General features: G+C 71.2%; 204 protein-coding genes (2 of these 204 only partly in view). 115 read left to right on the top strand and 89 right to left on the bottom strand.

Annotated elements, in window-relative coordinates:
- On the top strand, nucleotides 1-186 hold the 3' end of the coding sequence (locus tag ACZ6CV_RS07415; protein ID WP_469249986.1) for a LysR family transcriptional regulator. Its footprint begins 786 nt before the window's first position; the window shows 186 of its 972 coding nt (coding positions 787-972); its start codon lies off the left edge, out of view; it ends in the stop codon at nucleotides 184-186.
- Nucleotides 187-458: 272 nt separating this feature from the next.
- Here the strand turns inward: ACZ6CV_RS07415 and ACZ6CV_RS07410 are convergent, their stop codons facing one another.
- A complete protein-coding gene (locus ACZ6CV_RS07410) occupies nucleotides 459-1223 on the bottom strand; it encodes an alpha/beta hydrolase (RefSeq protein WP_362363848.1) in 765 nt (254 codons plus the stop codon).
- Nucleotides 1224-1325: 102 nt separating this feature from the next.
- Between ACZ6CV_RS07410 and ACZ6CV_RS07405 the strand changes: the two genes are divergently transcribed.
- Nucleotides 1326-2495, top strand: coding sequence for an adenosine deaminase (locus ACZ6CV_RS07405; protein WP_469249985.1), 1170 nt, complete (start codon nucleotides 1326-1328; stop codon nucleotides 2493-2495).
- A 161-nt stretch (nucleotides 2496-2656) separates the two neighbouring features.
- A complete protein-coding gene (locus tag ACZ6CV_RS07400) occupies nucleotides 2657-3037 on the top strand; it encodes an ATP-binding protein (protein WP_469249984.1) in 381 nt (126 codons plus the stop codon).
- A gap of 100 nt (nucleotides 3038-3137) precedes the next feature.
- On the opposite strand, the gene ACZ6CV_RS07395 is transcribed toward ACZ6CV_RS07400, so the two are convergent.
- The 5 genes from ACZ6CV_RS07395 to afsQ1 form a co-directional block, all read right to left on the bottom strand.
- Complete coding sequence (locus ACZ6CV_RS07395) at nucleotides 3138-3338, bottom strand: PspC domain-containing protein (RefSeq protein ID WP_469249983.1); 201 nt, start codon at nucleotides 3336-3338, stop codon at nucleotides 3138-3140.
- A 112-nt stretch (nucleotides 3339-3450) separates the two neighbouring features.
- Complete coding sequence (locus tag ACZ6CV_RS07390) at nucleotides 3451-3999, bottom strand: VanZ family protein (protein ID WP_469249982.1); 549 nt, start codon at nucleotides 3997-3999, stop codon at nucleotides 3451-3453.
- 66 nt (nucleotides 4000-4065) lie between these two features.
- Nucleotides 4066-4665, bottom strand: a complete 600-nt coding sequence (locus ACZ6CV_RS07385) for a hypothetical protein (RefSeq protein WP_469249981.1) — start codon at nucleotides 4663-4665, stop codon at nucleotides 4066-4068.
- Entirely contained in the window at nucleotides 4662-6218 is a 1557-nt protein-coding gene (locus ACZ6CV_RS07380) for an ATP-binding protein (RefSeq protein ID WP_469249980.1), read from the bottom strand. Before ACZ6CV_RS07380 ends, ACZ6CV_RS07385 begins: the two co-directional genes overlap by 4 nt.
- Nucleotides 6215-6892, bottom strand: a complete 678-nt coding sequence (gene afsQ1, locus ACZ6CV_RS07375) for a two-component system response regulator AfsQ1 (protein WP_033264947.1) — start codon at nucleotides 6890-6892, stop codon at nucleotides 6215-6217. Before afsQ1 ends, ACZ6CV_RS07380 begins: the two co-directional genes overlap by 4 nt.
- A 247-nt stretch (nucleotides 6893-7139) precedes the next feature.
- Between afsQ1 and ACZ6CV_RS07370 the strand changes: the two genes are divergently transcribed.
- Nucleotides 7140-7865, top strand: coding sequence for a SigE family RNA polymerase sigma factor (locus ACZ6CV_RS07370; protein WP_469249979.1), 726 nt, complete (start codon nucleotides 7140-7142; stop codon nucleotides 7863-7865).
- 272 nt (nucleotides 7866-8137) lie between these two features.
- Here ACZ6CV_RS07370 and ACZ6CV_RS07365 read toward each other — a convergent pair whose 3' ends face one another.
- Nucleotides 8138-8776: a uridine kinase family protein gene (locus ACZ6CV_RS07365; protein WP_362363866.1), complete on the bottom strand. Its 639-nt coding sequence runs from the start codon at nucleotides 8774-8776 to the stop codon at nucleotides 8138-8140.
- Between the two features lie 224 nt (nucleotides 8777-9000).
- On the opposite strand from ACZ6CV_RS07365, the gene ACZ6CV_RS07360 reads away from it, so the two are divergent.
- The gene (locus ACZ6CV_RS07360; protein WP_469249978.1) at nucleotides 9001-9414 is read left to right on the top strand and encodes a hypothetical protein; all 414 of its coding nucleotides are present in this window, start codon (nucleotides 9001-9003) and stop codon (nucleotides 9412-9414) included.
- Here the strand turns inward: ACZ6CV_RS07360 and ACZ6CV_RS07355 are convergent.
- Together ACZ6CV_RS07355 and ACZ6CV_RS07350 are read right to left on the bottom strand one after the other, a co-directional pair.
- Nucleotides 9411-10997, bottom strand: a complete 1587-nt coding sequence (locus tag ACZ6CV_RS07355) for an MDR family MFS transporter (protein WP_469249977.1) — start codon at nucleotides 10995-10997, stop codon at nucleotides 9411-9413. The genes ACZ6CV_RS07360 and ACZ6CV_RS07355 overlap by 4 nt on opposite strands.
- 28 nt (nucleotides 10998-11025) lie before the next feature.
- Nucleotides 11026-11622: an NADPH-dependent FMN reductase gene (locus tag ACZ6CV_RS07350; protein ID WP_469249976.1), complete on the bottom strand. Its 597-nt coding sequence runs from the start codon at nucleotides 11620-11622 to the stop codon at nucleotides 11026-11028.
- Between the two features lie 128 nt (nucleotides 11623-11750).
- Here ACZ6CV_RS07350 and ACZ6CV_RS07345 point away from each other — a divergent pair, with 128 nt between their 5' ends.
- Nucleotides 11751-12491, top strand: a complete 741-nt coding sequence (locus ACZ6CV_RS07345) for a TetR/AcrR family transcriptional regulator (RefSeq protein WP_469249975.1) — start codon at nucleotides 11751-11753, stop codon at nucleotides 12489-12491.
- 78 nt (nucleotides 12492-12569) lie between these two features.
- Here ACZ6CV_RS07345 and ACZ6CV_RS07340 read toward each other — a convergent pair whose 3' ends face one another.
- The 3 genes from ACZ6CV_RS07340 to deoC are packed head-to-tail and all read right to left on the bottom strand — an operon-like array spanning nucleotide 12570 to nucleotide 15832.
- Complete coding sequence (locus ACZ6CV_RS07340; RefSeq protein WP_469249974.1) at nucleotides 12570-13457, bottom strand: aldehyde dehydrogenase family protein; 888 nt, start codon at nucleotides 13455-13457, stop codon at nucleotides 12570-12572.
- On the bottom strand, nucleotides 13450-14889 hold the full coding sequence (locus ACZ6CV_RS07335) for an aldehyde dehydrogenase family protein (RefSeq protein ID WP_469249973.1): 1440 nt from the start codon (nucleotides 14887-14889) through the stop codon (nucleotides 13450-13452). Before ACZ6CV_RS07335 ends, ACZ6CV_RS07340 begins: the two co-directional genes overlap by 8 nt.
- Nucleotides 14890-14893: 4 nt before the next feature.
- Nucleotides 14894-15832 carry a deoxyribose-phosphate aldolase gene (gene deoC, locus ACZ6CV_RS07330; RefSeq protein ID WP_469250300.1) on the bottom strand — a complete coding sequence of 313 codons (939 nt, stop codon included), beginning with the start codon at nucleotides 15830-15832 and terminating at the stop codon, nucleotides 14894-14896.
- A gap of 468 nt (nucleotides 15833-16300) precedes the next feature.
- Between deoC and ACZ6CV_RS07325 the strand changes: the two genes are divergently transcribed.
- Nucleotides 16301-16939 carry a PH domain-containing protein gene (locus ACZ6CV_RS07325; protein WP_469249972.1) on the top strand — a complete coding sequence of 213 codons (639 nt, stop codon included), beginning with the start codon at nucleotides 16301-16303 and terminating at the stop codon, nucleotides 16937-16939.
- 71 nt (nucleotides 16940-17010) lie between these two features.
- Here the strand turns inward: ACZ6CV_RS07325 and ACZ6CV_RS07320 are convergent, their stop codons facing one another.
- The 4 genes from ACZ6CV_RS07320 to ACZ6CV_RS07305 all read right to left on the bottom strand — a co-directional run bounded on the left by ACZ6CV_RS07320 (nucleotide 17011) and on the right by ACZ6CV_RS07305 (nucleotide 22583).
- Nucleotides 17011-18171 (bottom strand): hypothetical protein, encoded by a 1161-nt coding sequence (locus ACZ6CV_RS07320; RefSeq protein WP_469249971.1) that lies wholly within the window; start codon nucleotides 18169-18171, stop codon nucleotides 17011-17013.
- Nucleotides 18172-18580: 409 nt separating this feature from the next.
- Nucleotides 18581-20269, bottom strand: a complete 1689-nt coding sequence (locus tag ACZ6CV_RS07315) for a phospho-sugar mutase (protein WP_469249970.1) — start codon at nucleotides 20267-20269, stop codon at nucleotides 18581-18583.
- A 903-nt stretch (nucleotides 20270-21172) separates the two neighbouring features.
- Nucleotides 21173-21997 (bottom strand): purine-nucleoside phosphorylase, encoded by an 825-nt coding sequence (locus ACZ6CV_RS07310; RefSeq protein ID WP_362363893.1) that lies wholly within the window; start codon nucleotides 21995-21997, stop codon nucleotides 21173-21175.
- A gap of 148 nt (nucleotides 21998-22145) precedes the next feature.
- Nucleotides 22146-22583 (bottom strand): gamma-glutamylcyclotransferase family protein, encoded by a 438-nt coding sequence (locus tag ACZ6CV_RS07305; RefSeq protein WP_355803494.1) that lies wholly within the window; start codon nucleotides 22581-22583, stop codon nucleotides 22146-22148.
- A gap of 120 nt (nucleotides 22584-22703) precedes the next feature.
- Here ACZ6CV_RS07305 and ACZ6CV_RS07300 point away from each other — a divergent pair, with 120 nt between their 5' ends.
- Nucleotides 22704-24152: an NAD(P)H-quinone dehydrogenase gene (locus ACZ6CV_RS07300; RefSeq protein WP_355803492.1), complete on the top strand. Its 1449-nt coding sequence runs from the start codon at nucleotides 22704-22706 to the stop codon at nucleotides 24150-24152.
- A gap of 212 nt (nucleotides 24153-24364) precedes the next feature.
- Complete coding sequence (locus ACZ6CV_RS07295; protein ID WP_469250299.1) at nucleotides 24365-25309, top strand: DeoR/GlpR family DNA-binding transcription regulator; 945 nt, start codon at nucleotides 24365-24367, stop codon at nucleotides 25307-25309.
- Between the two features lie 81 nt (nucleotides 25310-25390).
- Here ACZ6CV_RS07295 and ACZ6CV_RS07290 read toward each other — a convergent pair whose 3' ends face one another.
- Nucleotides 25391-25954: a TetR/AcrR family transcriptional regulator gene (locus tag ACZ6CV_RS07290; protein ID WP_355804195.1), complete on the bottom strand. Its 564-nt coding sequence runs from the start codon at nucleotides 25952-25954 to the stop codon at nucleotides 25391-25393.
- A gap of 329 nt (nucleotides 25955-26283) precedes the next feature.
- Nucleotides 26284-28056 carry an acetyl/propionyl/methylcrotonyl-CoA carboxylase subunit alpha gene (locus tag ACZ6CV_RS07285; RefSeq protein ID WP_469249969.1) on the bottom strand — a complete coding sequence of 591 codons (1773 nt, stop codon included), beginning with the start codon at nucleotides 28054-28056 and terminating at the stop codon, nucleotides 26284-26286.
- Nucleotides 28057-28411: 355 nt separating this feature from the next.
- On the opposite strand from ACZ6CV_RS07285, the gene ACZ6CV_RS07280 reads away from it, so the two are divergent.
- Nucleotides 28412-28867, top strand: a complete 456-nt coding sequence (locus ACZ6CV_RS07280; RefSeq protein ID WP_469249968.1) for a hypothetical protein — start codon at nucleotides 28412-28414, stop codon at nucleotides 28865-28867.
- Nucleotides 28868-28880: 13 nt separating this feature from the next.
- Here ACZ6CV_RS07280 and ACZ6CV_RS07275 read toward each other — a convergent pair whose 3' ends face one another.
- From ACZ6CV_RS07275 to ACZ6CV_RS07260, 4 genes are all read right to left on the bottom strand, one after another.
- Nucleotides 28881-29489 carry a Maf family protein gene (locus tag ACZ6CV_RS07275; protein ID WP_469249967.1) on the bottom strand — a complete coding sequence of 203 codons (609 nt, stop codon included), beginning with the start codon at nucleotides 29487-29489 and terminating at the stop codon, nucleotides 28881-28883.
- A gap of 37 nt (nucleotides 29490-29526) precedes the next feature.
- The gene (mmpB, locus tag ACZ6CV_RS07270; RefSeq protein WP_362363911.1) at nucleotides 29527-29655 is read right to left on the bottom strand and encodes a morphogenic membrane protein MmpB; all 129 of its coding nucleotides are present in this window, start codon (nucleotides 29653-29655) and stop codon (nucleotides 29527-29529) included.
- A gap of 71 nt (nucleotides 29656-29726) precedes the next feature.
- On the bottom strand, nucleotides 29727-29933 hold the full coding sequence (locus ACZ6CV_RS07265) for an acyl-CoA carboxylase epsilon subunit (protein WP_469249966.1): 207 nt from the start codon (nucleotides 29931-29933) through the stop codon (nucleotides 29727-29729).
- Between the two features lie 34 nt (nucleotides 29934-29967).
- Nucleotides 29968-31626 carry an acyl-CoA carboxylase subunit beta gene (locus tag ACZ6CV_RS07260; protein WP_469249965.1) on the bottom strand — a complete coding sequence of 553 codons (1659 nt, stop codon included), beginning with the start codon at nucleotides 31624-31626 and terminating at the stop codon, nucleotides 29968-29970.
- Nucleotides 31627-31753: 127 nt separating this feature from the next.
- Between ACZ6CV_RS07260 and ACZ6CV_RS07255 the strand changes: the two genes are divergently transcribed.
- The 5 genes from ACZ6CV_RS07255 (at nucleotide 31754) to hutH (ending at nucleotide 38105) form a co-directional block, all read left to right on the top strand.
- The gene (locus ACZ6CV_RS07255; protein WP_469249964.1) at nucleotides 31754-32623 is read left to right on the top strand and encodes a biotin--[acetyl-CoA-carboxylase] ligase; all 870 of its coding nucleotides are present in this window, start codon (nucleotides 31754-31756) and stop codon (nucleotides 32621-32623) included.
- Between the two features lie 530 nt (nucleotides 32624-33153).
- The gene (locus ACZ6CV_RS07250) at nucleotides 33154-34323 is read left to right on the top strand and encodes an adenylate/guanylate cyclase domain-containing protein (RefSeq protein WP_355803476.1); all 1170 of its coding nucleotides are present in this window, start codon (nucleotides 33154-33156) and stop codon (nucleotides 34321-34323) included.
- 90 nt (nucleotides 34324-34413) lie between these two features.
- Entirely contained in the window at nucleotides 34414-35211 is a 798-nt protein-coding gene (locus ACZ6CV_RS07245) for an enoyl-CoA hydratase/isomerase family protein (RefSeq protein WP_469249963.1), read from the top strand.
- Between the two features lie 89 nt (nucleotides 35212-35300).
- On the top strand, nucleotides 35301-36473 hold the full coding sequence (locus ACZ6CV_RS07240; RefSeq protein WP_469249962.1) for a GGDEF domain-containing protein: 1173 nt from the start codon (nucleotides 35301-35303) through the stop codon (nucleotides 36471-36473).
- Between the two features lie 93 nt (nucleotides 36474-36566).
- A complete protein-coding gene (gene hutH / locus ACZ6CV_RS07235) occupies nucleotides 36567-38105 on the top strand; it encodes a histidine ammonia-lyase (protein WP_469250298.1) in 1539 nt (512 codons plus the stop codon).
- A 104-nt stretch (nucleotides 38106-38209) separates the two neighbouring features.
- Here the strand turns inward: hutH and ACZ6CV_RS07230 are convergent, their stop codons facing one another.
- The 3 genes from ACZ6CV_RS07230 to ACZ6CV_RS07220 form a co-directional block, all read right to left on the bottom strand.
- Entirely contained in the window at nucleotides 38210-39028 is an 819-nt protein-coding gene (locus ACZ6CV_RS07230) for a PepSY domain-containing protein (RefSeq protein WP_469249961.1), read from the bottom strand.
- A gap of 1650 nt (nucleotides 39029-40678) precedes the next feature.
- The gene (locus ACZ6CV_RS07225; RefSeq protein WP_469249960.1) at nucleotides 40679-40873 is read right to left on the bottom strand and encodes a DUF397 domain-containing protein; all 195 of its coding nucleotides are present in this window, start codon (nucleotides 40871-40873) and stop codon (nucleotides 40679-40681) included.
- A 10-nt stretch (nucleotides 40874-40883) separates the two neighbouring features.
- Nucleotides 40884-41735, bottom strand: coding sequence for a helix-turn-helix domain-containing protein (locus ACZ6CV_RS07220; protein WP_469249959.1), 852 nt, complete (start codon nucleotides 41733-41735; stop codon nucleotides 40884-40886).
- A 233-nt stretch (nucleotides 41736-41968) separates the two neighbouring features.
- Here ACZ6CV_RS07220 and ACZ6CV_RS07215 point away from each other — a divergent pair, with 233 nt between their 5' ends.
- A complete protein-coding gene (locus ACZ6CV_RS07215) occupies nucleotides 41969-42445 on the top strand; it encodes an ATP-binding protein (RefSeq protein ID WP_469249958.1) in 477 nt (158 codons plus the stop codon).
- Between the two features lie 3 nt (nucleotides 42446-42448).
- On the opposite strand, the gene ACZ6CV_RS07210 is transcribed toward ACZ6CV_RS07215, so the two are convergent.
- Nucleotides 42449-42763, bottom strand: a complete 315-nt coding sequence (locus ACZ6CV_RS07210; RefSeq protein WP_469249957.1) for an LAETG motif-containing sortase-dependent surface protein — start codon at nucleotides 42761-42763, stop codon at nucleotides 42449-42451.
- Nucleotides 42764-42873: 110 nt separating this feature from the next.
- On the opposite strand from ACZ6CV_RS07210, the gene ACZ6CV_RS07205 reads away from it, so the two are divergent.
- From ACZ6CV_RS07205 to ACZ6CV_RS07190, 4 genes are all read left to right on the top strand, one after another.
- Entirely contained in the window at nucleotides 42874-43242 is a 369-nt protein-coding gene (locus ACZ6CV_RS07205; protein WP_362363940.1) for a hypothetical protein, read from the top strand.
- Between the two features lie 243 nt (nucleotides 43243-43485).
- The gene (locus tag ACZ6CV_RS07200; RefSeq protein WP_469249956.1) at nucleotides 43486-44751 is read left to right on the top strand and encodes a L,D-transpeptidase; all 1266 of its coding nucleotides are present in this window, start codon (nucleotides 43486-43488) and stop codon (nucleotides 44749-44751) included.
- A 191-nt stretch (nucleotides 44752-44942) separates the two neighbouring features.
- Nucleotides 44943-48311: a S8 family peptidase gene (locus ACZ6CV_RS07195; RefSeq protein WP_469249955.1), complete on the top strand. Its 3369-nt coding sequence runs from the start codon at nucleotides 44943-44945 to the stop codon at nucleotides 48309-48311.
- A 158-nt stretch (nucleotides 48312-48469) separates the two neighbouring features.
- Entirely contained in the window at nucleotides 48470-48922 is a 453-nt protein-coding gene (locus ACZ6CV_RS07190) for an ASCH domain-containing protein (protein ID WP_469249954.1), read from the top strand.
- A 46-nt stretch (nucleotides 48923-48968) separates the two neighbouring features.
- Here ACZ6CV_RS07190 and ACZ6CV_RS07185 read toward each other — a convergent pair whose 3' ends face one another.
- Nucleotides 48969-50021 (bottom strand): NAD(P)-dependent alcohol dehydrogenase, encoded by a 1053-nt coding sequence (locus ACZ6CV_RS07185; protein ID WP_469249953.1) that lies wholly within the window; start codon nucleotides 50019-50021, stop codon nucleotides 48969-48971.
- A gap of 139 nt (nucleotides 50022-50160) precedes the next feature.
- Between ACZ6CV_RS07185 and ACZ6CV_RS07180 the strand changes: the two genes are divergently transcribed.
- Together ACZ6CV_RS07180 and ACZ6CV_RS07175 are read left to right on the top strand one after the other, a co-directional pair.
- Nucleotides 50161-51060, top strand: a complete 900-nt coding sequence (locus tag ACZ6CV_RS07180; protein WP_469249952.1) for a helix-turn-helix domain-containing protein — start codon at nucleotides 50161-50163, stop codon at nucleotides 51058-51060.
- 108 nt (nucleotides 51061-51168) lie between these two features.
- Nucleotides 51169-51579, top strand: a complete 411-nt coding sequence (locus ACZ6CV_RS07175) for a helix-turn-helix domain-containing protein (protein ID WP_469249951.1) — start codon at nucleotides 51169-51171, stop codon at nucleotides 51577-51579.
- A gap of 25 nt (nucleotides 51580-51604) precedes the next feature.
- Here the strand turns inward: ACZ6CV_RS07175 and ACZ6CV_RS07170 are convergent, their stop codons facing one another.
- From ACZ6CV_RS07170 to ACZ6CV_RS07160, 3 genes are all read right to left on the bottom strand, one after another.
- Nucleotides 51605-52213, bottom strand: a complete 609-nt coding sequence (locus ACZ6CV_RS07170) for a ClpP family protease (protein ID WP_469249950.1) — start codon at nucleotides 52211-52213, stop codon at nucleotides 51605-51607.
- Between the two features lie 13 nt (nucleotides 52214-52226).
- Nucleotides 52227-52886 carry an ATP-dependent Clp protease proteolytic subunit gene (locus ACZ6CV_RS07165; protein WP_469249949.1) on the bottom strand — a complete coding sequence of 220 codons (660 nt, stop codon included), beginning with the start codon at nucleotides 52884-52886 and terminating at the stop codon, nucleotides 52227-52229.
- Between the two features lie 118 nt (nucleotides 52887-53004).
- Entirely contained in the window at nucleotides 53005-53739 is a 735-nt protein-coding gene (locus ACZ6CV_RS07160; RefSeq protein WP_469249948.1) for a GAF domain-containing protein, read from the bottom strand.
- 266 nt (nucleotides 53740-54005) lie between these two features.
- Between ACZ6CV_RS07160 and ACZ6CV_RS07155 the strand changes: the two genes are divergently transcribed.
- From ACZ6CV_RS07155 to ACZ6CV_RS07145, 3 genes are all read left to right on the top strand, one after another.
- Nucleotides 54006-54740 carry a GAF and ANTAR domain-containing protein gene (locus ACZ6CV_RS07155; protein ID WP_469249947.1) on the top strand — a complete coding sequence of 245 codons (735 nt, stop codon included), beginning with the start codon at nucleotides 54006-54008 and terminating at the stop codon, nucleotides 54738-54740.
- 5 nt (nucleotides 54741-54745) lie between these two features.
- Nucleotides 54746-55474: a GAF and ANTAR domain-containing protein gene (locus tag ACZ6CV_RS07150; protein ID WP_469249946.1), complete on the top strand. Its 729-nt coding sequence runs from the start codon at nucleotides 54746-54748 to the stop codon at nucleotides 55472-55474.
- A gap of 68 nt (nucleotides 55475-55542) precedes the next feature.
- Nucleotides 55543-56223 carry an ANTAR domain-containing protein gene (locus ACZ6CV_RS07145; protein ID WP_469249945.1) on the top strand — a complete coding sequence of 227 codons (681 nt, stop codon included), beginning with the start codon at nucleotides 55543-55545 and terminating at the stop codon, nucleotides 56221-56223.
- A gap of 493 nt (nucleotides 56224-56716) precedes the next feature.
- On the opposite strand, the gene ACZ6CV_RS07140 is transcribed toward ACZ6CV_RS07145, so the two are convergent.
- The 3 genes from ACZ6CV_RS07140 to ACZ6CV_RS07130 all read right to left on the bottom strand — a co-directional run bounded on the left by ACZ6CV_RS07140 (nucleotide 56717) and on the right by ACZ6CV_RS07130 (nucleotide 59333).
- Nucleotides 56717-57145 carry an STAS domain-containing protein gene (locus tag ACZ6CV_RS07140; protein ID WP_469249944.1) on the bottom strand — a complete coding sequence of 143 codons (429 nt, stop codon included), beginning with the start codon at nucleotides 57143-57145 and terminating at the stop codon, nucleotides 56717-56719.
- Nucleotides 57146-57347: 202 nt separating this feature from the next.
- A complete protein-coding gene (gene msrA / locus ACZ6CV_RS07135; protein WP_469249943.1) occupies nucleotides 57348-58058 on the bottom strand; it encodes a peptide-methionine (S)-S-oxide reductase MsrA in 711 nt (236 codons plus the stop codon).
- Between the two features lie 156 nt (nucleotides 58059-58214).
- Nucleotides 58215-59333: a hypothetical protein gene (locus tag ACZ6CV_RS07130; protein ID WP_469249942.1), complete on the bottom strand. Its 1119-nt coding sequence runs from the start codon at nucleotides 59331-59333 to the stop codon at nucleotides 58215-58217.
- Nucleotides 59334-59434: 101 nt separating this feature from the next.
- On the opposite strand from ACZ6CV_RS07130, the gene ACZ6CV_RS07125 reads away from it, so the two are divergent.
- On the top strand, nucleotides 59435-60589 hold the full coding sequence (locus tag ACZ6CV_RS07125; RefSeq protein WP_469249941.1) for a cystathionine gamma-synthase: 1155 nt from the start codon (nucleotides 59435-59437) through the stop codon (nucleotides 60587-60589).
- A gap of 41 nt (nucleotides 60590-60630) precedes the next feature.
- Here ACZ6CV_RS07125 and ACZ6CV_RS07120 read toward each other — a convergent pair whose 3' ends face one another.
- From ACZ6CV_RS07120 to ACZ6CV_RS07110, 3 genes are all read right to left on the bottom strand, one after another.
- Nucleotides 60631-60882 (bottom strand): hypothetical protein, encoded by a 252-nt coding sequence (locus ACZ6CV_RS07120; protein WP_469249940.1) that lies wholly within the window; start codon nucleotides 60880-60882, stop codon nucleotides 60631-60633.
- Complete coding sequence (locus ACZ6CV_RS07115) at nucleotides 60879-61361, bottom strand: sigma factor-like helix-turn-helix DNA-binding protein (protein WP_362364002.1); 483 nt, start codon at nucleotides 61359-61361, stop codon at nucleotides 60879-60881. The genes ACZ6CV_RS07120 and ACZ6CV_RS07115 overlap by 4 nt, the downstream gene beginning before the upstream one ends.
- A 64-nt stretch (nucleotides 61362-61425) precedes the next feature.
- A complete protein-coding gene (locus ACZ6CV_RS07110; RefSeq protein WP_469249939.1) occupies nucleotides 61426-61944 on the bottom strand; it encodes a MarR family winged helix-turn-helix transcriptional regulator in 519 nt (172 codons plus the stop codon).
- Nucleotides 61945-62101: 157 nt separating this feature from the next.
- Between ACZ6CV_RS07110 and ilvA the strand changes: the two genes are divergently transcribed.
- The 3 genes from ilvA (at nucleotide 62102) to ACZ6CV_RS07095 (ending at nucleotide 65374) form a co-directional block, all read left to right on the top strand.
- On the top strand, nucleotides 62102-63331 hold the full coding sequence (gene ilvA, locus ACZ6CV_RS07105; RefSeq protein ID WP_469249938.1) for a threonine ammonia-lyase: 1230 nt from the start codon (nucleotides 62102-62104) through the stop codon (nucleotides 63329-63331).
- Between the two features lie 166 nt (nucleotides 63332-63497).
- Complete coding sequence (locus tag ACZ6CV_RS07100; protein WP_469249937.1) at nucleotides 63498-64520, top strand: ATP-binding cassette domain-containing protein; 1023 nt, start codon at nucleotides 63498-63500, stop codon at nucleotides 64518-64520.
- Nucleotides 64517-65374 carry an ABC transporter permease gene (locus ACZ6CV_RS07095; RefSeq protein ID WP_469249936.1) on the top strand — a complete coding sequence of 286 codons (858 nt, stop codon included), beginning with the start codon at nucleotides 64517-64519 and terminating at the stop codon, nucleotides 65372-65374. The genes ACZ6CV_RS07100 and ACZ6CV_RS07095 overlap by 4 nt, the downstream gene beginning before the upstream one ends.
- Before the next feature lie 100 nt (nucleotides 65375-65474).
- Here the strand turns inward: ACZ6CV_RS07095 and greA are convergent, their stop codons facing one another.
- Nucleotides 65475-65972 (bottom strand): transcription elongation factor GreA, encoded by a 498-nt coding sequence (gene greA / locus ACZ6CV_RS07090; protein ID WP_358710197.1) that lies wholly within the window; start codon nucleotides 65970-65972, stop codon nucleotides 65475-65477.
- A gap of 166 nt (nucleotides 65973-66138) precedes the next feature.
- A complete protein-coding gene (locus tag ACZ6CV_RS07085) occupies nucleotides 66139-66570 on the bottom strand; it encodes a DUF4307 domain-containing protein (RefSeq protein ID WP_469249935.1) in 432 nt (143 codons plus the stop codon).
- A gap of 136 nt (nucleotides 66571-66706) precedes the next feature.
- Here ACZ6CV_RS07085 and mca point away from each other — a divergent pair, with 136 nt between their 5' ends.
- The 3 genes from mca (at nucleotide 66707) to ACZ6CV_RS07070 (ending at nucleotide 68177) form a co-directional block, all read left to right on the top strand.
- Nucleotides 66707-67567, top strand: a complete 861-nt coding sequence (mca, locus tag ACZ6CV_RS07080; RefSeq protein ID WP_355804189.1) for a mycothiol conjugate amidase Mca — start codon at nucleotides 66707-66709, stop codon at nucleotides 67565-67567.
- Between the two features lie 19 nt (nucleotides 67568-67586).
- Complete coding sequence (locus ACZ6CV_RS07075; protein ID WP_388666014.1) at nucleotides 67587-67781, top strand: hypothetical protein; 195 nt, start codon at nucleotides 67587-67589, stop codon at nucleotides 67779-67781.
- A gap of 147 nt (nucleotides 67782-67928) precedes the next feature.
- Nucleotides 67929-68177 carry an SCO4226 family nickel-binding protein gene (locus ACZ6CV_RS07070; protein ID WP_358710200.1) on the top strand — a complete coding sequence of 83 codons (249 nt, stop codon included), beginning with the start codon at nucleotides 67929-67931 and terminating at the stop codon, nucleotides 68175-68177.
- A 67-nt stretch (nucleotides 68178-68244) separates the two neighbouring features.
- Here ACZ6CV_RS07070 and ACZ6CV_RS07065 read toward each other — a convergent pair whose 3' ends face one another.
- Complete coding sequence (locus ACZ6CV_RS07065; protein ID WP_469249934.1) at nucleotides 68245-71496, bottom strand: tetratricopeptide repeat protein; 3252 nt, start codon at nucleotides 71494-71496, stop codon at nucleotides 68245-68247.
- A 113-nt stretch (nucleotides 71497-71609) separates the two neighbouring features.
- On the opposite strand from ACZ6CV_RS07065, the gene ACZ6CV_RS07060 reads away from it, so the two are divergent.
- The gene (locus ACZ6CV_RS07060) at nucleotides 71610-73631 is read left to right on the top strand and encodes a thioredoxin domain-containing protein (protein ID WP_469249933.1); all 2022 of its coding nucleotides are present in this window, start codon (nucleotides 71610-71612) and stop codon (nucleotides 73629-73631) included.
- Nucleotides 73632-73753: 122 nt separating this feature from the next.
- Nucleotides 73754-74209, top strand: coding sequence for a nuclear transport factor 2 family protein (locus tag ACZ6CV_RS07055; protein WP_469249932.1), 456 nt, complete (start codon nucleotides 73754-73756; stop codon nucleotides 74207-74209).
- Here ACZ6CV_RS07055 and ACZ6CV_RS07050 read toward each other — a convergent pair.
- From ACZ6CV_RS07050 to trhA, 3 genes are all read right to left on the bottom strand, one after another.
- A complete protein-coding gene (locus tag ACZ6CV_RS07050; protein ID WP_469249931.1) occupies nucleotides 74170-74934 on the bottom strand; it encodes a Mut7-C RNAse domain-containing protein in 765 nt (254 codons plus the stop codon). The two genes, ACZ6CV_RS07055 and ACZ6CV_RS07050, sit on opposite strands and share 40 nt — an antisense overlap.
- A 4-nt stretch (nucleotides 74935-74938) precedes the next feature.
- The gene (locus tag ACZ6CV_RS07045; protein WP_469249930.1) at nucleotides 74939-75598 is read right to left on the bottom strand and encodes a TetR/AcrR family transcriptional regulator; all 660 of its coding nucleotides are present in this window, start codon (nucleotides 75596-75598) and stop codon (nucleotides 74939-74941) included.
- An 84-nt stretch (nucleotides 75599-75682) separates the two neighbouring features.
- Nucleotides 75683-76399, bottom strand: a complete 717-nt coding sequence (trhA, locus tag ACZ6CV_RS07040) for a PAQR family membrane homeostasis protein TrhA (protein ID WP_469249929.1) — start codon at nucleotides 76397-76399, stop codon at nucleotides 75683-75685.
- 292 nt (nucleotides 76400-76691) lie between these two features.
- Between trhA and ACZ6CV_RS07035 the strand changes: the two genes are divergently transcribed.
- Together ACZ6CV_RS07035 and ACZ6CV_RS07030 are read left to right on the top strand one after the other, a co-directional pair.
- Nucleotides 76692-78533: a phosphoenolpyruvate carboxykinase (GTP) gene (locus tag ACZ6CV_RS07035; protein WP_469249928.1), complete on the top strand. Its 1842-nt coding sequence runs from the start codon at nucleotides 76692-76694 to the stop codon at nucleotides 78531-78533.
- A 201-nt stretch (nucleotides 78534-78734) separates the two neighbouring features.
- Nucleotides 78735-80456 (top strand): Ig-like domain repeat protein, encoded by a 1722-nt coding sequence (locus ACZ6CV_RS07030; RefSeq protein WP_469250297.1) that lies wholly within the window; start codon nucleotides 78735-78737, stop codon nucleotides 80454-80456.
- 112 nt (nucleotides 80457-80568) lie between these two features.
- Here the strand turns inward: ACZ6CV_RS07030 and ACZ6CV_RS07025 are convergent, their stop codons facing one another.
- Nucleotides 80569-80979 (bottom strand): SCO4983 family protein, encoded by a 411-nt coding sequence (locus tag ACZ6CV_RS07025; protein WP_469249927.1) that lies wholly within the window; start codon nucleotides 80977-80979, stop codon nucleotides 80569-80571.
- A 93-nt stretch (nucleotides 80980-81072) separates the two neighbouring features.
- Complete coding sequence (locus tag ACZ6CV_RS07020) at nucleotides 81073-82284, bottom strand: pyridoxal phosphate-dependent aminotransferase (RefSeq protein WP_469249926.1); 1212 nt, start codon at nucleotides 82282-82284, stop codon at nucleotides 81073-81075.
- A gap of 215 nt (nucleotides 82285-82499) precedes the next feature.
- Here ACZ6CV_RS07020 and ACZ6CV_RS07015 point away from each other — a divergent pair, with 215 nt between their 5' ends.
- Entirely contained in the window at nucleotides 82500-83351 is an 852-nt protein-coding gene (locus ACZ6CV_RS07015; RefSeq protein ID WP_469249925.1) for a trypsin-like serine peptidase, read from the top strand.
- A 130-nt stretch (nucleotides 83352-83481) separates the two neighbouring features.
- Here the strand turns inward: ACZ6CV_RS07015 and ACZ6CV_RS07010 are convergent, their stop codons facing one another.
- Complete coding sequence (locus ACZ6CV_RS07010) at nucleotides 83482-83907, bottom strand: Hsp20/alpha crystallin family protein (protein ID WP_362364047.1); 426 nt, start codon at nucleotides 83905-83907, stop codon at nucleotides 83482-83484.
- A 233-nt stretch (nucleotides 83908-84140) separates the two neighbouring features.
- Between ACZ6CV_RS07010 and ACZ6CV_RS07005 the strand changes: the two genes are divergently transcribed.
- The 5 genes from ACZ6CV_RS07005 (at nucleotide 84141) to ACZ6CV_RS06985 (ending at nucleotide 88902) form a co-directional block, all read left to right on the top strand.
- Nucleotides 84141-84419, top strand: coding sequence for a MerR family transcriptional regulator (locus ACZ6CV_RS07005; RefSeq protein WP_358710311.1), 279 nt, complete (start codon nucleotides 84141-84143; stop codon nucleotides 84417-84419).
- A gap of 316 nt (nucleotides 84420-84735) precedes the next feature.
- Nucleotides 84736-84939, top strand: a complete 204-nt coding sequence (locus ACZ6CV_RS07000) for a cold-shock protein (protein ID WP_030788646.1) — start codon at nucleotides 84736-84738, stop codon at nucleotides 84937-84939.
- A 236-nt stretch (nucleotides 84940-85175) separates the two neighbouring features.
- On the top strand, nucleotides 85176-86594 hold the full coding sequence (locus ACZ6CV_RS06995; RefSeq protein WP_469249924.1) for a DEAD/DEAH box helicase: 1419 nt from the start codon (nucleotides 85176-85178) through the stop codon (nucleotides 86592-86594).
- A 157-nt stretch (nucleotides 86595-86751) separates the two neighbouring features.
- Entirely contained in the window at nucleotides 86752-87879 is a 1128-nt protein-coding gene (locus ACZ6CV_RS06990) for a hypothetical protein (protein ID WP_469249923.1), read from the top strand.
- A gap of 153 nt (nucleotides 87880-88032) precedes the next feature.
- On the top strand, nucleotides 88033-88902 hold the full coding sequence (locus ACZ6CV_RS06985) for a S1 family peptidase (protein ID WP_469249922.1): 870 nt from the start codon (nucleotides 88033-88035) through the stop codon (nucleotides 88900-88902).
- Between the two features lie 36 nt (nucleotides 88903-88938).
- Here ACZ6CV_RS06985 and ACZ6CV_RS06980 read toward each other — a convergent pair whose 3' ends face one another.
- Nucleotides 88939-90552, bottom strand: a complete 1614-nt coding sequence (locus ACZ6CV_RS06980) for an N-acyl-D-amino-acid deacylase family protein (protein ID WP_469249921.1) — start codon at nucleotides 90550-90552, stop codon at nucleotides 88939-88941.
- Between the two features lie 472 nt (nucleotides 90553-91024).
- Complete coding sequence (locus ACZ6CV_RS06975; protein ID WP_469249920.1) at nucleotides 91025-92332, bottom strand: alanine racemase; 1308 nt, start codon at nucleotides 92330-92332, stop codon at nucleotides 91025-91027.
- A 176-nt stretch (nucleotides 92333-92508) separates the two neighbouring features.
- Between ACZ6CV_RS06975 and ACZ6CV_RS06970 the strand changes: the two genes are divergently transcribed.
- The 7 genes from ACZ6CV_RS06970 to ACZ6CV_RS06940 all read left to right on the top strand — a co-directional run bounded on the left by ACZ6CV_RS06970 (nucleotide 92509) and on the right by ACZ6CV_RS06940 (nucleotide 98966).
- On the top strand, nucleotides 92509-93555 hold the full coding sequence (locus tag ACZ6CV_RS06970; RefSeq protein WP_469250296.1) for a sugar kinase: 1047 nt from the start codon (nucleotides 92509-92511) through the stop codon (nucleotides 93553-93555).
- Nucleotides 93552-94328: an IclR family transcriptional regulator gene (locus ACZ6CV_RS06965; RefSeq protein ID WP_362364068.1), complete on the top strand. Its 777-nt coding sequence runs from the start codon at nucleotides 93552-93554 to the stop codon at nucleotides 94326-94328. Before ACZ6CV_RS06970 ends, ACZ6CV_RS06965 begins: the two co-directional genes overlap by 4 nt.
- A gap of 5 nt (nucleotides 94329-94333) precedes the next feature.
- Entirely contained in the window at nucleotides 94334-94744 is a 411-nt protein-coding gene (locus tag ACZ6CV_RS06960) for a RidA family protein (RefSeq protein WP_469249919.1), read from the top strand.
- A 156-nt stretch (nucleotides 94745-94900) separates the two neighbouring features.
- Nucleotides 94901-96388: a GntP family permease gene (locus ACZ6CV_RS06955; RefSeq protein WP_469249918.1), complete on the top strand. Its 1488-nt coding sequence runs from the start codon at nucleotides 94901-94903 to the stop codon at nucleotides 96386-96388.
- A gap of 147 nt (nucleotides 96389-96535) precedes the next feature.
- Complete coding sequence (locus ACZ6CV_RS06950; RefSeq protein WP_469249917.1) at nucleotides 96536-97642, top strand: macro domain-containing protein; 1107 nt, start codon at nucleotides 96536-96538, stop codon at nucleotides 97640-97642.
- Nucleotides 97639-98310 (top strand): hypothetical protein, encoded by a 672-nt coding sequence (locus ACZ6CV_RS06945; RefSeq protein WP_362364078.1) that lies wholly within the window; start codon nucleotides 97639-97641, stop codon nucleotides 98308-98310. Before ACZ6CV_RS06950 ends, ACZ6CV_RS06945 begins: the two co-directional genes overlap by 4 nt.
- Nucleotides 98311-98312: 2 nt before the next feature.
- Nucleotides 98313-98966, top strand: coding sequence for an RES family NAD+ phosphorylase (locus tag ACZ6CV_RS06940; RefSeq protein WP_362364081.1), 654 nt, complete (start codon nucleotides 98313-98315; stop codon nucleotides 98964-98966).
- On the opposite strand, the gene ACZ6CV_RS06935 is transcribed toward ACZ6CV_RS06940, so the two are convergent.
- Nucleotides 98945-100918, bottom strand: a complete 1974-nt coding sequence (locus ACZ6CV_RS06935) for a caspase family protein (RefSeq protein ID WP_469249916.1) — start codon at nucleotides 100916-100918, stop codon at nucleotides 98945-98947. The two genes, ACZ6CV_RS06940 and ACZ6CV_RS06935, sit on opposite strands and share 22 nt — an antisense overlap.
- A 130-nt stretch (nucleotides 100919-101048) precedes the next feature.
- Between ACZ6CV_RS06935 and ACZ6CV_RS06930 the strand changes: the two genes are divergently transcribed.
- Nucleotides 101049-102419, top strand: a complete 1371-nt coding sequence (locus tag ACZ6CV_RS06930; protein ID WP_469249915.1) for an Nramp family divalent metal transporter — start codon at nucleotides 101049-101051, stop codon at nucleotides 102417-102419.
- Between the two features lie 89 nt (nucleotides 102420-102508).
- On the opposite strand, the gene ACZ6CV_RS06925 is transcribed toward ACZ6CV_RS06930, so the two are convergent.
- Entirely contained in the window at nucleotides 102509-103507 is a 999-nt protein-coding gene (locus ACZ6CV_RS06925) for a chitinase (RefSeq protein WP_469249914.1), read from the bottom strand.
- A 236-nt stretch (nucleotides 103508-103743) separates the two neighbouring features.
- Between ACZ6CV_RS06925 and ACZ6CV_RS06920 the strand changes: the two genes are divergently transcribed.
- The 12 genes from ACZ6CV_RS06920 to ACZ6CV_RS06865 all read left to right on the top strand — a co-directional run bounded on the left by ACZ6CV_RS06920 (nucleotide 103744) and on the right by ACZ6CV_RS06865 (nucleotide 114274).
- Nucleotides 103744-104694, top strand: coding sequence for a hypothetical protein (locus tag ACZ6CV_RS06920; protein WP_469249913.1), 951 nt, complete (start codon nucleotides 103744-103746; stop codon nucleotides 104692-104694).
- A 105-nt stretch (nucleotides 104695-104799) separates the two neighbouring features.
- A complete protein-coding gene (gene cpaB, locus ACZ6CV_RS06915) occupies nucleotides 104800-105510 on the top strand; it encodes a Flp pilus assembly protein CpaB (RefSeq protein WP_469249912.1) in 711 nt (236 codons plus the stop codon).
- Between the two features lie 10 nt (nucleotides 105511-105520).
- On the top strand, nucleotides 105521-107143 hold the full coding sequence (locus ACZ6CV_RS06910; protein WP_469249911.1) for an AAA family ATPase: 1623 nt from the start codon (nucleotides 105521-105523) through the stop codon (nucleotides 107141-107143).
- 95 nt (nucleotides 107144-107238) lie between these two features.
- Nucleotides 107239-107565 carry a TadE/TadG family type IV pilus assembly protein gene (locus ACZ6CV_RS06905; protein WP_469249910.1) on the top strand — a complete coding sequence of 109 codons (327 nt, stop codon included), beginning with the start codon at nucleotides 107239-107241 and terminating at the stop codon, nucleotides 107563-107565.
- Nucleotides 107566-107609: 44 nt separating this feature from the next.
- Nucleotides 107610-108947, top strand: a complete 1338-nt coding sequence (locus tag ACZ6CV_RS06900; RefSeq protein WP_469249909.1) for a CpaF family protein — start codon at nucleotides 107610-107612, stop codon at nucleotides 108945-108947.
- A complete protein-coding gene (locus ACZ6CV_RS06895; protein WP_469249908.1) occupies nucleotides 108944-109888 on the top strand; it encodes a type II secretion system F family protein in 945 nt (314 codons plus the stop codon). Before ACZ6CV_RS06900 ends, ACZ6CV_RS06895 begins: the two co-directional genes overlap by 4 nt.
- 28 nt (nucleotides 109889-109916) lie before the next feature.
- Complete coding sequence (locus tag ACZ6CV_RS06890; RefSeq protein ID WP_469249907.1) at nucleotides 109917-110807, top strand: DUF5936 domain-containing protein; 891 nt, start codon at nucleotides 109917-109919, stop codon at nucleotides 110805-110807.
- Between the two features lie 326 nt (nucleotides 110808-111133).
- Nucleotides 111134-111322 (top strand): hypothetical protein, encoded by a 189-nt coding sequence (locus tag ACZ6CV_RS06885; RefSeq protein ID WP_469250295.1) that lies wholly within the window; start codon nucleotides 111134-111136, stop codon nucleotides 111320-111322.
- Nucleotides 111323-111333: 11 nt separating this feature from the next.
- Nucleotides 111334-111924, top strand: coding sequence for a pilus assembly protein TadG-related protein (locus tag ACZ6CV_RS06880; RefSeq protein WP_469249906.1), 591 nt, complete (start codon nucleotides 111334-111336; stop codon nucleotides 111922-111924).
- A 32-nt stretch (nucleotides 111925-111956) separates the two neighbouring features.
- A complete protein-coding gene (locus ACZ6CV_RS06875; protein WP_469249905.1) occupies nucleotides 111957-112553 on the top strand; it encodes a hypothetical protein in 597 nt (198 codons plus the stop codon).
- 3 nt (nucleotides 112554-112556) lie between these two features.
- On the top strand, nucleotides 112557-113210 hold the full coding sequence (locus tag ACZ6CV_RS06870) for an OmpA family protein (RefSeq protein WP_469249904.1): 654 nt from the start codon (nucleotides 112557-112559) through the stop codon (nucleotides 113208-113210).
- A gap of 95 nt (nucleotides 113211-113305) precedes the next feature.
- Nucleotides 113306-114274: a class I SAM-dependent methyltransferase gene (locus ACZ6CV_RS06865; protein WP_469249903.1), complete on the top strand. Its 969-nt coding sequence runs from the start codon at nucleotides 113306-113308 to the stop codon at nucleotides 114272-114274.
- A 133-nt stretch (nucleotides 114275-114407) separates the two neighbouring features.
- On the opposite strand, the gene ACZ6CV_RS06860 is transcribed toward ACZ6CV_RS06865, so the two are convergent.
- Nucleotides 114408-114779, bottom strand: a complete 372-nt coding sequence (locus tag ACZ6CV_RS06860; RefSeq protein WP_469250294.1) for a DUF192 domain-containing protein — start codon at nucleotides 114777-114779, stop codon at nucleotides 114408-114410.
- A 346-nt stretch (nucleotides 114780-115125) separates the two neighbouring features.
- Between ACZ6CV_RS06860 and ACZ6CV_RS06855 the strand changes: the two genes are divergently transcribed.
- Entirely contained in the window at nucleotides 115126-115671 is a 546-nt protein-coding gene (locus ACZ6CV_RS06855; protein ID WP_469249902.1) for a hypothetical protein, read from the top strand.
- 116 nt (nucleotides 115672-115787) lie between these two features.
- Here the strand turns inward: ACZ6CV_RS06855 and mgrA are convergent, their stop codons facing one another.
- A complete protein-coding gene (mgrA, locus tag ACZ6CV_RS06850) occupies nucleotides 115788-116825 on the bottom strand; it encodes an L-glyceraldehyde 3-phosphate reductase (RefSeq protein ID WP_469249901.1) in 1038 nt (345 codons plus the stop codon).
- Nucleotides 116826-116954: 129 nt separating this feature from the next.
- Between mgrA and ACZ6CV_RS06845 the strand changes: the two genes are divergently transcribed.
- The 4 genes from ACZ6CV_RS06845 to ACZ6CV_RS06830 all read left to right on the top strand — a co-directional run bounded on the left by ACZ6CV_RS06845 (nucleotide 116955) and on the right by ACZ6CV_RS06830 (nucleotide 122090).
- Nucleotides 116955-117716, top strand: a complete 762-nt coding sequence (locus ACZ6CV_RS06845) for an isoprenyl transferase (protein WP_355803326.1) — start codon at nucleotides 116955-116957, stop codon at nucleotides 117714-117716.
- A 332-nt stretch (nucleotides 117717-118048) separates the two neighbouring features.
- The gene (locus ACZ6CV_RS06840; protein WP_362364131.1) at nucleotides 118049-119371 is read left to right on the top strand and encodes a PhoH family protein; all 1323 of its coding nucleotides are present in this window, start codon (nucleotides 118049-118051) and stop codon (nucleotides 119369-119371) included.
- Nucleotides 119372-119771: 400 nt separating this feature from the next.
- Nucleotides 119772-120491 (top strand): aggregation-promoting factor C-terminal-like domain-containing protein, encoded by a 720-nt coding sequence (locus tag ACZ6CV_RS06835; protein ID WP_469249900.1) that lies wholly within the window; start codon nucleotides 119772-119774, stop codon nucleotides 120489-120491.
- Between the two features lie 135 nt (nucleotides 120492-120626).
- Nucleotides 120627-122090, top strand: coding sequence for an AI-2E family transporter (locus ACZ6CV_RS06830; protein ID WP_469249899.1), 1464 nt, complete (start codon nucleotides 120627-120629; stop codon nucleotides 122088-122090).
- Nucleotides 122091-122159: 69 nt separating this feature from the next.
- Here ACZ6CV_RS06830 and ACZ6CV_RS06825 read toward each other — a convergent pair whose 3' ends face one another.
- A complete protein-coding gene (locus tag ACZ6CV_RS06825) occupies nucleotides 122160-122690 on the bottom strand; it encodes an alkyl hydroperoxide reductase (RefSeq protein WP_355803319.1) in 531 nt (176 codons plus the stop codon).
- Nucleotides 122691-122705: 15 nt separating this feature from the next.
- Complete coding sequence (locus ACZ6CV_RS06820) at nucleotides 122706-123260, bottom strand: peroxiredoxin (RefSeq protein ID WP_355803317.1); 555 nt, start codon at nucleotides 123258-123260, stop codon at nucleotides 122706-122708.
- A 133-nt stretch (nucleotides 123261-123393) separates the two neighbouring features.
- On the opposite strand from ACZ6CV_RS06820, the gene ACZ6CV_RS06815 reads away from it, so the two are divergent.
- Nucleotides 123394-124347 (top strand): LysR substrate-binding domain-containing protein, encoded by a 954-nt coding sequence (locus tag ACZ6CV_RS06815; RefSeq protein WP_362364146.1) that lies wholly within the window; start codon nucleotides 123394-123396, stop codon nucleotides 124345-124347.
- 48 nt (nucleotides 124348-124395) lie between these two features.
- Here ACZ6CV_RS06815 and ACZ6CV_RS06810 read toward each other — a convergent pair whose 3' ends face one another.
- From ACZ6CV_RS06810 to ACZ6CV_RS06800, 3 genes are read right to left on the bottom strand one after another with little or no spacing between them, the layout of a single operon-like run.
- Complete coding sequence (locus ACZ6CV_RS06810) at nucleotides 124396-126813, bottom strand: FtsX-like permease family protein (protein ID WP_469249898.1); 2418 nt, start codon at nucleotides 126811-126813, stop codon at nucleotides 124396-124398.
- Complete coding sequence (locus tag ACZ6CV_RS06805) at nucleotides 126810-127496, bottom strand: ABC transporter ATP-binding protein (protein WP_469249897.1); 687 nt, start codon at nucleotides 127494-127496, stop codon at nucleotides 126810-126812. The genes ACZ6CV_RS06810 and ACZ6CV_RS06805 overlap by 4 nt, the downstream gene beginning before the upstream one ends.
- Nucleotides 127493-128020 (bottom strand): PadR family transcriptional regulator, encoded by a 528-nt coding sequence (locus ACZ6CV_RS06800; RefSeq protein ID WP_359331342.1) that lies wholly within the window; start codon nucleotides 128018-128020, stop codon nucleotides 127493-127495. Before ACZ6CV_RS06800 ends, ACZ6CV_RS06805 begins: the two co-directional genes overlap by 4 nt.
- 238 nt (nucleotides 128021-128258) lie before the next feature.
- On the opposite strand from ACZ6CV_RS06800, the gene ACZ6CV_RS06795 reads away from it, so the two are divergent.
- A complete protein-coding gene (locus ACZ6CV_RS06795) occupies nucleotides 128259-130511 on the top strand; it encodes a transglycosylase domain-containing protein (RefSeq protein ID WP_469249896.1) in 2253 nt (750 codons plus the stop codon).
- Between the two features lie 79 nt (nucleotides 130512-130590).
- On the opposite strand, the gene ACZ6CV_RS06790 is transcribed toward ACZ6CV_RS06795, so the two are convergent.
- The 4 genes from ACZ6CV_RS06790 to ACZ6CV_RS06775 all read right to left on the bottom strand — a co-directional run bounded on the left by ACZ6CV_RS06790 (nucleotide 130591) and on the right by ACZ6CV_RS06775 (nucleotide 135652).
- Complete coding sequence (locus ACZ6CV_RS06790) at nucleotides 130591-132792, bottom strand: SpoIIE family protein phosphatase (RefSeq protein WP_469249895.1); 2202 nt, start codon at nucleotides 132790-132792, stop codon at nucleotides 130591-130593.
- 62 nt (nucleotides 132793-132854) lie between these two features.
- Nucleotides 132855-133187: a hypothetical protein gene (locus ACZ6CV_RS06785; protein WP_469249894.1), complete on the bottom strand. Its 333-nt coding sequence runs from the start codon at nucleotides 133185-133187 to the stop codon at nucleotides 132855-132857.
- 116 nt (nucleotides 133188-133303) lie between these two features.
- Nucleotides 133304-133990 (bottom strand): cytidylyl-2-hydroxypropylphosphonate hydrolase, encoded by a 687-nt coding sequence (gene fomD / locus ACZ6CV_RS06780; RefSeq protein WP_469249893.1) that lies wholly within the window; start codon nucleotides 133988-133990, stop codon nucleotides 133304-133306.
- A 249-nt stretch (nucleotides 133991-134239) separates the two neighbouring features.
- Nucleotides 134240-135652, bottom strand: coding sequence for a class II fumarate hydratase (locus ACZ6CV_RS06775; RefSeq protein ID WP_469249892.1), 1413 nt, complete (start codon nucleotides 135650-135652; stop codon nucleotides 134240-134242).
- A 122-nt stretch (nucleotides 135653-135774) separates the two neighbouring features.
- Between ACZ6CV_RS06775 and ACZ6CV_RS06770 the strand changes: the two genes are divergently transcribed.
- Complete coding sequence (locus ACZ6CV_RS06770; protein ID WP_469249891.1) at nucleotides 135775-137334, top strand: ricin-type beta-trefoil lectin domain protein; 1560 nt, start codon at nucleotides 135775-135777, stop codon at nucleotides 137332-137334.
- 87 nt (nucleotides 137335-137421) lie between these two features.
- Here the strand turns inward: ACZ6CV_RS06770 and ACZ6CV_RS06765 are convergent, their stop codons facing one another.
- Nucleotides 137422-139089 (bottom strand): fumarate hydratase, encoded by a 1668-nt coding sequence (locus ACZ6CV_RS06765; protein WP_469249890.1) that lies wholly within the window; start codon nucleotides 139087-139089, stop codon nucleotides 137422-137424.
- A 201-nt stretch (nucleotides 139090-139290) separates the two neighbouring features.
- Here ACZ6CV_RS06765 and ACZ6CV_RS06760 point away from each other — a divergent pair, with 201 nt between their 5' ends.
- Complete coding sequence (locus ACZ6CV_RS06760) at nucleotides 139291-139971, top strand: DUF1707 SHOCT-like domain-containing protein (protein WP_469249889.1); 681 nt, start codon at nucleotides 139291-139293, stop codon at nucleotides 139969-139971.
- Nucleotides 139972-140158: 187 nt separating this feature from the next.
- Entirely contained in the window at nucleotides 140159-140572 is a 414-nt protein-coding gene (locus ACZ6CV_RS06755; protein WP_469249888.1) for a WhiB family transcriptional regulator, read from the top strand.
- Nucleotides 140573-140644: 72 nt separating this feature from the next.
- On the opposite strand, the gene glpX is transcribed toward ACZ6CV_RS06755, so the two are convergent.
- Nucleotides 140645-141676: a class II fructose-bisphosphatase gene (gene glpX, locus ACZ6CV_RS06750; protein ID WP_362364182.1), complete on the bottom strand. Its 1032-nt coding sequence runs from the start codon at nucleotides 141674-141676 to the stop codon at nucleotides 140645-140647.
- A 231-nt stretch (nucleotides 141677-141907) separates the two neighbouring features.
- Here glpX and ACZ6CV_RS06745 point away from each other — a divergent pair, with 231 nt between their 5' ends.
- Nucleotides 141908-142426: a DUF4245 domain-containing protein gene (locus tag ACZ6CV_RS06745; RefSeq protein WP_469249887.1), complete on the top strand. Its 519-nt coding sequence runs from the start codon at nucleotides 141908-141910 to the stop codon at nucleotides 142424-142426.
- 95 nt (nucleotides 142427-142521) lie between these two features.
- Here the strand turns inward: ACZ6CV_RS06745 and ACZ6CV_RS06740 are convergent, their stop codons facing one another.
- The 4 genes from ACZ6CV_RS06740 to ACZ6CV_RS06725 all read right to left on the bottom strand — a co-directional run bounded on the left by ACZ6CV_RS06740 (nucleotide 142522) and on the right by ACZ6CV_RS06725 (nucleotide 146877).
- Nucleotides 142522-143112, bottom strand: a complete 591-nt coding sequence (locus tag ACZ6CV_RS06740; RefSeq protein ID WP_355803286.1) for a malonic semialdehyde reductase — start codon at nucleotides 143110-143112, stop codon at nucleotides 142522-142524.
- 177 nt (nucleotides 143113-143289) lie between these two features.
- Nucleotides 143290-143538 (bottom strand): exodeoxyribonuclease VII small subunit, encoded by a 249-nt coding sequence (locus ACZ6CV_RS06735; protein ID WP_362364188.1) that lies wholly within the window; start codon nucleotides 143536-143538, stop codon nucleotides 143290-143292.
- 9 nt (nucleotides 143539-143547) lie between these two features.
- Entirely contained in the window at nucleotides 143548-144837 is a 1290-nt protein-coding gene (gene xseA / locus ACZ6CV_RS06730) for an exodeoxyribonuclease VII large subunit (RefSeq protein ID WP_469249886.1), read from the bottom strand.
- A 627-nt stretch (nucleotides 144838-145464) separates the two neighbouring features.
- A complete protein-coding gene (locus ACZ6CV_RS06725; RefSeq protein WP_469249885.1) occupies nucleotides 145465-146877 on the bottom strand; it encodes an APC family permease in 1413 nt (470 codons plus the stop codon).
- Between the two features lie 106 nt (nucleotides 146878-146983).
- Between ACZ6CV_RS06725 and ACZ6CV_RS06720 the strand changes: the two genes are divergently transcribed.
- Complete coding sequence (locus ACZ6CV_RS06720; protein ID WP_469249884.1) at nucleotides 146984-147967, top strand: 4-hydroxy-3-methylbut-2-enyl diphosphate reductase; 984 nt, start codon at nucleotides 146984-146986, stop codon at nucleotides 147965-147967.
- 27 nt (nucleotides 147968-147994) lie between these two features.
- Complete coding sequence (gene ppgK / locus ACZ6CV_RS06715; protein ID WP_469249883.1) at nucleotides 147995-148735, top strand: polyphosphate--glucose phosphotransferase; 741 nt, start codon at nucleotides 147995-147997, stop codon at nucleotides 148733-148735.
- A gap of 92 nt (nucleotides 148736-148827) precedes the next feature.
- On the opposite strand, the gene ACZ6CV_RS06710 is transcribed toward ppgK, so the two are convergent.
- Nucleotides 148828-149475: a DUF6542 domain-containing protein gene (locus ACZ6CV_RS06710; protein ID WP_469249882.1), complete on the bottom strand. Its 648-nt coding sequence runs from the start codon at nucleotides 149473-149475 to the stop codon at nucleotides 148828-148830.
- A 276-nt stretch (nucleotides 149476-149751) separates the two neighbouring features.
- Between ACZ6CV_RS06710 and ychF the strand changes: the two genes are divergently transcribed.
- The 4 genes from ychF (at nucleotide 149752) to ACZ6CV_RS06690 (ending at nucleotide 157242) form a co-directional block, all read left to right on the top strand.
- The gene (ychF, locus tag ACZ6CV_RS06705; RefSeq protein WP_362364200.1) at nucleotides 149752-150840 is read left to right on the top strand and encodes a redox-regulated ATPase YchF; all 1089 of its coding nucleotides are present in this window, start codon (nucleotides 149752-149754) and stop codon (nucleotides 150838-150840) included.
- Between the two features lie 278 nt (nucleotides 150841-151118).
- Nucleotides 151119-152864, top strand: coding sequence for a type I restriction-modification system subunit M (locus ACZ6CV_RS06700; RefSeq protein WP_358777714.1), 1746 nt, complete (start codon nucleotides 151119-151121; stop codon nucleotides 152862-152864).
- Between the two features lie 230 nt (nucleotides 152865-153094).
- The gene (locus tag ACZ6CV_RS06695) at nucleotides 153095-154096 is read left to right on the top strand and encodes a restriction endonuclease subunit S (RefSeq protein ID WP_469249881.1); all 1002 of its coding nucleotides are present in this window, start codon (nucleotides 153095-153097) and stop codon (nucleotides 154094-154096) included.
- Complete coding sequence (locus ACZ6CV_RS06690; RefSeq protein WP_469249880.1) at nucleotides 154096-157242, top strand: type I restriction endonuclease subunit R; 3147 nt, start codon at nucleotides 154096-154098, stop codon at nucleotides 157240-157242. The genes ACZ6CV_RS06695 and ACZ6CV_RS06690 overlap by 1 nt, the downstream gene beginning before the upstream one ends.
- A 13-nt stretch (nucleotides 157243-157255) precedes the next feature.
- On the opposite strand, the gene ACZ6CV_RS06685 is transcribed toward ACZ6CV_RS06690, so the two are convergent.
- Entirely contained in the window at nucleotides 157256-157663 is a 408-nt protein-coding gene (locus ACZ6CV_RS06685) for a DNA-binding protein (protein WP_469249879.1), read from the bottom strand.
- On the bottom strand, nucleotides 157660-157935 hold the full coding sequence (locus tag ACZ6CV_RS06680; protein ID WP_073802374.1) for a hypothetical protein: 276 nt from the start codon (nucleotides 157933-157935) through the stop codon (nucleotides 157660-157662). Before ACZ6CV_RS06680 ends, ACZ6CV_RS06685 begins: the two co-directional genes overlap by 4 nt.
- A 526-nt stretch (nucleotides 157936-158461) precedes the next feature.
- Between ACZ6CV_RS06680 and ACZ6CV_RS06675 the strand changes: the two genes are divergently transcribed.
- A complete protein-coding gene (locus ACZ6CV_RS06675; RefSeq protein WP_469249878.1) occupies nucleotides 158462-160558 on the top strand; it encodes an AIPR family protein in 2097 nt (698 codons plus the stop codon).
- A gap of 291 nt (nucleotides 160559-160849) precedes the next feature.
- Here the strand turns inward: ACZ6CV_RS06675 and ACZ6CV_RS06670 are convergent, their stop codons facing one another.
- Nucleotides 160850-161977 carry a threonine synthase gene (locus ACZ6CV_RS06670; protein WP_469249877.1) on the bottom strand — a complete coding sequence of 376 codons (1128 nt, stop codon included), beginning with the start codon at nucleotides 161975-161977 and terminating at the stop codon, nucleotides 160850-160852.
- Nucleotides 161978-162399: 422 nt separating this feature from the next.
- Here ACZ6CV_RS06670 and ACZ6CV_RS06665 point away from each other — a divergent pair, with 422 nt between their 5' ends.
- The gene (locus ACZ6CV_RS06665; protein ID WP_469249876.1) at nucleotides 162400-164019 is read left to right on the top strand and encodes a S8 family peptidase; all 1620 of its coding nucleotides are present in this window, start codon (nucleotides 162400-162402) and stop codon (nucleotides 164017-164019) included.
- A gap of 19 nt (nucleotides 164020-164038) precedes the next feature.
- Here the strand turns inward: ACZ6CV_RS06665 and ACZ6CV_RS06660 are convergent, their stop codons facing one another.
- A complete protein-coding gene (locus ACZ6CV_RS06660) occupies nucleotides 164039-165253 on the bottom strand; it encodes a serpin family protein (RefSeq protein ID WP_469249875.1) in 1215 nt (404 codons plus the stop codon).
- Nucleotides 165254-165461: 208 nt separating this feature from the next.
- On the opposite strand from ACZ6CV_RS06660, the gene ACZ6CV_RS06655 reads away from it, so the two are divergent.
- The 7 genes from ACZ6CV_RS06655 (at nucleotide 165462) to ACZ6CV_RS06625 (ending at nucleotide 173200) form a co-directional block, all read left to right on the top strand.
- On the top strand, nucleotides 165462-166604 hold the full coding sequence (locus ACZ6CV_RS06655) for a DUF4190 domain-containing protein (protein ID WP_469249874.1): 1143 nt from the start codon (nucleotides 165462-165464) through the stop codon (nucleotides 166602-166604).
- Nucleotides 166605-166712: 108 nt separating this feature from the next.
- Nucleotides 166713-167972, top strand: coding sequence for an alpha/beta hydrolase fold domain-containing protein (locus tag ACZ6CV_RS06650; RefSeq protein WP_469249873.1), 1260 nt, complete (start codon nucleotides 166713-166715; stop codon nucleotides 167970-167972).
- 112 nt (nucleotides 167973-168084) lie between these two features.
- Nucleotides 168085-168840, top strand: a complete 756-nt coding sequence (locus ACZ6CV_RS06645; protein WP_469249872.1) for a GntR family transcriptional regulator — start codon at nucleotides 168085-168087, stop codon at nucleotides 168838-168840.
- Between the two features lie 248 nt (nucleotides 168841-169088).
- On the top strand, nucleotides 169089-169274 hold the full coding sequence (locus tag ACZ6CV_RS06640; protein WP_358710254.1) for an SPOR domain-containing protein: 186 nt from the start codon (nucleotides 169089-169091) through the stop codon (nucleotides 169272-169274).
- Nucleotides 169275-169368: 94 nt separating this feature from the next.
- A complete protein-coding gene (locus ACZ6CV_RS06635; RefSeq protein ID WP_362364230.1) occupies nucleotides 169369-169788 on the top strand; it encodes a (deoxy)nucleoside triphosphate pyrophosphohydrolase in 420 nt (139 codons plus the stop codon).
- A 116-nt stretch (nucleotides 169789-169904) separates the two neighbouring features.
- The gene (locus ACZ6CV_RS06630; protein ID WP_362364233.1) at nucleotides 169905-170330 is read left to right on the top strand and encodes an ATP-binding protein; all 426 of its coding nucleotides are present in this window, start codon (nucleotides 169905-169907) and stop codon (nucleotides 170328-170330) included.
- A 173-nt stretch (nucleotides 170331-170503) separates the two neighbouring features.
- A complete protein-coding gene (locus tag ACZ6CV_RS06625) occupies nucleotides 170504-173200 on the top strand; it encodes a SpoIIE family protein phosphatase (RefSeq protein WP_469249871.1) in 2697 nt (898 codons plus the stop codon).
- 120 nt (nucleotides 173201-173320) lie between these two features.
- On the opposite strand, the gene ACZ6CV_RS06620 is transcribed toward ACZ6CV_RS06625, so the two are convergent.
- The 3 genes from ACZ6CV_RS06620 to ACZ6CV_RS06610 form a co-directional block, all read right to left on the bottom strand.
- Nucleotides 173321-174034, bottom strand: a complete 714-nt coding sequence (locus ACZ6CV_RS06620; protein WP_469249870.1) for a PspA/IM30 family protein — start codon at nucleotides 174032-174034, stop codon at nucleotides 173321-173323.
- Nucleotides 174035-174146: 112 nt separating this feature from the next.
- On the bottom strand, nucleotides 174147-176264 hold the full coding sequence (locus ACZ6CV_RS06615) for a TPM domain-containing protein (RefSeq protein WP_469249869.1): 2118 nt from the start codon (nucleotides 176262-176264) through the stop codon (nucleotides 174147-174149).
- 472 nt (nucleotides 176265-176736) lie between these two features.
- Entirely contained in the window at nucleotides 176737-177669 is a 933-nt protein-coding gene (locus ACZ6CV_RS06610; protein WP_469249868.1) for a hypothetical protein, read from the bottom strand.
- Nucleotides 177670-177884: 215 nt separating this feature from the next.
- Here ACZ6CV_RS06610 and ACZ6CV_RS06605 point away from each other — a divergent pair, with 215 nt between their 5' ends.
- On the top strand, nucleotides 177885-178268 hold the full coding sequence (locus tag ACZ6CV_RS06605; protein WP_469249867.1) for a nuclear transport factor 2 family protein: 384 nt from the start codon (nucleotides 177885-177887) through the stop codon (nucleotides 178266-178268).
- 77 nt (nucleotides 178269-178345) lie between these two features.
- Here the strand turns inward: ACZ6CV_RS06605 and ACZ6CV_RS06600 are convergent, their stop codons facing one another.
- The 5 genes from ACZ6CV_RS06600 to ACZ6CV_RS06580 form a co-directional block, all read right to left on the bottom strand.
- Nucleotides 178346-179575: an alpha/beta hydrolase family protein gene (locus ACZ6CV_RS06600; RefSeq protein ID WP_469249866.1), complete on the bottom strand. Its 1230-nt coding sequence runs from the start codon at nucleotides 179573-179575 to the stop codon at nucleotides 178346-178348.
- 129 nt (nucleotides 179576-179704) lie between these two features.
- Entirely contained in the window at nucleotides 179705-180475 is a 771-nt protein-coding gene (locus ACZ6CV_RS06595; RefSeq protein ID WP_469249865.1) for a succinate dehydrogenase/fumarate reductase iron-sulfur subunit, read from the bottom strand.
- The gene (locus tag ACZ6CV_RS06590) at nucleotides 180472-182421 is read right to left on the bottom strand and encodes a fumarate reductase/succinate dehydrogenase flavoprotein subunit (protein ID WP_469249864.1); all 1950 of its coding nucleotides are present in this window, start codon (nucleotides 182419-182421) and stop codon (nucleotides 180472-180474) included. Before ACZ6CV_RS06590 ends, ACZ6CV_RS06595 begins: the two co-directional genes overlap by 4 nt.
- A gap of 16 nt (nucleotides 182422-182437) precedes the next feature.
- Complete coding sequence (locus ACZ6CV_RS06585; RefSeq protein WP_469249863.1) at nucleotides 182438-183274, bottom strand: hypothetical protein; 837 nt, start codon at nucleotides 183272-183274, stop codon at nucleotides 182438-182440.
- A 101-nt stretch (nucleotides 183275-183375) separates the two neighbouring features.
- Nucleotides 183376-183690, bottom strand: a complete 315-nt coding sequence (locus ACZ6CV_RS06580; RefSeq protein ID WP_469249862.1) for a hypothetical protein — start codon at nucleotides 183688-183690, stop codon at nucleotides 183376-183378.
- A 421-nt stretch (nucleotides 183691-184111) separates the two neighbouring features.
- Here ACZ6CV_RS06580 and ACZ6CV_RS06575 point away from each other — a divergent pair, with 421 nt between their 5' ends.
- The 9 genes from ACZ6CV_RS06575 to ACZ6CV_RS06535 all read left to right on the top strand — a co-directional run bounded on the left by ACZ6CV_RS06575 (nucleotide 184112) and on the right by ACZ6CV_RS06535 (nucleotide 196386).
- Nucleotides 184112-186448, top strand: a complete 2337-nt coding sequence (locus ACZ6CV_RS06575; protein ID WP_469249861.1) for an ABC transporter family substrate-binding protein — start codon at nucleotides 184112-184114, stop codon at nucleotides 186446-186448.
- A 250-nt stretch (nucleotides 186449-186698) separates the two neighbouring features.
- Complete coding sequence (gene typA, locus ACZ6CV_RS06570; protein WP_469249860.1) at nucleotides 186699-188606, top strand: translational GTPase TypA; 1908 nt, start codon at nucleotides 186699-186701, stop codon at nucleotides 188604-188606.
- Nucleotides 188607-189084: 478 nt separating this feature from the next.
- Nucleotides 189085-190716 (top strand): peptide ABC transporter substrate-binding protein, encoded by a 1632-nt coding sequence (locus ACZ6CV_RS06565; RefSeq protein WP_469249859.1) that lies wholly within the window; start codon nucleotides 189085-189087, stop codon nucleotides 190714-190716.
- A 78-nt stretch (nucleotides 190717-190794) separates the two neighbouring features.
- On the top strand, nucleotides 190795-191721 hold the full coding sequence (locus tag ACZ6CV_RS06560) for an ABC transporter permease (RefSeq protein ID WP_355803223.1): 927 nt from the start codon (nucleotides 190795-190797) through the stop codon (nucleotides 191719-191721).
- The gene (locus ACZ6CV_RS06555; protein WP_469249858.1) at nucleotides 191714-192682 is read left to right on the top strand and encodes an ABC transporter permease; all 969 of its coding nucleotides are present in this window, start codon (nucleotides 191714-191716) and stop codon (nucleotides 192680-192682) included. Before ACZ6CV_RS06560 ends, ACZ6CV_RS06555 begins: the two co-directional genes overlap by 8 nt.
- An 11-nt stretch (nucleotides 192683-192693) precedes the next feature.
- Nucleotides 192694-193749, top strand: coding sequence for an ABC transporter ATP-binding protein (locus ACZ6CV_RS06550; RefSeq protein ID WP_362364278.1), 1056 nt, complete (start codon nucleotides 192694-192696; stop codon nucleotides 193747-193749).
- Nucleotides 193742-194914, top strand: coding sequence for an ABC transporter ATP-binding protein (locus ACZ6CV_RS06545; RefSeq protein WP_362364281.1), 1173 nt, complete (start codon nucleotides 193742-193744; stop codon nucleotides 194912-194914). The genes ACZ6CV_RS06550 and ACZ6CV_RS06545 overlap by 8 nt, the downstream gene beginning before the upstream one ends.
- A gap of 229 nt (nucleotides 194915-195143) precedes the next feature.
- Entirely contained in the window at nucleotides 195144-195701 is a 558-nt protein-coding gene (locus tag ACZ6CV_RS06540) for a SigE family RNA polymerase sigma factor (protein WP_469249857.1), read from the top strand.
- Nucleotides 195694-196386 (top strand): hypothetical protein, encoded by a 693-nt coding sequence (locus ACZ6CV_RS06535; protein WP_469249856.1) that lies wholly within the window; start codon nucleotides 195694-195696, stop codon nucleotides 196384-196386. The genes ACZ6CV_RS06540 and ACZ6CV_RS06535 overlap by 8 nt, the downstream gene beginning before the upstream one ends.
- A gap of 130 nt (nucleotides 196387-196516) precedes the next feature.
- Here the strand turns inward: ACZ6CV_RS06535 and ACZ6CV_RS06530 are convergent, their stop codons facing one another.
- From ACZ6CV_RS06530 to ACZ6CV_RS06510, 5 genes are all read right to left on the bottom strand, one after another.
- The gene (locus ACZ6CV_RS06530) at nucleotides 196517-197551 is read right to left on the bottom strand and encodes an ABC transporter ATP-binding protein (RefSeq protein WP_469249855.1); all 1035 of its coding nucleotides are present in this window, start codon (nucleotides 197549-197551) and stop codon (nucleotides 196517-196519) included.
- Between the two features lie 26 nt (nucleotides 197552-197577).
- Nucleotides 197578-198603, bottom strand: coding sequence for an ABC transporter ATP-binding protein (locus tag ACZ6CV_RS06525; protein ID WP_362364295.1), 1026 nt, complete (start codon nucleotides 198601-198603; stop codon nucleotides 197578-197580).
- A 12-nt stretch (nucleotides 198604-198615) separates the two neighbouring features.
- Nucleotides 198616-199596 carry an ABC transporter permease gene (locus ACZ6CV_RS06520; RefSeq protein ID WP_362364297.1) on the bottom strand — a complete coding sequence of 327 codons (981 nt, stop codon included), beginning with the start codon at nucleotides 199594-199596 and terminating at the stop codon, nucleotides 198616-198618.
- 90 nt (nucleotides 199597-199686) lie between these two features.
- The gene (locus tag ACZ6CV_RS06515; protein ID WP_469249854.1) at nucleotides 199687-201471 is read right to left on the bottom strand and encodes an ABC transporter substrate-binding protein; all 1785 of its coding nucleotides are present in this window, start codon (nucleotides 201469-201471) and stop codon (nucleotides 199687-199689) included.
- Nucleotides 201472-201552: 81 nt separating this feature from the next.
- Nucleotides 201553-202578 carry an ABC transporter permease gene (locus ACZ6CV_RS06510; protein WP_469249853.1) on the bottom strand — a complete coding sequence of 342 codons (1026 nt, stop codon included), beginning with the start codon at nucleotides 202576-202578 and terminating at the stop codon, nucleotides 201553-201555.
- Between the two features lie 443 nt (nucleotides 202579-203021).
- Between ACZ6CV_RS06510 and ACZ6CV_RS06505 the strand changes: the two genes are divergently transcribed.
- The 5 genes from ACZ6CV_RS06505 to ACZ6CV_RS06485 all read left to right on the top strand — a co-directional run bounded on the left by ACZ6CV_RS06505 (nucleotide 203022) and on the right by ACZ6CV_RS06485 (nucleotide 208844).
- Entirely contained in the window at nucleotides 203022-204656 is a 1635-nt protein-coding gene (locus tag ACZ6CV_RS06505) for a peptide ABC transporter substrate-binding protein (RefSeq protein ID WP_469249852.1), read from the top strand.
- Between the two features lie 70 nt (nucleotides 204657-204726).
- Nucleotides 204727-205650, top strand: coding sequence for an ABC transporter permease (locus ACZ6CV_RS06500; protein ID WP_469249851.1), 924 nt, complete (start codon nucleotides 204727-204729; stop codon nucleotides 205648-205650).
- Complete coding sequence (locus ACZ6CV_RS06495) at nucleotides 205643-206620, top strand: ABC transporter permease (RefSeq protein ID WP_469249850.1); 978 nt, start codon at nucleotides 205643-205645, stop codon at nucleotides 206618-206620. Before ACZ6CV_RS06500 ends, ACZ6CV_RS06495 begins: the two co-directional genes overlap by 8 nt.
- Nucleotides 206621-206626: 6 nt before the next feature.
- Nucleotides 206627-207673, top strand: coding sequence for an ABC transporter ATP-binding protein (locus ACZ6CV_RS06490; RefSeq protein WP_469249849.1), 1047 nt, complete (start codon nucleotides 206627-206629; stop codon nucleotides 207671-207673).
- Nucleotides 207674-207770: 97 nt separating this feature from the next.
- Nucleotides 207771-208844 (top strand): ABC transporter ATP-binding protein, encoded by a 1074-nt coding sequence (locus tag ACZ6CV_RS06485; RefSeq protein ID WP_469250293.1) that lies wholly within the window; start codon nucleotides 207771-207773, stop codon nucleotides 208842-208844.
- A 19-nt stretch (nucleotides 208845-208863) separates the two neighbouring features.
- Here the strand turns inward: ACZ6CV_RS06485 and ACZ6CV_RS06480 are convergent, their stop codons facing one another.
- Complete coding sequence (locus tag ACZ6CV_RS06480; protein ID WP_469249848.1) at nucleotides 208864-211032, bottom strand: S9 family peptidase; 2169 nt, start codon at nucleotides 211030-211032, stop codon at nucleotides 208864-208866.
- A 147-nt stretch (nucleotides 211033-211179) separates the two neighbouring features.
- Here ACZ6CV_RS06480 and ACZ6CV_RS06475 point away from each other — a divergent pair, with 147 nt between their 5' ends.
- The 8 genes from ACZ6CV_RS06475 (at nucleotide 211180) to ACZ6CV_RS06440 (ending at nucleotide 219102) form a co-directional block, all read left to right on the top strand.
- The gene (locus tag ACZ6CV_RS06475) at nucleotides 211180-211374 is read left to right on the top strand and encodes a hypothetical protein (RefSeq protein ID WP_055569071.1); all 195 of its coding nucleotides are present in this window, start codon (nucleotides 211180-211182) and stop codon (nucleotides 211372-211374) included.
- A gap of 24 nt (nucleotides 211375-211398) precedes the next feature.
- Nucleotides 211399-212322, top strand: a complete 924-nt coding sequence (gene mshB, locus ACZ6CV_RS06470; RefSeq protein WP_469249847.1) for an N-acetyl-1-D-myo-inositol-2-amino-2-deoxy-alpha-D-glucopyranoside deacetylase — start codon at nucleotides 211399-211401, stop codon at nucleotides 212320-212322.
- Between the two features lie 185 nt (nucleotides 212323-212507).
- Entirely contained in the window at nucleotides 212508-212876 is a 369-nt protein-coding gene (locus ACZ6CV_RS06465) for a DUF6113 family protein (protein WP_469250292.1), read from the top strand.
- A 164-nt stretch (nucleotides 212877-213040) separates the two neighbouring features.
- Nucleotides 213041-215272, top strand: a complete 2232-nt coding sequence (locus tag ACZ6CV_RS06460) for a hypothetical protein (protein ID WP_469249846.1) — start codon at nucleotides 213041-213043, stop codon at nucleotides 215270-215272.
- Between the two features lie 212 nt (nucleotides 215273-215484).
- Nucleotides 215485-216435, top strand: a complete 951-nt coding sequence (locus tag ACZ6CV_RS06455; RefSeq protein ID WP_469249845.1) for an ABC transporter ATP-binding protein — start codon at nucleotides 215485-215487, stop codon at nucleotides 216433-216435.
- A complete protein-coding gene (locus ACZ6CV_RS06450) occupies nucleotides 216432-217190 on the top strand; it encodes an ABC transporter permease (protein WP_469249844.1) in 759 nt (252 codons plus the stop codon). Before ACZ6CV_RS06455 ends, ACZ6CV_RS06450 begins: the two co-directional genes overlap by 4 nt.
- A 53-nt stretch (nucleotides 217191-217243) precedes the next feature.
- A complete protein-coding gene (locus tag ACZ6CV_RS06445) occupies nucleotides 217244-218401 on the top strand; it encodes a sensor histidine kinase (protein ID WP_469250291.1) in 1158 nt (385 codons plus the stop codon).
- Nucleotides 218398-219102, top strand: coding sequence for a response regulator transcription factor (locus tag ACZ6CV_RS06440; RefSeq protein WP_469249843.1), 705 nt, complete (start codon nucleotides 218398-218400; stop codon nucleotides 219100-219102). Before ACZ6CV_RS06445 ends, ACZ6CV_RS06440 begins: the two co-directional genes overlap by 4 nt.
- 57 nt (nucleotides 219103-219159) lie before the next feature.
- On the opposite strand, the gene ACZ6CV_RS06435 is transcribed toward ACZ6CV_RS06440, so the two are convergent.
- Both ACZ6CV_RS06435 and ACZ6CV_RS06430 read right to left on the bottom strand, forming a co-directional pair.
- A complete protein-coding gene (locus tag ACZ6CV_RS06435) occupies nucleotides 219160-219990 on the bottom strand; it encodes a transglutaminase family protein (protein ID WP_469249842.1) in 831 nt (276 codons plus the stop codon).
- Between the two features lie 163 nt (nucleotides 219991-220153).
- Entirely contained in the window at nucleotides 220154-221155 is a 1002-nt protein-coding gene (locus ACZ6CV_RS06430; RefSeq protein ID WP_469249841.1) for a GNAT family N-acetyltransferase, read from the bottom strand.
- Between the two features lie 143 nt (nucleotides 221156-221298).
- On the opposite strand from ACZ6CV_RS06430, the gene fdxA reads away from it, so the two are divergent.
- Nucleotides 221299-221619, top strand: coding sequence for a ferredoxin (gene fdxA, locus ACZ6CV_RS06425; protein WP_030573070.1), 321 nt, complete (start codon nucleotides 221299-221301; stop codon nucleotides 221617-221619).
- A 93-nt stretch (nucleotides 221620-221712) separates the two neighbouring features.
- Nucleotides 221713-222807, top strand: a complete 1095-nt coding sequence (locus ACZ6CV_RS06420; protein ID WP_469249840.1) for a bifunctional succinyldiaminopimelate transaminase/glutamate-prephenate aminotransferase — start codon at nucleotides 221713-221715, stop codon at nucleotides 222805-222807.
- Between the two features lie 101 nt (nucleotides 222808-222908).
- On the opposite strand, the gene ACZ6CV_RS06415 is transcribed toward ACZ6CV_RS06420, so the two are convergent.
- Both ACZ6CV_RS06415 and ACZ6CV_RS06410 read right to left on the bottom strand, forming a co-directional pair.
- Entirely contained in the window at nucleotides 222909-223367 is a 459-nt protein-coding gene (locus ACZ6CV_RS06415) for an ATP-binding protein (RefSeq protein ID WP_362364335.1), read from the bottom strand.
- 344 nt (nucleotides 223368-223711) lie between these two features.
- The gene (locus tag ACZ6CV_RS06410; RefSeq protein ID WP_469249839.1) at nucleotides 223712-224611 is read right to left on the bottom strand and encodes a heavy metal transporter; all 900 of its coding nucleotides are present in this window, start codon (nucleotides 224609-224611) and stop codon (nucleotides 223712-223714) included.
- Between the two features lie 60 nt (nucleotides 224612-224671).
- Here ACZ6CV_RS06410 and dapE point away from each other — a divergent pair, with 60 nt between their 5' ends.
- The gene (gene dapE / locus ACZ6CV_RS06405; protein WP_469249838.1) at nucleotides 224672-225751 is read left to right on the top strand and encodes a succinyl-diaminopimelate desuccinylase; all 1080 of its coding nucleotides are present in this window, start codon (nucleotides 224672-224674) and stop codon (nucleotides 225749-225751) included.
- A 109-nt stretch (nucleotides 225752-225860) separates the two neighbouring features.
- Nucleotides 225861-225874, top strand: the start of a protein-coding gene (locus tag ACZ6CV_RS06400; protein WP_362364344.1) for an LOG family protein. The gene runs 760 nt beyond the window's last position; only the first 14 of its 774 coding nucleotides appear in the window; its start codon is at nucleotides 225861-225863; the stop codon falls past the right edge of the window.

Here is a 225874-nt window from a genome sequence, read left to right as displayed (position 1 = left end):
CCGCCCCCGGCCGTGCCACGCCCGGGGGTCGTGGAACTGACGGTGACGGGCCAACGAGCGGTCCGAGAAATCGGCGTGGCCTGGCTGGACGGCCACACGGACACACCACCGGTGGCGGCGTTCAAGGCATTCCTGCTGAGCAGAAAGGGCAACTTGGTGGCGGGCGCGGGCCCACACGGCGAGTGAGGCGTACGGGGCCGGGATCCCGGGATATCGGCCCGTCCGGCGCGCGAGGGCGTACGCGGAGGGGGGATAAAGCCCGTCCGGCGTTTGAGGACGAACTCGGCGGAGCCGGTGATGGTTGGTGCCGGACGAACGCGGGCCCGCAGTCACATCTCAGCCCGTCCGGCGCGCGAGGGCGTACGCGGCGGGGGGATAAAGCCCGTCCGGCGCTTGAGGACGAACTCGGCGAAGCCGGTGATGACCCCGCCCCGTCGCCGCGTCGCCCCGTCGCCCCCTCACCGACGAAGCGACCGCCCAAAGCCGGAGGCCAACGGCATCCGAAGCCCCAACGGCGGCGGAGCCGCCAACGCGTCCTCCAGGGGCCGGGCAAACCCCGCCCCGAACAACGTGCCCATCACGAAGTCCGAAGCCAGCGCGAGGACTTCGGCCTGATGCTGGTGCAACCGATGCCCGTCGGAGTGCACTTCGAACCGGCACACGTCCCGGTTCGCCTTCTTCGCCCGCTCGGCAAGCCGGAACGACAACTCGGGGTCGGTCCGCTCGTCGTTCGTGCCGTGCACGATCAGCACACGCCGCCCCGCGAGCTGCTTCACCGGCTCCGGCGGCGCGGCCACGTCGTCCTCGGGCAGCCAAGGCGCCACCGCAAGAACCGAGTTGACGGCATCGTGGCCTCCCGCGCGCAGTGCCGCCCGGCCGCCCATGTCCACTCCGGCCAGACACACGGGAACGTCGCCGTACAACCGTACGACCTCGTCCACCGCCCAGGACGTGTCGTGCGCGAGCCGCGCCTGCGCGCCGTTCCAGCCCCGGCAGCGGTAGTGCACGACATGCGTGGCGAGGCCCGCCCCGCGCCCGTCGTGGGCGAGTCTGCGGCCCAGCGCCCGCACCCCCGCGCCGGCCAGCGGCGAGGGCCTGCGGGTGGAGGTCTCGGCGCCGCCGGGCAGCAGCAGCACCGCCCCGCCCACCGCCGACGGCGCCGTCCCGATCACGCGCCCGAGCCTGGCCGCGCCCGCCGGCCCCGCGGTCCCTTCCTCTGCCATGACAGAACAGTGTCAGAAGCGATGGTGTACGCGACCCGTCCGCAGGGTCACTGTTACGTATCGACCAGTGAGTTCTACGCGCGTAGGCGCTAGAGTGCCGAAATGACGAGCCAGACACACACGACCGGTCACACGGACCGTGAAACGCCCAGTGCCGAACAGATCCGCCGCGCCCCCAAGGTGCTCCTGCACGACCACCTCGACGGCGGCCTGCGTCCCGGCACGATCGTCGACCTCGCCCGCGACTGCGGGTACGAGGGCCTGCCCGAGACCGACCCCGACAAGCTCGGGATCTGGTTCCGCGAGGCGGCCGACTCCGGCTCCCTCGAGCGCTACCTGGAGACCTTCGCCCACACCTGCGCGGTGATGCAGACGAAGGACGCCCTGCGCCGCGTCGCCGCCGAGTGCGCCGAGGACCTCGCCGAGGACGGCGTCGTCTACGCCGAGATCCGGTACGCCCCCGAGCAGCACCTGGAGAGCGGCCTCACCCTCGAAGAGGTCGTCGAGGCGGTCAACGAGGGCTTCCGCGAGGGCGAGCGCCGCGCCAAGGAGAACGGCCACCGCATCCGGGTGGGCGCGCTGCTCACCGCCATGCGGCACGCGGCCCGCGCCCTGGAGATCGCCGAACTCGCCAACCGCTACCGCGATCTGGGGGTCGTCGGCTTCGACATCGCGGGCGCCGAGGCGGGCTTCCCGCCCACCCGCCACCTCGACGCCTTCGAGTTCCTCAAGCGCGAGAACAACCACTTCACGATCCACGCGGGCGAGGCCTTCGGCCTGCCGTCGATCTGGCAGGCCCTGCAGTGGTGCGGCGCCGACCGGCTCGGCCACGGCGTGCGCATCATCGACGACATCGAGATCGCCGACGACGGCACCGTCCGCCTCGGCCGCCTCGCGTCGTACGTACGGGACAAGCGCATCCCGCTGGAGCTCTGCCCGACCTCCAACCTGCAGACCGGCGCCGCCACCTCCTACGCCGAGCACCCCATCGGGCTGCTGCGCAAGCTGCACTTCCGGGCGACGGTGAACACCGACAACCGGCTGATGTCGGGCACCAGCATGAGCCGCGAATTCGAGCACCTGGTCGGCACGTTCGGCTACTCGCTCGACGACATGCAGTGGTTCACGGTCAATGCGATGAAATCAGCATTCATTCCTTTCGATGAGCGTCTCGCCATGATCAACGACGTGATCAAGCCGGGCTACGCCGAGCTGAAGTCCGAGTGGCTGTTCCGCCAGACCGTGTCCACCAGCGGTTCTGTCGCGAGCTGACGCACGGCGTCCGGCTGCGTGTGACGCGGCGGCGGCCGGGAGCATCCGCTCCCGGCCGCTTTGATTTTCCCGCCGCCCGTGATCGGGGCTCCCGACGGTCGTTGAACCGCGAGAACCCCCCGTCGTAAGCACAGTCGCACAGACACAAGGACGCATTGAAGATGAAGCAGTCTGCCGCCAAGACCCTCGGTGTCGCCGCGCTCGGCGCCGCCTTCGCCGCCGCCGGTGCCGGTGCCGCGAACGCAGCCCCCGCCGGTGTCCCCAACCCCGCGGCCGCCCTGGGCCCGGTCTCCTCGGTGGTGCCCGTCGGCGGCCTGACCGGTGCCACCGAGTCGCTGAGCGCCGGACAGAGCGCCCTCGACAGCGGCGTGAAGGCCGCGGCGCCGACCGTCGCCCAGGCCGCCCCCCAGCTCCTCGGCGACAAGACGTCCCGCGCGGCCGCCGCCAAGCCGAAGCCCAAGAAGCCCGCCTCCCCGGTCGCGGGTCTGCTCGGCGGCCTGCCCCTCGGCGGCACCGGCGTGAACGGCCTGCCGCTCGGCTGACCCGGCGCAGCGCGTACGCCGGTGGGGCGCCCCTCGTGTCGAGGGGCGCCCCATCGTGTTGCGCGGTCGGGCCCGCCGGGTCGTGCCCGCCGGGCCGCGGTCACCAGGCCTGGCGGACCTTGTCCTCGTCGGGCAGCAGGATCCACAGCGCGATGTAGAGCAGGAACTGCGGTCCCGGCAGCAGGCAGGAGACCACGAAGATCACCCGCATCGTCGCCGCGGAGGTGCCGAAGCGCCGGGCCAGGGCTGCGCACACTCCGCCGATCATCCGGCCGTGGTTGGGGCGGGCAAGGGCGGTCATGTCGGGCTCCTTCGCGAACGTGGATGCTGCTTGCGGTCGAGTACCGAGGCCTCGTTCTCCTTGTGCCCCGATACCTCGACGCTACGTTCACGAAGCGGGTCAAAGCATCGCTCTACGGTGCGATGCCGACCCTGGGAATCGTCGGGGTCGGCCCCTGAGGGGTGTCCTCCCGCAGGAGGGGCACGCGGTCCTCCCCGCCCTGCCCGCGCCGGAGCCGGGCCCGCGCCGCGGGCACCACCGCGAGGTGAGCGACGGCCACCCCGAGGGTGTTGAGCAGCAGCGAGTCGATGTCGACGACCTGACCGGGCACCCCGGTCTGCCACAGCTCGATGCCGAGCGAGAGCAGGGCGCCCGCGGCGACCGTACGGACCAGTGACCCCCACGGCGAGACCGCGACCCGGCCGCCGGCCAGCGGCAGCAGCACCCCCAGCGGGGCCAGGAGCAGCACGCTCTCACCGATCCGGCGGGCCGCCTGGAGGCCGCCCAGCGCCAGATCCGCCTTGATCCCGGCGAGTGGCTGCAGATTCGCGGCGCTCACCCAGGGCACGTCCAGGGGACGCAGCGTGATCCATCCGACGAGCAGGAGGTGTGCGGCGAGGAGGAATCCCCCCGCCGCACGGAAGCGGATGGCGGCAATGCGGCCGCCCGAGCCTTGACGCACGCCCCCCAAGACGTCAGGGGCGGCAGGATCGGTTCCGCGAGCCCCGCCCGAGCAGAAGGGAAGGCCCTACTCGACGCTCTTCATGGGCGGTGCCACCGTCCCGGGACGGGCGCGGACCTCGGGGGTGCACTCATAGCGCCGCAGTGGGCTGTTGCCCGGACCGCCCATGACCACCGCGCCGTCGTCCGCCGTGGCGTTGTCGGCGAGCGTGCACACGATCTGGGCGAGCGCGAACGCGGACAGACCCTCCGGCGGCGTACTCATCCGCAGCGCGTCGGCCGGGTCGCCCTTGCGCGGCCCGGAGACGGTGGTGCCGCCGCGCACGTCCGTGGCGAAGCCCGCCTCCTTCTCGGCGCCCGACGGGGGATCGTCCAGCTCGTCGAGGAGCGCCTGGGCGATGCGCACCCGGTCGGTGGTGGCCTTGTCGTCACGGATCTCCAGGTTCCGGTCGACCGTCACCAGCTGCGACGCGCAGACCAGGAACACCTCCACCGGCACCCCGCCGCCCGTCCGCGAGGCCATGCTGGCGCCGGACAGCACGCACGGCACCCGGGACGGCGCCGCGCCGTAGTCGGTCGGCACCTCCGTCGACCTGATGCCGCACCCGGCGAGCAGGGCGGCGAGCCCCGCGGCGGCGGCCACGGCACGCATCCGTCGCCCGTTCATGCCTCGTCCCCCTCGGCGCGGTCGTCCTCGGTGTCGTCCACGCCCTCGCCGTCGCGCGGCAGCCACAGCGTGAAGACCGCGCCGCCGTCCGGGGAGTTGGCGGCGGTGATCTCGCCGCCGTGGATGTGCGCGTTCTCCAGGGCGATGGAGAGGCCGAGGCCGCTGCCCTCGGACCGCGGGCGGGACGCGCTCGCCTTGTAGAAGCGGTCGAAGACGTGCGGCAGGACCTCCTCGGGGATGCCGGGGCCGTGGTCGCGTACGGCGATCACGAGCTTGGCGTCCTCCAGGCGGACCGAGACCCCCACGGGGGAACCGCCGTGCTTGAGGGCGTTGCCGATGAGGTTGGCCAGGATCACGTCGAGGCGGCGCGGGTCGAGCCGGACCGTGATGCCGCGCTCGGCGTCCAGGTCGACCGCGTCCAGCCAGGCGCGCGCGTCGATGCACGCGGTGATCTGGTCGGCGATGTCGACGTCGTCGAGGACCAGGCGCGCGGTGCCCGCGTCGAAGCGGGTGACCTCCATGAGGTTCTCCACCAGGTCGTTCAGGCGGCGGGTCTCGCTCACCACGAGCCGTACCGCGGGCTCGATCATCGGGTCCACCGAACCGGTCTCCGCGTCGAGCTCCTCCTCCAGGACCTCCGTCACGGCCGTGATCGCGGTCAGCGGGGTGCGCAGCTCGTGCGACATGTCGGCGACGAAGCGCCGGGACGCCTCCTCGCGGGCGCTCATGTCCGCGACCTTCTTCTCCAGATTCTCCGCGGTCCTGTTGAACGTCCGGGAAAGATCGGCGAGTTCATCGGTGCCGGACACCCGAAGCCGGGTGTCGAGCTTGCCCTCGCCGAGCCGCCGCGCGGCAACTCCCAGGCGGTGCACGGGTTTCAGCACCGTCGTCGCCGCGGCCTGCGCGAGCAGCGCGGAGCCGATCAGCGCGAGCCCCGTCGCGATGGCGAGGGACCAGCCCAGCGAACTGAGGTCCTTCGCCTCCGGCTCCAGGGACTTGAGCATGTAGCCGGTCGGGCCGCCGCCGATCACGGTGGCGCCGCCCACCAGGTACGGGGTGCCGTGATCGGCGATCCGCTGCCAGTACAGGTGGTACGGGCTCTTGTTGCCCGAGGTGAGCGGCTGCTTCTCGCTCACCGCCTTCTGCAGCGAGCCCGGCACCTTGGCGAGCGTGAAGGCGTCCAGGTCGCTGTAGCCGACGATCTGGCCGCCGTTCTTCTTCTCGGCGACCAGCAGCACGCTGTAGCGCTGGCTGCTGGTCGCCATCTGCTCGGCCGCGGACTGCAGATCCTCCTGCGAGGGGTCGGCGGGCAGTGCTCCCGCGCGGTTCTGCATCTGCTGCCGGAAGTCCTTGAGCGCCGCGTCCTGCGCGCGGGTCAGCACGGCCTCGCGGTTCAGCCAGTACGCGATGCCGGAGGCGGAGACGGCGGCGGTGAGCGCCACCAGGCCGAACACCACGACGAGCCGCAGTCGCAGACTGGTGAAGCGGAGTCCGGCCAGCATCGCTCTGCGCGCCGCGGGCAAGGCGCGGAGCTTGTCCTGCGGTTTGGTCACTGAGGCGTGTCCAGCCGGTATCCGACGCCGCGCACCGTACGGATCAGGGTCGGCGACGAAGGCACGTCCTCGACCTTGGCGCGCAGCCGCTGCACACACGCGTCGACGAGCCGCGAGTCACCGAGGTAGTCGTGCTCCCACACCAGGCGCAGCAACTGCTGCCGCGACAGGGCCTGGCCGGGCCTGCGGCTCAGCTCCAGGAGCAGCCGCAACTCGGTCGGGGTGAGCTGCAGGTCCTCGCCGTTCTTCGTCACGGTCATCGCGGCGCGGTCGATGACGAGCGAACCGAACGTCGCCGCGTCGTTGGCCTCGCGCTCACCGCGCCGCAGCACGGCCCGGATCCGGGCGTCGAGGACCCGCCCCTGCACGGGTTTGACCACGTAGTCGTCGGCGCCGGACTCCAGGCCCACGACCACGTCGATGTCGTCGTTGCGCGCGGTCAGCAGGATGATCGGCAGTTGGTCGGTGCGCCGGATGCGACGGCACACCTCGAACCCGTCGATGCCCGGCAGCATCACATCCAGCACGATCAGGTCCGGCCGCTGCTCACCGAGCAGTTTCAGGCCGTCCTCGCCGGTGGCAGCAGTGGCCACCCGGTGCCCCTGGCGCGTGAGCGAAAGCTCCAGGGCCGTCCGGATGGCGTCGTCGTCCTCGATCAGCAACAGGGAAGGCACGGACGTCATTCTGTCCCATGCCACGGCCCCAGTTCGACTGCCTGCCCCTCCCCGTGCCCCTAAAGGGCAGGTAGGTGCCCGCACTCACACGTGACCTTCACAGGTGGAAGGCGCCCCAACCCCTGTTGCAGGCCTGTGACAGTCGGCGGACACCGTCATGAAGTGGGCCGGGCAGAGTTCAGGTCACGAGCAAGAAGCACGGAAGCAAGACGGAACAGGACCGGACTCCACCGACGGGGGGCGCAAGATGAATACGCTGCACAGCACCAGCTCACGCGCAGTTGTCACGCGTCTCCACGACGTCGGCCGGGGCTCTGAGAAGTCCGGTGCCGTGAGCGGGCGGGGGTGCGCTCGCGGCGCCGGGCGTCAGCACACCGGGTTCATGACGGTGGTTGACAAGGCTCACGGGGGAGCGTCGTACGGGGAGGGCTCGGGGGAGCGGACGTCCCTGTCGGAGGCGGAGTTCACCGCCTACGTCCAGGAGCGCCGCGCCTCCCTGTACGCAACCGCCTACCACCTGACCGGTGACCGCTTCGAGGCCGAGGACCTGCTGCAGAGCGCCCTCTTCTCGACGTACCGGGCCTGGGACAGGATCAGCGACAAGGCCGCGGTCGGGGGCTACCTCCGCCGCACCATGACCAATCTGCACATCAGCGCGTGGCGCCGCCGCAAGCTGAACGAGTACCCGACCGAGGAGCTGCCGGAGACGGTGGGCGACATGGACGCGATGCGCGGCACCGAGCTGCGCGCCGTGCTGTGGCAGGCCCTGGCCCGGCTGCCCGAACTCCAGCGCACGATGCTGGTCCTCCGTTACTACGAGGGCCGCACCGACCCGGAGATCGCGGACATCCTCGACATCAGCGTGGGCACGGTGAAGTCCAGCATCTGGCGGTCGCTCCGCCGGCTGCGCGAGGACGAGGTCCTCAGCTTCGGCCGTGACCAGGAGGAATCCTTCGGCGAGTTGGTCGCCTGAGGATCGGGGGAACACGGGGGCGCCGCTCCGGGGGGATGCGGCGGGCACGGGGGAAAGCACGGGGGGCACCAAGTGGCGGGACCGGAAGGCCGGGGGGTCTTTCCGGTCCTTCTGCTTTTCCGCCGCGCGGTGCTTCACCGCCGCGTGCTCCCGGCTTCGGTCACGCGCGCTCGACGCCTCGGTCACGCGCGCTCGGCGCTTCGGCCACGCGCTCTCGGCGTTTTGGTCACGCGCCCCGGGCGGCTTCCGCTACGCGCGCCAGGCGGCTTCCGTTACGCGGCCTCGGCGCGGGCCTTCACGCAGCGGCCCGCCGCCGCGGCGGCCACCCGCCCCAGCGCCTCCTCCTTGCCGCAGGCGTGCGCGCCCAGCGCCGTCTGCCGGGCCACGATGGCGCGTTCGGCCCGCATGAGGCGCCAGCCGCGCCGCAGCAGGAACGGCACCGACTTGCGGCCCTCCCGCAGGTCCCGCAGCAGCCGCCGCCGGAACGTGGTCGACGGCCGGCCGCGCAGGCAGAGCGCGTCGGCGAGCACGCCGAGCTCCCGGCACCGCCGCACGATGTCCGCCGCGAAGATGCCCTCCGCGATGAAGAGCGGGGTGCGCTCGATGTCCAGGGTCTCCTGGCCGACGCGGGCGCTGGTGGCGATGTCGTACACGGGGACGTCCGTGCGTCCCGTACGGCAGAGCTCCTCGATCGCGGCGACCGCCACGTCCGCGTCCCAGGAGTCGGCGGAGTCCCAGTCGATGTCCGAACTGCCGGGAACCTGCGGGAGGGTGGGGTCGCCGGCCTCCTTGTAGAAGTCGTCCAGGCACAGGACGGGCAGCCCGGAGCGGGCGGCGAAGGAGGACTTGCCCGAGCCGGAGGGGCCCGCGAGCAGCACGACGCGGGTCGGTATCGGGGAGTGGGAGCTCAATTCCGGGCCTTTTCACCAGGGGTGGACCGCATCTCCCGACACGGCTCGTCAGCGTGGACGGGAGTCATTATCAACCGAGCCGCCCGGGGAGCCCAGCCCGGCGTCCCGACGTGATGACCCGTCAGCTCCGGGCCTGGCGAGTCGGCCTTTGGTCCCCGCCTCACCACTCAACTACGCTACGTGCTCGCTCGGTCACCCACTACGCACGGATATGGGCGGTACCCATGGCACGACACACAGCAACCCCGTCATCCCGGCCCGCGGCGCGCGCACTGCTGCGCGCCGGTCTCACCGTCACCGCCGCGGGCGCCGCCCTCGGCGTGGGCGGGGTGGGTGCGGCCGCGGCGGTGGAGCCGGCCCCCGCCGCGCCGCTGGAGGCCATCGACCCCGGGACGCCGGTGCAGGCCCTCACGACGGCCCTGCACCACTCCACGGCGGGCGGCGTCGGCGCGGTCAAGAAGCTCCAGCTCGACCCGCTGGCGAACACCACCGCCGACCCGCTCGACAACACGCTCGGCACCCAGGTCGCGGACTTCAAGCCGGTCAGTACGGCGTTCGCCACCGGCCCGCTCACCGAGGGCGGTTCCCTCACCGACCTGCCCGCGGTGGGCGGGGTGACCAAGATGCTGCCGGGCTAGGTCGGGTCCGCTACGTCGGGCGTGCTCGCCGTGCTCGCCGCGTCCGCGCGGGAGCGCAGCGGCACCTCGCGGATCAGCCAGGCGGCCGCGAACGTGGCGGCGCACAGGACGGCCGTGCCGGCCATGACGCCGTGCAGCCCGCCGGCGACCCCCGACCGGAAGGCGTCGCGGACCGGCTCGGGGAGGCCGCGCAGGAGCGCGGGGGTCAGCTGGTGGCCGCCCGTGAGGCGCTCGCCGTCCGGGCCGAGCCGGTCCGTGACGGTGGCGGTGACGCGGCCGGTGTAGACGGAGCCGAGCACCGCGACGCCGAGCGAGCCGCCGATGGTGCGCAGGAGCGTGTTGGTGCCGCTCGCCGCGCCCATGTCGCGGAGCTCCGCGCTGTTCATGGTGATCAGCAGCGACGGCTGCAGCAGGCAGCCGAGCCCCGCGCCGAGCACGAACGTCAGCGTCGACGCGACCGCCGTCGCGGTGTCCACGCCGACCGTCAGGAGGGCAAGCGCGCCCGCCGTGGCGACGACGCTGCCCACGATCGGGTACACCCGGTACCCGCCGCCGCCCGCGACCGCCCGGCCGATGGACAGCTGCGCGCCCATCATGCCGAGCATCAGCGGGAGCAGCAGCAGACCGCTCTCCGTGGACGACATGCCGCGGACGAACTGCATGTACTGCGGCAGATAGCTCGCCGCCCCCAGCATCGCCGCGCCCGCGAGGAAGGTGAGGACCTGGGCGAGGGTGAAGTTGCGGTCGCCGAACAGGCGGGGCGGGATGACCGGTTCGGGGGCGCGCCGCTCCACGCGGACGAAGGCGGCGAACGCGGCGGCCGCGAGGAGCGCGAGCCCGCCGGTCTGCGGGGAGAGCCAGGCGTACGTCGTGCCGGCCCAGGTGCCGAGCAGGGTCAGGGCCAGGATGCCGGCCGTGAGGAGGGCGGCGCCCGCGTAGTCGACGCGGGCCCTGCTGCGCTCGGTGCGCAGGCGGACGAGGAGGCCGACGAGCAGGAGCGCGACGGCGCCGACGGGGACGTTGACGTAGAAGACCCAGCGCCAGTCCAGCTGGTCGGTGAGGAAGCCGCCCAGGAGCGGGCCGCCGATCATCGCGACGGGCAGCAGCACGCCGATCATCGACTGCGAGCGTCCGGCCTGCGCGGGCGGCAGCAGCGTCCCGATGAGGGACATCGCCCCCACGAAGAGGCCGCCCGCGCCCAGCCCCTGCAGGGCGCGGAAGGCGATCAGCTGGGGCATGTCCTGGGCGAGCCCGCAGAGCACGGAACCGGCCAGGAAGACGGTGATGGAGGCCTGGTAGCCGCCCTTGCGGCCGTACAGGTCGCCCAGCTTGCCCCAGAGCGGGGTGGAGACGGCGGCGGTGAGCAGATAGGCCGTCACCACCCAGGAGAAGTGGTCGAGGCCGCCGAGGTCGCCGACGATCGTCGGGAGCGCGGTGCCGACGATCGTGCCGTCCAGCGTCGCGAGGACGATGCCGAGGAGCAGTCCGAGAAGGGCGAGCCGGGAGGGTGGTTCCGGGGCCTCCACCGGTGCCGGGGCCGGCTCCGGGAGGGTGGGTGCGGTGGTTTCCGAGCGCTGACTCATGGCGGCCTCGCGGGTGGGTGGCGTGGGGTCAGGCGGCGTACGGACGGGCTGCCCTGGCCTCGCGCAGCGCCAGCGCCCACCAGGCGAGCTGGTCGAGCATGGTCTTGACCGCGGCGTCGCTGGCCGGCTCCTTCATGTGGCCTTCCTCGTCGAAGAGGGTCCAGGCGTGGTGCAGGCTGACGGTGTTGCGGATCGTCGTCGCGTTCAGCTCGGCCATGACGACGCGGAGGTGTTCGACCGCGCGCAGGCCGCCGCTGATGGAGCCGTAGGACACGAAGCCGATCGGCTTGGCGTGCCACTGCTCGTTGTGCCAGTCGATGGCGTTCTTCAGGGACGCCGGGTAGCTGTGGTTGTACTCCGGCGTGATGAAGACGAAGGCGTCGGCCGCGGCCAGGGCGGGGGTGACCCGCGCGAGGGCGTCGGTGGCGTCCGCCGCGAGCGGCTGTCCGAACGCGGGCAGGACCGTGGGCAGCGGGGTCTCGGCGAGGTCGACGACGTCGACGCGCATGTCGTCGCGCTGGTCGAGGTGGCCCTTGAGCCACCGGGTGACGACGGGCGCGAAGCGGCCCTCGCGGGTGCTGCCGACGAGGACGGCGACGCGGAGCTGCTGCGGCTGACTGTTCATGGGTTCCCCCCTGGGATGGTCCGGCGCACGTGTGTACGGCGTATCGGATGCGTACAACGTACACGCCGACGTGTACGGCGTCTACTGGGGATACGATGTACACGTAACGTCGGTCGAGAGGAGCCCCCGTGGCAGCCCGGAAGAAGAACCAAGGCGCCGAACCGTCGGTGCTGTGGGAACGGATGGAGCGCCCGGCCACCGCCCCGCGCGCCTCGCTGACGCCCCACAAGATCGCGGAGGTCGCCGTGCGGGTCGCCGACGCCGAGGGCTTCGCCGCCGTCACCATGCGCCGCCTCGCCACCGAACTGGGCGTCGCCCCCATGGCCGCGTACCGCCACGTCTCGGGCAAGGACGACCTGTGGGCGCTCATGGTCGACCGGGTCACGGCCGAGATCGCCGTCCCGGAGGAGCTGACCGGCTGGCGCGAGGTGCTGCGCGCGTACGCCGTCGCCAGCCGCGAACTGATGCTGGCGCACCCCTGGCTCGCCCAGCTCCCCACGCCGCACTTCGCCCTGACGCCGAACCGGATGGCCGTGGCCGAGCGGCAGTTGGCGGCGCTGGAGCGGCACGACCTCGACGCCGACACGATCATGACGGCCTTCCGCACCGTCGGCGCCTACGTGCACGGCGTCGGCCAGTCCGAGGTGGCGCTGCGCCAGTACATGGCGGACCAGGGCTGGACCAGCGGCGACGACACGCGCCGCGGGCTCGCGCCGCAGATGATGTACCTGATGGGTACCGGCCGTTACCCGGCCTACCAGCGCTACGCCCTCCAGGCGAGCCGCAAGGACGACGCCGCCTGGCAGTTCGAGACGGGGCTCGACTGCGTCCTGGACGGCATCGCGGTCCGGCTCGGCCTCACGCCCTGAGAGCCCGTACGGGAACGTGACGAAGCCCCGGCCCTTCCTGGACGGAGGAGGGCCGGGGCTTCGCCGTGCGGAGGCCGCTCAGTAGGCGGAGCCCGACGCCCCCAGCGAACCCGTGGGGTGCCAGACCGTCTTCGTCTCCAGGAAGGCCGTGAGGCGGTGCGTGCCGGGGTCGGCCGCGAAGTCCACAGGCTGTGGACGCAGGACGCGCTTGAGGTTGTCCGCGGCCGCGACCTCCAGATCGCGGGCCAGCTCCGTACCCGCTCCCGTGAGGTCGATCGCGTTGACGTCCTGGTGGGCGGCGAGCGGGGCCGCGATCTCGGCGGTCTTGCCGGTCAGGACGTTGACCACGCCGCCCGGCACGTCGGAGGTCGCGAGGACCTCGCCCAGCGAGAGCGCGGGCAGCGGCGACGCCTGGGAGGCGATCACGACGGCCGTGTTGCCCGTCGCGATCACCGGGGCGAGCACCGAGACCAGGCCGAGGAGCGAGGACTCCTGGGGCGCGACGACGGCGACCACGCCCGTCGGCTCCGGCGTCGACAGGTTGAAGAACGGGCCCGCGACCGGGTTGGCGCCGCCCGCGATCTGGGCGATCTTGTCGGTCCAGCCCGCGTACCAGACCCAGCGGTCGATCGCCGCGTCGACCTGGACGGCGGCCTTGGCCTTGGAGATGCCCTCCGCGTCCGCCACCTCCCGTACGAACTGGTCCTTGCGGCCCTCCAGCATCTCCGCGACGCGGTAGAGCACCTGGCCCCGGTTGTACGCGGTCGCGCCCGACCAGCCGCCGAACGCCTTGCGCGCGGCCAAGACCGCGTCACGGGCGTCCTTGCGGGAGGCCAGCGGCGCGTTGGCCAGCCACGTGCCCTTCGAGTTCGTCACTTCGTACACCCGGCCGCTCTCGCTGCGGGGGAACTTGCCCCCCACGTACAGCTTGTAGGTCTTGAAGACGCCAAGTCGTGCGTCAGACATCGAGGTACGCCTCCAGACCGTGACGGCCGCCCTCGCGGCCGAAGCCCGACTCCTTGTAGCCGCCGAACGGCGAGGTCGGGTCGAACTTGTTGAACGTGTTGGCCCAGACGACGCCCGCGCGGAGCTTGTTCGCGACCGCGAGGATGCGCGAGCCCTTCTCCGTCCAGATGCCGGCGGAGAGCCCGTACTGGGTGTTGTTGGCCTTGGCGACCGCCTCGTCCGGCGTACGGAACGACAGGACCGAGAGGACCGGGCCGAAGATCTCGTCGCGGGCGACGGTGTGCGCCTGGGTGACATTGGTGAAGAGCGTCGGCGCGAACCAGTAGCCGGACGTGGGCAGTTCGCAGGAGGGCGACCAGCGCTCGGCGCCCTCCGCCTCACCGGTGTCGGCGAGGGCGGTGATCCGGGCCAGCTGCTCGGCGGAGTTGATGGCGCCGATGTCGGTGTTCTTGTCCAGCGGGTCGCCCAGACGCAGCGTGGAGAGCCGCCGCTTCAGGCTGTCGAGCAGCTCCTCCTGGATCGACTCCTGCACGAGCAGGCGCGAACCGGCGCAGCAGACCTGGCCCTGGTTGAAGAAGATGCCGGTGACGATGCCCTCGACCGCCTGCTCGATGGGAGCGTCGTCGAAGACGATGTTCGCGCCCTTGCCGCCCAGTTCGAGCGTGACCTTCTTGTCGGTGCCCGCGACCTGGCGGGCGATCTGCTTGCCGACGGCGGTGGAGCCGGTGAAGGCCACCTTGTTCACGTCGGGGTGCGCGGTGAGCGCCGCGCCCGCGTCGCCGTACCCGGGAAGGATGTTGACGACGCCCTTGGGCAGGCCCGCCTGGCGGCAGATGTCCGCGAAGAAGAGCGCGGAGAGCGGGGTGGTCTCCGCCGGCTTCAGGACGACCGTGTTGCCGGTCGCGAGCGCCGGGGCGATCTTCCACGCGAGCATCAGGAGCGGGAAGTTCCACGGGATGACCTGGCCGGCGACGCCCAGGGGGCGCGGGTTCGCGCCGTACCCCGCGTGGTCGAGCTTGTCGGCCCAGCCCGCGTAGTAGAAGAAGTGCGCGGCGACGAGGGGGAGGTCGGCGTCCCGCGTCTCCTTGATGGGCTTTCCGTTGTCGAGGGTCTCCAGGACGGCCAGTTCGCGGCTGCGCTCCTGGATGATCCGCGCGATGCGGAAGAGGTACTTGGCGCGCTCGGCGCCCGGCAGCGCGGACCACTTCTCGAAGGCCGCGCGCGCGGCGCGCACCGCGCGGTCGACGTCTTCGGAGGAGGCCTGCGCGACCTCCGAGAGGACCTCTTCGGTCGAGGGCGAGACGGTCTTGAAGACCTTGCCGTCGGCCGCCTCCACGAACTCGCCGTCGATGAACAGGCCGTACGACGGCGCGATGTCCACGACGGAGCGGGACTCCGGTGCGGGTGCGTACTCAAAAGGCGAGGAAGTCATGGGTTCAGTCCACCGTGACGTAGTCGGGGCCGGAGTAGCGCCCTGTGGCCAGCTTCTGGCGCTGCATCAGCAGATCGTTGAGGAGCGAGGAGGCGCCGAAACGGAACCAGTGGTTGTCGAGCCAGTCGGGGCCCGCCGTCTCGTTCACCAGGACGAGGAACTTCACCGCGTCCTTGGTGGAGCGGATGCCGCCGGCGGGCTTCACGCCGATCTGCACCCCGGTCTGCGCGCGGAAGTCGCGGACGGCCTCCAGCATGAGCAGCGTGTTGGCCGGGGTGGCGTTGACGCCGACCTTGCCGGTCGAGGTCTTGATGAAGTCGGCGCCCGCGATCATGCCGATCCAGCTGGCGCGCTTGATGTTGTCGTACGTGGAGAGCTCACCGGTCTCGAAGATGACCTTCAGGCGGGCGGTGCCGCAGGCCTCCTTCACGGCGCGGATCTGCTCGAACACCGTCATGTAGGCGCCGGAGAGGAAGGCCCCGCGGTCGATGACCATGTCGATCTCGTCGGCGCCCGCGGCGACCGCCTCGCGCACGTCGCCGAGCTTCACGTCGATGGCGGCGCGGCCCGCGGGGAAGGCGGTCGCGACGGACGCGACCAGCACGCCGCTGCCCGCGACGGCCTCCTTGGCGGTGGCGACCATGTCCGGATAGACACAGACGGCGGCGGTGCGCGGGGTGCCGCGGTCGGTCGGATCCGGGTTCACGGCCTTGGCGCCGAGCGCCCGGACCTTGCCCGGGGTGTCGGCGCCTTCCAGCGTCGTCAGGTCGATCATCGAGATGGCCAGGTCGATGGCGTACGCCTTCGCCGTGGTCTTGATCGAACGGGTACCGAGCGAGGCGGCACGCGCCTCCAGGCCGACCGTGTCGACGCCGGGCAGCCCGTGGAGGAAGCGGCGGAGCGTGCTCTCGGACGCGGTCACGTCAGCGAATGCAGTGGGCATGGTCACGAGGGGAGCATATCTACGCGCGTAGCTGCTGTACAGGGGCTGGCCCCTGGGCCTTGGGGGGTTTCGGGGTGGGGCGGCGTGTTGGGGTGCTGTCGTGCGGGGCTGGGTGCGCGGTTCCTCGCGCCCCTGGTGGGTTGCTGCCCCCGTCGTAGGGGGGCGGGGGCAGGGGGTCTGGGGGTGTTCCGGGGTGGGGCTGGGTGTTGGGGTGCTGTCGTGCGGGGTGGGGTGCGCAGTTCCCCGCGCCCCTGGTGGGTTGCTGCTCCCGTCGTAGGGGGCGGGGTGTCCGGGGAGGGGCGGCGCGTTGGGGTGCTGTCGTGCGGGGCTGGGTGCGCGGTTCCTCGCGCCCCTGGGGTGTTGCTGCCCCCGTCATAGGGGGCGGTTCCTTGCGGCTCTGGGGTGTTGCTGGAGGGGTTTCAGGGTGACCCGGGAGGGGGCTCGTGGGGCGTCAGGCAGAATCAGGGTATGAGTGACCCCCAGAACCCCGTCGCGGAGCCCGCGTACAAGGACCGCACCTTCCGGTCCCCCGCCGGCATCGCCGGTGGCGTCCTGCTGCTCGGCCTCGGCGCCTGGCTCGGCATCGACGCGGTCATCCGGGGCGAGGGCCGCACCCCGTGGCTCGCCCTCGCCGGGCTGCTCTTCGCGGTGCCGCTCGTCGTCGCGTACACCGTGCGGCCCGTCGTGTACGCCAACGACGACCGCCTCCGGATCCGCAACCCGTTCCGGACGATCACGCTGCCCTGGGGGTCCGTCGCGACGCTCCGCTCCGGGTACTCCAACGAGGTGCTCACCAACGCCGGCGCCAAGTTCCAGCTCTGGGCCATCCCCGTCTCCCTGCGCGGCCGCAAGAAGGCGTCGCGCCGGCAGGCGCAGGCCGCCGCGTCCGGCGATCCGACGAGTGGCGGCCGCCCCTTCCTCGACCCCACCACGACGTCCACGCGCGCCGCGGGCGACCAGGCCATGGACGAGCTGCGCGGCCTCGCCGAACAGCGCGCCGCGGAGGAGTCCGCGCAGGGCGATCCCGTGGTGCGCTGGGCGTACGAGATCGTCGTGCCGTGTGGCGTGGGTGCGGTGTTGCTCGCGGTGCTGCTTGTTGTGACCTGAGGGGCGGGTTCGGCTGTACGGGGTGGGAGCCTCGGGTTCGCGCCCGGGGTCGTATTTGGGTTCCGCTTTGGTTACGGCGGGCCGTGCCAGCCCAGGAGCATGTGGCCGCCGAACACGGACGAGCCGAAGGCCGCCGCCGTCAGGACCGTCACCGTCACCCGCGTCCTCGCCCGCGCGAGCGCCACGGCGAGCGGCAGCAGCAGCGGGAAGCCGGGCAGCAGGAAACGCGCCCGCGGGAAGTAGACCCCGCTGCTGCCCAGGACGATCAGCACCAGCAGGCCGCTGAAGACGAGCAGCGGCAGGGGCTGGCGGTCACCTACGGAGAGCACGTAGAGGACCACCGCGCCGAGCAGCGTCGCGGTCACCATCGCGAGGAACAGCGGCGGACGTTCCGTCATGAACAGGTCGCGCATGCGGCGCAGCGTCTCCACGCCGCCGTCCCACTCGTTGCGCCACAGCTTCTGTACGGCGAAGTAGCCGTCCCAGCGGCCCAGGCGCAGGCCCACCCACCCCACGTACGCGAGCCAGCCGAGGGGGGCGAGGAGGGCGCCCAGGAGGGGGCGCGGGGGGAGGCGGGGGGCCCCGTCCTTGAGGCCGGCGAATTGGGCCTTGCTGGGGAGGCCGGCTGCGTGGGTCTTGAGGGTGAGCAGGGCCGTCACCGAGACCGCTGCCGCGAGGGCTACGCCGGTGGGGCGGGTGAGGCCCGCCAGGGAGGCGAGGGAGCCCGCCCAGAGCCAGCGGCCGGTGAGCACGGCGTACAGGGACCACGCGGTGAGCGCCGTGAACAGCGACTCCGTGTAGCCCATCCACTGGACGAGGGCGACCGGCAGGCTGCCCCACAGGCACGCGAGGACGACCCCCGCGCGGCGCCCGTACAGCCGGTCGCCCACCGCGAAGATGCCCCATGCCGCGAGGAACGAGCAGACCAGCGTGATGCCCAGGCCCGCCGCGCCGCGCGGCAGCCAGGGGAGCAGGGTGTCGGCCGCCCGGACGAGCGCCGGGTACAGCGGGAAGAACGCCAGGTTGTTCGCGTCGATCTGGGTGCCGAGGGTGTGCGTGTACCCGTGGTCGGCGATCCGCAGGTACCAGTCGCAGTCCCAGGACCGCATCAGCAGGTGCCGGACGCTGCGGTGCGTGCGGTGCGCCCACTCCGTGAGGACCAGCAGGCCCAGGGTGCGGACGGCCGCGTACGCGAGGAGGGCGGGGGCGGCGTGGCGCAGGGCCCGGATCACGCGTTCGCCGAGGCCTCGCAGGTTCCGGAGGCCTCGGGGCGGGCGCGGGGTCCTGTCGGGGGTCCTGGACGCGGGTACGCGGGAGGGCGCGGCGGCGGTCGAGGGCTCGGAGATTCCGTACGGCACTGCGGCAGCTCCCGGAACGTGGTCGTGCGCTACCGGTCCTCCCTTCCTGGGGGACCGGCAGCGCACCGGGCCGCTGCGGCATGTGCGGGAGCGGAACCACTCTTACGGGTGGCGGGGGCGCCTCGGGGTGGCCCCGCGCGGGGGCGGGCTGCCTTGTGCGGGGCCCCGCCGGGGGGGTGCTGATTTATGTGGGCCCGCGCGGGGGTGGGGCTGCTTTCTGTGGGCCCGCGCGGGGTGGGGTTGCTTTGTGTAGCTCCCGCGCGGGCCGGGTGGTGCGGGTTGTTCAGATGCCCGCTGCCGCCGACAGGTCCCGCTTGATCGTCGCCAGCGTCTCGGTCGCCTTCGTACGGGCCGTCGGCAGGTCCGCCCTGGACGACACCGGGACCACCACCTCCAGGTAGCACTTGAGCTTCGGCTCCGTGCCGCTCGGGCGGACGATCACCCGGGCGCCGTCGAGCGTGTAGCGCAGGCCGTCCGTGGGCGGCAGGGACTCCGTGCCCTGCGTCAGGTCCTCCGCCTTGGTCACCGGCAGGCCCGCGAGCTCCGTCGGCGGCTGCTCGCGCAGGCGGCGCATCGCGTCCGCGATCAGGGACAGGTCCTCCACGCGGACCGACAGCTGGTCGGTGGCGTGCAGGCCGTGCTCCAGGGCGAGGTCGTCGAGGAGGCCCAGGAAGGTGCGGCCCTGCTCCTTCAGCTCGGACGCGAGTTCGGTCAGCAGGAGGGCGGCGGTGATGCCGTCCTTGTCGCGCACGCCCTCGGGGTCCACGCAGTAACCGAGCGCCTCCTCGTAGCCGTACCGCAGGCCGTCCACGCGGGCGATCCACTTGAAACCGGTCAGCGTCTCCTCGTACGGGAGGCCCGCCTTCTCGGCGATCCGGCCCAGGAGGGACGACGAGACGATCGACTCGGCGAAGGTGCCGCGGGCGCCGCGGGCGACCAGGTGTGCGGCGAGCAGAGCGCCGACCTCGTCGCCCCGGAGCATCCGCCAGTCCGTGCCGTTCGTGCCGTCGCCGCCGTCCGTGCCGTTCGTGCCGTCCTTGACCGCGGCGGCGCAGCGGTCCGCGTCCGGGTCGTTGGCGATGATCAGGTCGGGGGTGGGGGTGGTACGGGCCGCCGTCGCGAAGGCCAGGTCCATCGCGCCCGGCTCCTCCGGGTTCGGGAACGCGACCGTCGGGAAGTCCGGGTCCGGCTCGGCCTGCTCGGCGACGAGGGTGGGCGCGGGGAAGCCGGCGCGGTCGAAGGCGGCCAGGAGGGTGTCCTTGCCGACGCCGTGCATGGCCGTGTAGACGACGCGGGCGGTGCGGGGGGAGCCGGGGGCCAGGACGGCGTCCGTACGGGCCAGGTAGGCCGCCAGGACGTCGTCGCCGAGGGTTTCCCAGCCGGACTCGGGGCGGGGCACGTCGTCGAGGCTGCGGATCGCGTCGATCTCGGCGGCGATCTCCGCGTCGGCGGGCGGGACGATCTGGGAACCGTCGCCGAGGTAGACCTTGTAGCCGTTGTCGCGCGGGGGGTTGTGGCTGGCGGTGACCTCCACGCCGGCGACCGCGCCGAGGTGCCTTATGGCGAAGGCGAGGACGGGGGTGGGGAGGGGGCGCGGGAGGACGGCGGCGCGCAGGCCGGCGCCGGTCATGACGGCGGCGGTGTCGCGGGCGAAGTCGGCGGACTTGTGGCGGGCGTCGTAGCCGATGACGACGGGGCCGTCGGTCTGGCCCTTGGCCTTCAGGTACGCGGCGAGGCCGGCGGCGGCGCGGATGACCACGGCGCGGTTCATGCGCATGGGGCCGGCGCCGAGTTCGCCGCGGAGGCCGGCGGTGCCGAACTGGAGGGTGCCGGCGAAACGTGCGGTCAGCTCGGCGGTGTCCTCGGCGTCGATGAGCTTGGCGAGCTCTTCGCGGGTGTCGGGGTCCGGGTCCTCGGCGAGCCAGGTCTGGGCGCGCGCGATGAGTTCGGAGGTGTCCTGAGCGTTCTGCACGGTTTCTTCAGCCTCTCGTGGGCGGATGGGGTGGGGTGGGGGGGGTGGGGATTCGTGGGTGGGTGGGTGGGTGGGTGGGTGCGTGCGGGGTCGTGGGGGCGGGCGTGTGCGCGTTCGGTCCGTCTGTGGGTGCGGGGCCGCGGGGGTATGTACGTACTCGCTATCCACTGTTCGCCACGCCTCGTTCATGGCGGGGCTACAGCGTGCTCGGTGCTCCGTGCGCACATACCCCCACGTCCCCTCCCGTCTCGTACGCGGGTGCGGCCCGGTCCGTTATTCGCGGGGACGTACGGGTGGTCCGGCGGCCGAGAGCCCGATGGGGTTTGCAGCGCCCACACCGCCCCACTCCTTGTCCCGCACCAAGCCCCGACGCAAACGCCCAGAGCGTCCGGGTACGGTCCAGGCCCGCCGTACGACACGAGGCAAAGCGCCACCTTGCGTCGGGCACGTGCGCGACACGAGGCAAACCCCACCCCCCACCCCCTCCGCCCGAGGTGCCGGGCGCTCGGTCCCACCCGCCCTTACCCCGCCATGCGTCGCGGGGTGAACGGGTGGGTGGGAGGCATCCGCCGCGGAGCGGCGGGCCTGTTCGTGCGGGGAGGGGCGGCGCGGGGCCACGAATCGGTCCGTGCCCGGAGGGGCGGCGCGGGGCCACGAACCCTTCCGTACCCGGAGGGGCGGCGCGGGGCCACGAACCGTTCCGTACCCGGAGGGGCAGCTCGGGGCCACCGACGGTTCCGTGCCCCGAGCGGTGGCGCAGGGCCACCGACGGTGCGGACCCCCGCCCCGGTGCCGGACGCAAGGATCCGCAGGGGCCGCCCCCGGCGCAGGTGAGGCCACCGTGGGAGGCGCCCACGCCAGCGACGTCACCCGTCCAAGGCGCCCCCCCGGGCCAGCACACCCTTACAGGCGGCCCAGCACCTTCCCCAGCAGCTCACCCATGCGCGTAGCGCTGTCGCGGCCCGCCTGGAGGACCTCCTCGTGGTTGAGGGGCTCACCCGTCATGCCCGCGGCAAGGTTCGTGACCAGGGAGATGCCGAGCACCTCCGCACCCGCCTCGCGCGCGGCGATCGCCTCGAGGACCGTGGACATGCCGACCAGGTCCGCACCGATCGTGCGGGCCATGCGGATCTCCGCGGGCGTCTCGTAGTGCGGGCCGGGGAACTGCGCGTAGACGCCCTCCTCGAGCGAGGGGTCGACCTCCTTGCAGAGGGCGCGCAGCCGCGGCGAGTAGAGGTCCGTCAGGTCGACGAAGTTCGCGCCGACGATCGGCGACGTCGCCGTCAGGTTCAGGTGGTCGCTGATCAGCACCGGCTGGCCGGGCCGCATGCCCTCGCGCAGGCCACCGCAGCCGTTGGTCAGCACGATGGTCTTGCAGCCGGCGGCGACGGCGGTCCGCACGCCGTGCGCGACGGCGGCCACACCGCGGCCCTCGTAGTAGTGCGTGCGGCCCAGGAAGACCAGCGCGCGCTTGTCGCCGACCTTGAAGGAGCGGATGCGGCCCCCGTGGCCCTCGACGGCCGGCGGCGGGAAGCCCGGCAGCTCGGTGACGGGGAACTCGGCCTCGGGGGCGCCGAGCGCCTCGACGGCCGGCGCCCAGCCGGAGCCCATCACGAGGGCGACGTCGTGGGTCTCGGCGCCCGTCAGCTCACGCAGGCGCGCGGCGGCGGCGTCGGCGGCGGCGTAGGGGTCGCCCTGGATGCTGTCCGGAATAACTGAAGCGTTCACGCGGACGAGAGTAGCCGTTTATGGCCTACGCGCGTAGATGACGATGCTCACGGGATTCCGATCGTTGTCTTGTCGTTTCCGACGAGAGCGTGATCGGGTTCCGGCGGGTGCCCGTCCCGGTGCCGGAGAGCGCGCTGCCGGGCCGTGCTCAGCAGGGGCGCTTGCGCAGTTCCATCACGTAGTCGTGGGGCGCCCCGGCCGACTCCGCGGCGTCCGCGAGCTCGCCCAGGTAACGCGCCGAGGGCAGCCCGCCCTCGTACCCGTTGAGCACGTACACCCAGGCGGGTTCCTCCGCCTCCAGCGTGTGCACCCGCACCCGCATGCGCCGGTAGATGTCCATGCCGACGCCCTCCCACCGGTCCATGGACTCCTCGTCCATGGGAGCGATGTCGTAGAGCGTGACGAAGACCTGCGAACGGGGGGCCTCCACGATCGTGGCGAGGGCCCCCTCCCATCCCATGTGCTCGCCGCCGAAGGTGAGCCGCCAGCCGTTCAGCCAGCCGGTCGCGCGCAGCGGTGAGTGCGGGGCGCGGCGTGACATGAGCCGCGGATCCAGATTGCCGGCGTACGCGGCGTAGAGCGACATGTGGTCGAGGGTACGGCAGCAATCACGTAGGCCCCTCACGTAGCGGGAGGACCGCCCCGACGAGGGCCGTTCCACGGACGGCGGGCCCCGGCGCGTGAGCACCTTGAAGCGTGCGGGACAATGGAGTACGTGACTCGGATCGTGATCATTGGCGGCGGACCCGGCGGATACGAGGCGGCTCTTGTGGCCGCCCAGCTCGGCGCGGAGGTGACCGTCGTCGACTGCGACGGTCTGGGCGGGGCATCGGTGCTCACCGACTGCGTCCCCTCGAAGACCCTCATCGCGACGGCCGAGGTGATGACCACCTTCGACTCGTCGTACGAAGAGCTGGGGATCATCGTCGCCGACGACACCCCGCACATCGACACCCCCGCGCGGGTGGTCGGCGTGGACCTGGGGAAGGTCAACCGCCGGGTGAAGCGGCTCGCGCTCGCGCAGTCCCACGACATCACCGCATCCGTCACGCGTGCGGGCGCGCGCGTGCTGCGCGGCCGGGGCCGGCTGGAGGGCCAGCAGGACACCGACGGCTCCCGCAAGGTGGTCGTGCGGGCCGCCGACGGGACCGAGGAGACCCTCGTCGCCGACGCCGTGCTGCTCGCGACCGGCGGCCACCCCCGCGAGGTCCCGGACGCCCAGCCCGACGGCGAGCGGATCCTGAACTGGACGCAGGTCTACGACCTCGACGAGCTGCCCGAGGAGCTCATCGTGGTCGGCTCGGGCGTGACCGGTGCCGAGTTCGCCGGCGCCTACCAGGCGCTCGGTTCCAACGTCACCCTGGTCTCCAGCCGCGACCGCGTGCTGCCCGGCGAGGACCCGGACGCCGCCGCCGTCCTGGAGGACGTCTTCCGCCGCCGCGGCATGAACGTCATGTCCCGCTCCCGCGCCGCCTCCGCCAAGCGCGTCGGGGACCGCGTCGAGGTCACGCTCGACGACGGCCGCGTCATCACCGGCTCGCACTGCCTGATGGCCGTCGGCGCCATCCCGAACAGCAGCGGCATGGGCCTGGAGGAGGCCGGGGTCAAGCTCAAGGACTCCGGGCACATCTGGACCGACAAGGTCTCGCGGACCTCGGCCCCCGGTGTCTACGCCGCCGGTGACGTCACCGGCATCTTCGCGCTCGCCTCCGTCGCCGCCATGCAGGGGCGCATCGCGATGTACCACTTCCTGGGCGACGCGGTGCAGCCGCTGAACCTGAAGGCCGTCTCCGCGAACGTCTTCACCGACCCGGAGATCGCGACCGTCGGCTACAGCCAGTCCGACGTCGACGCCGGAAAGATCGACGCCCGCGTCGTCAAGCTTCCGCTGCTGCGCAATCCGCGCGCGAAGATGCAGGGCATCCGGGACGGTTTCGTCAAGATCTTCTGCCGCCCCGGCACCGGAATCGTGGTCGGCGGTGTGGTCGTCGCCCCGCGCGCCTCGGAACTGATCCACCCCATCTCGATCGCGGTCGACAACAATCTGACGGTCGAGCAGATCGCGAATGCGTTCACCGTGTACCCGTCGCTTTCGGGGTCGATCGCGGAGGTCGCGCGTCAGCTCCACACACGCAAGACGGCGGGCGAGGCCTGACCGCCGCTGCGGCCGGGAACAACTCCCCGCAGGTCACGCACTGTTGTCGCCCATTCGTGCGGCATAGGCGGGGAGAGTAGGCACGTATACCACTTCCCACCCAGTCGTGCGAACAACTTCTGTAATTCGGCGCAAACTGCTGAAAGCAGACGGTCGTTGGGGTTACTGTCAGTTTCGTGTTCGCTGCAGAACGTCGCCAATTGATCCTCGAAATGGTGCGGGCCAACGGAGCGGTATCGCTCCGTGAGCTCGCCCGCGTCGTCCAGACCTCCGAAGTGACCGTACGGCGGGACGTGCGCGCGCTGGAGGCAGAAGGACTCCTCGACCGCCGACATGGCGGTGCGGTATTGCCGGGCGGATTCACGCGGGAGTCCGGCTTTCCGCAGAAATCACATCTCGCGACCGCCGAGAAGACGGCCATCGCCGATCTCGCGGCGGGCCTCGTCGAAGAGGGCGAAGCCATCGTCGTCGGGGCGGGTACGACCACGCAGGAGCTGGCCCGACGGCTCGCGCGGGTACCCGGCCTGACCGTCGTCACCAACTCCCTGCTGGTGGCACAGGCGTTGGCCCACGCCAACCGGGTCGAAGTCGTCATGACCGGCGGCACCCTGCGCGGCTCGAACTACGCGCTGGTGGGCAGCGGTGCCGAACAGTCCCTCCAGGGGCTGCGGGTGACGCGCGCCTTCCTGTCGGGCAGTGGTCTGACCGCGGAGCGCGGCCTCTCCACGTCCAACATGCTCTCCGCGAGCGTGGACCGCGCGCTGGTCCAGGCGGCGGCCGAGGTGGTGGTCCTCGCGGACCACACCAAGCTCGGCACCGACACGATGTTCCAGACGGTGCCGACGGACGTCATCACCCGTCTCGTCACGGACGAGCCGCCGGGTCACGACGACCGGGCGGCCACCGAACTGCAGGCCCTGGCCGACCAGGGCGTGCAGATCACGGTGGCCGGCGGGGCGGCCGCCCCGGGCGCGGCTTCCGGTGCCGAGCCCGTCCAGGCGGCGCGCCAGCAGCCGCGCAGGGAGCGGGACGTGCCCCTGCCGGGGCAGCGCCGCAACCACGGTGCGGGCCCCGGCCAGCAGCTGCGCAGCGCGCTTCTCGGGGAGCAGCCGCCCGGGGAGCGGGCCGCGCGCGTCGCCGACATGCGCCGCCGCTGAGCCTTGGGCGGCCGCGGGACCGCGAGGCGCGGGGCCGCGGTTACGGCTGAGGCCGCGAACGATCGGGCAGGCGGTACGGAGTTACGTCGCCGGCTGCCCGTCGGCCTTCAGGCCCCGTAGCGTCAGCATGAGCAGCCGGTCGGCCAACTCCGGGTCGTCCGGGGTCTCCTCGGCCGCCAGTGAGATCGCGTTGGTCAGCTGCAACAGGTCGGCGATGGAGACGTCGGGGCGGATCGCCCCCGCCTCCTGCGCGCGGGCGAGCAGCGCCGCGCCCGCCTCGCGCATCGGCATGCTGCACCGCGCGAGCGCCGAAGTGGCGTCGTGCGACGCCGACATGAGCGCGCTCGACAGGCCGCGGTACTCACCCGCATGAGTGATGATGGCGCGCAGCCACGCCACCATCGCGGCGCAGGGCTGCGGGTCGTCGAGCAGCGCGTGCGAGCGGGCGAGGAGGTCGCTCACCGCGTCCTCCCAGACCGCGCTCATCAGCGCGTGCCGGTTGGGGAAGTGCCGGTAGAGCGTGCCGATGCCGACGCCCGCGCGGCGTGCGACGTCCTCCAGGGACGTGCCCGTGCCGTGCTCCGCGAAGGCCGAGCGGGCCTCGGCGAGCAGGCGGTCGTAGTTGCGGCGGGCGTCGGCGCGCATCGCTCGTGCTGACTGGGCGGGGGGCGTGGTCTGCGTCGACTGTGCCGTCTGCCGGGGCGTCCTCGCCTGCTGGCCCGTGCCGGTCGTCATCCCCGCACCTTTCGTGGACGTACGCGTACCTCAAGCATGCCACTGCCTTGCAGGCGGCTTGGGCGGGGTGGGGCGGGCGGCACCGGGGCTCGGGTCATCACCGGCTTCGCCGAGTTCGTCCTCAAGCGCCGGACGGGCTGAGATCCCGGCCGGACGGGCTGAAACGACCGTGGGGCGCGGCAGGAAATGCCGGCGGGGCCGTGCTGGAACGTCCAGCGCGGCCCCGCCGGCCCCGTGCGTCAGTCCTTGATCTCGCAGATCACCGCGCCGGACGTCAGGCTCGCGCCCACCTCCGCGGTGAGGCCCTTGATCGTGCCCGAGCGGTGGGCGTTCAGGGGCTGTTCCATCTTCATGGCCTCCAGGACGACGATGAGGTCGCCCTCGTTGACCTCCTGGCCCTCCTCGACCGCGACCTTGACGATCGTGCCCTGCATGGGCGAGGCGAGGGTGTCGCCGGAGGCGGCCGGGCCGGACTTCTTGGCCGCGCGGCGCTTGGGACGGGCGCCGCCCGCCGCCGCGGTGCGCGCGATCGTCATGCCGAGGGAGGACGGCAGCGAGACCTCCAGGCGCTTGCCGCCGACCTCGACGACGACCGTCTCGCGGCCCGGCTCCTCGTCCGTCTCGGCGTCCGCGGAGGCCGTGAACGGGGGGATCTCGTTGACGAACTCGGTCTCGATCCACCGGGTGTGGACCGTGAACGGGTCGCTGGAGCCGGTCAGTTCCGGCGCGAACGCCGGGTCCTTGACGACGGCACGGTGGAACGGGATGGCCGTGGCCATGCCCTCCACCGTGAACTCCTCGAGGGCGCGGGAGGCGCGCTGCAGCGCCTGCTCGCGCGTGGCGCCGGTGACGATCAGCTTGGCGAGGAGCGAGTCCCACGCCGGGCCGATGACCGAGCCGGACTCCACGCCCGCGTCCAGGCGGACGCCGGGGCCCGACGGCGGGGCGAAGGTGGTGACGGTGCCGGGCGCGGGCAGGAAGCCCCGGCCCGGGTCCTCGCCGTTGATGCGGAACTCGAAGGAGTGACCGCGCAGTTCGGGGTCGCCGTAGCCGAGCTCCTCGCCGTCGGCGATGCGGAACATCTCGCGTACGAGGTCGATGCCGGCGACCTCCTCGGTGACCGGGTGCTCCACCTGCAGACGGGTGTTGACCTCCAGGAAGGAGATCGTGCCGTCGACACCGACGAGGAACTCCACGGTGCCCGCGCCGACATAGCCGGCTTCCTTCAGGATCGCCTTGGAGGCGGTGTACAGCTCCGCGGTCTGCTCGGCGGTCAGGAACGGCGCGGGCGCCTCCTCGACGAGCTTCTGGTGGCGGCGCTGCAGCGAGCAGTCACGGGTCGAGACGACCACGACGTTGCCGTGCTTGTCGGCCAGGCACTGGGTCTCCACGTGCCGCGGCTTGTCGAGGTAGCGCTCGACGAAGCACTCGCCGCGGCCGAAGGCCGCCACGGCCTCGCGCACCGCGGAGTCGTACAGCTCGGGGACCTCGTCGAGGGTGCGGGCCACCTTCAGACCGCGGCCGCCACCGCCGAACGCCGCCTTGATCGCGATCGGCAGGCCGTTGGCCTCGGCGAAGGCGACGACCTCGTCGGCGCCCGACACCGGGTCCGGCGTGCCCGCGACCAGCGGGGCGCCGGCGCGCTGCGCGATGTGCCGCGCGGCGACCTTGTCGCCCAGGTCACGGATGGCCTGCGGCGGCGGGCCGATCCAGTTCAGGCCCGCGTCGATGACGGCCTGCGCGAAGTCGGCGTTCTCCGAAAGGAAGCCGTATCCGGGGTGGATGGCGTCCGCCCCCGCGTCCTTGGCCGCGGCCAGCACCTTGGAGATGTCCAGGTAGCTGGTGGCCGGAGTGTCACCGCCCAGCGCGAACGCCTCATCGGCTGCCCGTACATGCAGAGCGTCCCGGTCCGGGTCTGCGTAGACGGCTACGCTCGCGATCCCTGCATCCCGGCATGCCCGGGCAACGCGGACAGCGATTTCGCCACGGTTGGCGATGAGCACCTTGCGCACGATGGCTCCCTCCTTGAAACAAGCCGAGTTTAGGGACTGCCGACACGGGCTTACGACCCGTCCCCAATGGTGAGCTTGCCCACACGGAGTGTGACTCGAGGTTGGCTAGGTCCGCGAAATCCCTTGTCGTACCGCGGTACACAGGGTCCCTCCACCGCAGCGTAGCCCTCCGATGTGGTCAAGGTCTCTGTGAGTCAGCGCTGCGGACGCGCGGCTTTCTTTGTGGAGTCCCTACGAATGGCCCAATGATTCTTTGCCCGCGGCACAGCTCTTGTCCCCGGGTTTACCCATGAGTAGCGTGCGGGTGGCTCGGAACGTACTAGGGGTAACAGCAGCGGAAAGTGGGTGGGGCGCCGTGGCGCGCAGACCGGTGGCCTGGCTGGGAGCGGTCGTTCTTCTCGCGGAGGCGGTCGGCATCGCGCTCCTCAACTGGTTCCTCGGCCTCGTCGTCGACAAGCAGGACATGTCCCTGGCCGGACTCGACCCGCACGCGATGACCGTCTCGACCTGGATCGCCGGCCTCCTCTTCGGCGGCTACCTCACCCTGTGCGCCGTCGTGCTGGCCCGCACCGCCGCCCGCGACCGCGCCCCCGGCACCTTCGGCCGGGTGCTCCTGATCAGCTGCGCCGTCGTGCACGGCCTGCTCGGCGCGTTCTGCGTCGGCCTGGTGGGCTGGGCCGCGTTCGTCTTCATGATGGTCGTGCTCGGCCTGATCGTGCTCCCGCTCGTGGCGTACGAGAAGAAGGCGCAGCGCGAGGGCGCGGCGGAGGGCGACGGGGCGCCCGGGAGCGGGGCCCCGCAGCCCGCCTGAGCCGGCGCGCGGACTACGGCTGCCACAACTCCGTGATGCCGACGCCCAGTTCCGCCAGGAGGCGGCGCAGCAGGGGCAGCGAGAGGCCGATGACGTTGCCGTGGTCGCCCTCGATGCCCTCGACGAACGGCGCCGAACGGCCGTCCAGGGTGAACGCCCCCGCCACATGCAGCGGTTCGCCGCTCGCGACGTACGCCGCGACCTCGGCGTCGGAGGGCTCGCCGAACCGCACCACGGTCGACGCCGTCGCCGACACGTACCGCCCGGAGACGGTGTCGCGGACGCAGTGGCCCGTCTGCAGGACGCCCGCGCGGCCGCGCATGGCCTTCCAGCGGGCGGTGGCCTCCTCGGCGTCGGCCGGCTTGCCGAGCGCCTGTCCGTCCAGTTCCAGGACCGAGTCGCAGCCGATCACCAGCGCGCCCTTGGCGTCCGGCCGCGCGGCGACCACGGACGCCTTGGCCTCGGCCAGCGCGAGGGCGAGCTCGGCGGGGGTGGGCGCGGACACCTTGTCCTCGTCGACGCCGCTGACGATCACCTCGGGGGCGAGGCCCGCCTGGCGGAGCAGGCCGAGCCGGGCGGGGGACTGGGAGGCGAGGACGAGACGGCGGGGCTGATCACTCATGGGGGTCAGCGTAGGCGGTGTGCGGGGCGCCGGGCACTCAGTGGATGCCCAGCACGAACATCGCCACGACCATGGCCAGGGCGAGCACGAGGCCCGCGCGGCGCATCCTCGCCTGCAGGTCCCGCATGTCCTTGGGAGGGTTGTCCTCAGGGTCCGACCACAGCATGCAATCGATGGTGCGACCGGACGGGCCGGGACACCTGAGTACGCGTACTCAAGTTCCCCGGCCCGAGTGCCCTAGCCGGGCCAGTACGTGCGGCCCCACGCCGTCGGTGAGGGCGCCGGCAGCCGGTGGCGGGCCACCCGCGTGGGGTCGGCCCACGCGGCGGGCGGCTCGGGCGCACCGGACGTGCCGGCGGCCAGCGCCGCGGCGCGCGCCTGGACCACCGCCAGGGCGGCGGCCAGCTCCTCGGGGGTCGGGTTGCCCCGTACGACCTTGATCATGAGCCCTCCCTGAGGGACTAGAGGACCTGAGGGACTAGAGGGGGATGTTGCCGTGCTTCTTCGGAGGCAGGGATTCCCGCTTCGTCCGCAGCTGACGCAGGCCGCGTACGAGGTGGGACCGGGTCTCCGACGGCATGATCACCGCGTCCACGTACCCGCGTTCGGCCGCCGTGTACGGGTTGAGCAGGGCGTCCTCGTACTCCTGGATGAGCCGGGCCCGGGTCTCCTCCTGGGCCGTCTCGTCGCCGGCCGCGGCGATGGTGCGGCGGTGCAGCACGTTCACCGCGCCCTGCGCGCCCATCACCGCGATCTGCGCGGTCGGCCACGCCAGGTTCAGGTCGGCGCCCAGGTGCTTGGAGCCCATCACGTCGTACGCGCCGCCGAAGGCCTTGCGCGTGATGACCGTGATCAGCGGGACGGTGGCCTCCGCGTACGCGTAGATGAGTTTCGCGCCGCGGCGGATGATGCCGGTGTGCTCCTGCTCGACGCCCGGCAGGAAACCCGGCACGTCCACGAACGTGATGACCGGGATGTTGAACGCGTCGCAGGTGCGGACGAAGCGGGCGCCCTTCTCGGACGCGTCGATGTTCAGACAGCCCGCGAACTGCGTCGGCTGGTTGGCGACGATGCCCACCGGCTGCCCCTCGACGCGGCCGAAGCCGGTGAGGATGTTCGGCGCGAACAGCGGCTGCGTCTCGAAGAACTCGCCGTCGTCCAGGACGTGTTCGATGACGCCGTGCATGTCGTACGGCTGGTTGGCGCTGTCCGGGATCAGCGTGTCCAGCGCCAGGTCCTCGTCCGTGGGCGCCAGGTCGGCCTCCTCGGGGAAGGCCGGCGGCTCGCTGAGGTTGTTCGACGGCAGGTACGACAGCAGGGACTTGACGTACTCGATCGCGTCCTTCTCGTCGCCCGCCATGTGGTGGGCCACGCCCGACGCCGAGTTGTGGGTGCGCGCGCCGCCCAGCTCCTCGAAGCCGACGTCCTCACCGGTGACGGTCTTGATGACGTCGGGCCCGGTGATGAACATGTGCGAGGTCTGGTCGACCATGACGGTGAAGTCGGTGATGGCGGGGGAGTAGACGGCGCCGCCCGCGCAGGGGCCGACGACCAGGCTGATCTGCGGGATCACGCCGGACGCGTGGGTGTTGCGGCGGAAGATCTCGCCGTACATCCCGAGGGCCATGACGCCCTCCTGGATGCGGGCGCCGCCGGAGTCGTTGATGCCGATGACCGGACAGCCGGTCTTGAGCGCGAAGTCCATGACCTTGACGATCTTCTGGCCGAAGACCTCGCCGAGCGCGCCGCCGAAGACGGTGAAGTCCTGCGAGAACACGGCGACCGGACGGCCGTCGACCGTGCCGTAGCCGGTCACCACGCCGTCGCCGTACGGCCGGTTCTTCTCCAGGCCGAAGTTGGTCGAGCGGTGCTGCGCGAACTCGTCGAGCTCGACGAAGGAGCCCTCGTCGAGCAGGAGTTCAATGCGCTCGCGGGCCGTCAGCTTCCCCTTGGCATGCTGCTTCTCGACCGCGCGGGCCGAACCCGCGTGCTTGGCCTCCTCGATGCGGCGCTGCAGGTCGGCGAGCTTTCCCGCGGTGGTATGGATGTCGATGGCGCCGTCGTCGGCGCGGTCGTCGGCGCCGTGGTCGGCGCTGCGGTCTTGCGCGGGCACGTTGGGCTCTTCCGGCTCGGACATCGGGATGCGGCTCCCTGCCTGCTCAAAGGGGCTTGTCTAACGGCGGTGCGGCTGGCTACTGACCCGTAGCGTATCGGCGCCGATACGGTTCGGCAGTGCGGCGTTTACCACACCTAAGGTGGCTTGCATGACGCCGTCAGATGCTGAAGACAACCGCTGGTCCGACCTGGACCGCCCGCCGCTGAACGCCGCTTCCCTGCGCCGGGCGCTGCTGCGGGAGGGCGGGCTGTGGTCCTCCCTGGACGTGGTGGCCGCCACCGGTTCCACCAACTCCGACCTCGCGGCGCGGGCCGACGAGCTCCCCGAGGGCGCGGTGCTGGTCGCCGAGGAGCAGAGCGCGGCGCGCGGCCGCCTGGACCGGCGGTGGTCCGCGCCCGCCCGCTCCGGGCTCTTCTTCTCGGTGCTGCTCAAGCCCGACGAGGTGCCCGTCGAGCGGTGGGGGTGGCTGCCGCTGCTCACCGGCGTCGCCGTCGCCACGGGGCTGTCCCAGGTGGCCGGCGTGGACACCGCGCTCAAGTGGCCCAACGACCTCCTGGTGACCGTGGGCGAGGAGGAGCGCAAGGCCGGCGGCATCCTTGTGGAGCGGGCGGGGGCGGCGGACGGCGGGGGTGTCGTGGTGGGCGTCGGCATCAACGTCACGCTGCGCGCGGAGGAGCTGCCGGTGCCCACGGCCGGCTCCCTCGCCCTGGCCGGCGCCGGCACCACGGACCGCGACCCGCTGCTGCGGGCCGTGCTGCGCTCCCTGGAGCGGTGGTACGGGGACTGGCGCGACGCGGACGGCGACCCGGCCGCCTCCCGCCTCCAGGAAACCTACGCCGCCGGCTGCGCCACGCTCGGCCGCCGCGTCCGCGCGGAACTCCCCGGCGACCGCTCGATCGAGGGCGAGGCAGTAGCGGTGGACGGCGACGGCCGCCTGGTCCTGGCCACGGAAAAGGGAATGCAGGAACCAGTAGGAGCAGCCGACATCATCCACCTACGCCCTGCGGGCACCCCGTAAGGGGCGCGGGAAACGGCACACCCAGCCGGCCCGCGCCCGCAGCCGCGGACTGGCGGGGCCCCGGCAGACGCGCCCCGTAAGGGGCGCGGGGAACTGCGCGCTCAGCCAAATCGCGCCTGCAGCCGCCGCCCGGCGGGCCCCCGGCAGACGCGCCCGCGGGGGCGGCACGGGACGGATGACGGCGAGCGCCCCGTAAGGGGCGCGGGGAACTGCGCGATCAGCCAAATCGCGCCTGCAGCCGCCGCCCGGCGGGCCCCCGGCAGACGCGCCCGCGGGGGCGGCACGCGACGGGGTGACGGCGAGCGCCCCGTAAGGGGCGCGGGGAACTGCGCGATCAGCCAAATCGCGCCCGCAGCCGCCGACCGGCGGGCACCCGGCAGACGCCAAAACCGCCCAAGCCCCCCGCAGGGGAGCGCTCCCGCGCCCCCGTCAAGACACCGCTCCCGGGAGTCGTACGTGAGCTGCGGCACACCTGCCGTAAAGTTGGCGCCGGTCGAACCTGACCGCGGCAGATCGGAAGGGCAGCAGGCGTGACCGTCGACGACACGGGTTCCGGCGAGGGCGTACACCCCGCCCCTGACGGCGGGCCCGGGGTGCCCGAGGTACCCGAGGTGGTCGAGAAGGGTGAGGACGACGCGGCGAAGGACCCGCTCGCCCTCCGCCTCGAACAGCTCATCCTCGGCGCCGACCGCCGCTACACCCCCTTCCAGGCGGCCCGCAGCGCGGGCGTCTCCATGGAGCTGGCGTCCCGCTTCTGGCGGGCCATGGGCTTCCCCGACATCGGCCAGGCCAAGGCCCTGACCGAGGCGGACGTGCTCGCCCTGCGCCGGCTCGCCGGCCTCGTCGAGGCGGGCCTGCTCAGCGAGGCGATGGCCGTGCAGGTGGCGCGGTCCACGGGACAGACCACCGCCCGGCTCGCCGAGTGGCAGATCGACTCCTTCCTGGAGGGGCTCACCGAGCCGCCCGAGCCCGGCATGACCCGCACCGAGGTCACGTATCCGCTGATAGAGCTGCTCCTGCCCGAGCTGGAGGAGTTCCTCGTCTATGTGTGGCGGCGCCAGCTCGCCGCCGCCACCGGCCGCGTGGTGCAGGCCGCGGACGACGAGGAGATGGTCGACCGGCGCCTAGCCGTCGGCTTCGCCGACCTCGTCGGCTTCACCCGGCTGACCCGCCGCATGGAGGAGGAGGAGCTCGGCGAGCTCGTCGAGGCCTTCGAGACCACCGCGGCCGACCTGGTCGCCGCGCACGGCGGGCGGCTCATCAAGACCCTCGGCGACGAGGTGCTCTACGCCGCCGACGACGCCGGCGTCGCCGCCGAGATCGCCCTGCGCCTCATCGAGACCATGGCCAACGACGAGACCATGCCGGAGCTCCGCGTCGGCATCGCCTTCGGCACGGTCACCACCCGCATGGGCGACGTCTTCGGCACGACCGTGAACCTCGCGAGCCGCCTCACCTCGATAGCGCCCCGGGACGCGGTCCTCGTCGACGGCGCGCTCGCCGAGGAGCTCACGCGCACCGGCGAGGCGCCCGCCTCCGAGGCGCAGGCCGCGGAGGAGGCGGCGCGGGCCGAGAAGGACGGCGAGGCGCCGCCCTCGTACCGCTTCGCGCTGCAGCCGATGTGGCAGCGGCCCGTGCGCGGCCTCGGCGTCGTCGAGCCATGGCTGCTGGCCCGCCGGAGCGCTCCCCCCGCGTCCTGAGCGGACGCCGGGCCGGCCGCCCTTCCCGCGGCCGGGTCCGGCTGACATGATCCCCGGGTAACGGTCGTTAACCGGAGGTGGAGGAGCGTCATGGGTGACGAGCAGCGGTACGGGGAGTACGTGGCGGTCAGGCGGCACGGCCACGTCGTCGAGCTCGTCCTGGACCGCCCCAAGGCGATGAACGCGGTCTCCACCGGGATGGCCCGCTCCCTCTCGGCCGCCTGCGCCGCCCTCGCCGAGGACGCGGAGGCCCGCGTGGTCGTCCTGACCTCCACCCACGAGCGGGCCTTCTGCGTGGGCGCCGACCTGAAGGAGCGCAACTCCTTCAGCGACGCCGACCTGCGCCGCCAGCGCCCCACCACGCGCGCCTCGTACACCGGCGTACTGGAGCTGCCCATGCCCACCGTCGCGGCCGTGCACGGCTTCGCGCTCGGCGGCGGCTTCGAGCTCGCGCTCTCCTGCGACCTGATCGTCGCCGACCCGACCGCCGTGGTCGGGCTCCCCGAGGTCTCCGTCGGCGTCATCCCCGGCGGTGGCGGCACCCAGCTCCTGCCACGCCGCGTGGGCGCCGCCCGCGCCGCCGAGCTGATCTTCACGGCCCGCCGTGTGGCGGCGCCGGAGGCCCGGGAGCTGGGCCTGGTGGACCTCCTCGTGGGGGAGGGCGAGGCGCGTACGGAGGCGCTCGCGCTCGGCGCCCGCATCGCGGCCAACTCGCCCGTCGGGCTGCGCGCCGCCAAGCGCGCCCTGCGCCTCGGGCACGGGCTCGACCTGCGGGCCGGCCTGGAGGTCGAGGACGCGGCGTGGCGGACGGTGGCGTTCTCGGCGGACCGGGCGGAGGGTGTGGCGGCGTTCAACGAGAAGCGGAAGCCGCAGTGGCCGGGGGAGTAGGGGTCCGGCGGGCTGACGGGCCCGGCGGGCGGTCGGGCCCGGCACTGGGTCGAGGTTCCAAAACCCCCCAAACCTCCTAATCTGGGGAAATGGGTGAGGACGTCCGGCTGCGGGCCGTGGTGGAGCTGGCGCAGGGAATGGCCGCCGCGCACACTCCGCGCGAGTCCTGGCGGGCCGCCGCCGCGGGGACCTGCCGCGCGCTGAACGGCAGCTTCGCGGCGCTCTCCGTGTGGGAGCGGGACATGGGCCGGCTGCGGGTCCTGGTGAACGCGGGGCAGCGCGTCCGGGGCGAGGAGGAGTTCCCGGAGAACGAGGCGTACCCCGTCCATCAGTTCCCGGAGATCACCGAGTTCCTGCACGAGCACTGGGCGGGCGGCGGGGAGCCGCACGCCTGGGTCGAGACGGCGGAGGGCCCGGCGGACACCCGCGCGCCCGGCTACTGCCACCAGCGGGTGGCCGCGCTGCGGCGCCGGGGCCGCGGCTGCTGTGTGATCGCGCCGATCGTGCTGCACGGGCGGGCCTGGGGCGAGCTGTACGTGGCGCGCTCGCCGGGCGCGCCGGTGTTCGACCGGGGGGACGCGGACTTCGCGACGGTCCTCGCGGCGGTGGTGGCCGCCGGGATCGCGCAGACCGAGCGCCTGGAGGAGGCCCGCAGGCTGGCCTTCACCGACGCCCTCACGGGGCTCGCCAACCGCCGCGCGGTCGACCTCAGGCTCGACGAGGCGGTGGAGCGGCATCTGGCCGACGGCTGCGTGGTCAGCCTGGTCGTCTGCGACGTGAACGGTCTGAAGCGGGTCAACGACACCCAGGGCCACGCGGTCGGCGACCGCCTCCTGGAGCGCTTCGGCTCGGTCCTCTCGCTCTGCGGCGCGATGCTCCCGGGGGCGGTGGCGGCGCGGCTGGGCGGCGACGAGTTCTGCCTCCTCTCGCTGGGCCCGACGGCCGACGAGGTGGTGCGGATCGCGGACGAACTCTGCGTACGGGCCACGGAGTTGGAGCTCGGCGACGGGGTGGCGTGCGGGGTGGCGTCGACGGGCGACCCGATCGGCCCGGTCCGCTCGGCCCGCCGCCTCTTCCGTCTGGCGGACGCGGCCCAGTACCGGGCGAAGGCGGCGCACGCCGCCAAGCCGGTGGTGGCGGGCCGCGAGGGGGGCAGGGGCGGGGCGGACCCGGTGATCAGCCTCGCCGACGCGCCGGAGGGGACGTCTCCGGCGGGGGAGCGGCGGAAGTTCCGGGGACGGGGGACGCCGCCGGGGCGGTAAGCGGTCCGGTCGGGCGGTAAGTGGTCCGCTCCGAATCCGCCCGTGACACTTGGCGATTCAATCCGTACGCTGCTGAATATGGATATGCACACCGTGGGCACCGTGGCCCTGGGCACCACAGGGACAACCGCGGCGGACGTCATCGCCGTCGCACGCGACAACGCCCGTATCGAACTGACGGATGACGCACGGGCCTCGCTCGCCGCCGCCCGCGAGATCGTCGACGCGCTCGCCGCCAAGCCCGACCCCGTCTACGGCGTCTCGACCGGCTTCGGCGCCCTGGCCAGCCGCCACATCGGCCCCGACCTCCGCGCCCAGCTGCAGCGCAACATCGTCCGCTCGCACGCGGCCGGGATGGGCCCGCGCGTGGAGCGCGAGGTGGTCCGCGCGCTGATGTTCCTGCGCCTGAAGACGGTCTGCTCCGGCCACACCGGCGTACGCCCCGAGGTCGCCCAGACCATGGCCGACGTCCTCAACGCCGGCATCACCCCGGTCGTCCACGAGTACGGTTCGCTCGGCTGCTCCGGCGACCTCGCCCCGCTCAGCCACTGCGCGCTGACGCTGATGGGCGAGGGCGACGCCGAGGGCCCCGACGGCGAGGTGCGGCCCGCCGGCGAGCTGCTCGCCGCGCACGGCATCACCCCCGTACAGCTCCGCGAGAAGGAGGGCCTCGCCCTCCTCAACGGCACCGACGGCATGCTCGGCATGCTGATCATGGCCCTCGCCGATCTGGAGAACCTCTACAAGTCGGCCGACATCACCGCGGCCCTCACGCTGGAGGCGCTGCTCGGCACGGACAAGGTCCTCGCCCCCGAGCTGCACGCCATCCGCCCGCACCCGGGCCAGGCCGCCTCCGCCGCCAACATGCTGGCCGTCCTCGCGGGTTCCGGCCTCACCGGACACCACCAGGACGACGCGCCGCGCGTACAGGACGCGTACTCCGTGCGGTGCGCCCCGCAGGTCGCGGGTGCCGGGCGGGACACGATGGCGCACGCGCGCCTCGTCGCCGAGCGCGAGCTGGCCGCCGCCGTCGACAACCCCGTCGTCCTGCCCGACGGCCGCGTCGAGTCCAACGGCAACTTCCACGGCGCCCCGGTCGCGTACGTCCTGGACTTCCTCGCCATCGCCGCCGCAGACCTCGGCTCCATCGCGGAGCGCCGCACCGACCGCCTCCTCGACAAGAACCGCTCGCACGGCCTGCCGCCGTTCCTCGCGGACGACGCGGGCGTCGACTCGGGCCTGATGATCGCCCAGTACACGCAGGCGGCGCTGGTCAGCGAGATGAAGCGGCTCGCCGTCCCGGCGTCGGCCGACTCGATCCCCTCCTCCGCCATGCAGGAGGACCACGTGTCGATGGGCTGGTCGGCGGCGCGCAAGCTCCGTACGGCGGTCGACAACCTCACCCGCATCGTGGCGATCGAGCTGTACGCCGCCACCCGCGCGGTCGAGCTGCGCGAGGGCCTCACGCCGGCGCCCGCGACCCGCGCGGTCATCGAAGCGGTCCGCAAGGCGGGCGTCGAGGGCCCGGGCCCGGACCGCTTCCTCGCGCCGGATCTGGCGGCGGCGGACGCGTTCGTACGGGGCGGGGCGCTGGTCGCGGCGGTGGAGCCGGTCACCGGGGCGCTGGCCTAGGCGACGCCGTACCGCACGCATGCACGCATTGCATGCATTGCACGCATGACAGAGGGTGCCGTCACGGGCTGACGGCACCCTCTGTGCGTGCGGGTGGGGGCACGTCAGTCGCGGTCGACGTGCTCGCGGGTGATGTCGCCCTTGACCGCGTCGACGTCGAAGTCGGTCTTGTTCCAGTCGTCGGTGACGACGTCGACGGACCAGACGAGGGAGCCGCTGTCGGTGTCGTCCAGGCTGACCGAGGTGACGGTGCCCTTCTTCTTGTCCGTGGCCGTCTTCGCGGCGTCCTGAGGCGTCTTCTTCGCCTTGGCGAGCCAGCCGGCCAGCTCACGCTTGTCGTCGGCGTCCTGGTCCTTGTCCGGGTCGGAGCTGATCACCTTGCCGGAGACCGCGTCGATGTGGACCTTGTGGACGGTGCCGTCCTTCTCGGCGACCTCGGCGACCCACTGCGGGTTGCCGGAGCGGGCGCTGGCACTGGCGCTCGGGCTCCCGCTCGCGCTGGCGCTGGCGCTGGCACTGGCGCTGGGGCTCGCGCTGCCGTCGTCGTCATCGTTGTCGTCGCGGCCGTCGCGGTCGTCGTCGTCCACGCCCTCCAGGTCCAGCTCGGTCAGCTTGCCGCCCGAGACCTTGGCCAGCGCCGTGTCGGCGGCCTTGTCGTAGGTGACCTTGGTGACGCCGAGCAGCTTCTTCCGCTCCTGCTGGTCCTCCGTGAGGGAGGCGCTGCCGGAGGGGCTGTCCGACGGGGCGGCCTTCTCCTTGGGAACGGACGCGCCGGAGGCCGAGGAGGCGGACGTCTTGCTGTCGTTGTCCCCGCACCCGGTGAGGAGGGCGGCCGAGGCCACGAGGGCGCAGACGGTGCCGGCGAGGCGGATGCGGCGGGCACGGGAGGTGCCGGAGTTCTTCTGGCGGAGCTCGTTACTCATACCCGCATGATGAGCCGCCGTCCCGCCGCTCCCGGGCCCCCACGCACGAGGGTCACCCGATCGACTGTGGACCCACCCCTTCGGCCCGGGGGGCACGCTTTGGTGGACCGGAGACGTTGAAGGTCACCGGGGCCGCCCGGGGTTTTGCGGAGTGTGGCGGTTCCGGGCCGTGAGTAAAGGGCGCCCTGCGGGCGTCGGCTCCGCCGATTCCGCTCCGCTCCACCCTTGACTCCCGCCCCTCCACCGCGACGTGACCTCCGACCCGGACGGCCAGGGGTGGGGTCGGCGGGTGACGCTGCTCGGGTCATCACGTTTCGTGGCCGGGTGCGGTCCGGCTCATCGTGGGCGGGGGCCACGGTGCGCGCTCGGTCAGCCGTCCGGCATCGCCGTTCGGGTCATCGGCTCGCGCTGCCGGGTGCGGTCCGGTCCATCGTCGGCAGGTGTCACCTTCGATGAGCTGCCCGGGGTAGGGGGCTGGCGCCTGCGGGTCTGGCACCTACTTTGGGAAAGTTGCGAATGAATATGCCGCGCGCCCCCCTGTCCCTCTCCAAGCGCCCCCGGAACCGTTCCATCCGCCGAAGGGAATGGGGCAGGTGGGTCCTCTGCGGGCGGTGGGAGTTCTGGGGCTGGGGGGTTCTGGTGGCAATTGAGGTGTGTGGGGCGGGTGGGTTCAGTCGGGGCCACCGGGCTGGGCGGGGGGCAGGATCCTGTGATCGGGCATCCGGTGGGCGGCGCGCGGGGTGTGGCAGGGGGGCGCGCGAGGGTCCGCTTCGCAACTTTCGCGAAGTAGGTGCCAGCCCCCCACAGCGCCACGGTCCGCATCGGCGGCTCGACACGCACTCCGACCCTGGTGCCTGCCCCACGATGAGCCGCATCGTGGCTGCCGCCCGCGATGAGCCAACTCGTACTCGGCCGCGAAGACCGAGGACCCCGGGAAGCCGCCGGGGTGGCCGAGCACGCACCCGGGCATCGGCCCACGCCGGACCGGACCGCACCCGGCCGCGAAGGCCTATGACCCGAGCCGCGATGCCGGGCGATGGGCGGAGCCCAGCCCCTGAGACCCGCCCACGAAGGGCGGTCCGCACCCGGCAGCACGAGCCGACGCCCCCGGCGGTGATACCGCGTGGCTGGCCGAGCTCCGACCGTGGCTCCTACCCACGGCGGTCGGGCGACTGGGGCACAGGGGGGCGGCGCACTCGGCATGAGAGGGGGGCGCGCGACGAACCGATTCGCAACTTTGCCGAAGTTGGTGCCTGCCCCCGCACCTGAAGTAAGGCCGCTCGCCCGGCCGAGCCCAGACCCTGACGTCAACTCACGATGGACCGGACCGCACCCGGCAGCGCGAGGCGATGACCCGAGCGGCGAGGCCGCCGGGTTGGCCGAGCGTGCACCGTGGCCCCCGTCCACGATGGGCCGGTCCGCACCCGGCAGTGAAAGGGGATGTCCCGAGCAGAGAGGTCCGCCGCCTCACCCCTGGCCGTCCGGGTCAAAGGTCAAGTCGCGGTGGAGGGGCGGGAGTCAAGGGTGGAGCGGAGCGGAATCGGCGGAGCCGACGCCCGTAGGGCGCCCTTTACTGCCGGCCCGGAGGCGCCACACTCCGCAAAACCCCGGGCGGCCCCGCCCACCCCCAACGTCACCGCCCCACCGAAGTCACCGCGGCCCCCCGCTCCGGGCACGTATCGCGGATATGAGCGCACCCAGCTGCCGGGGCCCGGTGCTGAGGACGACCTCCGCGCGGTCCTCGCTCTCCCGGAGGCAGACCGTCCCGTCGCGGGCCGTCTTGAGGTACACGCAGGACGATCCTTCCTCGCTGTACGTGGACTTCTGCCAGTTTGACTCGCTCATGAGGGGTCCTTCACATGTCGTGAACAAGGCGGTGGACAAGCTCGCGAGAGGCCTCCGGGCCCAGGGTGACGCTCTCCATGCGGTCCAGGACCAGACGGTATTTCTCCAACTGGCCCCCCGCGTCGACGACCTCGATGCCGTGGGTCGTGTCGAGCTGCACGGTGTCCAGTGCGGGTACGGGCCCGTGGGCGTAGTCCACCCCATGGCCCGACGTGGGAAACGACGTGCCGTCGAAGGGGATCACCCGGATCGTCACGTTCGGCTCCTCGCCGGCCCGGATGAGGTGTTCGAGCTGAGCTTTCGCCACCTCCCGCCCGCCGAACTGCATGCGCAGCGCCGCCTCGTGGACGAGCGCCGTGTACGGGACCCGCCGATCGCCGTGGAGGACCGCCTGTCGCTTGATGCGATGGGAGACGCGGTACTCGATCTCGTGCGGACGCAACGCCGGGACCACTTCGCGGAACAGGGCACGGGCATGCTCGGGTGTCTGGAGCAGCCCGGGAATGTTGATGACCTGCGCGACGCGCAGCGACACGGCGTGGTGTTCCATCTCGGCCAGGTCCAGGAGCCGTGGCGGGAGGCTGTCGCGGTACTCCTCCCACCACCCGCGGGTCCGCTCGGCGGCCATGTCCGCCAGCGCGTCGACGAGCCGCTGATCAGTGCAGGCGTACATGTGGGCGAGGGTGCGCACGCGTTCGGCGCTCACGCCGAAACGGTTGGCCTCGATGTTGCTGATCTGGGCCTGCGTGGTGCCCAGGGTGCGAGCGGCCTCCGCGGCGGTCATGCCCGCGCGTTCGCGCAGCCGGCGCAGCTCCGCACCGATGCGCTGACGGCGCGCCGTCGGTGCGCTCCTTGTGGCCATGGCTCTCCGCTCCATCCCGTACGCGTACGCCCGTCGTGGGCGTCACCCACACGAAGGAAAACCCTGAAGGTTTTGGTCAGCAGTGCAAAACCTTCAGCAACCGGAGCCTACGGTGAGGGGAAGCCGCTCAACTCGCCCCGCCAGTAAGCCGGAAGCGCACCGCAAGCCCTGCGGCATGCCACCGCCCGGCGCAGCCGTGGAGCGGACAAGTCCCGTCACCGCAGGAGGCATTCATGGTCACCGTATCCCCGACGCAGGCCCCCGAGGCCCCGCACGATGAACCCGTCCCCTGGGCGTACGCCCTCCAGCTGCCGCACGACGCCCGCGCGCCGCGCGTGGCCCGCCGCACGCTGCGGACCGTGCTCGTCGCCCACGGCCTCACCGACCTGGTCGAGGTCGCCGAGCTCTTGACGTCGGAGCTGGTGAGCAATGCCTACCTGTACGCAGAGGGCGACGTGACCTTACGGCTCCGCGCGTCGGACGGCGGGCGGCGGTTGCGGGTGAGTGTGTGGGACTCCAATCCGCACATCCCCCCTCCGTTCGACCGTGGATCCGGCGCCGCGGGGCTGTGGCCCGTGCCGGTGGAGGCGGACGGCGGGCGCGGGCTGTTCCTCGTATGCCATTACGCCCGAGCGTGGGGAGGTCACCCGCTGGGTGACGACCTCTTCGGGCGCGGCGGCAAAGTGCTGTGGTGCGAGTTGACGAGCTGAGGCTCAGTACGCCGCGCCTCTGCCCGCCCCGCCGGAGGCGCCCCGTTCTCTGCGTACCGAGAAGACCACGAAACCCGCGCCCAGGCCCAGGAACGCCGAACCGCCGATCACGTACGGCGTCGAATCGAAGCCGCCGGTCTCCGCCAGGTGGCCCGACGTGGCCGTGGTCGTGAAGTGGTCGTCGTCGTGGGGGGTGTGCGGCGCCTGCCGGGTCGTGTCGGCCGGCGGCGCTGTCGCGTTCGCGGAGGGGACGAAGCACAGGGCGCCGAGAAGGGCTCCCGCTGCGGCGGTGGTCAGCAGCGATCGACGTGCGGACACGGAATCGGATCCCCCTTGTGGAGCTGGCGAATTGGCCGTGTGGGGCGATGCTAATGAAAGGGGCGGGTCGCGGGAAAGTCGCGAGGGGGGAGGGCCGTACGCTCCGTCCCATGAGTGGAGACGAGACATCACGGTATGTGCGGCTGCGGGTCGAAATGGTCGTCGAGGTGGATGACGCCCAGAAGCTGACGGGAGCCGCCCTCGGGCACATCGCCGAGGACGAACAGATGCCCGCCGAGGAGCGCGCGCACGCCGAGGCCGCCGTCCAGGAGGACGTCGCCGAGGCGCTCGCCTACCTCGTGGACCCGTTCGACCTGGTCAGCCAGGTCCCCGGCACCGAGCTCACCCAGGCCTCCTGGAGCAGCGAAATGATCGACTACGACCCCGATTCGCCGGACTGGGAGACGGACGGGGATGATGACGACGAGGATGACGAGGGTGACGCGGACAGGGACGCGTACAAGGACGACGTGCTGTAGACCGGATTGAAGAATCCGGAAACGGGAACCCCGGGCAGCAACCGCCGCCCGGGGTTCCGTCGTCTCACCGAGCACGGTGGTCGACGCACACCCGTCCAGTACCGCGAACGTGGTGTTCCCCACATTCGTCGCGGTAGTGGAACGGGACGAACCGGGCAGGACGTTAAGCGGACGGGAAACCGGACGGGAACGGGGACTCACGGGGTTGGTCCTGGGGATTCGGCAACTATGGAGATGCGTGTGATGACGGACAGTAGGCGTCGCGGTTTCGGGCGCCGGCGCAAGAGCGTCGCGGCCGTGTCCGCCCTCGTGGGCGGCGTGCTCGTGCTCTCGGCGTGCAGCGGCGACGACGGCGACAAGGCTTCGGGCGGCAAGGAGTCGCAGAACCAGGTCGACGAGGCGGCCGCCAAGAAGTCATCGGCCGCCCAGATCAAGATCGCGCCGAAGAACGGCTCCGACAACGCGAGCATCAACAGCGCGGCCAAGGTCACCGTCAGCGACGGCACCCTCACGGACGTGACGATGAAGCCGGCCGACGGCGGCGCCGCCGTGCAGGGGCAGATAGCCGCGGACAAGAAGAGCTGGAAGCCGAGCGGCCAGCTGGAGCGCGCCACCAAGTACAAGATCTCGGTCACCGCGCAGGACTCCGAGGGCCGCAAGGCGCACGAGAACTCGGCGTTCACGACGGTCTCGAAGGCCAACAGCTTCATCGCGAACTTCACGCCCGAGGACGGCTCCACCGTCGGCGTAGGCATGCCCGTGTCGCTCAACTTCGACAAGGGGATCACCAACAAGAAGGACGTCCAGTCCGCGATCAAGGTGTCGTCCAGCAGCGGCCAGGAGGTCGTCGGGCACTGGTTCGGGAACAACCGCCTGGACTTCCGCCCCGAGGACTACTGGAAGGGCAACTCCACCGTCACGCTGAAGCTGAACCTCGACGGCGTCGAGGGCGCCGACGGCGTGACCGGCGTGCAGCAGAAGACGGTGCAGTTCAAGATCGGGCGCAACCAGGTCTCCGTCGTCGACGCCAAGACGAAGCAGATGAAGGTGATGCGGGACGGCAAGGTCGTGAAGACCATTCCGATCTCCGCGGGCTCGCCCCAGAACAAGACGTACAACGGCAAGATGGTGATCTCCGAGAAGTTCAAGGAGACCCGCATGGACGGCGCCACCGTCGGCTTCAAGGACGGTGACGGCAAGGGCGAGTACGACATCAAGGACGTGCCGCACGCCATGCGCCTGTCGAACTCCGGCACCTTCATCCACGGCAACTACTGGGGCTCGCCGTCCATCTTCGGCGGCGCCAACACCAGCCACGGCTGCATCGGCCTGCAGGACGCCAAGGGCGCGGGCGACAAGAGCACGCCGGGCTCCTGGTTCTACGAGAACTCCATCACCGGTGACGTCGTCGACGTCCGCAACACCGGCGACAAGGTCATCGCCCCGGACAACGGCCTCAACGGCTGGAACATGGACTGGGCCCAGTGGAAGGCCGGCTCCGCCGTCTGATCCCGGCCCCCGGTCGTCGTACGCCAACGGCCCGCACCCCCGACGAGGGGGTGCGGGCCGTTGGCCATTTCCCGTCGCGCCCCAACTGTGCACTTCTGTCGCACTGTTGAGCGGGAGGTCCCCCCTCGGCATACTTCGACCTCCGAGGGGCCACTGCCCCTTAACCTCCAGGGGGAGACTTGCACAGACAAGTGAAGAGAGCGTGCGGGGCCGGAATCGCCACGGCGGTCGCCGTGGCCCTCGCGGCGGGCATGACCAGCCCGGCGGCCGCGAACCCGGTCACCGCGGGACAGGCCCGCACAGCGGGGGGCACGGGTACGGGCACGGGTCCAGGTACGGGCGCCGGAGTCACCGGCACCGGCACCACCCACGTCACCCTGATCACCGGCGACCGGGCCGTCCTCGACGCCGAGGGCCGGGTGATCGGGCTCGACCGCGCCGAGGGGCGGGAGCACATCCCCGTACAGATGCGGCGCAGCGGCGGCCACACGCTGCTGATACCCGCCGACGCCCGGCGCCTGATAGCCGACGGCACGGTGGACCAACGCCTGTTCGACATCACCGAGTTGAACAAGAAGCGCAACCGCGCCGCCCAGAAGAAGGGCCTGCGCGTCATCGTCGGCTACAAGGGAGCGGCGGGCGGCGCCAGAGCCGAGGTGCGCTCGGCCGGTGACACCACGGTGCGCCGGAGCCTGACCTCGCTGAACGCCGACGCCCTCAGTACGCCGAAGCGCGACGCGGCCGACCTGTGGGCCGCGCTCACCAGCGGCAAGGACGGTGCCCGCACCGCCGCGTCCGGCATCGGCCACGTCTGGCTGGACGGCATCCGCAAGGCGAGCCTCGACAAGAGCGTCAAGCAGATCGGCGCCGACAAGGCCTGGGCCGCCGGGTACGACGGCAAGGGCGTCAAGATCGCCGTCCTGGACACCGGCATCGACGCCACCCACCCGGACCTCAAGGACCAGGTGGTGGCCGAGAAGAACTTCTCCCAGGCGGCCGACGCCAAGGACCGCTACGGCCACGGCACCCACGTCGCGTCCATCGCGGCCGGCACCGGAGCCAAGTCCGGCGGCACGTTCAAGGGCGTCGCGCCCGGCGCCAAGCTGCTCAACGGCAAGGTCCTCGGCGACGACGGCTACGGCGAGGACTCCGGCATCATCGCCGCCATGGACTGGGCGGCCGCCGAGGGCGCCGACGTCGTCAACCTCAGCCTCGGCGGCCCCGACAGCCCCGGCGTCGACCCGCTCGAAGCCCAGGTCGACAAGATCTCCGCGGAGAAGGGCATCCTCTTCGCGATCGCCGCGGGCAACGACGGCGAGCCCGGCACGGTCGGCTCGCCCGGCAGCGCGGACGCCGCCCTCACCGTCGGCGCGGTCGACGACCACGACAAGCTGGCGGACTTCTCCAGCCAGGGCCCGCGGATCGGCGACGGCGCGATCAAGCCGGACGTGACCGCGCCCGGCGTGGACATCACGGCCGCCGCGGCACCGGGCAGCGTCATCGAGAAGGAGGTCGGCCAGAACCCCGAGGGCTATCTGACGATCTCCGGTACGTCGATGGCGACCCCGCACGTCGCGGGCGCCGCCGCCCTGCTCAAGCAGCAGCACCCCGACTGGAAGCAGGCCGAGCTCAAGGGCGCCCTCACCGGCTCCACCGAGCCCGGCGCGTACACGCCCTTCCAGCAGGGCTCGGGCCGCATCGCGGTCGAGCGCGCCATCGAGCAGAGCGTCGTCGCCGAGCCCGTGTCGGTGAGCTTCGACCGCCAGCAGTGGCCGCACGCCGACGACAAGCCGGTCACCGAGAAGGTGACGTACCGGAACCTCGGCAAGGAGGCGGTCACCCTCGGCCTCACGGTGACGGCCACCGACCCGAAGGGCCGCCCGGCCCCGGCCGGCTTCTTCACGCTCGGCGCGAAGAAGGTCACCGTCCCGGCGGGCGGCACCGCCTCCGTCGACCTGACCGCCGACACCCGCCTGGGCGGCACCGTCGACGGCACGTACTCCGCGTACGTCGTCGCGACCGGCGCCGGCCAGCGCGTGCGCACCGCCGCCGCGGTCGACCGCGAGGTGGAGTCGTACGACCTCACCCTGAAGTACCTCGGCCGTGACGGGCAGCCGACGAAGAACTTCGACGTCTCCCTGCTCGGCCTCACCGGCGGCGCCCAGGGCGTCGACCTGTCGCCCTACGACGCGTCCGGCACCGTCAAGGTGCGTGTGCCCAAGGGGAGTTACGTCCTGAACTCCAACATCGTGGCCGACCGGGCGGACTTCTCCAAGGGCGTCGACTGGCTGGCCCAGCCGAAGCTCGACGTCACCAAGGACACGACGGTGACGGTCGACGCGCGGACCACGAAGCCGGTCGACGTCACCGTGCCGGACACCGGTGTCACGGGTGTGCTGGCCGCGCCCGAGTACACGGTCGGGACCGCGGACTTCAGCGCCGGCTTCGGCTGGCTCCTGGACGAGTTCAAGAACTTCCGCACCGCCTCCGTCGGCGCCGCCCCGACCGGCGTCACGCTCGACCAGCAGTGGGCGGCCGTCTGGACCAAGGGGGACACCACCGAGTACAACACCCTCGCCGGCGGCCCGGTGAAGCAGGTCGCCACCGGCTACACCAAGCACTACAAGGCGAGCGAGCTGGCCACGGTCAAGGCCGGACTCGGCGCCTCCGTGCGCGGCAAGACGGGCTCGCTGCGCGCGTACGGCGAGCTGCCCACCTCCGAGAGCGGCTGGTCCGTGGGCGTCCCGACGAAGCTGCCCACCACCCGCACGCTCCTGGTGTCCACCGGGGACAAGGTGAAGTGGGGCCTGGACTTCGAGCAGAACGGTCCGGCCGACGCGAACGGCTTCCCGACGACCGAGGTGGGGTACTCGCTGGGCACCCCGCAGACGTTCAGCGGGGGCAAGAGCTACGAGAAGACGTTCAACACGGCCGTCTTCGGCCCGCGCATCGGCGGCGGGTACGGCGTCTTCCGGGACGCCGACGAGATCTCCGGGTACCTGCCGCTGTACGCGGACGGCAAGACGCACGCCGGCTACTCGCTGTACTCGTCGGTGAAGACCACGCTGTACCGCAACGGCACCAAGGTCGCCGAGAACGACGACCCGCTGGTCGGCGAGAAGCCGTTCAAGGTGTCCTCGGGCGACGCCGCGTACAAGCTGACGACGTCAGTGAAGCGCAGCGTCAAGATCGGCGCGGCCACCACGCGCGTCGACGCGAGCTTCTCGTTCCGCTCCAAGAAGGCGGACCACGCGAGGCTGCCGGTCTCCGCGGCGCGGTTCAGCCCGGCGGTCGACCTGTGGAGCAGGGCGAAGGCGGGCGAGAAGCAGTCGGTGCCGGTGACGGTCCTCGGCTCGGCGGCGGGCGCCAACCTCAAGTCCCTTGCCGTGTACGTCTCCTACGACTACGGCCAGACCTGGAAGAAGACCACGGTCAGCCACGGGAAGATCTCCGTGACCAACCCGGCCAAGGACAAGGCCGTCTCCTTCCACGCCAAGATCGCGGACAAGAAGGGCAACAAGTCGACGCTGTCGATCTACAACGCGTACTACGGCAAGTGAGCACGCCGCACTGACGCACCGTCAGTGAGGTGAGGGGGCGCGGCGCCGACGGAGCAGCTGACCGTCGGCGCCGCGTCGCGTCGAAAGCAGGGCCGCGTCGACATATGGGGGGCGAAATACGGGGGACGGCCGGGCCCCGTCGTCGCTACCGTGCCCCCATGACGAAGATCCCCCCGCAGGCGTACGAGGGCCTGCCCAAGGCCGAGTTCGCCTTCCCCGGCCCCCTGCGCGACCAGCTGGTGGGCGCCATTCTCGACGGGTCCAAGACCTCGACGACGGGCCTGGTCGTCGACTACGAACACGACGGCGACCCGCTGCCCGTCGTGGGCGCGCGGGCCGTCCTCGTCGACTCCGACGACCGGCCGGTGGGCGTCATCGAGACCACCGACGTCCGCGTCGTGCCGCTCGCCGACGTGGACCTCGCGCACGCCGTGGACGAGGGCGAGGGCTACACGACCGTCGCCCAATGGCGGGCCGGCCACGAGAAGTTCTGGCACAGCGAGGCGATGCGCGCCGCGCTCGAAGACCCCGGCTTCACCGTGGACGACACGACCGAACTCGTCCTGGAGCGCTTCCGGCTGGTGGCAGACCCTCAGGCTCCGCTGCCGTAGGGCCGAGTGAGGATCTCCACCAGGACGGCCGGGCCGCGCAGACCGCTCAGATCGTCGCGGTGTCGATCACGAAGCGGTAGCGCACGTCGCTGGCGAGCACCCGCTCGTACGCCTCGTTGATCTGGTCGGCGCGGATCAGCTCGATCTCCGAGCCGAGCCCGTGCTCGGCGCAGAAGTCCAGCATCTCCTGCGTCTCCTGGATGCCGCCGATCATCGATCCGGCGAGGGTCTTGCCGCCGCCGATCACCGAGAAGAGGTTGAGCGAGACCGGCTCCTCCGGGGCGCCGACGTTCACGAAGGCACCCTCCGAGCGCAGCAGGCCCAGGTACTTGTCCAGCGGCAGCGGCGCCGACACCGTCGACAGGATCATGTCGAAGGAGCCCGCGAGCTGCTCGAACGTGGCCTCGTCGCTGGTCGCGTAGTAGTGCGCGGCGCCGAGCCGCAGCCCGTCGTCCTTCTTGCGCAGCGACTGCGAAAGCACGGTCACCTCGGCGCCCATGGCGTGCGCGATCTTGACGGCCATGTGGCCGAGACCGCCGAGACCCACCACGGCGACCTTCTTGCCGGGGCCCGCGTTCCAGCGGTGCAGCGGGGAGTACGTGGTGATGCCGGCGCACAGCAGCGGCGCGGCCACGTCGAGCGAGATCCCCTCGGGGATGCGGACGGTGAACGCCTCGTCCACGACGATGTGCGTGGAGTAACCGCCGTACGTCGGCTCGCCGTCCTTGCCGATGCCGTTGTACGTCGGGACATTGCCCTTGACGCAGTACTGCTCCAGGCCCGCCTTGCAGTTCTCGCACTCGCGGCAGGAGTCGACCATGCAGCCGACGCCGACGCGGTCACCCACGGTGAACTTGGTGACACCGGGGCCGACCTCGGTGACGACACCGGCGATCTCGTGGCCGGGGACCATCGGGTAGATGCCCTCGCCCCAGCCGTCGCGGGCCTGGTGGATGTCCGAGTGGCAGATACCGGCGTACTTGATGTCGATCAGGACGTCGTGCTCGCCGACGGCGCGGCGCGGCACGGTGGTCCGCTCCAGGGGCGCCTCGGGGGCGGGAGCGGCGTAGGCGGAAACGGTGGTGATCTGCTCAGTCATGCCTTTGAGGCTGCCACTGACCTGCGGTGTCACCCAGGCCTCCACTCTGCCTACGTCCACTGTGCCTACCACTGGCAAGGTCAGGCTCCGGGTCGTACGACCCCTGGATGTGGGCGCCCGACCCTGGATACTGGAGTTCATGGACGAGAACCCCGGGACCCCGGCCGGCCGGCCGCTGGACGGCAGGGCCGAGCTGAGCGAGTTCCTGCGCACCCGCAGGGCGCGGCTGCAGCCGCAGGACGTCGGCCTGCCGGACTTCGGGCGGCACCGCAGGGTGCCCGGCCTGCGCCGCGAGGAGCTCGCGCAGCTCGCCGGCGTCTCCGTGGCGTACTACACCCGGCTCGAACAGGGCAACGGCCGCAACGTCTCGGCCGAGGTCCTGGACGCCATCGCGCGCGCCCTGCGCCTCACCGACGCCGAGCACGCCCATCTGACGCACCTCGCGAAGCCGAAGGCGCACAAGAAGAAGAAGGCCGTGCGCCCCCAGCACCTGCGGCCCGCGCTGCAACAGCTCCTGGACTCCGTCACGGGCGTGCCCGCGTACGTGGTGGGCCGCCGCACCGACATCCTCGGCTGGAACGCGATGGCCGCGGCCCTCTTCGGCGACTGGGGCGAGCTGGCGCCCAAGGAGCGCAACTGGGCGCGCATCTGCTTCCTCGACCCGCGCTCGCGCGAGCTCTTCACGGACTGGGAGCAGAAGGCGTCCGACATCGTCAGCTACCTCCGCATGGACGCCGGCTGCTACCCCAACGACCCCGAGCTCTCCTCGCTGGTCGGCGAACTCTCCGTGAAGAGCGAGGAGTTCCGGGGGCTGTGGGCCACGCACGACGTCCGGGAGAAGGGCCACGGCGTCAAGCAGATGCGGCACCCCCTGGTGGGCGAGCTGACCCTCTCGTACGAGACGCTGCGGCTGCCGGACGACTGCGACCAGCAGATGGTGATGTACCACGCGGAGCCGGACTCGGCGTCGGCGCAGGGCCTGCGGCTGCTGGCCAGTTGGGGGCGGGACGCGTCGTCGGTGGGTACGGCGGCGAAGTAGCCGGGACCCGGTGGCGACGTAGCCGCGCCCCGGCGGCGGGCCGGGATTTCGCGGGCGGCGGAACGCCGCGTGCTGCCCCGGTGGCGGTACCGCTCCTAGGCTGGGGGAGTGAGCAGCCACGAGGCACAAGAGCCGCAGAACGCGCCGAAGCGACAGCCGAATCCGTACGGGGCGCGCGTCGTCCCCCTGCGCCCCGCGGGCGCGGCGGCGAAGGAGGCCGGGGAGGCCAAGGAGCCCCTCTGGCGGGACGTCGTCGGCGATGTCCTGCGCCGCGAACGCCTGGCCCAGGAGCGCACCCTCAAGGACGTGGCGGACGCCGCCCGGATCTCCATGCCCTACCTCTCCGAGCTGGAGCGGGGCCGCAAGGAGGCCTCGTCCGAGGTTCTCGCGGCCGCCGCCCGCGCACTCGGCCTCGGCCTGCCTGACCTGCTGTCGCTGGCCCAGACGCGTCTGGCCGGCCTTCCCCGCGTGAGGCCGGCCAGGGCGTCGTACCGGTCGGAGGTCCGCCTGGCGGCCTGACCTCCGGGTCTCGCCCCCGTCGCCGTCAGGCGGCGACCGGCATCGTCCGCCTGCTGAGCACCTGGTCGGCGAGCCCGTACGCGACCGCCTCCTGCGCCGTGAAGACCTTGTCGCGGTCCATGTCGGCGCGCAGGGTCGCCACGTCGTGGTGCGTGTGGTGGGCCAGGACCTCCTCGACCTGCGAGCGGATCCGCAGCATCTCCTTGGCCTGCAGGCTGAGGTCGGACACGGTCCCCTGCTGCCCCCGGCTCGCGGGCTGGCCGAGCAGCACCCGCGCGTGGTCGAGCATGAACCGCCGCCCCGGGTCGCCGCCCGCGAGCAGCACGGCGGCCGTGGAGGCGGCCTGGCCGACGCAGAACGTCGAGATCGGCGCGGAGATGAAGCTCATGGTGTCGTAGATCGCCATGAGCGAGGTGAAGGAGCCGCCGGGCGAGTTGATGTAGACGGCGACCTCGCGCTCCGGGGCGGACGACTCCAGGTGGAGCAGTTGCGCGATGACGACGTTGGCGACGCCGTCGTCGATCTCCGTGCCGAGGAAGATGATGCGCTCGGAGAGCAGCCGGCTGTAGATGTCGTACGCGCGCTCGCCCTGCGGAGTGCGCTCGACGACGGTGGGAATGGTGTACTGACTCATCGCTGACGTCCCCTCAGATGCCGAGCCCGATACGGCGTTTCGACCCGGCGGGCCGCACGTCCTCCAGGGATGCGACGACGTGGTCGACCATCCCGTACTCCTTGGCCTGCTCGGCGGTGAACCAGCGGTCGCGGTCGCCGTCCCGCGAGATCGTCTCCTCGCTCTGGCCGGTGTGCTCGGCGGTGATCCGCTCGATGGCCCGCTTGGTGAACTCCAGGTTCTCCGCCTGGATGGCGATGTCGGCGGTGGTGCCGCCGATGCCCGCCGACGGCTGGTGCATCATGATCCGCGCGTTGGGCAGCGCGAACCGCTTGCCGGGGGTGCCCACGCTCAGCAGGAACTGCCCCATGCTCGCGGCGAATCCCATGGCGAGCGTCGCCACGTCGTTGGGGATGAGCCGCATCGTGTCGTAGATGGCGAGCCCGGCGGTGACGGAGCCGCCGGGGCTGTTGATGTACAGACTGATGTCGGTCTTCGGGTCCTCCGCCGACAGCAGCAGCATCTGCGCGCAGACGCGGTTGGCGGACACCTCGTCGACCTGTGTCCCGAGGAACACGATCCGCTGGTTCAGCAACTGCGCGGCCAGATGGTCGTCGAACCGCGACGGAGCCGTCTCCCCGTCCTCGGCCCGCGGCCGCGCCACCGCGTTCCAGCCGCTTTCGAGCCCTGTCATCGCGCCTCCCTGAAGTCCTGGGCGGCTCTCGACGCCGCGCCCTGACCTCACTGTTGACCCGCGGGGCGCTCGACGACAGAGATCTCTGCCGTCGGCAGATTCGCCGACGGCAGAGGCGTCAGGAGCCGGAGGGGCCCGGAGGGGGCGGCGGGAGGTGCAGACCGTGGTGGACGACGTCCTCGGACAGGGCGGCCAGATCGGTCCGGCGGGTGTGGGCGTGGGCGCGCAGCAGGGCCAGCGCCTGGGCGGCGGTGAGCGAGTGGCGGTAGCTGATCATGCCGGTGGCCTGGTGGACGACGGCGTCGGCCGGCAGGAGCCAGGCGTCCGCGGCGTCCTCCTCACCGGAGGTGGGAACAGTCAGGAGGATGAGTTCGGCCGCGTGCAGATGGGTGCGGGCCGTCAGCAGATCCGTGTCGGGCAGCGTGCCGTGCCGGTCGCGGTAGAGCGACAGGACGAGCCCCGGCCGAGGACTCGTACGGCCGGGCTGGGCCAGGGGGAACGCGAAGGCCGCGTGGATGCCGTGCGCGCGGGCCTGCCCGGCGTATACGGGCCAGCCGGCGGTGACCTGCGGGTCGTCGAGATCGGGGGCGAGCACCGCCCGCAGATCGCTGAGGGCCTCGACGCACGGTCCTTCCCCCAGGTCGATCTGCAGGGCCTCGCCCCGGCCGGCCAGCGGACCGACGGCGGCCAGGGAGACCCGCTGGGCCAGCGCGGCGTCCGTCGCGAGGGTCAGACCCACCGAGCAGGGCCGGCTCAGCTCGGCGCGGCAGGACCGCACCAGGCTGTCCGACGGATCGGGGCGCTCCACGTGCAGGGCGGCCAGCTCGACGGCTGCCGCCCGCGACGTGGTCACGGGAGACGGACGTAAGGGGCGGGCGACGAACGCGCGCCCAGGGAGGTGCACATGACCATGCTTCCGATCTTTGGCACTCACCGCCGATGCTGCCCATGATCGGAAGCCAATGTCAGGGTTGTCGTACGAGACGAAACCGGCTGTTGGGGTACGGGCAGCCTGTGTGTCCACCGTACGCTCCCGCGGGCCTACGGGAGCCGCTCACCGGCATAGACTGGGCGGGCCGGTTCCCGAGCGAAATTCCGTCAGGCAGGGGGTGGCGAGACGTGGTCGACGGCGACCTTGCCGCTGTACTGCAGAGCCTGCGTCCGGCCCCCGGCAGCGGAGGCCTGGTCGGCGCGGACGCGGAGCGCTGCGCGCGTGCGCTGGGCGTCGACGGGGTGGCCGTGTCCGTGATGTTCGCCGGCGTGCTCAACGAACTGCTGTGGGCCACCCCCGGGACCAGTACTCGGCTGGAAGACCTGCAGTACACCCTGGGCCAGGGACCGGGTCCGGAGGCCGCCGCCTCCCGTCGGCCCCTCTCGGTGCCCGATCTGTCGCGCGAACCGTCGGGCCGGTGGCCCGCGCTGCTGCCCGAGGCCCTCGATCTGGGCATCGGGGCGGTGTTCTGTTTCCCGCTGTGCGTCGGCGGCGCCTGTCTGGGCGCCATGACCCTGCAGCGAGCGGAGCCCGGCGATCTGTCGCAGACGGCGCGGACCGAGGCCTGGATCGTGACGCATGCGTTGACCGCCGCGCTCGTCCAGGACGGGCATGCGTGGGAGGCCTTCGCGGACGCGGAGGACAGTTCGAATTTCTACCGGGCCGCCGTGCACCAGGCCGCCGGGATGATCAGTGTGCAGGCGGGGGTGTCCCTGGCCGAGGCGCTGGTCAGGCTGCGGGCGCACGCCTTCGGCCGGGGGCAGCCGCTGGTCGAGGCCGCCGAGGACGTGGTGGCCCGCCGGGTGCACTTTCGCGAGGACGACGAGGACGAGCCGGGCGCGCGTGGCCGGCGGAGGGACTGAGGGCCATGACACGAGAAGAACGCCTGCTGGCGGCCGTCATCGACGCGGTCGACACGCTCGTCGACGACTTCGACCTGATCGACTTCCTGCACACCCTGTGCGACCGCAGCGCCGAGCTGCTCGACGTGTCCGCGGTGGGCGTACTGCTGGAGGACCCCGGTGGAACCCTGCAACTGATCGCCGCCTCCGACGAGCACACGCGCCTGCTGGAACTCTTCGCGCTCCAGCACGAACAAGGGCCGTGCGTGGAGTGCCGCAAGAACGGCCGGGCCCGGCTGAACATCGACCTCCTCTCGCCCGTGCAGACCGCCCCCTTCCCGGTCTTCGCGAGCCGCGCCCGGGATGCCGGTTTCCGCGTCACGCACGCCCTGCCGATGCGGCTGCGCGATGAGGTCATCGGTGCGATGAACCTCTTCGACACCAGGGCGCAGGACCTCTCGGCGGCCGACGCGAGAGTCGCGCAGTCGCTCGCGGACGTGGCGACCATCGCCATCCTGCAGCACCGCACCATCGCCCACGCCAACCAGCAGCGGGCCCAGATGCACGCGGCCCTGACCAGCCGCATCGTCATCGAGCAGGCCAAGGGCATCCTTGCCGAGCGCTGGGGCGTAGGCGTCGACGAGGCGTTCGACGCGCTGCGCCGCTACGCCCGGTCCCACCAGCTCGGCCTGTCCCTGCTGTGCCGTCGGCTCATCGACGGGCAGCTCGACACGGAGGTCATCCGGCAGCCCTGACAGCCGCCACCTCGTACCGCGACACCCCGATCGTCGAGAGCGGCACCCCGATCCTCAAGAGGCACTCGATGGACGACGACCACGCCGCCGCGTGGCACCGGATCGCCGCCGAGGGCAGCGTCTGCCTCGCGGCGGCCGCCCGGGCCTGCGCGGGCGACCTGGAGATCGACTGCCTCGGCGTGAGCCTGGTCGTCGCCGGTGAACTGCGTCTGCTGGGCCACGCCAGCGACGAGCGCGCCCGTCATCTGGAGGATGCCCAGCTCATCACCGGAGAGGGCCCCTGTACGGACGCGTACGTGGAGCGCACCCTGGTCGAAGTGGCCGACCTGCATCAGGCGTACGACCGATGGCCTGCGTACACCCAGGCCGCCGCCGGACAGCAGATGAGCTCCGTGACGGCCCTGCCGCTGGCCGTCGGCCACCTCTGTGTCGGTGCCATGGACTTCTACCGCATCGAGCCCGGCCTGCTCAGCACCTGGCAGAAGGCCCGCGGCCGGGCCTACGCCCGCATCCTCGCGCTGCTCGCCCTCGACGAGCACCCCCATCTGCTGACGGCCGGACGCCGCCCCACCCGGCCCGGCCCGCAGGGCTACCCGCCCAGCGTCCACATGGCCGCCGGCGTCCTCGCGGAGGCGTACCGGCTGGCCCCGGACGACGCCCTGGCCCGTATGCGGGCCCACGCCTTCCGGCACGACCAGCCGCTCCACCAGACCGCGGAACACGTCCTGACCCACCACACCCTGGACTGAGACCCGCCGGGCTCCGCGGTCGCGCCGACGCCCCGGAGGACGCTCTCGCGATGTCGCCTTTTTCGGACAGATGGGCGGGGAAGCGCCCGTGCGCCATTCCCACCGGGAGCGGGGGCGCTCTACCCTGCTGGACAGAGGAGCGTCCGGCCCGCGAACGTGCGGCCGCTGCCCCCCCGTCGACTCCCAGCCCCCGGGTCGTGCGTCACCGCACCAGATGAGGCCCGCTGGAGCCGTATCGCCGACGCCACGGCTCCAGCCACTGTCCTCCGTGTCGCTGAGTCAGGTGAATCCCGCGTCCTGACGAGCCCAGGAGGACACCCGCGCGAGGTGGCGTCGGAGGGGAGCCGGCCACTTCGCGCACTGACGGTCGCCGCCACACGCGATGTCGGCGGCGGCCGTCTCCCACGGCGCCGACACCGCTCGGTGAGCTGCCGCACGCCTCGTCTTCGAGCCTACTCGCGTCGCTCCGCTTTCTGCCCCGAACGCACCAGGTTCAGTGCTCGCGGCCGAGGGCGTCCGGGAGGGTGGGGACGGGGTCGAAGTCCCTGGCGAGACCCACGATGTGGAGGATCCGCAGGTGCCAGGGCCGTACGCAGACCACCGTCAGCCGGCCGTGCCGCCGCAAGACCCTGCGCCGTGTCCGGCAGAGCAGCCCGAGGGTGGCGCAGTCGAGGAAGGTCACCGCCCGCAGGTCCACGATCACCTGGGCCCCCGGTGCGGCGGACGCGGCATCGGTGTGCACCTGGATCTCGGCGGCGGTGCTCACGTCGACGGCGCCGCGGATCTCGACCACGGTGACGCCACCGATGCGATAGCTGCGGACGTGCGGGCCCGGAGCGGGCGGTTCACCCGGCGCCGAACGGCCGGGGGGCTGCCGGTCGGGGTGCTGTCCTGACGCCGCATGCGCGTCCCGTATGTCCATGGAGCTTCCCGGTGGAAAAACCCCCGAGGGACAGGAGTTCACGGTCGTCGGACCGTCACCAGGGGACTGGGGCGACACGAGCATCCTAGAAAGCGCATGGGATGAAAAACGTCCATTCACCCGATGGTTCATGCTTTCGAGGGTGTTCCGTCGAGTAACAGGAGCTGTGCCAGGGTCACTTGTGGTAATCGCCGCCCGGCGACTACTGCTGCGCCGCCTCCGGAGCGGGCGCGATCCCGGTCGGGCAGGACACGCCCCAGTTGGTCTCGAACGGGTCGGCCAGCTTCACGCCGGTTCCGCCGATGCCGCAGTAGCCGTCGGGGTTCTTGTCCAGGTACTGCTGGTGGTAGGGCTCGGCCGGCCAGAACGGGCGGTTCTCGGCGGGCAGGACCGTCGTCGTGATCGTGCCGTGGCCCGCCGCCGTCAGGACCTGCTGGTACGCCTGCAGGGACGCGGCCGCCGCCTCCGCCTGGGCGGGGGAGTGGGTGTAGATCGCCGAGCGGTACTGCGTGCCGACGTCGTTGCCCTGGCGGAAGCCCTGCGTGGGGTTGTGGGACTCCCAGAAGAGCTTCAGGAGCGAGGCGTACGAGACGGTGGCCGGGTCGAAGACGACGCGGACCACCTCCGCGTGACCGGTCAGTCCGGAGCACACCTCTTCGTAGGAGGGGTTCTCGGTGTAGCCGCCCTGGTAACCGACGTACGTCGTCCAGACGCCGTCCGTCTGCCAGAACTTGCGCTCCGCGCCCCAGAAGCAGCCCAGGCCGAAGTCGGCGACCTCCAGGCCGTCGGGGTAGGGGCCGAGCAGCGGGTTGCCGAGGACCGTGTGGCGCGAGGGGACCTCGAATTCCGGGGTCGCCCGGCCCTTCAGGGCCTGCTCGGGGGTGGGGAGCTCGGGCGTGCGGCCGAAGATCATGGGGTCTCTCCTCGTGCGTGGCAGGGGTCTACGACGTGCGGCAGGGGTCTACGACGTCAACACGGCGGCACCGCGTCGCATTCCGGCCGTCGCGGGCGCCGCGAGCGGTCCGCGCGGGCGTCGGTGCGGCAGCGGTCGTCAGCGCGGCAGCGGTCGTCAGTGCGGCAGCGTCGCCGGGCTGCCGCCGTTCGCCTCGTACCCGGCGACGGCCAGCGCGCGGTAGACCGCGTACCCCCCGGCGGGGTCGCCGGTGAGGGTCCAGGGCAGCGCCCCGACGTGGCCGTCCACGTGCACCAGCTGGCTCATGGCCTCGCCCCAGCGCTCGCAGTGCACCAGGAAGAAGACGAGGAGGTGGCGGACGTGCGCCAGCATCGGGTCGTCCGCGCGCGCGGAGTGCACCGCGAAGAGGGCGCCCTCGACCGCCTTGGTGACGATCTCGCTCTGGTAGAAGCCGCGGACCAGGTTGACCTCGGGCAGGTGCTCGTAGACCGCGAAGAGGGGGAGCGCGGCGAGCAGCGAGCCCCGGTGGGCGCGGGCCGCGGCCGCCTCGGCGAAGTTGTACGCGAGGTCGCGCGAGCCGTGCCACTTCTCGCACCAGTAGTGCAGCGCCGCCAGGTGCGCGCCCATGTGCGCGGGCGCGCGGTCCAGGATCTTCAGCCAGAGCTGCTCGAACTCCTCGCGGGGATAGGCGAGGCCGCGCGCGATGGAGAGCTCGACGATGTACGGGACCGGGTCGCCGGGGGAGAGCAGCGCCGCCTGCGCGCACGCCTCCTTGGCCTCCTCCAGGATGATCCGGAACTCGTCCGTCCCCTGGACCGCCGTGCGCCACGCCTGCTGGACCAGGAACTCCGCGTGCACCGCCGCGCCGCCCGCGTCCTTGGGCGCCTCGGCGCGCCACACCCGCAGCCACTGCCCGCCGGGGCTGTCGCTGACGCCGCCCGGCCGGTGCTGCAGCTCCAGGGAGGCCGCGCCCGCGAAGGCCTGCACGCGCTGCCAGCGCCGCTCGCCGTGCGTCTCCGTGCCCGCGAGGAGCTGCGAGGCCGCCTTCCACTCCTGGGTGCGCTGCACCAGGTCGAGGACCTCCAGGAGGTCCGCGTCCGGTCCCGGCATCCGGATGTCCAGCTCCTCCTGGCGCAGGAAGCCGTAGTTCTCCGGGTCCGCGGCGTCCGGCGAGCCCGGGGCGACCTGCCGGATTCCGCCGCGCCTGCGCAGCAGTACGGGCCCGAGGACCGCACCGATCATGATCACCGCGAACAGGACCCAGAGAATCTCCATGACACAAGCGAACCAGACGGGTCCGGCAATTGGCGAACCTGGCGGGACGTACCCGGACCGACCCGGCACGAGGGCCCCCGTGCGCACTACGCTCAGGCCGCATGAGTGACACGCACAGCACGCAGAGCTTCGAGACCGTGGCGATCCACGCGGGCAACACCGCCGACCCCCTCACCGGCGCCGTGGTCCCGCCCATCTACCAGGTCTCGACCTACAAGCAGGACGGCGTCGGGGGCCTGCGCGGCGGCTACGAGTACAGCCGCAGCGCCAACCCGACGAGGACCGCCCTCGAAGAGAACCTGGCCGCCCTGGAGGGCGGCAGCCGCGGACTCGCCTTCGCGTCCGGACTGGCGGCCGAGGACTGCCTGCTCCGCGCGCTGCTCTCGCCCGGCGACCACGTCGTCATCCCCAACGACGCCTATGGCGGCACTTTCCGGCTCTTCGCCAAGGTCGTCTCGCGGTGGGGCGTGGAGTGGTCGGTGGCCGACACCTCCGACCCGGAGGCCGTGCGGGGCGCGCTGACCGACCGTACGAAGGCGATCTGGGTGGAGACCCCCTCCAACCCGCTGCTCGGCATCACCGACATCGCCGCCGTCGCGCAGATCGCCCGCGAGGCCGGCGTGCGCCTCGTCGTCGACAACACCTTCGCCAGCCCCTACCTGCAGCAGCCGCTGGCGCTCGGTGCGGACGTCGTCGTGCACTCCATGACGAAGTACATGGGCGGCCACTCGGACGTCGTCGGCGGCGCGCTCGTCGTCAACGACGCGGCGCTGGGCGAGGAGCTGGCGTACCACCAGAACGCGATGGGTGCCGTCGCGGGCCCGTTCGACGCCTGGCTGGTGCTGCGCGGCATCAAGACCCTCGCGGTGCGCATGGACCGGCACAGCGAGAACGCCACGAAGGTCACCGAGATGCTGACCCGGCACGCGCGCGTGTCGCAGGTCCTCTACCCGGGCCTTCCGGAGCACCCCGGTCACGAGGTCGCCGCCAAGCAGATGAAGGCGTTCGGCGGGATGGTCTCCTTCCGCGTCGACGGCGGCGAGGAGGCGGCCGTCGAGGTCTGCAACCGCGCCAAGCTGTTCACGCTGGGCGAGTCCCTCGGCGGCGTCGAGTCGCTGATCGAGCACCCGGGCCGGATGACGCACGCCTCGGTCGTGGGCTCCGCCCTGGAGGTCCCCGCGGACCTGGTGCGCCTCTCCGTGGGCATCGAGTCGGCGGACGACCTGCTGGCCGACCTGCAGCAGGCGCTCGGCTAGGACCTGTTGTTAGGACCTGTTGGTCCCTCGGGGGCCCGCTGTCACCAGCGGGTCAGGGGTGGGGTCGTGTTCGACGGCGGCTCCACCCACGGCCGGGCGAGGGACGCCCATACGACGAACGCCACCGCGGCGGCGAACAGCAGCACCCAGAACAGCCGCCGCACCGCCGTACGGCGCCGCAGCATGCGGCTGCCGCGGCGCACCGCGTCGCCGCAGAGCTCGGGCGGCACCGGGGCCGGCGCGCTCTCCAGGAGGCGCCGGATCGCCGCTTCCTTGCGCTCGTGCTGACTCATGAGGGCACCGTCCCGGTCAGCGTGCGGGCCGGGGCCGGGCCGCGCGGCGGGTGCAGGGCCGTCGCCGTCGCGCGGGCGCAGATCGCCGCGACCCGGTCGGCGGGCAGCCCGAGGAGCGCCGCCGTCTGCTCCTCGGCCACGCCCTCGTACATCCGCAGGACGAGAATCAGCCGCTCCTGGGGGCTGAGCCGGTCCAGGACCCCGCCGTGGCCGCGGTGGCGGCGCCAGGCGTCCCGGGCGAAGCGGACGGCGACCTGCTGGCGGGTGCGGTCGTAGGGGTCCTCGCCGCGCAGCCGGTCCCACGTCGCGTACGTGTGCGCGAGGGCCGCGGTCAGCAGGGCACGCGCGCGCGGGTTGGCGTCGGGGAGCTCCGCGGTGAGCAGCGTGGCGGCATGCAGCAGCCGCCCTGCCGCGCCCGCGACGAACGCCTCGAACTCCCGGGCGCGGCGGGCGCTCTGGAGCGCCTGCCGTTCTCGCACCACGCCTCCCGGCCGGAAGGAAGGGGGATCCCGGTCTCATCCGATGCCAGATGCGGGGCCGGGGTCAAGACTCCGGAGTGGCCGGAACCTCTCCCGCGGGTGACGCGTGGGACGTCTGTCGTGCCGAGAGGGCGGAGTTGAAGCGCGTGAGGAGCGCGCAGAAGCTCTCGCGCTCCTCCGCGTCCCAGTCGTGCGTCAGCTCGGCCATGAGCTCGCGGCGCGAGGAGCGCACCTCGTCGAGCCTGGCCTGCCCGCGCGGGGACAGCTGGAGCACCACGGCCCGGCCGTCCTCGGGGTGCGAGGTGCGCTTGACGAGCCCGGTGTCGACCAGCGGGGCGACCTGCCGGGTGACCGTCGAGGAGTCGATGCCCATGCTCGCGGCGAGCGCCTTGACGCCCATGGGACCTTCCTTGTCGAGACGGTTGAGCAGCAGGTACGCGGCGCGGTCCATCGAGTTGCGGACCTGGCCTACGCCGCCGAGGCGGGTCTGCTCGGCTCGGCGGGCGAAGACGGCCACCTGGTGCTGGAGGCTGTCCAGGAGGCCGGGGTCGCCGGCGGTCGTCATGTCCGGAGTTGTGGGCATGGCCGGGGGCTCACTTCATGCGAGGGCGATGGGTTGGGGGACAGGGTACGCGGCCGCGGGGCATGCCGTACCTGCGCTGCGCAAACCTACGAGGAGAACGGTCTCGTACCTTGGTCACCCGAGGAGGACTCAGGCGACGGCTGCAAGACTTGCCGGCATGAGTTATCGCACGCCTGACTCCTTGCCGACGGTGACGCTCGACGACGTCCGCGGCGCGCAGAAGATGCTCTCCGGGGTGGCCCGTACGACGGCGCTGGAGGGCAGCAGGCACCTGTCCGGGCTCGTCGGCGCCCCGGTGCACCTGAAGTGCGAGAACCTCCAGCGGACCGGTTCCTTCAAGCTGCGCGGCGCGTACGTGCGGATCGCGGGCCTGCTCCCCGAGGAGCGGGCCGCCGGGGTCGTCGCCGCCAGCGCGGGCAACCACGCGCAGGGCGTGGCCCTTGCCTCCTCGCTGCTCGGCGTGCGCTCCACGGTCTTCATGCCCGCGGGGGCGCCGCTGCCCAAGGTCGCGGCGACCCGGGAGTACGGCGCGGAGGTGCGGCTGCACGGCCAGGTGGTCGACGAGACGCTGGCGGCCGCGCAGGAGTACGCGCGCGGCACGGGCGCCGTCTTCATCCACCCCTTCGACCACCCGGACATCATCGCGGGGCAGGGCACGGTGGGCCTGGAGATCCTGGAGCAGTGCCCGGAGGTGCGCACCATCGTGGTGGGCGTCGGGGGCGGCGGTCTCGCGGCGGGCATCGCGGTCGCGGTCAAGGCGCTGCGCCCGGACGTACGGGTGGTCGGCGTGCAGGCGGCGGGCGCCGCGTCGTACTTGCCCTCGCTGGCGGCCGGGCACCCGGTGGCGATCGGCAACCCGGTGACGATGGCCGACGGCATCAAGGTCGGCCGCCCCGGAGACGTGCCCTTCCAGCTGGTCGAGGACCTGGTCGACGACGTGGTCACGGTCTCCGAGGACGCGCTCTCCAGCGCGTTGCTGCTGTGCCTGGAGCGCGCCAAGATGGTGGTGGAGCCGGCCGGGGCCAGCCCGGTCGCCGCGCTCCTGAGCGACCCCAAGGGGTTCGAGGGGCCGGTGGTGGCGCTGCTGTCCGGCGGCAACGTGGATCCGCTCCTGATGCAGCGGATCCTGCGGCACGGCATGTCGGCCGCGGGCCGCTACCTGTCGCTCCGCCTGCGCCTGACGGACCGCCCCGGCGCCCTGGCCACGCTCCTCGCCATCCTCTCCGAGATGGACGCCAACGTCCTGGACGTGAGCCACGTCCGCACGGACCCCCGCCTCGGCCTCACGGAGGTCGAGGTCGAACTCCACCTGGAGACGAAGGGCCCGGCGCACTGCAGTGAGGTGGGCGCGGCCCTGGAGTCGGCGGGCTACACGGTCATCGCCTGAGCCGGCCGGCGGCCCCGCGGGACGGCGTGAGCTCTTTGGAAAAATACCTGAGCGAACGCGATGTATCGCGTTATGATGTGTTCCACGTCACCGGTCGCCGGGCGTGTGTGGTCCGGCAAATCTAAGCTCATCCGTAGGAAGTCACCCATACCAGGGGAGAACCCACATGCCAGGCGCCATCTACGCCGAAGGGCTGACCAAGACCTTCGGGGACGTGCGGGCTCTGGACGGCGTCGATCTGGATGTCCCGGAAGGAACCGTGCTCGGCCTGCTCGGGCCGAACGGCGCCGGGAAGACCACCGCCGTCCGCTGTCTGACGACCCTGCTGACGCCGGACAGCGGCAAGGCGGTCGTCGCGGGCATCGACGTCCTGAAGAACCCCAACGAGGTCCGGCGTTCGATCGGCCTCTCCGGTCAATTCGCCGCCGTGGACGAGTATCTGACGGGCCGTGAGAATCTGCAGATGGTCGGCCAGCTCTACCAGATGCGCGCCAAGGAGGCCAAGGTCAGAGCCGCCGAGCTGCTCGACAGGTTCCACCTCGCCGACGCCGCCGACCGCCCCTCCAAGACGTACTCCGGAGGCATGCGCCGCCGGCTCGACCTCGCCGCCGCACTCGTCGTCTCGCCGCCCGTGATGTTCATGGACGAGCCGACCACCGGCCTCGACCCGCGCAACCGCCAGCAGCTGTGGGAAGTCATCCAGGAACTCGTCGCGGGCGGCACGACGCTGCTCCTGACCACCCAGTACCTCGAAGAGGCCGACCACCTCGCGCACGACATCTGCGTCGTCGACCACGGCCGCGTCATCGCCCGCGGCACCTCCGACCAGCTCAAGGCGCAGACCGGCGGCGAGCGCGTCGAGGTCGTGGTGCACGACGGCGGCCACATCAGCGCCGCCGTCGAGGTGCTGCGCGGCTTCGGCAAGGGCGAGGTCGCCGTCGCCGAGCACACCCGCAAGCTGACCGTTCCCGTCACCGGCGGCGCCAAGCTCCTCGCCGAGGTCATCCGCGAGCTGGACGCCCGCGGCATCGAGATCGACGACATCGCCCTGCGCCGCCCCACCCTCGACGACGTCTTCATCTCCCTCACCGGCCACGTCGCCGCGGAGGCGGACGAGAACGGCAACGGCAACGGCAACGGCGACGGCGCCGCGGCCAGGTCCGAGCGCAAGAAGGAGGCCGACAAGTGAGCACCGTCTCCGACGCCGTGCGCACGGCGGGGCCCCGGCCCGCCGGCGGCATCGGCCAGTCCGTCAGGGACTCCCTGGTCATGGCCAGGCGGAACCTGATCCGCATGAGCCGGATCCCGGAGATGGTCATCTTCGGGCTGCTCCAGCCGATCATGTTCGTGGTCCTGTTCACGTACGTCTTCGGCGGATCCATCCAGGTCGGCGGCTCGCTGTCCTCCCAGGACTACCGCGAGTTCCTCATGGCCGGCATCTTCGCCCAGACCGTCACGTTCGCCACGGCGGGCGCCGGCGCGGGCATCGCCGACGACATGCACAAGGGCCTCATCGACCGCTTCCGGTCGCTGCCCATGGCGCGCGGCGCGGTGCTCACCGGCCGCACCATCGCCGACCTCGCGCAGACCGCGCTGACCCTGGTCGTGCTCGCCCTGGTCGCCCTGCTCATCGGCTGGCGCGCGCACGAGAACTTCGCCAAGGTCCTCGCCGGCTTCGGCCTGCTGCTCCTGCTCGGGTACGCGTTCTCCTGGATCGGCGCCCTGATCGGCCTGTCCGTGCGCACCCCGGAGGCGGCCACCTCCGGCGGACTCATCTGGCTCTTCCCGCTGACGTTCATCTCGAACGCCTTCGTGGACTCCAACAACCTGCCCACGTTCTTCCGGCACATCGCCGAGTGGAACCCGTTCAGCACCACGGTGCAGGCCTGCCGCGAGCTGTTCGGCAATCTGCCGCCCGGCTTCCGGACCCCCGACGCCTGGCCCATGCAGCACCCGGTCCTCGCGTCGGTCCTGTGGTCGGTGCTGATCCTCGTCGTCTTCCGCACGCTGGCGGTCCGCAAGTACCGCTCGGCGACCGCCTGACCCGGACCGACGCGACCGACGCGCCCCGGACGCGGAACGACCGGGCCCCCGGCACTCAGGGTGCCGGGGGCCCGGTCGTCGACGGAGCCCGAAGAGAGCGCTAGGCCTTGTACGGCTTGGCCTCGAGGATCTTGACGGAGGCGAGCTTGCCGTTCGGGAGCTCGTACTCCGCGTTCTCGCCGATCTTCTTGCCGTGCACGCCCGAGCCCAGCGGGGACTGCGGCGAGTACGTCTCGATGTCGCCGCTCGCGTACTCACGGGAGGCGAGCAGGAAGGTGAGGGTGTCGTCCTCGTCGCCGTCGAAGGCGATGGTGACGACCATGCCCGGCTCCACCACACCGTCGTCGGCCGGCGCCTCGCCGACCCGCGCGGTCTCCAGGAGCTGGGTCAGCTGGCGGACTCGGAGCTCCTGCTTGCCCTGCTCCTCCTTGGCCGCGTGGTACCCGCCGTTCTCGCGCAGGTCGCCCTCCTCACGCGCTGCCGCGATCTTCGCCGCGATCTCGGTGCGCGCGGGACCAGACAGGTACTCCAGCTCGCTCTTGAGCTGGTTGTACGCCTCCTGGGTCAGCCAGGTGACGTTCTCGCTGGTCTGGGTCACAGGTGCTCCTCGTAGGTACTGGGAATACAAAGCATCGCCCTACCCAGAAGGATGTTCCTTCACGGGTGGGCGAAACCACGAGCCTAACAATTCAGGCGCCCGAGGGGGAGGACATAAGCCGCCACGTTTACGTCACCGCAGGTGGACGCGGTAAAGCCCGGCGATGTCAGTCGGAGTGGCAGCCGAGCAGCTCGATGTTGGTGGCCTTGGCCTTCGTGCGCAGCGTGATGACCTGGTCGATACGGTCCGTGTGCCGGTCGAAGTGGAAGTCCGCGCGGCCGACCTCGTCGCCGGACTCGGCCTGCGAGCGCAGGGTGCAGTAGCCGCGCGTGCCGGCGTCCTTGCGTACTTCCAGGTGGGCCTTGACGGCGTGGTCCGAGACGACGTCGTACTTGATGACCTCGCCGCTGATCTTCGTACCGGCGATGTAGTCGTAGCCGAACCAGCCGACGACACCCAGCAGGAGCACGCCGAGCACCGCGCCGATGATCTTCAGCTTGCGGTCGGCGGCCTCGTCGGCCGTGCGCGAGCGGCCGTACCGGCCCTCGGGGAGGTCCCCGGGACGCCCCTCGGGGAGCTGCGAGCCCACCGCCGCCATGATCGTCCTCCAGAAACAGGGGATGCCGGAATTTTCCGCCCCCCGGTTCCGTCACTATAGAAGCCGCCTGATGCGCCGGAATCACGAGGGCGCCCAATACCTTGAGGATCGAGTCTTGACTGAGCAGCTGCGACTGATGGCCGTGCACGCCCACCCCGACGACGAGTCGAGCAAGGGCGCGGCCACCATGGCCAAGTACGTGTCCGAGGGGGTGGACGTGCACGTCGTGACCTGCACGGGCGGCGAGCGCGGCGACATCCTCAACCCCAAGCTCCAGGGCGACGCCTACATCCAGGAGAACATCCACGAGGTGCGCAGGAAGGAGATGGACGAGGCGCGCGAGATCCTGGGCGTCAAGCAGGACTGGCTCGGCTTCGTCGACTCCGGCCTGCCCGAGGGCGACCCGCTGCCGCCGCTCCCCGAGGGCTGCTTCGCCCTGCAGGACGTCGACAAGGCGGCCGGTGAGCTGGTCCGGCAGATCCGCTCGTTCCGTCCGCAGGTCATCACGACGTACGACGAGAACGGCGGGTACCCGCACCCCGACCACATCATGACCCACAAGATCTCCATGGTGGCCTTCGACGGCGCGGCGGACGCCGAGAAGTACCCCGAGTCGGAGTTCGGCCCGGTCTTCCAGCCGCAGAAGCTCTACTACAACCAGGGCTTCAACCGGCCGCGCACCGAGGCGCTGCACCACGCCATGATCGACCGCGGCCTGGAGTCGCCGTACGGGGACTGGCTCAAGCGCTGGGACGAGTTCGGGCGGGTCGAGCGCACCCTGACCACGCACGTGCCGTGCGCCGACTTCTTCGAGATCCGCGACAAGGCCCTGATCGCGCACGCCACGCAGATCGACCCCGACGGCGGCTGGTTCCGCGTCCCGATGGAGATCCAGAAGGAGGTCTGGCCCACGGAGGAGTACGAGCTCGCCAAGTCGCTCGTCGATACGTCCCTCCCCGAGGACGACCTCTTTGCGGGCATCCGCGACAATGCCTAGCGTGAACGCACATCTGGCAATGACGCATCTCGTCCCTCTTGCCAAAGAGGTCGACGACGACAAGGTGACTCCCGGCGTGCTTGGCTTCATCGTCTTCGCGGTGATGGCCCTGGCCGTCTGGGGCCTGATGAAGTCGATGAACAAGCACATGCGGAAGGTCGACTTCAAGGAGCCCGAGACCTCGGAGAAGGAGCCCGTCTCCCAGGAGAAGTAGCCGCCCCCCACCTGCCCACCTTTGCCTGCCGCTCCCGGTCGCTCCGCCTGCCCCGCGGGCGCACGATGGAGGGAGCGGAGCCGGTGCCGGCACGGGCCGGTGGTTCCGGGGCTCCGGACGAGGAGAGTCGGAAGGGGGTGCGACGCCATGTCCCGGTACATGGACGTCCACCACGGGATGGCGGGGATCACCGCCGAGCAGCTCAAGCAGGCCCACCAGGCGGACCTCGCCATCGAGAAGGACGAGGGCGTGCACTTCGAGAAGGCCTGGGCCGACCCGGAGTCGGGCACGGTCTACTGCCTCTCCGAGGCCCCGTCGGCCGACGCGGTCCAGCGCGTCCACGAACGCGCCGGGCACCGCGCCGACGAGGTCCACGAGGTGCCGCTGACGGTGTGAGCGGCGGCCTCGCGGGTGCGCTGCAGGTGCGGCGCGGGGTCGACTCGGCTGCGGCATGCGCCGCGGGTCAGCTCGGCTGTGGCACGTCCACGCCCATCACCTCCCGCGCGTGCCGGTTCGGAACCATGCCCAGGCGCCAGGCCTGCCAGCCCGTCTCCAGCTCGGCGCCGCGCTCCAGGAGCAGGCCGTACGCCTCGACGTAGTCCGTGAGCTTGCCGTCGCGCGTCGGGTGGTCGGCGCGGGCGAGCTGGCTGAGCTCCTCCTGGGCGACCGCCGTGCCGATCTCCCAGCCGCCCGGCGACCCGTACGGCAGCAGGGTGCAGCGCAAAAAGCGCGCCCAGTCGCCGCCGCGCCGGTCCCCGTAGGAGTCGAAGAGCCCGATGGCCTCGTCGCACAGGGCCAGCGCCTGCTGGGCCCGGGTGTTGCCCGCGTCCACGACCGCGAGCTCCAGACAGGTCCAGGCCTCGCCGTGCGCGACACCGATGCGCTGGAAGTCGGCGCGGGCGTCCACCAGGAGCTGGCGGGCGAAACCGGAGTTGCGCAGCGAGCCGGTCTGCGCGGCGCGCTGGTCGCGGGTGACGCGCGCCGAGTGGTGCCGCGCGCACGCCAGGCCGTACACGTCCCGCATCCGGGAGAACATCGTGCGGGCCCGCTCCAGGTCGCGTACCGCCTCGTCGAGGTCGCCGGTCTCCTCCAGGGCCTGACCGAGGTAGTACAGGGACCACGCCTCGCCGCGCGCGTCGTCGTTGTCGCGGTGCCGGGACACCGCCTGGCGCAGGCCGTCCACCGCGGGGGACGGGTCGCCGTCCACGAGGCGGGCCCGCGCCAGCTGGGTGAGGGCCCAGGCCTCGCCGCGCGCGTCGTGGGTGCGGCCGTACAGGTCGAGGGCGTCCCGCAGCTCCTGCTCCGCGCGCGGTACGTCGCCCATCCGCAGGCAGAGCTGGCCGAGCTGGAAGTGCGTCCAGGCCTCGCCGTGCACCGAACCGCTGTCGCGGTGCAGGGCGAGCGCGGTCCGCAGCATGTCCAGGGCGTGCGCCAGGTGGGCGCGGTCCCGCTCGACGGCCGCGAGCGCGTGCAGCGTCCACGCGCGGTCGCCGGCCAGCTCCTCGGCGGTCTGCAGCTCCAGCGCCTCGGTGAGCCGGGCCGCGGCCTCCGTCAGATTGCCCTGGTGGTGCAGGGTGATGCCGAGGGAGCCGAGCGCGCGGGCGGCAGCCGCGTCCTGGTGGGCCTCGAAGTATAGGTCGACGACGGAGTTCAGCGTCGTACGGGACTGGTCGAGCTCGCCGAGCTGGCGGGCCGCGATGCCGGTGCGCCACTGCACGCTGCGGCCGAGCAGCCCCTGGTCGATGGCCTGGGTGAGTTCGTTGATCTCACCCAGGCGGTAGAGGTCGCCGCGCAGCAGGCAGTAGTCGCACAGGGCGCCCAGGAGGTTGAGCACCGCCCGCTGGTCGACGCCCTCCGCGTGCCGCAGCGCCGCCGTGATGAAGGACGACTCGTCGTCCAGCCAGCGCAGCGCCGCGTCGAGCGAGGTGAAGCCGTGCTGCCCGAACTGATCGGCCCGCGTGGACGTCTTGCCGTCGACCAGCCGGATCACCGTGTCGGCGAGCTCGCCGTAACTGGCGATGAGGCGCTCCTGCGCGGCCGTCCGCTCGGCGGGCTCCTCCTCGTCGAGGAGCCGGGCGCGGGCGAAGGACCGTACGAGATCGTGCAGGCGGTAGCGGCCGGCCGAGGGCGACGCGGCGTCCGTGTGCCCGCGGGGCCTCGGCCGGTCGACCAGGCCCGCGCGGGACAGCGCGGTGAGCTGGCGGGCCGCCTCCTGCTCGTCCGTGCCGAGCAGCGCAGCGGCGGCGGACGTGCCGAGCGAGGCGCGCCCGGCGAGCGCGAGCCGGCGCAGCAGCCGCCGGGCCGGCTCCGCCTGGTCGCTGTAGCGCAGCCACAGGACCCGCTCGACGTGGCCGACCTTCTCGGCGGGCCCGTAGGCCGCGAGGTCGGCGGCGAGCGCGCGCGGTGTGCGCGGCCCGAGCGAGGAGCCCGCGGCGCGCAGCGCCAGCGGCAGGCCGCCGCACAACTCCCGTACGGCGTCGCCCGATTCGGCGTCGTAGGGCCCGGAGAGGTCCTCCGCGGCCTCCCGGAGCAGCTGCTCCGCGGCGGCCTCGTCCAGCGCCTCGACCGGCAGCAGGTGCACCCAGGCGGGCAGGTCCCCGGGGAGTTCGAGGGGCTCGCGGGCGGTGACCAGGACGAGGCTGTCGGAGCGCTCCGGGATCAGCGTGCGGATCTGCTCGATGTCGCCGGCGTCGTCGAGCACGATCGTGACCGGCAGGCCGGTCAGATACTGGTGGTAGAGCTCGCTGAGCCGCTTGACCTGCTGCTCGGGCGAGGAACGCTCCCGGAACAGCAGCTGCTCGCGCGGGGCGCCCAGCCGGTTCAGCAGATGCAGCAGGGCGTCCCGGGTGGACAGCGGGGTGTCCTCGGGGGCGGCGCCGCGCAGGTCCACGACGCACGCGCCGCGGAACTGGTCCCGCAGGTCGTGCGCGGCCCGCACCGCCAGCGAGGTGCGGCCCGAGCCCGGCACGCCGTGCAGCACGACGACGGTGGGCCGGGTGTCGGTGCTGGCGCGCGCGGCGTGCACCCACTGCGCGATCCGGCCCAGCTCCGCCCTTCGGCCCACGAACGGCTCGGCGGTCTCCGGGAGTTGGGTGAAGGACTGCTGCAGTACGTTGCGCCGGCGGGCGGCCGCGCTCTTGTCCGTGCCGCGCAGCCGGGGCGCGGACTTGCTCGCCGTACGTGTGCCGGTGGAGGCGGCGAGGACCCGCTGCTGGTCGAGGAAGGGCCGGATGCCGCGCACCTCGAGGGCCGTCAGCCACTGCAGCCGCAGCTGCTCGGCACCGCCCGGCCGGCTCAGCTCGCCCGCGCGCCGGCTGGCGGCCGGCACGTGCGAGGCCGTCACCTTCAGGACGGTCGCCGCGGCGCCCGCCACCGCGACGACGAGGCCGGTGCCGAGCGCCGTGCCCGCGCTGGTCCCGAACGACAGGTCGCTGACCCCGGCCGCGACGGCGGCAACCACCGCCACCAGTAAGGGAGTTCCCGCGCCCTCGCGGGCGAAGCGCTGCCCGAAGGTGAGCTGCCCCGCCTGCGCCGCGTCCAGCGCCCCCGTGTACGTCGCGTACTCCTCGGCCGCCGTCTGCGCCATGACGTCCAGCGCGCCGCGCGCCCGCGAGAGCAGCACGCCCCCGTCGACGCGCCCGCCCGAACGCCGCACCTCCTCCTCGACGGCCCGCACCAACAGCCCCTCGGCCTCGGCCCGATGGCTGTCCCGCATATGGCTCCCCCTCCGAGATCAACGGTTCCCCTGCGGTGCCAAGTGTCCTGCGTACGGGGCGCGGGCGCGAGGGCGTCCGTGGATCGGGGGGTCGGGTGCGCGAGGATGGGGGTATGGCGAACCGACTGGCCCATGAGACGTCCCCCTACCTCCTGCAGCACGCCGACAACCCCGTCGACTGGTGGCCCTGGTCGGCCGAGGCCTTCGACGCGGCGCGCGAGCGCGGTGTGCCGGTGCTGCTCAGCGTCGGATACAGCAGCTGCCACTGGTGCCACGTCATGGCCCACGAGTCCTTCGAGGACGCCGCGACGGCCGCGCTCATGAACGAGAAGTTCGTGAACATCAAGGTCGACCGCGAGGAGCGGCCCGACGTCGACGCCGTCTACATGGAGGCCGTGCAGGCCGCGACGGGGCAGGGCGGATGGCCCATGACCGTCTTCCTGACCGCCGACGCCGAGCCGTTCTACTTCGGTACGTACTTCCCCCCGGAGCCCCGGCACGGCATGCCCTCCTTCGCGCAGGTCCTCGACGGCGTGCACCGGGCGTGGACGGACCGGCGCGGCGAGGTCGCCGAGGTCGCCGGCAAGATCGTGCGCGACCTCGGGGAGCGGCAGCTCACCCACAACACCGACGAGCGGCCCGGCGAGGACGAGCTGGCGCAGGCGCTGCTCGGTCTGACCCGCGACTACGACGCGGCGCACGGCGGCTTCGGCGGCGCGCCGAAGTTCCCGCCGTCCATGGCGATCGAGTTCCTGCTGCGGCACTACGCCCGCACCGGCGCCGAGGGCGCCCTGCAGATGGCCGCCGAGACCTGCGAGCACATGGCCCGCGGCGGCATCTACGACCAGCTCGGCGGCGGCTTCGCGCGTTACTCCGTGGACCGCGAGTGGACCGTGCCGCACTTCGAGAAGATGCTGTACGACAACGCGCTGCTGTGCCGCGCCTACGCCCACCTGTGGCGGACCACCGGATCGGACCTCGCCCGGCGCGTCGCCCTGGAGACCGCGGACTTCATGGTCCGTGAACTGCGCACGAACGAGGGCGGGTTCGCCTCCGCGCTCGACGCGGACAGCGAGGACCCGGCGACCGGCGAGCACGTCGAGGGCGCGTACTACGTGTGGACGCCGCAGCAGCTGCGGGAGGTTCTCGGCGAGGACGACGCGGAGCTCGCGATGGCCTGCTTCGGCGTGACGGAGGAGGGCACCTTCGAGAAGGGCGCCTCCGTGCTGCGGCTGCCGCGGGCGGAGGGGCCCACGGCGGACGTCGCACGGCTCTCGGCGATCCGTGAGCGGCTCCTCGCGGCGCGCGCCGAGCGGCCCGCGCCGGGGCGGGACGACAAGGTGGTCGCCGCGTGGAACGGCCTCGCGGTCGCCGCGCTCGCCGAGGTCGGCGCGTACTTCGACCGGCCGGACCTGATCGCGGCCGCGGTCGGCGCGGGCGACCTCCTCGTCCGGCTCCACATGGACGAGCGCGCGCGGCTCACCCGTACCTCCAAGGACGGCCGGGCCGGCGCCAACGCGGGGGTCCTCGAGGACTACGCCGACGTCGCCGAGGGCTTCCTCGCGCTCGCCTCGGTGACCGGCGAGGGCGTGTGGCTGGAGTTCGCGGGCTTCCTCCTCGACCACGTCCTCGCGCAGTTCGTGGACGCGGAGAGCGGCGCGCTGTACGACACCGCGACGGACGCGGAGCGGCTCATCCGCCGCCCGCAGGACCCCACGGACAACGCGGCGCCCTCCGGGTGGACGGCGGCCGCGGGCGCGCTCCTCTCGTACGCCGCCCAGACGGGCGCCGCCCCGCACCGCACCGCGGCGGAGCGGGCGCTCGGCATCGTCAAGGCGCTCGGCCCGCGCGTGCCGCGCTTCATCGGCCACGGCCTCGCCGTCGCGGAGGCGGCGCTCGACGGCCCCCGCGAGGTCGCGGTGGTCGGCGAGGTCCTGGGCGACCTGCACCGCACGGCGCTCCTTGGCACGGCCCCGGGCGCGGTGGTCGCGGCGGGCCCGGAGGGCGGCGACGAACTCCCCCTGCTCGCCGACCGCCCGCTGGTCGACGGGGCCCCGGCGGCGTACGTCTGCCGCGACTTCACGTGCGACGCGCCGACGACGGATCCGGCGGTGCTGGCGGGGTTGCTCTCCTAGGCAGTCGCGGAAGGGGGTGCCGGGCGATTACCTGCGAGGTAATCGCCCCGGCCGGTCCGCGCCGGAGAGACTGCGGTTCTGCCCGCGCCGCCCGGACGCGGGCCGGGACCGAGAGGCCAGCCATGTCCGCCGCCACACCTGAGCACACCCGTACCGTCGTCGAGGAACTGCTGCGGCGGATCGGCGAGGGCGACCCCGAGCGCATCGCCGAGCTGTACGCCGAGCGGGGCGACTGGAAGCTGGACTGGCCCGAGTCCGAGCACGGCAGGGCGGCCACGCCGTGGATCCGGCACCGGACCACCAGGGCCGATGCGGCCGCACACTATCGCGAGCTCGCCGAGCACCATGTGCCGGAGCAGGTGGCGACCCAGGTCGAGCGCATCCTCGTCGACGGCGCCGACGCGGTGGTGCTCGGCGAAATCCGCCAGACCGCCCGCTCCACCGGACGCGCCTACCGGGCCCGCTTCGCCCTGCATCTCACGGTCGAGGGCGGGTTCGTCACTCGCCACCACGTCTACGAGGACAGCTTGGCGGTGGCTCAGGCGTTCGCGTCGAAGGGTGCGGCCGCCGCGGCGTAGGAGCCCCCGAACTCCGCCACCGCCCCCTCCACGATCGCCTCGAGCCGGTCGTGGTGGGCGCCCCGCCAGAACACGCGGGCGCAGGACCCGCACTGCGCGAACACGTCGTACGTCCCGCGGGTGCCGCCCTCCAGGAGGTCGGCCACCTCGTCCTTCGTGGCGGCGCGCAGCGTGCCGTTGCAGGCGCTGCAGCGGGTCCAGGGGCGCAGTTCGGGGGCGAACCGGCCGAGGATGTCGCGGAGTTGGTCGTCGGGGCGGTCGCTGTAGACGTACGCGCCCGCCCACAGCTCGCGGCGGCGCAGCAGGCCCCGGTCGCGGCTGAGCAGGACGCGCCGTTCGGCCGCCGAGCGGGCGGCGAGGGCCGGGTCGCCGATGTCGGTGCTCTCGTACGCCGTGTCGACACCGAGGAGGCGAAGGCGCCGGGCGAGCGTGCCGAGGTGGACGTCGAGGAGGAAGCGGAGCGGGGCGCCCGGCACCCGCTGGGGGCGCGGGACCGCGCGGACGGTGACGCGCTGGCCCGCCGCGGGGACGTGGGCGGCGGGGACCTCGTCGCCGTCCACCACCAGCGCGCCGACCTCGGTGAGCGGGACGCCCAGCGACTCGACGACGTGCCCGAGCGTGGACGCGCCGTCCGTCACCGCGGTGGTGGGGCCGCCCCGGCGCTCGTGCGGGACGAAAATCCCCAGTTCGGGGGCGAATTCGACGAGGATCTGCGGACCGTTCATGCCGTCAGGATGGCATGACGGGGCCGGTGTCACCGGCGATTTTCGTGCCCGCGAAGCCGCCCGCCAGCATGTCGAGCGTCCGGTCTACGAGGGTGGGCAGGTCGTCTCGGTGGTCGTGCTCCGCCCAGTACGCCGCGGTCTCGGTGAGCGCGCCGATCAGGGCCATGGAGAAGGCCCGCACCTCCAGGCCGTCGGGGTCGCGGCCGGTGCGCTCGGCGATGACGCGGCACACGACGCGGCCGGTGACCGACATGCTCTCCAGCATCCGCGCCCGCACGGCGGGCACCTCGATCATCAGCTTCGTCCGCAGCCGGGAGACCTCGGGCTCCTCCGCGAAGCCGAGGCCCACGGCCCGCCGCAGCACGTGCCGCAGCGACTCCACGATCGGCTCGTCGGCCGGCCGCGCCCGCAACTCGCTCTCCATGAGCGGGTCGTACTCGTCGGTGAGGACGATGTCCTCCTTGGTCGGGAAGTAGCGGAAGACCGTGGACGGCGAGACCTCCGCGGCCTCCGCGATCTGCTCGACGGTCGTCCCCTCGTACCCCTGCTCCCGGATCAGCCGGTACGTGGCGTCCCGGATGGCGAGACGGGTCTTGAGCTTCTTCCGCTCACGCAGCCCCAGAGGAGGCGCGGCGGTGGGAGCGGGGGTACGTGCGGCCGTCATGCGGCTCATTGTCGGTCATCGGTGGCGGCCGCGAGCGGCTCGGCCACCAGGGCGGCGACGCCGTGGAGGGAAGGGAGCGGTGGGTCAGCCGTGGCGGTAGGCGACCAAGGAGATGCCCACGTAGTGCGCCACGAAGGCCGCCAGGGTCAGGGAGTGGAAGACCTCGTGGAAGCCGAAGAAGCGGGGGGAGGGGTTGGGGCGCTTGATGCCGTAGATCACGCCGCCCGCGCTGTAGAGCAATCCCCCGACGACGACCAGGACGAGCACCGCCACGCCGCCCGTGCGCATGAAGTCCGGCAGGAAGAAGACCGCGGCCCAGCCCATCGCGATGTAGCACGGGGTGTAGAGCCAGCGGGGCGCGCCGACCCAGAAGACGCGGAAGGCGATGCCCGCGAGGGCGGCGCCCCAGATGCCCCAGAGCAGCCACTGGCCCTTCGACTCGGGGAGCAGCAGCATCGTCAGCGGCGTGTAGGTGCCCGCGATGATCAGGAAGATGTTCGAGTGGTCCAGGCGGCGCAGGACGCGGTCCGCTCTGGGGCCCCAGTCGCCCCGGTGGTACAGCGCGCTCACGCCGAACAGCAGACAGGCGCTCAGGGCGAAGATGCCGCAGGCGAGCCGGCCGCGCGGCGAGTCCGCGAGCGCGGTGAGCACCAGTCCGGCGATCACCACCGCGGGGAACATGCCGGCGTGCAGCCAGCCGCGCATCTTCGGCTTGACGGGGAGCGGCATCTCGTCCGGGGACGGGACGATCGAGGGGTTGTCCGCGGGCTGCGAGCTCGCTGCGGGGACAGGGGCGGTCATCCCGGCATCGTACCTACGGGCCCGTAAGTCACGCATCAAGTGAGCGGGCGCCGGTACCAGGGCCGCGTAGTGGATCAAGCGGACGGATCCGGGCCGTCATACCCGTACCCGTACAAGTGGCGATGCTCACGCCGCTCAGGTGTGAAGCCCTCTGGACAGATGGGCAAACGCGTCGGATGATCAAATGAGTGCGGTCGGCACCGGATGAGCGCCAAAGTTCGTACACGTGAAGCGTCCGGGTCGCAGCCCCCACGGGGCATACATCCCAAAAACCCCTCGATTAGGAGCAATCGTGGCGCGCGACATCGCGGCTCCCCTGTCCCTGGGCACTGCCCCGACCAACCACCGGGAGCTCGCCTCCTGGGTCGACGAGATCGCCGAACTGACACAACCGGACCGGGTGGTCTGGTGCGACGGATCCGAGGCCGAGTACGAGCGCCTGTGCGAGGAGCTCGTCGCCAAGGGGACGTTCAAGAAGCTCGACCCGATCAAGCGGCCCAACTCGTACTACGCGGCCTCCGACCCCACCGACGTCGCGCGCGTCGAGGACCGCACCTTCATCTGCTCCGCGAAGGAGGAGGACGCGGGCCCGACCAACCACTGGAAGGACCCCGCCGAGATGCGGGAGATCTTCCAGGGCTCGGACGGCCGGGGCGGCGTCTTCCGCGGCTCCATGCGCGGCCGCACCATGTACGTCGTGCCCTTCTGCATGGGCCCGCTCGGCTCCCCGCTCTCCGCGATCGGCGTCGAGATCACCGACTCCGCGTACGTCGCCGTGTCCATGCGCACGATGACCCGCATGGGTCAGGCGGTCCTGGACGAGCTCGGCGAGGACGGCTTCTTCGTGAAGGCCGTCCACACGCTCGGCGCGCCGCTGGCCGACGGCGAGGCCGACGTGCCGTGGCCCTGCAACTCCACCAAGTACATCTCGCACTTCCCCGAGGACCGCGAGATCTGGTCGTACGGCTCGGGCTACGGCGGCAACGCCCTGCTCGGCAAGAAGTGCTACGCCCTGCGCATCGCCTCCGTCATGGCCCGCGACGAGGGCTGGCTCGCCGAGCACATGCTGATCCTGAAGCTCACGCCCCCGAAGGGTGAGAGCAAGTACGTCGCCGCCGCCTTCCCGAGCGCCTGCGGCAAGACCAACCTCGCGATGCTGGAGCCGACGGTCCGCGGCTGGACCGTGGAGACCATCGGCGACGACATCGCCTGGATGCGCTTCGGCGAGGACGGCCGGCTCTACGCGATCAACCCCGAAGCCGGCTTCTTCGGCGTCGCGCCCGGCACCGGTGAGCACACCAACGCCAACGCCATGAAGACCCTGTGGGGCAACTCGGTCTTCACCAACGTCGCGCTGACGGATGACGGCGACGTCTGGTGGGAGGGGATGACGGAGGAGACTCCCGCCCACCTCACCGACTGGAAGGGCAACGACTGGACGCCCGAGTCCGGCGTCCCGGCCGCGCACCCGAACGCCCGCTTCACCACGCCCGCCTCGCAGTGCCCGATCATCGCGCCCGAGTGGGAGGACCCCAAGGGCGTGCCGATCTCGGCGATCCTCTTCGGCGGGCGGCGCGCCAGCGCGGTGCCGCTGGTGACCGAGTCCTTCGACTGGCAGCACGGCGTCTTCCTCGGCGCGAACGTGGCGAGCGAGAAGACCGCGGCGGCCGAGGGCAAGGTCGGCGAGCTGCGCCGCGACCCGTTCGCCATGCTGCCGTTCTGCGGCTACAACATGGGCGACTACATGGCCCACTGGGTCAAGGTCGGCGCGGACAAGGACCAGTCCAAGCTGCCGAAGATCTACTACGTGAACTGGTTCCGGAAGAACGCGGACGGCAAGTTCGTGTGGCCCGGCTTCGGCGAGAACAGCCGCGTCCTGAAGTGGATCGTGGACCGCCTCGACGGCAAGGCCGAGGGCGTCGAGACCCCCATCGGCATCCTGCCGACGGTCGACTCCCTGGACACCGAGGGCCTCGACCTGGCCAAGGACGACCTGGAGTTCCTGCTCACGGTCGACAAGGAGGTCTGGCGCGAGGAGGCCTCCCTGGTCCCCGAGCACCTCAACACCTTCGGCGACCACGCGCCCAAGGAGCTGTGGGACGAGTACCGCGCGCTGGTGCAGCGCCTGGGCTGACCCCAGCCGTTCCGCTTGTGGCCGGGCCCCCGCACGCAGTCGTGCGGGGGCCCGGCCGTGTGACACGCTCGCATCTCGAACACCTTGCCTTCACACTCTTCTCACATGTTTCAATGACCCCGCACGGGGGCCGCTGATCGTCAGGGCCGCCAAATGAGCCTGTGGGGGGCACAGTTGAGGAAGACTCAGCGATTGAGACGTGTGACGGGCGCCGCGCTGGCGGTGACCCTGGGGTCGGCCGGGCTGGCCGCCGTCACCGCACCCGCCGCGTACGCCGCCACTCCCTCCGACGAGGTGGCGAAGCTGCCGATCCACTCGTTCGGGGCGATGGTGGTCGACGACGCGCACGAGCGGGTCTACGTCACCGACGGAAACAAGGGCGGCAGCGGGGCGAGCGCCGTGCTCGTCTACAACTTCCAGGGCCAGCGCGTCGGTTCGCTCGCCACCGACCAGCCGGCCTCCGGCATGGCGCTCAGCGCGGACGGCGCGACCCTGCACGTCTCGCAGTCCGACCGCATCCTGACGTTCGACACCGAGACGCAGGCCAGGACCGGCGCGGCGGCGACGCCCTACAACGTCACCTGCGGCCGCGAGGTGGCCGTCGCGGGCGGCAAGACATGGTTCACGGAGACCCCGTACACCGGCAGCTCCTACTGCGACCGGCCCGACAACAGCGCTCTGCTGTACGGGGTCAACGGCACCGCCTCGGTCAGCACCGGCTGGGACAGCAAGGGACGGCTGAAGCTGGAGTCCGGGCCCGGGGCGCCCGACCGGCTCGTGGTGGGGCAGGCGGGCACGAACAGCGCGGCCGACGCCTTCCTCGCCACGTTCGACGCGAGCGGCGCCAACCTGGTGCGGGGTCCCCAGCGGCGGTTCGCCGACGCCGAGGGCAAGGGTGCGCTCGACCTGAAGGACATCGCCCAGAGTGCCGACGGCAAGCGGATCGCGGTCGCCGACGCGGCGTACGGCACCCGGCTGCTCGACGCCTCCGATCTGGCGGACGCGCCGGCCGGCTACCAGCCGCTGCCGGCCGGGGCGCGGGCCTCGGCGGTGGCCTTCAGCGGCGACGGCAGATACGTGGCGCGCGGTGCGGACGCCTCCGGCAGCGTGTCCGACCTGCTGATCCAGCCCGCCGACCCGGCGGACGGCAACAAGCCGCTGGAGTTCGCCTTCGAGAGCGAGCTCGACGGGACGCGGGTCGTGCCGCAGGGCCTCGGCTGGGCCAAGGACGGCTCGCGCCTCTTCGCGGTGACCACGGACGCCTACGGCTACGGCCACTGGCTGCACGTCATCAAGCCGCCGGCCGCCCAGTACGACTCCCGGTTCACCGGCACCCTCACCACCACGCCCACCAAGCCCGTCGTCGGTGAACCCCTCGGGATCCGCGGCCGGCTGGAGCTGGACGGTCCCGCCCCGGCGGAGCCCGTGAAGGTCGCCGCGGTCCGCAAGGACGCAGACGGCACCGAGGAGGTGGCAAACGCCAAGGTCGCGGCCGACGGCACCTTCACCGTGCTCGACGTGCCGGACCGGCTGGGCGAGACGACGTACACGCTGCGCTTCCTCGGCGACGTGACGCACCGGCCCGCCGACGACGTCACGGTCACGGTGGACGTGGCCAAGGCCCCGACGGCGATCGAGCTGACCGCGCCCGCCGAGGCGACCCGCGCGGGCGGCGTCGAGATCACCGGAAAGCTCACGGGCCAGGGGCGGGCGCTGCCGTCCGGGATCGAACTGCGGGTGACGCGCACCGACAAGCTCGGCACCACGGGTGAGCTGACGGCGGCGCGGGTCGCGGCCGACGGCACGTTCCGCGTCAAGGACCTGCCCGGCAAGAAGGGCAAGACGGTGTACGCGGTCGATTACGAGGGTGACGCCCTGCACGAGGGCGCGTCCGCCCGGGCCACGGTGAAGATCACCGCTTAGGCGGCAGGTGGCAGGCGCCGGGCGACAGGCACAGGCACCAGGCGCCTCAGTGCCGACACCCTTGGTGGGTGGCACCCGGTCCGTGGCCTCCCCGGCCGCGGACCGGGGCCGATCAGGGGGCGCCGACCAGGCGCGTGGCGTCCGCGTGGGCGTCCATGCGCTCGGCGGCCAGGATCGCCGCCGCGGTGTCGGCGCGGGAGGCCGCCACGACCAGGGCGCGGCCCGCGAGGGCGTGGGCGCGCTGGTGCAGGGCCGCGGAGTGCGGTTCGTGGATGGCCGATGCGACGGCCGAGCGCACCGGGGGTACGCCGCCGCGCAGCCGCGCGACCTGGAGCGCGAGCCGCTCGGCCGCGGTGTCGAGGTCGGCGCAGGGGGCGAGCGCGCGCAGCTCGTCGGTGACGGCGAGGAGCGCGGCGAGGTGCCCGGCGAGCTGGATGTCCAGCTCCTCCTCGCGGGAGCGGTGCGGGAAGCCCGCGTCGTCGGCCACCGTGTGGACCGACTTGGTGCGGATCGGCTCGTACATGGGATGGCCTCCAGACGGTTGCTTGAAAGCCATCCTAGCTTAGATCCTGTCTAAAGTTGAGCCGAGGTCAATCCGCGGGCGGGCGGTGTGCCGTCACGGCTGGCTGTAGCCGTCCAGGAAGTTCCCGATCCGGGTGACCGCCTCCGCCAGGTCCGTCGCGGTCGGCAGCGTCACGACCCGGAAGTGGTCCGGTTCCGGCCAGTTGAACCCCGTGCCGTGCACCACCATGATCTTCTCGGCGCGCAGCAGGTCGAGGACCATCTGCCGGTCGTCCTTGATCTTGAAGACCTTCGGGTCGAGCCGCGGGAAGAGGTACAGCGACCCCTTCGGCTTCACACAGCTCACCCCGGGGATCTGGGTCAGCAGGTCGTACGCGGTGTCGCGCTGTTCCAGGAGCCGCCCGCCCGGCAGGACCAGGTCATTGATCGTCTGGCGTCCGCTCAGCGCGGCGACCACCCCGTGCTGGCCCGGCATGTTCGCGCACAGGCGCATGTTGGCGAGGATCGTCAGGCCCTCGATGTACGAGGAGGCGTGCGCCTTCGGGCCCGAGATCGCCATCCAGCCGACCCGGTAGCCCGCCACCCGGTACGCCTTCGACATGCCGTTGAAGGTGAGGGTCAGCAGGTCGGGGGCGATGGCGGCGGTCGGCGTGTGCGTCGCGCCGTCGTAAAGGATCTTGTCGTAGATCTCGTCCGAACAGACCAGCAGGTTGTGGCGGCGTGCGATGTCCGTGAGCCCGCGGAGCATGTCGTCGCTGTAGACGGCGCCGGTCGGGTTGTTCGGGTTGATGATCACGAGCGCCTTGGTGCGGTCGGTGACCTTGCGCTCGATGTCGGCGAGGTCCGGCATCCAGTCGGCCTGCTCGTCGCAGCGGTAGTGCACGGCGGTGCCGCCGGACAGCGAGACGGCCGCGGTCCACAGCGGATAGTCCGGCGCCGGTACGAGGACCTCGTCGCCGTCGTCGAGCAGACCCTGCATGGCCATCACGATGAGCTCGGAGACGCCGTTGCCGATGAAGACGTGCTCGACGTCGGTCTCGATGCCGAGGGTCTGGTTGTGCATGACGACCGCGCGGCGGGCGGCCAGGAGGCCCTTCGCGTCGCCGTAGCCGTGGGCGTCGCCGACGTTGCGGAGGATGTCCTCCAGGATCTCGGGCGGGCACTCGAAGCCGAAGGCGGCGGGGTTGCCGGTGTTGAGCTTGAGGATGCGGTGTCCGGCCGCCTCCAGCCGCATCGCCTCCTCGAGCACCGGGCCCCGGATCTCGTAACAGACGTTGGAGAGCTTCGTCGACTGGATGACCTGCATGTCCGCGAGCTTACGGCCGGGTCGTGCGGGCCGCTCCGTGTTTTCGGACACAAGGGGGAACGGTGGGGGAGCGGTGGGCGGCCGGGGGGCAGTGTTCTGTCAGCGGTCAGTTGTGTCCGTTCGCGGTCTTGTCCTCCGGGCCCGGGGGCCTCAACAATGCGCATGACAAAGCCGAAGAAACTTCGGCCACATGGTCACCAGAGGGGACCCCCCACATGAACAAGCCTCTCGTCGGTGTGTGCTTCGCCGCCCTGCTCCTCGGGGCGGCAGCGGCGCCGGCCACGGCCGTCAGCGACGAACGGCCCGCGAAACCGCGGGTCAAGGCCGTCGACTTCGCCGGAACGGTGGCGCTCAGCAACTGTTCCGGCTCCGTCGTCCGCGTGCCCGACTCGCAGCCCGGCGACCCCGCGCTCGTCCTGTCCAACGGGCACTGCCTGGAGAGCGGCTTCCCCGGCCCGGGTGAAGTCGTCGTCGACCAGCCGTCCTCGCGCAGCTTCACGCTGCTCGACGCGTCCGGCGGCGACCTCGGCAAGGTCAAGGCGAGCAAGGTCGCGTACGGCACGATGACCGACACCGACGTCTCGCTGTACCAACTCACCAGCACCTACAGCGACATCGAGAGCAAGTACGGGATCAAGGCGCTGGAGCTGAACGCGGCGCGGCCCGAGCAGGGGCGCGCGATCACCGTCGCCTCCGGCTACTGGAAGAAGCTGTACAAGTGCAGCGTCGACGGCTTCGCCTACCGCCTGAAGGAGGGGAACTGGACCTGGAAGGACTCGGTCCGCTACACCCCCGACTGCAAGACGATCGGCGGCACCTCGGGCTCGCCGGTGATCGACGACGAGACCGGCAAGGTCGTCGCCGTCAACAACACCGGCAACGAGAGCGGCGAGGAGTGCACGGACAACAACCCGTGCGAGGTGGACGAGAACGGCAAGGTCACGGTCCGCGAAGGCATCAACTACGCGCAGCAGACCTACGGGATCGTGCCGTGCGTCGGCGCGGGCAACAAGATCGACCTGAGCCGCGCGGGCTGTGAGCTGCCCAAGCCGTCCGGGGTCAAGTAACACGGTCGGCTGAGATCGTCGGCGGGGGCCCGGTGGCCCCCGCTCGGCTCGGGCCGGGAGCGGCGCCCGTCGGCGCCGGTCCCGGCCCGTTCTCCGTGCCGGCCCGCCTGGGGGCCGGCGGCCGGCCGCGTCAGCCGCTGATCTGCCGCGGGCCGCCGCCGTCGCCGCCGCTGATCCGGATCTTGCGCGGCTTGGCCTGTTCGGCGACCGGGATGCGCAGGGTCAGGACGCCGGAGTCGTACGACGCGTCGATCCGCTCGGTGTCGAGGGTGTCGCCGAGGAAGAGCTGGCGGGTGAAGGTGCCGACGGGGCGCTCGGCCACGACCATCTCGACGTTCTCGGGGGCGGGGGAGCGGCGCTCGGCCTTCACGCTCAGGATGTTCCGCTCGACGTCCAGGTCGATCGACTCGGGGTCGACGCCCGGCAGGTCGAAGTGGACCACGAGGTCGTCGCCGGCGCGGTACGCGTCCATCTGCATCCCCGAAGGCCGTCCGGATCCGAAGACCTGCTGGGTGAGGCGGTCGAACTCGCGGAACGGGTCGGTACGCATGAGCATCACGGGGCTCCTCTCGTCAGGTGTTGGGTGCGATGCCCTACGCTTTATGTATATAGCTCGCCGACAGAAAATTGACAAGCCCCGACTCAAGGCTGGCGGGACGGGGCCCGCCGACCGGCGATACCTGTCGTGGCCGAGGCAGACATGCGCGTACGCCGGTTGGTAGCGTTCCACCGGTGACCTCCTCGCACAGCCCCGACCGGCTCGACGACGACGACTATCCCGCCTACACGATGGGCCGGGCCGCCGAGCTGATCGGTGCCACGCCGGCGTTCCTCCGCGCGGTCGGCGAGGCCCGGCTCATCGCCCCGCTCCGCTCCGAGGGCGGCCACCGCCGCTACTCCCGCTACCAGCTGCGCATCGCGGCCCGCGCCCGCGAACTCGTCGACCAGGGCACGCCCGTCGACGCGGCCTGCCGCATCGTCATCCTGGAGGACCAGCTCGAAGAGGCGCTCCGCCTCAACGAGGGACTGCGCCAGGACGCGGAGCCGGACGAGCCGTCGTCGTCCTGAGGGCGCCGTACGCGAAACGCTGCGCCCCGCGCCTGCGCATATCTGCGGCGGCAAATGCAGAATTTCGCGTGAAGAGTGCGGCGGATATCCGCCCGCCGACGACGCGATTTGCAAAGCCGCGCGCCGAAGCCGGTGCCGTGCTACTGTCGATTTCAGTTGCAGTTGTGGTTCCCAGAGACTTCAAGTGCTCCAGCCGGCGTTAGGTGCCGACGGGGGCACTTTGTATTGCCGGTCATTTCCGGACGGGGTAATCATCGCGGCGACGCGGAGTGCGCACAGTGCGGGCTCCCGGGCACTGCCCCGAAGGAGATATGACATGGCTACTGGCACCGTGAAGTGGTTCAACGCGGAAAAGGGCTTCGGCTTCATCGAGCAGGAGGGCGGCGGCGCCGACGTCTTCGCTCACTACTCGAACATCGCCACCCAGGGCTTCCGTGAGCTGCAGGAGGGCCAGAAGGTGACCTTCGACGTCACGCAGGGCCAGAAGGGCCCGCAGGCCGAGAACATCGTTCCCGCCTGACGCTGACGCTCACGCGTACTTCGTGGCTGGGGCCCGCACCTTGGGTGCGGGCCCCAGCCCGTTGTGTTTTCCGGGGAGACATTTCGGGTTTCCCCGCTTTTCACCGGCCCGCCGTGGAATAATTCCGCCGCAGCCGGGAATGTGATTCATTTTTCCCCGGCCGTTCCTGCGATTCTCGGCACCGGTCGGTGCCGCCCAGAATTCCTCGATACGCGCCGCATCGAGGAAGGTTCTCCATGAACCGCTCTGCTCACCGCCCCACGCGCACGAACGGCCGACGCCCCCAGAGCGCGGGCCGCCGCCCCGCGCCGCTCCAGGGAGAGTTCGCGCTGCCGGTCACCGTCACCCCGGCCCTCCCGCCCGTCGAGGACTTCGCCGCGCTCGGCCTGCCCGACGGGGTGCTCACGACCCTCACCGGGCTCGGCGTCACCGCCCCCTTCCCGATCCAGGCGGCCACGCTGCCCAACTCCCTCGCGGGCCGGGACGTCCTGGGCCGCGGTCGCACCGGTTCCGGCAAGACCCTCGCCTTCGGCCTCGCGGTGCTCGCCCGCACCGCGGGACAGCGCGCCGAACCGCGCCGCCCGCTCGCCCTGATCCTGGTGCCCACCCGCGAGCTCGCCCAGCAGGTGACGGACGCGCTCACCCCGTACGCCAGGGCGCAGCGGCTGCGCATGGCCACCGTCGTCGGCGGCATGTCGATCGGACGGCAGGCCGGCGCGCTGCGCTCCGGCGCCGAGGTCGTCGTCGCGACGCCGGGCCGGCTCAAGGACCTCATCGAGCGCCGCGACTGCCACCTGGACCGGGTCGCGATCACCGTCCTCGACGAGGCCGACCAGATGGCCGACATGGGTTTCCTGCCGCAGGTCACCGAGCTCCTCGACCAGGTGCGCCCGGACGGGCAGCGAATGCTGTTCTCGGCCACCCTCGACCGCAACGTCGACCTGCTGGTCCGCCGCTACCTCAGCGACCCCGTCGTCCACTCGGTCGACCCCTCGGCGGGCGCGGTCACCACGATGGAGCACCACGTGCTGCACATCCACGGGGCCGACAAGTACGCCGCCACCACGGAGATCGCCGCCCGCGACGGCCGTGTGCTCCTCTTCCTCGACACCAAGCACGCGGTCGACCGGCTCACCACGCACCTGCTGAACAGCGGGGTGCGCGCGGCGGCGCTGCACGGCGGCAAGTCCCAGCCCCAACGCACCCGTACGCTCGCCCAGTTCAAGTCCGGCCAGGTCACCGCGCTCGTCGCCACGAACGTCGCGGCGCGCGGCATCCACGTCGACGACCTCGACCTCGTCGTCAACGTCGACCCGCCCGCCGACCACAAGGACTACCTGCACCGCGGCGGCCGCACCGCGCGGGCCGGCGGCTCGGGCAGCGTCGTCACCCTGGTCACCTCGGCGCAGCGGCGCGACATGAACCGGCTGATGGCCGCCGCGGGCATCCGGCCGCACACCGCCCAAGTCCGCTCGGGCGAGGCGGAGTTGACGCGCATCACCGGCGCCAAGGCGCCGTCGGGCATCCCGGTGACCATCCCGGCGCCGCCGAAGGAGAGCCCCCGCCGCAGCGCCTCGTCCGGCGGCCGCCGCCCCCGCGACGGCCGCGCGCGCCGCGCCTACGCCGCCCGGACCCGGACCGACACCGCGGCCTGACCGACGCCGCGGCCTGACCGACACGCGGCCTGACCGGGCCGCGGGGCCCCCGGCCCGCTCGTGCGATCATGCGGGCGGCTTCGAACGGCTGAGCGTGGCAGGGGAGTGCGGCGTGGGTGGGAGTGGTGGAAGCGGTGGGGGTGCGGACGGGTCGTCCGTGTCCGACGAGGAGTGGGAGCGGTTCCTCCGTGACTCGGTGAACGGCGCGGCCGGGGCGCCGGTCGAGCCGTCGGCGCGCGAACGTGCGGTGCGGCGGCCGGAGGCGAAGCGGTCGGCGCCGAAGCGGCCGGCTTCGAAGCGGTCCGCGGCGCAAGGCTCCGGGCAACCGGAGGGATGGCGTACGTACACACCGGCGCGGCCCCGGCGCAGGACGGGCCGGTACGCGACCGGTCTCGTGGTCGCCGTCGCCCTGCTGGGCGTGGCGCTCTTCCCGCACCGGGTCGCCGACTGGTTCGGCGGCGGGCAGGACGACACTCCGCTGGCCGCCGAGTCCGAGCGGCCGAGCGGGGCGCCCGACGACGGTCCGGCCCGGCGCCCGACCCGGGCCGAGCCGTTCCGGGGCTCGCCCGCGGCCCGCTGGGCGGACGGGGCGGCGGGGATCACGGTGCCGCGCGCCGAGGCGACCGGATGGATGGACGCGGCCCAGGTGGAGCGGGCGCTGCGGCGGAGCCGGGACTTCCTGGTGGCCGCGGAGCTCGACCCGCGCGTCCTGCGCGGCGAGCGCCCCACCAAGGCGATCGCGCTGCTGAATCCGCATCAGAAGGGCGTCCGGGCCTATCTGCGCAGCGCCCTGTCCTCGGCGAAGCCCACACCCAAGACCGACCCGTTGCTGCTGTTCAGCCGCTTCCGGCCGGAGCAGGCCCGGCTGGTCGGCGACGTGGTCAAGACGCGCGGCCGGCTCACGTACCGGGAGGGCGAGAGCGGCGCGGTCGAGGTGACGGCGGACGTCACGTTCGTCTACCCGGTCACCCCGGCGGCCGGCGGCGGACGGAGCGACGAGGTCGTCCGGACGATCGCGCGCCGCAAGGTGGTGATGAGCTGGGACGACCCGTCCAAGATCGCCACCGAACCGGGCACGATGTCCCTCGTCTCGTACAAGCTGGACATGACCAACGGCGGTTGCTCCGCCCCGACCGGTTACTTCGTGCCGCCCTTCGGCAGGGACCGTGACGGGCCCACCGACGCGGAGCACCGGCTCGACCCGTACGACCGCAGCAAGCCGGTCGACGCGGGTGGCGGCGGGGCGGGCGCGGACGACGACTGCGCGACGGCCACGCGCTCGTAGCACTGAGCGGGCGGACCCGCAGGACTCCGACTCGTCGCCGGTGAAAGGGCAAGGGCCCCGACCCCTTGTCCGTCCGTGCGGCGTCCGCCAAGAATGCCCCTGACATCCGCACGACCGGCGTACGTCACAAGGGGGGCTCCACAGATGGGACAGATGAGCAGAGCGGTCGCGGGCGGTGTGCTCGCCCTCGCGCTGGCCGGGGCCGGGGCGGTACCCGCGTTCGCGGGCTCCACCGACCGGACCGGGCAGGACCGGCCCTCGCACGGCCGGGCCGAGGCGGTCGACTTCGCGGGGACGGTGGCGCTCAGCAACTGCTCCGGCTCCGTCGTCCGCACGCCGCACTCCAAGCCCGGTGATCCGGCGCTCGTCCTCACCAACGGTCACTGCATAGAGTCCGGTTTCCCCGCGGCCGGCGAGGTGATCGTCGACCAGCCGTCCACCCGTACCTTCAAGCTGCTCGACGCGAAGGCGAACGAGGTCGCCACGCTCAAGGCGTCCAAGGTGTCGTACGCGACGATGACCGACACCGACATCACGATCTACCGGCTGACCACCAGCTACCGCGACATCACCAAGAAGTACGGGATCAAGCCGCTGGAGCTGGCGGACGACCACCCGGTGAAGGGCCGGGCGATCACCGTCGTCTCCGGCTACTGGAAGAAGACGTACAGCTGCACCATCGACGGGTTCGTCCACCGCATCAAGGAGGGCGAGTGGACCTGGAAGGACTCGGTCCGCTACACCCCCGCGTGCCAGACGATCGGCGGCACGTCCGGATCCCCGGTGATCGACCACAAGAACGGCAAGGTCACCGCGATCAACAACACGGGCAACGAGGACGGCGAGCGCTGCACCCTCAACAACCCCTGTGAGGTCGACCGGAAGGGCCGGGTGACCGTGCGCAAGGGCATCAACTACGCGCAGGAGACGTACGGGATCGTGCCGTGCGTCGGCAAGAAGAGCGCGATCGACCTGGACCGCAAGGGATGCAGGCTGCCTCGGCCGGCCGCCGTTCAGAGGTAGTGGGGGAGTAGCGGCGAGTAGCGGCGGGCCCCCTGCTCAGGGGGTGCGGCGTACGGAGCGGCCTGCCAGGACGTCCGTGCGCCGGCCATCCCGCATCACGAACCTGCCGTCGATCAGGACGTGCGGGATGCCGGTGGGCAGGGTGCGGGGCGCCTCGAACGTGGAGCCCGCCGCGACCGTTTCCGGGTCGAAGAGGACCAGGTCGGCGCGGTAGCCCTCGCGGACCAGGCCCCGGTCGGGCAGGCGCAGGCGGGCGGCGGGGCGCGAGGTGAGGTGGGCGACCGTCTCCTCCAGCGACATGACGCCCAACTCCCGTGCGTAGCGCCCGAGATACTGCGGGAACGTGCCGTACGCGCGCGGGTGCGGCTTGAAGCCCTGCAGGATGCCGTCGCTGCCACCGGTGTGCACGCGGTGGCGCATGATCGCCTGGACGTTCTCCTCGTGCCCGACGTGCTGCAGGATCGTCGAGCCCAGCTTGTCGTTGATGAGCAGCCGGCGCGCGGTGATCCACGGTTCCTCGCCGCGCTGGGCGGCGGACTGCGCGATCGTCTTGCCGACGCAGGAGGCGAGCCCGGGGTCGCTCACGCCGGAGATCTCGATGGTGTCCCACTCGATGGGCACGCCGTGGCACCCGTCGGCGCCGATGACCTCCATGTGGTGGCGGATCTTCTCGGCGGTCGCGTCGTCCTGCAGCCGGGCGAGGATGGCGTCCGGGCCGCCCTCGCTGGCCCAGCTCGGCAGCATCGCCACGAGCGTGGTGCAGCCGGGGGTGTACGGGTACGTGTCCAGGGTGATGTCGGCGCCGCCGGCCAGGGCGTCGTCGAGGAGGGCGAGGAGGTCCGGCGCCTTGCCCTTGTTCACGCCGAAGTTCATGGTGGCGTGCGCGAGGTGGAGGGGGCAGTTCGCGATCCGGGTGAGGTCCACCATCTCCTCGTACGCCTGGAGCGCGCCGGCGCCGTAACTGCGGTGGTGGGGGCAGTAGTAGCCGTTGAACCCGGCCACGACCTTGCAGAGCTCGGTGAGTTCGGAGTCGTCGGCGTACATGCCGGGCGTGTACGTGAGCCCCGACGACATGCCGACGGCGCCCTCCCGCATCCCCTCCGCGACGAGCTGCTTCATCCGGTCCAGCTCGGCGGGGCCGGCCGGCCGGTCGTCCCAGCCGAGCGCGTACATGCGGACGGTGCCCTGGGGGATGAGGTAGGCGGCGTTCACGGCGATGCCGTGGCCGCCGTGGGCGGTGTCCAGGGCGTCGAGGTAGCCGCCGACGGTGCGCCACGAGAAGTCGATGTCGCTGCCGTCGCCGTTCCATCCTGTGATGGCCTGGCGGACCTGGGCGAGCGTGCGGTCGTCCACGGGGGCGTAGCTGAGGCCGTCCTGGCCGATGACCTCCAGGGTGACGCCCTGGGCCGCCTTCGCGGTGTGCTCGGGGTCCCTCAGCAGGGCGAGGTCGCTGTGGGCGTGCATGTCGATGAACCCGGGCGCCAGGGCGAGGCCTTCGGCGTCGAGGGTGGCCATGCCGGTGGGGCGGGGGCGGGCGGTGCCCTCCGGGTGGATCTCCGTGATCCTGCCTTCGTGTACGGCGACGTCGGCGCGGTAGGAGGCACCTCCGGTGCCGTCTATGACGCGTGCGTCGCGGATCACCAGGTCCATGAGGTGCCTCGTCTCTTGTCTTTCAGTGCGGGCTGTGTGGGGTGCACCCGGCCTCCGGCCGGGGTTGAGTGTTCCCACCCGCACCACCCGTGCGGCTCTCGTGGCCGGGTGCGGGTGGCCTTGGTGGGAGGGGACCGCCGTTGGCGGCGAACGGTAGGGGGGGTGGGGGGTGGTGCTCCCACTCCCGCGCTGCGTCGCGGGGCAAACGGGCGGGCGGGTGGGGATGGCTCCGCCGCGGAGCGGCGGTATGGGGCTGACACCGACGGCGGTTCAGCCAACAGGTGACGGATGGTTGGGAGCTCCTACGTCCGCCCTGCGTTGCGGGGTGAACGGGCGGGTGGGTGGGATGGCTCCGCCGCGGAGCGGCGGGACGGGGCTGCCCCCACGGCGGGTCGGCTGACGGACCACCGGTGATGAAGCGGACGCCCCCGCCGCGCAGCGGCGGCCCCGAGATCCGCCCAAGACCCAGGGGTCAGAAATACGTTCGGATGAAGTCCACGACCACCCCATCCCCCTCCACCACCGGAATCAACTCCCACTTGTCGAAGGCCGTGCACGGATGCGAGAGCCCCATCCCCAGCCAGTCGCCCACGGCGAGTTCCGCCTCCGGCGACGTCGTGAGCCACCCGTGCTGGTCGGAGAGACCGGTGACCGTGACCCCGGCCGCCGGCCACTCCGCCCCGCCCCGCCGTACGACCTGCGCCTCGGGCAGGTCGAGGTCGTACGCCGCGTCCCGCTTGCCCGCGTTGGTGAACGCCTGCTCGGCGGAGGGCCGCGACACCACCTGGGCCCACAGCCGGAACGCGGGCTCCAGCGCGCCCTCCTGCGGCACCCGGTTGAACGGCGTCAGATGCTTGTAGTGGCCGTCGTCGTGCGACACGTACGCACCGGAGCGCAGCAACTTCAGTACCGGGCGCGAGAGTTCGCCGACTTCCGCGAAGACCGACGCCACCGCGTCGAACCACGCGCTGCCGCCCGCGCTGACCACGATCTCCGGCAGGTCCGCGAAGAGCCCCGCCGCGTCGAACTCGCCGACCAGCGCGACCAGCCCGCGCAGCCACGCCGTCACCGTCTCCGTCGACGCCTGCGGCACCTCCCCCTCGTACCCGGCGACGCCCACAAGGCGCAGGGTGTCCGCGGCCGCGACGGCGTGGGCGATCTCGAAGCACTCCGCCTCGGTCCGCACACCGGTGCGCGCGCCGTCGCCCGCGGCCAGCTCCACGACCACGTCCACGGGGCGGCTCGCGCCCGCCGCGCTCAGGGCGGCGTGCATCAGCTCGACGCCGCGTACCGAGTCCACGTAACAGATGAAGCGGAAGGAGGGGTCGGCGCCCAGCTCGGCCGCGAGCCAGCGCAGCGCCGCCGCGTCGACCAGTTCGTTGGCGAGGAAGATCCGCTGCACGCCGAACTGCCGTGCCACGCGCACCTGGTGGGGGACGGCGAGGGTGATGCCCCAGGCGCCGCGCTCCAGCTGGCGGGCGAAGAGCTGCGGGGCCATCGACGTCTTGCCGTGCGGCGCGAAGGCCAGGCCGTGCCGCTCGGCGTACGTCTCCATGAGGGCGAGGTTGTGCTCCAGGCGCTCGGCGGAGAGTGCGAGGACCGGGGTGGTGAAGCCGCCGGTAAAGAGGTTGCGCCGCTGCGCCGCGAGCTCGCCCACCGTCAGCCCCTCGGCGTCCGGCGGCAGGCCCTTGAAGCGGTGGTCGACCCGCTCCTGAGCGAGTCCGGCCAGCCGTTCGGCGGCTGAATCGGCGGGACGTTCGACGGCGTTGTCGGCGGCCATGGGCGCCTCCTCCAGGAGTGCGTTGCATCATGTGCAACAGTCATTGCGTATGTCGCTTACTGCTGTCTAACATCCGAGCCAACGCCGGGTCAACGGATCCGGAGAGTCGGTTGAGGGGCTGGAAGATCGTGACCGCACAGGCAGCCGCAGCGGCAGCCGCACAGGCAGCCGCGCAGATGGCCGCAGAGGCAGTGGTGGACGTCGTGGCACTCGGCGAGTCCATGGTCACCTTCCTGCCCACGCGGCCCGGCCGCCTCGCCGACGTGCCCTCCTTCGACCGCGGGATCGGCGGCGCCGAGTCCAACGTCGCCTGCGCCCTGGCCGCCGCCGGGCACACCGCCCGCTGGGTCAGCCGCGTCGGCGCCGACGGCTTCGGCGACCACCTGATCGAGACGATCGGCGGCTACGGAGTGGACACCTCCGCCGTCGGCCGCGACCCGCACCGCCCCACCGGCATCTACTTCCGCACCGCCGACGACCGCGACACCGACACCCACGAGGTCGTCTACTACCGCGCGGGCTCCGCCGCCTCCGCCATGTCCCCGTCCTCGGTGGACGAGGACGCCCTCGCCGCAGGACGCATCCTGCACCTGTCCGGCATCACCCCCGCCCTCTCCGCCAACTGCCTCGCCCTCGTACGCCACCTCTGCACCCGGCGTCCGGACCGCGCCCCGCTCGTCTCCTTCGACGTCAACCACCGCCCCGGACTGTGGAAGGACGCGGCGGACGGCCCCGGCGTCCTGCTCGACCTCGCCCGCGGCGCCGACCTCGTCTTCGTCGGCGAGGACGAGGCCGCGGCCGCCTGGGGCGTCACCGGCGGGCCCGACGCGATCCGCGCCGCCCTGCCCGAGCCCGCCACCCTCGTGGTGAAGCAGGGCAGCCGCGGCGCCACCGTCCACCGGCACGGCGAGGCCCCCGTCTTCCGGGCCGCCCTGCGCGTCGACGTCGTCGCGCCCGTCGGCGCCGGCGACGCCTTCGCCGCCGGATTCCTCTCCGCCACCCTGCGCGGCCTGCCCGCCGACCGGTGCCTGCGCCACGGCCACCTCATGGCCGCCGCCGCGCTCACCGTCCCCGGCGACCTCGCCACGCCCCCCGCCCGCACGCACGCCGACCGCCTCGCCGCCCTGGACGACGCCGCCTGGGGGACACTTCGTCTCGGCCCCGGCTGGACGGACCACGTCCCGGAGGACACCGAGGCCGAGGAGGAGGTACGTACCCCATGAGCCAGACCGTCGACCGAGCGCTCTCCATCCTGCCGCTGCTCGCCGAGGGCCCCGCCGACCTCGGCCAGGTCGCCGACCGCCTCGACGTGCACAAGTCCACGGCCCTGCGGCTCCTGCGCACCCTCCACGAACACGGCCTGGTCTTCCGCCAGTCCGACCAGCGCTACCGGCTCGGCGCCCGCCTCTTCGCCCTCGCCCAGCAGGCCGTCGAGAGCCTCGACGTCCGCGAGATCGCCCACCCCCACCTCCTCGCCCTCAACGAGAAGTGCGGCCACACGGTCCACCTCGCCGTCTACGAGGAGCAGGAGGTCCTCTACATCGACAAGGTCGAGAGCCGCTACCCGGTGCGGATGTACTCCCGTATCGGCAAGCCGGTGGCGATCACCGTCGCCGCCGTCGCCAAGCTGCTGCTCTCCGACTTCCCGGAGGCCGAGCGCCGCGCCATCGCGGAGAAGCTCGACTACCCCACCTACACGTCCCGTTCGACGCCCAACGCCGCCGCGTTCCTGCGCGAGCTGGAGAAGGTGCGCGAACAGGGCTGGGCCACCGACCTCGGTGGCCACGAGGAGTCCATCAACTGCATCGGGGCCCCCATCCGCGGTGCGGACGGGCGCGTCGTCGCCGCCATGTCGGTGTCCGCACCGAACGTCGTCGTCACCGCCGAGGAACTCCTCACCCTGCTCCCGCTGGTCCGCCGTACCGCGGACGCCATCAGCCGGGAGTACTCCGGAGCCGCTCCGGAGACGAAAACCGCCCCTCTGAAGGAAGCCTGAACAGCATGACCGAGAAGATCGCACTCACCCCGGCCACCCACACCACCCCGCCCGCGAAGTTCTCCCACGGCGTGAAGAAGGGCAACATCCTTCAGGTCGCCGGTCAGGTCGGCTTCCTCCCCGCCGAGGAGGGCAAGGCTCCCACCCCCGCGGGCCCGACCCTGCGCGAGCAGACCCTGCAGACCTTCGCCAACGTCAAGGCGATCCTCGAAGAGGGCGGCGCGAGCTGGGACGACGTGATGATGATGCGCGTCTACCTCACGGACGTGGACCACTTCGCGGAGATGAACGAGATCTACAACGCGTACTTCGAGGAGCAGGGCCTCAAGGCCCCCGCCTCCGCCCGCACCACCGTCTACGTGGGCCTGCCCAAGGGCCTGCTCATCGAGATCGACGCGCTCGCCGTCCTCAGCTGACGCCGCCCGTCCCCTGATCCCACCCCCGCAAGCCGTTCGTCGTCACGGCGCGGCGCCTTCCCCGCAGGAGGCGCCGTGCCGCGATCCCCCCTGCCCCGGCTGTGTCTTCTGGGGGAGACCCCCAGACCCCCTCCCCATGCACTTACGAGGTCAACGATGTCCCCGTTCCACACCGCCGTGCTCGCGGCCGCCCCCGCCGAGACGCCACCGCACACCGGCGGCCTGCTCGCCCTGATCGACGGCACACCCGGCCTGCTGACCGTCGCCGCGCTCGGCATCCTGCTGCTGCTCTTCCTGATCATCAAGGTCAGGCTGCAGCCCTTCGTGGCGCTCCTCGCGGTCTCCATAGCCGTCGGCCTCGCGGCCGGCCTCTCCGTCACCGAACTCTTCGGCACCGTCCAGAAGTCCGACGCCGTCTCGGTCATCGAGTCCGGCATGGGCGGCATCCTCGGCCATGTGGCGATCATCATCGGCCTCGGCACGATGCTCGGCGCGATCCTGGAGGTCTCCGGCGGCGCCGAGGTCCTCGCCTCCCGCCTCCTCGGCCTCTTCGGCGAGAAGCGCGCGCCCCTCGCGATGGGCCTGACGGGTCTGATCTTCGGCGTCCCCGTCTTCTTCGACGTCGGCATCTTCGTCCTCGCGCCGATCGTGTACGCCGCCGCCAAGCGCAGCGGCAAGTCGATCCTCCTCTACTGCCTCCCGCTGCTCGCGGGTCTCTCCATGACCCACGCCTTCCTGCCGCCGCACCCCGGCCCGGTCGCCGCCGCCGGTCTGCTGAAGGTGGACCTCGGCTGGATCATCCTGATGGGCATCGTCTGCGGCATCCCCGCGGTCCTCGCCGCCTGGGTGTACGCGGCGTGGATCGGCAAGCGCATCTTCGTACCCGTGCCGCAGGACATGGTCGAGGCCGCCGAGGAGGCGCGGGCCGCGGTCCTCGCCGAGCAGAGCGCGGCCGGTGTGGCGCCGCGGGAGAAGCCGGTGTCGCTGGGCACGGTCTTCACCATCATCGGCACGCCGCTGGTCCTGATCCTGCTGGCGACCTTCTCGTCGATCGCCTTCGACCCCTCGACGTTCCGCAGCGTCATCGAGTTCTTCGGCAGCCCCTTCGTCGCCCTGACGATCGCGCTGCTCATGGCGTACTACCTGCTGGGCATCCGGCGCGGCTGGTCCCGCAAGTCCCTGGAGACCGTCTCGACCGCCTCCCTCAAGCCGGTCGGCAACATCCTCCTGGTGGTCGGCGCGGGCGGCATCTTCGGCGCGGTCCTCAAGGGGAGCGGCGTGGCCGGCGCCATCTCGGACACCTTCCAGGACGTGGGCCTGCCCATCATCGTCCTCGCCTACCTGCTCTCGCTGATCCTGCGCGTCGCCCAGGGCTCGGCGACGGTCGCCATCGTCACCACGGCGGGCATCGTCGCCCCGCTGCTCTCCGAGGGCGACTACTCGCAGGCCTTCACCGCCCTGGTCATCATGGCCATCTCGGCGGGCTCCATCTTCGCCTCGCACGTCAACGACGGCGGCTTCTGGATGGTGGCCAAGTACTTCGGCATCAGCGAGCGGGACACGCTCAAGACGTGGACGGTGCTGGAGTCGGTCCTCTCGGTGGCCGGGTTCGCCGTGGCGGGCGTGGTCAGCCTCTTCGTGTAGCGGCCCGTGGGCCGCAGCGGTCGTCGCGGCGACCGGTAACTGCCCTGCGGGCGACCCGAGTTCGACCGGCCCGTGGTGTGCAATGGAGGGTGCGGGCAGGCCCGATCGGGCTTGTGGTGCTGCGGGCCCGGTGCGATCCTTTCCGCCATGTCAGCAGCTCCGCGCCCGCCCGACCACGGGACAGTACTCGCGGAGGTGAGGAAGGTGCGGCGAGCCGGCGTCGTCAGGCTGCGGGAGATCGACACGCCCGAGCTGAGCCGCATCGCCGCGCAACTGTCCAACTCCGAGGGCGAGTTACCCGGCACGGCCGTCGAACGGCTGCTGCGCACCGCCGTCTTCGGGATCGGCGGCGGCAGCCTGCAGACCGCCGCCGAGTACACCCTCGGCCTGGCCCAGGGCACCCGCGACTGGCCGCCCGCCGACCGCCGCCGGCGCGCCGCCCAGGTGTACGGGGTCAGCGTCGAACGCTTCCGCAAGCACCACGAGCTGATGGTGCTCGGACAGATCGCCGAGCAGGTCGTCGGCATAGCCGTCCGGCCGCCCGGGGCCGCGGGGGAGCCCGGTCCCGGAGCGGCCGGACTTCCCGCCGCCCACCGCGGGCTCCGCCTCGCCCTGCACGGCCGCACCGTCCCCGTCACCGTGCACGTCCACTCGGTGGACCTGCTGCGCGACATCGACGTCGTCGTCTCGCCGACCAACACGTACTTCGCGCTGCCCGCCCCCTACAAGTCGTCGATCTCGGCGACCCTGCGCCGGGCGGGCGCCCACAAGGACCCCACGGGGGGAGTCGTCGAGGACCAGGTCCACGACGAGCTACGGGGATGGGTCGCCCGGCACGGGACACCGGGCCGGGCGGCCCTTCCGGGCACGGTCGTCGCCACCTCCGCCGGCGCCCTCGCCGAGCAGGGCCTGCGGCGGATCTACCACGTGGCCGTCGCCATGCCCCGGCCCGAGACCAACGACTACGACGTGCAGGCCGCCGACGTCACCCGCGGCGTGGCCCGCGTCTTCGCGCTGCTCGCCGAGGAGTCCCGGACGAGCGATCCGCCGCTCACCTCGGTCTGCCTTCCGCTGCTCGGCGCGGGCCGGGGCGGCCTGCCCCCGCTGGAGAGCTTCGGCGCGCTGTGGGCGGCGGTGGAGGCGGAGCTCGCCCGGGGCGCCGACTGGGACATCCACTTCGTCGTACGCCGCCACGCGCGGGCCGACCTCGTCGAGAGGCTGCTCGCCGGGCTCGCCGACCGGGGGACGCCATGAATCCGTACGCCGTGCTCGCGGCCGCCGCCGCGTTCTGGGACAACATCGCCGACCGGCTCGACCAGCCGCTGCGCGACCGGCTCGCCGCGCTCCTCGGTGTCGTGCGCGGCCGGGGCGAGGACGAGTCCGTGCGCCGGGACGCGGCCGACCGGGCGGCCTGGCTGCTGCGGGAGCGGCTGCCCGAGGAGTTCGGCGCGGCGGGCGAGGCGCGGCTCACCGCCGACGCCGGGACGGACGCGGCCACCGGTGGCGGCGTCGGCTACCAGGGCTTTCGCGTGGAGGACCTCGCCGTGCTGCTCATCGACGGGCACCGCATGGTCGGCCCGGTGCTCGGGCCGGTCCGCGAACGGCTGCTCGCCGCGCCCGCGCTGGACGCCGACGCGGTGCTGCGGCACGGCGGCAACCCGTTCGCGCCCGAGCTGATCAGGCTGCCCGGCGCGGGCGGCCTGCCGCGGCTGCCGCGCTTTCAGTTCTCCGAGGACGCGATGCCCTGGCTGATCGTCCTGGAGGTCAACACCCTGCTGGAGGCCGACCGCGACCCGTGGGGCGCCGCGGACTGGTGGCTGTCCGACAACGCCTGGCTCGGCACCCGCCCCGCCCGGCTGCTCGGCACCGGCCGCGACCGCCAACTCGCCGACACCGCACGGTTCCTGATGGAGGGTGAGTAGCCGTGCCGAACTACCGGCCGCCCGACCGGCTGAGCGCCACCCCCGCCAAGACCACGCTGGCCCGGGGCACCGTCCTGTACCGCGTGCACTCCGCACGGCGGGACGCCACCGCCTTCAACCCCAACCCCGCGCACTGCCTCTACGGCGGCGGGCGCTTCGACGGCACGGGCTGCGACCCGTACGGCTATCTCTACGCGGGACTGAGCCCGGTGGCCGCGGTCTGCGAGACGCTGCTGCGGTCGCTGCCGTTCGACCCGGCGGGCGGCCCGCGCCTGGTGCCGCGGGTGAGCGTGCGCGGGCGGCGGCTGACCACGTTGCGGCTCACCGCCGACGTGACCGTCGTGTCGCTGATGACCGCGCAGGACCTGGCCGGTGTCCACCAGGACACCTGGTTGGTGCAGGCCGAGGCGATCGACTACGCGTACACGCGCGACTGGGCGCACTGGATCCGCGACCACACCGACCCGTGGGCGCAGGGCTTCGTGTGGCGCTCCAAGCGCGAGCCGGAGGACCGTACGGTGCTGCTGTTCGGCGACCGGTGTCCGCGGGGCGCGGTCGAGACGGTCGACGAGGCGCCGGTCGACTTCGGCACCGAGGACGGCGACCGGTGGCTCAGCTCGGTCCTGGAGCCGTACTACGCGCGGCTCGCGCCCTGATCCCGCTCCCGGCCGGGGACCACCGTCCGCACCGCGATCGTGCGCGCCGTCCACCGCCCCGGTGACCCCGCGCCGGCCCGGCCGAAGTCCCGTGTCGTGTGCGGCCGGATCCGCAGCACCCCGTCGTCGCCGTCCGGCGGACCGAAGCGGGACGCCGTGGAGTGCGCGCCCCACGCCGGCAGGTGGAACGGCAGCGTGTTGAGCTCCGACTCGGCCACCACGAGCTTGAGCCAGTCCCGCACCTCGGCCCCCGGCACGGCGGGACGGCCCGGCGGCAGCGAGAGGCGCACCGGCTCACCGTCCAGGGCGTGGCCGGTGCCGCCGGGCGCGATGAAGTGGCCCGGGTACAGCGCCGGGTCGGCGGCGTAGCTGTCGGTCAGGTCGAGCAGGAGGCACCACAGCGAGCGGCTGGGGGAGCGGTTGTGCAGCCGGACGGAGACCCAGGGCGGGCGCGGTCCTTCGGGCCCCGGCGTGTAGGGGCAGGTGATCTCGCCGCTGCCGTTCGGCAGGAGCGGCCCGTCGTCCGGCGCGTCCCAGGGCGTGATCTCCACGCGGACCAGGCCGTCCAGGGGCGAGGGGCGTGCGGTGAGGTCGCGCAGCTGGTGCCAGCGCGCCAGATGGGCCAGGCAGTCGGCGACGCGCCGGGCGTCGCCGGTCCCGGCCAGCGGCAGCGGCGCGACGAACGGGCTGCCGTCCCGCCGCAGCACCTGCGCCGACGCGCCGCGCACCACGACCCGGAAGTGCAGGTCCGCCGCCTCTTGCGGGGTGGCCACCACCCGTACCAGGGGGGAGGCGGTGGCCAGGACGTCGTGCAACTCGCCTACCGCGGCGAGCCGTTCGGGCGCCTGGGGCCCTTCGGGCACTTCGGATGCTTCGGGCACGGTGAGGGTCACCGTCGCCGGGGCCGAGGCGAGCGCGGAGAGCGTCACCGGGTAGGCCCGGCCGGTCGACGGCGTGCCGTCGGTGAGGTCGACGAGCGTGCGGTGGCCGTGCACGGCGCGGGCGCGGACGACGGTGCCCTCGGGCAGGGTGTCCGTGCCGGGCGCGAGCACCGTGAACTCCGTGCCGAAGGCCCCGGCGCCCTCCCGCAGCCCGTGCCCGCTGCCGCAGTCCACCTCCCAGCCGTCCACGCCGTACCGCAGCAGATGCGGGCCGGGCGCCCCCGCCACGGCACCGCCCAGGAACGGCAGGTCCGCCACGCCACCGGCGTCCGCCGGATACAGCACCGGCTGCTGACCGCCTCCGTTGCGCTGCAGCCGGGCGTCGGCCGCGGCGAGCAGCTCCCGGTACGTGGTGTCGGGCCCCGCCTCCCGTACGACGCCGAGCAGCGCGTGCGTGAACGCGCCGTGCCTGCGGCCCCCGAACTCCCCCTCGTAGGAGAGCTGGTCGAGCCGGCAGGCGGCGAGGAGCACAGGGCGCGGGGCGCCCTCGGGGACGGGCAGGTCCCGCGCGGTCGTGGGCGCGGTGAGCGGCCACTCGGCGGCCGGCGGCGTCCAGCGGGCGGTGAGCTCCGCGTCGCGGGTCGCGCCCCCGGAGTAGCAGCAGTCCAGGACGGCCGCGGTGTGCGGGCCCCGCGCGGCGACCGAGGCGAGCAGGGCGCCGAGCCGCTTGTCGGGCAGCGGGCCGTCCGCGCAGACCAGGGCCTGGTTGCGGCCGGTGGCCTCGATCAGCAGGTCCGCGCCGGTCGCCCGCCACTCGGTGCCGTGCCCGGAGAACCAGAGCAGCGCCGTGTCGTCGGGGCCCGCCGAGCCCAGATGCCGCTCGACGGCGTCGACGACGGCGGCCACGGTCGCCTCGGCGTCCAGCAGCACCCGGATCCGCGCCGCGCCGCCCGTGCGGTCGGCGAGCAGTCGGCGGGCCGCGGTGATGTCGTTGACGCAGCCGGTGAGCGGCGTCGCCGTCCGGCGCGGGTAGTCGTTGATGCCGACCATGAGCGCGTAGATCGTCCCCATGCCAGAGAGTCTGACAGCGCCGCCGGCCGCCCGGTCGCGATCCGCGGGTCGTCAACTGGGCGTGTTCCGGCGGCGTTCGGGAGGCACCCACCCCTTGTGCCGAGCGCGGCGATGCGCTTTCTTGATCGGCATGGCTGAAACGACAGGCAGTGGCACCGCCGCCGGCGAAGCGGGACCCCCGCTGCGCAAGGCGAGCTGGAAGTACGTGGGCCCCGGCATCGTCGTCGCGGCCACCGGCGTCGGCGCGGGCGACCTGGTGGCGACGCTCATCGCGGGCAGCAAGTTCGGCTACACCTTGCTGTGGGCCGCGATCATCGGCTGTCTGGTGAAGATCTCGCTCGCCGAGGCGACCGGACGCTGGCACCTGGCCACCGGGCGCACCCTCTTCGAGGGCTGGCGCACCCTGGGGCGGTGGACCACCTACTACTTCGCGGTCTACGTGGTCATCTGGGGCTTCGTGTACGGCGCCACGGCCATGTCGTCCAGCGCTCTGCCGCTGGTCGCGCTCTTCCCGGACGGGCCGGGTCTGAAGACGTGGGCGGTCATCTGCGGGCTGCTGGGGCTCGCCTTCGTCTGGTTCAACCGGTACGCCGTGTTCGAGAAGGCCATGACGATCGTCATCGGCATGAAGTTCCTGATCGTCGTGTACGTCGCCATCCGCGTCGCCCCCGACCTCGGCAACGCCCTCGCCGGCCTCGCCCCGGTCCTGCCGGACGGCTCGCTGCTCTACACCCTCGGCCTGATCGGCGGCGTCGGCGGCACCATCACCATGGCCGCGTACGGGTACTGGGTGAACTCCAAGGGCTGGACCGACATCACCTGGCTCAAGGTGATGCGCCTGGACAACCGCGTCGCCTACATCACGACCGGCGTCTTCGTCGTCGCCATGATGATCATCGGCGCCGAGCTCCTGCACTCCACGAACATCGCCCTCACCTCCGGCGACCGGGGCCTCATCGACCTCGGCGACGTCCTGGAGGACAAGTTCGGCGTGGTCACCGCGAAGCTCTTCCTGTTCGGCTTCTTCGCCACGTCCTTCGGCGCCCTGATGGGTGTCTGGCACGGCGTGAGCCTGATGTTCGCGGACTTCGTGGAGCGGCTGCGGCGCGAGCGCGACGGCGGGGCGGTCGAGGCGGCCGGGTCCGGTACGGCGGCCGAGGGCGGCATGGTCAAAGCAGGCGTGGTCGAGGGCGGCATGGTCGAGGAGGTCGCGGCCGGCAAGCGCGAGAAGTCCCTGCCGTTCCGGGCGTATCTGCTCTGGCTGACCTTCCCGCCGATGGGCCTGCTCTTCCTGGACGAGCCGTTCGGCCTCGTCATCGCGTACGGCGTGCTCGGCGCGTTCTTCATGCCGTTCCTCGCCCTCACGCTGCTCTGGCTGCTCAACTCCTCGCGCACGCCCGCGCAGTGGCGCAACGGCATCGTCTCCAACGTCATGCTCGCGGGCGCGGGGCTGCTCTTCCTCGTCCTCTGCGTGCAGCAGGTGCGCGACCTGCCCTGGTGAGACACGGCAGCGCCGCCGGGGGAGCGGCGGCGCTGCGGCCTTTTCCGGTGACGTACGGGATGACGTACGAGGTGTCGTACGGGTGGGGCCTACATGCCGTGGACGTGTGCGCCCACCGAGGAGGACCACGCGTTGCCCGCCGTCGCGTCCCAGTTGGTCGACCAGGCCATCGCACCCCGTATGCCGGGGTACGTCTTGGACGGCTTGAAGGAGCCGCAGCCCGTGCCCTCGGCCAGGCAGTCCAGGGCGTCGTTGACGACCTCCGGCGCGACATAGCCGCCGCCCGCCGCCCGCGAGGAGGCCGGGACGCCGATGCCGACCTGCGAGGGCGCGAGTCCGTTCTCCAGCTGGATGCAGGCGAGCCCGGTGAGGAAGTCGACCGTGCCCTGGCTGTAGACCTTGCCGTCGCAGCCGAGCATCGAACCGCTGTTGTAGTACTGCATGTTGACCACCGTCAGGATGTCCTTCACGGCGAGCGCGGTCTTGAAGTACTCGTTCGACGGCGACTGCATGTCGATGGTCTGCGGCGCCATGGTGAGGACGAAACCCGAACCGGCCTTGCTCGCGAGCGACTTCAGGGCCTGGGACATGTACGTGGAGTTGAGGCCGTTCTCCAGGTCGATGTCGACGCCGTCGAAGCCGTACTCCTGCATGAGGCCGTACACGGAGTCGGCGAAGGCCGTGGCGGAGGCCGCCGAGTCGACCGCCACCGCGCCCTTCTCACCGCCGACCGAGATGATCACGGACTTGCCGGCCGCCTGCTTCGCCTTGATGTCGGCCTTGAACTGGTCGACGGTGTAGCCGCCGAGACCGGCCGAGTCGAGGTTGAAGGTGACCTGCCCCGGTGTGCTGGTCGCGTCGGCGAAGGCCACGGCGACGATGTCGTACGCGTCCTGCACGTCGGCCAGCTTCTGCACCTGGGCGCCGTTGTCGAAGTTCTGCCAGTACCCGGTCACCGCGTGTTCGGGCACGGCGAGGGGCGCGGCGTCCGCCGGGGCGGCGGCGCCGGTGAAGAGGCCGGTGAGGGCGAGGGCCAGGGCGGCGAGGGCGCCGACGGCGGCTCCCGTCTTGCTGCGTGTACGGACCACTGCTGCCTCCGTGGGGGGAGTGGGGTGGGGGGATGGGGGGGTGCAGCCGGGGATGAGGGGTCCGGCTGGGGGTCAAAGCTGGTCCAGACCAATGAGGTTGTCAAGGGATCAAACATCACTTGGTGCACAGCGGAATCCCCCACCTCCACATGAACAGTGGGAAGTTGGGTGTCGAGTCGACCATGACGTGGATATGGTGCTGAGGCAGGAGTGCACGAGGACCGGGGGTGTACGCGTTGCCGACCGCCATAGCCGTCACCGGACCCGACCTCGTGCTGCCGTCGCCCGACCGGCACACCCCGTCGGCCACCGTTCTCCAGTCGGCCCCGCAGCCGGCGCGGACGTACTCCTTCGACCGGGCGCTCACCGAGATGCACACCCTCATCGAGCACCACGGCTACGTCATCGCCCTGTGCCCCGCCTCCGCGCCCCCGGCGGTCATCCAGCGGCTGCACGCGGTGCGTTCCGTCCTGGAGAGCGACCGCATCGCCGTCGTCCGCTCCGACCTGCCGCCACTCGGCCTGGCCGTACTCGCCCTGCAATTACGGCAGTTGTCGGTCTGCGACTTCAGCCCCGGGGTGCTCGCCTCCGCCGCCCGGCTGCTCTCCCACTACATCTACGCGGGTGCCCTGCTCGGCTCCGTCGCCCGGCTCGACCGGGTGCCCGTCACCCTCCAGTCACACGCCAAGTCCTGGCTGCCCGGCACCCAGTTCGCGGTCCTCGCCACGCCCCGCCCCTCGCTGATGAAGGTGTCGAGCGGCGACGAGAGGCACCTGCCCGGCCCCGGCTTCGGCACCCGGATGCTCTACGCCCCCGGCCGGCTCGCCCCCGACTGGGTCACCGCCACCCTCGCCCCCGCCTGGCACTGCCAGGACGCCACCGAGGCGCGGCTGCCCGGCGAGTCCGCGCGCTGGTGGGCCACCGGCAAGCTCGTCGAGTTCACCGCGGCCATCCCGGACATCTCCGTCCTCTACCAACTGGTGTCGTCCGTCCGGCGCGACGACTGCCACTGGTGCGGCCTCGAACTCATCGGGGACCGCTGCGCGTTCTGCGCCGCGCCCCTGCCGCCGCCCTCCGACCGCCCCGCGCCGCCGGTGCGCGCCCTGATCCCGCCGGGCTCCCGGCTCCGCCCGGCCGCACCGCACCACGCCCGCCCCACGACCGCCCTGCCCCGCGGCGCCACCTAGGACAGGACCGCCCCCGCCCGCACCTCGTACGCGACCGACGACCGCACGCGCGCCACCCCGCTCACCGTCCGTAGCCACCCGCATTCGATCGAGGTAGTCCGGCCCATGAACTCACGCCAGCGCCGCGGCATCATCCTGCTGGTCCTGTCGGTCCTGTGCGCGATCGGCGCGTTCGCCGGCGTCCTCTCGGTGATCCGCGACGTGAACGCGAAGGTGGGCCCCGAAGTCCCCGCGTACAAGCTCAAGGGCGACATCGCGCCCTACAAGGAGCTGACCGCCGACCAGTTCGAGAAGGTCGAGATGCCCGAGCGGTGGCTGTCCGACAACGCCGTCACCGACCTCGGCGAGATCCGCGGCAAGATCGCCGTCACCCAGCTGCGCAAGGGCTCGCTGCTGCAGTCCGACATGATCGTACGGCGGCCCGAACTCGCCCCCGGGCAGCAGGAGATCGCCATCATGATCGACGCGGCGACCGGCGTCGCGGGCAAGATCACACCCGGCTCGAAGGTCAACATCTACGCCACCTTCAAGGGTGCGACCGACAAGGCGAAGGACCAGTCCAAAGTCATCGTGGAGGGCGCCAAGGTGCTCGACGTCGGCAAGCTGACTCCGCTCGAACCGAACCAGGACGACCGCACCCGCCGCAGGGCCACCGAGGCGGTGCCCATCACGTTCGCCCTCGGCACCGCCGACGCCCAACGCGTCGCCTACGCCGAGTCGTTCGCCACCCACGTCCGGCTCGCCCTGGTCGGCGCCGGCGGCGAGGCGACCGTACCGCCGCGCGACCGGACGTACACCCTCGACGAGGACAAGTAGGAGGTCGGGCATGACCACTCGGATCCTCCCCGCCGTCGGCGACATCGACGCGGCCCGCGCGCTGTCCACGCTCACCGGCCAGCTGCCCGACACCGAACCGGCGCTCCCCGTCGGCGACTCCACGGCGCTCCTCGACACCCTCGCGCACCTCGCCGCCGAATCCGTCGACGAACTGCCCGAGGTCGTCCTCGTCCACGAGCGGATCGGACCCGTCCCGGCCCTCGACCTCATCCGCGACCTGGTGCTGCGCTTCCCCGCGGTCGGCGTCGTCCTCATCACCGCCGACACCAGCCCCGGCCTGCTGACCGCCGCCATGGACTCCGGGGCGCGCGGCATCGTCGCCCTCCCGCTCGCCTACGACGCCCTCGCCGAACGCGTCCAGGCCGCCGCCGCCTGGTCCACCGGGATGCGCCGCCACCTGGGCAGCGGCAGCGGCCTCGAGCTGTACGCGGGCGGGGGCGGCGGACCCGGCGGCGCGGGCACCGTCGTCACGGTCAGCGGGGCCAAGGGCGGCGTCGGCACGACCGTCACCGCCGTCCAGCTCGCCCTCGCCGCGGGCGCGTCCGGCCGCACCGTCGCCCTCCTCGACCTCGACCTGCAGTCCGGGGACGTCGCCTCCTACCTCGACGTGCAGTTCCGCCGCTCCATCGCCGACCTCGCCGCGATCAACGACATCACCCCGCGCGTCCTCCAGGACGCCGTCTACACCCACGAGAGCGGCATCGGCCTGCTCCTCGCTCCCGCCGAGGGCGAACGCGGCGAAGAGGTCACCGACCGCGTCGCGCGCCAGACCATCGGCGCCTTGCGCGCCCGCTACGACGTGGTGGTCGTCGACTGCGGCGCCTACGTCACCGCGGCGAGCGCCACCGCGATCGAACTCGCCGACCAGGCGCTGCTGCTCGTCACCCCCGACGTGGTGGCCGTGCGCGCCGCCAAACGCGTGGTGCGGCTCTGGGACCGGCTGCAGATCCGCAAGGCCGAGGAGACCGTCACCGTCGTCAACCGGCACGGCAGGACCGCGGAGATCCAGCCCTCCCTGGTGGAGCGCGTCACCGGCACGCGCATGGCCCGCACCACCGTGCCCGCCTGCTTCAAGGAACTGCAGGGCGCGGTCGACGCGGGCCGCATGCAGGACCTGGACAGCCGCTCCACGGTGAAGCAGGCGCTGTGGGCCCTCGCGGGCGAACTCGGCCTCGTCGATCCGGAAGCGGCGGGCTCCGGCGGCAAGCGGGGCGCCCTGGCCCTGCGCAGGAAGGCGGCCGGCGGCGACCGGGGCGCGGTCACCCTCGAGTTCGCCGGGATGTTCCCGCTGCTGCTCGTGGTCATGACGCTCCTGTGGCAGTGCGCGCTGTACGGATACTCGTACTCCCTGGCCGGGAACGCCGCGGACGAGGGGGCGCGGGCGGCCACGGCGGCGTACGCGGTGGGCGAGGACGCCCAGGGCGCCTGCGCGGCGGCGGCCCGGGAACACCTGCCGGACGCCTGGCAGGGGGCGGACGTGAGATGCGCGCCCGAGGGCGCGGTGTACAAGGCGCACGTACGGGTGGACGTGCCCGTCTTCTTCCCCGGCTTCGACGCGGGGTGGAAGGTCCACGGCGAGGCGGGGGCGGCGCTGGAGGGGGATGACGGGTGAAACGGTCCAGGTCCTGCGTGAGGTTCCGGGGCCGCCGGGGGCGGGCCCCCTGGCTTTCCGGACGCCGTCGCCGCTGGGGCGACCGTGGCGTATCCATGCTGGAGTTCGCCGGATTCCTGCCCATCCTGCTGCTCGTCGGCCTCGCCGCGATCCAGCTGGGCCTCGTCGGTTACGCCGCCAACCAGGCGGGTTCCGGCGCCCGCGCCGCGGCCCGCGCGGCCTCGCAGGGCGACTCGGGGCAGGTGGCGGGCGCGGCGGCGATGGACGGCGACCTGAGCTCCTCGATCGACGTCGGCGGGGGCGGCGACACCACGACCGCCACCGTCGAGGTGCAGGTCCCGACCCTGCTCCCGTTCATCGGCTCGGACTGGAGCGTCACCAAAGAGGCCACCATGCCCAACGACGACGCCCCGGACGACTGAGCCGTGCCCAACCCCCGTACGCCCGAAGGAGGTCGAAGGACGCCATGAGCCTGCGCGACCGCGTGGCCCCCACCCGCCAGACCGAGCCCAGCCGCGACGACGGCCTCGTCGCCGTCTACCGCGCCAAGCTCCTGGAGGAGATCGACCTCGCCGAGATGTCGTCGCTCGCGGCGGCGGACCGCCGGGTCCGCCTGGAGCGCGTGCTCGGCCACATCATCAGCCGCGAGGGGCCCGTCCTCTCCACCTCCGAGCGCGCCCAGCTGATCCGCCGGGTCGTCGACGAGGCCCTCGGACTCGGCGTACTCGAACCGCTCCTCGCCGACGCCTCCATCACGGAGATCATGGTCAACGGCCCCGACTCGATCTTCGTCGAGCGCGCGGGCCGGGTGGAACAGCTCCCCCTGCGCTTCGCCTCCAACGACCAGCTGATGCAGACCATCGAACGCATCGTCTCCACGGTCAACCGCCGCGTCGACGAGTCCAACCCGATGGTCGACGCCCGCCTGCCCACCGGCGAACGCGTCAACGTCATCATCCCGCCGCTCGCCCTCACCGGCGCCACCCTCACCATCCGCCGCTTCCCGCGCGCCTACACGCTCCCCGAACTCATCGCCCTCGGCTCCCTCGACGAGCACATGCTGATGCTGCTCGCCGCCTTCGTGCGGGCCCGCTTCAACCTCATCGTCAGCGGCGGCACGGGCACCGGCAAGACGACGCTCCTCAACGCCCTCTCCGGCCTGATCCCCGCCCACGAACGCATCATCACCATCGAGGACTCGGCCGAACTCCAGCTCCAGCAGGAGCATGTGATCCGCCTGGAGTCCCGCCCCCCGAACGTCGAGGGCAAGGGCCAGATCACCATCCGCGACCTGGTCCGCAACTCCCTGCGCATGCGCCCCGACCGCATCATCGTCGGCGAGGTCCGCGGCGGCGAGACCCTCGACATGCTCCAGGCGATGTCCACCGGTCACGACGGCTCGCTGGCCACCGTCCACGCCAACTCCGCCGAGGACGCCCTGATGCGCCTGCAGACCCTCGGCTCCATGTCGGAGGTGCAGATCCCCTTCGAGGCGCTGAAGGACCAGATCAACTCGGCCGTCGACGTGGTCATCCAGCTGGCCCGGCACGGCGACGGCTCCCGCAAGGTCGCCGAGATCGTGCTGCTCGTCAGCCACGGCCGCCAGCATTTCCGCATCGTGCCGGTCACCCGCTTCGTGCCGCGGCCGCTCGGCGCCGACCGCGTCGTGCACGGCCACTACGAGCACCTGCCGCTGCCGCGCGAGATCGCCGACAAGCTGTACGTCGCCGATGAACCGGTGCCGCCCGCCTTCGGGGTGGCGGAGGCCATCGACGTACTGGACACGAGAGAGGCGATCGGATGAACGACCCCGCCGTCCTCGCGCTGGGCGCCACCCTCCTCACCGGCACGCTCGCGGTCGCCGGCGTCCACACGTACGCCTCGGGACGGGCCCAACGCCAGGCCCTGGTCGACCGGTTGGCGCTCGGGCCCGGCTCGGGGGACGGCTCGCCAGGCCGCGTCCGCCGCTTCGCCGCCGTCGACCGCCGACTGCGCCGCACCCGCCTCGGCCGCTCCCTGCACCTGCGCCTCTCGGCGACGGGCCTGGACCTGACGCCCGGCGAGTTCTTCACGTATGTCGTCGCGGTGGTGGCCGCGCTCTGGCTGATCGCGGCGGCGACCCTGGCCCCCTTCTTCGGCCCGATCGCCGGCGTGGTCGCCATATGGAGCGCGCTCGCCTTCCTCAACTGGCAGCGCCAGAAACGCATCGAGGCGTTCATCAACCAGCTCCCCGACGTGGCGCGCATCCTGGCCAACGCGACCGCTGCGGGCCTGGCGCTGCGCACCTCGCTGGCGATGGCGGCGGAGGAGCTGGAGGCCCCGGCGGGCGAGGAACTGTCGCACGTGGCCGACCAGTTGACGCTCGGCCGCTCGATCGACGACACCCTGGGCGAGCTCGCGGAACGCCTCCCGTCCCGCGAACTGATCGTCCTGGTCACCACCCTGGTCCTCTCCAACAAGGCGGGTGGCACGGTGGTCAACAGCCTGCGCAACCTGACGCAGACCCTGGAGGACAGGAAGGAGACCCGGCGCGAGGTTCGCACGATGCTGTCGGAGGTCCACGCGACGGCCTTCACGGTCCCGCTGCTCGGCCTCGGCTCCCTGCTCCTCATCAACTCCTCGAACGAGGGCGCGCTGGAGCGGGTGACGGGCTCACCACTGGGCCAGACGCTGATCCTGATCTCGCTGGGCCTGTACGGGATCGGCTTCTTCGTGATCAGACGCCTCGGAAAGATAGAGGTGTAGAAGTGCGGTGCAAGGAGGGTGAGTTACGTTGCTGGGCCTGCTGTTAGCGCTGGTGATGGGCCTCGCCGTGGCCGGCGCCTGCCTGGGCATCCGCATGTACCGGGCGGACGCGAAGCTGCCGTCCGACCTGGCGGTGGCCCTGGAGGTCGGCGCGACGCGCGTCTCGGCCGCGGGCTCCGCGGTCGACCGGCTCGGCATGCGCTTCGCCCCCTTCGTGCTGCGCGCCATGGGCCCCAAACGGGTCGACGCCAAGCGCCGCAGGATCGACATGGCGGGCAACCCGGGCGGCCTGACCATCGACCGGTACGCGGCCCGGCGCGCGGTCTACGGCGTCTTCGGCGTCGTCCTCGGCCTGGTCTTCCTGACCAACGGCTCCCCGCTCTTCGGCCTGCTCACACTGGCCTTCGGCGCGGTGGCCGCGGACGCGCTGATCTGGCAGGCGATCCGCGAACGCCGCGAGGTCATCGACCGCACGCTCCCCGACTTCCTCGACGTCCTCGCCGTCGTGGTCTCGGCGGGCCTCGGCTTCCGCCAGGCGCTCGACCGGGTGGCGGAGCGGTACGAGGGGCCGTGGGCGGACGAACTCCGCATCACCCTGCGCCAGATGGACATGGGCGTCAGCCGTCGCCAGGCCTTCGACGAACTGCGCCGCCGCAACGCGTCGGAGCAGGTGGCCCAGTTCGTCTCGGCCCTCCAGCAGGGCGAGGAACTGGGCTCCCCGATCGCCGACACGCTGATCCAGCTGGCCACGGACATGCGGCGCACGGACGCGCAGAACTCCCGCCGCAGGGCGGCGAAGACGATCCCCAAGGCGACGATGGTGACCCTGGTCTTCATGCTGCCCGCCACGATGATCCTGATCGCGGCGGGGATGTTCCTGGGCTCGGGGTCGGACTTCGGCTCGATCCTGGGCCGTTAGCGCGGGCGTTGGCACGGGCGTTGGTACAGGCGTTGGCACAGGCGTTGGCACCAGCTTCGGGAAAGCCCTTCGCGGGTGCAACTCGATGTGGGACAGTCGGAATTGAGCTCACGGTTCGCGGGAGGGGACTTCGTGCATGGTGATCTCACCGAGGGGGAAGAGAACCCGCCAACTTGCGGGCCCGGCACGTGGGTTGCCGCATCCGTTGCGCAGAGTTGCTGCCGATGCACGCGTGGTGGCGTACGTTGCCTCTGACCGCAACGGGCCCGGTATCCGGTGGGAGAGAAGGAGCCGTCGTGCTGAAGGAACGCGTGCTCAGAGTCTGGGTGGACTGGACCGTTTCCGTGACGTCCCGGGTACGGGGGCGGGAGCGGGATGCGGGGGCGGGGTTTGTGGAGTATGCGGGGTTGATGATTCTTATTGCGGGGATCTTCACGCTGATCGACGGGTTGGGCCTGGACGGCCTGATCTCGGGTGCCATCCTCGACGCGGTCAGCGACGTCATCGGCGGCTGATCCGGGCCGGGTTGACGAACGATCGGGGGCAGACGCTCCCCATCTATATCTGGCTGACGGGAATCCTGCTCTTCGTCGCATTTGCCTTCTTCGCCTTCGCGCAAGCGGCCTCGGCGCGCAACGGTGCTCAGACCGCTGCGGACGCCGCAGCTCTGGCCGCCGCGCAGGACGCCAGGGATGAACTCGTCGACGGCTTGGAGCTGGCCATCGGTGACGGGGACGACTGGCTCGACCGGCTCGGCGGGGACAAGTTCGAGGGTCTCGGAGCCCAGGCCGCGGCTGACGCGCTCGCCGCGGAGAACGACGCCACCGTCGTCGTGACGCAGGCAGAAGTGAACGGTTACCGGGGCTTCCGCGCGGAGGTCGAGACCAATTACACCGTGGGCGATTCGATCATTCCGGGTACGGAGTCGAAACACGCCAAGGCCCACGCCACCGCGGTCATCAAACCGCGCTGTGATGTCGATCCTTCGACCGACCCCGAGGAGCCCGTGGAACTGGTGTGTGACGGTGAGGATCCCGTCGTGATCGATCCGGACGACTTCCAACCGGGAGACCTTCCCGATGCGTCCGTCCTCTTCTCTGTCCTCCTGGCCGACTGACACGTGATCGACGAGAGAAGGAAGCCGCAGCGATGAACATTCGGCGCACCATGAAGACCCGTAGGGCACTGACCGCTGCGGCGATCACGACTGGGCTGGTCCTCACGGTCGCCGGCTGTGGAGGCGGAGGGGACGACAAGCCCGAGTCGGAGAAGAGTCCTTCGTCGGATGCCAAGGGCAGTGGAGACGACAATGAGGAGAAGGATCCCCAGAAGCCCTCGGAGGGCAGTGTGCTGGCGGAGGTCAAGGGCGAGTCTGGTCTGACGCTCAAGGTGACGTCCGCCAAGCGTGACGAGGGAGGCTTCTTGACCGTCGAGGGGTCCGTCACGAACGGCAGCGGCAAAGCCTGGGTGGCGGGCAGTTGGCGGGGCGACGAGCGCGAGTTGGCGAAGAACGGCGGGTCGATGGCAGGCGCCAGCCTCGTGGATTCAACAGGGAAGAAGAAGTACCTCATCCTCCGCGATACGCAGGGCCGCTGCCTGTGCACGCGGTTCACGGGCGGAGTCCTCTCCGGACAGTCGGTCGACTGGTTCGCCCAGTTCCCGGCCCCTCCCGAGGAGACGAGCAAAGTCACCTTCCAGGTGGGCGGCATGCCCCCCGCCCCCATCGAGATCTCCGAGGGCGAGTGACCCATGCCCCCCCACCTCCGCACCGGCGCCACCCTCACCGCCCTCGTCCTCATCCTCGGCCCCACGTCCGCGTGGGCCGAGGACGGCGACCCCACCGCACCTCCCGGCAGCTCCACCACCTCCCCGCCCCCCGAAGTGGACTCCAACAGCCCGGGGCTGAAGCTCGCCGACGGGGCCACGCTCGCGCCCGCCAAGGTGCTCGACATCAAGTCCGTCGTCGAGGACCTCGGCGGCGAGGAGCGGCGCGAGGACACCAACACGGACGTGAAGTTCGCCCTGCAGGCGGAGGTCCTCTTCCCCAAGGACAGCTCCAAGCTGAACCCCGAGGCGAACTCCCGCATCAAGGCGATCGCCGAAGAGGCCAAGAACCAGAAGGCCACGGACGTGCGCGTCTTCGGGTTCACGGACAACCTCGGCTCCTACGGCCACGGCAAGAAGCTCTCCCGGCAACGCGCCGAGGCCGTGCACGACAGACTCGCGGGCTACCTCGGCCCCGAAGTCACGTACTCCGTACGCGGCTACAGCGAGGACTACCCCATCGCGGACAACGGCTCCGAGGAGGGCCGCCGCAAGAACCGCCGCGTGGAGGTCTCCTTCCCGCGGGGCGAGGCGGGCGCCGAGACGACCGGCGGCAGCGGGGCCGGCACCACGGACTGAGCCACGGGCGAGCCACGGGTACCGCCGCACCCGACCGAGCAGCCCCCGCGGAAACCGGCGTGCCCCCCGCGCACCCCCAATGCCAGGATTGCCCCATGAACAGCAGGGACACCACGAACGACCCGGCGCCGGACGGCAACAGGGACCACGACCCAAACCACCCCACCGGCCCTCGCCCCGCCACCGGCACCAGCCCCGCCCCCCGCCCCCGCCCCTTCGACGACCTCGTCGCCGAGGCCGAGGCCGCGCCCACCGAAGGGTGGGACTTCTCCTGGTTCGAGGGGCGGGCCACCGAGGAACGCCCCTCCTGGCGGTACGCCGAGTCCATGGCGCGACGCCTCGCCCACGCGTCCGCGAGCCTCGACATCCAGACCGGCGGCGGCGAGGTGCTCGCCTCCGCCGCCACCCTGCCCCCGCTCGCCGTCGCCACGGAGGGCTGGCCCGCGAACGTCGCCAAGGCCACCGCCCTGCTCCACCCCCGCGGCGTGGCCGTCGTCGCCGCGCCCGAGGACGCCCCGCTGCCGTTCGCGGACGGCGCCTTCGACCTCGTCACCAGCCGGCACCCGGTGAAGGCCGACTTCGCCGAGATCGCCCGCGTGCTGCGCCCCGGCGGCACCTACTGCGCGCAGCACGTCGGGCCCGCCAGCGTCTTCGAACTCGTCGAGTACTTCCTCGGACCGCAGCCCGCGGAGGTCAGGAACGGCCGCCACCCCGACCTGGAGCGCGCCGAGGCGGAGGCCGCGGGCCTGGAGGTCGTCGACCTGCGGGCCGAACGGCTGCGGATCGAGTTCCTCGACATCGGCGCCGTCGTCCACTTCCTGCGCAAGGTGGTGTGGATGGTCCCCGGCTTCGACGTGGCGACGTACCGGCCGCGCCTGCGCGAGCTGCACGACCGCATCCAGGCCGAGGGCCCGTTCGTCGCCCACAGCGCCCGGCACCTCTTCGAGTTGCGCAAACCGGTCAGTCGGGGCGGTAAGAGACGTACGGGAGGGCCTGATTCCGCATCGTTATCGAGACTGGCTCGATCCACCCGTGAACGTCACGTAAGTTCGGACCAAGGCTAATTCGCGTGAGCAAACCGACGCGGGCGGTGCCGCGCGGTGGAGGGGGCCGCACGGCACCGCGAGCCGTCACCCGCCCCCGAGCCCCGGGTCACGCCCCCCAGGCCCCCGGGTCTCGCCCCCGCGCCCCGCACGGCTACGGGCGCTCCGCCCCCCGCACAACGACACGCGCGCCCCGGCGCACGCCCCACCCGGCCATCGCCCCGGCCTCCGCCTCGATCACATGCCGGGCCCGCGGCCGCGGCAGCCCGATCCGCCCCGGCCGCATCGTCCGGACGGCCAGCACGCGGAACCCCCGGTCGAGGTAGGCCACATCGACCGCGAACCTCATCCCCACCGTGTGCACACTGCTCGCCGGCGACAGCAGGAGCGCCCCCGTGATCCCCGTCCGGCCGAGCAGTCCACGCCGCCGGGCCCGCGCCGAGTCCGCGATCTCCAGCGGGATCTCCAGGGGGGTCTCCAGCGGGATCTCCAGAGGGGCGGGGAGAAGGGGAGCGGAGACCGTCATCGTCGCCATGCCGCGAACGTAGCCGCACGGCGGCCCCGAACGTCAAGCGCGCGAACCTCCCGGGGGTCCCTCTTGGGGGGTACCGGCGCGCCCGGCCGAAAATCGCCTTCCAACCCGTGAATCCGCCGGTAGAACGGGACCGCGCAGTCGTCGGGCGGTCTCGGAGAGTAGTTGTGGCACGCCGATGCACCCAGCAGCACTTACGAAGGGTTATGGTGGAAACCCCCCCTCGGGCCGGTCCATCTCCCCCCCATGGACCGGCCCGATTTTTTGTGCCACGAAGCGGGCGGGACGCGGACCCGGCGAGCAGCCGTCGGAAGATCGTCGTCCGGATATCGTCAGGGACATGTCGAACGCATTCCCCCCGCCGCAGCATCCGCAGGATCCCCAGGCCAATCCGCAGGTCAACCCCCAGGTCAACCCGCAGGCCGGGCTCCCCACGTACAACGGACCCGCCCAGGACCCCGGCTACGGCCAGGGCCAGCAGTACGGCCAGGGGTACGGCTACGGCTACGCCCCCGGGCCGATGGCCCCGACGCGGATGCCCGGCACCGTCCGCGCCGCGCAGATCGTCCTCTGGGTCCTCGCCGGACTCACCGTCATCGGCAGCGTCATCCTGATCGGCGCGGTGAACCCGGAGACGGGCGGCGCGGCGCTCGGCGTGAACATCTGCCTCCTGGTCGCCGCCGGCATGGCCTTCCGCTTCGGCAGCGCGGGCCACGGCATCCGCGTCACCTGCATCGTCCTGACGAGCGTGCAGATCCTGCTCGGACTCGGCGGCACGGCCGCGGGCAACCCGGGCGGCCTGCTGCCGCTGCTCGGCTCCATAGCCGTGGTCATCCTGCTCTCCCAGGGCACGGCCGGCGCATGGTTCAAGCGGCCCCGCGCCTGAAGCCGCCGAAGCCCCGGACGCCCGGAGACCTCGGAGCCCCGGACCGTAACCACTCCGGTCCGGGGCTCCCTCACGTCCGGGGCTCCCTCACGTCCGGGCCCCCGCGCCCGCGCGCGTCAGCCCCGTCCGGCCCAGATGTTGGTGCCCGGCGTCGACACCGCGAACGTGTCGATCGCGGACAGCTCGTCCTCCGTCAGCTTCGGACCCGTCAGCGCCGCCACGTTCTCCTCCAACTGCTTGACGCTGGACGCGCCGATCAGCGCGGAGGTCATCCGCTCGTCGCGCAGCACCCAGTTCAGGGCGAGCTGGGCGAGCGACTGGCCGCGGGCGGCCGCGATGTCGTTCAGGCCGTTGAGGCGACGTACCACCTCGTCGCTCAGCAGCTCCGGGTCGAGCGACTTGCCCTGCGTCGCGCGCGAACCCTCCGGGATGCCCTTCAGATACTTGTTCGTCAGCAGCCCCTGGGCGAGCGGCACGAAGGAGATGCAGCCCATGCCGGCCTGCTCCAGCGTGTCGAGCAGCCCGTCCTCCTCCGTCCAGCGGTTGATCATCGAGTAGGACGGCTGGTGGATGAGGGCCGGCACGCCCATCTCCCGCAGCAGGCGCGCCGCCTGGGCGGTCTGCTCGCTGTTGTACGAGGAGACGCCCACGTACAGCGCCTTGCCCTGCTGGACGGCCGAGGCGAGGGCGCCCATCGTCTCCTCGAGCGGCGTGTCCGGGTCGAAGCGGTGGGAGTAGAAGATGTCGACGTAGTCGACGCCCATCCGAGCGAGCGACGCGTCCAACGACGACAGCAGATATTTCCGGCTGCCCCACTCGCCGTACGGGCCGGGGTGCATGAGGTAGCCGGCCTTGGTCGACAGGACCAGCTCGTCGCGGTACGCGGCGAAGTCCTGCGCGAAGATCTTGCCGAAGTTGAGCTCCGCGGAGCCGGCCGGCGGACCGTAGTTGTTGGCCAGGTCGAAGTGGGTGACGCCCAGGTCGAAGGCGCGGCGCAGGATCGCGCGCTGCGATTCGAGGGGCTTGTCGTCACCGAAGTTGTGCCACAGACCGAGGGAGACCGCGGGCAGCTTGAGGCCGCTGCGGCCCGTCCGCCGGTACTCCATCGAGTCGTAGCGGTCCGATGCCGCGCGGTACAGAGACGTGTCGTTCATGGGGACGAAGCTACTTGAGCGCCATGCGCCCCGACTGTGGAGGGACGCTCGAGCGGCGGTAGGGTGTCGCCCTCGGGGTTGCTCTGGGCGCGCCCCTTGAGGACCGCCATCTGCTGGAGGCTGACACACGTGAACCTGCGCGACCTGGTGTACGGACTTTACGCACGCCGGGTGGAAGGCCGCCTCGACCACGACCAGGTGCCCAAGCACATCGGGGTCATCCTCGACGGCAACCGCCGCTGGGCGAAGGCCGCGGGCGGGACCACCGCGGAGGGCCACCAGGCGGGCGCACACAAGATCGAGGAGTTCCTCGGCTGGTGCGCGGAGACGGACGTCGAGGTCGTCACCCTGTGGATGCTCTCCACCGACAACTTCGACCGGCCCGAGGACGAGCTGACCCCGCTCCTCGGCATCATCGAGGCCACCGTCCGCTCGCTCGTCGCCGACGGCCGCTGGCGCGTGCACCACGTCGGCGCGCTCGACCTGCTGCCGGGCCACACCCAGCGGGTGATGAAGGAAGCCGAAGAGGCGACCCGCCACAACACCGGGATACTGGTCAACGTCGCCGTCGGCTACGGCGGCCGCCAGGAGATCGCCGACGCGGTCCGCTCGCTGCTCCTCGACCACGCGGACAAGGGCACCAGCCTGGAGGACATCGCCGAGAGCGTCGACGTCGACCTCATCTCCAAGCACCTCTACACCAGCGGCCAGCCGGACCCCGACCTGGTGATCCGAACGAGTGGTGAGCAGCGTCTGTCCGGGTTCATGCTCTGGCAGTCGGCCCACTCCGAGTACTACTTCTGCGAAGTCTTCTGGCCGGCCTTCCGCAAGGTCGACTTCCTGCGCGCGCTGCGCGACTACGCGGCCCGCCACCGGCGCTACGGCGGCTGACCCGCACCACCTCCTGAGGTCGGGGTCACCCGGAGTTAACCAACGCGTCGTCATATGCCCTGGCATGGCTGCGCTTGTTCGAGGGAATAAGCCTTCCAGGTCGACGTCTCAGCAGTATCCGACAGGGACGTCGTATCTCAGCGGACGGCATGGGTCGTCCGCCCGGGAGGCCCTTTGCACCAGGACGACCGTGTGAGCAGCACGGGCGACGTGGAGGGCCGGCGCTCGGCCCGCGCATCGCGGCCCGTGACCGGTCCGGCTCACACCCGCCGGATCGCACCCGGCATCCCTCCCGTCGCTCCCCGACCTCATCCGAGGGGGTACGTCCTTCCGTGGTGACCAGCACAAAGCGCCGCATGCCCGACAGGCGCACCTATGTTCTCGACACCAGCGTCCTGCTGGCCGACCCGAACGCCCTGACCCGCTTCGACGAGCACGAAGTCGTGCTGCCCGTCGTCGTGGTGACGGAGCTGGAGGCCAAGCGGCACCATCCGGAGCTCGGCTACTTCGCCCGGCAGGCGCTGCGCCTGCTGGACGACTTCCGCATCCGGCACGGGCGCCTGGACGCCCCGATTCCGATCGGGGACCTGGGCGGTTCGCTGCGCGTCGAGCTCAACCACTCCGATCCCGGCGTGCTCCCGGCCGGCTACCGGTTGGGGGACAACGACTCGCGGATTCTCGCCGTGGCGCGCAACCTGCAGGCGGAGGGGTACGACGTCACCGTCGTCTCCAAGGACCTGCCGCTCAGGATCAAGGCCTCGTCGGTGGGGCTGCTCGCCGAGGAGTACCGCGCCGAACTCGCCATCACGGACTCCGGCTGGACCGGGATGTCCGAACTGACCCTTTCGGCCGAACAGGTGGACCTCCTCTTCGAGGAGGAGACCCTGTACGTGCCCGAGGCGGCCGACCTGCCCGTGCACACGGGCCTCACCATCCAGTCGGAGCGCGGCAAGGCCCTCGGCCGGGTGACGGCCGAGGGAAACGTCCGGCTGGTGCGCGGGGACCGCGAGGCCTTCGGCATCAAGGGCCGCAGCGCCGAGCAGCGGATCGCGCTCGATCTGCTCCTCGACCCGGACGTCGGCATCGTCTCGATGGGCGGCCGGGCCGGCACCGGCAAGTCGGCGCTCGCGCTCTGCGCGGGCCTGGAGGCGGTCCTGGAACGCCGCCAGCACCAGAAGGTGATGGTCTTCCGGCCGCTGTACGCGGTGGGCGGGCAGGAGCTCGGCTATCTGCCCGGCACCGAGGCCGAGAAGATGGGCCCCTGGGCGCAGGCGGTCTTCGACACCCTGGGTTCGGTGGCCGGAAAAGAGGTCATCGAGGAGATCACGGCGCGCGGGATGCTCGAGGTGCTGCCGCTCACCCACATCCGCGGACGCTCGCTGCACGACGCGTTCGTGATCGTGGACGAGGCGCAATCCCTGGAGCGGAACGTCCTGTTGACCGTGTTGTCCCGGATCGGGGCGAACTCCCGTGTCGTCCTGACCCATGACGTGGCCCAGCGCGACAACCTCCGCGTCGGGCGGTACGACGGAGTGGTCGCCGTCGTCGAGAAGCTGAAGGGCCATCCGCTCTTCGCGCACGTCACGCTGACGCGGTCGGAGCGTTCGCAGATCGCGGCCCTGGTGACCGAAATGCTGGAGGACGGCAGCCTCTGAGTCAGATCACGGCAATTGCACCGTAGTTGGCGCCGCCCGGCAAAGCGAAGGAGCCTAGCCGGGCGGCGTCGCGGTGTGCGCCTCTTTCCGAAAAACTCCTGGGGCAAACGGGGTGTGAGCTTTCCCACGCAACGGAGAATTGCCTCGCGGTGTCCGGCTGGGGCAGAGTCTGGGTCCTGTCAGGCCCCGCATGCGACACACGTGTACCCCCAGCGGTACGAAACCTCAGAACTTCATAGTGGCCGTCGCATGCCGCCCGAAGCACCACGCGGCGCTCCCCGCACGGGAGTTGTCCACCGGGTCCGTGCCTCCCGTGACCGATCGCAAGCGGAGGCCAGTGCCAGGGGCACGATTGCGTCCGCGAGGTCACCTATGCGGGCGATGCTGGAAGGAAAACCGTGTGAGCCGGATTTCGGTCCGGGGATTCGCCGTGGCATCCGCCACCGCGGTCACCACCGTCGGCGCTGTCGTGGGTGTCGCCTCGGGCAACACCCAGCCCTCGAGCTCGAACGACATCGAGGCAGCGGCAAGCGACGCGACGCTCCTCGCAGACATCCCCGCGGGTCAGCAGGCCCAGGTCCAGACCGCGTCCCTGACGCAGCAGGCCGACGCGCAGGCCATGGCCGCCGACACCACCGCGAAGAAGACCGCCGCGGAGGAGGCCCGCAAGCAGGCCGCCGCCTCGGCGATCGAGAAGCAGAAGGCCGCGGAGAAGGAAGAGGCGGCCAAGAAGGCCGCGCTCAAGAAGGAGCGTGAGGAGAAGGCCGAGACCAAGGCCAGCCGCTCCTCCGCCCGCGACGCCTCCAGCTTCAAGCCGCAGGGCTCCTACACGGTCGCTCAGGTCCAGGCGATGGCACGGCAGATGGTCCCCGGGGACCAGTTCCAGTGCTTCAGCAACATCGTCAACCACGAGTCCACGTGGAACTACAAGGCCACCAACGCCGGTTCGGGCGCCTACGGCCTCGTCCAGGCGCTGCCCGGTTCCAAGATGGCCTCGGCGGGCGCCGACTGGCAGACCAACCCGGCCACGCAGATCAAGTGGGGCCTCGGGTACATGAACGACCGCTACGGCAGCCCGTGCGGAGCCTGGAACTTCTGGCAGGCGAACAGCTGGTACTAGGCCGCGTCGGGCCGTACCCGCACGCAACCTTCAGAGGCCCCTCACCGTCCTTCGGTGGGGGGCTTCGCCGTGTACGGTCGGTCCGGACGGCTCCAGGGGGGAGTGGTGAGGAAAGACGGGGGTAGAGGACGGATCATGTCGCGAGTGCCAGGGTGGCTCGGCCGGCTCGGCGCCGGACTGAGCAGTATGGGTGAGCGGTTGGACGAGAAGCGCCGCGACCGGGACGCCGACTCGGACACCGACGAGTCGAGCGACCCCTCCCACAGAGACCACAGGGGTCACGGGGACCACGGGGATCACGCGGAGTACGGCGACCACGAGCACGTGCCGGCGCCGCCCGCGTACGCGCCGGCCATAGCGGCCCGCCCCGACCCCGTCGCCTCCATCCCGTGGGGCATGCGGGTCGCGGCCGAGGCCGGCTGGCGCCTCCTCGTCCTCGCGGGCACCCTCTGGGTCCTGATGAAGGTCATCAGCGCGGTCCAGCTGGTCGTGCTCGCCTTCGTGGCCGCGCTCCTGATCACCGCGCTGCTGCAGCCCACCGTGGCCCGGCTGCGGCGGCTCGGTCTGCCGCGCGGCCTCGCGACGGCGGTCACCGCGATCCTCGGCTTCGTCATCATGGGCCTGGTCGGCTGGTTCGTGGTCTGGCAGGTCATGGAGAACGCCGACGAACTGTCCCGGCAGGTCCAGGACGGCATCGAGGATCTGCGCAAGTGGCTCCTCAACAGCCCGTTCCACGTGACCGAGGACCAGATCAACGACATCGCCAAGAGCCTGCGCGACGCGGTCGGCTCCAACACCGAGGAGCTCACCTCCGCGGGTCTGGAAGGCGTCACGGTCATCGTCGAGATGCTGACCGGCATCCTGCTCGCGATGTTCTCGACGCTCTTCCTGCTGTACGACGGCAAGCGCATCTGGCAGTGGTTCCTGAAGCTGATGCCCGCCCAGGCGCGGCCCGGCATCGCGGGCGCGGGCCCGCGGGCCTGGCGCACGCTCACCGCCTATGTGCGCGGCACGGTGATAGTGGCCCTGATCGACGCCATCTTCATCGGCCTCGGCATCTACTTCCTCGGCGTGCCGATGGCGGTGCCGCTCGCCGTCATCATCTTCCTGGCCGCGTTCGTGCCGCTGGTCGGCGCCGTGGTCTCCGGCGCCCTCGCGGTGGTCGTCGCGCTGGTCACGCAGGGCGTGTTCACGGCCGTGATGGCGCTGGCGGTGGTCCTCGCGGTGCAGCAGATCGAGGGGCACATCCTGCAGCCGTTCATCCTCGGCCGCGCGGTGCGGGTGCATCCGCTGGCGGTGATCCTGTCCGTCGCCGCGGGCGGCATGGTCGCCGGTGTCGGCGGCGCGGTCGTGGCGGTGCCGCTGGTCGCGGTCACCAACACGGTCGTCGGCTATCTGCGGTCGTACGCGCGTGAGGCGGCCCTCAAGCAGGCGCCGCAGCCGCGGGGCGCGACGGCGCTGGACTCCTCGACCGCGCACTCCTCCGCCACGAAGACCCCGGACCCGGCCGCTTCCCCGGACCCGGCCGTCTCCCCGGCCATACCGCAGGAGGCCGCCCCCGCCCCCGCTCCCGAGCCGCCCGGCGACCCCCGGGAGTGATCCGTACATACGTGTGTGGGGCCCGGAACCAACAGGTTCCGGGCCCCACACACGTATGAGCGACGAGCGCTACGCGAGGTGCGCCTCGGAGTCCAGCGTGACGCCCACGGCCTGGATGACCGCGGCGACCTTGAAGGCCTCCTGGATCGTCTCGCGGTCGACGCCGGCCTTGCGCAGGACCTGCTCGTGCGAGTCCAGGCACTGGCCGCAGCCGTTGATCGCGGAGACCGCGAGGGACCACAGCTCGAAGTCGACCTTCTCGACGCCCGGGTTGCCGATGACGTTCATCCGCAGACCGGCGCGCATCGTCCCGTACTCCGGGTCGGAGAGCAGGTGGCGCGTGCGGTAGAAGACGTTGTTCATCGCCATGACGGCGGCGGCCGACTTGGCGGCGGTGTACGCCTCGGGGGAGAGGTTCGCCTTCGCCTCGGGCTCCAGCTCGCGCAGCACCTTCGGGGAGCGGGACGCGATGGCGCAGGCCAGCACGGTGCCCCACAGCTGCTGCTGCGGCAGGTCGCTGTTGCCGATGACCGAGCCCAGGTTCAGGCGGAGGTCCTTGGCGTAGTCCGGAACGGCGGACTTCAGTTCGTCGAGTGCCATGTCAGAGGCTCCTGTTCACTCGCCGGAGAGCAGCGCGACCGGGTCGAGGGTCTCGTCGCCCTTGCTCCAGTTGCACGGGCACAGCTCGTCGGTCTGCAGGGCGTCGAGGACCCGCAGAACCTCCTTGGGGTTACGGCCCACGGAACCGGCGGTCACCATCGTGAACTGGATCTCGTTGTTCTGGTCGACGATGAAGACGGCGCGCTGCGCGAAGCCGTCCTCGCCCTCGATGCCGAGGTCACGCATGAGCTCGTGCTTCGAGTCGGCCAGCATCGGGAAGGGCAGGTCCGTCAGGTCCGGGTGGTCCTTGCGCCAGGCGTGGTGCACGAACTCGGAGTCACCGGAGAAGCCGAGGATCTGGGCGTCACGGTCGGCGAACTCGTCGTTCAGCTTGCCGAAGGCCGCGATCTCGGTCGGGCACACGAAGGTGAAGTCCTTGGGCCACGCGAAGACGATCTTCCACTTGCCCTCGTAGGTCTTGTGGTTGATCTGCTCGAACTCCTGGCCCTGCTCCAGCGAGACACAGGCGGTCAGGTCGAACTCGGGGAACTTGTCACCGACAGTGAGCACACGTACTCCTTGCGACGAAGAAAATCCCTTTTGGGGAGTTTCCTGTGGGGTTGGACTGATGTCGATGGTGGCACAGGGTGCATTGATTAGGGAAATAGCTAGAGTGGGTCGTGTTGATCGGAGGTAGTTATCAGTGCGAGCCATAAATAGGGGCAAGCAGACCAACGGCAAGCAGCCGAGCCTGGCGCAGCTGCGGGCCTTCGCCGCGGTGGCCGAGCATCTGCACTTCCGGGACGCCGCGTCCTCGATCGGGATGAGCCAGCCGGCCCTCTCCGGGGCCGTCGCCGCGCTGGAGGAGGCACTGGGTGTCAGGCTCCTGGAGCGGACGACCCGCAAGGTGCTGCTCTCGCCCGCCGGGGAGCGGCTCGCCCTGCGCGTCAGGGCGGTCCTCGACGAGGTCGAGGCGCTCATGGAGGAGGCCGACGCGGTCAAGGCGCCGTTCACCGGCGCGCTGCGGCTCGGCGTGATCCCGACCGTCGCGCCGTATCTGCTGCCGACGCTGATCACCCTGGTCCACGAGAAGTACCCGGACCTCGACCTCCAGGTGCACGAGGAGCAGACCGCCACCCTCCTGGAGGGCCTCACCGCCGGACGCCTCGACCTGCTGCTGCTCGCCGTGCCGCTCGGTGTGCCCGGGGTGAGTGAACTGCCGCTCTTCGACGAGGACTTCGTGCTCGTCACCCCGCTCGACCACTGGCTCGGCGGCCGCGAGGGCATCCCCCGCGAGGCGCTCAAGGAGCTCAACCTGCTGCTCCTGGACGAGGGGCACTGCCTGCGCGACCAGGCACTCGACATCTGCCGGGAGGCGGGCCGGGCCGACGCGCCCGTCACGACGACGGCCGCGGGGCTCTCCACGCTTGTCCAGCTGGTCGCGGGCGGGCTCGGCGTGACGCTCCTTCCGCGCACCGCCGTACGCGTGGAGACGACGCGCAGCAACCAGCTCTTGACCGGGTACTTCGCCGACCCCGCCCCGACTCGGCGGATCGCGCTCGCGATGCGCACGGGGGCCGCGCGGGCCGCCGAGTACGAGGAGCTGGCCGCCGCCTTGAAGGAGGCGGTGCGGCCGCTGCCGGTGCGGGTGGTGTGATTCCGCACCGGCAGCGGCCGGCGGCAACGCGCTGTCGTACGGCGGCGGTTACTCCGTACGCAGCCCGTCCGGCCGCATCATCCGGCGCAGCGGCGGCAGGCTCAGCAGCGTCACGGCCGCGACCATCGCCGCGCCCGCGCCCGTCAGCGGCACGAACGACCACCAGTCGGTGACCTGCTTGTCGATCATGCGGGTCATGACCACGCCGAGGCCGAGGCCGCCGCCGATCGCGAGGGCAAGCCCCAGGGCGACCGGGATCGCCGTCTGCCAGAGCAGCGACCACGCCATCGACGAGCGGCGCGTGCCGAACGCCGTGAGGGCCGCCAACAGCCGCTTGCGCTCGCGCAGTTGCTCGATCATCGACACCAGCATGGACGCCGCGATCAGCGCCATCGTGACGCTCGCGCCGATCTGCAGACCGCGCGCGATGGACGCGTACTGCTTGTCGCGGTCGACCGCCTTCATCGAGTCCACGCCGAGGAAGGGGCTGATGCGGGCCGCGGCGTTGCGCACGTACTCCTCGGCGTCCGGCTCCTTAGGGTCGAGCTTGACCCACGAGCTCGTCGAGGCGTCCGCCAGCCTGCCGATGTCGACCGCGCCGGGCGTGGCGAAGATGCCGTCCAGCTTCGTGCCGGACGGGTTGGGCCTGGCCCGCACGGTGGGCGAGTTCTTCGGCAGCGTCCACAGGACCTGCTTCGCCCCCTTGGTGAAGTCGGGGTCGGCACCGACGTTGACCGGCTTGCCGGGGCGCGCGGTCGTGTCCACCCAGTCGTTCTGCTCCCGGCTGCCCGTGTGCGAGACGAAGGTGTCGCCGTCCTTGCAGGAGCCGAGGTCCGCCAGTTCGCGCAGGGTCGCGCAGGTGCCGACGGTCAGCTCCGTGGTGGGCCTGATGTCCCTGACCTTCTTGTCGCCGGGCCGGGTGACGTAGGCCTGCACGGTCCCGATGACCTTGGTGACGCCCTTGGTCCCGGCGAAGTCGTCGATCATCCGCTGGGCGAGGGCGCCGTTGCCGGTCATGCTGCGGACCGTGAGCTGGGCGCGGGTGGTGTCCTGCCCGGTGATCTGGTTGAAGTCGTCGTGCATGGACGCGAACATCATCTGCAGCGCCACCGCGCCGGCCACCGCCACGGTGATCCCGCTGACCGCGCGGGACGCCGTTCCGGACGTCAACTGCAGCCTGCGCACGGCGAGCTGCCACGGTACGGGGCCGCCGCGCAGCCGCCCCACGGCGGCCTCGACGAGCCAGGGCAGCAGCGCGCTGAGCCCGATCAGGGCGAGCGCCGAGCCCACGGCGATCGCGGGCACGTCGACGGCGGAGTTCGACGCCTCCCGGTCGATGCGGCCGGAGAGGAGCAGGATGCCGATGCCCACGACCGGCAGCGCCACCCGCCACCCCAGGCGGCGCCCGCGCTGCCTGCCGCCCCGGACCACGCCGAGCGGTTCGATGGCGACGGAGCGCAGCGAGATCAGCGTCACCAGGACCGCGGAGACCGGCACGGCCACCGCGATCAGCGCGGCCAGGGCGGGCTCGGGCGTCATGTCGGACGGGTAGGCGCTGACGTTGGTCAGGTCGACGACACCGACGAGTCGGCGCAGCAGCAGGAAGAGCACCGCGCCGAAGGCAAGCCCGACCAGCGCGCCGAACAGCGCCTCGCCCGCCGCGATCCTGCGCACCGACCGGGTGCTCGCGCCGACGAGGCGGAGCGCGGCGAGCCGCCGGTCGCGCCGGTCGCCGCCGAAGCGCACCGCGGTGCCGATGAAGATGGCCACCGGGGTGAGCAGGACGACGCAGATCAGGACGACGAGCGCCATCAGGAACGGGTCGAGCGGCAGGGAGTCGTCCTGGCCGAAGCGGGCCACGCGATGGGCGCCGTGGTCCGGGGCGAGGGTGCCGGCGCCCAGGTAGTAGTGGAGTTCGAGCGGTGACATCAGCCCCGCCTCGCCGACGGTGCCGACCTGGCGGTAGGCGCTGAAGCGCTCCTTGAGCAGCTGGTTCGCCGGATCGTCGAGCAGGTCGCGCAACGCGGGCGAGACGACCATCTCGCCGGGCCCGGGGATCTTGTCGAGCCCCGGCGGCAGCACGGGGTGGGCGCCGTCGGCCTTCAGGAACATGCCGGTGGCGGTGCGGCCGCGGAACACGGTGCCGGTGTCGCGCACCAGGACCGTCGTGTCGCCCGCCTTCGGCGGCTTGTCGTCCATCGACGCGTGCGGCGTGCGGGCGAACGCCCGGTCGTCGCGGTTCTGCAGCAGGTTCGGCACCGAGGCGGCGCCGAGCAGCAGGGCGACGCCGAGGCCGACGCCGACGGCGGTCAGGATCGTACGGATCCAGCCCTCGCGGCCGCCGCCCGCCGCGAACCGCATGCCCATGCCCAGGTCGCGCAGCCAGCCGGTGGAGCCGGAACCGGTCGGTGCGGGGGAGGCCGGCGCGGCGGCGGGGGTCTTCGGGCGTATCCGGGTGTCGCTCATGCGGTCCGCTCCATGTCGCGGGACCTGCCGTCGCGCACGACGATCTCGCGGTCGGAGTAGGCGGCGACCCGGGTCTCGTGGGTGACCAGGACGACGGCCGCGTTGGCCGTGCGGGCGGCGTCGGTCAGGAGCTCCATGACGCGCTCGCCGTTGAGCGAGTCCAGGGCGCCGGTCGGTTCGTCGGCGAAGACCACGCGCGGGGAGGTGGCGAGCGCGCGGGCCACGGCGACGCGCTGGCCCTGGCCGCCGGAGACCTCGCCGGGCCGCTTGGCGGCGACGTCGTCGACCTCCAGGCGCTCCATCCAGGAGCGCGCGGTCGCCTCGGCCGGCTTGCGCTTCACGCCGTTCAGCCGCAGCGGGAGCGCGACGTTCTCCACACAGGTGAGCTCGGGCACCAGCTGTCCGAACTGGAAGACGAAGCCGAACTCGCTGCGGCGCAGGGCGCTCAGCTCGGCGTCGGACATGCCGGTCAGGGAGCGGCCGCCGTACGAGATGGAGCCCTCGTCGGGCCGGACGATCCCGGCGAGGCAGTGCAGCAGGGTCGACTTTCCGGAGCCGGAAGGACCCATGACCGCGACGACCTCGCCCGGGTGGATGGAGAATTCCGCGCCGTCCAGCGCGGTGGTCGGGCCGTACGCCTTGCGGAGTCCGTGGGCCACGAGAAGGGAACCTGCGGGGGTCATGCGGAGCGCACCTCCTGGGCGAGCCTGCCGAGGCGCGCGGCGGCCAGCTCCAGCCAGCGCAGATCGGCTTCGAGATGGAACAGCGCGTGGTCGCAGACGAGTTGGTCGGCGAGGTCGCCCTTGCGTTTGCGGTCGGTGAGGATGCGCATCAGGCGCAGGTGCTCGGCGCGCTGCACGTCGAGGAGTTCGGCGGCGTCCCGGCCGGTGAGCAGGGCGAGGACGACCTTGGTGTAGAGGGTCGACTGGAGGTAGGGCTCCGGCTTCTCCGGGGTGGCCAGCCACCGCTGGACGTCCGTGACGCCGGCGTCGGTGATCGCGTACCGCTTGCGCTCGGGACCGCCGCCCGCCTCTATGCCGTCGACCTCGACGAGGCCGTTCTTCAGCAGCCGGGACATGGTCGAGTAGACCTGCCCGTAGTGCAGGGGCTTGTCGTGCCCGAACTTCTCGTCGAAGGCGCGCTTGAGGTCGTAGCCGTGCCGGGGGCCGGACTCCAGGAGACCCAGAAGGGTGTGACCAATGGACATGCCGAGCACTCTACACGCTGTGTATACCCACGGTGTATACGCGCGGTGCAGCGCTCAATTGTGCGAACTCCGGGCAACCATCCCGGCCGCAGAATCGTCGGTTCCATGGGGGCAGGTGCTCATTGTCACGTCCGCAAAAGACGGGATGGGCAGGAGTTTGTCCCACGCTGCGGTGTTAGCTTCATGAGCTGACTCGACGTACGCATGAGAACTAGACGGAAGCGGAGCACTCTCAGTCATGGGCCGAGCCGAAGAACGACAAGCGCGGCAGCGCGGTGCCCGCCGGGCAGCGCGTGGGCGCCCGTCAGGCCGGAGCAAGCCCAAGCGCACCGGCATACGCCGCTTCTTCACCTGGAAGAAGATCCTCGGCACGTTCTTCGGGTTCTGCCTTCTCGGCATGCTCGGCTTCGTGGTCCTGTACCTCGTGGTGGACATCCCCAAGGGCAACGCCGCGGCACGGATGCAGAGCAACGTCTACAAGTACAGCAACGGCGACGTCATCGCCCGCACCGGAGACGTGAACCGCGAGATCGTCGACCTGGACAAGGTCCCCGAGGACGTCCAGAAGACCTTCGTCGCCGCCGAGAACAAGTCCTTCTACAAGGACGAGGGCGTCGACTTCAAGGGCACGGCCCGCGGTCTGATCAACACGGTGACCGGCAAGGGCAAGCAGGGTGGTTCGACGATCACCCAGCAGTACGTGAAGAACTACTACCTCAGCCAGGACCAGACCGTCACCCGCAAGCTGAAGGAACTGGTCGTCTCGCTGAAGGTCGACCGCGAGAAGAGCAAGGACGACATCCTCGCGGGCTACATCAACACCAGCTACTACGGCCGCGGCGCCTACGGCATCCAGGCCGCCGCCCAGGCCTACTACGGCGTCGACGCCGAGAAGCTGAGCGTGTCGCAGGGCGCCTACCTGGCCGCGCTGCTGCAGGCCCCCAGCCAGTACGACTGGACGTCCGCGACGCAGACCGGCAGGAAGCTGGTCAAGGCGCGCTGGAACTACGTCCTCGACAACATGGTCGAGGAGGACTGGCTGGACTCGGGGACGCGGGAGGGGCTGACGTTCCCCAAGCCGGAGACCCCCAAGGCGCCGCCCGGCCGCGAGGGCCAGATCGGCTACCTCGTGGAGGAGGCCAAGCGCGAGGTCCTGCGCAACAGCGACCTCAGCGAGGCCGAGTTCGAGGCGGGCGGTTACACCGTCACGCTGAACATCGACCCCAAGAAGCAGAAGCAGCTCGAGAAGGCCGTCGACAAGAAGCTCAACGACCGGCTCGACCGCAAGAAGAACAAGGCCGACGCGCGGGTCCAGGCGGGCGCCGCGTCCGTCGACCCGAAGACCGGCAAGGTCCTCGCCATGTACGGCGGCGAGGACTACGTGAAGCACTACACGAACAACGCCACCCGGCGGGACTACCAGTCGGCCTCCACCTTCAAGCCGCTGATCCTCGCCGCCGCCCTGGAGGACGGCGCCACGACGCAGGACGGCAAGCCGATCACGGCGGGCACGATCTACGACGGCACCAGCAAGCGCCCGGTCCGGGGCAGCGAGGTGGGCTTCGCACCGCCGAACGAGGACGGCGTCAGCTACGGACCCGTCACCGTCCAGAAGGCGATGAACAAGTCCATCAACTCCGTCTTCGCGCAGATGGGCGTCGACGTGGGGATGCCGAAGGTCATGGAGATGGCGGGCAAGCTCGGCATGAACGTCGAGGGCCTGCCCGCGGTGCCCGCCCAGACCCTGGGCTCCATGGGCGCGAGCCCGCTGGAGATGGCGGGCGTGTACGCCACGCTCGACAACCACGGCAAGAAGGTCACCCCGGCGCTGGTCGGTTCCGTGGAGCACAAGGACCGCACCGTCGACCTGCCCGACCCGGTCGGCGATGAGGTCATCAAGCGCGGCACCGCCGACTCGCTGACCTCGGTGCTCACCGGCGTCGTCGACGACGGTACGGGTCGTGCGGTGCGCAACCCCTCGCAGGACGTGGCCGGCAAGACCGGTACCTCCGACGACAACAAGTCGGCCTGGTTCACGGGCTACACGCCGAAGCTGGTCACCTCCGTCGGCCTGTTCGGCGAGGGCGCCCCGGGCACCCCGGAGAAGAACAAGCAGGTCTCCATGAAGGGCGCCGGCGGCCGCGCCCGCGTCGACGGCGGCAGTTTCCCCGCCGACATCTGGGCGGCGTACACCTTCGACGCCATGGGCTCGCCGAGCGAGTTCGACCTCGACACGGACATGGGCGCGGCCGTCGCGCCGCCCCCGGACCCGACGTCGAAGGCCCCGAAGGAGCCGTCGGGCACCCCGTCGACGCCGGACAAGGAACCGACCAAGACGCCGACGAAGACCCCGACCAAGACGCCGACCAAGTCGCCCACCAAGTCGCCGACCAAGTCACCGACGGTCCCGCCGCCGACGACCGAGCCGGATCCGACCACCTCGCCGGATCTCCCGCCGGATCCGGACGACGACCTGTTCCACAGGGACTGATCCCGCGACACGACCGCACGCGAAAGCGCCCCGGACCAACAAGGTCCGGGGCGCCTTCGTACGTACCGTGGCGGGCCGCTCAGTTCCGGTTCAGCTCGAACCAGACCACCTTGCCCGTGCTCAGCCGCGTCGCTCCCCAGCGCCGCGCCATCTTGTTGACCAGGTACAGGCCGCGGCCGCCCTCGTCCGTGGCGCGAGCGTTGCGCAGACGGGGGAGCTGCGGGACGTCGTCGCCGACCTCGCAGCGCAGTACATCGGTGCGCAGCAGCCGCAGGGTGATCGGCCGCGACGCGTACCGCACGGCGTTGGTCACGACCTCGCTGACGAGGAGCTCCACCGAGTCGCTCAGCTCCTCCAGGCCCCAGCGGACCAGCGCGCTGCGGGCCAGGCGGCGGGCGCGGGAGGGCGTCGCGTTCTCCGGCTCCAGGAACCAGTACGCGACGTCGCTCGGCGCGATCCCGTCGAAGCGGGCGGCGAGCAGCGCGATGTCGTCGTCCCGGTCGCCCGGACCGAGCATGTCGAGCACCTCGTCGCAGAGCGCCTCCAGGGGCGGCGGGTGGTCGGGGCCGGTCAACTGGGCGGTGGCGGCGAGCCGTTCGCGCAGCTGCTCTATCCCCGTCCACACGTCGCGCAGCCGGGACTCGACGAGCCCGTCCGTGTACAGGAGCAGCGTCGCGCCCGCGGGGGCGTCCAGCTCCACCGCCTCGAAGTCGACGCCGCCGACGCCGATGGGGGCGCCCGGCGGAACCCTGAGCACCTCCGCGCGGCCGCCCAGGTGCAGCAGGACGGGCGGCGGGTGGCCGGCGTTGGCGATGGTGATGCGGTGCGAGACCGGGTCGTAGACCGCGTACAGGCAGGTCGCCATGCGGTCGGAGCCGAGCCGCTGGGCCTGCTCGTCGAGGTGGTGCAGGACCTCCTGGGGCGGCAGGTCGAGCCCGGCGAGGGTCTGCGCGGTCGTCCGGAGCTGGCCCATGATCGCGGCGGAGGTCATGGAGTGGCCCATGACGTCGCCCACGACCAGGGCGACGCGGCTGCCGGGCAGCGGGATCGCGTCGTACCAGTCGCCGCCCACCCGGGCCGTCTCGGCGGCCGGCAGATAGCGCGAGGCGAGCCGCACGCCGGTCGGGCGGGGCAGGGTCTCGGGCAGCATCGTGCGCTGCAGCTCGTCGGCGATGTACGCCTCGCGGCCGTACAGGACGGCCTTGTCGATGCCGAGCGCGCTGTGCGTGGCCAGCTGGGCGGCGACCAACAGGTCGTCCGCCTCGAAGGCGGGCCGGTCGGGCCGGCGCAGGAACACGGCCGCGCCGATCACCCGGCGCCGGCCCCGCAGCGGCGCGAGGATCGCCCGCTGGCCGCCGGGCAGGGTGCGCCCCTCGCCGAGCAGTTCGGGCAGCGCGGCGCGCGCCGCCGCCGAGTCCGCGAAGACCGGACGCACCCCGCGCAGCACCTCGGCGAGCGCCCCGCCGGGCCGCACCTCGCACAGCTCGGCGCTGCCCATCACATCGGCGATGTCGGGCTGCACCACCTGCAGCGCGGGCGGGGCGGCGCCGTCGGTGTCCGGCTCGTCGCCGCCCTCCTCCAGGGAGCGCAGCCGGTCGGAGCGGCGCAGCCGGAGGACCAGCGGGCCGGTCGGCCGCTCGTCGCCGACGGGCAGCGGGTCGCGCAGATAGACCAGGATCGCGTCGGAGAACGTCGGCACGGTCGCCCGGCACAGCCCCATCACGATCTCGTCGAGGTCGATGCCGCGGGCGATGCGCCGGGTCGCGGCGCCCACGAAGCGCAGCCGGTCGCCGTCGCGCCGCATCGCCACCGGAGCCGAACCCGGCGGCCTGGGCAGCCCGGAGCGCCGCTCCTCGCCGTCCGGCGGTCCCGCGGACCCGTCCGGTGCGGGGCCGGGCTGTGCCGGCACGCCGCTGTCGGGCGCGGGGCGCGGCCGGTGCGGGTCGGGCTCGGCGGCCGAGGGCTGGGAGTGCTCGCCGGACGGCACGGGCGCCTCCGAACGCGTGTCGCCGGCCGGGGTCCGGGCGGCGGATGCCTGTGCGGTGGGTGTCTGCGGTGCGGGCGTCTGCGGTGCGGGCGTCTGGGGTGCGGACGTCTGCGGTGGGGGTGGCTGCGCGGCGGCGGATGCCCGCGCGGCCGTCGGCGCCGTCGACCCGGCGCCCGCGCCGGTGCCCTCCCGCGGTTCGGGGGAACGCAGCAGCGCCCCGCGGGGATCCGCGGGGGCGGTCGGCCGGGCAGCTGGTGCCTTGCGACCCTCGTGGGGGGTGAGGTGCTCCGTCACGCGTTTTGAATCCGTCCGTCCGGGGCTGCGCGCCGTGCGCGCCGTCCAGCGTTGCACGTTGCTCAGCCGCGTCGGCAGTGCGGAAAGACCTGGTGCTCGGGGTCGGGGCCTCCCCTGCTCTCGTCCACCAGGTAACCGGATACCCGGATTGGCTGTCCCAGGAACGGAATTGCCGCGTCATCCGGATCGGCACCGGCCATGGACCGCCGGAACCCGGCTGCCGGGACGTTCTTTCCGGCCAGGTCCAGCATGCCCGCCGCGATGTCCGTGCCGAGCACCGTACGGCCGGATCCGGTCAGCCGGCGGGCGGCCCGCCCCTGGTACGGGAAGGCGTGTTCGTCGTGCTGCCCGATGGCGTCACAGGCCTCGGCCCGGCCTCTGCGGTCCTCGCTCACGTTCTGCCGCCCCTCGATGACTTCCTGTCAGGCACCGCGCGGACGCACGGAGTTGCTGCTGTGCGCCCTTGCGGAGGACGATCCTACGTTTGAACCACGGGGGCGCATCAAGGGTCTCATGAGGACACATGCGCGGGCGTACGGTCCCAGTCATCCGGAAGGGACGGTACGACCCAGGACGGATCGGGACGCCAGTGCTGCCAGCCGTCCGAAAACGGCGCCCCCCACGCCGCGATCACGTCAAGTGCGGCCTGCCCGGCGGCGCGTACGTCGGCGGCCTTGTCGGCGCCCATCAGACCCACCCGGAGGGCCTGCTCGAACTCGTCCTCGTCGTGCCAGCGCCAGCTGCGGTCCGGGCGCACGGAGATGTCCAGAAAGTGGTCCTCGGAGTCGACGCCGCCGGACCACCGGGCGCGCGGCTCCTCCAGGTTCACGTACCAGTTCTTGAACCGCCAGCCCGGGTCCCAGAAGAGCCAGACCGACCAGGGGTCGCGGGGCCGCGCGAGCTTGAGGACGCCGGTGCCGGACCAGCGGCCGGTGCGGACCGCGCGCGGCTTGGTGTAGCGGGTGGCGAGCGGCTCGCGGTGCAGCGGCGTCCCGTCGGCGATCACCGGCTTCACGCACTCGGTGCCGGGCGCCATCCAGACGGCGAGCAGCTCGTCGGTGTCCCGCACGACGGTGACGGGGCGACAGATGTGCACGCGGGGCCCGGAGTTCTCCCGGTACCGCCACAGGATGTGGTCCCCGGGCGCCCACCGCTCCGCCCCGCCACCGGCCGCCGTCTTCCCGTCGAGGTCTGTCATGGACAGATACTAGACGCCCCCCACACCCCAGACACGAAGTCCCATCCACACACACCACAGTCGCCCCCCGCTGTGGGCAGGCGCCCCGCGGACACGGCCCCCCCGCTGTGGGCAGGCGTGCCGCAGGGCGGCACGGGTGGGCACAGCCCCCGGTGCCGGGCGCAGTGACGTCCGACCTGAGCCGAAGGCTCGGCGCCCCCACCGGCAGGCGCCGGGCCACCACCCCCGTGGTCCAGGGGAAGACCCCAGTCAGGCCCGCGTCATACGCAACACATCCAACGCCTCATCCAACTGCTCCAGCGTGAGGTCCCCCCGCTCCACGTACCCGGACTCCAGGACCACCTCACGAATGGTCTTCCGCTCGGCGAGGGACTTCTTCGCCACCTTCGCCGCCTCCTCGTACCCGATGTACTTGTTGAGCGGCGTCACGACCGACGGCGACGACTCGGCGTACTCCCGGGCCCGCTCGCGGTTCGCGGTGATCCCGTCGACCGTCCGGTCGGCGAGCAGCCGGGAGACGTTGGCGAGCAGCCGGATCGACTCCAGGACGTTCTTGGCGATGACCGGCAGCATGACGTTGAGCTCGAAGTTGCCGGCGGCGCCCGCCGCAGCGACCGTCGCGTCGTTCCCGGTGACCTGCGCGGCGACCATCAGAGCGGCCTCGGGGATCACCGGGTTGACCTTGCCGGGCATGATCGACGAGCCGGGCTGGAGGTCCGGCAGGTTGATCTCGGCGAGCCCCGTGCGCGGGCCCGACGCCATCCACCGCAGATCGTTGGCGATCTTCGTCAGGCCGACGCCGATGGTCCGCAGCTGGCCGCTGGTCTCGACGATGCCGTCCCGCGCGCCCTGCGCCTCGAAGTGGTCACGCGCCTCGGTGAGCGGAAGGCCGGTGGCCCGCGCGACCTCGGCGATGACGGCGGCGGCGAAGCCGGGCGGGGTGTTGATGCCGGTGCCCACCGCGGTGCCGCCCAGCGGCAGTTCGGCGAGCCGGGGCAGCGAGGCGCGCAGCCGCTCGACTCCGTACCGCACCTGCGCCGCGTACCCGCCGAACTCCTGGCCGAGCGTCACGGGCGTCGCGTCCATCAGGTGTGTACGACCGGACTTCACGACGTCCGCGAACTCCTCGGCCTTGCGCTCGAGCGCGGCGGCGAGGTGCTCCAGGGCGGGGATCAGGTCGCCGGTGACGGCGGCCGTCGCCGCGATGTGGATGGAGGAGGGGAAGACGTCGTTGGACGACTGCGAGGCGTTGACGTGGTCGTTGGGGTGGACGTCGCGGCCGAGGCGTTCCGTGGCGAGGGTGGCGATGACCTCGTTGGTGTTCATGTTGGACGAGGTGCCGGAGCCGGTCTGGAAGACGTCGACCGGGAAGTGGTCGTCCCAGCGGCCGTCGACGACCTCGGCGGCCGCGGCGGCGATGGCCTCGGCGACGTCCTTGTCGACCACGCCGAGCTCGGCGTTGACCTGGGCGGCGGCCGCCTTGATCCGGGCCAGGGCGGCGATGTGGGCGCGTTCGAGGACCTGCCCGGAGACGGGGAAGTTCTCCACCGCGCGCTGGGTCTGGGCCCGCCACTTGGCGTGCGCGGGGACCTTCACCTCGCCCATGGAGTCGTGCTCGATCCGGTACGCGCCGGTGCGGTCGTCGCTGGCGTCACTGGTCATGCCCTGAACCTACCTCTCCGTTCAAACCCCGTAAAAAGTTGAGCACTTGTCTTGTTCCAGGTATTCCCAAGCCTGCTACCCACCAGTAAAAACCCTGGGTAACACCACACCGGGGAGGCGCAATGAAGCGCATCAGGCGCAGTGGACGAGGCAGCGGCCGGAGCCGGCTGCGATGTTCGTTCGCGGCGGCGGCCGCGTTGACCGTCGTGCTCGGTACGGCCGCGGCCGTACCCGCCCAGGCGGCGGACGGAAGCGGGGGGAAGGCGCCCGCCGCGGCGCCGCTCCCGCCCGAGCTGGAGAAGATCCGGGCGCAGGAGGCGACGAAGCTGTACGGCAGCCCGGCCGAGCGCCCGATGGCCGAGCGCAAGACGGGCCTGATCTCGCTCGGCGACAGCGAGATCTCCGGCGAGGGCGTCGGGACGTACGAACCCGGCACGGACGGCCCCGACAACTGGTGCCACCGCTCGCCGGACGCCGCGATCCACCGCACCGGCATCCCGGCCGACGTGACGTACAACGTCGCCTGCTCCGGGGCGCAGACCGTGAACATCAGGATCGGTGGACAGCAGCAGTACGCCGACGAGCTGGTGCAGAGCGACAACCTGGCGATCAAGGCGCGCAACACGAAGATCAAGACGATCCTGCTCGTCATCGGCGCCAACGACGACCTCCAGTTCGCCCCGGTCATGACGGACTGCGTCACCCGCTTCCTGCTCAGCCAGGGCGCCTGCGCGGGCAAGTACAACGACGGATGGCAGGCGCGCGTGGACGCCCTCGTGCCCAAGGTCGAGCAGTCCATCCGCGACCTGAAGACCGTCATGAAGGACGCCGGTTACCAGGACGGCGACTACAAGCTCGTCGCCATGGGCTACCCCAGCCCGATCGGCCCGGACTTCCGCGACAACCCCCATTTCCCCGGCAAGCTGGTCTGCGGCGGCCTCGGCTACGACTCCGACACCGAGTGGGGCCGCAACGTCGCGGTGCCCGCCTTCGAGACCGGCATGCGCAAGGCGGCCAGGAACGCGGGCGCGGTCTACCTCGACAACTCCCGGCTCTTCCACGGCCACGAGGTCTGCACGGAGAACACCTGGGCGCGTGGCCTCTACGTCGACCTGTCCAACCCGTTCCCGCCGGACTCCAACTCGGTGCGCCAGTCCTTCCACCCCAACGCCCGCGGCCACGCCGCCTTCGCGTCCTGCCTCACGCAGATCTACAACTCCGCCCAGCGCGAGGGCAGTTGCGCCGACCCGGCGAGCACGGGCAGCCCGCGGCTGTACGAGGGCGCCTGGGACGACGCGTACCAGCCGCTGAAGAACGAGGCCACCGGCACCTGCCTGGACGTCGACGCCTCCAAGAGCCGCAACGGCACCAAGGTCCAGGGCTGGGACTGCACCGGCAACCGCAACCAGACCTGGTGGTACGACGGCGCGTCCGGCGGGCAGCGCTCGCTGCACACCGGACTGACCCAGGACCGCTGCCTCGACGTGCCCGACGGCGCCTACAAGGAGGGCGCCGCCGTCACCCTGTGGGACTGCCACGGTGGTACGAACCAGAAGTTCGTACGGGCGTCCGGGACGGTACGGCCCGCTGCCGCGGAGGGGCTCTGTCTGACCCTTGCGGGGCCGAGGGAGCCGGTGCGGCTGCAGAAGTGTTCGGGGGCGGCGAACCAACGGTTCGCCTGAGGGCAGGCGTCTTCCGCGGGAACTGCGCGACGTGACGCTGCTGGCGCGTCGTGGCTGGTCGCGCAGTTCCCCGCGCCCCTTAAAAGGTCACGCCAGACCCGGGCCCCGTACCGGAATGTGCGTGAACGTCGGCTCGGGGGCCGGGTTCTGGAAGAAGTCGTTGCCCTTGTCGTCGACGACGATGAAGGCCGGGAAGTCCTCGACCTCGATCTTCCAGACCGCCTCCATGCCGAGCTCCTCGTACTCGACGACCTCGACCTTCTTGATGCAGTCCTGGGCGAGCCGCGCGGCCGGGCCGCCGATCGAGCCGAGGTAGAAGCCGCCGTGCGCGTCGCACGCGTCGGTGACCTGCTTGCTCCGGTTGCCCTTGGCGAGCATCACCTTGGAGCCGCCCGCGGCCTGGAACTGCTCCACGTAGGAGTCCATGCGGCCGGCCGTCGTCGGGCCGAAGGAGCCGGACGCGTAGCCCTCGGGCGTCTTCGCCGGACCGGCGTAGTACACCGGGTGGTCCTTCAGGTACTGCGGCATCTCCTCGCCCGCGTCGAGCCGCTCCTTGATCTTGGCGTGCGCGATGTCGCGGGCCACGACCAGCGGACCGGTCAGCGAGAGGCGGGTCTTCACCGGGTGCTTGGTGAGCTCGGCGAGGATGTCGTCCATCGGCTGGTTGAGGTCGATCTTGACGACGTCGGCGGACTCGTCCAGGTGGGAGTCCTCGGTCTCCGGCAGGAAGCGCGCCGGGTCCGTCTCCAGCTGCTCCAGGAAGACGCCCTCGGCGGTGATCTTCGCGGTGGCCTGGCGGTCGGCCGAGCAGGAGACGGCGATGGCGACGGGCAGCGAGGCGCCGTGCCGGGGCAGGCGCACCACGCGCACGTCGTGGCAGAAGTACTTGCCGCCGAACTGCGCGCCGATGCCGATCTTCTGGGTCAGCTCGAAGACCTTCTCCTCCAGCTCCTTGTCCCGGAAGCCGTGGCCGGTCGGCGAGCCCTCGGCGGGCAGCTCGTCCAGGTAGTGCGCGGAGGCGTACTTGGCGGTCTTCAGGGCGAACTCGGCGGACGTGCCGCCCACGACGATCGCCAGGTGGTACGGCGGGCACGCGGCCGTGCCCAGCGAACGGATCTTCTCCTCCAGGAACTTCATCATGGAGGCCTCGTTCAGGACGGCCTTCGTCTCCTGGTAGAGGAACGACTTGTTGGCCGAGCCGCCGCCCTTGGCCATGAAGAGGAACTTGTAGGCGCCGCCGTCGGTCGCGTACAGCTCGATCTGGGCGGGGAGGTTGGAGCCGGTGTTCTTCTCCTCCCACATGGTCAGCGGGGCCATCTGCGAGTAGCGCAGGTTCAGCTTCGTGTACGCGTCGTAGATGCCCTTGGAGAGCGCCTTCTCGTCCTCACCTTCGGTGAGGACGTTCTGGCCGCGCTTGCCCATGACGATCGCGGTGCCGGTGTCCTGGCACATGGGCAGCACGCCGGCCGCGGCGATGTTGGCGTTCTTCAGCAGGTCGAGCGCCACGAACTTGTCGTTGCCGGAGGCCTCGGGGTCGTCGACGATGCGGCGCAGCTGGGCCAGGTGGGCCGGGCGCAGATAGTGCTGGATGTCGTGGATCGCCTCGGCGGCCAGCGTGCGCAGCGCCTCCGGGTCGACCTTGAGGAACGTCCGCCCGTCGGCCTCGAAGGTGGCGACACCCTCGGCGGTCACCAGCCGGTACGGGGTGGTGTCCTCTCCCAGGGGGAGCAGATCGGAGTACTCAAACTCTGGCATTACGGCCATTCCTCACTCGGCAGACAGCGGCGCGGCCTCCATTGGCGACGCGCCATCCAGCGTAGAACGAGGCCGTCGGCCCGATCCTGTGAGGTAAGGCTCAGTGAAGGCGGTCACGGCGCCTCGGTGGTGCGGCTCGGCCGCCGATCGTCGCGACACAGGGGGTAGTCGCGATCTATCGCGTCTGGGTACGCTGCTTCCGTGGACCTCGAAAAGCACTCCCCGGACCTCGAAAAGCACCCCCCGGCGCTCCGTGCCTCCGACACCGACCGGGACCGCACGGCGGACATCCTGCGCGAGGCGCTGGCCGAGGGCCGGCTGACCGCGGAGGAGCACGCGGAGCGGATCGACGGGGTGTACCGCGCCAAGACGATGGCCGACCTGGAGCCGCTGGTCCACGACCTGCCCGCGGCGCACGGCTCGGCGCACACCGCGCGGGCCGTCGCTCCCGAGCCGGCGCCCGCCCGGCCCTCGCCGGGTGTCGTCCCGCCGTTCGCCGACGAGAACCTCGTCGCGGTGCTCAGCAGCTCGGCGCGGCGGGGCCGCTGGCGGGTGGGCCGCCGCACCCATGCGTACGCGGTTTTCGGCAGCGTCGAGATCGACCTGAGCGAGGCGATCTTCGAGCAGCGCCAGGTGGTCATCAAGGCCATCTCGGTCTTCGGCTCGATCGACATCCGCGTCCCCGAGAACGTGTCGCTGCGCGGCAGCGGCGGAGGTGTCCTCGGCAGCTTCGAGGTGGACACGCTCGACTCGCCCGACCAGGACGCCCCCGTCGTGTACGTGGACGGCTTCGCGATCCTGGGCAGCATCGAGGCGCGGCCCAAGCGGGGCAAGCTCGTCCACGACCTGCACCGGCAGCTGCGCAAGCATCTGGGGCGCTGACGACGGCATCGACGGCGCGCTGACGACGACACCGGCGCGCCCGGCGAGGGTGCCGATGACGACGCGCGTGGCCGCCATGAGGAGGCCACACGTCCGTACATCGGAACTCAGTGCATAGGCACGCACACAGCGGGTAGAGCTTGCTGCATCGTCTCTCGCTCGCGAAGCCGTCGTCAGGAGTAGACCAGTGCTGCAACCGTCGCATCAGTCTCTGCAGGTCGCCGCAGTTCCGGGCGTCGGGGCGTCCCCTGCACGAGCGCAGTCGAGCGCTTGGGGAGGGGCGCCGGCGCGAGATCGGGACGACGACGCCCCCTGGCACACCGAAGCGGTGTGCCGTCGTGACGAGGCCGGCCTGTTCTTCGCCCCCTCCAAGGAGCCCACGGCGGCACGGCTCTCCCGCGAGGAGGCCGCCAAGCGCGTCTGCGCCCGCTGCCCCGTGATGGTCGAGTGCCGCGAGCACGCCCTCCTGCAGCCCGAGCCGTACGGCGTGTGGGGCGGCCTCACCGCCGCCGAGCGCCGGGTGGTCCTGGCCCGCCGTCGCCGCCGCGACCTGGAGCTGAAGAAGGCGACGCACGCCGCGGGCATAGCGGCCGCGGGGTAGGACCTGGCCGGCGCGCACACGCCGAAGGGGGCGTCCCCCGCACGGGACGCCCCCTTCAGCATGCGTACGGGCCTACTTGGCGCGGTCGAAGTCGACCGCGCTGTAGGCGCGCAGCTTCGACAGCCGGTGGTCGGAGTCGATCTTGCGGATCGTGCCCGACTTGGAGCGCATGACCAGGGACGAGGTCGAGGCGTTCGCCGCCCGGTAGCGCACGCCCTGGAGCAGCTCGCCGTCGGTGATGCCGGTGGCGACGAAGAAGACGTTGTCGCCCTTGACCAGGTCGTCCGTGGAGAGGATGCGGTCCAGGTCGTGGCCCGCGTCGATGGCGCGCTGGCGCTCCGCGTCGTCCTTCGGCCACAGCTTGCCCTGGATGGTGCCGCCCAGGCACTTGATCGCGCAGGCCGAGATGATGCCCTCGGGGGTGCCGCCGATGCCCATGAGCAGGTCGACGCCGGTGCCCTCGCGGACGGCCATGACCGAGCCCGCGACGTCGCCGTCGGAGATGAACTTGATCCGGGCGCCGGTCTCGCGGATCTCCTTGACGATGCCCTCGTGGCGGGGGCGGTCCAGGATCATGACCGTGACGTCCTCGGGCGAGGAGTTCTTGGCTTTGGCGACGCGGCGGATGTTGACGGACGCGGGCGCGTTGATGTCGACGTAGTCGGCGGCTTCGGGTCCGGTGACCAGCTTGTCCATGTAGAAGACGGCCGAGGGGTCGAACATGGCGCCGCGGTCGGCGGCGGCCAGGACGGCGATGGCGTTGGGCTGGCCCTTGGCGGTGAGGGTGGTGCCGTCGATGGGGTCGACGGCGATGTCGACCTCGGCGCCGGTGCCGTCGCCGATGCGCTCTCCGTTGAAGAGCATCGGGGCCTCGTCCTTTTCTCCTTCGCCGATGACGACGACGCCGTTCATGGAGACGGTGGAGACGAGGGTGCGCATGGCGCGCACGGCGGCGCCGTCCGCGCCGTTCTTGTCGCCGCGGCCGACCCAGCGGCCCGCGGCCATCGCGGCGGCCTCGGTGACCCGGACGAGCTCCAGGGCGAGGTTGCGGTCGGGGGCCTCGGGGGAGACCTCGAGCTCGGACGGGAGATGATGCTCGGTCATCGGAGCGCACCTTTCTGCTGATGCGTTAAAAAACGGCGCGCCCGTAGGGCGTCCTGGGAAGGGCGGCGGTCGGAGACGGGAGGGCGAACCGGATGAGGGTCGCTGATGACTCTATCCGCAGGCCGACAAAATGAGCAGAGGACCCCACGCATGAGCGGACCGGACGGCTCCGCGGGCCGCGATCCGGATGCCGGGGGCGGGGACGGGTCCGGCGCCTGAGACCATGGGGGCGTGGCAGGAAGACAAGGCACTCAGACCGTCAAGAACATGCTGTGGTCGTTGGTGGTGATCGCCCTCGCAGCGGGCGTGATCTACATCTTCGTCCCGCATGACGAGTCCAAGAACCCCACCAAGCGGGTCGACTACCGCGTGGAGCTCCTGACGGCCCAGCGGGCCGCGAAGTACCCGGTGGCGGCCCCCGAGGGCCTGTCCGAGAAGTGGACGCCGACGTCGGTGCGGTTCAAGGGCGAGGAGAACGACTCCTGGCACCTGGGCTTCCTCGACCCGCACGACGAGTACGTGGCGATCGAGCAGTCCACCGCCAAGCCGGCGGCGTACATCAAGAGGGTCACGCACGACGCCAAGAAGACCGACGCCGTCGAGGACATCAAGGGCCGCACCTGGCAGCGGTACGAGGGCGCGAAGTACGACGCCCTGGTGATGAGCGAGAAGGGTGCGACGACGGTGGTCACCGGCACGGCCTCCCCGAAGCAGCTGGTGAAGATGGCCGAGTCGCTGAAGATGTCCTGAACGAGTCGGCCACGGACGCCGCAGACGCCGCAGACGCAAGAAGCAGACGCACGAAGGGCCCCCGGCGGTGTGCCGGGGGCCCTTCGCGTGCCGTGTCAGACCGTGGTGATGACGTCGTCGTAGGCCAGGCGCGGGGAGCGCGGGAACCAGGCGTCCTCGCCCGGCTTGCCGATGTTGACGACCATCAGCGGGGTGTGGTCGTCGTCCAGGAACTCCTTCTGGACGCCCGCGAAGTCGAAGCCCGTCATCGGGCCCGCGGCCAGACCGGCGGCGCGGACGCCGACGATGAAGTAGGCGGCCTGCAGCGTGGCGTTCACCAGCGCGGCCTGCTCGCGGACCGGGCGCTCCGAGAAGAAGGCGTCCTTGGCCTGCGGGAAGTGCGGGAACAGCGCCGGGAGCTCCTCGTGGAACTCGTTGTCCGCGGAGAGGATCGCGACGAGCGGCGCGGCCGACGTCTTGGGGCGGTTGCCCTCGGCCATGTGCTGGACGAGGCGCTCGCGGGCCTCGGGGGAGCGGACCAGCGTGACGCGCAGCGGCGACTGGTTGAAGGCGGTCGGGCCGTACTTGACCAGGTCGTAGATCGCCTGGACCTGCTCCTCGGTGACCGGCTCGTCGGTGAAGGTGTTCGCGGTGCGGGCCTCGCGGAAGAGCAGGTCCTGTGCGGCGGGGTCAAGTACGAGAGACATGGATCAACCTTCTTGAACGTACGGGGGTGTCGACCGAACCCGTCACCGGGCTCGTGACCACGACAGTACGTCGCTACTGTTCAACTTTCAATCAAAACTGGACCTGCGTGATCCGGTTCACAAACCGCAGGCAAGAACGATTCCGTGGCGGCGGGGCCCGTCCGGGGCGTTCGGGCCTCAGGCGTCCGGGTCGTCGTCGGCCGTGTCCGGGCCCGCGAGGGCCGCGTCGAGTCGGGCCCGCGCGCCGTCCAGCCAGCGGCGGCAGATCTTCGCGAGCTCCTCGCCGCGCTCCCAGAGCGCGAGCGACTCCTCCAGGGTCGTCCCGCCGGTCTCCAGGCGGCGTACGACCTCGATGAGCTCGTCGCGCGCCTGCTCGTAGCCGAGCGCGTCCGTGGAGACCGTGGCCTCGTCCGTCTTGCTGGTCATGCGCCCACCCTAATTCTCGGCGTTGTCAGAGTTTTGTACGGTTCCCGGACCTGCGGTTGCCGGTTGTACGGCCCCCGACACCGATGGGGCCGACCCCACCGCCCGTACGGTGAAGTCGCCCTCGGCGACGCGGGCCCGCAGCTCCTCGTCGGCGGCCACCTCCGCCGGCGCCCGCACCACCGTGCCGTCCGGCTTCTGCAGCACCGCGTACCCCCGCTGGAGGGTCGCGGCGGGGGAGAGGGCCACCACGCGCGCGTGGGTGTGCGTCAGCTCCGACCCCGCCCGGTCGAGCAGGTGCCCGAGGGTGCGGCGGCTGCGGTCGACGAGCGCGGCGACCTGCTCCTCGCGCTCCTCGACCATGCGGTGCGGATGCTCCATGGCGGGGCGGCCCAGGGCGTGCGCCAGGCCGCGGGTCTCCCGCTCCAGGAAGGCGTCGATGCTGCGCCGGGCGCGGTCGCGGAGCCACTGCACGCGCTCGTACTCCTCGCCGACGTCCGGCACGACCTTCTTGGCGGCGTCGGTGGGGGTGGAGGCGCGCAGGTCCGCCACGTGGTCGAGCAGGGGGTTGTCCGGCTCGTGCCCGATCGCGGAGACGACGGGCGTACGGCAGGAGGCGACGGCCCGCACGAGCTGCTCGTCCGAGAACGGCAACAGGTCCTCCACGCTGCCGCCGCCGCGCGCCACGATGATCACGTCGACCTCGCCGTGCGCGTCCAGGTCCTTCACGGCCTGGACGACCTGCGGCACGGCGTGCACGCCCTGGACGGGGACGTTGCGCACCTCGAAGCGGACGGCCGGCCAGCGGTGCCGGGCGTTCTCCAGGACGTCGCGCTCGGCGGCGGAGGCGCGGCCGGTGACGAGCCCGATGAGCTGCGGCAGGAACGGCAGGGTCTTCTTGCGCTCGGGCGAGAAGAGGCCCTCGGCGGCGAGGCTCTTCTTCAGCTGCTCGATCCGCGCGAGCAGCTCGCCGACGCCGACCGGCTTTATCTCGGCGGCCCGCAACGACAGCTGACCGCGCCGCTCGTACCACTCGGGCTTGGCCCGTACGACGACACGGGCGCCCTCGGAGACGACGTCCGCCACGGCGTCGAACACCTGGCGATAACAGGTGACGCTCACGGAGATGTCGTGCGAGGGGTCGCGGAGCGTCATGAAGACGACGCCGGCGCCGGGTCTGCGGGACAGCTGGGTGATCTGCCCCTCGACCCAGATGGCGCCGAGCCGATCGATCCATCCACCGATGAGCCGCGACACCTCCCCCACGGGGAGGGGGGCGTCCGCGGAGGTGTTGAGAGCCATGCGGTGAGGGTAGTCGGGGTCGGTGACATCGCCCTGGTGCGGTGGCCGGTGCGAGTCCCTTGCAGGGGGCTTGGGCGTTGATCGTCCTCCGCGCCCCGGAGGTGGCTGGCGCCCCTGGGGGTAGGGGGTGGATGTTCGTCGTCTTCCGCGCCTCGGAGGTGGCTGGTCGCGCAGTTCCCCGCGCCCCTGGGGGTAGGGGGCGGATCTTCGTCGTCTTCCGTGCCCCGACGGTGGCTGATCGCGCAGTTCCCCGCGCCCCTGAGGCAACCGGTCGCGCACGCCACCCGCCCCGCCAGGGCCACACGAACAACGAGCCCAGCCCACCCAGGGGCGCGGGGAACTGCGCAAATCAACCCACCGGGCCGCGGATAAGGACGAGCGCCCGGCCCAGTCAGGGGCGCGGGGAACTGCGCAAAACAACCCACCGGGCCGCGGACAACGACGAACGCCCGGCCCGCTCAGGGGCGCGGGGAACTGCGCAAATCACCCCACCGGGCCGCAGACATCAGCGAACGCCCAGCCCGCCCAGGGGCGCGGGGAACTGCGCAATCAACCCACCGGGCCGCCGACAACGACGAACGCCCAAGCCCCCTGCAAGGGACCGGCACCCCAGGCAAGACCCCCCCCTCACCGCCGCCCCCCACTCCCACCCCCCACCCCCTGAACCCCCAAAACCACCAACCCCGCCCCCAACCAGACCGCCCCCACCACCTGCGCCGTGCCCGAGGCCTCCCAGATGACCGCCACCACGATCGCCGCGCCGAGCGCGGGGATCAGCACGTGGCGCCACCAGCTGAACCCGTCCTCCCGGTGCCGCACGGCGAACCACCCCACCACGCTCGCGTGCAACAACAGGAAGGCCGTGAGCGCACCGATGTCGACCACCGACACGAGGTGGTCCATCCCGTCGTCCCGCCGCGCCGCCCACACCGCCGCCACCATCGTCACGACCGCCGCACACAGCAACGCCACCCGAGGCGTACCGGAGTCCGTCCGGGACAGAGCCTTCGGCAGCCGCCGCTCCCGTGCCATGGCGAAGAGCAGTCGCCCCGCCGCAGCCTGCCCCGCCAGCGCAGCGAACGCCGCCCCGATCGCCTTGCTCGCGGCCACCAGGTCGTGCAGCCACGTCCCCGCCGCCGAGTCCACCGCGTCGTAGAACGCCGTCCCCTGCTTGCCCGGATCCGCCGCGAGCTCCGCCGACGACATCGGCTCCAGGAGTGCCACCAGATACGTCTGGGCGACGAACAGCAGGCCCGCGAGCGCCAGACAGAACAGCACCGCCCGCGCGACCTTCGCCGACCCGCCCGTCACCTCCTCCGCGAACGCCGCGATCGCGTCGAAGCCCAGATAGGACAGGACGGCGATCGACACCGCGCCCACCACCGCCGACAGCGCGAACGCGCCCTGCGAGCCGTCCCCCGTCAACGGCGACAGCCAGTCGCGCTGCGCCCCGTCCCGTACCAGTACGACCACCGCCGCCACGACGAAGACCAGCAGGACCACGACCTCCATGGCGAGCACCGCGAAGCCGACCCGCGCCGCCGCCCGCACGCCCCACAGGTTCAGCGCGGTCGTGATGAGCACCGCGAGCGCCGTCCACACCCACCGCGACACCGAGGGCACCAGCGAGTTCATGGCGATCCCGGAGAAGAGGTACGCCACCGCCGGGATGAGGAGGTAGTCCAGCATCGCCATCCACCCGGCGATGAAGCCGGGCCCCTTGCCGAGCCCCGCGCGCGCGTAGGCGAAGACGGACCCCGCCTGCGGGACGACCCGGACCATCTGGGCGTAGCTGAATGCGGTGAACGCCATCGCGACCGTGGCGGCCAGATAGACCAGGGCGACGGCACCGTGCGACTTCGCGTCGAGCGTCCCGAAGACGCCGACCGGCGCCATGGGGGCGATGAAGAGCAGCCCGTAGACGACGAGGTCGCGGAAGCCGAGGCTGCGCCGCAGCCCCTCACCCCCGGCACCCCTGGTGTCCCCGGCGGGTTCGGCACCCGGGGTGTGGGCTCCCGTACTGGCGGACTGACCGGACATCGTGCCTCCGTAGATCAACGCAGGCCTCCAGTCTCCCCAACCGCGCGATCTTTGACGCGCTGGACGGGGCCCGACGCGCGCCGGACACGGCCGTACGATGGTGGGCATGACTGCTACGCCTGGCTCCCGCCGTGTCCTGCTCGCCGCTCCCCGTGGCTACTGCGCGGGCGTGGACCGTGCCGTGATCGCCGTCGAGAAGGCCCTGGAGCAGTACGGGGCCCCGATCTACGTCCGCCACGAGATCGTGCACAACAAATACGTCGTGCGGACCCTGGAGAAGAAGGGTGCGATCTTCGTCGACCAGACGGCGGAGGTCCCCGAGGGGTCCATCGTCATGTTCTCGGCGCACGGCGTCGCCCCGACCGTTCACGCGGAGGCCGCCGAGCGCAGGCTCGCGACCATCGACGCGACGTGCCCGCTGGTCACGAAGGTGCACAAGGAAGCGGTCAGGTTCGCCAAGGAGGACTACGACATCCTCCTGATCGGCCACGAGGGCCACGAGGAGGTCATCGGCACGTCCGGCGAGGCGCCCGACCACATCACGCTGGTGGACGGCCCCGAGGACGTGGCGAACGTCGAGGTGCGCGACCCGGACAAGGTCGTCTGGCTCTCCCAGACCACGCTCTCCGTGGACGAGACGATGGAGACGGTCGACGCCCTGAAGGGCAAGTACCCGAACCTCCTCTCGCCGCCCAGCGACGACATCTGCTACGCCACGCAGAACCGCCAGACCGCGGTGAAGAAGCTGGCCGAGGACGCCGAGCTGGTCATCGTCGTCGGCTCCAAGAACTCCTCGAACTCCATCCGCATGGTGGAGGTCGCCCTGGACGCGGGCGCCGCCGCCTCGCACCTGGTGGACGGCGCCGACGAGATCGACGAGGCCTGGCTGGAGGGCGTCACCACGGTCGGCCTGACCTCGGGCGCCTCCGTGCCGGACGTCCTGGTGGACGGCGTCATCGAGTGGCTGGCCGAGCGGGGCTACGGCGACGTGGAGACGGTGAAGACGGCGGAGGAGTCCATCACCTTCTCGCTGCCCAAGGAGCTCCGCAGGGACCTGCGCGCCGAGGCGGCGGAGCTCTCGCAGCGCTGAGCGCGCGCGGGTCGTACGGTGGGGTCCATGCAGATCTTCGGTGTGGACATCGGCGGATCAGGGATCAAGGGCGCTCCCGTGGACCTGGACCGTGGAGAGCTGGCGCAAGAGCGGCACAAGGTGCTGACCCCGCATCCGGCGACGCCGGACGCGGTGGTCGACGGCGTGTGCGAGGTGGTGAAGCACTTCGACTGGAAGGGCGCCGTCGGCGCGACCTTCCCCGGAGTGATCACCGACGGCACCGCGCGGACCGCGGCCAACGTGGACAAGAGCTGGATCGGCACGGACATCCGCAGACTGGTCTCCGAGCGCCTCGGCGGCGTCCCGGTGACGGTCCTGAACGACGCGGACGCGGCGGGCGTCGCCGAGATGCACTTCGGCGCGGGCCGCGACCGCAAGGGCACGGTCATCCTGCTCACCCTCGGCACGGGCATCGGCAGCGCGCTCTTCACCGGCGGCCGCCTGGTCCCCAACTCGGAACTCGGCCACCTCGAACTGCGCGGCCACGACGCGGAGAAGAAGGCGTCCTCCAAGGCCCGTGAGGACGAGGACCTGAGCTGGGAGCACTGGGCGCGCCGCGTCCAGAAGTACCTGGCGCACGTGGAGATGCTGTTCTCGCCGGAGCTGTTCATCATCGGCGGCGGCGTGAGCCGCAAGGCGCACAAGTTCCTGCCGCTGATCGAGGGCATCGAGGCGGAGATCGTACCGGCGCAGCTGCAGAACAACGCGGGGATCGTGGGGGCGGCGATGGCGGCGGCGGAGGCGTAGAGGTACGTAGCTGTACGTAGAGGTACGCGGAAAGGCGGAGGGGGGCGGCCGAGCTGGTGGGCCGCCCCCCCTCTCACGTCACGAGCCGGACATCACGAGACGGGCAGGCGCTTCCCGGGGGCGGGGCGCTGCGGGGGGCGGGCCTCGCGCCGCCGGGTCATGAGCTTGATCCGTCGGACGGTCACGATGAGGCCGGCGAGGAGCGTCCCGCCGTAGAGCCAGCCGGCGTAGAAGGCGAGCGTCGTGACGAGCCCCATGAACTGACCGCCGAAGCCGCCCGTGCCCCCGGCGATGGGCAGCACCCCGGCCGCGAAGGCGATCGGTACGCCGACGGGCGCGGTGACGAGGTCGGCCGGGCGCACCCAGAGCGCGGTGAGCGCGGCCACGGGCACGAAGAGCACGCCGTACGCGACGACGGAACCGTCCGCGATCAGGCGCAGCAGACAGGCGAACAGGAACATCACCGCGGCGCAGAAGAGTCCGCTGCCGAGCCCGGTGAGGCGGGGGTTCGGGATGCGCCGCAGCGTGCGGTAGAGCGGGCGCACCCTCCGGTAGAGCGGGGAGCGGCGCACGGCCCGTACCAGCGGCGGTGCGGGGCGGCGCGGACGCGGCGCGGCACGGTACGCCGCGCCCGCGGCGGCGGGCCGGCCCTGTGGGGGCAGCCGGGCGGGCCGGCGCGGCCGCGCCGGTGAGGGGGCCCTGGGGGCGGACTGAGGGGGACGCGTCCTGGGTTGCTCCACTGGACCAACCTAGGACGGTGACCGCGCCGAAGCGGTCGCGGGACACGCCTTTGATACGACCTTGGCCATCCGTTCGAAGGCACTCGCCCCGGTCCCTTCCGCCCCGTCGCCGGTCCCTCACCCCGAGCCCTTCCGCCCCGTCGCCGGTCCCTCACCCCGAGCCCGACGGGGCAGGCAGGGGCGTCGGTGGCACGCCGTAGACTGGGGGATCGCCCCACGGTCGCTCCGGCCCTCCGGGCCGTCCACCCACTGCCCTCACGTACGGGAAGTCGCAACGTGTCGCTCACGATCGGAATCGTCGGTCTGCCCAATGTCGGCAAGTCGACCCTGTTCAACGCCCTGACCAAGAACGACGTGCTGGCGGCCAACTACCCGTTCGCCACGATCGAGCCGAACGTCGGCGTGGTCGGTGTCCCGGACCCCCGCCTCACGAAACTGGCGGAAATCTTCAGCTCCCAGAAGGTCCTGCCGGCGACGGTCGACTTCGTCGACATCGCGGGCATCGTGCGCGGCGCGAGCGAGGGCGAGGGCCTGGGCAACAAGTTCCTCGCGAACATCCGCGAGTCGGACGCGATCTGCCAGGTCATCCGCGCCTTCAAGGACGAGAACGTCGTGCACGTCGACGGCAAGGTCTCGCCCAAGGACGACATCGAGACGATCAACACCGAGCTGATCCTCGCGGACCTCCAGACCATCGAGAAGGTCCTGCCGCGCCTCCAGAAGGAGTCGCGCATCAAGAAGGACATCGCGCCGAAGGTGAAGGCGGTGGAGGCGGCCAAGGAGATCCTGGAGAAGGGCGACACGCTCTTCTCGGCGGGCATCGTCCAGGGCTCGGGCAACGAGGAACTCCTGCACGACCTGCACCTCCTCACGACCAAGCCCTTCCTCTACGTCTTCAACGTGGACGAGGACGAGCTGACGGACGACGACTTCAAGGCGGAGCAGCGCGCGCTGGTCGCCCCCGCGGAGGCGATCTTCCTCAACGCGAAGCTGGAGTCGGACCTCGCGGAGCTGGACGAGGACGAGGCCCTGGAGCTCCTCCAGTCGGTGGGCCAGGAGGAGCCGGGCCTGGCCACCCTGGCCCACGTGGGCTTCCGCACGCTGGGCCTGCAGACCTACCTGACGGCGGGCCCGAAGGAATCCCGAGCCTGGACGATCAAGCAGGGAGCGACGGCCCCCGAGGCGGCCGGCGTCATCCACACGGACTTCCAGAAGGGCTTCATCAAGGCGGAGGTCATCTCCTTCGAGGACCTGGTGGAAACGGGCTCGGTGACGGACGCCCGCGCGGCGGGCAAGGCGCGCATGGAGGGCAAGGAGTATGTGATGCAGGACGGGGATGTGGTGGAGTTTCGGTTCAATGTGTAGCGGCTGACATAACACCACGTCGCTGATCTGGCAAACGTGCAGCTCAGATGGGGTCCGACTCTTCGGAGTCGGGCCCTTTGTTTTTTCCCGTGCTGGGATAGCTGATCCCTCGTCACCTGTCGTCATCCCTGGTCATCCGTACGGTGCTGGGATTGTGCTGGGACTTGGATGCCCTGCCGGTGCTGGGCCCCACTCCGGAGAGTGGCTGAACCGTGGGACGGTGGCTGCTGGCTCTGGCAAAGTGATCGGCACTGCTAGACGATTCTCGTGAGGAACTTGTGAGCGCGCTCGGTAGCTTCATCTGGTCTATCGCTGACCAACTTCGGGGCCCCTATCGCCCCAACCAGTACGGGACCGTGATCCTTCCGTTCACGATTCTGAGGCGGCTCGACTGCATCCTCGAGCCTGATCGCGCGATGGTGCGAGAGCTGGCTGCGCGGTACGAGAACCCGAACCGGCTCAAGGTCGAGGTCAAGAAGGCCACGGGGCGGACGTTTTACAACACCTCCAACTACGAGTTCGCGAACCTGCTGGCCGATGCGGACGGGCTGGCGGACAACCTCGCTGACTACATCGACCGGTTCTCCGCCGACGTGGACGTGTTCGAGTACTTCGACTTCAAGAAGGAGATCCTGGCTCTGGAGAAGGCCGGGCTCCTGCGCGAGATCGTCAAGTCCTTCGGTGCCGTCGACCTGCATCCCGACGTGGTGTCCAACGCAGACATGGGGGATGCGTTCGAGTACATCATCCGCAAGTTCAACGAGGCCGCGAACGAGACTTCCGGAGACCACTACACGCCGCGTGATGCCATCCGGCTGCTGGTCGATTTGCTCTTCGCGGAGAAGGACGTCGACCTTACAGAGGGCGGCATCATCCGGTCGCTGTACGACCCCACCGCCGGCACCGGCGGAATGCTCTCCCTTGCAGAGGAGCATCTTCTCGCCCAGAACCCCGAGGCCAAGCTGAGCCTGTATGGCCAGGAGTACAACCCCCAGTCGTACGCCATCTGTAAGTCAGACCTACTCGCCAAGGGCCACGACGCGACCAACATCGCCTTCGGTAACACGCTTACTGACGACGCTTTCAAGGGCCGCCAGTTCGACTTCTGCATGTCCAACCCTCCCTACGGGGTGGACTGGAAGCAGTACGCCAAGGCTGTCAAGGAGGAACGAGACTCTGCTGGCCCCTACGGTCGTTTCGCGCCGGGCCTCCCGGCGATCTCGGACGGGCAGATGCTCTTCCTGCTCCATCTGGCCCACAAGATGCGTGCACCCGAGGATGGCGGCGGTCGCGTCGGCATCGTCATGAACGGCTCTCCGCTCTTCAACGGCGGCGCCGAATCCGGTCCTTCCAACATCCGCCGGTGGCTGCTGGAGAACGACCTCGTCGAGGCGATCGTTGGGTTGCCGACCAACATGTTCTTCAACACCGGCATCGCCACCTACATCTGGATCCTAGACAACACCAAGCATCCTGACCGCCACGGCAAGGTCCAACTCATTGACGGTGCATCGTTCTGGACCAAGATGCGTAAGAGCCTCGGATCAAAGAACCGTGAGATCAGCGACGATGACCGCGCCAAGATCGTGCAGTTGTACGCCGACTCCTGGGAGGCCGATCCTGACCTTTCCAAGATGCTGCGCAACGACGAGTTCGGCTACTGGACCGTTACCGTCGAACGCCCGCAGCTGGATGATGACGGTAGGCCCGTCGTCGACCGTAAGGGCAACCCGAAGCCTGATGCGAAGAAGCGCGACACCGAAAACGTTCCCTTCTCCTATGGCGACTCGACGGCTGGTGCAGCGGGGGAGCGTGAGGTCATCCAGGCGTACTTCGACGCCGAAGTGAAGCCACATGTACCCGATGCCTGGATCGACTGGGGCAAGATCAAGATCGGATACGAGATCCCCTTCACCCGCCATTTCTTCAAGCACGCTTCACCCCGCTCGCTTGCCGAGATCGACGCTGATCTGGAGAAGCAGATCAGCAAGATCATGGAATTGCTGCGTGAGGTTGAGAAATGAGTCGGGCGAACTGGCGAAACATTGCACTCAAGCGAATCGTCAGCTCTGTTCAGAGTGGGACCAGCGTGAACGGTGCACCCTGGCCAGCCCAGGGTGGTGAGCTAGGTGTGCTTAAGACAAGCGCAGTTTACGGCGGAGTCTTCAGGCCGGCAGAGAACAAGCAGGTTGAAAGCTACGACGTGGATCGGGTCTCGTGTCCAGTGCGGGCTGGCTCGCTAATTGTGAGCAGGATGAACACAAAGCAGCACTTGGGCGTTGCTGCCGCGGTGCTACAGAACTGCCCGGACCTCTATCTGCCAGACAGATTGTGGGCGGTGACCTTTCGTGGGGCTGATCCGCGGTTCATCGATTGGTGGACGAAGACGCCAGCCTACCGAACCCAGGTGGAGGCTGTATGCGTCGGAACGAGTTCATCAATGCAGAACATCAGCCAGGGTGACTTCCTGGAGCTTCGGATCGATCTTCCGGATCCAGAAACACAGGGCGCCATCGCTGACTACCTCGACCGTGAGACGTATTACATCGACATGCTCATCGAGGAGCAGAAGCGACTGATCGAGATGCTCCGTGAGCGCCGCGTGGCGACGGTTGCTGAGGCGCTGGACGGTTACGAGCAGATCCAGGTGCGCCGACTGGTCGATCATGATCGGCCAATGACCTATGGCATTCTGCAGTGCGGTGAGCCGGTCGACGGTGGGGTCGTCTACATCGGACCGTCGGACATCCAAGGCGAAGGCGTATCCCCGGATAGGGATACTTTGCGAACTACTGCACCTGAGATCGCAAGCGCGTATAAGCGGTCGGTCCTCAAAGAGGGCGACGTCGTCGTTTCGATTGGCCCTGCGTACGGGAAGGTGGCAGTCGTGTCACAGGACTTGGCTGGTGCGAATCTGACGCAAGATACGGTTCGAGTTGCGCTGCGGCCGGACTTGGTCGCCACGAGGTTTATGGTGTGGGTGCTGCTGTCACGGCAGACGGCTGAGTATTGGGACTACCAGATCACGGGTGCGACGTTCCGCCGACTGAACCTCGGCACCTTGGCTCGGACTCCTATCCCTTTCCCGGAGATCCATGAGCAGCGGCGGATCGCTGCGTATTTGGATGAGCAAACCACAAAGGTTGACACGCTCATCGCCGAGGCCGAGCGGTTCATCGAGCTGTCCGAAGAGCGTCGGTCGGCGTTGATCACGGCTGCGGTGACGGGGGAGATCGACGTGCGAGAGGCGGCGTGATGGCCGACCATAACGAGGCGGTCTTCGAGAAGGAGATCTGCGAGTACCTCAAGGCCCGCGGCTGGCTGTACTCGGCGAACGACCACGACGGCGGCGAGTACGACCGTGAGCGGGCGTTGTTCCCGTCGGATCTGTTCGAGTGGCTGAAGGACACGCAGAAGCTGGCGTACGAGAAGGCGCTGAAGGCAGCGGGGTCACAGGCGAAGTTCCTCGACGTGCTGACCGCGGCGCTGGACAAGCCGCTGGAGCACGGTGGCGGGACGCTGAATATTCTGCGCAACGGCGTGCAGTACATCGGCGGCGGCCGGTTGAAGACGGCGCAGTTCCGCCCCGAGACCTCGCTCAATGCGACCACCGTGTCGCAATACGAGGCGATGCGGGTGCGGGTGGTGCGGCAGGTGCACTTCTCGACCGCCGACCAGCGCACCATCGACCTGGTGTTCTTCGTCAACGGGATCCCGGTGGCCACGGTGGAGCTGAAGACCGACTTCACCCAGTCGCTGGACGAGGCGATCAACCAGTACAAGCAACACCGCAACCCGCTCACGAACGGGCGCCCGGAGCCGCTGCTTTCGTTCGGTCACCGTGCGCTGGTGCACTTCGCGGTCTCCAACGACCTAGCGGCCATGACCACGAAGCTGGAAGGGGACAAGACCCACTTCCTTCCGTTCAACATCGGCTTCGATAGCGGTGCCGGCAACCCTCCCGGAGCGGACGACGGGTCGGCGACGGCCTACCTATGGAAACGCGTCTGGGAGAAGCACGCTTGGCTGAACGTCATCGGGCGCCTGATGATCGTGCAGACCAGGGAGGAGTGGGACGTCACCACCGGCACCTCAGTGCGGCGTACGAGCATGCTCTTCCCGCGCTTCCACCAGTGGGAGGCCGTCACGAGCATCGTCGACGCGGTGAAGGAGGAGGGCGTCGGGCAGCGGTACTTGATCGAGCACTCGGCCGGGTCGGGAAAGACGAACACCATTGCATGGACCGCCCACGGGCTGGCCCGACTGCATGATGCCGACGATAAGAAGGTCTTCGACTCCGTCATCGTGGTCGTGGACCGTACTGTGCTCGACTCCCAACTGCAGGATGCGATCCGGCAGATCGACGGCAACAAGAAGATTGTCGCGACGATCAGCCCCGAGGACGTCCGCAAGGCCGGCGCGAAGTCGAAGTCGGGTCTACTGGCGCAGGCGTTGAAAAACGGCGAGCTCATCATCGCGGTGACGGTGCAGACCTTCCCGCATGCGCTGGAAGAGATCCGGACCGACGCCGGCCTCAAGGGCAAGCGGTTCGCCGTGATCGCCGATGAGGCGCACTCCTCCCAGTCAGGGCAGATCTCCTCGAAGCTGAAGCAGGTACTGACGGCCGAAGAGCTCAAGGAGATCGAGGAGGGCGGAGATGTCGATGTGGAGTCGGTACTGGCCTCGGAGATGACCGAGCGGGCCGAATCGGAGAACATCTCCTACTTCGCCTTCACTGCGACGCCGAAGAACAAGACCCTCGAACTGTTCGGCCGCAAGGGCCCCGATGGCAAGCCGCGTGAGTTCCACCTGTACTCGATGAAGCAGGCGATCGAGGAGGGATACATCCTCGACGTCCTCAAGGGCTACCAGTCCTACGACACCGCGTTGCAGATCGCCGGCAAGGCCGAGGCCGGTGACGGAGGCGAGGTCGAGGAGGCCGCCGCCCGCAAGGGGCTGATGAGGTGGGTTCAGCTCCACCCGACGAACGTCAGCCAGAAGGTGCAGATCGTCGTCGAGCACTTCCACGCCAACGTCGCCTACCTCCTCGAAGGCAAGGCGAAGGCCATGGTGGTGACCGACTCCCGCAAGTCCGCGGTGAAGTACAAGCTGGCGATAGACGCTTACATCGACAAGCGTCGAGCGGAGGACGCCTCGTACAACTACCGCACCCTGGTCGCCTTTTCGGGCGGGGTGACGATGAACGAAGACGAGACCTGGCACAGCGACTGGGGCCCGCAGCCGTCGAAGGACGACGAGTTCTCCGAAGCCAACATGAACCCGGGCGCCGGAGCTGATCTGGCGGCCGCGTTCAAGGGCGACACATACAAGATCATGCTGGTCGCCAACAAATTCCAGACCGGCTTCGACCAGCCCTTACTGACGGCGATGTACGTCGACAAGAAACTCTCGGGCGTCACCGCCGTACAGACACTCTCGCGCCTCAACCGCACCCACCGCACCGCTGGTGGGGAACAGAAGCGCAAGACGTTCGTCATCGACTTCGCCAACAAGCCCGAGGACATCAAGACGGCCTTCGAGCCGTACTTCAAGAACGCGACCCTGGAGACCGAAACCGACCCGTACGTCGTCGTCCACCTGGCCAACAAGCTCGCCCAGGCCGGGATCTACACCGAGGACAACGTCCGCAAGGTCGCCGAACTGTGGGTGACACGGAAGGGCAACAACGCTCTCTCGGCGGCGATCAGCCCAGCGCAGCACGACTTCCGGCGCCGCTACGCAAGGGCGATCGAGGAGGAAGACAAGGTCAAGCTCCAGGAACTCGACCTGTTCCGCAAGGACGTCTCCACCTACGTGCGGCTCTACGACTTCATGTCCCAGATCGTCGACTACGGCGATCCGTACATGGAGATGCTCTCGATCTTCCTGCGCCTGCTGGAGAAGGTGATCGCCGAGTCCGCTTGGGCAGCCGACGTGGACCTCTCCGACGTGGTGCTGGTTGGTGTCAAGCACAACAAGGCGATCGCGGTCGACATCTCACTGGTCGGAGACGGGCAGCTCAAGGGCATCAGCGCCGCTGGCACAGGTGAGAAGAAGGACCCGAAGTACGTCGCCCTCCAGGTCGTCATAGACAAGATGAATGACCTCTTCGGCGCCGAAACGTTCGCCGCCTCCCAGATCAGGGAGTTCGTACAGGGCCTCGTGCAGCGGCTGCTCGCCGACCCGAACCTGGTCCAGCAGACCAAGGTGAACTCCAAGAAGCAGTTCCTGGAGTCGCAGGACTTCCAAGCCGCCGTCACGGAGGCGGTCGCAGAAAACCAGGACGCCCACAACACGATGGCCGACTACTTCTTCGCCGACGGGCCGGCCATCAACGCGATCATCGTCGCCCTCGCGGATGCCTTCTACGAAGCAGCGGTTGATCAGCAGGTGGATACCTGAGTGGACGCCGAGGTCAGACGTCCTTGATCTGTACGCGGTCGCCGCACAGTTTCGACCAGTCGTCGCGGTCCGAGGTCAGCACGAGGACGGGTGGCGGGGAACGGAGCGCCATTGCGGCGACGAGGGCGTCGATGGCGTACTTGTGACCGTGCAGGCCGCCGACGTCGCTGAGCAGCTGTACCGCGGTGAGGCTGTCGGCGTGGGTGACGTCCTGGACCTGAAGGCGAGAGAGCACCCAATGGAGCCGAGCGGTGTCCGTCTTCCCGTAGACGGCCTCCACCACCGTCAGGGCCGACACGAGGACGGGCACGCCCACGCGCCGAGCGGCCTCGATCCGGGTGATCATCTGGCGGTCGTTACGCAACAACAGCGACAGCGCCTGGGAGTCGAGCACCAGGGACCTGGCCGCGGGCTCCTTCATGCGGCGCTGTCGTTCGACGCGTAGGGCGCCGGTGCATCACCGAACAGTTCGCTCTGTGCGGCCTGGACTTCGGCGTCGCTCAGCGGCTCGTGCTCGGCTTCGTAGGCGGCCACGATCTCGGCGAGGCCGTCCATTGCGAGCTGATGCCGAACCGCTGCCGTCACATACGCGGACACGCCGCGCTTGCCAGTACGTGTGCGCAGAGCACCGAGGAGTTCCGAGGGCATCGAGACGGAGATATTCTCCGTGCCGCCGGGGCGGGGTGACTTCATGGCTACAAGTCTAGTACAGAAACTATTACAGTGCCTGAAGTGCCGGTCGGCCTGTATCCAGGGTGGGCGGTGATGCGTAGTCTCGGCGCTTCCGGATCTTTTTGTGCGTTGCAGTGAATCCCGTGCTGGGATGGTGCTGGGATGCGCTCACATAACCGCAGGTCAGGGCGGTTGTGGTCGAGTTACGGTTCAACGTGCAGTCGCTGACCTGTCACCACGCCGCCGGTCTCGCTAAGGTTCAGGTCCGACGAGGTCCGACTCCTCGGGGGCGATGGGGCCCTTGGCTTCACGAGGCGTCGCGATCTTCCGACTGCCGTCCGTGATCCACAGACTGTTGAACGTGTGCTGATCAGTCTGACAAGTGAGGCAGCGTCAGAGTCAGCCGCTACGCACCTCCTCGGCCATTGCCCAGGTGAGTGCCTGGGTGCCCGGGCTAGGCTTGACCAGCGCGGACATCAGGGTTGAACGAGTGTCACCGGGGAGCGGGATGAGCGGGGCGGGTCAGAAGCCTGTTAAGACGACGCCGTTGGAGTTGCATCAGATGCGGGCGGCGCTGACCCAGGCCTACAGAGGGCTGATCGACGAAAGCGATCTGCAGCGAAACTCCGAGGCCGAGCGTGAAAAGGCCTTTCTGTCCCGGGCCGTGGCAGCCACAGCGATCCGGCGGGTCACAGGTTGGGAGCACAAGGCCTGCGCTGAAGCCGTGATCGACGGCAGTGACGACAATGGGATCGACGCTGTTGCCGTAGTGGACGGTGCCCAGGTGTGGCTAGTCCAAGCCAAATGGAGCGACAAGGGAACGGCTGGATTCCACACGGATGCTGCTCGCGGCTTCGTGGATGGACTGCGGTTGTTGGAGCAGCGGCAGTTCGACGCCTTCAACGCCAAGCTCCAGCCATTCGCCCCTCTTCTCGCTTCGGCCATGGGGGACACCAACCTCAAGATCAACCTGATCATCGCGGTCGTCGGGAACGACCCGCTCAGCTCGCACACCGTGCACATTCTCGACCGCGCCGTCGACGATCATCACGGCCACGGGCCGATGCTGAGCTATCAGCTCATGGGGACCGGGGAACTGCTGCGGCAGCTGCGTGAGGACCGCACTCCGGATCTCGTGAACGTCAAGGTGAAGATGCCGAAGTGGATCCACCGTGACATCCCCTTCCCCGCGTACCAGGGCAGTGTGGCGGCCAGGGAGATCGCCCGGTGGTACGAGGAGCATGGTGCCCGTCTCTTCTCGCAGAACATCCGCCAGGCGCTTGGGCTTACCCGTATCAACTCCGGCATCGAGAAGACTCTGACGGACGAGCCGGAGAACTTCTGGTACTTCAACAATGGCATCACGATCCTGTGCGACAAGATTGAGCCGTACTACCCGGACAGGCGCCACCCTGCCTATCCGGTAGAACTTCAGCTCACCCATGTCAGCGTGGTCAACGGAGCTCAGACCGTCACCTCCATCCACAAGGCGATGCAGGTGACGCCGGGCACTGTCGAGGACGCCGATGTGATGGTTCGCGTGATTTCCCTGGGCGACGAGCGTGTCGACTACGCCTTGAGGATCACCGAGACCACGAACACCCAGAACGACGTCTCTCGGAGAGACTTCATCGCTCTGGACGAATCCCAGGCCCTGATTCGGGAGGACTTCGACCTCACTCTGGACAAGACGTACGTGTACAAACGAGGCGAAGCCGATCCGGCACCGAATTCCGGCTGCTCGGTGGTACATGCAGCCATAGCCCTCGCTTGCGCCCGGCGTACGCCTGAGCTTGCCGTGCGGGCCAAGAGGGACACCGATCTGCTCTGGGAACGGGGAGATGGAGGAGCGTATTCGCGGCTGTTCGGTGAGGTTCCGAGTGCCTTCCGGGTCTGGCGATGCGTCCAGATCCAACGAGAGGTCGGCAAGGCGCTCGATGTCGTACGCAAGCGCCTCCAGGGACGCGCCCAGGACATGGCTCAGCGCGGAGACCTGCTGATCACCCATCTGGTCTTCCAACTGCTCGACCTGGCAGACATTGATGAGCCGGGCTACCCGCTGGATTCGGTGCTGGAATCCGTCCCGAAGCTGACTGAATCCGTGTTGTCGTGGCTGATCTACCGAGTGGACGAGACCTACGGCACCACCTCGTTCCTTGGGAGCACCTTCACCAACGAGACGCGCTGCCGGGAGCTGTCCCGGGTTGTACCGGAAGACGTGCGGGGTGGGACCGCGGTGCCGCAACTGCCGGACAACTACCAGCCGCCCGCTCAACAGAAACGCCGTCGTCGCCGCCCCAACGTCGTTCCGACTCTGGTCACCGCCGGGATCATCGCGGATGGGACGCCGCTGACTTACGTTCCGTACAACGCTCCGGAAACAAGAGCAACGCGTAAGTGGCTCGAGGCGGACGAACGCCGAGCGCAGGTCCGCTGGCAGAACGATCGGATCAAGCCGCTCATCTGGTCCTACGACGGTGTGGCGTACTCGGCCAGCGGACTCGTGACTCGTATCTGGGAACTCGCAGGCTGGGAGGAGGCTCCCGTCGCGGTGCAGGGACCTGCGCGTTGGGTACTCGACGGCAAGCGCAATCTATGGCAGGTAGCCAAGGAATGGCTGGATGCCCAGGAGGAAGAGGGCTGACGCCGTCCACGTCCCGTTCGGTTGTGAGGGGTGTAGGAGCCCTCGGCGGCCCTTGTTATTGGGGGGCAGGGCCGGGCCCGCTTCGTGCTCGCTGAGCGTGTGTTGCTCGTCCAGCGAGTCGAGGGGGCCGACGCGACCCGTGTCGGCGAGAACAACGTGCCGAAACTGCCGGTGGTGCGCGCATCTAAAACGCCCGGGGGTCGGCACCGCCCATGAGGGCCCCGCCAGGGACGGGCGGCGGGAGTCGCCGCTCGTTCTGTGAGGGGAGAGCGCGTGCTTACGGGTGCGGAATCAGCTCGTCGCCAGGCCCGTCTTCGCTCCCGCCCCGCACAGCGGCACCACCGCCGTGCGTTCGCCCAGTGCGCCGTCGCGGACCGCTGCCCAGCAGGCCACTCCCGTCGACTCCACGTACAAGCCCCTTGCCGCCAGGTCAAGTTGGGCCGCCGTGATCTGGTCCTCGGTCACCGTGAGGAAGGCGCCGCCCGACGCGCGTACCGCCTGCAGGATCTGGCGGGCTCGGGGTGGGCGGGGGATCGCGATGCCCTCCGCGAACGTGGGCGCCATCGGGATCTCGCCGAGCAGGTCGTCCGCTCCGGCCCGCCACGCCGCGGCGAGCGGGGCCACGGCCGCGGACTGCACCGCGTACAGCTCGGGCGTCCGTTCGATGAGCCCCGAGGCCCGCAGTTCGCGTACCGCTAGCGCCGCGCCGAGCAGCAGCGTGCCGTTGCCGACCGGCACGACCAGCGCGTCCGGCAGTCGGCCGCCGAGGTCCTCCCAGAGTTCGTGGACGTAGGTCTTGGTGCCGTGGAGGAAGTAGGGGTTGTGGACGTGCGACGCGTAGAACGTGCCGGGGTCGTCGGCGGCGGCGCGGGCCGCTCGGGCGGTCGCCTCGCGGTCGCCGTCGACGACTTCGAGCCGCGCCCCGTGCGCGCCGATCTGCTCCAGCTTCTTGGGTGAGGTGCGGGCGGGGACGTAGATGGTGCAGGGGAGTTGGGCCCGTGCGCAGTACGCGGCGACGGCGGTGCCCGCGTTGCCGCTGCTGTCGGCGATGACCCGGTCCGGGCTCAGCCGCCGGGCGAGGGCGGCGAGGACGACCGCGCCGCGGTCCTTGAAGGAGAGCGTCGGCATCAGGAAGTCCAGCTTGGCCGAGACCGTACCGGCCAGCTCCACGAGGGGCGTGCGGCCCTCGCCGAGGGAGATCGCGGGCGCGGGCAGCGGCAGGCACTCGGCATACCGCCAAAGGGAGTTGACGCGCCTTCCGCTCAATACGTCGAGGGGTGCGGGCGTGGGGGAGAAGTCCAGGTCGAGGGGGCCCCGGCAAGTGGGACACGACCAGTCGAGCGAGTCCGACGCGACGCGGGTCCCGTCGGTCGGGCAGAGGTAGTCCGGCAGGCCGTCCGGCGTCGTCACAGAAGTCATGCGCGCAGGTTAGAGGGTCTGGAGTGCCGTCCGGGGGCCGGCGGCACTCGCCCCGCAAGGCGGCCCACGGGGACCCGTACGGGGCGGGGAGCGGTACGAGGCGGCCGGTACGGGGCGGGGAGCCGTGCCGGGCAGGTGGGGTACTCCGGCCGCTCCCGTTACGCCCAGGCAGGGCAGTACGTCGAGTACGTGCCACTTGGTGACGGTACGTCATGACAGCGCCATGGCAGTCGTGTTACGGCCGGTCCTCACCCTTGTCACTTCCCCATGGGTCCGCCAATCTTTCGTCTCGACGGAGGCAAATGCGGGCCCGTCGACTTGACATGATCTTGTCATCCAGACCTGTCGACCGCCTCCGTGCGTGTGGGTTCCACGGCACCAATCCCCCACCAGCGCACCACCTATTGAGGAGGACCCCTCAGATGGCAGTGATGCGTCACCACCGCCGAAGACTGGCCGGGATCGGCGCGACCGCGGTCGCGACCCTCGCCCTCGGCGTCGCCTCAGCCCTCCCGGCGAACGCCCTCCCGGCAGACGCCCACCCAGCGAACGCCCACCCCGCGAACGCCCACCCGGACGCCGCGCAAGGCCGGATCGAGAACGCCGGCGCCCCCGGCACGATCAAGAACAGCTACATCGTGAGCCTCGACGAGGACGCGCCGAAGGCCCGTTCCGCCGCCGGCAAGGCCCTCGCCAAGGAGTACGGCGCCACCATCGAGCGGACCTACGACAAGGCCCTCAACGGCTACGCGGTCGAGCTCTCCGAGGCCGAGGCGAAGAAGTTCGCGGCCGACCCGGCGGTCGACCTGGTGGTCCAGAACCGGACGTTCACCGCCTCCGCGACGCAGAACAACCCGCCGTCCTGGGGCCTGGACCGCATCGACCAGAAGAACCTGCCGCTGGACCAGAAGTACACCTACCCGGACTCCGCGGGGCAGGGCGTCACCGCGTACATCATCGACACCGGCGTCCGCATCAGCCACACCGACTTCGGCGGCCGCGCCTCCTACGGCTACGACGCCATCGACAACGACAACACCGCGCAGGACGGCCACGGTCACGGCACCCACGTCGCGGGCACCGTCGCGGGCACCCTGCACGGCGTCGCCAAGAAGGCCAAGATCGTCGGCGTCCGCGTCCTGAACAACCAGGGCTCCGGCACCACCGCGCAGGTCGTCGCCGGCATCGACTGGGTCACCAAGAACGCGGTCAAACCGGCCGTCGCCAACATGTCGCTCGGCGGCGGCGCCGACAGCGCGCTCGACACGGCCGTGCGCAACTCCATCGCGGCCGGCGTCACATACGCCGTGGCGGCGGGCAACGAGTCCACCGACGCGTCGACCAAGTCGCCCGCGCGCGTGGCGGAGGCCATCACCGTCGGCGCCACGACCAGCACCGACGCGCGGGCCAGCTACTCCAACTACGGCAGCATCCTCGACCTCTTCGCCCCGGGCTCCTCGATCACCTCGTCGTGGAACACCGGCGACACGGCGACCAACACCATCTCCGGTACGTCGATGGCCTCCCCGCACGTCGCGGGCGCCGCCGCCATCTACCTCGGCCAGAACCCCGCGTCGAGCCCGGCGCAGGTCTCCGCCGCCCTGGTCGCCGCCGCCTCACCCGGCGTCGTCGGCAGCCCCGGCTCGGGCTCGCCCAACCGCCTCCTGAACGTCACGGGCGGCACCACCAACCCGCCCGGCAAGTCGTTCAGCAACACCGACGACTACGCGGTCAACGACAACGCCACCGCCGAGTCGCCGATCAACGTCACGGGCGTCGACGGCTCCGCCCCGGCCGCGCTCTCCGTGCCGGTCGTCATCCAGCACACCTACATCGGCGACCTGCGCGTCCAGCTGATCGCCCCCGACGGCACCGCGTACACCCTCAAGGATTACGGCACCGGCGGGAGTTCGGACAACATCAACACCACGTACACCGTGAACGCCTCCTCGGAGACGGCCAACGGCACGTGGAAGCTGCGGGTCAGCGACAACGCCGCGCAGGACACCGGGAAGATCGACTCCTGGGGTCTGCAGTTCTAGGACGGCTCCCGGTTCCCCATCACTGCGCATCCTCGTCCTCGCGGTACGGCTTCGGGTCGGTGACCCAGCCCGCCGCGAGGACGAGCCGCGAGGTGCGGTGCACGGCCAGGAAGCCGAAGGGGCGGTCGAACGTGGCGTCCACCTCGGTGGTGACGTAACGCTCCTCGGGCAGGCCCGCACCGGCCGCAGCGAACGCCGTGACGGCGGCGGCCCGGAAGCCCAGCGCGCCGAACGTGGCCGTCGCCGTCTGCGCGCCCCGCTCGATGGCCGTCGGCTCGGCGGCGATCCCCGGGAAGTGTCCCTCGCCCCCGTGCCGCGCCGTGGTCAGCCCGAACAGCGCGTGCTCCCGCAGCAGATCGTGGTCGGCCGTCAGCGCGAACGGCACCGTCTTCACGTACAGCGTCGGCGGGCGAGGGCTGATGGCGCGCACCCTGCTGACACGCAGGCCCGGACCCACCTCCCCGTACGGCAACCGGGGCCCCGGAACCACCGGCAGCCGGCCCGCGAGGAGGTCCACGCCCGCGCCAAGGACCTGCCCCGGGCCCATCCGTTCCTCGCCGAGCAGCAGGTGGACGTCGATCCCGGTGTTCCCGAGCACCTTCAGCTCGGTCACCGCCCCGGCCGGGGCTCGGGCGACGCCGACGCGGTCGAGCAGTGACGTCGAGCGGTACAGGGAGGCGAGCGTCCGGTCCTTCCACGGCCCCGCCTGGGGCCACATCGCGCTCTCGGAGAAGGGGCGGAACCAGTCCGTCCGCAGCGCGAGTGCGCTCGCCAGGACGAACTCGGTGTCCTTGTCCGGGCGGGTCGGCATCCGTTCGATCTGCCCGCCCGTCCGCCGTGCCGCCCATGCGTCGAGGGCCGCCGCGTCCGCGTCGACGTCCCCGGTGAGCACACCGATGGCCGGTGCCGGTACGCCCTCCCGCCACGCGTCCCGCAGCGTCAGCGTGCGCCTGGTCCACAGGCCCACCGCCGCGTCCACGCCCCGCATGTCCTCCAGCGCGGCCAGCAACTCGCGGGCCCCGGCGGCGGCTTCGTCCGCCGGCAGCCCCACCGCGTCCGCGAGTTCGGTGCGGGCCGCCCCGCCCGCGCCGTCCGCGAGGAGGGCCAGCAGGGGCCAGACGCCGGGCGCCGAGAAGACGGTGCCGTCGTCGGGCGAGGCCGTCGCCGCCCATCGGGAGGTCAGACCGTTGACGGCCTGGAGTACGGCCCCCGTCGTCGATATGTGCCGTCGCATTGGCTACTCGCTCCCAGCTCGCATTCCCATGGCGCTCCCGTCCCGACGGGCTCCGGCTCCGATGGCGCTCCCGTCCCGACGAGGCTCCCGCTCCGACGGGTTTCCCGCCCCGTCTACGATGCGCCAGGCCGTCCGCACGGCTCGCCCCGCCCCACGTGACCGCCCCCGGCGCCGTCAACCCGCCCCGAAATCCAGGAGAACGCTACCCGTGGACATACCGCCGCCGCCCGGCACGGCCCCGTACCAGCGGTGGCCCGGCCCGTACTCCCCGTACTCCCGTCCGCCGGTGAACGGCTTCGCGATCGCTTCCCTGGTGCTCGGGCTCCTCTGCTTCCTGCCCGGCGTCGGTCTGGTCCTCGGCCTGATCGCGCTCGCGCAGATCAAGAGGAAGGGCGAGCGCGGCAAGGGGATGGCGGTCGCCGGCAGCATCCTCTCCGCGGTCGGCGTGCTGCTGCTCGTGCTCGCCGTCGTCACGGGCGGCGCGCGCGACTTCATGGAGGGCTTCCGGGAGGCGGCGCGCGCGTCGCGGCAGGACACCGGCGCCTTCCCGGTCGACAAGGGCGGCTGCCTGAACGCCCCCGACGGCAGGCTCGACTCCATGAAGTTCGGCCACCAGGTCGACGAGGTGCCCTGCGCCGGACGCCACGACGCCGAGGTCTTCGCGTCGTACCGGGTGCACCACGCCACGTATCCGGGCGACCGCGTGCTCACCGGGGTCGCCGAGACCAAGTGCGCCGACCTGCAGTTCGCCTATGCCATGGACCGCTGGCAGGACTTCGGCGACGCCGACCTCTACTACTTCGTGCCCGACCGGACGACCTGGCGCCGGGGCGACCGGCACGTCACCTGTCTCTTCGGCGCCCCGGACCCCGGCCACCCGCTCAAGGGCACGCTGCGCAGCGACGGGACGACGCTCGACGGCGACCAGCTCGCGTACGTGACGGCGGAGCAGGCCTTCGAGCGGGCGTACGGGAAGGAGCCGGACGCGGAGCGGATCGAGGACGACCTGCCGGGACACAAGGAGTGGGCCGCCGGCGTCGTCAAGGGCCTCGACGAACGGGTGCGGCTGTTGCGGGCGTACGACTGGCCTGCGAGTACGCGCGAACGCGTCGACGCGCTCGTCGCCGCGATCGGCAAGGGGCGGACGGAGTGGCGGAAGGCGGCCGAGGCCCCGGACGCCGACAGCTACCGCGACCACCGTGGGGCGGCGTTGGCGGGGATCGGCGACGAGCAGGCCGTCGCGGTCCGCAAGTCCCTCGGCCTGGCGACGACTTCGCCGCGCGACGCGACCCCGGGAGGCGGCGCGGGGTCGGGTCCGGACGAGGGGCACGACGAGACGTCCGAGGTGTGAGCGGCGCCGCCTCGGCCCGTGCGGCAGCCCCGTGCGGCAGCCGGTGCGGCAGCTGTTGAGGCCCACTCCCTAAGGCGATTTTGTCCGCTTCTGTGATAGTTCTTCGGTGTGACGTCCGCCGTGCCACCGCCCCCCGTGGCCAGGATCGTGGCCAGGACCCTGCTGCTGGCCGCCGGGCTCCTGAACGCGGCGCTCGCCGTCCTCGTCGCCGCCCCGCTGCCCCGCCTCCCGCTCCTGGTGCTCGTCGCGGGCGCCGTCACGTCGTGGGGCCTCGTGCTGCTGCCGCCCGGACTGCTCGGACTCGCCGCCGCCGCGCTGGCCGGCCGCCGTCACCCCTGGTGCGCGGGGCTCGCCGCGCTCGCCTCCTTCGCCGCCCTCGTGTACGGAGTGATGCCGTACGCGGCGGCGTACGGTACGGCGGTGCGGCAGGGCCAACCGCTCGCCCCCGCGCGGTACTTCGACGGCGTCAACTACGCCAAGGTGCCCGACCGCGCCCGCACCCTCACGTACGCGCGCGTGCCCGGCCCGCACGGCACCGGCGGCCCACGGGGCACCGGGGGCGCACACCGCGCGATGACGCAGAAGCTGCGGCTCGACCTGTGGGCGCTGCCCCGGCGGGGCGCGGTGCGCAGGCCCGCCGTCGTCTGGGTGCACGGCGGCGGCTGGAACAAGGGACACCGCAGCCAGAACCCAGAGTGGAACCGGTGGTTCAACGCCCGTGGATGGTCCGTCTTCGACATCGACTACCGGCTCGCTCCCGGCGCCACCCAACTCGACCAGATCGGCGACGTGAAGTGCGCGGTCGGCTGGGTCAGGCGGCACGCGCGCGTGTACGGGCTCGACCCCGAACGCCTTCTCCTCGCGGGCAGTTCGGCGGGCGGCAACCTCGCGCTCGCCGCCGCCTACACGGAGGGCGACGCCCGCGTCCCCGCCTCCTGTGGCAGGGCGGGCGACACCTCGGTGTCAGGGGTCGTCTCGCTCTACGGGCCCACCGACATGGGGCGGCTGATCGCCGGCACCGCGCTGCGCGGCGACCCCATGATCCCCCGGCTGATGGGCGGTTCGGCGGCGAGCGCCCCCGCCCGCTACCGCCTCGGATCGCCGGCCCGGCTCGTCCGCGGCGACGTGCCGCCGACGCTGTTGTTGCACGGGAGCGCGGACCGCGCGGTGCCGGTGGCGCAGGCGCGCGAGCTGGCCCGGCGGCTGAAGGCGGTCGGCGCCCCGGCGACGTACGTCGAACTCCCGTGGGCCGACCACTGTTTCGACGTCAACTGGGGCGGCTGGGGGAGTCAGATCGCGCGGGCGGCGACGGAGCGATTCCTGGGTACCCTTGATCGTTCGCCATATCCGCGGAAAGGCCCTGCGTAAAGACCTGCACGGGCAGAAATCATCACTTCGAGTGATTCCTTGGCCTTGGGTTGCACCCAACAACCCACGGTTGCCAGGCTGTTGCTGTCTGTCAACCTGATGGGAGTGGCTAGTGACTTTCGGTGAACAGCCGGCGTATCTGCGCGTCGCGGGGGATCTCCGCAAGAAGATCGTCGACGGTTCGCTGCCGCCGCACACCCGGCTCCCCTCGCAGGCCAGAATCCGCGAGGAATACGGGGTCTCGGACACGGTCGCCCTGGAGGCGCGCAAGGTCCTGATGGCCGAGGGCCTGGTCGAGGGCCGCTCCGGGTCGGGTACGTATGTGCGGGAGCGCCCCGTCCCGCGCAAGGTCGCCCGCACCGGCTACCGCGCGGTGAACGGCGGGTCGACCCCCTTCCGTCAGGAGCAGGCCGCCGACACCGCGCGCGGCACCTGGGAGTCCCGCAGCGAGCAGATCGAGGCGAGCGCCGCGGTCGCCGAGCGGCTCGCCATCCGCCCCGGCGACCGCGTGATGTGCACGAAGTACGTCTTCCGGGACGCCGGCGAGGCCATGATGCTCTCCACCTCCTGGGAGCCCCTCGCCGTCACCGGCCGCACCCCCGTGATGCTCCCCGAGGAGGGCCCGCTCGGCGGCTGCGGTGTGGTCGAGCGGATGGCGGCGATCGACGTCGTCGTGGACAACGTCGCGGAGGAGGTCGGCGCCCGCCCCGGCCTGGCCGAGGAGCTCACGGCGCTCGGCGGCGTCCCGGGTCACGTGGTGCTCGTCGTCCACCGGACGTATTACGCGTCGGGCCGCCCCGTCGAGACGGCCGACGTCGTGGTCCCGGCGGACCGCTACCGCGTCGCGTACCACCTGCCGGTGAAGTAGCCCGCCCCGTAGGGGCTTTGGGCCACCGCGCTGTCTCCGCTCGCCGCGCTGTCTCCGCTCTCCGCGCCCCCGCCCTCCCGCCGCCTCCGCTCTCCTGGCATGGCCGAGAGCGGTCCCCCTGTGTATCTCTTTGTGCAAAGCCGTATCCGCTGAGTAAAGGTCGGGCGTAGGCTCGGGCATATGCGGATTGCGGTTTCCTTACTGATCGAGGCGTGGGGCGCGCCGGGGGTGGCGAGCGGAGGGGCGCGATGAACGACGGGACGGGCCTGCTGCCCTGGCTGGTGATACGCCAGGACGACAACGGCAACCGCTACCGCGTGGGCAGGTACGCGACGAAGGCCGAGGCCCAGCGGATCGCGGACAGCCTCGACGACCGCGGCCACCGCCAGCTCTACTCCGTCGAGCGGCTGAGCCAGAACGGCAGCGGCCGCTGACCGGGGCGCCCGCCGCCCCGCCCTCGCCCCTGCCCCGCCCCCGCCCGGAGCCCGGCCCGGCCCGGTCCGGACGAGAGGCCCTAGGCTCCGCCGTATGAACGAAGACTCCGCCGCGGCCGCCCGCATCGTGGTCGGCGCCGCCCTGTACGACGCCGGACGCCTGCTCGCCGCGCGGCGCAGCGCACCCCCCGAACTCGCGGGCGGCTGGGAGCTGCCCGGCGGCAAGGTCGAGCCCGGCGAGCGGTGCGAGGACGCGCTGGTGCGCGAGCTCCGCGAGGAACTGGGCGTCGAGGCCGAGCTGACCGCCCGTGTCCCCGGCCAGTGGCCGCTGGCCAAGGGGTACGCCCTGCGGGTGTGGACGGCGCGGATCGTCGCGGGCGAACCGCGCCCCCTGGAGGACCACGACGAGCTGCGCTGGCTCGCTCCCGACGCCGTCTGGTCCGTCGACTGGCTGACCGCGGACGTGCCCGCCGTCGAGGCGGCGCTCGCCGCACTGCCGCACGCCGCGCACTGACCCCGTCTACGCCGTTCGTGCCACAGTGCGACCCGTTACGCGGTAAACCCACCTGGATATCGGGTATGTGCCCATTAACCCCATGAAACCGGACAGGTTCAGCCACTGGTCTGGAAGTGATCGGCGTGATCGACATCGAAGGCGACTGCGCCGAGTGGGCGTTCCCCGCGGACCCGGGCGCCGTCCGCACCGCGCGCACCGTCGTCCGCAAACAGCTCGCCGACTGGGGCCTCGCATCCCTGGGCGACATCACCGTGCTGCTCGTCAGCGAGTTGGTGACCAACTCGCTGCGGCATGCCTCCGGGCCCATCGGCGTACGCCTGGTACGGCCCACCGACCTCACGGACCCCACGGGCGCCCTCCTCGTGGAGGTGTCCGACCCGCTCCCCGACCCGCCCCTTGAGCGGGCGGCCGCACCCGACGACGAGGGCGGCCGGGGCCTCCAGCTGCTCTCCCGCTCGTCGCGGCGCTGGGGAACACGTCCGGGTCGTACGGGCAGGACGGGGAAGACGGTGTGGTTCGAGCTGGCGTTGCCGGGTTAGAAGACTGGCAGTGTGCGAAAGGCGTTCGGCACAAGGGCGGCACGGGCCAAAAAGCGTCGAGTACGTGCTGTGATCGTGAACGCCGTGTGGCGCGGCACCGTAGTGCTGGATACTGCGGTCAGCCGTACGCGGTGACCGGTGCCGGGCGCGGTGAGCTGGAGGGGACGGTTCGCGTGAGCGAGATACCAGCGAAGGCGACGGAGCTCGACGGGCCGTCGGACGACGCGAAGGCCCACGGGGCCACGAACGACGCGACGGGCGACGCCGCCCCGGCCGACAGGGGGCCCGGCGGCGACGTGCCGGTGGACGAGACGTGGCAGAGCGACCCACCCGGTTCGATCTACGACTACATCAAGGTCGCCTCCTTCTCCATCGGGCCCGACGGCCTGGTCGACCAGTGGAGCGTGCGCGCCGAGCGGCTGTTCGGCGTGGCCGCGCGGGACGCCGTGGGCAAGGACCCCATCGAGGCGTTCGTGCCGCCCGAGCTGCGCGCCGGGGGACACCGCAAGATGGCGGAGATCCTCGACGGACGGGAGTGGACGGGGTCGGTCCCCTTCCGGCTGCCGGAGGGTGCCCTGCCGGTGCCGGAGGGCGCCCTGCCGGCCCAGCGGCGGGGCGAGGAAGGCCCCGACGGCCTCGAAGGCGTCGCCGAGGTCTACGTCATGCCGACCGAGACGGAGGACGGTGAGCGGGCCGCGGTCTGCATCGTCGTCGACGTCCGCGCGCTCCGGCAGATCGAGACGGACCTCGCCGCCTCGCAGGCCATTTTCGGCCAATCCCCCGTCGGCTTCCTGCTCTTCGGCACGGATTTGAAGGTGCAGCGCGCCAACCGCCGGTTCGCCGACGTGTTCGGCGGCGGCGTCGAGGAGCACCGCGGCCGCACCGTCCACGACTATCTGCCGCGCCACGAGGCCGACCGCATGGCCGCCGCCCTCAAGCGGGTCCTGGAGACCGGCGAGCCCGTGACGGACCTGCAGATCGTCGGCCCCGCGCCGGGCAGCAGCGACCGCAGGCACTGGTCGATCGACCTCTACCGGGTGCACAGCGGTTCGGGCCGGCCCATCGGCGTCGCGGGCCTCGGCACCGACGTCACCCGGCGGCACGCCGCCGCCCGCGAAGCCGCCCACGCGCGGCGCAACCTGGCCCTCCTGAACGAGGCGGGGGCCCGCATCGGCAACTCCCTCGACCTGGAGACCACCGCGAGGGAACTGCTCGACGTGGCCGTCCCCGGCTTCTGCGACCTCGCCTCCGTCGACCTCTACCAGGGGCTCCTCGACGGCGACGAGACCCCGCCCGGACTCGCCGACGGCAGCGCGGACCTGCGCCGGGTGGCCTTCGCGAGCGCCGTGGCCGACGCCCCGTTCCCGGCCGGCACCGGACCCGTCGACGTCGGCGCCGTGCACCGCTTCGGGTTCACCTCGCCCTGCGCCGACGCCCTGCGCGCCGCCCGGCCCCGGCTGATCACCGCCGACGACGACGATTCGGCGAGCCGGCGCACCGGCGGCCTCGTCCAGTCCACGCTCGCGGTGCCGATGGTCGCCCACGACACGGTGGTCGGCCTCGCCCAGTTCTCCCGTACGAAGGGCAGCGAACCCTTCGGCGAGCGGGACCGGGCGCTCGCCGTCGAACTGGCCGCGCGCGCCGCCGTCTGCATCGACAACGCCCGCCTCTACCGGCGCGAGCACGAGCGCGCGTTGATACTGCAGCGCTCCCTGCTGCCGCCCGGCGACCCCGAGGCGTCCGGGCTCGACATCGCCTGCCGCTATCTGCCGGGCAACGCCGCCACGGAGGTCGGCGGCGACTGGTTCGACGTCATCGAGCTGCCCGGCCACCGCACGGCGCTGGTCGTCGGCGACGTCATGGGCCGCGGCCTTCGGGCCGCCGTCGCCATGGGCGAACTGCGCACCGCCGTGCGCACCCTGGCCCTCCTCGACCTGGAACCGGCCGAGGTGCTCTCCGCCCTCGACGAGATCGCCCGCGGCCTCGGCAACCCGGCCGGGCCCCAGCAGTCCACCCGCGCGGCGCGCAAGGGAGCCGGCGCGGACCTCGGCGAGGTGTACCTCGCCACCTGCGTGTACGCGGTCTACGACGCCGTCACCCGCCGCGTCACCTTCGCCAACGCCGGCCACCTGCCGCCCGTCCTGGTCGAGCCCGGCGAAGCCGCGCTGATGCTCGACGTGCCGCCCGGCATGCCGCTCGGCGTCGGCGGCGAACCCTTCGAGGACGTCCAGGTCGAGCTCCCCGAGGGCGCCCTCCTCGCGCTCTACACCGACGGCCTCGTCGAGTCCCGCCACCACCCGCTCGACGAGGGGCTCAACGCCCTGGTGAGCTCCCTCAACGACGCGCCGTCCGCCCTGGAGGACGCCTGCGACCACGTCCTGAACACCCTCGACACCCACCACGGCGAGGACGACATCGCGCTGCTGATGGCTCGCGTCGAGGGGCTGCCCGCCGAGCACGTCGGCGACTGGACGCTGCCGCGCGACCCCAAGTCGGTCGGCCGCGCCCGCGAACTGGCCTGCGACCAGCTGCGCGCCTGGGACCTGGAACGCCTCTGCGACACGGCGGAGCTGCTGGTCAGCGAGCTGGTCACCAACGCCCTGCGGTACGGCGAGGGCGACATCAGGCTCCGGCTGCTCCTGGACCGCACGCTGGTGTGCGAGGTGTGGGACGGCGGCTTCGTCCAGCCGCGCCGCCGCCGGGCCAGGGACACCGACGAGGGCGGGCGCGGGCTGCAGCTGGTCGGTTTGCTCAGCGCGGCGTGGGGCTCGCGCAGGACACCGCAGGGCAAGACCGTGTGGTTCGAACTCCCGCTGCCCGGTGACGCGGAGCCGAAGGACGCGGCGGAGGCGCTGCTCAGCCTGTTCTGAGTGGGGCCCGTACGGGGTTGGGGTGGGCGCGGGTCGGTCGGCTGGTGGCGGCGCAGGTGGGCGGGTGGTGGCGGCTCGGGTAGACGGGGCTGACGTGGTGGCGGTTCGGCGGGGCGCGGCTCAGGTGGTCGCCTTCAGGGCGGCGAGGCGGGCCGCGATCTCAGCCTCGTCGCCGAGGCCGTCCAGCTCCTCGAACTGCGCGTCGAGCGAGGACGCGGCGAGCTCCTGCCGGCCGAGCGCCCGCGCCTCCTCGCGCCGCACCTTGTCCTCGAAGCGGCTCAACTCGCTCGTCGGATCCATGACGTCGATGCTCCCGGCGGCGTCCATCATCCGGTTCTGCGCCTCCGCCGTCTTCGCCCGCGCCACCAACTGATCACGCCTCGACTGCAGTTCGGTCAGCTTCGACTTCATCCGGTCGAGTCCGGACCTCAGCTTGTCGACGACCTCGGTCTGCGAGGCGATCGTCGGCTCGGCCTCCTTCGCCTCCCGCTCGGACTGCAGCTGCCGCCCGAGCGCCACCTTGGCGAGCCGGTCGAACGTGTCGGCCTCCGCGGCGTTCCCGCCCGTCCGCAGCTCGTCCGCCTTCCTGCTCGCGGCGAGCGCCTTCCCGCCCCATTCGACGGCCGCGTCCTGGTCCTCCCGGTGATCCTGCTCCAGCATCCGCAGCTGCCCGATGGTGGTCGCGACGGCCTCCTCCGCCTCCCTGATGTTGTTCGAGTAGTCGCGGATCAGCTGGTCGATCATCTTCTGCGGGTCCTCGGCCTGGTCGAGGAGCGCGCCGATGTTGGCCTTGGCGAGCTGGGCGACACGGCCGAGGATGGTCTGCTTCGTCATGACCTGGATCTCCTTGTACGAGGGGTCGTCCGGGCGTGGACTACGGGGCTGCCGAAGGCGGCTCACGTCCTCCGGGGTACGGCCGGTGGGCTGTCGCCGACGGGCTTTCGGGTCAGAACCTGCCGCCCCCGCCCCGGCGCCCCCGCGTGCCGCCACCGCCGAAGCTGCCGGGACCACCGCCGCCGAACCCGCCCCCGAAGCCGCCGCCCCCGGGGCCGCCCCCGCCATGACCGCCGCCCCGGCGCCCGCCCCCGCCGAAGAGCTCGCCCAGGATGATGCCGCCGAGCACCGCGCCGCCCATCCCGCCGCCCCGTCCGCCCCCGCCGCCGAGCCCTCCGTACGGGTTGCCGAACCCCCGTACGTCGCGCTCGGCGAGCTGCTGCGCCTGCCGGGCCAGCGCGTCCGCCTGCCGTGCGTCGGCGAGCGCGGCGGCCGGGTCGCCGTCCCGCGCCGCCTCGGCCTGTGTCGCCTCGGCCCGCGCCAGATGCCGTGCGGCCTCGGCCAGCCGGGTCCGTGCCTCGCTGCCGACGGCCCCGCGGTGCGTGGTGACGAAGTCCGTCGCGGCCGCCACGGCGCTGCGCGCGGTGAGCAGCGCGGGGGCGAGCAGGGAACGCGAGCGGCGGTCGCCGGCCTCGCGTTCGCGGGCGCCCGCGAGGGCCTGGTCGAGGGCGGCGTCGGCCTCCTCGACCCGGCGCAGCGCGTCGATGGGGTCGTACGGTCCCGCGGCGACCTGGCCCCGCACCGCGGCGACCACCGACTCCGCGCGGGCGACCCGGCCGCGCAGATCGGCCGTGGAGACGCCCTTGGCGGTGCCTGCGAGGAGGCCGCGCGCGTCGGCGAGGTCGGCCTCGGACTCGGTGAGTGCGCCCGGCAGCTTCTCGGCGGCCTCGGCGAGCTCGCCGGCGAGCCGGTCGACGGCGTCCACGAAGGTGCCGGCCTGGTCCACGGCGCCCTCGGCGGCCCGCAGGTGGACGGCGGCCCTGCCGTTGTCGCCCGCGTCGGCGCTCTGCCGGGCCATGGCCAGGTGGGTGGTGGCGAAGACCAGCCGGTCCTTGGCCTGCTCGACGTGGCCGAGCACGGAGGCGTACGCGGTCGCCGCGTAGGTCCGACGCAGCCCGGCGAGGGTGGCCTCGGCGCCCTCCGTACGCCCCGCAACCCGCTGATACGCCCTCTCGACATGGTCGAGGGCCTGCGGCGCGTTCTTCTCCAGGGCGCGCAACCGGTCGAAGTCCGCCGTCTCCGCGTCAAGCCGGCGGCCCGCCTCCGTGCAGCGCGCGACGATCTCGTCCAGCATGCGCCGCCGGGTGGCGTCGTCCTCGGGGAACGCGTCGTCCAGCTCCTGCCGCAGCCGGAACGCCGCCGTCAGCTCCCCCTGCGCGTACGCGAGCGCCGCCCCGAACGGCCGGGCCGCCTCCTCCCCGAACTGCGCGGTGGCGAAGCCGAGCTCCTCGGTGCTGGTGCGGACGGCGTCGTCGGTCTCCACGAGGAGCCGCCGGGCCTGCGCGTCGAGCTCCGGGAGCGGCGTCGGATTCCGGCCGGCCCCCTGTCCCCAGCCGCCGCCAGGCGTCGTACGGGTGGTGGCGCGCTTCCTGCGCCGCTTGTACGCGACCGTCGCGGCGACCCCGGCCGCACACGCCGCCGCCACCGGCAGCACCAGGTCCCCGGTGACGGACTCGTCCGCGCCACGGCCGGGGTCGGCCGGGCCGGGGGTGACCGACGGGGTGGGCACGGGCCGCCCGGCGAGCACGGCGCGGTAGCCGTCCGCGGCGCCGACGGCCGCCCCCGCCCAGTCGTTGTGGCGCAGGGCGGGCCTGATCGCGGTGGTCGCCACGGACCGCAGCTGCGCGTCGGTCAGCCGCGACCCGTCGTCCACGGAATAGGCGAACTGCCGGTCGTGCGTGGCCACGGCGAGCAGCACGTCGTCGAGCCCGAGCCCGCCCCGCTCCGCGGTGGCGTCCGCCCAGTCCTGCGGGGAGCGCCCGGAGAAGTCCCGGACATAGACGACGAAGAGCTGCACGCCGTGCTCGTCGTAGAGCCGGTCGAGGGCCCGCTTCACCTCACCCGCGCGGTCCCCGAGGGCCTCCGTCCGGTCGGTGACCTGCCCGCGCCGCGAGAGCGGGACGGGATCGTCGGCGAGCGCGGGGGAGGGGTTCAGCAGCACGCACCACCCGAGCAGCACGGCCACCCCGGCCGCGGCTGCCCGCGCGACCAGGTACGAGGACGGCTTCACATTTCGGAGCGTAGGGCGGCATCCGGGGCGCCGCGACCTGGGAGACGACGCCCTGAAGTGCGCCGATGCCGGGCGCCGGGCGCCGGGCGCCGGGCGCCGGGCGCCGGGCGCCGGACGTCGGCGCCGGTCGGCCGGCCCGTGGGCTCGTGGGCCCGTGGGCCCGTGGGCCTGTGGGCCTGTGGGCCTGTGGGCCTGTGGGCCCGAGCGGATCGTGGGTCGTACGGTAGGCGGGTAGGCGGGTAGGCGGGTAGGCGGTAGGCGGGTACGCGGCAGCCGGTACGCGGGAGGTGCTGAGCGGCGGCCGGTACGCGGGAGGTGCTGAGCGGCGGCCGGTACGCGGGAGGTGCTGAGCGGCAGCCGGTACGCGGCAGGCGCCCTGCGCAGCCGGTACCCGGCAGACGGCGGGCCGCCCGCTCTCAGTCCCGCCCCGCGGCCGCCCCCGCCAACTCCCCGACGCGTTCGACCGCCGCGCTCAGCCGCGCCCCCACACCAGCACCCTCGGCAGTTCCGATGTGCGGTCGTTGTCGCTGGGGCGCAGGCCCGATTCGGTGCTGTTCTTCCAGGTCATCGTGACCATGGGGGTGTCGCCCTCGCCGACGGTCACCTTCGAGCCCGCGTAGCGTTGGCCCGGGGCCGTCTTCTCGCGGAGCCGGGCCGCCGTGGCGTCGGCCGCCTTCCGTGAGGCGGTGCGGGCGCAGAGCGTCTCCGAAGAGGACGTGCCGTCCTTGCCGAGCCGCCCGCCGATCGCCAGGAGGACGACATCCGCGTCCACCCGCTTGGCGTAGAACGACGCCTCGTACACGTCGCCCAGGCAGTCGGCCACCGCCGTGTACGCCTCGTCGTCCCGCAGGGACGTGCCCGGCGCGGCGAGGCCGAGTGCGATGTCCGAGCGCTTGGCGGCACGGGCCGTGCCCGAGACCTCGAACGTCCCGTCCCCGCTGCCCTTCTCGTACCGCGTGCCGTGCTCGGTGCGGGTGGCCCGGTACCCCTGCTTCTTCATCGCGCGCCCGACCGAGTCCGTGTCGAACTCCCCGGTGAGCAGCGAGCTGTTGCCGACCGTGACGGACGTCTTCACGTCCTTCGCGTCGAACCCCCAGTCCGCGCGGACACTCCCGCCCGTGTAGCCGTGCTGGACCACTTCGAGGATGCCGAAGCCGTCCAGGCCGCGGTAGAGCTTCGGGTCCTCGGCGACCAGCCGGCGAGCGGTGCGCACGTCCCGGTACATCATTCCCTGGTCGGCCGCCGAGGCCGGCACCGCGTCGAGCGCGCGCTCGAGCCCCGTACCGTCGCCGTCGTCGTCGCTGCCGCCCGGCAGGGAGCAGCCGACGGCGCCCACGCTCAGCGCGCCGGCGAGCAGCAGGACCGGCAGGGCTGGCAGGAGGCGGGAGCGGCGGGGTATGCGCATGCGCGGCAGTGTGGCACGGCAGCCCTCCCGGGCACGGGGGAACGGGACTTCCCGGGGGCTCCTGACCCCGCCCCTCTTACCACCCGGCCCCTCATTACCTGGGAACCATCCGGCCCCTCATTACCTGGGACGTAATCGACCCCTGTGTCGGCGAGCGGCAGTCTTGAGTCATCGCCCCACAAGACGAGAACCACTCCACAGGAGGCTGACCAGCCATGACCGCACACGACACCGCCGCGTACGAGACCGCCGTCGCCCGCTACTTCGAGGCCTGGAACGTGGAGGGCGCCGAGAACATCGACAAGGCCGTCACCGCCGCCTGGACCGAGGACGGCAGCTACACGGACCCGCTGGCAGACGTCTCCGGGCACGAGGGGATCGCCGCCGTGATCAAGGGGGCCCACGAGCAGTTCCCCGGCTTCGAGTTCCGCCGGACCGGTGCGGTCGACGGGCACCACGACATCGCGCGCTTCACCTGGGAGCTCGTCTCGCCGGCGGACGGGTCCGCGCCCGTCGCCGGATCCGACGTCATCACGCTGGCCGACGACGGCCGGATCCGCACGGTTCACGGATTCCTGGACCGCGTACCGACGGCCTGACTGAGCGGACCTACAGGGGATTCCCAGGGGATTCCCAGGGGACCCCCAGGGGACCCAGAGGTCGAAGCGTGCCGGCCTCAGTCCCTGAACTCCACCTCCGGGTACCGCCCGGACGGCGCGTCGAGCAGGCCGTCGTTGCTTCCCTTCAGCCATCGGTCGAAGAACGAGGCCACGTAGGCCCGTTGGGCCGCCACCGCACGCGACGGGGCGACCGTTCCTATGTTCTGCTCCAGGACCTCCCCGGTCACGCCCGCCTGCGGCAGCACCGCGGACAGGTCCGTGTACGCCTGGTGCAGCGAGCCCCGCAGCATCAGGTTCCGTTTCCAGCCGGAGCCGTGGGACAGGAACGATCGCCACGCCGGCTCCGTCGGCCGGTCGCTGCCCATCAGAAGGAACGGCCGGTCCAGGCCGTGCCGTGCGACCGGCATCAGACGCGTGCCCTCGGGCTCCGCGTTGTACTCGAGGGTGCCGTCCAGATCGACCCCGGCGCTCACCCTGCGGTCCTCGTACATCGTCTCGGCCGCCGCGATCCCGCCCGCCGAGTGGCCGACCATGCCCACCCGCCGTCGGTCGACGACCCGGGACAGGCCGTGCGGCAGCGAGCCGAGGCGGTCGAGGACGAACCGCGAGTCGGCGACCCGGGTGTCGACCGTCCGCCGCAGCAACCGCGGCACCGTGCCGTTCTTCTGCGCCTCCTCGAAGGCCTTCAGGAGCGGGCCGGCGTCCTTGACCGAGCCGTCGGGGAACTGCACGCCGGGGCTCTCGTAGGTGTGGTCGACGGTGACCACGACATAGCCGCGGCTCGCCAACTCCTCGACCAGGGCGGTGCCCCAGGTGCGCGGATCGCCCGCCCCCGCCGCGTACACCAGGACGGGGTGCCGCCCGTGCCGGGTGTCGGCCGGCGCACCCTCCCTGGCGTGCGTGCGCAGGGCCGCGAAGTCGACCGCGCCGCGCGGTATCCCGTGCGGCGCCATGGCGTCCCAGCGGGCGGCGGCGCCCGGCGCCATGTACCCGGCGCGGGGGTGGCCGTCGCCGCCGGACGCGGCCGGGTACCAGACGCTGACCATCAGTTCCCGGTACGGCTGCGAGGGCACCCACGGATCGTGCCGCGACCGGTCGACGAGGCGGGCCGAGACGGTGCCGATCCCGTACGGCCCGGTGGGCGCGGGGAGTTGGACGGTGGCGCGCGCGGCGGGCGCCCGCGGGGGCGTCGCCGCGGACGCGGGGAGCGTGAGCGCGGTGGCCGCGAGCCCCGCGGCCGCGAGGCCGACCAGCGAGCGACGGGTCAAGGAAGCGCGAGAGGTCATGCCTCCATGCTGATCGCCACGCACCCCTCGCCACCATGGGGGAAATCATGGAAATCCCGCCTGGGGGATGTCCCCCAGAAACCCTGATTCCTACTCCTACGCGCCTACGCCATCCCCCACGGCGCCCACCTACTCCGTCCGCCGCCGGATCTTGTTGCCCAGCCACACCAGCGGATCGTACTTGCGGTCAACGGCCCGCTCCTTCAAGGGGATCAGCGCGTTGTCCGTGATCTTGATGCCCTCAGGGCACACCTCCGTACAGCACTTGGTGATGTTGCAGTAGCCGAGCCCGTGCTCGTCCTGCGCGGTCCGCTTGCGGTCGAGGCCGGACTCGGCCGCCGCGTCCAGCGGGTGCATGTCCAGCTCGGCGACCCGCATGAGGAAGCGCGGGCCGGCGAACGCGGTCTTGTTCTCCTCGTGGTCGCGCACCACATGGCAGGTGTCCTGGCACAGGAAGCACTCGATGCACTTGCGGAACTCCTGCGGGCGGTCCACGTCCTCCTGCCGCATCCGGTACTCGCCGGGACCGAGATCGGCGGGCGGCACGAACGCCGGGACCTCGCGCGCCTTCGTATAGTTGAAGCCAACGTCCGTCACCAGGTCCCGCACCACGGGGAAGGCCCGCAGCGGCGTCACCGTGATGACGTCGGCGGGGTCGAAGACCGACATCCGCGTCATGCACATCAGCCGCGGCCTGCCGTTGATCTCCGCCGAGCACGAACCGCACTTGCCCGCCTTGCAGTTCCAGCGCACGGCGAGATCGGGTGCCTGGGTGGCCTGGAGGCGGTGGATGATGTCGAGCACCACCTCGCCCTCGTTGACCTCGACCTTGTAGTCCTCGAGGCCGCCGCCCCCCACGTCCCCGCGCCAGACCTTGAATCGCGCATCGTACGAACTCACTCGTACAGCTCCTCTTCAGCCAGGTACTTGACCAGCTCTTCCTTCTCGAACAGGGCGAGCAGGTCCGGGCGGATGGGCTCGGTCTCCACGCGGTCCAGGTCGATCTGGCCGCGTACGGCACCGGTGGCCGCGAGCCCGCCGGTCGGGTCGGCGAGGCGGCAGAGCAGATTGGCGCGGCGCCACTCGCGGCTCATCGTCGGGTGGTCCTCACGGGTGTGGCCGCCGCGGCTCTCCGTGCGCTCCAGCGCGGCCCGCGCGACGCACTCGCTGACCAGGAGCATGTTGCGCAGGTCAAGGGCGAGGTGCCAGCCCGGGTTGAACTGGCGGTGCCCCTCGACGCCGGCCCGCCGCGCCCGCACCCGCAGCTCGGCGAGCTTCTCCAGGGCCTGCGCCATCTCCGCCTCACGGCGGATGATGCCGACCAGGTCGTTCATGGTCTGCTGCAGTTCCTGGTGGAGGGTGTACGGGTTCTCCGGCGTCGCCCCGTCCTCGGGCCCCTCGGCGCTGAACGGCCGCAGAGCCTCGGCGGCCGCCGTGTCGACCTGCACCTCGTCCACCGGCGGCCGGGCGGCCAGGCCCGCCGCGTACCGGGCCGCGTGCAGCCCCGCGCGCCGCCCGAAGACCAGCAGGTCGGAGAGTGAGTTGCCGCCGAGACGGTTGGAGCCGTGCATGCCGCCCGCGACCTCGCCCGCGGCGTAGAGACCGGCCACCCGGCGCGCGGCGGCGGTGTCGGAGTCGACCGCGACGCCGCCCATCACGTAGTGACAGGTCGGCCCGACCTCCATCGCCTCGGCCGTGATGTCGACGTCCGCCAGCTCCTTGAACTGGTGGTACATGGACGGCAGCCGGCGCTTGATGACCTCGGCGGGCATCCGGGTCGACACGTCAAGGAACACCCCGCCGTGCGGCGAGCCGCGGCCCGCCTTCACCTCGGCGTTGATGGCACGGGCCACCTCGTCGCGGGGCAGCAGCTCGGGGGGCCGGCGGTTGTGGTCCGGGTCGTCGTACCAGCGGTCGCCCTCCTCCTCCGACTGCGCGTACTTCTCCTTGAAGACGTCGGGCACGTAGTCGAACATGAACCGCTTGCCCTCGGAGTTCCTGAGCACCCCGCCGTCGCCGCGCACCGACTCGGTGACCAGGATGCCCTTGACCGACGGCGGCCAGACCATGCCCGTCGGATGGAACTGCACGAACTCCATGTTCAGGAGCGGGGCCCCGGCAAGCAGCGCCAGCGCGTGCCCGTCGCCCGTGTACTCCCAGGAGTTGGACGTCACCTTGAAGGACTTGCCGATGCCGCCGGTCGCCAGGACCACGGCGGGCGCCTCCAGGACGAAGAAGCGGCCCGACTCCCGGTCGTAGCAGAATGTTCCGCAGACCCGGCCGCCCTCGCCGAGCCCGCCCTCCTCGTCCTTGAGGACCCGGGTGACCGTGCACTCCTGGAAGACCTTGAGGCGCGCCTCGTAATCGCCGAACTCCTTGAAGTCCTCCTGCTGCAGGGAGACGATCTTCTGCTGGAGCGTGCGGATCAGCTCCAGGCCGGTGCGGTCGCCGACGTGCGCGAGGCGCGGATACTCGTGTCCGCCGAAGTTGCGCTGCGAGATCCTGCCGTCCGGAGTGCGGTCGAACAGGGCGCCCCAGGTCTCCAACTCCCAGACCCGGTCCGGTGCTTCGCGCGCGTGCAGCTCCGCCATGCGCCACTGGTTGAGGAACTTGCCGCCGCGCAGGGTGTCGCGGAAGTGGACCTGCCAGTTGTCGCCGGAGTTCACATTGCCCATGGAGGCGGCGATGCCGCCCTCGGCCATCACCGTGTGCGCCTTGCCGAACAGCGACTTGCAGATCACCGCCGTACGGGCACCCTGCTCCCGCGCCTCGATCGCGGCCCGCAGGCCCGCGCCGCCGGCCCCCACCACGACGACATCCCACTGCTGCCGCTCCACTTGAGACATCAGAAGGCCCCGTCCATTAGAAGAAGCGCGGATCGTCGAAGGCGCCGCTCGCGACCAGGTAGACGTAGAGGTCGGCGAGCGCCACGCTCGCCAACGACGTCCAGGCGAGCAGCATGTGATGGTTGGTCAGCTTGCCGGTCCACCGCCACAGGCGGTACCGCACCGGGTGCTTGGAGAAGTGCTTGAGCTTGCCGCCCATGACGTGCCGGCAGGAGTGGCAGGAGAGCGTGTAGATCCAGATGAGGACGACGTTGACGAGCAGGACGAGCGTGCCGAGCCCCATGTGGCCCCACTCGTAGTGCTCGTCTCGGAAGCCGAGGACGGCGTCGTACGTGAGGATGCCCGCCACCGGCACGGCGAAGTAGAAGAAGTACCGGTGGATGTTCTGCAGGATCAGCGGGAAGCGGGTCTCGCCCGTGTACTTCTTGTGCGGCTCGGCGACCGCGCACGCGGGCGGTGACGCCCAGAAACCGCGGTAGTAGGCCTTGCGGTAGTAGTAGCAGGTGAGCCGGAAGCCGAGCGGGAAGACGAGGATGAGCACCGAGGGCGACAGGCCCCACCAGCTGCCGAAGATCTCCCAGTTGGGGCCCGAGCGCATCGGCTCGCAGTTCTCGGCCACACACGGCGAGTAGAACGGCGAGACGTAGGGCGCCGCGTAGTAGTCGGCGTTCGCGAACGCCCGCCAGGTCGAGTAGACGACGAAGGCGAGCAGTCCTGCGGCGGTCGCCGCCGGGGCGAGCCACCAGCGGTCGGTCCGCAGATGGGCAGCCGAGATGGCGGCGCGCGTGCCGTCGCGCACGCCGCCGCCGGGGGCCGTTCCGCTGTTCGGTTGGGGTTCCGTGCCGGTGGCCAACGAGGCTCCACTCCTTCGTCCTCGGATCAATGGAGAGGCTCTGCGAGTGCGAGTGCGAGTGCGAGTGCGAGTGCGAGTGCGAGTGCGGGGGTGAATGCTCGTCAGGGCGCGTGGCGGTCGCAGCCGCCGAGGCCCTCGTCGTCGAGGTCTCCGGTGTTCGCCCACAACGAGCTGTCGTACGGCGTGTCGGGGATGGTCACGAATTCGCGCGCGTGCGGTTCGGTACGGGGAGCGGGGGACGGGGCCGCGGCGCGCAGCAGCGCCACGCTCTCGCGCAGGCGGTCGGTGTCGGTACGCACCCGGCGCACGTCGACCCCCGCGAGGTGGTCGCCGGCCTGCTGCTCCAGCCTGCCGACGGTGCGGACCAAGTCGTCCACGCATTGTTGGACAGCCGTCAATTCATCGTGCAGAGCCATTACTTGCCCTCACTTCGGGTGTGCGGTGGCAACGCTCATGCGCCTGCGAGTGTCGCGCGTCACATCCCGGCTTGTGAAGGGATCTGCAGCGATTGCCGGATCAGGGGCGGTGAATGCGCCGGATCACGCGCCGATCACGCCGAACCTCGACCGTCCCCGACTGTTCGGCGACCGGGCGGGTCCGGGTGGCGACCCCCCTCCCGGTCCGCCTCCATTGGGCCACCCTCCTGCCCCGCCCCCATTGGGCCGCACGAGTGGCATATCGGGCCCGCCGCGCCGTGTCGCCCCCGCGGGACGTGTCCCGTCCCCTTCAGTGGGGCGATAGATGTGATCAGCTCCATATACCGCCAAACGTGATCAAACCCGGCCCGGTCCTGGTAGCGGGCGGCCGGGCGAGCCCCGGACCCCGGAGGTACCAGTCATGTCCCACGACCGCGCCAGAGCCAGATCTGTCGTGTTCCTCGCGACGGGGGTGCTGGCCCTGCCCGCCCTCGCCGGATGCAGCTCGAACGACGAGGCAGGACGGCCGACCGCGGGCCAGGACGTCGCTCCCGCCGCCCGGGACCTGGTCGCCGACGGCGGGACCATGAACTGGGCGGTCGACGCGCTGCCCGAGACGTTCAACTCCTTCCAGTCCGACGCCGACGAGGCCACCGCACGGGTGGCGGGCGCCGTCCTGCCGTCCCTGTTCCGCCTCGACGCGCAGGGCAGGGCGCAGCGCAACGCCGACTTCCTGGAGTCGGCGAAGGTCGTCGAGCGCGAGCCCCAGCAGGTCGTCCTGTACAAGCTCAACCAGCAGGCGGTCTGGAGCGACGGCCGGGAGATCGGCGCCGACGACTTCGCCGCGCAGTGGCGGGCCCTGTCCGGCAAGGACACCGCGTACTGGACGGCGCGCAACGCCGGCTACGACCGCATCCAGAAGATCGAGCGCGGCGCGAACAACCTGGAGGTGCGGGTCACCTTCGCCAAGCCGTACGCGGACTGGCGCTTGCTCTTCTCACCGCTGTACCCCAAGCAGGTCATGGGCGCCCCCGACTCCTTCAACGACGGCGCGCGCCGCAAGCTGAAGGTGACGGCAGGACCCTTCGCCCTCGCGGACGTCGACCACAAGGCCGGCGCCGTGACGCTGGAGCGCAACCCGCGCTGGTGGGGCCGCCCGGCCAAGCTCGACAAGCTGGTGCTGCGCGAGGTGAAGCGTTCCCAGCGCGCCGAGGCGCTGGCCAAGGGCCGGGTCGACCTCGCCGCGATCGACGCGGCGGAGGCCGGCCGGATCGGCCTTGCCGCACGCGACAAGGGCGCGCAGGGCCCGCTCACCCACGGCCCCGCCGCCGAACTGACCGCCGCCAAGGCGCTGCGCTCCTGGGCCGTCGCGCACGGCTCCGACGAGGAGGCCGCCGACGCCGAGACCGCGGTCCGCGCCAAGACCCAGAAGGCCGTCAAGAAGTACGAGACCGAACAGGCGGGCCTGCGCGGCTACGTGGTCCGCAAGTCCCTGGAGCCCGCCTACACCCAGCTCGCCCTCAACGGCGCCGAGGGCCCCCTCGCCGACGACCGGGTGCGCCGCGCGGTGGCCCGCGCCCTGAACCGCGAGGAGCTGGCGAAGACCGTCCTCAAGCCCCTCGGCCTGCCCGCCGCGCCGGTCGGCAGCCACCTCGCCCTGGCCGGCCAGGAGGCGTACGCGGACAACAGCGGGGCGCTCGGCGAGCAGGACACCGCCGAGGCGCGGGCCCTGCTCGCGGACGCGGGCTGGACGCCGGGCGCCCTGCGCAAGGGCAAGAAGGACAAGGACGCCAAGACGGCGGGCGGCGAGTCCGACCGGGAGAAGGGCGCCGAGAAGGACTCGGCGGAGGAGTCCGACTCCGGCGACGGCACGTACATCGTCGGCGAGGACGACGGCAAGCCCGCCGAAACCGGCACCTCGGTGCTCGCCCCGGCGCCCGCGGCCGCCTACCAGCGGGCCGCCCTGAACCGGCAGGCCGACGCCCTCGCCCCGTCCCGCGAGACGGACAAGGAGAAGAAGCACGCGAAGCACTCCAAGGCGGAGGGCAAGTCCAAGAGCAAGGCGAAGAACAAGGTCAAGGGCACGTCCAAGAGCAAGGCCGAGTCCGCGTCGAAGGACCAGGCCAAGGGCGGCGCCCCCGGCGCGTACGCCCCCAAGGGCACCGCCGCACCCGCCGCGGCCGCCGGGCCGATGGCCAAGGACGGCAAGCCGCTCACCCTCCGCTTCGTGCTGCCCTCCGGCGACGGCTCGGAGCCGCTGCGCGCGGTGGCCGACCGGATCTCCCGGATGCTGGACAAGATCGGCGTGCACACCGAGACGTCCAAGGTCGCCGACGAAAGCTACTTCAAGGACCACATCGCGTCCGGCCAGTACGACCTGGCCCTCTACTCGTGGCCCGCGTCGGCCTTCCCGGCCACCGACGCCCGCCCGATCTTCGCCAAGCCGGTGCCGGCCGCCGACGGCTCCCTCAACGTCGAGCAGAACTACACCCGCGTCGGCACCGACCACATCGACCAGCTCTTCGAGCAGGCGCTCGGCGAGCTCGATGAAGAAACGTCACGCTCCCTGGTGCGCAAGGCCGACGCGCGCATCTGGGCCGAGGCGGGATCCATCCCCCTCTACCAGCGCCCCCAGCTGATGGCGGCCCGCCCCAACCTGGCGAACGCGGGAGCCTTCGGCTTCCAGGCCCCGGCCTTCGAGGACATCGGGTTCCTGAAGCCGGGCGCCAAGCCGTCGGGCAAGCCGGCCGCCAAGTAGGCCCCGGCTCAGATTCCGCTCAACTCTCTTGCCCGCCGGCCACCCCGGCGGGCAAGCTCGTATCCACCCATTGACCTGCTGTTTCCATGAACTTCCCCAGGCTTTCCCGGCCCCCGCGCAGCCCCCGCGGAGGCTCCCTCCGCGCGAGACACGTAGACTGGGGTGAGGCCGTGGCGTGTCCAGCCCGGCAGGGTTCGCGTACTTCAGAGGTGCGTGTGACCATCCACTCACTCCAGGAGTACGCCGCACTATGGCCACGCGCCACGACATCCGCAACGTCGCCATCGTCGCTCACGTCGACCATGGCAAGACGACCATCGTCGACGCCATGCTCAAGCAGGCCGGTTCCTTCGCCGCGCACGCCGCCGAGTCCCTCGACGACCGCATGATGGACTCGAACGACCTGGAACGTGAGAAGGGCATCACGATCCTCGCCAAGAACACGGCGGTGAAGTATCACCCCAAGGACGGCGGGGACCCGATCACGATCAACATCATCGACACCCCCGGCCACGCCGACTTCGGTGGTGAGGTCGAGCGCGGCCTGTCGATGGTGGACGCGGTCGTCCTGCTCGTGGACGCCTCCGAGGGCCCGCTGCCGCAGACCCGCTTCGTGCTGCGCAAGGCGCTCCAGCAGCGCCTCCCCGTCATCCTGTGCATCAACAAGACGGACCGTCCCGACTCGCGGATCGACGAGGTCGTCAACGAGACGTACGACCTGTTCCTCGACCTGGACGCGGACGAGGACCAGATCGAGTTCCCGATCGTCTACGCCTGTGGCCGTGACGGCGTCGCCTCGCTGACCAAGCCCGAGGACGGCACGGTCCCGGCGGACTCCACCAACCTGCAGCCGTTCTTCTCCACGATCCTGGAGCACGTCCCGGCCCCGACGTACGACGAGTCGGCCCCCCTCCAGGCCCACGTCACCAACCTCGACGCGGACAACTTCCTCGGCCGCATCGCGCTGCTCCGCGTCGAGCAGGGCGAGCTGCGCAAGGGCCAGACCGTCGCGTGGATCAAGCGGGACGGCACCATCGCCAACGTCCGCATCACCGAGCTGATGATGACCGAGGCGCTCACCCGCAAGCCCGCCGAGATGGCGGGCCCCGGTGACATCTGCGCCGTGGCGGGTATCCCCGACATCATGATCGGCGAGACCCTGGCCGACCCGGAGAACCCGATCGCGCTGCCGCTGATCACGGTCGACGAGCCGGCGATCTCGATGACCATCGGTACGAACACCTCGCCGCTGGTCGGCCGGGGCGGCACCGGCAAGGGCGCGGACGCCAAGGCCGCCGTCAAGGACCGCAAGGTCACCGCCCGCCAGGTGAAGGACCGCCTGGAGCGCGAGCTGATCGGCAACGTCTCGCTGCGCGTCCTGGAGACCGAGCGTCCCGACGCCTGGGAGGTGCAGGGCCGCGGTGAGCTGGCGCTGGCCATCCTGGTCGAGCAGATGCGCCGCGAGGGCTTCGAGATGACCATCGGCAAGCCGCAGGTGGTCACCCGCCAGATCGACGGCAAGACCCACGAGCCGGTCGAGCGCATGACGATCGACGTGCCCGAGGAGCACATGGGCGCCGTCACGCAGCTCATGGGCGTCCGCAAGGGCCGCATGGACAACATGTCGAACCACGGCTCCGGCTGGGTCCGTCTGGAGTTCGTCGTGCCCTCCCGCGGCCTCATCGGCTTCCGTACGGAGTTCCTGACGCAGACCCGCGGCACGGGCATCGCGCACTCCATCCACGAGGGCCACGAGCCGTGGTTCGGCGAGCTGAAGACCCGTAACAACGGCTCCCTGGTCGCCGACCGTTCCGGCGCCGTCACCGCCTTCGCGATGACGAACCTCCAGGAGCGCGGCGTGCTGTTCACCGAGCCCGGCACCGAGGTGTACGAGGGCATGATCGTCGGCGAGAACAGCCGCGCCGACGACATGGACGTGAACATCACCAAGGAGAAGAAGCTCACCAACATGCGCTCCGCCTCCGCCGACTCCTTCGAGGCGATCGTCCCGCCGCGCAAGCTCTCCCTGGAGCAGTCCCTGGAGTTCTGCCGCGACGACGAGTGCGTCGAGGTGACCCCGGAGGCCGTGCGCATCCGCAAGGTCGTCCTGGACCAGAAGGAGCGCGGCCGTTCCGCGTCCCGCGCCAAGCACAACTGATCCGCTGACGTAGGCAGTTGCGGCACACCGCCGCGCACGAGGCCGATTTTCGCCGCCCCGCGAGGGGTTCGGCGGAAGTCGGCCTCGTGCGTTTCCGCTGGCAGCTACGGTGTGGCCACGGCTGGTCGAGGCTCTCCCGGCAACCGGTTTTTGTCCGCCAAGTGTCCGGTATGCGGACGTCACTGACCGTTAGATGTGTAACACGTCCGTTTCGCAACCATCTATCTAGGATCGGTTTGTCCGGATTTTGGAAGTTGTACGGGGCAGGTGTGATTGAACCGAGACCAAAAGGGTGTGGTCGACCGGTACCTCATGGCTAATAGTTGACCGCGTATAGCTCGGGTCAATGGGTCACGCGCTGTGGGGAGCGCCGACTCACGAGCACACTGGGGTACTCGATCTTCGCCGTCAGGGGTGTCGGCGCGGTTGCACGTACCCCCTCTTGTAGTGAACAAGTGGACTCATGAGGAGGAACCCCATGCGTGGTGCCAAGAGCGCCAAGTGGGTCGCGATAGCCGGTGTTGTGGCGCTGACGGCCACCGCTTGTGGCGGCGGCGACAGTGATAGCGGCGACGACAACCGGGCCGTCGACAAGAACGGCATCTTCGTGTACTCGGGCGGTGAGCCGCAGAACCCGCTGCAGCCCGCCAACACGAAGGAGGCGTACGGCAGCGACGTTATTCGCTCCCTCTTCTCGCAGCTGGTCGGCTACAAGAACGACACGGGTGAACTGACCTATGTGAACGCCGAGTCGGTCACCCCCGACAAGGCCAACAAGGTCTGGACCGTGAAGCTCAAGCCGGGCTGGAAGTTCCACAACGGCGAGACGGTCACCGCCAAGTCGTACGTCGACGCCTGGAACTGGGCCGCCGACGTCAAGAACAACCAGGTCAACAGCTCCTGGTTCGCCGACATCGCGGGCTACGACGACGTCCACCCCGCCAAGGGCAAGCCCAAGGGCTCCAAGATGTCCGGCCTGAAGGTCGTGGACGACAACACCTTCAAGATCACGCTGAACACGGGCATCCCGTACTACGCGTTCAAGCTCGGCTACGACGTGTTCTCCCCGCTGCCCTCGGGCTTTTTCAAGGACCCGAAGGGCTACGGCGAGAAGCCGGTCGGCAACGGCGCCTACAAGTTCGCCTCGTGGGACCACAAGAAGTCCATCAAGGTCACGCGCTTCGACGGCTACAAGGGCCCGGACAAGGCGAAGAACGGCGGTGTGACGTTCAAGAACTACGCGTCGCCCGACGGTGCCTACAAGGACCTGGTGTCCAACAACGTCGACTCGATGCCGCAGATTCCGGACGGTGAGCTCGCGAACTACCAGAGCGACCTGGGTGATCGTGCGATCAACCAGGACTACGCGATGATCCAGACGATCAACCCCGCCTTCTACTCGAAGCAGTGGAAGAACATCGACAACAAGGTCATCCAGGGCCTGTCGATGGCGATCGACCGCGACACGATCATCAAGACCGTCCTCAGCAACACCCGTGAGCCCGCGACCGGCTGGGTCGCCAAGAACGTCGAGGGCTACAAGGCCGGCGCCTGCGGCGAGTACTGCAAGTTCGACGCCAAGAAGGCCAAGGCCCTCATCAAGGAGGGTGGCGGCGTCCCGGGCAACAAGATCTCCATCCAGTACAACGCCGACCAGCCGCACAAGGGCTGGGTCACCGCCGTCTGCAACAGCATCACGCAGTCGACCGGTGTGAAGTGCGTGGGCGACCCGAAGACCGACTTCCAGGCGGACACGCAGACGCGTGACGCCAAGAAGGTCAAGTCGTTCTACCGCTCCGGCTGGGTGCTCGACTACCCGTTCAACGGCAACTTCCTGCGTGACCTCTACGGCACCGGCGTCGCCGGTAACCAGGGCGGCTACTCGAACAAGAAGTTCGACCAGCTGACGAAGCAGGCGGACGCGGCTCCGACCACGGAGGAGTCCGCGAAGCTGTACCAGCAGGCCGAGCAGTCCCTCCAGGACAAGATGCCCGGCATCCCGCTGTGGTACGGCAAGCTCCAGGCCGGTCGTTCGGAGAACGTGAAGAACGTTCACTTCGACCAGCAGGGCAGCCCGATCTTCACCGACGTCGAGGTGTTCAAGAAGTAGTCGCGCGGCTCGACCCGCGGGGGCGGCCGACGATCTCGGCCGCCCCCGCGGGCAGCTCCGCTCAGGACGGAGGCACCCATGGGGCGCTATGTCGCGCGGCGACTGCTCCAGATGATCCCGGTCTTCATCGGGACCACTCTTCTCATTTTCCTTATGGTCAACGTGCTCCCCGGCGACCCCGTGCGGGCGCTGTGGGGTGACAAGCCGCCGGACCCGACGCAGATGGCGGCCATCCGCCACCAGCGCGGACTGGACCTTCCGCTGTGGCAGCAGTACCTCCACTACATGAAGGACCTGCTGACCGGCGACCTCGGCACCAACATGGGCGGCAGGCCCGTCAGTGACATTCTCGGACAGGCCTTCCCGGTCACCGTGCGTCTCGCGCTGATCGCCTTCGTCATCGAGCTCGTCCTCGGCATCGGTCTCGGCATGCTCGCGGGCGTGCGCCGCGGCCGCGTCGTGGACACCCTGATCCTCGTCTTCACGCTGCTGGTCATCTCGGTGCCGGTCTTCGTGCTCGGCTTCGTCTTCCAGACGGTCTTCGGACTGCAACTGGAGTGGGTGTCACCCACGGTCCAGGACGCCACCGATCCCACCCAGCTCATCCTTCCGGCAGCCGTGCTCGGGTCGTTGTCACTCGCCTACGTCGCCCGGCTGACCCGTACGAGCATCGCGGAGAACCTGCGCGCCGACTACATCCGCACGGCGGTGGCCAAGGGGCTGCCGAAGAGCCGGATCATGACGCGCCACCTGCTGCGCAACTCGCTGATCCCGGTGGTGACCTTCCTCGGCACCGACATCGGGACCCTGATGGGCGGCGCCGTCGTCACCGAGGGCATCTTCAACGTGCCGGGCGTCGGCAACACCCTCTTCGACGCGCTCGCCCGCCGCGAGGGCCAGGTCATCGTCGGCACCGTGACCATCCTCGTACTCGTCTACCTGGCCGCGAGCCTGATCGTCGACCTGCTCTACGCGGTCCTGGACCCGAGGATCCGTTATGCCTGACGCTGACGTCACCAAGACCACCAACCCGCTCGCCGTGACCGAGGCGGCGCCGCCCGCAGGGACGGCCCCCGCGGACCTCGCGACCCCCGCTCCGGGCAAGCCCCGCTCGCTTGCCGGGGACGCCTGGCGGGATCTGCGCCGCAACCCGTTCTTCGTGGTCTCGGGGCTGCTCATCCTGCTGGTCATCGCGGTCTCGCTGTGGCCGGGTCTGTTCACCGGAGCCGACCCGACCAAGGGCGATCTGCGCAACCACTTCCTGCAGAAGCCGAGTTACAGCCACGTCTTCCAGGACGACTGGTTCGGCTACGACCGGCAGGGCCGCTCCATCTACGCGCGAGTGATGTACGGGGCCCGCAACTCCGTCACCGTCGGCGTCTGCGTCACGCTGGCCGTGACCGTCATCGGCTCCGTCATGGGCATGCTCGCCGGCTACTTCGGCGGCTTCTGGGACGCGGTCATCTCGCGTCTGACCGATGTCTTCTTCGGCATCCCGTTCCTGCTCGGCACGATGGTCGTGCTGAACTCGGTGACGGACCGTTCGGTGTGGACCGTGGTGGGCGCCCTGACCCTGCTCGGCTGGACGCAGATCACCCGCGTCATGCGCGGCGCGGTCATCACCACCAAACAGTCCGACTACGTGGTGGCGGCCAAGGCGCTGGGCGCGGGCACCCGGAGAATCCTGTTCCGGCACATCCTGCCGAACGCGGCCGCGCCCGTGATCGTCGTCGCGACGATCGCGCTCGGCGGCTACATCACGGCCGAGGCGACCCTCTCCTTCCTCGGCATGGGTCTCTCGGACGACGCGATCTCCTGGGGCAGTGACATCTCGGACGCCTCCAAGGAGCTCCGCAACAACCCGTACACGCTGTTCTTCCCGGCCGGCATGCTCAGCCTGACGGTTCTGGCCTTCATCATGCTCGGCGACGCGGTGCGCGACGCCCTCGATCCCAAATTGCGCTGAGGGAGGCGTACGTGACCACCATTGAGAAATCGGCCGACGTCCCTGCCCCGCGTGACGCGGGCGACACCGGGCCGCTGCTCGAAGTCCGTGACCTGCACGTCGAGTTCCACACCCGCGAGGGCGTGGCCAAGGCCGTCAACGGCGTCAACTACACGGTGTCCGCCGGCGAGACGCTCGCGGTGCTCGGCGAGTCCGGGTCCGGCAAGTCCGTGACGGCCCAGGCCATCATGGGCATCCTCGACATGCCCCCGGGGCGCATTCCCCAGGGCGAGGTGCTCTTCCGCGGCGAGGACATGCTCAAGATGTCCGCGGAGCAGCGCAGGAAGATCCGCGGCCGCAAGATCGCGATGATCTTCCAGGACGCGCTCTCCTCGCTGAACCCGGTGCTCAGCGTCGGCTACCAGCTGGGCGAGATGTTCCGCGTCCACCAGGGCCTCGGCCGCAAGGCCGCCCAGGCCAAGGCGATCGAGCTGATGGACCGGGTGAAGATCCCGGCCGCCAAGGAGCGGGTGAACGACTACCCGCACCAGTTCTCCGGCGGTATGCGCCAGCGCATCATGATCGCGATGGCGCTCGCCCTGGAGCCCGACCTGATCATCGCGGACGAGCCCACCACGGCGCTCGACGTGACGGTCCAGGCGCAGGTCATGGACCTGCTGGCGGAGCTGCAGCGCGAGTACAACATGGGTCTGATCCTGATCACCCACGACCTCGGCGTGGTCGCCGACGTCGCGGACAAGATCGCGGTCATGTACGCGGGCCGGATCGTCGAGACGGCTCCGGTGCACGAGCTCTACAAGCGCCCGGCGCACCCGTACACCCGGGGTCTGCTCGACTCGATCCCGCGCCTCGACCAGAAGGGCCACGAGCTCTACGCGATCAAGGGGTTGCCGCCCAACCTGCTCGCGATCCCCGGCGGCTGCGCGTTCAACCCGCGCTGCCCCAAGGCGCAGGACATCTGCCGCACGGAGATCCCGCCGCTCCTGCAGGTCACCGAGCGGGACGGCGCGGAGCTGCCCGGCCGCGGCAGCGCGTGCCACTTCTGGAAGGAGACGATCCATGGCTGAGCCGACGAAGGCTTCGAAGCTCTCCAAGGTCGCGAAGACGGACGAGCCCGCCGCCACCCCGAACGTCTCCGACGTCGAGACGGTCGACGCCGCCACCGCCGAGGAGGCCGTCGCGGCCATCGAGGCGCCGGTGGAGCGCGGTGAGCCGATCCTTCAGGTCCGCAACCTGGTCAAGCACTTCCCGCTCACCCAGGGGATCCTGCTCAAGAAGCAGGTCGGTGCGGTCAAGGCGGTCGACGGCATCTCCTTCGACCTGTACCAGGGCGAGACGCTGGGCATCGTGGGCGAGTCCGGCTGTGGCAAGTCCACGGTCGCCAAGCTCCTGATGACCCTGGAGCGGGCCACGGCCGGCGAGGTCTTCTACAAGGGCCAGGACATCACCAAGCTGTCCGGGCGGGCGTTGAAGGCGGTGCGCCGCAACATCCAGATGGTGTTCCAGGACCCCTACACGTCCCTGAACCCCCGGATGACGGTCGGCGACATCATCGGGGAGCCCTTCGAGATCCACCCCGAGGTGGCCCCGAAGGGTTCGCGCCGCCAGAAGGTCCAGGAACTCCTGGACGTCGTCGGTCTGAACCCCGAGTACATCAACCGCTACCCGCACCAGTTCTCGGGCGGCCAGCGCCAGCGCATCGGCATCGCCCGCGGCCTGGCCCTGAACCCCGAGATCATCATCTGCGACGAGCCGGTCTCGGCCCTGGACGTCTCCGTCCAGGCCCAGGTCATCAACCTGATGGAGAAGCTCCAGGACGAGTTCAACCTCTCCTACCTCTTCATCGCGCACGACCTGTCGATCGTCCGGCACATCTCGGACCGGGTGGGCGTGATGTACCTCGGGAAGATGGCGGAGATCGGCTCGGACGAGCAGATCTACGACCACCCGACGCACCCGTACACCCAGGCGCTGCTCTCCGCGGTGCCGGTCCCGGACCCGGAGGCCCGTGAGGGCCGCGAGCGGATCATCCTCACCGGCGACGTCCCGTCCCCGGCCAACCCGCCCTCGGGCTGCCGCTTCCGCACCCGCTGCTGGAAGGCGGAGGACAAGTGCGCGAAGGAGACCCCGCTGCTCGCGGTCCCCGAGCGCTTCAAGGGCAAGGACACCCCGGCGGCCCACGAGTCGGCGTGCCACTTCGCGGAGGAGAAGGACGTCGTCCACGCGGCGTGACCTTCGCGCGGACCCGCGCACGAACGCCTGTGCCCCGTGAACGTACGCGTTCACGGGGCACAGGCGTTTTCGTACGCTTTCCGGCGCGTACCCCGCTCTCCGCACCGAAGCCGCGACACCGAAGCCCCGACACGCAGGCCGTAACATCCGGCCCGCGCCGGGCGTGTAGTGAGCGAGGCCGTGCACGACGACGGGGCGCGGCGACACCTCACGAGGGCAGGCGGGGACGTTGGCGAGGAAGCAGCAGCACCAGGGGCGGGACCCGGGCGGGGGAGCGGCGGAGTTCGACGCGTTCTACGCCGCCACGGCCAAGCGTCTGGTCTCCACCGTGTACGCGATGACCGGCGACCTGGCGGAGGCGGAGGACGCCGTCCAGGAGGCCTACGTACGGGCCTGGCAGCGGTGGGAGCGGCTGACCGCGCAGGGGGACCCGCTGCCGTGGGTACGGACGGTGGCCTCGCGGCTGGCCGTCAGCACGTGGCGGCGTACGCGGAACAGGGTGCTGGCCCACCGCCGACACGGCCCTTGCGTCGACGTGCCGGAACTCTCCCCCGACCGCGTGGCGTTGGTGGACGCCCTGCGTGAACTGACGCCCCAGCAGCGGCAGGCCGTCGTCCTCTTCCACCTCCTCGACCTTCCGGTGGAGCAGGTCGCCCGGGAGACGGGGGTCTCCAGCGGCACCGTCCGCACCCGGCTGAGCCGGGCCAGGAAGGTCCTGGGCGAGCGGCTCTCCGAGACATCCGAGACAGCGGCAAGTGCCGCGGAGGGGGTGGCCAGTCATGGCTGAGGTCAAGGTCGAGGAACTCCTGGACGAGGTCCCCGTGCGGATGCCGAGCGGGGCCCGGCTGCGGGAGCGGGGCCGGCGGCGTACGGCACGCCGGCGGACCGCACTGGCTCTCGCGGCGGTGGTGGCCGTGGGCGGGGCAGCGGCGGTGGCGACGGCGGCGGGCGGGGACGGTGACCGAGGCCGCGACGTACGCCCCGCGGCGACTCCGTCGACGAACCCGTTCCTGGTGGAGGGCATGGTGCGGCTGCTGCCACCGGAGCGGATGCCGGGCCACGCGACGTGGCGGTGGCAGGGCGACGAAGAGGAGACCACCGAGAACCTGCCGCTGCCGGCGGTGGGCGAGGCCACCAGCTGCCCGAAGTCGTACGCGCGGCGCACGGCCCCCGACCAGATCCAGTACGGCACGGACTACTACAGCGACAGGGGCGCCACGGCGCGTCAACGCGTCACGAAGTACGACAAGGGCGCGGTCGCCGCGGACGAAGTGGCGCTGCTGAACCGGGCGTTGGCCGAGTGCGGGCTACGACGGCACGGCCACGGTGCGGACACCTACTGGTCCGGCAGGACCGCCGACTCCTCCTGGCTCAGGGTGAGCGTCGAACGCTGGGGCAGGTGGGTGTCGGTCGTCGAGGTGGAGGCGGAGGAGGGGAGTGGGGCGGGGGGCTCTCGGGGTGACGGTTTCTGAGCCCGCCGGCGCCCCACCCGGAACCGGCCCCGCCCCGCTCGGGTCAAGGGGGAGGGCGGGCCGGTTCCGGTGAGCGGGGGCCGGCCTGGAGGGGTGGCCGGGCCCCGGTCCTCACATCCGCCGGCTTCGGTCAGAGGGACTTGCGTGCCGCCGGCAGCGCCAGTTCCGCCGGTGCCTCCGGGTAGTGGCATGCCGTCAGGTGGCCCTCGCGGTTGCCGTCGATCTGGACCAGCGGCGGCGTGTCCGTCGCGCACTTGTCCGTCGCCTTCCAGCAGCGCGTGCGGAAGCGGCAGCCGGAGGGCGGGTTGACGGGGGAGGGCACGTCGCCCGTCAGCAGGATGCGCTCGCGGCGCGGCACGTCGTCCGGCGTCGCCTCGGGCACCGCCGACAGGAGCGCCTTCGTGTAGGGGTGGCGCGGGTTCCCGTACAGACTCTCGCGGTCGGCGATCTCCACGATCCGGCCGAGGTACATCACGGCGACCCGCTGCGAGAAGTGCCGTACCACCGCCAGGTCGTGGGCGATGAAGAGGAACGCGATCCCCAGGTCCTTCTGCAGCTGCTGGAGCAGGTTCACCACCTGCGCCTGGATCGACACGTCGAGCGCGGAGACCGGCTCGTCCGCCACGATCAGCTTCGGTTCGAGGGCCAGCGCGCGGGCCACCCCGATGCGCTGGCGCTGACCGCCGGAGAACTCGTGCGGGAAGCGGTTGTAGTGCTCGGGGTTGAGGCCGACGGTCTCCAGGAGCTCGCGGACCCGGGCCTCCCGGCCGCCCGCCGGGGTGATGCCGTTGACCTCCATTGGCCCCGAGATGATCTTGCCCACCGTCTGCCGCGGGTTCAGCGACGCGTACGGGTCCTGGAAGATCATCTGGATCTCCGAGCGGACCGGCGCCAGCTGCTTGCGCGAGGCGTGCGAGATGTCCTGGCCGCGGTAGGAGATCCGGCCGCCGGTCGGCTCCAGGAGACGCGTGATCAGCCGGCCCGTCGTCGACTTGCCGCAGCCGGACTCGCCGACCAGCCCCAGGCTCTCGCCCTCGGCGACGGTGAAGTCGAGCCCGTCCACCGCCTGCACGGCGCCGATCCTGCGCTTGAACGGGAAGCCGCCCATGATCGGGAAGTGCTTGGTCAGCCCGCTGACGTCCAGGAGGGGAGTGCTGTCGCTCATAGTGGTCAAGTCCAGTCTCTTGTACGTCAGTCGGTGCGCGTCGTGGCGAAGTCCGCGAAGAACTCCGCCCGCTGCTCCGCCGTCAGGTGACACGCCGCACCCCGGCCGTCGGTCAGTTCGAGGAGCGGCTGCTCGCCGGAGCAGCGCTCGCCCTCGACCTGCTCGGTGAAGGCGCACCGCGGGTGGAAGCGGCACCCGGAGGGCGGGTTCAGCAGGCTGGGCGGCGTCCCCGGAATGGGCGAGAGCGGCACGTCGACCGGCCCTTCGAGCGACGGCATCGAGCCCAACAGGCCCCAGGTGTACGGGTGCTGAGGCGCCCGCAGCACCTCTTTCTTGGTGCCGCGCTCCACGCACCGCCCGCCGTACATCACCAGGACGTCGTCCGCGATGTCCGCGATCACGCCCAGGTCGTGGGTGATGAAGATGATCGCCGTGCCGAACTCCTGCTGCAGGTCCTTCAGGAGGTCCATGATCTGCGCCTGGACCGTCACGTCGAGCGCCGTGGTCGGCTCGTCGGCGATCAGCAGCGCCGGGTTGCAGACCAGCGACATCGCGATCATCGCGCGCTGGCGCATGCCGCCGGAGAACTGGTGCGGGTAGTCGTCCACGCGCAGGTCCGGCTGCGGGATGCCGACCTTCGTCAGCATCTCGATCGAACGGTCCCTGGCCTCCTTCTTGGAGGCGCCGGTGTGCTTGCGGAACGTCTCACCGATCTGCCGGCCGATGGTGTGGTACGGCGACAGCGAGGCGAGGGCGTCCTGGAAGATCATCGCCATCTTGTTGCCGCGCAGCCGCTCCAGCTCGCGCTCGGTGGCGGTGAGCAGCTCCTGCCCGTCGAGCAGGATCTCACCGTCGATGGCGGTGCTGTCCTTGTGGTGCAGGCCCAGGATGGCGAGGTTGGTGACCGACTTGCCGGAGCCGGACTCGCCCACGATGCCGAGGGTCTTGCCCTTCTCCAGCTCGAAGTCGAGGCCGTCGACGGCCTTGACCATGCCGTCCTCGGTGGAGAAGTGGACGCGCAGATCGCGTACGGAGAGGAAGGGGGTACTCATGGGTTCCGGCTCCTAGGCGAGGCGTACGCGCGGGTCGATCAGCGCGTACAGGGCGTCGACGATGATGTTGAAGACGACGATCGCGGCGGCGGCCACGAGGACCACCCCGAGCAGCAGGGGAAGGTCGCTGGTGTCGACCGCCTTCACCGACAGCTCACCGATGCCGTGCAGGGCGAAGGTCTTCTCGGTGATGATCGCGCCGCCGAGGAGCACGCCGAGGTCGAGGCCGAAGATCGTGACGATCGGACCCATCGCGCCGCGCCAGGCGAAGCGGAAGAAGACCGTCTGGCGCGAGAGGCCCTTGGCCCGGGCCGTGCGGACGTAATCCTCGTTCATGGTCTCGACCAGCTGCGAACGGGCCATGCGCGTGTAGTTCGCGGTGAAGATGAGTGCGAGCACGAGCCAGGGGATCAGGAGTCCGGAGAACCACTGCGCGGGATTCTCGGTGATCGGCGTGTACGTGGGCCGGTCGAGCAGGTGCATCTGGTCGGTCAGGAGATACACGGCGAAGACGCCGACGACGTAGATCTGCATCGAGGAGGCGATGAGCGACGCGGAGGACGCGATCTTGTCGACGGCCTTGCCCTGCTTGATGGCGGCCAGCATGCCGGTGCCCACACCGAAGACGACGAACACGACCGCGGCGCCCAGCGACAGGGAGACGGTGGTCGGGAAGCGGTCGAGGATGGTGGCGAGGACGGGCTCGCGGTTGCGGAACGAGTAGCCGAGGCAGGGCGCGTCGCAGAAGCCGTAGCTGTCGTAGTCGCGGCCGACGAACAGACCCTCGAACCAGTGCCAGTACTGCACGGGAAGCGGGTCGGCGATCCCCAGGTTGTGCTTCACCAGCGCCAGCGTGTCGGGCGGGCAGACCTTGCCGCAGGCCAGGCGCGCGGGATCACGCGGGGCGGCGTAGAAGAGGAGGAAGACGATCGCGCTGATGATCAGCAGGATCACCGCGCCGCCGAGGATGCGGCGAATGAGGAAGCGGAGCATGGCAGTTGGGGTTCCTGACCTGACGGATGCCGTGAGGAAGGTGAGGGCCGGGGCGGACCCCGCGGAGGGGGCCCGCCCCAGGAGCGGTCGTCAGCCCTTGACGTACGTCTTGTGGAGCAGCGTCGCGGCGAACTGCGGGTCGTGGATGGCGCCGCCGACCTTGGAGCCGTGCAGGTACCAGCGGCGCTGGTAGGTCTCCGGGATGATCGGCACTACTTCCTTCATGACCCGCTTGTCGAGAGCGGCCCAGGCCTTGCCGGCCTCCTCCGGGTCCGAGATGACCGCGTTCTTCTTGATCGCCTCGTTGATCCAGGGGACATCGCACTGCGACACGTTGTTCTGGCCGTCACCGATGGCGCTGCCGTCGAGCAGCGGCTGCATCATGGTGTAGGCGGTCGGCCAGTCCGGGGACCAGCCGAACCACATCACGTCGAAGCGGTTGTCCAGGCGCTGTGCCTGGTCGTAGAAGTCCGTGGAGTTGAGCGGCTTGATCACCGGCTCGAAGCCCGCGGCCTTCAGGTTCTTCTCGATGACGATCTTGGTCTTGTCGTAGGTGGGGCGCCGCGGGAAGGCGTACACGATCTTCGTGCCGAGCTTGCCGGCCTTCTTCAGGATCTCGTGGGCCCGCTTGACGTCGCCCTCCGGCTTGTCCAGCTTGCCGTAGAGGTCGAACTTCTCGCGGCCGACGATGTCGGGGCTGAGGATCGTCGTGGCGTAATCGCCCGCGGTGGTGCCGCCATAGATCTTGCGGCTCTGCTCCAGCGGCCAGGCGATGAGGAGCGCCTTGCGCACCTCGACGTCGGTGACCCGCTTCATGTTGATGGCGAAGTAGTAGGTGCCGGACGACAGGCCGTTGAAGCTGCGCTTCTTGATGTCGGGCGTCGAGAGCACCTTCTGCATGCGCTCGGCCGGGATCGGCTCGTAGATGGCGACCATCTGCTGGTCCTTGCCCTGGTCCGCGATGAAGCGGTCGCAGGACTCGGGGCCGGTCGGCCCGAACTCGAACTCGAAGTTGTCCGGGTAGGCGTTGCGGATCGGGTCGGTCTTCGCGTCCCAGTGCTTGTTGCGCGCCAGCGTCATCGACTTGTCGATGGTGCGGTGCTTGACGATGTACGGGCCGCAGGAGAAGGGTGCCTTGTCGTACTTCTCCTTGGTGTCGTGCTTCACGGGCGTGGCGGCGTACGTGTGCATCGCCAGCGTGAAGTTGAACTCCGGGCGCGGTTCCTTCAGGTGGAAGGTGATCGTCTTCTTCGCCTTGTCGGTGACGATCGAGTCCAGGTGCTTGCCCTTGTACGGACCGTCGTACCCGTCACGCCACTTGGCGCCCTTGCCGGTCAGCGCCTGCTGAACGTATATGGCGCCCTCGGTGACGAACGGGGCCCAGCCGCGCTCGAAGCCGTGCCGGACGTCGTCGACGGTGAGCTCGCTGCCGTCCTGCCACTTCAGACCGTCCTTCAGGGTGAAGGTCCAGGTCTTGTTGCCGTTCGAGGACTTGCCGGTGTCGGTGGCGAGGTCGCCGACGAGGATCTGGTGACCCTCCATGTCGGTCTGGTAGCCGGTGAGGCAGCGCGCGTAGAGATTGGCGATCGAGGAGTTGTACGCGAAGTAGATGCGCTGCGGGTCCATGTGCGACACGTCGTCCTCGGCGACGCCGTAGATCGTGCCGCCCTTCTTGGCGCCGGGGACGCCGGGGGCGGGACCGGTGGAGTCCTTCTCGGTGCCCACCTTCACGCTGGCGTTCGTGTACTCCGTGGCGCCGCCGTGCGAGCCGCCCCCGTCCCCGCCCGAGTCGCCACTGCTGCACGCCGAAAGGACGAGTGAGCCGCCCGCCGCCACGGACGTCGAGATGAGCAGATTTCTGCGTGAGATTGCCATGTGGCTACCAACCCTGTGTGAAAGAGAAGAGCGAGGAATGGCCCGGCACGGCCCCGTCGCGCGTGCCGGTTCCGGGGAGTGTCAGCGTCTGGTTTTCGGGTCCAGCGCGTCGCGCACCGAGTCGCCGAGGAGGTTGAAGGCGACCACGAAGACCACCATGGCGAGACCGGGGAAGACCATGAAGGTGATGTCGTCCTGGTAGTACTTCGAGCCGTTCTGGATCATCACTCCCCAGTCCGGCGTGGGTTCTTCCAGCCCGACGCCGAGGAAGGCGAGTCCCGCTTCGGCGGTCACGAACATGGGGAGCGCGAGAGTGGCCTGGATCAGGATCGGCGTCCACAGGTTCGGGAGGAGTTCCTTGAAGATGATGCGGGTGGGAGAGGCCCCCGTAACCCTGGCCGCCTCCACGAACTCCCGTTCGCGCAGGGCGAGTACCTCGCCGCGCAGCAGACGTGCCATCGGCGCCCAGCCGAAGGCGGTCATCACGGTGATGAGGCTGGTGATGGTCAGCCACTGCGGGATCTTGTCCTCGGGACTCACCAGGATCGAGATCATCACCGGGAAGAAGGCGATGTAGAACAGCGTGGACGGAAACGCGAGCAGGATGTCGATGACCCGCCCGATGAGGTAGTCCGTCTTGCCGCCGATGTACCCGGCCGTGATGCCGATCGTGATCCCGAGCAGCACCACGAGAAGCGTGGTCGCCGCGGCGATCAACAGGGAGTTGCGGATCCCGTAGAGAAGGAAGGAGAAGACGTCCCGGCCGAGCACCGGCTCGACGCCGAACCAGAAGTCCCCGTCGATACCGCCGTTGGGCTTGACCGGGTAGTTGAAGTCGTTGAGCAGCCCCGGCTGGTCGAGCCCGTAGGTGTCGTACGGGTTCTTCCCGTAGATCTTCGAGATCAACGGCGCACACAGCGCCACCACGAAGAAGAAGATCACGACACCCGCCGCGATCACGCCGGACTTGTCCCGCTTGAACCGTGTCCAGGCGAGCCGCCCCGGCGAACGGCCCTTGCTGCCCTGGTCCTTGGGCGAAGGAGGAATGCCGTCGATCTTGTCCGTCACTTCAAGCGTGGCGGCAGCGGCGGGAGTTGGCGAGGTCATGGCGCTCCAGGCCCGGAGGGGTCATCAGGAATCCGCAGGACAACCAGCACCTACGGGGCTAGCCGCGACTTTCGCAAGGCGTTTCCTACGCGGTCAATGAATCGTCAGGCGCTTTGGGTCGCTCTTGGGATCCTTGAGCAAGACTTGAGGAAAACATGGGCATGACATTGCCTTCGCGTAATCAAGCGTGATGGACAAGGTGGGGTGCTCTCCGGCAAGCCGGGCAATGAGTCCGATATGCGGGCGCGAACGTCTCGGAATGCGTACATCCGGATGGGCTCGGACGCATACGGGTGGGGTAAATGTGCGGTTCATGTCGCTTGCGGCGATATTTGGCGGTAAGTGTGTCGGCCGCCGCGGTGGCCGTCGGCGCGGAAGGCCGGGGCCGGCAGGAGCAGCAAGAAGGCCGGGACGGCAGGAACAGCACGGGACTGGAGGACTCCATGCGTGGAGCCACGCACGCCAAGTGGGCCGCATGCGCGGTGGCGGTCGCCCTCGCGGCGACGGCCTGTGGTGGCGGGGGGAGCGGCGGCGGCGGTGGCGGCGACGGCACCGGCATCGTGAGCTCCTCCTGGGGCGACCCGCAGAACCCGCTGGAGCCGGCCAACACCAACGAGGTCCAGGGCGGCAAGATCCTCGACATGCTCTTCCGGGGTCTCAAGCGGTACGACCCGAAGACCGGCGAGGCCAAGAACATGATCGCCGAGTCCATCGACACCAAGGACGCGCAGAACTTCACGGTCAAGATCAAGAAGGACTGGACGTTCAGCGACGGCGAGAAGATCACCGCCAAGTCCTTCGTGGACGCCTGGAACTACGGCGCGAACCTGAAGAACAACCAGAAGAACGCCTACTTCTTCGGCTACATCGACGGCTACGACAAGGTCCACCCCGAGAAGGGCGAGCCGAGCGCGAAGACCCTCTCCGGGCTCAAGGTCGTCGACGACGCGACCTTCACCGTCAAGCTCAGCCAGAAGTTCTCCACCTGGCCCGACACCCTCGGCTACCCGGCCTTCGCGCCGCTGCCCAAGGCGTTCTACGACCACCACGACGCCTGGCTCTCCAAGCCCGTCGGCAACGGCCCGTACACCGTGGACTCGTACACCAAGGGCTCGAAGATGTCCCTGCGCAAGTGGGACAAGTACCCCGGCCCGGACAAGGCGAAGAACGGCGGTGTGGACATGAAGGTCTACACCGACAACAACACCGCCTACACCGACCTGATGGCCGGCAACCTCGACCTCGTCGACGACGTCCCCGCCTCGCAGCTCAAGAACGCCAAGAACGACCTCGGCGACCGCTACATCAACACCCCCGCCGGCATCATCCAGACCCTGGCCTTCCCCTTCTACGACAGCAAGTGGACCAAGCCGGGCATGGAGAAGGTCCGCCAGGGCCTGTCCATGGCGATCAACCGCAAGCAGATCACCGAGACGATCTTCCAGAAGACCCGGACCCCCGCCACCGACTGGACCTCGCCGGTGCTCGGCAAGGACGGCGGCTACCAGGACGGGCTCTGCGGGGACGCCTGCGAGTACGACGCCGCGAAGGCCAAGAAGATGGTCGAGGACGGCGGCGGCATCCCCGGCGGCACCCTGAAGATCTCGTACAACGCGGACACCGGCTCGCACAAGGAGTGGGTCGACGCGGTCTGCAACTCCATCAACAAGGCGCTCGGCAAGGACAAGGCCTGCGTCGCCAGCCCGGTCGGCACCTTCGCGGACTTCCGCAGCAAGGCCTCCAAGCAGGAGCTCGACGGGGCCTGGCGGGCCGGCTGGCAGATGGACTACCCGCTGATCCAGAACTTCCTGGAGCCGGTCTACTTCACCGACGCCCCGTCCAACGACGGCAAGTTCTCCGACGACACGTTCGACAAGCTCGTCAACGAGGCCAACGCCGAGACCGACACCGGCAAGGCCGTCTCGAAGTTCCAGGACGCCGAGAAGATCCTCGCCCAGAAGATGCCCGCCATCCCGCTCTGGTACCAGAACGGCAGCGCCGGCTACTCCGACAAGGTCTCCGACGTCTCGTTGAACCAGTTCAGCGTGCCCGTCTACAACGAGATCAAGGTCAACTGAGACGCCGGGAGCGGTCGTTCGGCCCTCACCGGGGCGCCGGCGGCCGCTCCCCCCGATTTCCGGAGCCCCCATGGGACGTTATGTGATCCGGCGTCTGCTGCAGATGATCCCGGTCTTCTTCGGCGCCACGCTGCTGATCTTCCTGATGGTGAACGTGATGGGCGACCCCGTCGCGGGCCTGTGCGGCGACCGCAAGTGCGACCCCGCCACGGCCGCCCAGCTGAAGAAGGAGTTCGGCCTCGACAAGCCGGTGTGGCAGCAATACCTGACGTACATGGGCAACGTCTTCACCGGCGACTTCGGCACCGCCTTCAACGGCCAGAAGGTCACCGAGCTGATGTCGGCGGCCTTCCCCGTCACCATCCGGCTCACCCTCGTCGCCATCGTCTTCGAGATCGTCATCGGCATCTCGCTCGGCGTGCTCACGGGGCTGCGGCGCGGGCGTCCCGTCGACACCGTGGTGCTGCTGCTCACCCTCGTGGTGATCTCCATCCCCACCTTCGTCACCGGCCTCGTCCTGCAACTGCTTCTCGGCGTCCAGTGGGGCACCATCAAACCCTCCGTCTCCAGCGAGGCCCCCTTCAACGAACTCCTCATCCCCGGGCTCGTCCTGGCCTCGGTCTCGCTGGCGTACGTGACCCGGCTGACCCGCACCTCCATCGCGGAGAACCGGCGCGCCGACTACGTCCGCACCGCCGTCGCCAAGGGCCTGCCCCGGCGCCGCGTCGTCATCCGGCACCTGCTGCGCAACTCGCTCATCCCGGTGGTCACCTTCATCGGCACCGACGTGGGTGCGCTGATGGGCGGCGCGATCGTCACCGAGCGGATCTTCAACATCCACGGCGTCGGCTTCCAGCTCTACCAGGGGATCCTCCGCCAGAGCACCCAGACCGTCGTCGGCTTCGTGACCGTCCTCGTCCTGGTCTTCCTGGCGGCCAACCTCATCGTCGACCTCCTGTACGCCGTACTCGACCCGAGGATCCGCTATGCCTGAACCTCAGCAGCCCGAGCGCGCGATCGCCGCGACCGGCATGGGCGGCGCGATGGACCTCGCCACCAGCGAGGCGACGACGCTGGAGAGGACGCCGGGCGGGCCCGAGGGCGGCGGCCCCTCGGCGCCGGCCCGCAGCCTGTGGTCGGACGCCTGGCGGGACCTGCGGCACAACCCGGTCTTCATCGTCTCGGGCCTGATCATCCTCTTCCTCGTCGTCATCTCCCTGTGGCCCTCGCTCATCGCCTCCCGCAACCCGCTGGACTGCGACCTCGCCAACGCGCAGAAGAGCTCGGCCCCCGGCCACCCCTTCGGCTTCAACGAGCAGGGCTGCGACGTCTACACCCGGGTCGTCTACGGCACCCGGGTCTCGGTCACCGTCGGCGTCTGCGCCACCGTCGGCGTCGCGCTCATCGGCAGCGTGCTCGGCGGGCTCGCCGGGTTCTTCGGCGGGACCTGGGACGCGATCCTCTCCCGCATCACCGACATCTTCTTCGCCATCCCCGTCGTCCTCGGCGGCCTGGTGCTCCTGTCGGTGGTCACCAGCTCCACGGTCTGGCCGGTGGTCGGCTTCATGGTGCTGCTCGGCTGGCCGCAGATCTCCCGCATCGCGCGCGGCTCCGTCATCACCGCCAAACAGAACGACTACGTGCAGGCGGCGCGGGCCCTCGGCGCCTCCAACTCCCGGATGCTGCTGCGCCACATCACCCCGAACGCCGTCGCCCCGGTCATCGTGGTCGCCACCATCGCGCTCGGCACGTACATCGCCCTGGAGGCGACCCTCTCCTACCTCGGCGTCGGCCTGAAGCCGCCGACCGTCAGCTGGGGCATCGACATCTCGGCCGCCTCCCAGTACATCCGCAACGCCCCGCACATGCTGCTCTGGCCCGCCGGGGCGCTCGCGATCACCGTGCTCGCGTTCATCATGCTCGGCGACGCGGTGCGCGACGCCCTCGACCCGAAGCTGAGGTAGGCGCCCATGGCAACCGTGGCATCGAAGGCACCCGCCCCCGGGGAGCCGCAGGCGGCCAAGCTGCTCGACGTGCGCGACCTGCACGTGGAGTTCCGCACCCGGGACGGGGTCGCCAAGGCCGTCAACGGCGTGGACTACAGCGTCGCCGCGGGCGAGACGCTCGCCGTGCTCGGCGAGTCCGGCTCCGGCAAGTCCGTGACCGCCCAGGCCGTCATGGGCATCCTCGACACCCCGCCCGGAAAGATCACCAAGGGCGAGATCCTCTTCCGCGGCCAGGACCTGCTGAAGCTGAAGGAGGACGAGCGGCGCAAGGTCCGCGGCGCCGGCATGGCGATGATCTTCCAGGACGCGCTCTCCTCGCTGAACCCGGTGCTCAGCGTCGGCGACCAGCTCGGCGAGATGTTCGTCGTCCACCAGGGCCTGTCGAGGAAGGACGCGCGGACCAAGGCCGTCGAGCTGATGGACCGGGTGCGCATCCCCGCGGCCAAGGAGCGCGTCGGGCAGTACCCGCACCAGTTCAGCGGCGGCATGCGCCAGCGCATCATGATCGCCATGGCGATGGCGCTCGAACCCTCGCTGATCATCGCCGACGAGCCGACCACCGCCCTCGACGTGACCGTCCAGGCCCAGGTGATGGACCTGCTCGCGGAGTTGCAGCGCGAGATGCACATGGGCCTGATCCTCATCACCCACGACCTGGGCGTGGTCGCGGACGTCGCCGACACCATCGCCGTCATGTACGCGGGCCGCATCGTCGAGCGGGCCCCCGTCCACGAGATCTACCGGGCGCCCGCCCACCCGTACACGCTCGGGCTGCTCCGGTCGATCCCCCGCCTGGACCAGAAGGGCCGGGACCTCTACGCGATCAAGGGCCTGCCGCCGAACCTCATGAACATCCCGCCCGGCTGCCCCTTCCACCCCCGCTGCCCGATGGCCCAGGACATCTGCGTGACCGACGATCCACCGCTCGCGAGGGTGACGTACGAGGGGCTCGTCGCCGAACGCAGGAGCGCCTGCCACTTCTGGAAGGAGACGCTCGATGCGGGACGGTGACGGCGGCGCGCACGTCGGCAAGAAGGAGCACGTCGGCAGGAAAGAGCACATCAGCAGGAAGGACCTGGAGGACGAGGGCGAGACCGCGCGGCAGCTGATGGACAAGGCCCGCGGCGAGATGGACTTCGCCGCGCACGGCTCGGAGTCCGGGCGCGAGCCGATCCTCCAGGTCCGCGGCCTGGTCAAGCACTACCCGCTCACCCAGGGCATCGTCATCCGCAAGCAGGTCGGCGCGGTCAAGGCCGTGGACGGCGTCGACTTCGACCTGGAACAGGGCGAGACGCTCGGCATCGTGGGGGAGTCCGGCTGCGGCAAGTCCACGGTCGCGAAGATGCTCGTCAACCTGGAGCGGCCGACCGCCGGCGAGATCCGCTACAAGGGCGAGGACATCAGCAAGCTGTCCGGGCGGGCCCTCAAGGCGGTGCGCCGCAACATCCAGATGGTGTTCCAGGACCCCTACACGTCCCTGAACCCCCGGATGACCGTGGGCGACATCATCGGCGAGCCGTACGAGATCCACCCCGAGGTGGCCCCCAAGGGTTCGCGCCGCCAGAAGGTCCAGGAACTCCTGGACGTGGTGGGGCTCAACCCCGAGTACATCAACCGCTACCCGCACCAGTTCTCCGGCGGCCAGCGCCAGCGCATCGGCATCGCCCGCGGTCTGGCGCTGCGCCCCGAGATCATCGTCGCCGACGAACCGGTCTCCGCGCTCGACGTCTCCGTCCAGGCCCAGGTCATCAACCTGATGGAGAAGCTCCAGGACGAGTTCGACCTCTCCTACCTCTTCATCGCGCACGACCTGTCGATCGTCCGGCACATCTCCGACCGGGTCGGGGTGATGTACCTCGGCCGGATCGTCGAGATCGGCACCGACGAGGAGATCTACGAGCACCCGACGCACCCCTACACCCAGGCGCTGCTCTCCGCCGTCCCGGTCCCCGACCCCGACGCGCGCGAGCACCGGGAGCGGATCATCCTCACCGGCGACGTCCCGTCCCCGGCCAACCCGCCCTCGGGCTGCCGCTTCCGCACCCGCTGCTGGAAGGCGCGGGAGCGGTGCGCCCTGGAGGTGCCCGCGCTCGCGGTGCCCGCGGAGTTCCGCTACGAGGACGGGCCCGCGGCGCACGACTCGGCCTGCCACTTCGCCGAGGAGAAGCAGGTCGTGCCGTGAGCCACGGGCCCGCGCCCGGTCACAGCCCCAGCGACCGCTTCAGGAAGTCGACCTGGAGCAGCAGCAGGTTCTCCGCGACCTGCTCCTGAGGGGTCATGTGGGTGACGCCGGACAGCGGCAGGACCTCGTGCGGGCGGCCCGCGGCGAGCAGCGCGGAGGAGAGCCGCAGCGAGTGCGCCACCACCACGTTGTCGTCGGCCAGACCGTGCACGATCAGCATCGGGCGGTGCGGCTCGGCGGCCTCCACGAGACCGTCGTCCCAGATCAGGGAGTTGTGGCGGTACGTCTCCGGCGAGCGGTTCGGATCGCCCAGGTACCGCTCCTCGTAGTGCGTGTCGTAGAGCCGCAGATCCGTCACCGGGGCGCCGACCACCGCCGCGTGGAACACGTCCGGGCGGCGCAGCGCGGCCATGCCGGCCAGGAAGCCGCCGTAGGACCAGCCGCGGATCGCCACCCGCTCCAGGTCGAAGGGGAACGTTTCGGCGAGCGCGTGCAGCGCCTCGACCTGGTCGTCCAGGGTCAGGGTGACGTCGTTCTTGATCGACTTCTCCCAGCCGGGGGAGCGGCCTGGAGTGCCGCGGCCGTCCGCGACGAGCACCGCGAACCCTTGGTCGGCGAACCACTGGGAGGTCAGGAAGGCGTTGTGCGCACGCTGGACGCGCTGCCCGTGCGGACCGCCGTACGGATCGAGCAGGACCGGAAGAGGTCCGTCCGTCTCCTTGTAATCCGTGGGGAGCAGGACGGCGCACGGAATCCTGCGCGTGCCCCCTTCGGTGAGCGTCACGCGCGGCGTGAGCCCCGGGCGCTCGGCGTGTGAGGCGACGGTGGCGACCTGCTTGCCCTCGCGCAGCACCTGGACCTGGGCGCCGGGACGGTCCAGGGTGGCCGACACCAGGACGGTGAGGCCGCCCGCGCGCACCGCCGCGTGCACGCCCGGCTCCTGCGAGACGCGCTCCACGCCCAGTTCGTTGACCCGGTAGACATGGATCTCGCCGGTCTCCGGATCGGCCGCGGCCGGGCCCGCCGACGCCGAGATCAGGACATCCTGCTCGGTCACGTCGAGCACCGCGCGCACATGCAACTGCGGCCCGGTCAGCGGCCGTTCCCCCCAGGCCAGGACGCGGGCGCCGGCCTCGTCCGCGATCCGCACCATCTTGCCGCTGGGCGACCAGCACGGGGAGCCGGGAAAGAGTTCCAGCCAGTCCGGGTCCTCCTCCGCGTGCACCATCCGCGTCGACCCGTCGTCCGGATCCACCGCGAGGTACAACTGGCTGCCCTGGTCGCGGGACTGCACGAGCAGCAGCGGCGCGCCGTCCGTCGACCAGTGCACGCGCGCGAGATAGGGGAAGCGCTCCCGGTCCCAGACCACCTCGGTGCGCGAGCCGTCCAGGCCGAGCACGAAGAGGCGCACGTCCGCGTTGGGCGTGCCCGCCGCCGGGTACGCGACCTGCTGGGGCGCGCGGTCCGGGTGCGCGGGGTCCGCGATCCACCACCGCTGCACCGGGGCGTCGTCCACCCGCGCGACCAGCAGCCGGTCGGACTCGGGAGACCACCAGAAGCCCCGTGAACGGGCCATCTCCTCGGCCGCGATGAATTCCGCCAGACCGTAGGTGACGGTCTCCTCGCGGCCCGCCTCCGGCTCCGCGAGGGCCCGGTCGCCCGTGCCGTCGGCGCCCGTCACGCGCAGGGCGCCGCGCGCCACGTACGCGATGTGCCGGCCGTCGGGCGAGGGCCGCGGGTCGATCACCGGGCCGGGGACGGGCAGTTCGCGCGCGGAGTCCTCCCGCAGCCCGGCCGTGAAGAGGCGGCCGGAGAGCGCGAACGCCGCCAGCTCCACGGCCGCGTCCGTCGCGTAGCCGACGATGCCCCCGCCGCCCTCACGGCTGCGCTCGCGCCGTGCACGCTCCTCGGCGGACAACTGCTCGTCGGCGCCGCCCAGAAGCCGGTGCGGATCGGCGGCCACCCGCTCGGTGCCGCCGTCCGACACGTCCAGGACCCACAGTTGGCCGACTCGATCGACGCTGGAGGACGAACGGAGAAACGCGACGCGCGAGCCGTCCGGCGCCGGAGTGAACGCGCGCGGCGCGCCGAGGGTGAAACGCTGGGTGCGGGCGTGCTGACGCGGGAAGGAGAGCCGCTGTGCCGGGCTCTCGTCGGGCCTGGGAATTCCGGGGTTCTCGGTGGTCATCCTCCGAGCCTAGGGCGCATGCGCCCCCCTGTGCTGCCGTGCTCCGAGTCATGCGTCCACACGGATAGTTATGATCCGTAGCGCTTGGTGGGTATGAACCTGCTGGCGTCCGCACTGGGTTACGGCAACGACTTGGAGGTGACCGCCGTGGCACTCTCGATCTCGGCGGTGGTGCTGCTGGCGATCATCGTCTTCCTGTTGGTCAAGAAGTCCGGTCTCAAAGCGGGGCACGCGGTCGTCTGTACGCTGCTCGGCTTCTACCTGGCGAGCTCGTCCGTCGCGCCGACCATCAACGAGCTGACGACCAACGTGGCGGGGATGATCGGCGACATCAAGTTCTGAGCCGGGGGCTCGTAGGGTGGTCCCATGACGGAACTGCCCGCCCGGCGCCTGCTGCTCGTGCACGCGCACCCCGACGACGAGTCGATCAACAACGGCGCGACCATGGCCAAGTACGCGGCCGAGGGCGCCCATGTCACGTTGGTCACCTGCACGCTGGGCGAGGAGGGCGAGGTCATCCCGGCCGAGCTCGCCCACCTCGCCGCCGACCGCGAGGACTCCCTGGGCGCCCAGCGCATCGGGGAGCTCTCGGCCGCCATGAAGGCGCTGGGGGTCACCGACCACCGCTTCCTCGGCGGCACCGGGCGCTACCGCGACTCCGGGATGATGGGCGTCGAGCAGAACCACCGCCCCGGCGCCTTCTGGTCCGCCGACCTCGACGAGGCGGCCGCGTACCTCGTCGAGGTGATCCGCGAGGTGCGCCCGCAGGTCCTCGTCACGTACGACCCCGACGGCGGGTACGGCCACCCCGACCACATCCAGGCGCACCGCGTCGCCATGCGCGCCGCCGACCTCGCCTCCGAACCGGCCTTCCGCGCCGACCTCGGCGAGCCGCACACCATCGCCAAGATCTACTGGAACCGCGCCCCGCGCTCCGTGGTCGAGGAGCGCTTCCGGCGGCTGCCGGACGCGCTGCGGTTCTCGCCGTTCGCCTCGCCGGCCGCCGTCGCCGACGTGCCGGGCGTCACGGACGACGAGCGGATCACCACGGAGATCGACGGCGGCGCCCACGCGTCGGCCAAGGCGGCCGCGATGCGCGCCCACGCCACCCAGATCACGGTGAGCGAGCCGCTCTTCGTCCTCTCCAACCAGCTCGCCCAGCCGATCTTCGACGTGGAGTATTACGAGCTGGTTCGGGGGGAAGTGTCCGCAGAGGGATCGTCCCGGGAGACGGATCTCTTCGCGGGACTCGAAAGGGTGACGGATGTGGCTGAGGTGACCGCGCTGTGAGTACGCGATCCCGTGCGTCGTCGGGGGCGGGTTCCGCGAAGCCCACCGGCGCGAAGCCCACCGGCACGAAGTCCGCCGCCAAGAAGCCCGTCGGCGCGAAGCCCGCCTCCGGCAAGTCGGCCGCCGAGAGGTCCGTCACCCGGAACGCCGGCGCCGCGCCCCCGGGCAGCTTCCTCGCACAACCCCTGCGGGCGGGGCGACTTGCGGCTTATGCCGGACTCTTCGTGCTCGGCGCCGTCGTCGGTGTCGCCGGGGCCCTCGTCCAAGGCGGCTTCTTCCCCGCCGGGTTGCTGCTCGCGCTCCTCGGCGCGGCCGGCCTCTTCTACGGCGGGTCGCGGGCGACCGGCACCAGAGCCGGGGCGGTGGCGCCCGCCGCGGGCTGGCTGGTCGCGGTCATGCTGCTCACCGCCACCAGACCGGAGGGCGACTTCCTCTTCGGCGCGGGTCTCGGCTCGTACGGCTTCCTGCTCGGCGGAATGGCCGTGGCTGTGATGTGCGCCACGCTCGGGCAGGGGGCGCAACCGAGCGGTCCCGCCGCCCGACTTGGCAACTGACGTACCACTTCGGCCCGTGTCCCGCAGGGGTTTGACGCCGGTCACGGGATGAGTGCCGACGGCGGCCAGTATGGTGGTGCGGCCGCCGAGCCTCCCCAACCTCCGGCCGGGGGGACCCCGGATGAGGTCGAGACGGGCGGCGGAGTCAACCAGGAGAACCTGCCTTGAGTCGTGAAACTGACAGTTCGTCCTCCGGCCCCCAGGGGCGCGGTGGAGCCGCATACCCCTCGGGGACGCCGCCCTACGGCTCCCCGGCCCAGGGCGCCGGCGCCGACGGCGCGGACGGAGCGCGGCGGCAGGCCGCCGAAGAGCGGCCCGACGAACCCGAGACCCAGACCACGCTGACCACCCGCATCCGGATCAACATCCCCGGCTCGCGGCCCATCCCGCCGGTCGTCATGCGCACGCCCGTCGGCGACGACGACGCGCGCGGGATCTCCCCGGCAGCGGACGGCGAAGGCCGCGGCGACGCCGGCGCCCCGGGTGCTCCGGGCGCCCCGGGCGCTCCCGGCGCGGGCGGCACCATGGGGTCCGGATCCCCGCTCGCCGGAGGACCGGGATCCGGTTCCGCTTCCGGTGCGGGCGCGGGTGCGGGCGGCGGCTCGGGCGACGGCGGTACGGGGGCTTCCGCGGCGGCCGACGAGAAGACGAGCGACTGGTTCGCCCCGCGCAAGCCGGCTCGGCCCGAGGGGGGCCAGGGCATGGGCTCCGCGGCGTCCGGCGCGAACGGCTCCGCAGGCGCGGGCGGTTCCGGCGGCCCGGGTGGTTCCGGTCATTCCGGTACGGGCTCCTTCGACGTGTCCGGCGCCGTGGCGTCGGGTCCCCTCGGCACGGGTGGTGCCCCGCAGGGCGGGGATGCGCAGCGCGGCGACCTGCCGTACTTCTCGGCCGGTACGGGCACGGGTGCCGGCACCGGTATGGGTGCGGGCGGCTCCCGGGACGCGCTGGACTCCCGCAACCCCTCAGGCCCGACCGGCGGTCCGGTCACCGGTGACAGCCCCCTGGCGGCCCCCGGCTCCGGGCCCCGTCCCGCCGCGCCCGGCGGATCGGGCATCCCCGGCGCCCCGGGTGCCCCCGGCGGCCCCGCCAACTCCGGGGTGCGGCCGCCCCGTTCCGGTGCCATGGGTGACGACACCGCGATCCTGACGCCGCAGAAGGCCGGGCCGGTCTCCCCGCCCGGTGGCCCAACCGGTCCCGGTGGCCCGTCCGGTCCCGGTGGTCCGACCGGTCTTGGCGGCCCGGCTGGCCCCGGTGGCCCCGTCCCCGGTGGCAACGTCTCCGGCGAGACCCTCACCAGCGGCATCCCCGTGGTGCCGCCCGCGCAGGACAACTCCCCGTTCGGGCAGGGCCCGCAGGGTGACGGTCCGGTCCCGCACACCCCGCCGAAGCTGCCCGAGCCGGTGCGCTCGGACGTGCCGCCCGCCGCCCCCGCCCCGAAGGCGAAGAAGAAGGGCCGCAACAAACTGGTCCTGCTCGCGGTCGCCGTGGTCGTCGTGGCCTGCGGCGCGTACGGCGCGGGCCTGTTGATGAACCACGCCGACGTCCCGAAGGGCACCACCGTGCTCGGCGTCGACATCGGCGGCGGCACCCGCGACGAGGCCGTCAAGAAGCTCGACGACGCCATCGGCGCCCGCGTCACCAAGCCCCTGAAGCTCTCGGTGGACGGCTCGACCGTCGCGCTCCAGCCGGACCAGGCGGGCCTGACCGTCGACAGCCAGGCCACCGTCCGCGAGGCAGCGGGCAGCGACTACAACCCCGTCTCCGTGATCGGTTCGCTCTTCGGCGGTCAGCGGGTCGTCGAGCCCGTCATGCCGGTCGACGAGGAGAAGCTGGCGGCCGCCCTGGAGCGCGCCGCGGGCGGCTCGGGCACGGCGAAGGAGGGCACGGTCAAGTTCGAGCCCGGCAAGGCCGTCCCGGTCTACGGCAAGGTCGGCAAGGGCATCGACCCGAAGGCGTCGACCACGGCCGTCGCGGACGCGTACAAGAAGCAGGTCGAGACGGGCAGCGCGGGCACGGTCCAGGTGCCGACCACCACCCGCAGGCCGACGGTCTCCAAGGCCGAGGTCGACAAGTTCATGACCCGGTTCGCCGAGCCGGCCATGTCCGCCAACGTCACCATCAAGGCGGGGACCAGGTCGATCCCGTTCGGCCCGGCCAAGTCGCTGCCGAAGATCCTGGAGACCCAGGTCGTCAACGGCGGCACCCTGGAGGTGCACTACAACCTCGAGGAGCTCAAGAAGCTGTACGGCAACGTCTTCGACGGCGTGCTGATCCAGCGCGGCAACGGCGACAAGACGCCGGTCCAGCCCACCGACGTCGCCCAGGCGATGGGCAAGGCGCTGGTCGGCAAGACGCCCGCGGACCGGATCGGCGTGATCGAGACGAACGCCAGCTGACGCGCTGACGTGAGCTGATCCTCGTACGCCGGCTGATCCTCGTACGTGAGCTGTTCCTCGTACGCGGGCTGATCCTCGTACGACCACGGAGGCCGGACGGCCTTCCCGGGTGACCGGGAGAACCGTCCGGCCTTCGGCATGACATCTGTCATCCCGGAGACACCACATCCGGCACTGCCGCTGCCACCTGCGGTTTTGTGACGATGGTGGACATGAAGACGACCACAGCACCGCCCGCCGCCGCCGGGGTCACGGCCCCGGCCACCGCCGCGGTGAGCTTCGAGCGGGTGACCAAGAGCTACGGGGAGGTCCGCGCCGTCGACGGCCTGACCCTCGACCTGCACCCGGGCGAGACGGTGGCCCTGCTCGGGCCGAACGGCGCGGGCAAGTCCTCCACCCTCGACCTGCTGCTCGGGCTGCGGCGCGCGGACAGCGGGACGGTACGGGTCTTCGGCACGACACCGCGCGAGGCGATCGCGGCAGGGCGGGTCGGCGCGATGCTGCAGAGCGGCGGCCTGATGGGCGAGGTCACCGTGCGCGAACTGGTCACGCTCGCCTGCGACCTGCACCCGAGGCCGCACCGCGTGAACGACGTGCTCGCCCACGCGGGCATCACCCAGATCGCGGAGCGCAAGGTCGACAAGCTCTCCGGCGGCCAGGAGCAGCGCGTCCGCTTCGCGCTCGCCACGGCCGGCGCCCATGACCTGATCGTCCTCGACGAGCCGACCACCGGCATGGACGTCACCGCCCGCCAGGCGTTCTGGGCCACCATGCGCGAGCAGGCGGACCAGGGCCGCGCGGTGCTGTTCGCCACGCACTACCTGGAGGAGGCCGACGCGATCGCCGACCGCGTCCTGGTCCTGCACCGCGGCCGCCTCCTCGCGGACGGCACCGCCGCCGAGATCAAGGCCGGGGCGGGCGCCCGCAAGGTCGCCTTCGACCTGGACGGCCCGGTCGACACGGCCGCCCTGAAGGGGCTGCCGTTCCTGACCACGCTGGACGTCTCCGGGCGGTCCGTCCGCATCCAGTCCACCGACGCCGACGCCACCGTGCACGCGCTGTACGGGCTCGGCCTCTACCCCCGCAACCTCGAAGTCGCCGGGCTCGGTCTCGAGCAGGCCTTCGTGGCCATCACCGAGGCCGAGGAGGCCAGGACCCGATGACGAACGCCTTCGCCTCGCGCAGTCTCATCAAGCTGGAGATCGTCCGCGCCCTGCGCAACCGCAAGTTCCTGTTCTTCTCCGTCATCTACCCCTCGGTGCTCTTCGTGATCATCGCGGGCAGCCAGAGCACCGCCGACACGGTCCCCGAGACCAATCTGTCCGTGCCCGCCTTCATGATGGTCTCGATGGCGTCCTTCGGCGCCCTCACCGCGGTCCTCATGGGCAACAGCGAGCGCATCGCCAAGGAGCGCGAGAGCGGCTGGGTGCGGCAGCTGCGCCTGACGGCGCTGCCCGGACGCGGCTACGTCCTCGCCAAGACCGCCAGCGCGGCGGTGGTGAGCCTGCCGTCGATCGTCGTGGTGTTCGCGGTCGCCGGGATCTTCAAGGGCATCCGGTTCGACGCCTGGCAGTGGCTGGCGCTGACCGGCGCCATCTGGGCCGGCAGCCTCTGCTTCGCCGCGCTCGGCGTGGCCATCGGCTACCTGGCGAGCGGTGACGCGGTCCGCCCGATCACGATGATCATCTACTTCGGGCTCTCCATCCTGGGCGGCCTGTGGATGCCGGTGACGACGTTCCCGCACTGGCTGCGGGAGACCGCGTCCTGGCTGCCCACCCACGCGTACGCTGCCCTCGGGCAGGCCATCGAGCTGGGCGAGGCACCGCACGCGAAGGACATCACGCTTCTGGTGGCCTACTTCCTCCTCTTCGCGGGCGGCGCGGCCTGGCTGTACCGGAAGGACACCTTGAAGGCGTGAGCGAGACCGACACCGCGCGCGGGACGGCCGCCGTGGGCAACGAACTCCACCCCGTGTACACGTTCGGGCGGCCGCCCCAGGGCCGCCGCCAGTTCCTGGCCAAGTCGGCCTGGATCGGCGTCTGGCTGGTGTTCCTGAGCGCCCCCGTCAAGGACCTGGCCGACGGGCGCCACACGGCCCTCGCCACGGTGCTCGGCTCGCTCGGCCTCGCGCTCTTCGTGGGCTGCTATCTGACCCTCGTCTTCCGCTACACCACCAAGATCCTCCAGTGGGGGCCGGTCGCCGCCTCGTTCGGGGTCCTCGTGGCGCTCGCGACGGTGCTCGGCCTCAGCCTCGGCGACCACTGGCTCGGACTCTTCGTGTACGTCTCGGTCTCGGCGGGCGCCGTCCTGCCGATCCGGTACGCGGTGTGGGTCATCCCCGCGGTCACCCTCCTGATGATCGTGGTCGGCCTGCGCGACGACGGCCTCGGCGACCTGATCACCAACCTCGGGGTGATCACCCTGCTGGTGGGGTTCGCGATGTCCGGCGTACGCGAGTTGATCCGTACGACGGTCCAGCTGCGGCAGGCCCGCGCCACCGTCGCCCAACTGGCCGCCAGCGAGGAGCGGTTGCGGCTCGCCCGCGACCTGCACGACCTGCTCGGCCACTCGCTCTCACTGATCACCCTCAAGAGCGAGCTCGCCGGGCGGATGCTCCCCACCGACCCCGACAAGGCCGCGCAACAGGTCGCGGACATCGAACAGGTCAGCCGCCAGGCCCTGGTGGACGTGCGCGAGGCCGTCTCCGGCTACCGCAGGCGCACCCTCGCCGGCGAGCTGGCCGGCGCCCGCACCGCGTTGACCGCAGCGGGCATCGACCCGGAGGTCCCGCTGGAGCCGCCCGCCGAACTGCCGGGCGAGGAGGCGGAGGCGGTGCTTGCCTGGGCGCTGCGGGAGGCGGTGACCAATGTCGTGCGGCACAGCGGGGCGCGGCGCTGCACGGTGCAGTTCACGGCACGTCAGACGCTGGCGGGGCGGCTCCTCGAACTCTCCGTGGAGGACGACGGGGCGGGCGGCGCGGGGCTGCCCGCGGGCAACGGCCTGACGGGCCTCGGGGAGCGCGTGGAGGCGGTCGGCGGGGTCCTGGAGACGGGTCCCGCGGGCCGCCGCGGCTTCCGCCTGGCGGCGCGGGTGCCGATGCGGGACACGGCCGTAGGATCCCCCTCATGAGCAGCGGGAACAGCGGGGTCAGCGGGAACGGCGAGGCCGGCGCGAGCGGTGCGGGCGGTACAAGCGGTACGGGCGGTACGGGCGGTTCGGGGGACGTCATCAGGATCCTGCTCGCCGAGGATCAGGCGATGGTCCGTGAGGCGCTCGCCGCGCTGCTCGGCCTCGAACCGGACATCGAGGTCGTCGCCCAGGTGGCCCGCGGCGACGAGGTGCTCGCTGCGGTGCGGGCGCACGCCGTGGACGTCGCGCTGCTCGACATCGAGATGCCCGGCATGACGGGCATCGAGGCGGCGGCCCAACTCCGCGCGGAGTTCCCCGCGTTGAAGGTGGTCGTGCTCACCACCTTCGGCCGCCCCGGCTATCTGCGCACCGCCATGGAGGCGGGCGCGCAGGCGTTCCTGGTGAAGGACGCCCCCGCGGCGCAGCTCGCCGCCGCGGTGCGCAAGGTGCTCGCGGGGGAGCGGGTCATCGACCCCACGCTGGCGGCGGCGGCGCTCGCCGAGGGCGCCAACCCGCTGACGGACCGCGAGCGCGAGGTGCTGCGCGCGGCGGCCGACGGCGCCACCAACGCGGAGCTGGCCAAGGCCCTGCACCTCTCCCAGGGCACGGTCCGCAACTACCTCTCGACGGCGATCCAGAAGCTCGCCGTCCGCAACCGCGCGGAGGCGGTCAGGACGGCACGGGACAAGGGCTGGCTCTGACACGCGGACGGCTCCGTCCGTGCGGTCGCCGCCGGGCCAACGGCCGCTCCCGCACCGTCAGTTCAGCATCGCCCGCGCCGCCCGCGCCTGCTGCCGCACCCGGTCCGCCGTGGTCGGCTCGACCGTCGACACCACGTCGGCGTACGCGTCGAGCTCCTTCGCGCCGCCGAGGAAGTCGCCGCGCTGTACGAGGAGTTGGGCCCGTTCGTAGCGCAGCCGGGCCGGATGGGAGGGCAGCAGGAGCGACAGCTCCAGGGCCCAGAGCGCGACCTCGGAGCGCTCGGGGCGTGCGGCCGCCCAGGCGCGGACGTTGTTGAGGATGCGCTGCACGATGTTGAGCGGATCGGCGGGCGTCAGCATCGACGGCTGGATGCCCGTGCCCGCCGTGCCGGCGACGAGGTGCTCCGCGTCCGCGCCGGTCAGCAGCCGCCCGCCGTCGAAGGGGTCGGCGAGCACCTGCTCCTCACGGGGGCCGAAGCCCACGACGAAGTGCCCCGGCAGCGCCACCCCGTAGACGGGCGCGCCCGCCCGCCGCGCGACCTCCATCCACACCACCGAGAGCAGGATCGGCAGGCCCCTGCGGCGCCGCAGGACCTGGTGCAGGAGCGAGGAGTCGAGCCGCTGGTAGTCACCCGGCGTCCCCTCGAACCCGCACTGCTCACCGAGGAGTTCGGCGAGCGCGAGCGCCCACGCGCGGGGCCCGCCGGGGCGGAACGGCAGCAGCCCCGCAAGCCGGTCGAGTTCGATCCCCGCGGCGTCGATGCCCTGCTCGTCGAGCGCGGGGTCCGCCTCGGCGCCGATCAGCAGGCACAGCAGCGCGAGATCGGGCCGCTGCGACCTCGCCTCTTCGGCGAACCGCCGCCGCCATTCGCCGGACTCCGCGTGCATACGTGCCTCGTGTCTGCCCTCGCCGGGCGCTGTCTCCGTGCCGTGCTCTGCTCTGTCGTGCCGTTCTCGACGTGCCGTGTTCCGCCGTGCCGTGTTCCGCCGTGCCGTTGCCCGGCGCGCGCTCCCGTGCTCCGCCGCGCCCCGCCGGGCCGGTGCATCCCGCTCAGGCGGGGCCGTACCGATAGTGGTGGTAGGCGTGATGCGCGGTGAAACCCATCCCGCCGTACAGCGCCCGCGCGCCGTCGTTGGCCTCCTCGACCTGCAGCCAGGCCGCCGACGCGCCCTCGGCCAGGGCCTGCCGGGCCAGCGCGGTCATCACCATGGTGGCGAGCCCCTGGCGCCGGTGCTCCTCGGCCACCTCGACCGCCATGAAGCCCGCCCAGCGACCGTCCACCACACACCGCCCGATCGCGGCCGGGGCCGCACCGCTCCCGGGCACGGAAGCGAACCATACCGAGGGCCCGCTCGCCAGCACCTCGCGCACATGCGCCCCGGGCTCCGTGGACCGCTGATACCGGCGCAGCCAGGCGCCGTCGCAGGCCCGCGCGAGCTCCACGCGCGTCACGTCCGCGGCCTGGTCCCCGACCGGCGCGAGCCCCCCGATGTGCAGCTCCGCGCTCACCTCGCGCTCCCAGCCGCGCTCCTCCAGGCCGGCACAGAGCAGCTCCTGGGTGCCCTCCGCGCCCGTCGCGGTCTGCACGTACGGCGGCAGGCCGCGCTCCGCGTACCAGGCGCGCACGGCCGAGAGCGCCTCGTCGAGCGGGCGCCCCGGATCGCCGAGCGGCAGCACGGAGTTGGCCCGCCGGGTGAACCCGCCCGCGGCCCGCAGCTCCCAGTCGCCGAGGCGTTCGCTCTCCACCGGCCGCCAGGCCCGCGCGGACACCCGCGCCAGCTCCTCGTAGGAGGCGGCGGGCCCGCGCCGTCGCGCGGGCGCGGCCGGCACGACCTTGCCCGCCACGAGGGACCGTTCCGGAATCCGGACGCTCTCGCCGTTCCGTCGTGTGATGTGCATTACACCGTCGTCCCACGATGCGAGAACACCCACCGTGTCGGTGAACTTCTCCGTCGCGCCCACAGCATCGCTCAAGCGCCGGACGGACACTCGTTTGCCCACGTCAGCTGGGGTGATGCGGACTTCGAGACGTCCGCCGGCAATGAATTCCACGACTCTGTGAGCCCCTCCTGTTCGGATCATGCCCGGGAACGGAGATACTAGGGGCGGGCATCGACGACGCCGCGCTCCCGCGCGCCAGGCGAGCGGAGCCTGAGGACGGCCCGCCAACGCCCGTATCGAGGAGGAACGACAGCGTGACCTACGTCATCGCGCAGCCTTGTGTCGACGTCAAGGACAAGGCGTGCATCGAGGAGTGCCCGGTCGATTGCATTTACGAGGGCTCCCGGTCCTTGTACATCCACCCGGACGAATGCGTCGACTGTGGAGCCTGCGAACCGGTCTGCCCGGTCGAGGCGATCTTCTACGAGGACGACACTCCTGAGGAGTGGAAGGACTACTACAAGGCGAACGTCGAGTTCTTCGACGAGCTCGGTTCGCCGGGTGGCGCGAGCAAGCTCGGCCTGATCGAGCGCGACCACGCCTTCATCGCCGCCCTGCCGCCGCAGAACCAGTAACGGCGGTCCGAGCGTTGCCCCGGTCCCGTACGGCGTCCCGCCGCACGGGACCGCGGCGTTTGTCACGACCAGCACCAGCACGGGAGTCACCACGTGTCCGCAGTCTCCGACCGGCTTCCCACCTTCCCCTGGGACAAGCTCGAGCCGTACAAGGCCACGGCGGCCGCCCACCCCGGCGGCATCGTCGACCTGTCGGTGGGCACCCCCGTGGACCCGGTGCCCGAGCTGATCCAGAAAGCGCTGGTCGCGGCCGCGGACTCGCCGGGCTATCCCACGGTGTGGGGCACGCCGGAGCTGCGCGACGCGATCACCGGCTGGTGCGAACGGCGCCTTGGCGCACGGGAGATCACGCACCGCAACGTCCTGCCGATCGTGGGCTCCAAGGAGCTGGTGGCCTGGCTGCCGACGCAGCTCGGTCTCGGCCCGGGCGACGTGGTCGCCTACCCGCGGCTCGCCTACCCGACGTACGAGGTCGGCGCCCGCCTGGCCCGCGCCGAGTACGTCGCGTACGACGAGCCCACCGAGCTCGACCCGACCCACCTCAAGCTCCTCTGGCTCAACTCGCCCTCGAACCCGACGGGCCGGGTCCTCACCCGCGAGGAGCTCACCCGCACCGTCGCCTGGGCCCGCGAGCACGGCGTGCTCCTGGTCAGCGACGAGTGCTACCTGGAGCTCGGCTGGGAGGCCGAGCCGGTCTCGGTCCTGCACCGGGACGTGTGCGGCGGTTCGTACGAGGGGATCGTCGCCGTCCACTCGCTCTCCAAGCGGTCCAACCTGGCGGGCTACCGGGCGGCGTTCCTCGCCGGTGACGCGGCCGTCCTCGGCGATCTGCTGCAGATCCGCAAGCACGGCGGCATGATGACCTCCGCGCCGACCCAGGCGGCCGTCGTGGCGGCCCTCGGCGACGACCAGCACGTGCGCGAGCAGCGCGAGCGGTACGCGGCCCGCCGCACCGCCCTGCGCGACGCCCTGCTCGGGCACGGCTTCCGGATCGAGCACAGCGAGGCGAGCCTGTACCTGTGGGCGACCCGCGAGGAGTCCTGCTGGGACACCGTGGCCCACCTCGCGGACCTCGGCATCCTGGTGGCGCCCGGCGACTTCTACGGCCCGGCGGGCGACCGGTTCATCCGGGTGGCGCTGACGGCGAGCGACGAGCGGATCGCGGCGGCGGTCGCGCGCCTGACCTGACCCGCGCGGACCCGACCGGACACGGCCACGGGCACGACGACGGACACGGCGAAGGGCCCGGAGCCACTGGCTCCGGGCCCTTCGCCGTGCGTGCCGCGGGATCAGCCGAGCGGCAGGCTCCCGACCGGCAGGCTGTCGGTGGGCAGGCCGCCCCCGGTGAGGGAGTCGGTGGGGAGGTTGTCGGTGGGCAGACCGCCGTCGGTGGCCGTCTCGGCGGTCTCGCCGAGCACCTTGCCCGCGCTGCCCGCGACGTCGCCCGCGGCCTGCTGCGCGGCGGGGGTCGCCGTCTTGCCCGCCCTGCCGACGGCCTTGCCCGCGGCCGGCACGGTCTGCTTCACGGCCTTGCTGCCGGTCTCTCCGGCGAGGTTGGTGACGTTCTGAGCCGCACCGTCGACGGTGTCGCCCAGCTCGGCGCCGTCCAGGGCGCTCACTCCGCCCAGGTCGGGGGCGGCCGGAAGGTCAACGGCGCTCGCGGAGCCGGCCGCACCGACCACGGAAGCTGCACCCGCTGCGCTCAGCAGCGCGGCACGGGCGATCCGGCGGGTCAGGGGGAGGGACATGATGCTCCTTCAGACGGGAGAGAACGTTGGGGGTGTCCGGCCGGATCGGCTCCGGCGCCCCGCCGGACGGCTTCCGGCGATCGGACGCAGTGACTACCGCTCGAAGCCCGCGAAGGTTGCGGTGGGCCAACGTAAAGAATTGGCAATGCGTCGCATTATCTGCTGCGGATAAAAACGGTCAAAGTGATCGTGCGACGATTGGCTGCCGAATCCTTAATTCCCTTACGTGGCAAGGGAATTGGATGGGGCGTACAGGGGTACGGAATGGCGTGCGCGGTGTCGTCCCTCCGTGTCCGGCGCACCCCGATCGAGGGGCCGTCCGAACGCATGAGTGATGCGGCGTCCTACGGTCCGGTGACGATCCGGACCGCGCCCGCTGCGGCGTCCCGTCCCGCGCCGTCCGCCGTCGACTTCCGCCACTTACCCGGCTCTCCGGCGCGCCATTCCCGGCCGCCGTAGGCAACCTCCTCGATGTGCAGCGCCGAGGAGTACGCCACGGCCCAGTGCGCCAGCTCCCAGCCGCGCTGCGGGGGCCGGTCGGCGGCCGGCCGGTCGGGCACGGGGACCGTCACCGTGCGCCCGGCGGCTGTGCCGGGGCGCACCTCGCGGCCGAAGTCGCGGGCGAGGGCGGCCCGTACCCGCGCGGGGCCGCCGGGGTCGGTGCCGGGGCGGCCCTCGCAGCTGAAGGTGGCGGGCGTCCGGCCGGTGAGCGCGGCGGCGAGCAGCGCGGCGTCCGGCTCGTGCTTGGCGTACGCCTGCGGGAATCCGGAGCGCTGCACGCGCTGCGCGGCGACGGTCAGCGGCAGCCGGGAGTAGCCGGGGACCTCGGCCAGGTGCGCGTAGAAGCGGCCCGCCGAGTACGCCGGGTCCATGATGTGCCGCGCGTCACCCCAGCCCTGCGAGGGGCGCTGCTGGAAGAGGCCGAGTGAATCCCGGTCGCCGTGGGTGATGTTGCGCAGCCCCGACTCCTGCAGCGCGGTGGCCAGGGCGATGGTCACCGCGCGCTCGGGCATCCCGCGCGAGGTGCCGGCCGCGGCGACCGTCGCGGCGTTCTCCGCCTGCTCCGCGGTGAACGTGTACGAGGCGCCGTCACCGTTCCCGGAGACGACCGTGCACCGGGGCGCGGACTTGGCGCCGTAGACCCACTGCAGCGCCACATAGCCCACGACGGCGAGGAACGCGGCGGCCGCGGCCGCGAGACGGAGGAGGCGGCCGCGCCGGACGGGGCTGGAGGGCTCGGGCACGCGACCAAGGTACTAGTCCTGGGAGAGGCCGCGCGGGGCGACGGCGTTAGGGTCGTGCGCATGCCTCAGACACCGCTTGACCTCACGCTCGACGCCGCGGAGCTCACCGCGCGGCTGGTCGACTTCCCGTCCCCGAGCGGCGAGGAGAAGGCGCTCGCCGACGCCATCGAGACGGCCCTGCGCGCCCTGCCGCACCTCACGGTCGACCGGCACGGCAACAACGTCGTGGCCCGCACGAACCTCGGCCGCGCGGAGCGGGTCATCCTCGCCGGGCACATCGACACGGTCCCGATCGCGGACAACGTGCCCTCCCGCCTCGACGAGGACGGCGTCCTGTGGGGCTGCGGCACCTGCGACATGAAGTCGGGCGTCGCCGTCCAGCTGCGCATCGCGCAGACGGTGACCGAGCCCAACCGCGACCTCACCTTCGTCTTCTACGACAACGAAGAGGTGGCCGCGCACCTCAACGGCCTGGGGCACGTCGCCGAGGCCCACCCCGAGTGGCTCGCGGGCGACTTCGCCGTCCTCCTGGAGCCGACCGACGGCCAGGTCGAGGGCGGCTGCCAGGGCACCCTGCGGGTCCTGCTGAGGACCAAGGGCGTACGAGCGCACTCCGCGCGCGCGTGGATGGGCTCCAACGCCATCCACGCGGCCACCCCGATCCTGCAGCGGCTCGCCGCGTACGAGCCCCGCAAGCCGGTCGTGGAGGGCCTGGAGTTCCACGAGGGGCTCAACGCCGTCCGCATCGAGGGCGGCGTCGCCACCAACGTCATCCCCGACGAGTGCACCGTCACCGTCAACTTCCGCTACGCCCCGGACCGCACCGAGGAGGAGGCCCTCGCCTTCGTGCGCGACTACTTCGCCGACTGCGGCGTCGACGAGTTCGTCGTGGACGACCACACGGGCGCGGCCCGCCCCGGCCTCACCCATCCGGCCGCGGCGGCGTTCATGGCGGCCGTCGGCGGCGAGGCGCGCCCCAAGTTCGGCTGGACGGACGTCTCCCGGTTCAGCGCGCTCGGCGTGCCCGCGGTCAACTACAGCCCGGGCGACCCGCTGCTCGCCCACAAGATCGACGAGCGCGTGCGGGCCTCGCTGATCCCGGTGGCCGAGGAGAAGCTGCGGGCCTGGCTGACGTCGTAGCGGCGCCCGTGGCCGTACGAGGCTCCCGGTACCGGACATCCCGAGGTCCCTCTGCCGTAACCCGCGTGGATCTACGCTGGGGGTCACGTACGCATGGAGGGAGCAGACGATGAGCATTCCCGA

It is taken from the genome of Streptomyces sp. NPDC041713 (assembly GCF_055591085.1).
Note: the sequence above shows the minus strand (reverse complement) of the source record. Positions and strands in the feature narration are given on the sequence as shown.

Excerpts from the sequence above, each read along its gene's own strand:
- dapE (WP_469249838.1), top strand. The coding sequence starts at position 224,672 with ATGCCTCAGACACCGCTTGACCTCACGCTCGACGCCGCGGAGCTCACC.
- ACZ6CV_RS06875 (WP_469249905.1), top strand. The coding sequence starts at position 111,957 with ATGAACATTCGGCGCACCATGAAGACCCGTAGGGCACTGACCGCTGCG.
- ACZ6CV_RS06985 (WP_469249922.1), top strand. The coding sequence starts at position 88,033 with ATGAGCAGAGCGGTCGCGGGCGGTGTGCTCGCCCTCGCGCTGGCCGGG.
- ACZ6CV_RS07005 (WP_358710311.1), top strand. The coding sequence starts at position 84,141 with ATGGGCCGGGCCGCCGAGCTGATCGGTGCCACGCCGGCGTTCCTCCGC.
- ACZ6CV_RS06905 (WP_469249910.1), top strand. The coding sequence starts at position 107,239 with ATGCTGGAGTTCGCCGGATTCCTGCCCATCCTGCTGCTCGTCGGCCTC.
- ACZ6CV_RS06830 (WP_469249899.1), top strand. The coding sequence starts at position 120,627 with ATGTCGCGAGTGCCAGGGTGGCTCGGCCGGCTCGGCGCCGGACTGAGC.
- ACZ6CV_RS06960 (WP_469249919.1), top strand. The coding sequence starts at position 94,334 with ATGACCGAGAAGATCGCACTCACCCCGGCCACCCACACCACCCCGCCC.
- ACZ6CV_RS06805 (WP_469249897.1), bottom strand. The coding sequence starts at position 127,496 with ATGACCCCCGCAGGTTCCCTTCTCGTGGCCCACGGACTCCGCAAGGCG.
- ACZ6CV_RS07070 (WP_358710200.1), top strand. The coding sequence starts at position 67,929 with ATGTCCCGGTACATGGACGTCCACCACGGGATGGCGGGGATCACCGCC.
- ACZ6CV_RS06545 (WP_362364281.1), top strand. The coding sequence starts at position 193,742 with ATGGCTGAGCCGACGAAGGCTTCGAAGCTCTCCAAGGTCGCGAAGACG.
- ACZ6CV_RS06770 (WP_469249891.1), top strand. The coding sequence starts at position 135,775 with ATGAAGCGCATCAGGCGCAGTGGACGAGGCAGCGGCCGGAGCCGGCTG.
- ACZ6CV_RS07215 (WP_469249958.1), top strand. The coding sequence starts at position 41,969 with ATGGTCACCGTATCCCCGACGCAGGCCCCCGAGGCCCCGCACGATGAA.
- xseA (WP_469249886.1), bottom strand. The coding sequence starts at position 144,837 with ATGGCTCTCAACACCTCCGCGGACGCCCCCCTCCCCGTGGGGGAGGTG.
- ACZ6CV_RS07020 (WP_469249926.1), bottom strand. The coding sequence starts at position 82,284 with ATGCAGGTCATCCAGTCGACGAAGCTCTCCAACGTCTGTTACGAGATC.
- ilvA (WP_469249938.1), top strand. The coding sequence starts at position 62,102 with ATGAGTTATCGCACGCCTGACTCCTTGCCGACGGTGACGCTCGACGAC.
- ACZ6CV_RS06560 (WP_355803223.1), top strand. The coding sequence starts at position 190,795 with ATGGGGCGCTATGTCGCGCGGCGACTGCTCCAGATGATCCCGGTCTTC.
- ACZ6CV_RS07400 (WP_469249984.1), top strand. The coding sequence starts at position 2,657 with ATGAAGCAGTCTGCCGCCAAGACCCTCGGTGTCGCCGCGCTCGGCGCC.
- ACZ6CV_RS06555 (WP_469249858.1), top strand. The coding sequence starts at position 191,714 with ATGCCTGACGCTGACGTCACCAAGACCACCAACCCGCTCGCCGTGACC.
- cpaB (WP_469249912.1), top strand. The coding sequence starts at position 104,800 with ATGAACTCACGCCAGCGCCGCGGCATCATCCTGCTGGTCCTGTCGGTC.
- ACZ6CV_RS06525 (WP_362364295.1), bottom strand. The coding sequence starts at position 198,603 with ATGAGTACCCCCTTCCTCTCCGTACGCGATCTGCGCGTCCACTTCTCC.
- ACZ6CV_RS06500 (WP_469249851.1), top strand. The coding sequence starts at position 204,727 with ATGGGACGTTATGTGATCCGGCGTCTGCTGCAGATGATCCCGGTCTTC.
- ACZ6CV_RS06640 (WP_358710254.1), top strand. The coding sequence starts at position 169,089 with ATGAACGACGGGACGGGCCTGCTGCCCTGGCTGGTGATACGCCAGGAC.
- fomD (WP_469249893.1), bottom strand. The coding sequence starts at position 133,990 with ATGACAGACCTCGACGGGAAGACGGCGGCCGGTGGCGGGGCGGAGCGG.
- ppgK (WP_469249883.1), top strand. The coding sequence starts at position 147,995 with ATGCAGATCTTCGGTGTGGACATCGGCGGATCAGGGATCAAGGGCGCT.
- ACZ6CV_RS07395 (WP_469249983.1), bottom strand. The coding sequence starts at position 3,338 with ATGACCGCCCTTGCCCGCCCCAACCACGGCCGGATGATCGGCGGAGTG.
- ACZ6CV_RS06900 (WP_469249909.1), top strand. The coding sequence starts at position 107,610 with ATGAGCCTGCGCGACCGCGTGGCCCCCACCCGCCAGACCGAGCCCAGC.
- ACZ6CV_RS06965 (WP_362364068.1), top strand. The coding sequence starts at position 93,552 with ATGAGCCAGACCGTCGACCGAGCGCTCTCCATCCTGCCGCTGCTCGCC.
- ACZ6CV_RS06795 (WP_469249896.1), top strand. The coding sequence starts at position 128,259 with ATGGGCCGAGCCGAAGAACGACAAGCGCGGCAGCGCGGTGCCCGCCGG.
- ACZ6CV_RS07125 (WP_469249941.1), top strand. The coding sequence starts at position 59,435 with ATGAGTGACACGCACAGCACGCAGAGCTTCGAGACCGTGGCGATCCAC.
- ACZ6CV_RS07200 (WP_469249956.1), top strand. The coding sequence starts at position 43,486 with ATGACGGACAGTAGGCGTCGCGGTTTCGGGCGCCGGCGCAAGAGCGTC.
- ACZ6CV_RS06600 (WP_469249866.1), bottom strand. The coding sequence starts at position 179,575 with ATGACCTCTCGCGCTTCCTTGACCCGTCGCTCGCTGGTCGGCCTCGCG.
- ACZ6CV_RS06440 (WP_469249843.1), top strand. The coding sequence starts at position 218,398 with ATGAGCAGCGGGAACAGCGGGGTCAGCGGGAACGGCGAGGCCGGCGCG.
- ACZ6CV_RS06860 (WP_469250294.1), bottom strand. The coding sequence starts at position 114,779 with ATGACGGTCTCCGCTCCCCTTCTCCCCGCCCCTCTGGAGATCCCGCTG.
- ACZ6CV_RS07140 (WP_469249944.1), bottom strand. The coding sequence starts at position 57,145 with ATGGACATACGGGACGCGCATGCGGCGTCAGGACAGCACCCCGACCGG.
- ACZ6CV_RS07085 (WP_469249935.1), bottom strand. The coding sequence starts at position 66,570 with ATGGCGGCGGTGGGCTCGCAGCTCCCCGAGGGGCGTCCCGGGGACCTC.
- ACZ6CV_RS07015 (WP_469249925.1), top strand. The coding sequence starts at position 82,500 with ATGAACAAGCCTCTCGTCGGTGTGTGCTTCGCCGCCCTGCTCCTCGGG.
- ACZ6CV_RS07255 (WP_469249964.1), top strand. The coding sequence starts at position 31,754 with ATGACGCCGTCAGATGCTGAAGACAACCGCTGGTCCGACCTGGACCGC.
- ACZ6CV_RS06535 (WP_469249856.1), top strand. The coding sequence starts at position 195,694 with ATGGCTGAGGTCAAGGTCGAGGAACTCCTGGACGAGGTCCCCGTGCGG.
- ACZ6CV_RS07010 (WP_362364047.1), bottom strand. The coding sequence starts at position 83,907 with ATGCTCATGCGTACCGACCCGTTCCGCGAGTTCGACCGCCTCACCCAG.
- ACZ6CV_RS06945 (WP_362364078.1), top strand. The coding sequence starts at position 97,639 with ATGAATCCGTACGCCGTGCTCGCGGCCGCCGCCGCGTTCTGGGACAAC.
- ACZ6CV_RS06510 (WP_469249853.1), bottom strand. The coding sequence starts at position 202,578 with ATGACCTCGCCAACTCCCGCCGCTGCCGCCACGCTTGAAGTGACGGAC.
- ACZ6CV_RS07170 (WP_469249950.1), bottom strand. The coding sequence starts at position 52,213 with ATGAGTCAGTACACCATTCCCACCGTCGTCGAGCGCACTCCGCAGGGC.
- ACZ6CV_RS07055 (WP_469249932.1), top strand. The coding sequence starts at position 73,754 with ATGTCCGCCGCCACACCTGAGCACACCCGTACCGTCGTCGAGGAACTG.
- mca (WP_355804189.1), top strand. The coding sequence starts at position 66,707 with ATGGCCGTGCACGCCCACCCCGACGACGAGTCGAGCAAGGGCGCGGCC.
- ACZ6CV_RS07100 (WP_469249937.1), top strand. The coding sequence starts at position 63,498 with ATGCCAGGCGCCATCTACGCCGAAGGGCTGACCAAGACCTTCGGGGAC.
- ACZ6CV_RS06735 (WP_362364188.1), bottom strand. The coding sequence starts at position 143,538 with ATGACCAGCAAGACGGACGAGGCCACGGTCTCCACGGACGCGCTCGGC.
- ACZ6CV_RS07335 (WP_469249973.1), bottom strand. The coding sequence starts at position 14,889 with ATGACTTCCTCGCCTTTTGAGTACGCACCCGCACCGGAGTCCCGCTCC.
- msrA (WP_469249943.1), bottom strand. The coding sequence starts at position 58,058 with ATGATCTTCGGCCGCACGCCCGAGCTCCCCACCCCCGAGCAGGCCCTG.
- ACZ6CV_RS06505 (WP_469249852.1), top strand. The coding sequence starts at position 203,022 with ATGCGTGGAGCCACGCACGCCAAGTGGGCCGCATGCGCGGTGGCGGTC.
- ACZ6CV_RS06490 (WP_469249849.1), top strand. The coding sequence starts at position 206,627 with ATGGCAACCGTGGCATCGAAGGCACCCGCCCCCGGGGAGCCGCAGGCG.
- ACZ6CV_RS07355 (WP_469249977.1), bottom strand. The coding sequence starts at position 10,997 with ATGAGTCAGCGCTCGGAAACCACCGCACCCACCCTCCCGGAGCCGGCC.
- ACZ6CV_RS06455 (WP_469249845.1), top strand. The coding sequence starts at position 215,485 with ATGAAGACGACCACAGCACCGCCCGCCGCCGCCGGGGTCACGGCCCCG.
- ACZ6CV_RS06995 (WP_469249924.1), top strand. The coding sequence starts at position 85,176 with ATGAACCGCTCTGCTCACCGCCCCACGCGCACGAACGGCCGACGCCCC.
- ACZ6CV_RS07165 (WP_469249949.1), bottom strand. The coding sequence starts at position 52,886 with ATGACAGGGCTCGAAAGCGGCTGGAACGCGGTGGCGCGGCCGCGGGCC.
- ACZ6CV_RS06605 (WP_469249867.1), top strand. The coding sequence starts at position 177,885 with ATGACCGCACACGACACCGCCGCGTACGAGACCGCCGTCGCCCGCTAC.
- ACZ6CV_RS06800 (WP_359331342.1), bottom strand. The coding sequence starts at position 128,020 with ATGTCCATTGGTCACACCCTTCTGGGTCTCCTGGAGTCCGGCCCCCGG.
- ACZ6CV_RS06515 (WP_469249854.1), bottom strand. The coding sequence starts at position 201,471 with ATGGCAATCTCACGCAGAAATCTGCTCATCTCGACGTCCGTGGCGGCG.
- ACZ6CV_RS06695 (WP_469249881.1), top strand. The coding sequence starts at position 153,095 with ATGAACACAAAGCAGCACTTGGGCGTTGCTGCCGCGGTGCTACAGAAC.
- ACZ6CV_RS07230 (WP_469249961.1), bottom strand. The coding sequence starts at position 39,028 with ATGAGTAACGAGCTCCGCCAGAAGAACTCCGGCACCTCCCGTGCCCGC.
- ACZ6CV_RS07290 (WP_355804195.1), bottom strand. The coding sequence starts at position 25,954 with ATGCGCGCCGACGCCCGCCGCAACTACGACCGCCTGCTCGCCGAGGCC.
- ACZ6CV_RS07225 (WP_469249960.1), bottom strand. The coding sequence starts at position 40,873 with ATGAGCGAGTCAAACTGGCAGAAGTCCACGTACAGCGAGGAAGGATCG.
- mmpB (WP_362363911.1), bottom strand. The coding sequence starts at position 29,655 with ATGCTGTGGTCGGACCCTGAGGACAACCCTCCCAAGGACATGCGGGAC.
- glpX (WP_362364182.1), bottom strand. The coding sequence starts at position 141,676 with ATGACCGAGCATCATCTCCCGTCCGAGCTCGAGGTCTCCCCCGAGGCC.
- ACZ6CV_RS06435 (WP_469249842.1), bottom strand. The coding sequence starts at position 219,990 with ATGCACGCGGAGTCCGGCGAATGGCGGCGGCGGTTCGCCGAAGAGGCG.
- ACZ6CV_RS07300 (WP_355803492.1), top strand. The coding sequence starts at position 22,704 with ATGGAGTACGTGACTCGGATCGTGATCATTGGCGGCGGACCCGGCGGA.
- ACZ6CV_RS06910 (WP_469249911.1), top strand. The coding sequence starts at position 105,521 with ATGACCACTCGGATCCTCCCCGCCGTCGGCGACATCGACGCGGCCCGC.
- ACZ6CV_RS07260 (WP_469249965.1), bottom strand. The coding sequence starts at position 31,626 with ATGTCCGAGCCGGAAGAGCCCAACGTGCCCGCGCAAGACCGCAGCGCC.
- ACZ6CV_RS06670 (WP_469249877.1), bottom strand. The coding sequence starts at position 161,977 with ATGACTTCTGTGACGACGCCGGACGGCCTGCCGGACTACCTCTGCCCG.
- ACZ6CV_RS06485 (WP_469250293.1), top strand. The coding sequence starts at position 207,771 with ATGGACAAGGCCCGCGGCGAGATGGACTTCGCCGCGCACGGCTCGGAG.
- ACZ6CV_RS07205 (WP_362363940.1), top strand. The coding sequence starts at position 42,874 with ATGAGTGGAGACGAGACATCACGGTATGTGCGGCTGCGGGTCGAAATG.
- ACZ6CV_RS07245 (WP_469249963.1), top strand. The coding sequence starts at position 34,414 with ATGGGTGACGAGCAGCGGTACGGGGAGTACGTGGCGGTCAGGCGGCAC.
- ACZ6CV_RS06565 (WP_469249859.1), top strand. The coding sequence starts at position 189,085 with ATGCGTGGTGCCAAGAGCGCCAAGTGGGTCGCGATAGCCGGTGTTGTG.
- ACZ6CV_RS07410 (WP_362363848.1), bottom strand. The coding sequence starts at position 1,223 with ATGGCAGAGGAAGGGACCGCGGGGCCGGCGGGCGCGGCCAGGCTCGGG.
- ACZ6CV_RS06590 (WP_469249864.1), bottom strand. The coding sequence starts at position 182,421 with ATGTCTCAAGTGGAGCGGCAGCAGTGGGATGTCGTCGTGGTGGGGGCC.
- ACZ6CV_RS07060 (WP_469249933.1), top strand. The coding sequence starts at position 71,610 with ATGGCGAACCGACTGGCCCATGAGACGTCCCCCTACCTCCTGCAGCAC.
- ACZ6CV_RS06895 (WP_469249908.1), top strand. The coding sequence starts at position 108,944 with ATGAACGACCCCGCCGTCCTCGCGCTGGGCGCCACCCTCCTCACCGGC.
- ACZ6CV_RS07180 (WP_469249952.1), top strand. The coding sequence starts at position 50,161 with ATGGACGAGAACCCCGGGACCCCGGCCGGCCGGCCGCTGGACGGCAGG.
- ACZ6CV_RS06480 (WP_469249848.1), bottom strand. The coding sequence starts at position 211,032 with ATGACCACCGAGAACCCCGGAATTCCCAGGCCCGACGAGAGCCCGGCA.
- ACZ6CV_RS06725 (WP_469249885.1), bottom strand. The coding sequence starts at position 146,877 with ATGTCCGGTCAGTCCGCCAGTACGGGAGCCCACACCCCGGGTGCCGAA.
- ACZ6CV_RS06765 (WP_469249890.1), bottom strand. The coding sequence starts at position 139,089 with ATGCCAGAGTTTGAGTACTCCGATCTGCTCCCCCTGGGAGAGGACACC.
- ACZ6CV_RS06580 (WP_469249862.1), bottom strand. The coding sequence starts at position 183,690 with ATGGCTCTGCACGATGAATTGACGGCTGTCCAACAATGCGTGGACGAC.
- ACZ6CV_RS06680 (WP_073802374.1), bottom strand. The coding sequence starts at position 157,935 with ATGAAGTCACCCCGCCCCGGCGGCACGGAGAATATCTCCGTCTCGATG.
- ACZ6CV_RS07325 (WP_469249972.1), top strand. The coding sequence starts at position 16,301 with ATGAGTGACCCCCAGAACCCCGTCGCGGAGCCCGCGTACAAGGACCGC.
- ACZ6CV_RS07240 (WP_469249962.1), top strand. The coding sequence starts at position 35,301 with ATGGGTGAGGACGTCCGGCTGCGGGCCGTGGTGGAGCTGGCGCAGGGA.
- ACZ6CV_RS06685 (WP_469249879.1), bottom strand. The coding sequence starts at position 157,663 with ATGAAGGAGCCCGCGGCCAGGTCCCTGGTGCTCGACTCCCAGGCGCTG.
- ACZ6CV_RS07120 (WP_469249940.1), bottom strand. The coding sequence starts at position 60,882 with ATGAGTCAGCACGAGCGCAAGGAAGCGGCGATCCGGCGCCTCCTGGAG.
- ACZ6CV_RS06530 (WP_469249855.1), bottom strand. The coding sequence starts at position 197,551 with ATGAGCGACAGCACTCCCCTCCTGGACGTCAGCGGGCTGACCAAGCAC.
- ACZ6CV_RS07050 (WP_469249931.1), bottom strand. The coding sequence starts at position 74,934 with ATGAACGGTCCGCAGATCCTCGTCGAATTCGCCCCCGAACTGGGGATT.
- ACZ6CV_RS07110 (WP_469249939.1), bottom strand. The coding sequence starts at position 61,944 with ATGCCCACAACTCCGGACATGACGACCGCCGGCGACCCCGGCCTCCTG.
- ACZ6CV_RS07150 (WP_469249946.1), top strand. The coding sequence starts at position 54,746 with ATGACACGAGAAGAACGCCTGCTGGCGGCCGTCATCGACGCGGTCGAC.
- ACZ6CV_RS06970 (WP_469250296.1), top strand. The coding sequence starts at position 92,509 with ATGGCCGCAGAGGCAGTGGTGGACGTCGTGGCACTCGGCGAGTCCATG.
- ACZ6CV_RS07305 (WP_355803494.1), bottom strand. The coding sequence starts at position 22,583 with ATGTCGCTCTACGCCGCGTACGCCGGCAATCTGGATCCGCGGCTCATG.
- ACZ6CV_RS06620 (WP_469249870.1), bottom strand. The coding sequence starts at position 174,034 with ATGACGAAGCAGACCATCCTCGGCCGTGTCGCCCAGCTCGCCAAGGCC.
- ACZ6CV_RS06495 (WP_469249850.1), top strand. The coding sequence starts at position 205,643 with ATGCCTGAACCTCAGCAGCCCGAGCGCGCGATCGCCGCGACCGGCATG.
- trhA (WP_469249929.1), bottom strand. The coding sequence starts at position 76,399 with ATGACCGCCCCTGTCCCCGCAGCGAGCTCGCAGCCCGCGGACAACCCC.
- ACZ6CV_RS06930 (WP_469249915.1), top strand. The coding sequence starts at position 101,049 with ATGGCTGAAACGACAGGCAGTGGCACCGCCGCCGGCGAAGCGGGACCC.
- ACZ6CV_RS06450 (WP_469249844.1), top strand. The coding sequence starts at position 216,432 with ATGACGAACGCCTTCGCCTCGCGCAGTCTCATCAAGCTGGAGATCGTC.
- ACZ6CV_RS07385 (WP_469249981.1), bottom strand. The coding sequence starts at position 4,665 with ATGAACGGGCGACGGATGCGTGCCGTGGCCGCCGCCGCGGGGCTCGCC.
- ACZ6CV_RS06775 (WP_469249892.1), bottom strand. The coding sequence starts at position 135,652 with ATGACCAGTGACGCCAGCGACGACCGCACCGGCGCGTACCGGATCGAG.
- ACZ6CV_RS07295 (WP_469250299.1), top strand. The coding sequence starts at position 24,365 with ATGGTGCGGGCCAACGGAGCGGTATCGCTCCGTGAGCTCGCCCGCGTC.
- ACZ6CV_RS06415 (WP_362364335.1), bottom strand. The coding sequence starts at position 223,367 with ATGTCCCTCCCCCTGACCCGCCGGATCGCCCGTGCCGCGCTGCTGAGC.
- ACZ6CV_RS06935 (WP_469249916.1), bottom strand. The coding sequence starts at position 100,918 with ATGGGGACGATCTACGCGCTCATGGTCGGCATCAACGACTACCCGCGC.
- ACZ6CV_RS07190 (WP_469249954.1), top strand. The coding sequence starts at position 48,470 with ATGACGAAGATCCCCCCGCAGGCGTACGAGGGCCTGCCCAAGGCCGAG.
- ACZ6CV_RS06950 (WP_469249917.1), top strand. The coding sequence starts at position 96,536 with ATGTCAGCAGCTCCGCGCCCGCCCGACCACGGGACAGTACTCGCGGAG.
- ACZ6CV_RS06855 (WP_469249902.1), top strand. The coding sequence starts at position 115,126 with ATGTCGAACGCATTCCCCCCGCCGCAGCATCCGCAGGATCCCCAGGCC.
- ACZ6CV_RS07275 (WP_469249967.1), bottom strand. The coding sequence starts at position 29,489 with ATGAGTGATCAGCCCCGCCGTCTCGTCCTCGCCTCCCAGTCCCCCGCC.
- ACZ6CV_RS06610 (WP_469249868.1), bottom strand. The coding sequence starts at position 177,669 with ATGCGCATACCCCGCCGCTCCCGCCTCCTGCCAGCCCTGCCGGTCCTG.
- ACZ6CV_RS06865 (WP_469249903.1), top strand. The coding sequence starts at position 113,306 with ATGAACAGCAGGGACACCACGAACGACCCGGCGCCGGACGGCAACAGG.
- ACZ6CV_RS07265 (WP_469249966.1), bottom strand. The coding sequence starts at position 29,933 with ATGATCAAGGTCGTACGGGGCAACCCGACCCCCGAGGAGCTGGCCGCC.
- ACZ6CV_RS06520 (WP_362364297.1), bottom strand. The coding sequence starts at position 199,596 with ATGCTCCGCTTCCTCATTCGCCGCATCCTCGGCGGCGCGGTGATCCTG.
- mgrA (WP_469249901.1), bottom strand. The coding sequence starts at position 116,825 with ATGAACGACACGTCTCTGTACCGCGCGGCATCGGACCGCTACGACTCG.
- ACZ6CV_RS07350 (WP_469249976.1), bottom strand. The coding sequence starts at position 11,622 with ATGAACAGTCAGCCGCAGCAGCTCCGCGTCGCCGTCCTCGTCGGCAGC.
- ACZ6CV_RS07065 (WP_469249934.1), bottom strand. The coding sequence starts at position 71,496 with ATGCGGGACAGCCATCGGGCCGAGGCCGAGGGGCTGTTGGTGCGGGCC.
- ACZ6CV_RS06720 (WP_469249884.1), top strand. The coding sequence starts at position 146,984 with ATGACTGCTACGCCTGGCTCCCGCCGTGTCCTGCTCGCCGCTCCCCGT.
- ACZ6CV_RS07045 (WP_469249930.1), bottom strand. The coding sequence starts at position 75,598 with ATGACGGCCGCACGTACCCCCGCTCCCACCGCCGCGCCTCCTCTGGGG.
- ACZ6CV_RS07000 (WP_030788646.1), top strand. The coding sequence starts at position 84,736 with ATGGCTACTGGCACCGTGAAGTGGTTCAACGCGGAAAAGGGCTTCGGC.
- deoC (WP_469250300.1), bottom strand. The coding sequence starts at position 15,832 with ATGCCCACTGCATTCGCTGACGTGACCGCGTCCGAGAGCACGCTCCGC.
- ACZ6CV_RS06810 (WP_469249898.1), bottom strand. The coding sequence starts at position 126,813 with ATGAGCGACACCCGGATACGCCCGAAGACCCCCGCCGCCGCGCCGGCC.
- ACZ6CV_RS06975 (WP_469249920.1), bottom strand. The coding sequence starts at position 92,332 with ATGGCCGCCGACAACGCCGTCGAACGTCCCGCCGATTCAGCCGCCGAA.
- ACZ6CV_RS07340 (WP_469249974.1), bottom strand. The coding sequence starts at position 13,457 with ATGTCTGACGCACGACTTGGCGTCTTCAAGACCTACAAGCTGTACGTG.
- typA (WP_469249860.1), top strand. The coding sequence starts at position 186,699 with ATGGCCACGCGCCACGACATCCGCAACGTCGCCATCGTCGCTCACGTC.
- ACZ6CV_RS06575 (WP_469249861.1), top strand. The coding sequence starts at position 184,112 with ATGTCCCACGACCGCGCCAGAGCCAGATCTGTCGTGTTCCTCGCGACG.
- ACZ6CV_RS07145 (WP_469249945.1), top strand. The coding sequence starts at position 55,543 with ATGGACGACGACCACGCCGCCGCGTGGCACCGGATCGCCGCCGAGGGC.
- ACZ6CV_RS06825 (WP_355803319.1), bottom strand. The coding sequence starts at position 122,690 with ATGGCACTCGACGAACTGAAGTCCGCCGTTCCGGACTACGCCAAGGAC.
- ACZ6CV_RS06740 (WP_355803286.1), bottom strand. The coding sequence starts at position 143,112 with ATGTCTCTCGTACTTGACCCCGCCGCACAGGACCTGCTCTTCCGCGAG.
- ACZ6CV_RS07370 (WP_469249979.1), top strand. The coding sequence starts at position 7,140 with ATGAATACGCTGCACAGCACCAGCTCACGCGCAGTTGTCACGCGTCTC.
- ACZ6CV_RS07075 (WP_388666014.1), top strand. The coding sequence starts at position 67,587 with ATGACGCATCTCGTCCCTCTTGCCAAAGAGGTCGACGACGACAAGGTG.
- mshB (WP_469249847.1), top strand. The coding sequence starts at position 211,399 with ATGACGGAACTGCCCGCCCGGCGCCTGCTGCTCGTGCACGCGCACCCC.
- ACZ6CV_RS06635 (WP_362364230.1), top strand. The coding sequence starts at position 169,369 with ATGAACGAAGACTCCGCCGCGGCCGCCCGCATCGTGGTCGGCGCCGCC.
- ACZ6CV_RS07405 (WP_469249985.1), top strand. The coding sequence starts at position 1,326 with ATGACGAGCCAGACACACACGACCGGTCACACGGACCGTGAAACGCCC.
- ACZ6CV_RS07360 (WP_469249978.1), top strand. The coding sequence starts at position 9,001 with ATGGCACGACACACAGCAACCCCGTCATCCCGGCCCGCGGCGCGCGCA.
- ACZ6CV_RS07220 (WP_469249959.1), bottom strand. The coding sequence starts at position 41,735 with ATGGCCACAAGGAGCGCACCGACGGCGCGCCGTCAGCGCATCGGTGCG.
- ACZ6CV_RS06665 (WP_469249876.1), top strand. The coding sequence starts at position 162,400 with ATGGCAGTGATGCGTCACCACCGCCGAAGACTGGCCGGGATCGGCGCG.
- ACZ6CV_RS07025 (WP_469249927.1), bottom strand. The coding sequence starts at position 80,979 with ATGTACGAGCCGATCCGCACCAAGTCGGTCCACACGGTGGCCGACGAC.
- ACZ6CV_RS06660 (WP_469249875.1), bottom strand. The coding sequence starts at position 165,253 with ATGCGACGGCACATATCGACGACGGGGGCCGTACTCCAGGCCGTCAAC.
- ACZ6CV_RS07130 (WP_469249942.1), bottom strand. The coding sequence starts at position 59,333 with ATGGAGATTCTCTGGGTCCTGTTCGCGGTGATCATGATCGGTGCGGTC.
- ACZ6CV_RS06870 (WP_469249904.1), top strand. The coding sequence starts at position 112,557 with ATGCCCCCCCACCTCCGCACCGGCGCCACCCTCACCGCCCTCGTCCTC.
- ACZ6CV_RS07185 (WP_469249953.1), bottom strand. The coding sequence starts at position 50,021 with ATGACTGAGCAGATCACCACCGTTTCCGCCTACGCCGCTCCCGCCCCC.
- ACZ6CV_RS06980 (WP_469249921.1), bottom strand. The coding sequence starts at position 90,552 with ATGGACCTGGTGATCCGCGACGCACGCGTCATAGACGGCACCGGAGGT.
- ACZ6CV_RS06690 (WP_469249880.1), top strand. The coding sequence starts at position 154,096 with ATGGCCGACCATAACGAGGCGGTCTTCGAGAAGGAGATCTGCGAGTAC.
- ACZ6CV_RS06955 (WP_469249918.1), top strand. The coding sequence starts at position 94,901 with ATGTCCCCGTTCCACACCGCCGTGCTCGCGGCCGCCCCCGCCGAGACG.